Annotated in this window: 215 protein-coding genes, 10 tRNA genes, 3 pseudogenes and 1 riboswitch (2 of these 229 only partly in view); of the genes and pseudogenes, 93 read left to right on the top strand and 135 right to left on the bottom strand. The window is 39.1% G+C overall.

Going from position 1 to position 230686, the window contains the following annotated elements:
* Positions 1-330, bottom strand: partial view of a triose-phosphate isomerase gene (gene tpiA, locus AC1M83_RS04240; RefSeq protein WP_481590102.1) — the beginning only. The gene continues 462 nt to the left of window position 1, outside the view; only the first 330 of its 792 coding nucleotides appear in the window; it begins with the start codon at positions 328-330; its stop codon lies beyond the left edge, outside the window.
* Positions 331-591: 261 nt separating this feature from the next.
* Between tpiA and pilB the strand changes: the two genes are divergently transcribed.
* From pilB to coaE, 4 genes are read left to right on the top strand one after another with little or no spacing between them, the layout of a single operon-like run.
* The gene (pilB, locus tag AC1M83_RS04245) at positions 592-2301 is read left to right on the top strand and encodes a type IV-A pilus assembly ATPase PilB (protein WP_092766658.1); all 1710 of its coding nucleotides are present in this window, start codon (positions 592-594) and stop codon (positions 2299-2301) included.
* 20 nt (positions 2302-2321) lie between these two features.
* Positions 2322-3548, top strand: a complete 1227-nt coding sequence (locus tag AC1M83_RS04250) for a type II secretion system F family protein (RefSeq protein ID WP_035266014.1) — start codon at positions 2322-2324, stop codon at positions 3546-3548.
* On the top strand, positions 3548-4408 hold the full coding sequence (locus AC1M83_RS04255; protein ID WP_035266012.1) for a prepilin peptidase: 861 nt from the start codon (positions 3548-3550) through the stop codon (positions 4406-4408). The genes AC1M83_RS04250 and AC1M83_RS04255 overlap by 1 nt, the downstream gene beginning before the upstream one ends.
* Before the next feature lie 41 nt (positions 4409-4449).
* A complete protein-coding gene (gene coaE / locus AC1M83_RS04260) occupies positions 4450-5052 on the top strand; it encodes a dephospho-CoA kinase (RefSeq protein WP_481590103.1) in 603 nt (200 codons plus the stop codon).
* 16 nt (positions 5053-5068) lie between these two features.
* Here the strand turns inward: coaE and AC1M83_RS04265 are convergent, their stop codons facing one another.
* From AC1M83_RS04265 to ppnP, 3 genes are all read right to left on the bottom strand, one after another.
* Positions 5069-5995 carry a DMT family transporter gene (locus tag AC1M83_RS04265; protein WP_481590104.1) on the bottom strand — a complete coding sequence of 309 codons (927 nt, stop codon included), beginning with the start codon at positions 5993-5995 and terminating at the stop codon, positions 5069-5071.
* Positions 5996-6001: 6 nt separating this feature from the next.
* Entirely contained in the window at positions 6002-6748 is a 747-nt protein-coding gene (gene rlmB, locus AC1M83_RS04270) for a 23S rRNA (guanosine(2251)-2'-O)-methyltransferase RlmB (protein WP_035266007.1), read from the bottom strand.
* A gap of 135 nt (positions 6749-6883) precedes the next feature.
* Positions 6884-7207 carry a pyrimidine/purine nucleoside phosphorylase gene (gene ppnP, locus AC1M83_RS04275; protein ID WP_092766653.1) on the bottom strand — a complete coding sequence of 108 codons (324 nt, stop codon included), beginning with the start codon at positions 7205-7207 and terminating at the stop codon, positions 6884-6886.
* Positions 7208-7522: 315 nt separating this feature from the next.
* Between ppnP and recN the strand changes: the two genes are divergently transcribed.
* The 3 genes from recN (at position 7523) to ruvX (ending at position 10262) form a co-directional block, all read left to right on the top strand.
* On the top strand, positions 7523-9190 hold the full coding sequence (gene recN, locus AC1M83_RS04280) for a DNA repair protein RecN (protein ID WP_481590105.1): 1668 nt from the start codon (positions 7523-7525) through the stop codon (positions 9188-9190).
* Positions 9191-9271: 81 nt separating this feature from the next.
* Positions 9272-9826 carry a YqgE/AlgH family protein gene (locus AC1M83_RS04285; protein ID WP_035266003.1) on the top strand — a complete coding sequence of 185 codons (555 nt, stop codon included), beginning with the start codon at positions 9272-9274 and terminating at the stop codon, positions 9824-9826.
* On the top strand, positions 9819-10262 hold the full coding sequence (ruvX, locus tag AC1M83_RS04290) for a Holliday junction resolvase RuvX (protein ID WP_035266001.1): 444 nt from the start codon (positions 9819-9821) through the stop codon (positions 10260-10262). Before AC1M83_RS04285 ends, ruvX begins: the two co-directional genes overlap by 8 nt.
* Here the strand turns inward: ruvX and AC1M83_RS04295 are convergent.
* Positions 10219-10902: an alpha-ketoglutarate-dependent dioxygenase AlkB family protein gene (locus AC1M83_RS04295; protein WP_481590106.1), complete on the bottom strand. Its 684-nt coding sequence runs from the start codon at positions 10900-10902 to the stop codon at positions 10219-10221. The genes ruvX and AC1M83_RS04295 overlap by 44 nt on opposite strands.
* A 135-nt stretch (positions 10903-11037) precedes the next feature.
* On the opposite strand from AC1M83_RS04295, the gene AC1M83_RS04300 reads away from it, so the two are divergent.
* Entirely contained in the window at positions 11038-12840 is a 1803-nt protein-coding gene (locus AC1M83_RS04300) for an ABC transporter ATP-binding protein (protein WP_481588591.1), read from the top strand.
* Positions 12841-12843: 3 nt separating this feature from the next.
* On the opposite strand, the gene AC1M83_RS04305 is transcribed toward AC1M83_RS04300, so the two are convergent.
* From AC1M83_RS04305 to uvrC, 5 genes are all read right to left on the bottom strand, one after another.
* Entirely contained in the window at positions 12844-13377 is a 534-nt protein-coding gene (locus AC1M83_RS04305; RefSeq protein ID WP_481590107.1) for a DUF4269 domain-containing protein, read from the bottom strand.
* A 98-nt stretch (positions 13378-13475) separates the two neighbouring features.
* Positions 13476-13844, bottom strand: coding sequence for a hypothetical protein (locus AC1M83_RS04310; RefSeq protein WP_481590108.1), 369 nt, complete (start codon positions 13842-13844; stop codon positions 13476-13478).
* Positions 13845-13899: 55 nt separating this feature from the next.
* Positions 13900-14487 (bottom strand): CDP-diacylglycerol--glycerol-3-phosphate 3-phosphatidyltransferase, encoded by a 588-nt coding sequence (gene pgsA / locus AC1M83_RS04315; RefSeq protein WP_035265993.1) that lies wholly within the window; start codon positions 14485-14487, stop codon positions 13900-13902.
* Positions 14488-14590: 103 nt separating this feature from the next.
* The gene (locus tag AC1M83_RS04320) at positions 14591-15385 is read right to left on the bottom strand and encodes a thioesterase family protein (RefSeq protein ID WP_481590109.1); all 795 of its coding nucleotides are present in this window, start codon (positions 15383-15385) and stop codon (positions 14591-14593) included.
* 115 nt (positions 15386-15500) lie between these two features.
* Complete coding sequence (gene uvrC, locus AC1M83_RS04325; RefSeq protein WP_481588588.1) at positions 15501-17300, bottom strand: excinuclease ABC subunit UvrC; 1800 nt, start codon at positions 17298-17300, stop codon at positions 15501-15503.
* Positions 17301-17528: 228 nt separating this feature from the next.
* Between uvrC and AC1M83_RS04330 the strand changes: the two genes are divergently transcribed.
* Positions 17529-18575 (top strand): AAA family ATPase, encoded by a 1047-nt coding sequence (locus AC1M83_RS04330; RefSeq protein ID WP_180028651.1) that lies wholly within the window; start codon positions 17529-17531, stop codon positions 18573-18575.
* Between the two features lie 35 nt (positions 18576-18610).
* Here AC1M83_RS04330 and AC1M83_RS04335 read toward each other — a convergent pair whose 3' ends face one another.
* Together AC1M83_RS04335 and lpxO are read right to left on the bottom strand one after the other, a co-directional pair.
* Positions 18611-19564, bottom strand: coding sequence for a hypothetical protein (locus AC1M83_RS04335; RefSeq protein WP_481590110.1), 954 nt, complete (start codon positions 19562-19564; stop codon positions 18611-18613).
* Between the two features lie 129 nt (positions 19565-19693).
* Positions 19694-20608, bottom strand: a complete 915-nt coding sequence (lpxO, locus tag AC1M83_RS04340) for a lipid A hydroxylase LpxO (protein WP_035265982.1) — start codon at positions 20606-20608, stop codon at positions 19694-19696.
* Positions 20609-21113: 505 nt separating this feature from the next.
* Here lpxO and fadB point away from each other — a divergent pair.
* Together fadB and fadA are read left to right on the top strand one after the other, a co-directional pair.
* Entirely contained in the window at positions 21114-23267 is a 2154-nt protein-coding gene (gene fadB, locus AC1M83_RS04345; RefSeq protein ID WP_481590111.1) for a fatty acid oxidation complex subunit alpha FadB, read from the top strand.
* A gap of 12 nt (positions 23268-23279) precedes the next feature.
* The gene (fadA, locus tag AC1M83_RS04350) at positions 23280-24452 is read left to right on the top strand and encodes an acetyl-CoA C-acyltransferase FadA (protein WP_481590112.1); all 1173 of its coding nucleotides are present in this window, start codon (positions 23280-23282) and stop codon (positions 24450-24452) included.
* A gap of 48 nt (positions 24453-24500) precedes the next feature.
* Here fadA and AC1M83_RS04355 read toward each other — a convergent pair whose 3' ends face one another.
* The gene (locus tag AC1M83_RS04355; protein ID WP_481590113.1) at positions 24501-27413 is read right to left on the bottom strand and encodes an HD domain-containing protein; all 2913 of its coding nucleotides are present in this window, start codon (positions 27411-27413) and stop codon (positions 24501-24503) included.
* A gap of 121 nt (positions 27414-27534) precedes the next feature.
* A complete protein-coding gene (locus AC1M83_RS04360) occupies positions 27535-28050 on the bottom strand; it encodes a hypothetical protein (protein WP_481590114.1) in 516 nt (171 codons plus the stop codon).
* Between the two features lie 256 nt (positions 28051-28306).
* On the opposite strand from AC1M83_RS04360, the gene AC1M83_RS04365 reads away from it, so the two are divergent.
* The gene (locus AC1M83_RS04365) at positions 28307-29302 is read left to right on the top strand and encodes an Lnb N-terminal periplasmic domain-containing protein (protein WP_481590115.1); all 996 of its coding nucleotides are present in this window, start codon (positions 28307-28309) and stop codon (positions 29300-29302) included.
* Between the two features lie 54 nt (positions 29303-29356).
* On the opposite strand, the gene AC1M83_RS04370 is transcribed toward AC1M83_RS04365, so the two are convergent.
* Positions 29357-30151: a hypothetical protein gene (locus AC1M83_RS04370; RefSeq protein ID WP_481590116.1), complete on the bottom strand. Its 795-nt coding sequence runs from the start codon at positions 30149-30151 to the stop codon at positions 29357-29359.
* A 298-nt stretch (positions 30152-30449) separates the two neighbouring features.
* Here AC1M83_RS04370 and AC1M83_RS04375 point away from each other — a divergent pair, with 298 nt between their 5' ends.
* Positions 30450-31163: a DsbA family oxidoreductase gene (locus tag AC1M83_RS04375; RefSeq protein ID WP_035265969.1), complete on the top strand. Its 714-nt coding sequence runs from the start codon at positions 30450-30452 to the stop codon at positions 31161-31163.
* Between the two features lie 428 nt (positions 31164-31591).
* Positions 31592-32788: a hypothetical protein gene (locus AC1M83_RS04380; RefSeq protein ID WP_481588579.1), complete on the top strand. Its 1197-nt coding sequence runs from the start codon at positions 31592-31594 to the stop codon at positions 32786-32788.
* A gap of 62 nt (positions 32789-32850) precedes the next feature.
* Here the strand turns inward: AC1M83_RS04380 and AC1M83_RS04385 are convergent, their stop codons facing one another.
* The 6 genes from AC1M83_RS04385 to AC1M83_RS04410 all read right to left on the bottom strand — a co-directional run bounded on the left by AC1M83_RS04385 (position 32851) and on the right by AC1M83_RS04410 (position 39077).
* Positions 32851-33132 (bottom strand): hypothetical protein, encoded by a 282-nt coding sequence (locus AC1M83_RS04385; protein WP_481588578.1) that lies wholly within the window; start codon positions 33130-33132, stop codon positions 32851-32853.
* Between the two features lie 219 nt (positions 33133-33351).
* Complete coding sequence (gene htpG, locus AC1M83_RS04390) at positions 33352-35271, bottom strand: molecular chaperone HtpG (RefSeq protein ID WP_180028982.1); 1920 nt, start codon at positions 35269-35271, stop codon at positions 33352-33354.
* A gap of 92 nt (positions 35272-35363) precedes the next feature.
* Complete coding sequence (locus tag AC1M83_RS04395; protein WP_035265964.1) at positions 35364-35711, bottom strand: lysozyme inhibitor LprI family protein; 348 nt, start codon at positions 35709-35711, stop codon at positions 35364-35366.
* A 131-nt stretch (positions 35712-35842) separates the two neighbouring features.
* Positions 35843-36427 carry an OmpW/AlkL family protein gene (locus tag AC1M83_RS04400; RefSeq protein ID WP_481587406.1) on the bottom strand — a complete coding sequence of 195 codons (585 nt, stop codon included), beginning with the start codon at positions 36425-36427 and terminating at the stop codon, positions 35843-35845.
* A gap of 308 nt (positions 36428-36735) precedes the next feature.
* A complete protein-coding gene (locus tag AC1M83_RS04405; protein ID WP_092766629.1) occupies positions 36736-38106 on the bottom strand; it encodes a Na+/H+ antiporter family protein in 1371 nt (456 codons plus the stop codon).
* 92 nt (positions 38107-38198) lie between these two features.
* Complete coding sequence (locus AC1M83_RS04410) at positions 38199-39077, bottom strand: alpha/beta fold hydrolase (RefSeq protein WP_481590117.1); 879 nt, start codon at positions 39075-39077, stop codon at positions 38199-38201.
* A gap of 124 nt (positions 39078-39201) precedes the next feature.
* Here AC1M83_RS04410 and AC1M83_RS04415 point away from each other — a divergent pair, with 124 nt between their 5' ends.
* Positions 39202-39690, top strand: a complete 489-nt coding sequence (locus AC1M83_RS04415; RefSeq protein ID WP_481590118.1) for a DUF4442 domain-containing protein — start codon at positions 39202-39204, stop codon at positions 39688-39690.
* Between the two features lie 61 nt (positions 39691-39751).
* On the opposite strand, the gene AC1M83_RS04420 is transcribed toward AC1M83_RS04415, so the two are convergent.
* The 29 genes from AC1M83_RS04420 to AC1M83_RS04560 form a co-directional block, all read right to left on the bottom strand.
* Positions 39752-40108, bottom strand: a complete 357-nt coding sequence (locus AC1M83_RS04420; RefSeq protein WP_035265949.1) for a hypothetical protein — start codon at positions 40106-40108, stop codon at positions 39752-39754.
* Positions 40109-40304: 196 nt separating this feature from the next.
* On the bottom strand, positions 40305-44498 hold the full coding sequence (gene rpoC, locus AC1M83_RS04425; RefSeq protein WP_035265945.1) for a DNA-directed RNA polymerase subunit beta': 4194 nt from the start codon (positions 44496-44498) through the stop codon (positions 40305-40307).
* Positions 44499-44642: 144 nt separating this feature from the next.
* Complete coding sequence (gene rpoB, locus AC1M83_RS04430) at positions 44643-48731, bottom strand: DNA-directed RNA polymerase subunit beta (RefSeq protein WP_481590119.1); 4089 nt, start codon at positions 48729-48731, stop codon at positions 44643-44645.
* Between the two features lie 305 nt (positions 48732-49036).
* Positions 49037-49408 (bottom strand): 50S ribosomal protein L7/L12, encoded by a 372-nt coding sequence (gene rplL, locus AC1M83_RS04435; RefSeq protein WP_035265942.1) that lies wholly within the window; start codon positions 49406-49408, stop codon positions 49037-49039.
* A gap of 51 nt (positions 49409-49459) precedes the next feature.
* Positions 49460-49966 (bottom strand): 50S ribosomal protein L10, encoded by a 507-nt coding sequence (gene rplJ / locus AC1M83_RS04440; RefSeq protein ID WP_035265941.1) that lies wholly within the window; start codon positions 49964-49966, stop codon positions 49460-49462.
* A gap of 301 nt (positions 49967-50267) precedes the next feature.
* Positions 50268-50963 (bottom strand): 50S ribosomal protein L1, encoded by a 696-nt coding sequence (gene rplA / locus AC1M83_RS04445; protein ID WP_035265940.1) that lies wholly within the window; start codon positions 50961-50963, stop codon positions 50268-50270.
* A gap of 3 nt (positions 50964-50966) precedes the next feature.
* A complete protein-coding gene (gene rplK / locus AC1M83_RS04450; protein ID WP_004813566.1) occupies positions 50967-51395 on the bottom strand; it encodes a 50S ribosomal protein L11 in 429 nt (142 codons plus the stop codon).
* Between the two features lie 115 nt (positions 51396-51510).
* On the bottom strand, positions 51511-52044 hold the full coding sequence (nusG, locus tag AC1M83_RS04455; protein WP_035265938.1) for a transcription termination/antitermination protein NusG: 534 nt from the start codon (positions 52042-52044) through the stop codon (positions 51511-51513).
* A 7-nt stretch (positions 52045-52051) separates the two neighbouring features.
* Positions 52052-52492: a preprotein translocase subunit SecE gene (secE, locus tag AC1M83_RS04460; protein ID WP_035265936.1), complete on the bottom strand. Its 441-nt coding sequence runs from the start codon at positions 52490-52492 to the stop codon at positions 52052-52054.
* A 77-nt stretch (positions 52493-52569) separates the two neighbouring features.
* A tRNA-Trp gene (locus AC1M83_RS04465) sits at positions 52570-52645 on the bottom strand.
* 47 nt (positions 52646-52692) lie between these two features.
* Positions 52693-53883 carry an elongation factor Tu gene (gene tuf / locus AC1M83_RS04470; RefSeq protein WP_481590120.1) on the bottom strand — a complete coding sequence of 397 codons (1191 nt, stop codon included), beginning with the start codon at positions 53881-53883 and terminating at the stop codon, positions 52693-52695.
* Between the two features lie 149 nt (positions 53884-54032).
* Positions 54033-54107: transfer RNA gene (locus AC1M83_RS04475), tRNA-Thr, on the bottom strand.
* 14 nt (positions 54108-54121) lie between these two features.
* Positions 54122-54197: transfer RNA gene (locus tag AC1M83_RS04480), tRNA-Gly, on the bottom strand.
* Positions 54198-54231: 34 nt separating this feature from the next.
* Positions 54232-54315: transfer RNA gene (locus AC1M83_RS04485), tRNA-Tyr, on the bottom strand.
* 53 nt (positions 54316-54368) lie between these two features.
* Positions 54369-54444, bottom strand: a tRNA-Thr gene (locus AC1M83_RS04490).
* 98 nt (positions 54445-54542) lie between these two features.
* On the bottom strand, positions 54543-56036 hold the full coding sequence (gene trpE / locus AC1M83_RS04495; protein ID WP_035270448.1) for an anthranilate synthase component I: 1494 nt from the start codon (positions 56034-56036) through the stop codon (positions 54543-54545).
* A gap of 117 nt (positions 56037-56153) precedes the next feature.
* Positions 56154-56825, bottom strand: coding sequence for an HAD-IA family hydrolase (locus AC1M83_RS04500; RefSeq protein WP_035270445.1), 672 nt, complete (start codon positions 56823-56825; stop codon positions 56154-56156).
* 58 nt (positions 56826-56883) lie between these two features.
* Complete coding sequence (locus tag AC1M83_RS04505) at positions 56884-57558, bottom strand: FHA domain-containing protein (protein ID WP_092766454.1); 675 nt, start codon at positions 57556-57558, stop codon at positions 56884-56886.
* 69 nt (positions 57559-57627) lie between these two features.
* Positions 57628-60015: a type II secretion system secretin GspD gene (gene gspD, locus AC1M83_RS04510; RefSeq protein ID WP_373683353.1), complete on the bottom strand. Its 2388-nt coding sequence runs from the start codon at positions 60013-60015 to the stop codon at positions 57628-57630.
* Between the two features lie 42 nt (positions 60016-60057).
* Positions 60058-60894: a type II secretion system protein N gene (locus tag AC1M83_RS04515; RefSeq protein WP_481590121.1), complete on the bottom strand. Its 837-nt coding sequence runs from the start codon at positions 60892-60894 to the stop codon at positions 60058-60060.
* The gene (gene gspN / locus AC1M83_RS04520; RefSeq protein ID WP_092766456.1) at positions 60894-61637 is read right to left on the bottom strand and encodes a type II secretion system protein N; all 744 of its coding nucleotides are present in this window, start codon (positions 61635-61637) and stop codon (positions 60894-60896) included. The genes AC1M83_RS04515 and gspN overlap by 1 nt, the downstream gene beginning before the upstream one ends.
* 166 nt (positions 61638-61803) lie before the next feature.
* Positions 61804-62127, bottom strand: a complete 324-nt coding sequence (locus AC1M83_RS04525; protein ID WP_035267603.1) for an H-NS histone family protein — start codon at positions 62125-62127, stop codon at positions 61804-61806.
* A gap of 126 nt (positions 62128-62253) precedes the next feature.
* Positions 62254-62670 carry an acyl-CoA thioesterase gene (locus AC1M83_RS04530; RefSeq protein WP_035267539.1) on the bottom strand — a complete coding sequence of 139 codons (417 nt, stop codon included), beginning with the start codon at positions 62668-62670 and terminating at the stop codon, positions 62254-62256.
* 9 nt (positions 62671-62679) lie between these two features.
* Positions 62680-63873 (bottom strand): heme biosynthesis protein HemY, encoded by a 1194-nt coding sequence (locus tag AC1M83_RS04535; RefSeq protein ID WP_481590122.1) that lies wholly within the window; start codon positions 63871-63873, stop codon positions 62680-62682.
* A gap of 2 nt (positions 63874-63875) precedes the next feature.
* Positions 63876-64715, bottom strand: coding sequence for a hypothetical protein (locus AC1M83_RS04540; RefSeq protein ID WP_481590123.1), 840 nt, complete (start codon positions 64713-64715; stop codon positions 63876-63878).
* Positions 64712-65494: a uroporphyrinogen-III synthase gene (locus AC1M83_RS04545; RefSeq protein WP_481590124.1), complete on the bottom strand. Its 783-nt coding sequence runs from the start codon at positions 65492-65494 to the stop codon at positions 64712-64714. The genes AC1M83_RS04540 and AC1M83_RS04545 overlap by 4 nt, the downstream gene beginning before the upstream one ends.
* 9 nt (positions 65495-65503) lie before the next feature.
* Positions 65504-66424 (bottom strand): hydroxymethylbilane synthase, encoded by a 921-nt coding sequence (hemC, locus tag AC1M83_RS04550; protein ID WP_481590203.1) that lies wholly within the window; start codon positions 66422-66424, stop codon positions 65504-65506.
* Positions 66425-66519: 95 nt separating this feature from the next.
* A complete protein-coding gene (locus AC1M83_RS04555) occupies positions 66520-67257 on the bottom strand; it encodes a LytR/AlgR family response regulator transcription factor (RefSeq protein ID WP_481590125.1) in 738 nt (245 codons plus the stop codon).
* 52 nt (positions 67258-67309) lie between these two features.
* A complete protein-coding gene (locus AC1M83_RS04560) occupies positions 67310-68464 on the bottom strand; it encodes a sensor histidine kinase (protein WP_180028783.1) in 1155 nt (384 codons plus the stop codon).
* On the opposite strand from AC1M83_RS04560, the gene argH reads away from it, so the two are divergent.
* Complete coding sequence (argH, locus tag AC1M83_RS04565) at positions 68455-69885, top strand: argininosuccinate lyase (protein WP_180028782.1); 1431 nt, start codon at positions 68455-68457, stop codon at positions 69883-69885. The genes AC1M83_RS04560 and argH overlap by 10 nt on opposite strands.
* 28 nt (positions 69886-69913) lie before the next feature.
* A complete protein-coding gene (locus AC1M83_RS04570; protein ID WP_035267550.1) occupies positions 69914-70183 on the top strand; it encodes an oxidative damage protection protein in 270 nt (89 codons plus the stop codon).
* A 125-nt stretch (positions 70184-70308) separates the two neighbouring features.
* On the opposite strand, the gene AC1M83_RS04575 is transcribed toward AC1M83_RS04570, so the two are convergent.
* Positions 70309-70833 carry a hypothetical protein gene (locus tag AC1M83_RS04575; protein WP_481590126.1) on the bottom strand — a complete coding sequence of 175 codons (525 nt, stop codon included), beginning with the start codon at positions 70831-70833 and terminating at the stop codon, positions 70309-70311.
* A gap of 214 nt (positions 70834-71047) precedes the next feature.
* Here AC1M83_RS04575 and AC1M83_RS04580 point away from each other — a divergent pair, with 214 nt between their 5' ends.
* Entirely contained in the window at positions 71048-71470 is a 423-nt protein-coding gene (locus AC1M83_RS04580) for a GNAT family acetyltransferase (protein WP_179999046.1), read from the top strand.
* A 6-nt stretch (positions 71471-71476) separates the two neighbouring features.
* Here the strand turns inward: AC1M83_RS04580 and AC1M83_RS04585 are convergent.
* From AC1M83_RS04585 to AC1M83_RS04600, 4 genes and pseudogenes are all read right to left on the bottom strand, one after another.
* Positions 71477-72299, bottom strand: a pseudogene (locus AC1M83_RS04585) (class I SAM-dependent methyltransferase).
* Positions 72300-72432: 133 nt separating this feature from the next.
* Positions 72433-72508, bottom strand: a tRNA-Phe gene (locus AC1M83_RS04590).
* Between the two features lie 135 nt (positions 72509-72643).
* Positions 72644-72719: transfer RNA gene (locus AC1M83_RS04595), tRNA-Phe, on the bottom strand.
* 172 nt (positions 72720-72891) lie between these two features.
* On the bottom strand, positions 72892-73269 hold the full coding sequence (locus tag AC1M83_RS04600; RefSeq protein ID WP_035267556.1) for a GNAT family N-acetyltransferase: 378 nt from the start codon (positions 73267-73269) through the stop codon (positions 72892-72894).
* Between the two features lie 93 nt (positions 73270-73362).
* Here AC1M83_RS04600 and hisB point away from each other — a divergent pair, with 93 nt between their 5' ends.
* The gene (hisB, locus tag AC1M83_RS04605) at positions 73363-73956 is read left to right on the top strand and encodes an imidazoleglycerol-phosphate dehydratase HisB (protein ID WP_035267557.1); all 594 of its coding nucleotides are present in this window, start codon (positions 73363-73365) and stop codon (positions 73954-73956) included.
* Positions 73956-74573 (top strand): imidazole glycerol phosphate synthase subunit HisH, encoded by a 618-nt coding sequence (hisH, locus tag AC1M83_RS04610; RefSeq protein ID WP_035267559.1) that lies wholly within the window; start codon positions 73956-73958, stop codon positions 74571-74573. The genes hisB and hisH overlap by 1 nt, the downstream gene beginning before the upstream one ends.
* 50 nt (positions 74574-74623) lie before the next feature.
* On the opposite strand, the gene AC1M83_RS04615 is transcribed toward hisH, so the two are convergent.
* Entirely contained in the window at positions 74624-75028 is a 405-nt protein-coding gene (locus tag AC1M83_RS04615) for a helix-turn-helix domain-containing protein (protein WP_035267606.1), read from the bottom strand.
* 580 nt (positions 75029-75608) lie between these two features.
* On the opposite strand from AC1M83_RS04615, the gene AC1M83_RS04620 reads away from it, so the two are divergent.
* The 3 genes from AC1M83_RS04620 to AC1M83_RS04630 all read left to right on the top strand — a co-directional run bounded on the left by AC1M83_RS04620 (position 75609) and on the right by AC1M83_RS04630 (position 78172).
* Positions 75609-76370, top strand: coding sequence for a hypothetical protein (locus tag AC1M83_RS04620; RefSeq protein ID WP_051586572.1), 762 nt, complete (start codon positions 75609-75611; stop codon positions 76368-76370).
* Between the two features lie 129 nt (positions 76371-76499).
* The gene (hisA, locus tag AC1M83_RS04625) at positions 76500-77231 is read left to right on the top strand and encodes a 1-(5-phosphoribosyl)-5-[(5-phosphoribosylamino)methylideneamino]imidazole-4-carboxamide isomerase (protein ID WP_035267561.1); all 732 of its coding nucleotides are present in this window, start codon (positions 76500-76502) and stop codon (positions 77229-77231) included.
* Between the two features lie 53 nt (positions 77232-77284).
* Positions 77285-78172, top strand: a complete 888-nt coding sequence (locus tag AC1M83_RS04630; protein WP_035267563.1) for a DMT family transporter — start codon at positions 77285-77287, stop codon at positions 78170-78172.
* Between the two features lie 2 nt (positions 78173-78174).
* On the opposite strand, the gene AC1M83_RS04635 is transcribed toward AC1M83_RS04630, so the two are convergent.
* Genes AC1M83_RS04635 through AC1M83_RS04650 form a run of 4 tightly spaced genes read right to left on the bottom strand, consistent with a single transcriptional unit; the run spans position 78175 to position 80537 of the window.
* Positions 78175-78489 carry an antibiotic biosynthesis monooxygenase family protein gene (locus AC1M83_RS04635; RefSeq protein WP_092766466.1) on the bottom strand — a complete coding sequence of 105 codons (315 nt, stop codon included), beginning with the start codon at positions 78487-78489 and terminating at the stop codon, positions 78175-78177.
* Between the two features lie 26 nt (positions 78490-78515).
* Positions 78516-78908 (bottom strand): DUF4870 family protein, encoded by a 393-nt coding sequence (locus AC1M83_RS04640; RefSeq protein WP_035267567.1) that lies wholly within the window; start codon positions 78906-78908, stop codon positions 78516-78518.
* Between the two features lie 29 nt (positions 78909-78937).
* Complete coding sequence (locus AC1M83_RS04645; RefSeq protein ID WP_035267569.1) at positions 78938-79561, bottom strand: DUF1294 domain-containing protein; 624 nt, start codon at positions 79559-79561, stop codon at positions 78938-78940.
* Between the two features lie 25 nt (positions 79562-79586).
* Positions 79587-80537: a homoserine kinase gene (locus tag AC1M83_RS04650; protein ID WP_481590127.1), complete on the bottom strand. Its 951-nt coding sequence runs from the start codon at positions 80535-80537 to the stop codon at positions 79587-79589.
* A gap of 114 nt (positions 80538-80651) precedes the next feature.
* On the opposite strand from AC1M83_RS04650, the gene hisF reads away from it, so the two are divergent.
* Entirely contained in the window at positions 80652-81410 is a 759-nt protein-coding gene (hisF, locus tag AC1M83_RS04655) for an imidazole glycerol phosphate synthase subunit HisF (protein WP_035267573.1), read from the top strand.
* Positions 81411-81675: 265 nt separating this feature from the next.
* Here hisF and AC1M83_RS04660 read toward each other — a convergent pair whose 3' ends face one another.
* Positions 81676-82311: a sterol desaturase family protein gene (locus tag AC1M83_RS04660; RefSeq protein ID WP_180028773.1), complete on the bottom strand. Its 636-nt coding sequence runs from the start codon at positions 82309-82311 to the stop codon at positions 81676-81678.
* A 199-nt stretch (positions 82312-82510) separates the two neighbouring features.
* Between AC1M83_RS04660 and AC1M83_RS04665 the strand changes: the two genes are divergently transcribed.
* Complete coding sequence (locus AC1M83_RS04665; RefSeq protein ID WP_481590128.1) at positions 82511-83518, top strand: AraC family transcriptional regulator; 1008 nt, start codon at positions 82511-82513, stop codon at positions 83516-83518.
* Between the two features lie 42 nt (positions 83519-83560).
* On the opposite strand, the gene AC1M83_RS04670 is transcribed toward AC1M83_RS04665, so the two are convergent.
* Positions 83561-83806 carry a hypothetical protein gene (locus tag AC1M83_RS04670; protein WP_481590129.1) on the bottom strand — a complete coding sequence of 82 codons (246 nt, stop codon included), beginning with the start codon at positions 83804-83806 and terminating at the stop codon, positions 83561-83563.
* 72 nt (positions 83807-83878) lie between these two features.
* A complete protein-coding gene (locus AC1M83_RS04675) occupies positions 83879-84922 on the bottom strand; it encodes a DNA/RNA non-specific endonuclease (protein ID WP_481590130.1) in 1044 nt (347 codons plus the stop codon).
* Between the two features lie 300 nt (positions 84923-85222).
* On the opposite strand from AC1M83_RS04675, the gene AC1M83_RS04680 reads away from it, so the two are divergent.
* A complete protein-coding gene (locus AC1M83_RS04680) occupies positions 85223-85585 on the top strand; it encodes a hypothetical protein (protein ID WP_481590131.1) in 363 nt (120 codons plus the stop codon).
* Positions 85586-85656: 71 nt separating this feature from the next.
* On the opposite strand, the gene AC1M83_RS04685 is transcribed toward AC1M83_RS04680, so the two are convergent.
* Positions 85657-87537 carry a potassium transporter Kup gene (locus tag AC1M83_RS04685; RefSeq protein ID WP_180028770.1) on the bottom strand — a complete coding sequence of 627 codons (1881 nt, stop codon included), beginning with the start codon at positions 87535-87537 and terminating at the stop codon, positions 85657-85659.
* Positions 87538-87660: 123 nt separating this feature from the next.
* Here AC1M83_RS04685 and AC1M83_RS04690 point away from each other — a divergent pair.
* The 3 genes from AC1M83_RS04690 to AC1M83_RS04700 all read left to right on the top strand — a co-directional run bounded on the left by AC1M83_RS04690 (position 87661) and on the right by AC1M83_RS04700 (position 88438).
* Positions 87661-87751: transfer RNA gene (locus tag AC1M83_RS04690), tRNA-Ser, on the top strand.
* Between the two features lie 206 nt (positions 87752-87957).
* On the top strand, positions 87958-88185 hold the full coding sequence (locus tag AC1M83_RS04695) for a hypothetical protein (protein WP_035267585.1): 228 nt from the start codon (positions 87958-87960) through the stop codon (positions 88183-88185).
* A 177-nt stretch (positions 88186-88362) separates the two neighbouring features.
* Positions 88363-88438: transfer RNA gene (locus tag AC1M83_RS04700), tRNA-Thr, on the top strand.
* A 49-nt stretch (positions 88439-88487) separates the two neighbouring features.
* Here the strand turns inward: AC1M83_RS04700 and AC1M83_RS04705 are convergent.
* The 3 genes from AC1M83_RS04705 to AC1M83_RS04715 form a co-directional block, all read right to left on the bottom strand.
* Positions 88488-89327, bottom strand: coding sequence for an SAM-dependent methyltransferase (locus tag AC1M83_RS04705; RefSeq protein WP_481590132.1), 840 nt, complete (start codon positions 89325-89327; stop codon positions 88488-88490).
* Between the two features lie 8 nt (positions 89328-89335).
* Complete coding sequence (locus AC1M83_RS04710) at positions 89336-90634, bottom strand: FAD-dependent oxidoreductase (RefSeq protein ID WP_481590133.1); 1299 nt, start codon at positions 90632-90634, stop codon at positions 89336-89338.
* A 448-nt stretch (positions 90635-91082) separates the two neighbouring features.
* The gene (locus AC1M83_RS04715) at positions 91083-91952 is read right to left on the bottom strand and encodes a pirin family protein (protein ID WP_481590134.1); all 870 of its coding nucleotides are present in this window, start codon (positions 91950-91952) and stop codon (positions 91083-91085) included.
* Positions 91953-92252: 300 nt separating this feature from the next.
* Between AC1M83_RS04715 and ycaC the strand changes: the two genes are divergently transcribed.
* Together ycaC and AC1M83_RS04725 are read left to right on the top strand one after the other, a co-directional pair.
* Complete coding sequence (gene ycaC, locus AC1M83_RS04720; RefSeq protein WP_035267592.1) at positions 92253-92879, top strand: isochorismate family cysteine hydrolase YcaC; 627 nt, start codon at positions 92253-92255, stop codon at positions 92877-92879.
* A 122-nt stretch (positions 92880-93001) separates the two neighbouring features.
* Positions 93002-93925: a LysR substrate-binding domain-containing protein gene (locus AC1M83_RS04725; RefSeq protein ID WP_035267593.1), complete on the top strand. Its 924-nt coding sequence runs from the start codon at positions 93002-93004 to the stop codon at positions 93923-93925.
* A gap of 45 nt (positions 93926-93970) precedes the next feature.
* Here AC1M83_RS04725 and ahpC read toward each other — a convergent pair whose 3' ends face one another.
* The 7 genes and pseudogenes from ahpC to gigD form a co-directional block, all read right to left on the bottom strand.
* Complete coding sequence (gene ahpC, locus AC1M83_RS04730) at positions 93971-94534, bottom strand: alkyl hydroperoxide reductase subunit C (RefSeq protein ID WP_035267594.1); 564 nt, start codon at positions 94532-94534, stop codon at positions 93971-93973.
* 419 nt (positions 94535-94953) lie between these two features.
* Positions 94954-95448 carry a flavin reductase family protein gene (locus AC1M83_RS04735; RefSeq protein ID WP_035267597.1) on the bottom strand — a complete coding sequence of 165 codons (495 nt, stop codon included), beginning with the start codon at positions 95446-95448 and terminating at the stop codon, positions 94954-94956.
* A gap of 112 nt (positions 95449-95560) precedes the next feature.
* A pseudogene (locus AC1M83_RS04740) lies at positions 95561-95994 on the bottom strand (uroporphyrinogen decarboxylase/cobalamine-independent methonine synthase family protein); the annotation flags it as partial.
* 365 nt (positions 95995-96359) lie between these two features.
* Complete coding sequence (locus AC1M83_RS04745) at positions 96360-96581, bottom strand: hypothetical protein (protein ID WP_035267598.1); 222 nt, start codon at positions 96579-96581, stop codon at positions 96360-96362.
* 542 nt (positions 96582-97123) lie between these two features.
* Positions 97124-97336, bottom strand: a complete 213-nt coding sequence (locus AC1M83_RS04750; protein WP_035267602.1) for a cold-shock protein — start codon at positions 97334-97336, stop codon at positions 97124-97126.
* Between the two features lie 233 nt (positions 97337-97569).
* Positions 97570-97646 (bottom strand) — tRNA-Met (locus AC1M83_RS04755).
* A 514-nt stretch (positions 97647-98160) separates the two neighbouring features.
* Positions 98161-98613 carry an Lrp/AsnC family transcriptional regulator GigD gene (gene gigD, locus AC1M83_RS04760; RefSeq protein WP_092766480.1) on the bottom strand — a complete coding sequence of 151 codons (453 nt, stop codon included), beginning with the start codon at positions 98611-98613 and terminating at the stop codon, positions 98161-98163.
* Positions 98614-98754: 141 nt separating this feature from the next.
* Between gigD and kynU the strand changes: the two genes are divergently transcribed.
* From kynU to AC1M83_RS04780, 4 genes are all read left to right on the top strand, one after another.
* The gene (gene kynU, locus AC1M83_RS04765) at positions 98755-100008 is read left to right on the top strand and encodes a kynureninase (RefSeq protein WP_481588822.1); all 1254 of its coding nucleotides are present in this window, start codon (positions 98755-98757) and stop codon (positions 100006-100008) included.
* Between the two features lie 40 nt (positions 100009-100048).
* The gene (locus tag AC1M83_RS04770; RefSeq protein ID WP_180028467.1) at positions 100049-101449 is read left to right on the top strand and encodes an amino acid permease; all 1401 of its coding nucleotides are present in this window, start codon (positions 100049-100051) and stop codon (positions 101447-101449) included.
* Between the two features lie 14 nt (positions 101450-101463).
* Positions 101464-102216 (top strand): alpha/beta hydrolase, encoded by a 753-nt coding sequence (locus AC1M83_RS04775; RefSeq protein ID WP_481590204.1) that lies wholly within the window; start codon positions 101464-101466, stop codon positions 102214-102216.
* Positions 102217-102281: 65 nt separating this feature from the next.
* Positions 102282-103442, top strand: coding sequence for a porin (locus AC1M83_RS04780; RefSeq protein ID WP_481590135.1), 1161 nt, complete (start codon positions 102282-102284; stop codon positions 103440-103442).
* A gap of 122 nt (positions 103443-103564) precedes the next feature.
* Here the strand turns inward: AC1M83_RS04780 and AC1M83_RS04785 are convergent, their stop codons facing one another.
* The 4 genes from AC1M83_RS04785 to AC1M83_RS04800 all read right to left on the bottom strand — a co-directional run bounded on the left by AC1M83_RS04785 (position 103565) and on the right by AC1M83_RS04800 (position 107372).
* Complete coding sequence (locus AC1M83_RS04785; RefSeq protein ID WP_481590136.1) at positions 103565-103969, bottom strand: hypothetical protein; 405 nt, start codon at positions 103967-103969, stop codon at positions 103565-103567.
* Between the two features lie 152 nt (positions 103970-104121).
* Positions 104122-104697, bottom strand: coding sequence for a single-stranded DNA-binding protein (ssb, locus tag AC1M83_RS04790; RefSeq protein ID WP_092766486.1), 576 nt, complete (start codon positions 104695-104697; stop codon positions 104122-104124).
* Between the two features lie 51 nt (positions 104698-104748).
* Complete coding sequence (locus AC1M83_RS04795; protein WP_035265762.1) at positions 104749-106113, bottom strand: MFS transporter; 1365 nt, start codon at positions 106111-106113, stop codon at positions 104749-104751.
* Between the two features lie 173 nt (positions 106114-106286).
* Entirely contained in the window at positions 106287-107372 is a 1086-nt protein-coding gene (locus AC1M83_RS04800) for a DUF475 domain-containing protein (RefSeq protein WP_179999088.1), read from the bottom strand.
* A gap of 317 nt (positions 107373-107689) precedes the next feature.
* Between AC1M83_RS04800 and tenA the strand changes: the two genes are divergently transcribed.
* The 4 genes and pseudogenes from tenA to AC1M83_RS04820 all read left to right on the top strand — a co-directional run bounded on the left by tenA (position 107690) and on the right by AC1M83_RS04820 (position 112948).
* Entirely contained in the window at positions 107690-108364 is a 675-nt protein-coding gene (gene tenA / locus AC1M83_RS04805) for a thiaminase II (RefSeq protein WP_481590137.1), read from the top strand.
* A gap of 172 nt (positions 108365-108536) precedes the next feature.
* Complete coding sequence (locus AC1M83_RS04810; protein WP_180028470.1) at positions 108537-108908, top strand: hypothetical protein; 372 nt, start codon at positions 108537-108539, stop codon at positions 108906-108908.
* A gap of 255 nt (positions 108909-109163) precedes the next feature.
* On the top strand, positions 109164-111995 hold the full coding sequence (uvrA, locus tag AC1M83_RS04815) for an excinuclease ABC subunit UvrA (protein ID WP_092766489.1): 2832 nt from the start codon (positions 109164-109166) through the stop codon (positions 111993-111995).
* Positions 111996-112096: 101 nt separating this feature from the next.
* Positions 112097-112948, top strand: a pseudogene (locus AC1M83_RS04820) (AbiJ-NTD4 domain-containing protein).
* Between the two features lie 184 nt (positions 112949-113132).
* Here AC1M83_RS04820 and AC1M83_RS04825 read toward each other — a convergent pair.
* Positions 113133-114839 (bottom strand): GGDEF domain-containing protein, encoded by a 1707-nt coding sequence (locus AC1M83_RS04825; protein ID WP_481590138.1) that lies wholly within the window; start codon positions 114837-114839, stop codon positions 113133-113135.
* 487 nt (positions 114840-115326) lie between these two features.
* A complete protein-coding gene (gene blaOXA / locus AC1M83_RS04830; RefSeq protein WP_481590139.1) occupies positions 115327-116220 on the bottom strand; it encodes a class D beta-lactamase in 894 nt (297 codons plus the stop codon).
* Between the two features lie 821 nt (positions 116221-117041).
* On the opposite strand from blaOXA, the gene omp33-36 reads away from it, so the two are divergent.
* Complete coding sequence (gene omp33-36 / locus AC1M83_RS04835; RefSeq protein ID WP_180028475.1) at positions 117042-117977, top strand: porin Omp33-36; 936 nt, start codon at positions 117042-117044, stop codon at positions 117975-117977.
* A gap of 63 nt (positions 117978-118040) precedes the next feature.
* Here omp33-36 and betT read toward each other — a convergent pair whose 3' ends face one another.
* The 4 genes from betT to AC1M83_RS04855 all read right to left on the bottom strand — a co-directional run bounded on the left by betT (position 118041) and on the right by AC1M83_RS04855 (position 123105).
* On the bottom strand, positions 118041-120011 hold the full coding sequence (gene betT, locus AC1M83_RS04840; protein WP_481590140.1) for a choline BCCT transporter BetT: 1971 nt from the start codon (positions 120009-120011) through the stop codon (positions 118041-118043).
* Positions 120012-120237: 226 nt separating this feature from the next.
* On the bottom strand, positions 120238-120927 hold the full coding sequence (locus tag AC1M83_RS04845) for an ion channel (protein WP_481590141.1): 690 nt from the start codon (positions 120925-120927) through the stop codon (positions 120238-120240).
* Between the two features lie 137 nt (positions 120928-121064).
* Positions 121065-122771, bottom strand: coding sequence for a cation acetate symporter (locus AC1M83_RS04850; protein WP_180028478.1), 1707 nt, complete (start codon positions 122769-122771; stop codon positions 121065-121067).
* Position 122772: 1 nt separating this feature from the next.
* Positions 122773-123105 (bottom strand): DUF485 domain-containing protein, encoded by a 333-nt coding sequence (locus tag AC1M83_RS04855; protein WP_035265779.1) that lies wholly within the window; start codon positions 123103-123105, stop codon positions 122773-122775.
* A 183-nt stretch (positions 123106-123288) separates the two neighbouring features.
* Between AC1M83_RS04855 and AC1M83_RS04860 the strand changes: the two genes are divergently transcribed.
* Both AC1M83_RS04860 and AC1M83_RS04865 read left to right on the top strand, forming a co-directional pair.
* A complete protein-coding gene (locus tag AC1M83_RS04860; protein WP_481590142.1) occupies positions 123289-126780 on the top strand; it encodes a hybrid sensor histidine kinase/response regulator in 3492 nt (1163 codons plus the stop codon).
* 424 nt (positions 126781-127204) lie between these two features.
* The gene (locus tag AC1M83_RS04865; RefSeq protein ID WP_035265786.1) at positions 127205-127972 is read left to right on the top strand and encodes a hypothetical protein; all 768 of its coding nucleotides are present in this window, start codon (positions 127205-127207) and stop codon (positions 127970-127972) included.
* Between the two features lie 61 nt (positions 127973-128033).
* On the opposite strand, the gene AC1M83_RS04870 is transcribed toward AC1M83_RS04865, so the two are convergent.
* Positions 128034-128684, bottom strand: a complete 651-nt coding sequence (locus AC1M83_RS04870; protein WP_035265788.1) for a response regulator — start codon at positions 128682-128684, stop codon at positions 128034-128036.
* Positions 128685-129060: 376 nt separating this feature from the next.
* Between AC1M83_RS04870 and msuE the strand changes: the two genes are divergently transcribed.
* The 4 genes from msuE (at position 129061) to AC1M83_RS04890 (ending at position 133087) form a co-directional block, all read left to right on the top strand.
* Positions 129061-129798, top strand: a complete 738-nt coding sequence (msuE, locus tag AC1M83_RS04875; protein ID WP_035265789.1) for an FMN reductase — start codon at positions 129061-129063, stop codon at positions 129796-129798.
* A gap of 29 nt (positions 129799-129827) precedes the next feature.
* Entirely contained in the window at positions 129828-130937 is a 1110-nt protein-coding gene (gene sfnG / locus AC1M83_RS04880; protein ID WP_481590143.1) for a dimethylsulfone monooxygenase SfnG, read from the top strand.
* Positions 130938-131245: 308 nt separating this feature from the next.
* Positions 131246-132394, top strand: coding sequence for an MFS transporter (locus AC1M83_RS04885; protein WP_481590205.1), 1149 nt, complete (start codon positions 131246-131248; stop codon positions 132392-132394).
* A 78-nt stretch (positions 132395-132472) separates the two neighbouring features.
* Complete coding sequence (locus tag AC1M83_RS04890) at positions 132473-133087, top strand: riboflavin synthase subunit alpha (protein ID WP_481586860.1); 615 nt, start codon at positions 132473-132475, stop codon at positions 133085-133087.
* A 44-nt stretch (positions 133088-133131) separates the two neighbouring features.
* Here the strand turns inward: AC1M83_RS04890 and AC1M83_RS04895 are convergent, their stop codons facing one another.
* Both AC1M83_RS04895 and acs read right to left on the bottom strand, forming a co-directional pair.
* Positions 133132-134313 carry an acyl-CoA dehydrogenase family protein gene (locus AC1M83_RS04895; RefSeq protein ID WP_481590144.1) on the bottom strand — a complete coding sequence of 394 codons (1182 nt, stop codon included), beginning with the start codon at positions 134311-134313 and terminating at the stop codon, positions 133132-133134.
* 149 nt (positions 134314-134462) lie between these two features.
* On the bottom strand, positions 134463-136406 hold the full coding sequence (gene acs / locus AC1M83_RS04900; protein ID WP_092766504.1) for an acetate--CoA ligase: 1944 nt from the start codon (positions 136404-136406) through the stop codon (positions 134463-134465).
* 453 nt (positions 136407-136859) lie between these two features.
* Between acs and AC1M83_RS04905 the strand changes: the two genes are divergently transcribed.
* Positions 136860-137843 (top strand): mechanosensitive ion channel family protein, encoded by a 984-nt coding sequence (locus AC1M83_RS04905; RefSeq protein WP_481590145.1) that lies wholly within the window; start codon positions 136860-136862, stop codon positions 137841-137843.
* On the opposite strand, the gene AC1M83_RS04910 is transcribed toward AC1M83_RS04905, so the two are convergent.
* The 5 genes from AC1M83_RS04910 to prfB all read right to left on the bottom strand — a co-directional run bounded on the left by AC1M83_RS04910 (position 137817) and on the right by prfB (position 142626).
* Positions 137817-138530 (bottom strand): 16S rRNA (uracil(1498)-N(3))-methyltransferase, encoded by a 714-nt coding sequence (locus AC1M83_RS04910; RefSeq protein ID WP_481590146.1) that lies wholly within the window; start codon positions 138528-138530, stop codon positions 137817-137819. The two genes, AC1M83_RS04905 and AC1M83_RS04910, sit on opposite strands and share 27 nt — an antisense overlap.
* Before the next feature lie 11 nt (positions 138531-138541).
* Positions 138542-139822, bottom strand: a complete 1281-nt coding sequence (locus AC1M83_RS04915) for a 3-deoxy-D-manno-octulosonic acid transferase (protein ID WP_481590147.1) — start codon at positions 139820-139822, stop codon at positions 138542-138544.
* Positions 139823-139920: 98 nt separating this feature from the next.
* Entirely contained in the window at positions 139921-140985 is a 1065-nt protein-coding gene (locus AC1M83_RS04920; protein WP_481590148.1) for an alkene reductase, read from the bottom strand.
* Positions 140986-141011: 26 nt separating this feature from the next.
* On the bottom strand, positions 141012-141314 hold the full coding sequence (locus tag AC1M83_RS04925; RefSeq protein ID WP_035265803.1) for an ArsR/SmtB family transcription factor: 303 nt from the start codon (positions 141312-141314) through the stop codon (positions 141012-141014).
* Between the two features lie 216 nt (positions 141315-141530).
* Positions 141531-142626 (bottom strand): peptide chain release factor 2 gene (gene prfB, locus AC1M83_RS04930; protein WP_143047395.1). Its coding sequence is split into 2 segments (ribosomal slippage): positions 141531-142553 and positions 142555-142626, totalling 1095 coding nucleotides; the frame shifts between segments, so codons are not numbered across the junction.
* 177 nt (positions 142627-142803) lie between these two features.
* On the opposite strand from prfB, the gene AC1M83_RS04935 reads away from it, so the two are divergent.
* From AC1M83_RS04935 to AC1M83_RS04945, 3 genes are all read left to right on the top strand, one after another.
* On the top strand, positions 142804-143655 hold the full coding sequence (locus AC1M83_RS04935) for a putative porin (RefSeq protein ID WP_051586529.1): 852 nt from the start codon (positions 142804-142806) through the stop codon (positions 143653-143655).
* Positions 143656-143944: 289 nt separating this feature from the next.
* The gene (locus AC1M83_RS04940; protein ID WP_035265806.1) at positions 143945-144727 is read left to right on the top strand and encodes a putative porin; all 783 of its coding nucleotides are present in this window, start codon (positions 143945-143947) and stop codon (positions 144725-144727) included.
* A 173-nt stretch (positions 144728-144900) separates the two neighbouring features.
* A complete protein-coding gene (locus tag AC1M83_RS04945; RefSeq protein WP_035265808.1) occupies positions 144901-145662 on the top strand; it encodes a putative porin in 762 nt (253 codons plus the stop codon).
* 38 nt (positions 145663-145700) lie between these two features.
* Here the strand turns inward: AC1M83_RS04945 and recJ are convergent, their stop codons facing one another.
* From recJ to AC1M83_RS04990, 9 genes are all read right to left on the bottom strand, one after another.
* Positions 145701-147404: a single-stranded-DNA-specific exonuclease RecJ gene (recJ, locus tag AC1M83_RS04950; protein WP_035265810.1), complete on the bottom strand. Its 1704-nt coding sequence runs from the start codon at positions 147402-147404 to the stop codon at positions 145701-145703.
* Positions 147405-148061: a pyridoxamine 5'-phosphate oxidase gene (gene pdxH, locus AC1M83_RS04955; protein ID WP_481590149.1), complete on the bottom strand. Its 657-nt coding sequence runs from the start codon at positions 148059-148061 to the stop codon at positions 147405-147407.
* Positions 148062-148075: 14 nt separating this feature from the next.
* Entirely contained in the window at positions 148076-149410 is a 1335-nt protein-coding gene (gene glmM / locus AC1M83_RS04960; RefSeq protein WP_481590150.1) for a phosphoglucosamine mutase, read from the bottom strand.
* 125 nt (positions 149411-149535) lie between these two features.
* On the bottom strand, positions 149536-151002 hold the full coding sequence (gene guaB / locus AC1M83_RS04965; protein ID WP_035265814.1) for an IMP dehydrogenase: 1467 nt from the start codon (positions 151000-151002) through the stop codon (positions 149536-149538).
* Positions 151003-151179: 177 nt separating this feature from the next.
* Positions 151180-151545, bottom strand: a complete 366-nt coding sequence (locus AC1M83_RS04970) for a YkgJ family cysteine cluster protein (protein WP_035265816.1) — start codon at positions 151543-151545, stop codon at positions 151180-151182.
* 214 nt (positions 151546-151759) lie between these two features.
* Complete coding sequence (locus AC1M83_RS04975; RefSeq protein ID WP_035265818.1) at positions 151760-152335, bottom strand: TMEM165/GDT1 family protein; 576 nt, start codon at positions 152333-152335, stop codon at positions 151760-151762.
* Positions 152336-152410: 75 nt separating this feature from the next.
* A riboswitch (yybP-ykoY riboswitch) is annotated at positions 152411-152553 on the bottom strand.
* A gap of 89 nt (positions 152554-152642) precedes the next feature.
* A complete protein-coding gene (locus tag AC1M83_RS04980; RefSeq protein ID WP_481590151.1) occupies positions 152643-154625 on the bottom strand; it encodes a 2-oxo acid dehydrogenase subunit E2 in 1983 nt (660 codons plus the stop codon).
* 2 nt (positions 154626-154627) lie between these two features.
* Positions 154628-157330 carry a pyruvate dehydrogenase (acetyl-transferring), homodimeric type gene (gene aceE / locus AC1M83_RS04985; RefSeq protein ID WP_092766512.1) on the bottom strand — a complete coding sequence of 901 codons (2703 nt, stop codon included), beginning with the start codon at positions 157328-157330 and terminating at the stop codon, positions 154628-154630.
* A gap of 302 nt (positions 157331-157632) precedes the next feature.
* Positions 157633-158340 carry a M23 family metallopeptidase gene (locus AC1M83_RS04990; RefSeq protein ID WP_092766513.1) on the bottom strand — a complete coding sequence of 236 codons (708 nt, stop codon included), beginning with the start codon at positions 158338-158340 and terminating at the stop codon, positions 157633-157635.
* Between the two features lie 107 nt (positions 158341-158447).
* Between AC1M83_RS04990 and AC1M83_RS04995 the strand changes: the two genes are divergently transcribed.
* Positions 158448-158891: a DciA family protein gene (locus AC1M83_RS04995; RefSeq protein ID WP_035265826.1), complete on the top strand. Its 444-nt coding sequence runs from the start codon at positions 158448-158450 to the stop codon at positions 158889-158891.
* Between the two features lie 97 nt (positions 158892-158988).
* Here the strand turns inward: AC1M83_RS04995 and lpxC are convergent, their stop codons facing one another.
* From lpxC to murG, 7 genes are all read right to left on the bottom strand, one after another.
* Entirely contained in the window at positions 158989-159891 is a 903-nt protein-coding gene (gene lpxC / locus AC1M83_RS05000; protein WP_092766514.1) for a UDP-3-O-acyl-N-acetylglucosamine deacetylase, read from the bottom strand.
* Between the two features lie 123 nt (positions 159892-160014).
* Complete coding sequence (gene ftsZ / locus AC1M83_RS05005; protein ID WP_035265829.1) at positions 160015-161193, bottom strand: cell division protein FtsZ; 1179 nt, start codon at positions 161191-161193, stop codon at positions 160015-160017.
* A 163-nt stretch (positions 161194-161356) separates the two neighbouring features.
* Positions 161357-162619 carry a cell division protein FtsA gene (gene ftsA / locus AC1M83_RS05010; protein WP_481590152.1) on the bottom strand — a complete coding sequence of 421 codons (1263 nt, stop codon included), beginning with the start codon at positions 162617-162619 and terminating at the stop codon, positions 161357-161359.
* Positions 162620-162680: 61 nt separating this feature from the next.
* Positions 162681-163535 carry a cell division protein FtsQ/DivIB gene (locus AC1M83_RS05015; RefSeq protein WP_035265833.1) on the bottom strand — a complete coding sequence of 285 codons (855 nt, stop codon included), beginning with the start codon at positions 163533-163535 and terminating at the stop codon, positions 162681-162683.
* A 3-nt stretch (positions 163536-163538) separates the two neighbouring features.
* Complete coding sequence (locus AC1M83_RS05020; protein WP_035265835.1) at positions 163539-164468, bottom strand: D-alanine--D-alanine ligase; 930 nt, start codon at positions 164466-164468, stop codon at positions 163539-163541.
* A 55-nt stretch (positions 164469-164523) separates the two neighbouring features.
* Positions 164524-165972, bottom strand: coding sequence for a UDP-N-acetylmuramate--L-alanine ligase (gene murC / locus AC1M83_RS05025; protein WP_180028490.1), 1449 nt, complete (start codon positions 165970-165972; stop codon positions 164524-164526).
* Between the two features lie 15 nt (positions 165973-165987).
* Positions 165988-167085, bottom strand: a complete 1098-nt coding sequence (murG, locus tag AC1M83_RS05030) for an undecaprenyldiphospho-muramoylpentapeptide beta-N-acetylglucosaminyltransferase (protein ID WP_481588800.1) — start codon at positions 167083-167085, stop codon at positions 165988-165990.
* 393 nt (positions 167086-167478) lie between these two features.
* On the opposite strand from murG, the gene AC1M83_RS05035 reads away from it, so the two are divergent.
* Complete coding sequence (locus AC1M83_RS05035) at positions 167479-168696, top strand: MFS transporter (RefSeq protein WP_481590153.1); 1218 nt, start codon at positions 167479-167481, stop codon at positions 168694-168696.
* Positions 168697-168715: 19 nt separating this feature from the next.
* Here the strand turns inward: AC1M83_RS05035 and gshB are convergent, their stop codons facing one another.
* From gshB to AC1M83_RS05050, 3 genes are all read right to left on the bottom strand, one after another.
* The gene (gshB, locus tag AC1M83_RS05040; RefSeq protein ID WP_481590154.1) at positions 168716-169654 is read right to left on the bottom strand and encodes a glutathione synthase; all 939 of its coding nucleotides are present in this window, start codon (positions 169652-169654) and stop codon (positions 168716-168718) included.
* Between the two features lie 132 nt (positions 169655-169786).
* Positions 169787-170680: a LysO family transporter gene (locus tag AC1M83_RS05045; RefSeq protein ID WP_035270265.1), complete on the bottom strand. Its 894-nt coding sequence runs from the start codon at positions 170678-170680 to the stop codon at positions 169787-169789.
* Positions 170677-171510, bottom strand: a complete 834-nt coding sequence (locus tag AC1M83_RS05050; RefSeq protein WP_081403308.1) for a 2OG-Fe dioxygenase family protein — start codon at positions 171508-171510, stop codon at positions 170677-170679. The genes AC1M83_RS05045 and AC1M83_RS05050 overlap by 4 nt, the downstream gene beginning before the upstream one ends.
* Before the next feature lie 218 nt (positions 171511-171728).
* On the opposite strand from AC1M83_RS05050, the gene AC1M83_RS05055 reads away from it, so the two are divergent.
* The 4 genes from AC1M83_RS05055 (at position 171729) to AC1M83_RS05070 (ending at position 174925) form a co-directional block, all read left to right on the top strand.
* Entirely contained in the window at positions 171729-172286 is a 558-nt protein-coding gene (locus AC1M83_RS05055) for a hypothetical protein (RefSeq protein ID WP_481590155.1), read from the top strand.
* Between the two features lie 140 nt (positions 172287-172426).
* A complete protein-coding gene (locus AC1M83_RS05060; protein ID WP_143047396.1) occupies positions 172427-173293 on the top strand; it encodes a hypothetical protein in 867 nt (288 codons plus the stop codon).
* A 249-nt stretch (positions 173294-173542) separates the two neighbouring features.
* Positions 173543-174154: an NAD(P)-dependent oxidoreductase gene (locus AC1M83_RS05065; RefSeq protein ID WP_092766521.1), complete on the top strand. Its 612-nt coding sequence runs from the start codon at positions 173543-173545 to the stop codon at positions 174152-174154.
* A 147-nt stretch (positions 174155-174301) separates the two neighbouring features.
* Complete coding sequence (locus AC1M83_RS05070; RefSeq protein ID WP_092766522.1) at positions 174302-174925, top strand: LysE family translocator; 624 nt, start codon at positions 174302-174304, stop codon at positions 174923-174925.
* A gap of 350 nt (positions 174926-175275) precedes the next feature.
* Here AC1M83_RS05070 and AC1M83_RS05075 read toward each other — a convergent pair whose 3' ends face one another.
* From AC1M83_RS05075 to AC1M83_RS05090, 4 genes are all read right to left on the bottom strand, one after another.
* Positions 175276-175479 (bottom strand): hypothetical protein, encoded by a 204-nt coding sequence (locus AC1M83_RS05075; RefSeq protein WP_035270252.1) that lies wholly within the window; start codon positions 175477-175479, stop codon positions 175276-175278.
* A gap of 60 nt (positions 175480-175539) precedes the next feature.
* Complete coding sequence (locus AC1M83_RS05080) at positions 175540-175809, bottom strand: hypothetical protein (protein ID WP_155757006.1); 270 nt, start codon at positions 175807-175809, stop codon at positions 175540-175542.
* A gap of 252 nt (positions 175810-176061) precedes the next feature.
* Positions 176062-176544: a GrpB family protein gene (locus AC1M83_RS05085; RefSeq protein WP_092766524.1), complete on the bottom strand. Its 483-nt coding sequence runs from the start codon at positions 176542-176544 to the stop codon at positions 176062-176064.
* Between the two features lie 343 nt (positions 176545-176887).
* Positions 176888-177172, bottom strand: a complete 285-nt coding sequence (locus AC1M83_RS05090) for a hypothetical protein (protein ID WP_035270248.1) — start codon at positions 177170-177172, stop codon at positions 176888-176890.
* A gap of 82 nt (positions 177173-177254) precedes the next feature.
* On the opposite strand from AC1M83_RS05090, the gene AC1M83_RS05095 reads away from it, so the two are divergent.
* The 4 genes from AC1M83_RS05095 (at position 177255) to AC1M83_RS05110 (ending at position 179669) form a co-directional block, all read left to right on the top strand.
* Positions 177255-177770 (top strand): hypothetical protein, encoded by a 516-nt coding sequence (locus AC1M83_RS05095; protein WP_143047397.1) that lies wholly within the window; start codon positions 177255-177257, stop codon positions 177768-177770.
* Between the two features lie 251 nt (positions 177771-178021).
* Positions 178022-178495, top strand: coding sequence for a hypothetical protein (locus AC1M83_RS05100; RefSeq protein ID WP_092766523.1), 474 nt, complete (start codon positions 178022-178024; stop codon positions 178493-178495).
* Positions 178496-178510: 15 nt separating this feature from the next.
* Positions 178511-178891, top strand: a complete 381-nt coding sequence (locus tag AC1M83_RS05105) for a hypothetical protein (RefSeq protein ID WP_035270939.1) — start codon at positions 178511-178513, stop codon at positions 178889-178891.
* 550 nt (positions 178892-179441) lie between these two features.
* A complete protein-coding gene (locus AC1M83_RS05110) occupies positions 179442-179669 on the top strand; it encodes a hypothetical protein (RefSeq protein WP_035270938.1) in 228 nt (75 codons plus the stop codon).
* 298 nt (positions 179670-179967) lie between these two features.
* On the opposite strand, the gene arsC is transcribed toward AC1M83_RS05110, so the two are convergent.
* Positions 179968-180396 (bottom strand): arsenate reductase (glutaredoxin), encoded by a 429-nt coding sequence (gene arsC, locus AC1M83_RS05115; protein ID WP_035264681.1) that lies wholly within the window; start codon positions 180394-180396, stop codon positions 179968-179970.
* 82 nt (positions 180397-180478) lie between these two features.
* Between arsC and AC1M83_RS05120 the strand changes: the two genes are divergently transcribed.
* The 3 genes from AC1M83_RS05120 to arsH are packed head-to-tail and all read left to right on the top strand — an operon-like array spanning position 180479 to position 182548.
* Positions 180479-180793 (top strand): ArsR/SmtB family transcription factor, encoded by a 315-nt coding sequence (locus AC1M83_RS05120; RefSeq protein ID WP_035264683.1) that lies wholly within the window; start codon positions 180479-180481, stop codon positions 180791-180793.
* Positions 180794-180797: 4 nt separating this feature from the next.
* Entirely contained in the window at positions 180798-181838 is a 1041-nt protein-coding gene (gene arsB, locus AC1M83_RS05125) for an ACR3 family arsenite efflux transporter (RefSeq protein ID WP_481590156.1), read from the top strand.
* Positions 181839-181843: 5 nt separating this feature from the next.
* On the top strand, positions 181844-182548 hold the full coding sequence (gene arsH, locus AC1M83_RS05130; RefSeq protein WP_481586963.1) for an arsenical resistance protein ArsH: 705 nt from the start codon (positions 181844-181846) through the stop codon (positions 182546-182548).
* 183 nt (positions 182549-182731) lie between these two features.
* Here arsH and pyrE read toward each other — a convergent pair whose 3' ends face one another.
* Positions 182732-183382 carry an orotate phosphoribosyltransferase gene (gene pyrE, locus AC1M83_RS05135; RefSeq protein WP_067727823.1) on the bottom strand — a complete coding sequence of 217 codons (651 nt, stop codon included), beginning with the start codon at positions 183380-183382 and terminating at the stop codon, positions 182732-182734.
* A 38-nt stretch (positions 183383-183420) separates the two neighbouring features.
* Between pyrE and AC1M83_RS05140 the strand changes: the two genes are divergently transcribed.
* On the top strand, positions 183421-184239 hold the full coding sequence (locus AC1M83_RS05140; RefSeq protein WP_092766525.1) for an exodeoxyribonuclease III: 819 nt from the start codon (positions 183421-183423) through the stop codon (positions 184237-184239).
* 431 nt (positions 184240-184670) lie between these two features.
* Entirely contained in the window at positions 184671-185021 is a 351-nt protein-coding gene (locus AC1M83_RS05145; protein WP_481588790.1) for a Spx/MgsR family RNA polymerase-binding regulatory protein, read from the top strand.
* Positions 185022-185068: 47 nt separating this feature from the next.
* On the opposite strand, the gene AC1M83_RS05150 is transcribed toward AC1M83_RS05145, so the two are convergent.
* The gene (locus tag AC1M83_RS05150) at positions 185069-185506 is read right to left on the bottom strand and encodes a DUF2147 domain-containing protein (protein ID WP_035264927.1); all 438 of its coding nucleotides are present in this window, start codon (positions 185504-185506) and stop codon (positions 185069-185071) included.
* Positions 185507-185649: 143 nt separating this feature from the next.
* Here AC1M83_RS05150 and AC1M83_RS05155 point away from each other — a divergent pair, with 143 nt between their 5' ends.
* A complete protein-coding gene (locus AC1M83_RS05155) occupies positions 185650-186564 on the top strand; it encodes an alpha/beta hydrolase (RefSeq protein WP_481590157.1) in 915 nt (304 codons plus the stop codon).
* Between the two features lie 61 nt (positions 186565-186625).
* Here AC1M83_RS05155 and AC1M83_RS05160 read toward each other — a convergent pair whose 3' ends face one another.
* The 3 genes from AC1M83_RS05160 to AC1M83_RS05170 form a co-directional block, all read right to left on the bottom strand.
* Entirely contained in the window at positions 186626-187393 is a 768-nt protein-coding gene (locus AC1M83_RS05160) for a transporter (RefSeq protein WP_481590158.1), read from the bottom strand.
* Positions 187394-187405: 12 nt separating this feature from the next.
* Positions 187406-187948: an ankyrin repeat domain-containing protein gene (locus tag AC1M83_RS05165; protein ID WP_035264700.1), complete on the bottom strand. Its 543-nt coding sequence runs from the start codon at positions 187946-187948 to the stop codon at positions 187406-187408.
* 125 nt (positions 187949-188073) lie between these two features.
* Entirely contained in the window at positions 188074-188433 is a 360-nt protein-coding gene (locus tag AC1M83_RS05170) for an HPF/RaiA family ribosome-associated protein (RefSeq protein WP_035264715.1), read from the bottom strand.
* Positions 188434-188673: 240 nt separating this feature from the next.
* Here AC1M83_RS05170 and puuE point away from each other — a divergent pair, with 240 nt between their 5' ends.
* The 6 genes from puuE to AC1M83_RS05200 all read left to right on the top strand — a co-directional run bounded on the left by puuE (position 188674) and on the right by AC1M83_RS05200 (position 193463).
* A complete protein-coding gene (gene puuE, locus AC1M83_RS05175; RefSeq protein ID WP_481590159.1) occupies positions 188674-189636 on the top strand; it encodes an allantoinase PuuE in 963 nt (320 codons plus the stop codon).
* A 133-nt stretch (positions 189637-189769) separates the two neighbouring features.
* The gene (gene uraD / locus AC1M83_RS05180) at positions 189770-190273 is read left to right on the top strand and encodes a 2-oxo-4-hydroxy-4-carboxy-5-ureidoimidazoline decarboxylase (RefSeq protein WP_180028400.1); all 504 of its coding nucleotides are present in this window, start codon (positions 189770-189772) and stop codon (positions 190271-190273) included.
* Entirely contained in the window at positions 190270-190596 is a 327-nt protein-coding gene (gene uraH / locus AC1M83_RS05185; protein WP_035264724.1) for a hydroxyisourate hydrolase, read from the top strand. The genes uraD and uraH overlap by 4 nt, the downstream gene beginning before the upstream one ends.
* A 34-nt stretch (positions 190597-190630) precedes the next feature.
* A complete protein-coding gene (locus AC1M83_RS05190; protein WP_035264726.1) occupies positions 190631-191989 on the top strand; it encodes a nucleobase:cation symporter-2 family protein in 1359 nt (452 codons plus the stop codon).
* Between the two features lie 122 nt (positions 191990-192111).
* A complete protein-coding gene (locus tag AC1M83_RS05195) occupies positions 192112-192861 on the top strand; it encodes an outer membrane protein OmpK (RefSeq protein ID WP_035264928.1) in 750 nt (249 codons plus the stop codon).
* 95 nt (positions 192862-192956) lie between these two features.
* Positions 192957-193463 carry a GNAT family N-acetyltransferase gene (locus AC1M83_RS05200; protein WP_179999697.1) on the top strand — a complete coding sequence of 169 codons (507 nt, stop codon included), beginning with the start codon at positions 192957-192959 and terminating at the stop codon, positions 193461-193463.
* A 31-nt stretch (positions 193464-193494) separates the two neighbouring features.
* Here AC1M83_RS05200 and hpxO read toward each other — a convergent pair whose 3' ends face one another.
* Positions 193495-194652 (bottom strand): FAD-dependent urate hydroxylase HpxO, encoded by a 1158-nt coding sequence (gene hpxO / locus AC1M83_RS05205; protein WP_481590160.1) that lies wholly within the window; start codon positions 194650-194652, stop codon positions 193495-193497.
* Positions 194653-194864: 212 nt separating this feature from the next.
* Here hpxO and alc point away from each other — a divergent pair, with 212 nt between their 5' ends.
* Positions 194865-195872, top strand: a complete 1008-nt coding sequence (gene alc / locus AC1M83_RS05210) for an allantoicase (protein ID WP_481590161.1) — start codon at positions 194865-194867, stop codon at positions 195870-195872.
* 93 nt (positions 195873-195965) lie between these two features.
* A complete protein-coding gene (locus AC1M83_RS05215; protein WP_035264735.1) occupies positions 195966-196463 on the top strand; it encodes an ureidoglycolate lyase in 498 nt (165 codons plus the stop codon).
* 68 nt (positions 196464-196531) lie between these two features.
* Here AC1M83_RS05215 and AC1M83_RS05220 read toward each other — a convergent pair whose 3' ends face one another.
* The 3 genes from AC1M83_RS05220 to AC1M83_RS05230 form a co-directional block, all read right to left on the bottom strand.
* On the bottom strand, positions 196532-196933 hold the full coding sequence (locus AC1M83_RS05220) for a nuclear transport factor 2 family protein (protein WP_212771590.1): 402 nt from the start codon (positions 196931-196933) through the stop codon (positions 196532-196534).
* 108 nt (positions 196934-197041) lie between these two features.
* Complete coding sequence (locus tag AC1M83_RS05225; RefSeq protein ID WP_035264738.1) at positions 197042-197962, bottom strand: response regulator transcription factor; 921 nt, start codon at positions 197960-197962, stop codon at positions 197042-197044.
* Positions 197963-197965: 3 nt separating this feature from the next.
* Entirely contained in the window at positions 197966-201442 is a 3477-nt protein-coding gene (locus tag AC1M83_RS05230; RefSeq protein WP_481590206.1) for a hybrid sensor histidine kinase/response regulator, read from the bottom strand.
* Positions 201443-201644: 202 nt separating this feature from the next.
* Here AC1M83_RS05230 and urtA point away from each other — a divergent pair, with 202 nt between their 5' ends.
* The 9 genes from urtA (at position 201645) to AC1M83_RS05275 (ending at position 210579) form a co-directional block, all read left to right on the top strand.
* On the top strand, positions 201645-202883 hold the full coding sequence (urtA, locus tag AC1M83_RS05235) for an urea ABC transporter substrate-binding protein (RefSeq protein WP_035264741.1): 1239 nt from the start codon (positions 201645-201647) through the stop codon (positions 202881-202883).
* 79 nt (positions 202884-202962) lie between these two features.
* Positions 202963-203883 (top strand): urea ABC transporter permease subunit UrtB, encoded by a 921-nt coding sequence (gene urtB / locus AC1M83_RS05240; protein ID WP_035264743.1) that lies wholly within the window; start codon positions 202963-202965, stop codon positions 203881-203883.
* A 19-nt stretch (positions 203884-203902) separates the two neighbouring features.
* A complete protein-coding gene (urtC, locus tag AC1M83_RS05245) occupies positions 203903-205069 on the top strand; it encodes an urea ABC transporter permease subunit UrtC (protein ID WP_481590162.1) in 1167 nt (388 codons plus the stop codon).
* On the top strand, positions 205066-205824 hold the full coding sequence (urtD, locus tag AC1M83_RS05250; RefSeq protein WP_092766538.1) for an urea ABC transporter ATP-binding protein UrtD: 759 nt from the start codon (positions 205066-205068) through the stop codon (positions 205822-205824). Before urtC ends, urtD begins: the two co-directional genes overlap by 4 nt.
* Positions 205825-205833: 9 nt before the next feature.
* Positions 205834-206532 carry an urea ABC transporter ATP-binding subunit UrtE gene (urtE, locus tag AC1M83_RS05255; RefSeq protein WP_035264750.1) on the top strand — a complete coding sequence of 233 codons (699 nt, stop codon included), beginning with the start codon at positions 205834-205836 and terminating at the stop codon, positions 206530-206532.
* 213 nt (positions 206533-206745) lie between these two features.
* Complete coding sequence (locus tag AC1M83_RS05260; protein WP_035264753.1) at positions 206746-207789, top strand: aliphatic amidase; 1044 nt, start codon at positions 206746-206748, stop codon at positions 207787-207789.
* Between the two features lie 38 nt (positions 207790-207827).
* A complete protein-coding gene (locus AC1M83_RS05265; protein ID WP_481590163.1) occupies positions 207828-208943 on the top strand; it encodes an AAA family ATPase in 1116 nt (371 codons plus the stop codon).
* Positions 208944-208982: 39 nt separating this feature from the next.
* Positions 208983-210161: a formamidase gene (gene fmdA / locus AC1M83_RS05270; RefSeq protein WP_092766540.1), complete on the top strand. Its 1179-nt coding sequence runs from the start codon at positions 208983-208985 to the stop codon at positions 210159-210161.
* Positions 210162-210282: 121 nt separating this feature from the next.
* Positions 210283-210579: an FmdB family zinc ribbon protein gene (locus AC1M83_RS05275; protein WP_035264759.1), complete on the top strand. Its 297-nt coding sequence runs from the start codon at positions 210283-210285 to the stop codon at positions 210577-210579.
* Positions 210580-210623: 44 nt separating this feature from the next.
* Here AC1M83_RS05275 and parE read toward each other — a convergent pair whose 3' ends face one another.
* Together parE and AC1M83_RS05285 are read right to left on the bottom strand one after the other, a co-directional pair.
* The gene (gene parE, locus AC1M83_RS05280; protein ID WP_481590164.1) at positions 210624-212504 is read right to left on the bottom strand and encodes a DNA topoisomerase IV subunit B; all 1881 of its coding nucleotides are present in this window, start codon (positions 212502-212504) and stop codon (positions 210624-210626) included.
* Between the two features lie 14 nt (positions 212505-212518).
* Positions 212519-213103, bottom strand: a complete 585-nt coding sequence (locus tag AC1M83_RS05285; protein ID WP_035264764.1) for a YqiA/YcfP family alpha/beta fold hydrolase — start codon at positions 213101-213103, stop codon at positions 212519-212521.
* Between the two features lie 248 nt (positions 213104-213351).
* Between AC1M83_RS05285 and AC1M83_RS05290 the strand changes: the two genes are divergently transcribed.
* Positions 213352-214683 (top strand): PGAP1-like alpha/beta domain-containing protein, encoded by a 1332-nt coding sequence (locus AC1M83_RS05290; RefSeq protein WP_180028389.1) that lies wholly within the window; start codon positions 213352-213354, stop codon positions 214681-214683.
* Positions 214684-214726: 43 nt separating this feature from the next.
* On the opposite strand, the gene AC1M83_RS05295 is transcribed toward AC1M83_RS05290, so the two are convergent.
* Both AC1M83_RS05295 and gshA read right to left on the bottom strand, forming a co-directional pair.
* The gene (locus tag AC1M83_RS05295; RefSeq protein ID WP_481590165.1) at positions 214727-215227 is read right to left on the bottom strand and encodes a disulfide bond formation protein B; all 501 of its coding nucleotides are present in this window, start codon (positions 215225-215227) and stop codon (positions 214727-214729) included.
* 18 nt (positions 215228-215245) lie between these two features.
* Complete coding sequence (gene gshA / locus AC1M83_RS05300) at positions 215246-216823, bottom strand: glutamate--cysteine ligase (protein ID WP_180028387.1); 1578 nt, start codon at positions 216821-216823, stop codon at positions 215246-215248.
* A gap of 212 nt (positions 216824-217035) precedes the next feature.
* Between gshA and AC1M83_RS05305 the strand changes: the two genes are divergently transcribed.
* The 3 genes from AC1M83_RS05305 to AC1M83_RS05315 are packed head-to-tail and all read left to right on the top strand — an operon-like array spanning position 217036 to position 219510.
* The gene (locus AC1M83_RS05305) at positions 217036-217575 is read left to right on the top strand and encodes a DUF924 family protein (RefSeq protein ID WP_035264779.1); all 540 of its coding nucleotides are present in this window, start codon (positions 217036-217038) and stop codon (positions 217573-217575) included.
* Between the two features lie 35 nt (positions 217576-217610).
* Positions 217611-218165 (top strand): CC0125/CC1285 family lipoprotein, encoded by a 555-nt coding sequence (locus AC1M83_RS05310; protein WP_180028385.1) that lies wholly within the window; start codon positions 217611-217613, stop codon positions 218163-218165.
* 37 nt (positions 218166-218202) lie between these two features.
* Complete coding sequence (locus AC1M83_RS05315; protein ID WP_481590166.1) at positions 218203-219510, top strand: DUF445 domain-containing protein; 1308 nt, start codon at positions 218203-218205, stop codon at positions 219508-219510.
* Between the two features lie 187 nt (positions 219511-219697).
* On the opposite strand, the gene thrH is transcribed toward AC1M83_RS05315, so the two are convergent.
* The 3 genes from thrH to AC1M83_RS05330 are packed head-to-tail and all read right to left on the bottom strand — an operon-like array spanning position 219698 to position 221725.
* Positions 219698-220330 carry a bifunctional phosphoserine phosphatase/homoserine phosphotransferase ThrH gene (gene thrH / locus AC1M83_RS05320; RefSeq protein ID WP_092766549.1) on the bottom strand — a complete coding sequence of 211 codons (633 nt, stop codon included), beginning with the start codon at positions 220328-220330 and terminating at the stop codon, positions 219698-219700.
* Positions 220331-220342: 12 nt separating this feature from the next.
* Entirely contained in the window at positions 220343-220951 is a 609-nt protein-coding gene (locus AC1M83_RS05325; RefSeq protein ID WP_481590167.1) for a LysE family translocator, read from the bottom strand.
* 3 nt (positions 220952-220954) lie between these two features.
* Positions 220955-221725, bottom strand: coding sequence for a 2OG-Fe dioxygenase family protein (locus AC1M83_RS05330; protein WP_481590168.1), 771 nt, complete (start codon positions 221723-221725; stop codon positions 220955-220957).
* A 97-nt stretch (positions 221726-221822) separates the two neighbouring features.
* Here AC1M83_RS05330 and AC1M83_RS05335 point away from each other — a divergent pair, with 97 nt between their 5' ends.
* The 3 genes from AC1M83_RS05335 to AC1M83_RS05345 all read left to right on the top strand — a co-directional run bounded on the left by AC1M83_RS05335 (position 221823) and on the right by AC1M83_RS05345 (position 225486).
* On the top strand, positions 221823-222695 hold the full coding sequence (locus AC1M83_RS05335; protein ID WP_481590169.1) for a LysR family transcriptional regulator: 873 nt from the start codon (positions 221823-221825) through the stop codon (positions 222693-222695).
* A gap of 155 nt (positions 222696-222850) precedes the next feature.
* Positions 222851-224014 carry a methionine aminotransferase gene (locus AC1M83_RS05340; RefSeq protein ID WP_481590170.1) on the top strand — a complete coding sequence of 388 codons (1164 nt, stop codon included), beginning with the start codon at positions 222851-222853 and terminating at the stop codon, positions 224012-224014.
* A gap of 104 nt (positions 224015-224118) precedes the next feature.
* Positions 224119-225486: an MATE family efflux transporter gene (locus AC1M83_RS05345; RefSeq protein ID WP_092766554.1), complete on the top strand. Its 1368-nt coding sequence runs from the start codon at positions 224119-224121 to the stop codon at positions 225484-225486.
* Positions 225487-225537: 51 nt separating this feature from the next.
* Here the strand turns inward: AC1M83_RS05345 and AC1M83_RS05350 are convergent, their stop codons facing one another.
* A complete protein-coding gene (locus AC1M83_RS05350) occupies positions 225538-226383 on the bottom strand; it encodes an SDR family NAD(P)-dependent oxidoreductase (protein WP_035264797.1) in 846 nt (281 codons plus the stop codon).
* A 198-nt stretch (positions 226384-226581) separates the two neighbouring features.
* On the opposite strand from AC1M83_RS05350, the gene AC1M83_RS05355 reads away from it, so the two are divergent.
* The 3 genes from AC1M83_RS05355 (at position 226582) to phoR (ending at position 229579) form a co-directional block, all read left to right on the top strand.
* Positions 226582-227268, top strand: a complete 687-nt coding sequence (locus AC1M83_RS05355; RefSeq protein WP_035264798.1) for a TetR/AcrR family transcriptional regulator — start codon at positions 226582-226584, stop codon at positions 227266-227268.
* 228 nt (positions 227269-227496) lie between these two features.
* Positions 227497-228207 (top strand): phosphate regulon transcriptional regulator PhoB, encoded by a 711-nt coding sequence (gene phoB, locus AC1M83_RS05360; protein ID WP_035264799.1) that lies wholly within the window; start codon positions 227497-227499, stop codon positions 228205-228207.
* A 10-nt stretch (positions 228208-228217) separates the two neighbouring features.
* Entirely contained in the window at positions 228218-229579 is a 1362-nt protein-coding gene (gene phoR / locus AC1M83_RS05365; protein ID WP_035264800.1) for a phosphate regulon sensor histidine kinase PhoR, read from the top strand.
* Between the two features lie 41 nt (positions 229580-229620).
* On the opposite strand, the gene asd is transcribed toward phoR, so the two are convergent.
* Together asd and AC1M83_RS05375 are read right to left on the bottom strand one after the other, a co-directional pair.
* The gene (gene asd, locus AC1M83_RS05370) at positions 229621-230469 is read right to left on the bottom strand and encodes an archaetidylserine decarboxylase (protein WP_035264801.1); all 849 of its coding nucleotides are present in this window, start codon (positions 230467-230469) and stop codon (positions 229621-229623) included.
* A protein-coding gene (locus tag AC1M83_RS05375) for a sulfurtransferase (RefSeq protein WP_481590171.1) crosses the window boundary here: on the bottom strand, positions 230466-230686 show its 3' end. 628 nt of this gene lie beyond the right edge of the window; the window shows 221 of its 849 coding nt (coding positions 629-849); its start codon lies off the right edge, out of view; it ends in the stop codon at positions 230466-230468. Before AC1M83_RS05375 ends, asd begins: the two co-directional genes overlap by 4 nt.

Here is a 230686-nt window from a genome sequence, read left to right on the forward strand (position 1 = left end):
ACGACGCTCAGAATGTCCAATTAATACATAATCGACTTGGCTATCCTTTAAAAGATCTGCACTGACTTCACCTGTAAATGCACCAGTACCCGCAATACGCGATACATCTTGAGCAACCACAAACACTTCATGAGCATCTGTTGCAAGTTCATTTTTTACTTGGAGTAAAGCCAATAAAGTTGGCGCAACACCAATTTTACAAACTTCATGAGCGATTGAAGCTTGCTCAAGCTGTTGTTTCAAATCAGCTAAAAGCTGTTGCGTGTTAGCCTGCATTGGGTTCATTTTCCAATTGCCTACAACCCACGGAGTAATTGTCGAACCCGACATAGATCTAACCTTCTATCAAAAATGCGCACATTCTACACGGATTTTAAAAAATTAACGTAAAAATTCAATGGATACAGATTCAGCACCTAGAATTCTTTAAAAAAAGACAACATAAGACACAATATCCAACAGAATAAGTGAAAAAATTCAATTTTTTCATAGTTTTCGGATAATATTAATGATTTTAAGTATAGAATTTTCTACTTATAACCGTATAATTTTAATATTCGAATTATAAAATGAATTTAAGGCGTATTGGGGATGACTTTAGATCAAAGTGGGCCAAAATTTTCTGGGTTAAGTCGTCGTTTGGTTGATGAAGGCATTTTGACCTCCCAGCAAATGCAAAATGCTATTATTAATTCAAAAAAATCTCATCAAAAATTAGTACCTTACCTCGTTGAACATCTCAAAATACGAGCAAATACGATTGCTGAAATGGTTGCTCAAGAGTTTGGGGAGCCATTGTTCGATTTAGATGCATATAATGTTGAGTTACTACCTAAAGATATCGTTGCAGAAAATCTTGTTACAAAACATGTAATCTTACCTTTGTATCAAAGAGGTATATCTTTATTTGTAGCGACGAGTGATCCTACAGATATCGAAGCATTGGAAGCAATTCGATTTAATAGTAAATTAAACGTCGTTCCTATTACTGTAGAACATAATAAACTTGAAAAACTGATCGAAAAGCATTTTTCTGAAAATGAGAATTTCAATTTCGGTGATGAAGATCTTGACGTTAACGTGGTCGAGAACGATACACCGCAAAATAATAACGATGATGGTCCTTCAGGTGATGATTCCCCGATTGTTAAGTACATCAACAAGCTTTTGGTTGACGCCATTCGCATGGGTGCATCAGATTTACACTTCGAACCTTATGAAAAAACGTACCGAGTTCGATACCGCGTTGATGGTGTTTTAAGAACTATTGCAAATCCACCATTGCAACTCGCGAATCGATTAGCTTCACGCTTGAAAGTTATGTCTCAAATGGATATTTCAGAAAAGCGTATTCCGCAAGATGGCCGTATTAAGCTTAAATTATCTCGTACTAAAGCGATTGATTTTCGTGTTAACTCATTACCAACCCTATTTGGCGAAAAAATCGTATTACGTATTTTGGATCCGTCTAGTGCAATGCTCGGTATTGATGCATTAGGTTATGAAGAAGATCAGAAAGCTTTATTCCTTGAGGCACTTGAGAAGCCTCAAGGCATGTTACTGATTACGGGTCCAACAGGTTCTGGTAAAACAGTATCGCTTTATACAGGATTGAATATTTTAAATACTGAAAATGCCAACATCTCTACAGCAGAAGATCCCGTAGAAATTAACTTAGAAGGCATTAATCAGGTCAACGTCAACTATAAAGTGGGCTTAAGCTTCTCAGTCGCATTGAAATCATTCCTGCGTCAAGATCCTGATATTATTATGGTCGGGGAGATTCGAGATCTCGAAACAGCTGAAATTGCAATTAAGGCAGCACAAACAGGCCACATGGTGATGTCTACACTTCATACCAATAGTGCTCCTGAAACCTTAACCCGGTTGCGCAATATGGGGGTTCCCTCTTTTAATATTGCAACTTCGGTGAATCTCGTCATTGCTCAACGACTTGCTAGACGACTGTGTGTACACTGTAAAGTACCTGCTGATATTCCTAAACCAAGTTTGTTAGAAATGGGATTCACAGAACAGGATTTAGCAGATCCAGATTTTAAAATTTATCAACCTGTCGGTTGTCCTGAGTGCCGTGATGGTTATAAAGGACGTGTCGGTATTTATGAAGTCATGAAAGTGACACCTGAAATTTCGAAGATTATTATGGATGATGGCAATGCATTAGAGATTGCAGCTGCATCTGAAAGACTGGGGTTTAAGAATCTTCGACGTTCAGGATTAATTAAGGTCATGAACGGACTTACTTCTTTACAAGAAGTGAATCGAGTGACCAGTGAATAATTAAAAATAAGGAAATCATTATGGCGGTGAAAAAAGCACAGATGATGCCAACGTTTGTATATGACGGCGTGGATCGCAAGGGAACCAAAGTTAAAGGTGAAATGCCTGCGCGTAATATTCAACTTGCAAAAGTCATGCTCCGCAAACAAGGCATTACGGTGCGTAGTATCCGCGAGAAGCGCAAGAATATTCTTGAAGGCTTAATGAAGAAGAAAGTGTCTACTTTGGACATCACCATCTTTACGCGTCAGCTTGCCACCATGATGAAAGCAGGTGTACCACTTGTTCAAAGCTTTGAAATTGTTGCAGAAGGCTTAGATAATCCTGCAATGCGTGAAGTGGTTTTGGGTATTAAAACTGAGGTCGAAGGTGGTAATACTTTTGCAGGTGCACTACGCAAATATCCTCAGCATTTTGATCAGTTATTCTGCTCATTGGTAGAATCAGGTGAGCAATCAGGTGCGCTTGAAACCATGCTCGATCGAGTTGCGATTTATAAAGAAAAAAGTGAAGTTCTCAAACAAAAAATTAAAAAAGCGATGAAGTATCCAATTGCTGTCATTGTGGTTGCAATTATTGTGACCATTATTTTGATGGTCAAAGTGGTTCCTGTCTTCTCTGAGATGTTTAGCTCATTTGGCGCAGACTTACCTGCGTTCACGCAACTCGTAGTGGCAATGTCTGAGTGGGTGCAAAAATATTGGTTTATTTTAATTATTGGTATCGCGCTGACCATTATCGGCTTTATTGAAGCCAAAAAACGTAGTCAAAAATTTGCGGATGCATTAGATCGCACGGCTTTAAGGCTGCCTATTTTTGGTGATTTGGTTTATAAAGCAATTATCGCACGTTATAGCCGTACACTTTCAACCACATTTGCTGCCGGCGTCCCTTTAATCGATGCACTCCAATCAACAGCTGGCGCAACGAATAACGTGGTATATGAGCAAGCAGTTATGCGTATTCGTGACGACGTTGCGACTGGTCAACAACTTCATTTCGCTATGCGCTCGACCAATTTATTCCCATCTATGGCTGTGCAAATGGTAGCGATTGGTGAAGAATCGGGTTCACTCGATGCTATGCTAGATAAGGTTGCAACCCATTATGAAAGTGAAGTCGACAATGCTGTCGATGGCTTAACCTCCATGATGGAGCCTTTGATTATGGCCATTCTAGGTGTCTTGGTCGGCGGCTTAGTCATCGCAATGTATCTTCCAATCTTCCAAATGGGTTCTGTGGTGTAATGAACGAAATAATTGCGTATTTAATTCAATCGCCTACAGCACTCTATTTAACTGTAGGAATCATCAGCTTATGTGTCGGCAGTTTTTTAAATGTTGTCATTTACCGCACACCTAAAATGATGGAGCAAGAATGGCGTCAAGACTGTCAGATGTTTTTACATCCCGACCAAGCCATAATTGATGAAGATAAGCTCACGCTAAGTAAACCTGCATCGACCTGCCCGAAATGTAAAACACCTATTCGTTGGTATCAAAATATCCCCGTGATAAGTTGGTTATTTTTACGTGGAAAATGTGGTGAATGTGAAAATCCGATTGGCATTCGTTATCCACTGGTAGAAGTTTTGACTGCTGTTTGCTCATTAGTGGTCGTCGCGGTATTTGGTCCAAGCCTACAAATGCTTTTTGGCTTAATTTTAACGTGGACACTGATCGCACTCACATTCATCGACTTCGATACACAACTTTTACCCGATCGATATACTCTCCCCTTGGCTGCACTTGGTTTAGCGGTAAATAGCTATGCACTCTACACCTCACCTACCTCCGCCATTTGGGGTTATTTGATTGGTTTCCTCTGTTTATGGGTGGTGTACTATCTATTTAAAATCGTGACAGGCAAAGAAGGAATGGGATATGGCGACTTCAAATTACTGGCCGCGCTTGGTGCATGGATGGGTCCATTTTTATTACCGCTCATTGTCCTACTTTCATCCTTAGTCGGTGCAATCATCGGCATCATTTTGATGAAAGTCAAAAAAGAAAATCAGCCCTTTGCTTTTGGACCTTATATTGCGATTGCTGGATGGATTGCATTCTTATGGGGTAACGAAATTATGAAGGTTTATTTAGGCGGTTAAGCTAAAATAAGCCCCATTATGATAATTACAAGGTTTTTTACATGCGCTTTATTTTGGGCTTAACAGGTGGTATTGGAAGTGGAAAAACTGCTGCAAGTCAGTGGTTTGAAACACAAGGTATTACTGTTGTTGATGCAGATATCGTAGCACGTGAAGTGGTTGAAATTGGAAAACCTGCACTACAAAAAATTAAAGATCATTTTGGGGATTGGGTGCTATTGGAAGATGGCGCACTCGACCGCAGAGCGTTAAGAGACCATATTTTTAAACATCCTGAAGCTAGAAAGATATTAGAAAATATTACGCATCCCGCAATTCGCCTATCGATTATTGAACAACTACAACGGGCGACCAGTCCTTATGCCATTTTAGTTTCCCCACTCTTGTTTGAAACCAATCAACACCAACTTACTCAACGTACTTTACTGATCGATGCATCAACAGAATTACAAATCTTGCGTGCTTCGCAACGTGATCATCAAGACATTGAGCAAATTAAAAAGATAATGAGTGCGCAAATGTCTCGTGAAGAAAAATTAAAACGTGCAGACGATGTTGTTATAAATGATGGTGAACTTGATCATCTCTATCAACAACTCGCAGTAAAACACCAATATTATCTTGGTCTTGCACAACAAGCTTAGATTTAAAAAAAGCAGTCTAAGAAGACTGCTTTTTTTGTTGCTCAAGTTTTTGGCTTAGTGCATCTTGGCGACCCAGCCATTGCCATGGTTGTAATGCGCCTATCGCCATACCCAACAACCCAAATAACATCGCAATACTTAAAGGTTCATTTAACAAAGGCACTGCCAAAATTGCAGCTAAAAAAGGTGCTAAATTGGTAATGCTCCCTGCTTTAAAAGCCCCGAGTCTTTTAATCGCTTCCACATAAGTTAAAGTTGCAATAATGACCACAAATATGCCATGAAATATTGTTTGAAACATTAAATGCTGAGGCTCAGGAGTACTAAGATCTTTGGGTAAAAATAACACGTAAATGGGTACATAAATCACGGCTGACCAGATGGCAACCCCACACATCGCCTGCCATGCACTCAGTTGGAATTTACGCAGTAATACGGTAAATATTGCCCAAAAAATGGCGCTCAAGAAGAATAATCCATCACCAGCACCAAAAGGAATGCCAGATTCACGATACATCAGGAGACTCATAATACCGAGCACGGTGATCATAATGATCAAACTTGCCCATGTATGACGATCAAAAGCCTGCTTCATCAATATAAAAGCCACGATGGCAGTACAAATAGGAATACAACCATTGAGAAAAATTGCAGCATGCGCAGTCGGTGCATAGTGAAATGCGCTATAAGCCAACAAACAATAGATCACACCACCAATCATTGCCAAGATAAATGGTTCTTTTTTAAGTAAAAAAGAGGCTTCTCTACGATAAAGTAAAATCGGCATTAAGATCAAAAAAGCCAGTGAAAAACGCAGTGCCACAATGTCCCACGTATTGATATGCCATAGCGCATTTAATCGTGCAGTGAGGGTAAATCCCCCCCAGATGCACATGGTAGTAATAAGAAAAAAATAGCCTTGGGCTCGATCTGAAAGTGCCATCTCTAATTAGGCTTGACGTTGTCTACACGCTTCGTAAAGTGCCATGCCTGTCGCCACACTCACATTCAAACTTTGTAAATTGCCACTCATTGGAATATAAACTTTGTGATCGCATTGCGCCTGAGTAATCGGTCTTAAACCAGTATCTTCAGCACCCATAATCACTGCGACAGGACCAGTCAAATCACATTCGTGAATAGGTAGAGCATGCTCATCTAACATCGTGCCAATCACTCGAACATTAAAATCATCTTTGATTTTAGCTAAAGTACGAGCCAAATTCGTCACTTGGATAAATTTAACTTTCTCTGCACCACCAGCAGCAACCTTACGAGCCGTTGGTGTTAAGCTCGCAGAACGATCACGAGGAACAACAACCGCGTGTACGCCCATGGCTGCCGCAGTTCGAATACACGCACCCAAATTATGCGGGTCCGTCACTTGGTCAAGCGCCAGTAAAAAAACATTGTCTGTACTTTTGATTAATTGCTCAAGATCATTTTCATTCAGCGTTGGATGAGGACGAACTGCAGCAACGACACCTTGATGAAAAGGTTGTCCAGCCAGTTTTTCAAGGCTGTCTCGGCTCGCTTTTTGAATACTAATTCCGAAAGGTTCAGCCAACTCAAAAATACGTTTTAAACGTTGATCTTCACGACCTTTTAGTGCAAATAGAGTCAAAACGCGTTCAGGTTCTAACTCCAACAATGACTCCACAGAATGAACGCCATAATAATATTCGGGTTTAGCCATGAACGACCTCAACTCACTAAGACAATACAATAATATAGAAAAGAAAAATCCCGCAAAGCCAACTTTACAGGATTTTATATAGCGAATAGTTTAACCGATTTGACCATTGAATGTTGGTCAAATTTTTTTGGGTAATTAACCTTCGAAATGACAAACGTAGTCTAATACGTCATCTGTTTCGATTTTGAAACGGCTCTCACCAGGCACGTAAAACGACTGCCCTGCACGGAAAAGCTCATGTTCTTCATTGTCTGCAATTGTGACACGACATTCACCAGAAATAATTTCCATACGCTCTGGTACATGTGTTTCAAAAGTAAGCGGTTGTTCCGTCGGTAGAATAACCCCAAGTGTTTTTTTCGTACCGTCTTCAAATTGAACAGTGTGGCTAATACACGTCCCGCCAAAATAAACATTTGATTTTTTTACAACAGATACATGATCAAATTGTGATGACATGCGTATTCTCCAAATAATGCGCATTTTATAAATTTTAATTGCCGTAGTTTAATTGCGCTCGAGCAACTAATCAATCAGTGTTTTGCAATGGTTTTTATAAGCAACTTTTGTTCCCTATTGATGAAATTTAAAGATTTTTTTGATTTCTTCTATATATCTTTGTACACAGGTAAAAGAATATATTCAGTCACTAGTAATCAACCTAATTTCAGTTAAAATGCAAATTAAAAGTTCTCATATTCAAATATCGTGACTTGAGACTAAAACAAAATTTCTCTATCTTAGAATCCACACTTTCGCAGCTCGGATGCGTTTATGCTGACACACCTTAATCTGATCAACTTTGCTTTAGCCGATAACTTAGCCATTGATATTGATCAAGGTTTCAATGTTCTTACGGGTGAAACTGGTGCAGGTAAATCTTTATTACTCGATGCATTATCAGCGTGTTTAGGCGAGCGTACTGATACGAATTACGTTCGTTATGGTTCAGATAAGGCTGATGTTACAGCCGTATTTAGTTATCAAGATCAAAGTCCTGAAGCTGAATGGTTAAGCACTCATGAGCTGGCAGATGAATCGGGTGAAATTCACCTAAGACGGGTAATCTTTGCTACAGGTCGTAGTAAAGCTTGGATCAATGGACGTCCAAGTAGTCTGTCAGAATTAAAGGAAATTGGCAGACTCTTAGTCCAACTTTACAGCCAACATAGTCAGCAACAATTGTTAGAACCGCCCTATCCAAAACATTGGTTAGATCGTTACAGCAACTTTGGTCAACATACGCTTGCTGTCAAAGACAGTTATAACGCATGGCAAAAAAATATCCGACAGCATCAAGTTGCGCTTGATGCACAGACCACCCGCCTTCAACGCATTGAGACACTTAATCTTCAATTAGAAGAATTAGAAGAAGTGGTTCGACTTGACTATAAAGAAATTGAACAAGAGTTCGATCGCTTAAGTCATCATGAACACATCATGCAAGATTGTAGTTATGCAATCAACGTTTTAGATGAGTCTGATCAAAATATCACTCAGGAAATTTCAAGTATTATTCGCAAGCTTGAATCTCATGCAGGTCGTAGTGATTTACTCTCTGAAATTTATAACTCATTATTAAATGCGCAAAGTGAACTCGATGATGCCAGTGCGAATTTAAAACAATTCATTGACCGTCAGAGTTTTGATCCTGAACGAATGGAAGAATTAAACACACAACTGGAAATATTCCATCGTTTAGCGCGCAAATATCGAGTACAGCCCGAAGATTTAAAATCAGAATACGAACATTGGCAGGCAGAGCTAGAACAATTACATCAGCTTGAAGATCCAGAGACTTTGGCTGAACAAGTTGAAATTTCACATCAACAGTTTATAGAGAAAGCTCAATATCTAGATGATATTCGTCGTAAAGCAGCAGAGCCCTTAGCCAAACTCTTGACAGAACAAGTCAAACAACTGGCTTTACCAGAAGCTCATTTTGAATTCCGTTTCGATCCTCTGGAGCAGCCTTCATCTGAAGGGTTTAGTTTTATTCAATTATTGTTCACAGCAAACAAAGGGATTCCACCTCAACCGCTTGCGAAGGTTGCCTCTGGTGGTGAATTGTCACGTATTGCATTGGTCATGCAAGTCATGAATGCAGAAAAAACCGAAGCTGAAGTACTCGTTTTTGATGAAATTGATGTGGGTATCAGTGGTGGAACAGCTGAGATTGTCGGTCGCTTATTGGCTGGATTAGGTCAACATGTTCAAATTCTATGTATTACACATCAAGCCCAAGTTGCAGCGCAATCGGACCAACATTTGTTAGTGAAAAAACTGCAAACAGACCCTGCTAGCAGCACTATCGTTGAGCTTGATGAAGATCAACGGATATTAGAGCTTGCTCGTATGACTGGTGGTGTCGAAATTAGCGAGACCACCCTTCAACATGCAAAACAATTAAGACAATTAAAGTTTCAGACCAGCACATCTTGATTATTTTAAAAGGATTGTTGAAAACCCATAAGTCTAGTATGTTGAAGTAAAGTGATACTCAAACATAGGAGAAGCCATTAGGTGAGTAAACAATTTCTAACGCACCGTTGCCTGATTGCCCCACCTGATTTAGCAGATGATTTCTTCGCAAATAGTGTGGTCTATATCGCGCGTCATGATCATGAAGGTGCGCAGGGAATTATGATCAATCGTCCAGCTGGGATTCAGGTTAAAGAACTCTTAACAGATCTTGATATCGTGGCAGATCATGTCCACCCACATGATGTCTTACAAGGTGGTCCTTTACGACCAGAAGCAGGTTTTGTACTTCATACGGGTCAACCTACTTGGCATGCGTCCATCGCTGTAGGTGAAAATCTCTGTTTAACAACCTCAAAGGATATTCTTGATGCAATCGCACACAATGAAGGTGTTGGTCGCTATCAAATTGCTTTAGGCTATGCCAGTTGGAGTAAAAACCAGTTGGAGCAAGAAATCGCTCGAGGTGACTGGCTCATTTGTGACTCTGATATGGATTTGATTTTTAACTTACCCTATGACGATCGCTGGGACGCTGCCTATAGAAAAATGGGGGTCGATCGTACATGGCTTTCATCTGAGATTGGACATGCCTGATTCAACTACCGCTCAACTCATTATGGCCTTTGACTTTGGCACACAAAAAACAGGAATGGCTGTAGGATCGTCCATTATTGAAAGTGCTACGCCACTTTCACTTTTACCGATGAAAGATGGCATTCCCAATTGGGATGATCTACTCAAAATTGTAAAACAGCATTCTCCAAATCTGTTTTTAGTCGGGCTACCACTGAATATGGATGATAGCGAATCGGAACTATCAACACGAGCACGTAAATTTGCCCGTCGTTTAAGACACCAAACCAATATAGAAACATGGATGGTGGATGAGCGATTAACAACTCGCGAAGCGCGTGATGAACTCGATCATTATCAGGCGCAAGGGCGTGGAAAAAAGTTGTCCGCAGACAGCTTGGCAGCCGCTCTATTTATTGAAAGTTGGTATCGTAATCCTCAAGGTATTCAACCTTAATAGAATACTTGCCATTTAATCTAGGATAAAAATAGCGAAAGGTTAAATTGATTCTAGGCTCTAATACTTTGGTTGATTTCGCTAAAGTGTGTTTCCAAAAACGCTGTGTTTGACCTTTCATTACAATCAACTGTCCTGATTGTAGATACATTTCCGCAGTATGAGTTTTATCACGATGTTTAAATCTAAATTTTCGTGTTGCACCGAGACTCAGTGAGGCAATGACGGTCTCGCCATGTTCAGGATCTCTTAATGCAGCTTCATCATCACTATGCCATCCTACACCTTGAGTTCCATCTTCATACAAATTGGCCAAACAAGAATTAAATTGAACTCCTGTTATAAGTTCAATTTTTTGCTTGAGTACTAATAATTTCAAATCCCAAATCTGTGCTTGTTTATCCATTCCTGAATAGTGATATTGATAGTTTTGGTCACCATACCATACGACTTTACGACCCGTCTTAAAATATTGGCCGTATAAAATCACTTCATCCTGTTTCCAAGCCAAAGCTTCTGAAAAATAATCGAAATAATCCTGTGATTCAGCATGAGTAAGTATAAGGCCGTAATCTTCTACAATCCCATCACAAGGTAGGAGATTTGAATTGGGTTCGGGTGCAAACAGCTCGAAGTTCATAACCAATTTGCCATGAAAATATAACCGTATATTAGCTGAATATTTCAACTGACAAATTGAAACATTGTGAACGCTTGTGACACTGGACAATCAAGCTTAGACTGGCATAAATCTAGACAATAAAAACAATCGCTTATGAATTTATGGCAACTTTTTCTAAAACTTAAACCTTTCGTTCGACCTTATCGCTTTTTAGTGATTGCCACTCTCTTTCTTACGCTCATCGGCTCTTTCACAGCTCAAGTGAATGCACTCACTTTGCAGTATGCAGTTGATGAAATTAATGCGCTGGTTGAGAATGGTTTTGGCTTAGCTGAAGGCTGGAATATCCTGATTACCATTACAGCGATATTATTGGGTAAAGAAGTAATTAATGCTTTTGTCCAATTCGGACAAAAGTTTTATGGTGAAAAACTTAGAATTTTTATTTCACAAGATCTAGCACAAGGCATCATTGAAAAATTTCTGACCTATAGATTAGCTTTTTTCAACGAAGAGAATAATCAGGCGGGCAAATTACAAACACGAATCGATCGTGGTATTGGCTCTCTGACTCGTCTAGTTCAAATATTCTTTATCGACATTTTGCCGTTATTTACCAGTGCAATCGTGGCTTTAGGATTAATGTACTACGCCAACTTTTATGTTGGCTTAGTGGCGACCACTATCGTTCCAATCTACTTCTGGTTAACTTATAAACAAGCACAAAAACTCGGAGGCTGGCGTCGAAATTTACGTGATGGTCGAGAAAAGAAAAGCCAAGGTATCCTCGGAATTATTAATTCAATTACGGTTATCAAATCTTTCAACCGCGAGTCAATAGAATCGACCAAACAACTCAAACTACAAAAAGAACTCACAGATAATCAAATGCAAACCCGTCAGGTCAGCTTTTTATTTGATGGGTTAAAAACCTTTATTGAACAAATAGGTATTGTTTTAATCATCATCCTAACTGCGTATTTTGTGCTTGATGGTCAGATGAGCATCGGTATGATCATGTTTCATGTGCTCTTGTTCAACAATGTATCCGCGCCAATTCGCTCCTTACATCGTATATATGATGAAGTGAATGATGCCATGATCTATTCAGAAAGCTTCTTTAAAATTTTAGAAGCAGATGATCAAATTGAACCTACAGGTCAACTCAAACCGCAAATTCAAGGAAAATTTACGCTGAAAAATGTTGAATTCTTTTATCCAAACGGTCATCACGCACTAAAGAATATCAATATGGAGATTCGACCCAATAAAATTACTGCATTAGTTGGCTTATCAGGTGCGGGAAAATCAACCTTAATCAGTCTTTTAGATAAATTTTATGAACCTAATCAGGGGTGTATCGAACTCGATGGCATCGATCTCAATCAAATTGATACACAATATTTGAGAGATCATATTGGATTAGTCCTACAAAAAAATCATATTTTCCAAGGGACTATTCTTGAAAATATTCGCTATGGTAAAACAGATGCTACTGAAGAAGACGTGATCATTGCTGCTAAAAAAGCCTCCATTCATGAGCAAATTTTACAACTTCCAGATGGCTATCATTCCGATGCATTGCAACTCTCTGGAGGACAACAACAGCGTATTGCGATTGCTCGTATGTTCTTGAAAAATCCACCGATTATCTTTTTAGATGAACCGACAGCGAGTTTGGATGCCATTGCTTCGGAACAAATTAAACAAAGCCTTGATGAGATTAAACAAGGACGTACTGTCATTATTATCTCGCACAGCCTGTCGCAAATTATTGATGCGGATTACACCTATGTCATGAAAGAAGGCGAAATTGCCGAGCATGGAGAACATGATGCTCTTTACCATCAAGACGGTGTATATAAACAAATTTTTGATGCGATGGCTAAAAGTTTGAATATCGAAAAAATTGCAAAAACTTTTGAAGACGATGGGGATGAGGAAACCCATAGTTAAAGTTTAATCTAGGTAACCTTGGCATTGAAGCAGTTGAATCAACACACAGTCATCTGCTTCATAGAGCTGACTTAACTTCGTGTAAGGATCACCATCGAGCGCTAATATTTGTGCAAATGCAGGTTCAGTTTTTATATCTTTTTGCTTAAGGCGAATGATTTCCTGTTTAAATTGGTCATTTGCCAAATCTAATAATCTATGTTCAACGTAGAAGTGCTGGAATCCCGCCTGCTGATGAATTGGTGTTGTAGAACAAAATATCTCAATTGACCAAGCACAATATTCGAATCGGCAAATCCAAGTATCACGTTCAAAATAACTTCGCTCAATGCACCATGCCTTATAGGTTTGAAATAATTTTAGTGTTTCAATCAAATGATTCTCTTGCTCAATCGGATAACTACAAATGAGGTCGATATCACTTTGTGCTATTGCAATTCCTAAAGGTGGCGTACCGACCACTGTAACTTGATACCGCTTGAGTATTTCCAAAAGGTTTAAGTCATCAATGACTTTTTGAAAGTGTATTTTTTTCATTGTTATTTTTAATCTCTAAGATGATTCAACTTTAAAGCGGTTGAATCTCCCAATATGAATTACTTTAACCCTCAGCAGAAAAGCTTAAGCAATTAAGGTTATTTTTGATTTTCGATAACATCTAACGCATAAACAGTTTTAATATAATTTCGATACTGCGTTGAATAAGAGATTTCCAAACAACGCATAAGGTATGCTTTCTCTTTTGAATATTGATAGCTGCCTAACGCTTCTTTGAGCGCTTGATCAATATAATTTTGCACTTGTTTTGCCGCCTCATGGCTATGCTCACCGAGTTGAAAATATCCACCTCTCGCAATATTTGCTTCAGCTGCATAAATCTCAGAATGAGATAGACAATACGCGATCCCATCATTATGCAAATATTCTTGTGCCCGTGATAAATCATCCGCATAAATGCTTGAACTCAACAAGATACTTAAACCAATAGCAAATTTAATTCTCATTTTTAAATCACTTTCTCAAGACAATAAAAAAGCGCCTTTTGGCGCTTTAAATACATTAGGGTTGTTTTAGATATGGCCATGCCGCTCTTAAATAAATAAACATGGACCACAGTGTTAAAATTACAGCGGTATACAATAAACCATATGCTACTAATTCAAGTGGTTTCCAATTGAGTAAGAACACGGAAATAGCAATCATCTGAAAAGCTGTTTTATATTTGCCAACCGTTGATACAGCTACATTGGTACGTGCACCGAGCTCAGCCATCCACTCACGTAAAGCAGAAACGGTAATCTCGCGTGAAATAATCACAATCGCAGCAAAAGCCATCGAAATTGTAGGTTGCCATTGCACCAAAACAATCAATGCTGCTGCGACCATTAATTTATCCGCAACAGGATCTAAAAAACGTCCGAATGCAGAAGTCTGATTCAATGTTCTTGCTAAGTAACCATCAAACCAATCTGTGACAGCAGCAATCACAAAAATTGCAGTCAGAATGATATGACGCGTCATACCCCCTTCATGCCCACCCACACCAATCGCAGGAGGCCAATAGGCAATAATTAAAAAAACAGGTATTAACGCAATACGTGCTAGCGTCAAGATATTTGGTATATTCAGGATGCGACCTGTAGACATAGACACCGCCAGTTTGCCCCAATTACAGCTAAAATTTGCAATAAAAACTTGAGCTTTGATTCTTTAATCCGCTTACTTTAAACGATTCACTACCCGCTGTCGACTAGGCAAAAATCGCGACAGTCTGTCTACAAATTGCAACGAGACGGTCATTATGGTCCCAAATATGGGCATATTCAGTAGAATAACCATGCGCAGAATGATCTGTAAATACTTTATATTTAAACCAATCTCGTCGGTCAGCTAGAATAGGCTCTACCAGCGTCACATACCAAGAAATTGAACTGCCCGGTGCTGGTTTTTTTAATATAGGAAAAATTCCTGCAGGCCAAATATCTAACATTGCTATAAATTCAGGCATGCTCAGCGGACCTGCTTCAAATTTAGATTCTGCATATCGAAACCACCCGCCAAAATCTGGCTTTTCAGCAGCCGTACAAGGGTATTTCCCTTCAGCCCAAATCAGATCATAGTTCTGATAGCATTGCGGCATAAGAGGATGATAAGGCAACTTAACTAAACTTTCAGGTGAATCATACTGTGGTGCTGAGCGAGTTTGATCCATATTCACGACTGATTCACGGTCTGAACCAAAACTTGCCAGCAGAATTCCCTGTACAGCATCATCCTGCCAAATCCGAGCCTCAATATTAGTCACAGATTTACCTTGCCTTAAAATTTCCACTGTCACTTTGACTGGCTTTTCCTGAACAGGACCCACAAATACCACACTGGTGCTCAATAATCTTTTTTGAGGGTCATGAATCATTTGTGTTGCTTTGTGTAGCATCATCGCCGTGGTTAAACCACCAAAAATGGTACGACCTTGCAACCAACCCTCAGGGATCTCCACCCATTCTTGTTGATCAATTTCTTGAAATACCTGTCCAAATGACATGCGCAACCCTTTTATTTTAAATTTCTTATCGCGCTAGCATGCTGAATTTTCAGATTGAGGTAAATGATCAATGACTCGCAGGTCAATGATCATTTTGGCAAATTGATATGCATGATTACTCATGCAAGATTTTGTACACAGTCCGAGCGAGATTTGCACCAAAACCTGGGACTAAATTCAGATCCTTTTCAGAGGCTTTTAATACCCCTTGAATCCCACCAAAATGTGTTAATAAATCACGGCGGCGTTTTGGTCCTAGCCCTGGAATGGCTTCTAAAACTGACTGCCCACGACGTTTATCGCGCTTGGCACGATGTTTAGTAATGGCAAATCGATGCGCCTCATCACGAACCTGTTGAATTAAATGTAGCGCTTTATGGTCTTCAGGCAGTTGAATCTTTGTGCCATCAGTGAAATGTAAGGTTTCCAAACCAGGCTTACGTCCTTCCCCTTTTGAAACCCCCACCATGAATGCATCCAATCCAAGATCTTGCATGACCTGCATTGCCATATGTAATTGCCCTTTACCACCATCGATGAGAAGCAAATCTGGCAGCATCGCCTTCTTATACCGTCGTGTCAAAGCCTGACGCATGGCAGCATAATCATCACCGCCAGTGATATCTTCGATAGCAAACTGACGGTAATCGCGCTTGCGAGCCCCTCCACTATCAAAGACAACACAAGAAGCGATCGTTGCTTCGCCCATCGTATGGGATATATCAAAACATTCGATACGATCAATTGGACGTCCGACCACCTCTTCTAACTGATGAAAACGTTCATTCAATTCATAATGGTTAGCAAGTTGTCCTTTAATGGCATGCTGTACATTCATGGTCGCAAGCTCGAGCCATTCTGCACGGGTTTCTCGAACTTTTGATTTAATCAGAATTTTTTTGCCAAAATTTTGTTGTAGTGCCTCTTCTATGTCTTTCTTGTCTGGCAGCTCCACGTTGACGATTAATTCTGTTGGAATCTCATCGGCAACTTGGAAATAAAAGTTCGCGATAAAATCTGCCAGCATTTGTCCCAAATCATCGCCCAACATATCTGGGAAATAACTTTTTCCTCCCAACATCTTGCCATTACGCACATGCATAATCTGAACGCACGTTACCCCCGCTTGGTATGCGATCGCCAATATATCTGCTTCACCTTTGACTTTATAAATCGCTTGTTGCGTTTGGACATCACGCAATAATGCCATCCGATCACGATAAAAAACGGCTTTTTCAAATTCGAGAGCTTCTGCTGCCGCTTCCATTTTGGCAATTAATTCTTGATTAAGCTCACGTGTGTCCCCTTGTAAAAAACGAATAGAGTTATCAACATCATCTTTATAATCTTCAGGTGATACCATACCCACACATGGAGCTGAGCAACGTTTAATTTGATACTGCAAACACGGTCTTTTACGTTGCGCAAAATAACTATTTTCACATTGGCGGACATTGAATAATTTTTGTAAGACCACCAATGTATCACGTGCATTATAAGCACTTGGATAAGGTCCAAAAAATTTACCTGCTTGATGTTTCCCCTTACCACGACCTGCTGCAATACGTGGATAAGGCTTATCACTGGACACAAAAATATAGACGTAAGATTTATCATCTCGCAGCATGATGTTATACGGCGGTCGATGAAGCTTAATTAAGTTTTGTTCAAGAAGTAATGCTTCCGTTTCTGAGCGGACCACCATGGTTTCAATATCATGAATGCGGGCAACTAAAGCCTGTGTTTTGGGATGCTCAATGGTTTTAACAAAATAGCTAGAAACACGATTTTTTAAATTCTTCGCTTTTCCCACATACAACAACTCTCCATCTTTACCTAACATGCGATAGACACCAGGCAAAGTCGTAAGATTGGCTAAGATTTTTTCAATGTGTTCACGTGCGTTTTCGTTCACAAGCAGCCTTTAATGTAGAGTCAGTCATTCATGCAACAGCATGAGCTTATTGTGATGGTAACGCGCTCTATTTCAAGTGCATTTCGGTAGACGATTTTAAAACCTTGTTGATCCAACAGTTCAGAGCAATGATCGCAGATTTGATAATCAGCTGATTGTTAAAAAGTCTGAGTTGTTAAATTCAAGTTTGATATGCTTTTCAACTGATTCATTCATGGATGCGCCAACATGACTGCGACCGATCGTGCTTTTCACGCCATACAACCTGCACTCTCATCCCATAGTCCTTCAGAAAAAGATCGACTCATTGGAAAGTCTCGCTTTCATTTTGAACCAGCCAAAGTGATGCAGTTATTGCGTGATCGTATCATTGGGCAAAATCCAGCCTTAGATGAAATCGAAAAAATGCTTCACGTGGTCAAAGCTGACTTTTCAAGTCCTGAACGCCCCTTGTCCGTCACCTTAATGCTTGGACCAACAGGTGTTGGTAAAACAGAGACTGTTCGTTTGATTGCTGAAGCGATTTATGGTCGTCCTGATGCATTTTGTCGTATCGATATGAATACACTGGCTCAAGAACATTATGCAGCCGCTTTAACAGGCGCTCCGCCTGGATATGTCGGTTCAAAAGAAGGTCATAGTTTATTCGATGAAACTGCGATTAATGGCTCTCATACCCGTCCTGGCATTATGCTGTTTGATGAACTTGAAAAAGCCTCTCCCGAAGTGATTCGTGGCTTAATGAATGTGTTGGATACAGGTCGCCTAACCCTTACTGCTGGAACAAAAACGATTGACTTTCGTAATTGTATGATCTTTATGACCAGTAATGCAGGAGCACGCGCAGCACAACAATATTTAGATAAATTAAATGTTTTACCGCAAAAACTTCAGAATCTATGTTTAAAACGCTTACCCACGAAAGCCATTATTGAAAAAATACTGCATCGCAGTTTTGATCCCGAATTTCTGAATCGAATTGATCGTGTCCTTCATTATCAACCTGTTCAAGATGATGCACTCCCTAAATTGGTAGATATTGAACTGGAAAAACTCAATATTCGTTTGCAACATCAAAAACGTCAGGTTCATTTATCAGACCTTGCCAAAGCATATTTCTATCAGGGTCATGATATCCGCTTTGGGGCACGTCATTTAGCACGTAAAATAAGAACTGAACTAGAACCCATTATTGCGATCTACTTTCTAAAGCATCCAGATCAACTTCATCTCAAGCTGGATTGCAAAGACGGTCAGCTCACGATCATCAATTAATAAAAAAAGCCCATTATGGGCTTTTTTTAAACAAATCATCTTAAACCGGGAATCGTGACAAAGGATTCTGCTGCCGTTTTATTATAATACGTACACCCTTTTTCAATATTTGCCATTAACAACTGATAACGCTGTCTATTTTCTGCAACATCATCGTTCATTAACAATTTTTCATAGAGTTTATATTCATCATCAGTCGTACGCTTCAAAGTTTGATGATATTCAGCAGGATATAGTTTGCTTTCAAATTCAATGGCTGTTGAATCATCTAAACTAATCTTCATACTGGTGTCAAAAATACTGCTAAAATTCATACCCATCCAACGATCTTTAGCAAGTTGAAATTTAACTATTGGATTTTTTTCATTTAAAAGATCAAGATACAGCAAGTTATCTTCATAAAATTGGTTAAAACTCTCTTCCAATGGTTCACTGGTGTTTGGATAGAGTTGTAAATAATCTACTCGGTTTTGTTCTGCTTTCTTTCTATAACAATAGCTACCTGAAGAAAAATTTTTAAGACCATCTTTGGCGATAAACAATCTCACATTAGGGCTCAAATCATTTCGATCAATGTTGCGATAACCTGGTAAAACTGTATCAAAAACATTTTTACCCGATAGGTTTACACGCTCCATTTCGATATCCGTTTGGATGTCACCAATGATATTCATCGTCCAATGACTAGGACTATTCACACTAAGCGTATTTTGGGCTTGATCATAGGTTTGATAGATACGATTTCGCGTCACAATCACACTATTCAACGGTTTAAAACTATCCGTATAAGTAAATTGTCCATTTTGAAATTCAATATAATTTAAGCCGAATCGATCATTGGAATTATAGTAAATTGAATAGAGTTGATCACCGTTTCGAAATTGTGTACTCGGTGATGATTCATACGAATCTCCCGACCCACCGCCGCCACAGGCACTTAAAAAAAACGGTAAAACACTTAGTACTAATATTGTTTTTTTGAGATTCATTTGAATTTTCTTTTGTATATTTTACACACAAAAGAATAGCTTTTATTGAACAACTTCTCAATTTTAATTTACATCATTTTAAGTAAAATTAAAAAATGCGCCCTGAGGCGCATTTTGATCTAAATGGTCTTAAAACACATAAGGTCGAATAAAAATCAGGAAGAATATCCCTAACATCAAGAACCATTTTAAAAAGTAATATAACTGACGGTTCTTCGCTTTCAGTGCTTTTGCTTTCACACGCAAGCGATAAATATAACCAAATGCTTTGTTCAGACCACCCGTTTGATCCCCTGCTTCATTCGGTGAACTTGCCGCAGTCATTACATTTTTACCAAACCAATGATTAAACCGTTCCATCCAACGTGTCTTTAAAGGGCGCTCTACATCAGCAAAGAAAATAATACGATTTTGATCCGTCGTGTTTTCTGCATAATGAATGTAGGTTTCATCAAACACAACGCTTTCACCATCTCTCCATGAATATCGCTGACCATCTACATCAATAAAGCAACGATCATCATTTGGCGTCAACAACCCTAAATGATAGCGTAAAGATCCCGCATAAGGATCACGATGACGAACCAATCGACTATCAGGAGCAAGCTCAGTAAACATCGCCGCTTTAATGGTTGGCAATGTTTTAAGCAATGCTGTCGTTTTAGGGCACAGTTCTGCTGCTGAAGGATGTGCAGAGTCATACCATTTTAAATAAAAACGCTTCCAACCAGTTTTAAAAAATGAATTAAAGCCTAGGTCATCATATTTTTCAGAGGCTTTGATCCCACCCTGCTCATATAAAGCTTTGGCTTCATCACGAATCATTTCCCAATTTTCATCTAACACTTTTAAATCTTTAAAATGCTGTGTGTCGATATAAGGCTGGTTTGGCACCTTAGAGAACATATACATCAAAAAATTAATAGGTGCCAAAATGGTCGAATGATCAAAGAATTGACGATAGAACGAATGTCGTACTTTTCCACGACGTTGAATATACAGTGCCGATATGATGAATATCGCGAGAATAATCCACTTGATCATTGATTGACTCGGTTTATCTTTGGTTAGCGGGTTAAATGAAGAGATGCTGCACCTAAATTGGAAGTGAATTGTTCCAATTTAGATGTATAGATAATCACGTAAATTGTATAACGACTACCCCAAACAACGAAACATTGTGTTCTACAAATAGACTTTTGATGGCTTTATATTTCAGTTTATTGACTTTTATGACGAAATTTAAAGTGCAAAATAACTTGAAATTACCTACCTACCCCAGATATAAGTTGAAGTGTTTTTAAATAAAATGCCAATTGAAACAATCGCTTTATTGTAAGAAGAACAAACTCTACATGCGCATCTGCTGTTTTATAACGCATGCTGGTGCAATAAATAGATGACCATTGCGTCACGGCTTGATACAACTTGTTATGTTCTTTTTCGATATAGTTATCGTAAGATTAGCGAAGCTTTAATGTGCGCAGGAAATACGCACTTGCTTCACAACATCAACTTAGAAGTCCTCCAAAAAAAAGGAGATCAGGGCATGATCCACGCTGGCAATGCCATTACCGTCCAAATGCTTTCGGACGGAATTGCAGAATTCCGCTTTGACTTACAAGGTGAGTCGGTTAATAAATTCAACCGCGCAACAATTGACGACTTTAAAGCTGCAATTGCTGCTGTTCAATCAAACGCTGAGATTAAAGGTCTTATCGTTACATCTGGTAAATCTACATTTATCGTTGGTGCAGACATCACTGAGTTTGGTGAAAACTTTGCGCAAGGCGAACAAGTCATTGTAGATTGGGCGATGCCTATTCATGAAATTTTCAATTCATTCGAAGATTTAAATATTCCTAAAGTTGCTGCAATCAATGGTATGGCATTGGGCGGCGGTTTCGAAATGTGCTTGGTGTGTGACTATCGCGTGATGTCAGAATCAGCACAAGTTGGTCTTCCAGAAATTAAACTTGGGATCATTCCTGGTTTCGGTGGTACCGTTCGTCTAAGCCGTGTAATCGGTATCGATAACGCTGTTGAATGGATGGCAATGGCGAACCCGAAAAAAGCACCTGCTGCACTTAAAGATGGTGCGGTCGATGCGGTGGTTGCTGCTGATAAATTACAAGATGCTGCGATCTCTATCGTTAAACAAGCAATCGAAGGTCGTTTAGACTGGAAAGCGAAGCGTCAAGAAAAATTAGATCCAATTAAGTTGAATCCATTAGAACAAATGATGGCTTTCAACTCGTCTAAAGGTGTGGTGCTTGCGAAAGCTAATCCTGCACAATACCCTGCGCCAAAATTATTGCTTGATTCTATGCAAGCAGGTTCAAGCTTAGATCGTGCTGGTGCACTTCGCCAAGAAGCTGAACACTTTGCAAAAGCAGCGGTAACGCCACAAGCAGGCGCGTTGATTGGTCTATTCATCAACGACCAAGTTGTGAAGAAAACTTCGAAAAAATATGAACAAGGCGCTCACCCTGTAAATCAAGCTGCAGTACTTGGTGCAGGTATCATGGGTGGTGGTATTGCTTATCAAGCGGCAAGCAAAGGCACACCAATTATCATGAAAGATATTGGTAACCCACAACTTGCTTTAGGAATGAAAGAAGCAAACGGTCTTCTGACTAAACAAGTTGAACGTAAGAAAATCAAGCCTGCTCAAATGGGTGAAACGCTTGCACGTATCCGTCCGACATTAAGCTATGATGAGTTTAAAGAAGTCGATATCGTGATCGAAGCGGTAACTGAAAACCCGAAAGTGAAAGGCATCGTACTCAAAGAAACTGAATCTAAAGTACGTGAAAACACGATCATTGCATCAAACACTTCTACGATCTCAATCACGCGTTTGGCTGAAAACCTTGAACGTCCTGAGAACTTTGTAGGGATGCACTTCTTTAACCCAGTGCATATGATGCCTTTGGTTGAAGTCATTCGTGGTGAAAAAACTTCACCTGAAGCGATTGCAACGACTGTCGTCCTCGCTCAAAAAATGGGTAAAACTCCTATCGTTGTCAATGACTGCCCGGGCTTCCTTGTAAACCGCGTATTGTTCCCTTACTTTGGTGCGTTTGACCTTCTTCTTAAAGACGGCGCTGACTTCCAACAAGTCGACAAAGTGATGGAAAAATTTGGCTGGCCAATGGGTCCTGCATACTTAATGGACGTTGTCGGTATTGATACTGGCGTTCACGGTGCAGAAGTGATGGCTGAAGGTTTCCCTGACCGTATGAAGCCTGATTTCAAAGGTTCAATCCAAACAATGTATGAAGCACAACGTCTTGGTCAAAAGAACGATGTTGGTTTCTACAAATATGAATTGGACAAGAAAGGCAAGAAAGCAAAAACTGTTGATCCAACAGCGTATGACGTAATTGCTTCTGTCGTGACTGGTGAAAAACGTGAATTTGATCCTCAAGAGATCATTGACCGTATGATGATTGCTTTCTGTAACGAAACTGTTCGTTGCTTAGAAGACAACATCGTTGCAACACCAAACGAAGCAGATATGGCAATGATCATGGGTGTAGGCTTCCCTCCATTCCGTGGTGGTCCATGCCGTTACATCGATCAAACTGGTGTAGCTGAGTATGTTGCGCTTTGCGACAAGTATGCGCATTTAGGTAAGGCTTATGAAGCGCCACAAATGTTGCGTGACATGGCTGCTAACAATAAAAAATTCTACGGTTAAGGAGCAACGTGAATGGCTACTTTAAATCCACGTGACGTTGTCATCGTTGATGGCGTACGTTCAGCAATGGGTAAAACCAAAAATGGTATGTTCCGCAATGTACGTGCCGATAACTTATCTGCTGAATTAGTTCGTGCATTGGTTGCTCGTAACCAGTTTGATGTGAACGAAGTTGAAGATGTGATCTGGGGTTGTGTGAACCAAACTCTAGAGCAAGGCATGAACATCGGTCGTAACATCGTGTTATTGGCAGACTTACCAAAAACTGTTGCAGGTCAAACTGTTAACCGTCTTTGCGGTTCTTCAATGCAAGCAATTCATACCGCAGCTGCTCAAATTGCGACTAACCAAGGTGATATCTTCATCATTGGTGGTGTTGAGCATATGGGCCACGTTGCCATGATGCATGGTATCGACTTGAACCCACAAGCATCTAAACATTATGCAAAAGCATCTAACATGATGGGCTTAACGGCTGAAATGTTAGGTCGTATGAATGGCATTAGCCGTGAAGAGCAAGACGCTTTTGGTGTTGAATCTCACCGTCGTGCTTGGGCTGCTACTCAAGAAGGTCGTTTCAAAAACGAAATCATTGGTGTTGAAGGTCATGATGCAAATGGCTTCAAAATCCTATGTGATGTAGATGAAGTGATACGTCCAGATGCGAACCTTGAAGCATTTAAAGCGTTACGTCCTGTGTTTGACCCTAAAGGCGGTACAGTGACTGCTGCTACATCATCGGCATTGTCTGACGGTGCATCTGCAATGTTATTGATGTCTGCTGAGCGTGCGCAAGCATTAGGTCTTAAGCCACGTGCTGTAATTCGCTCTATGGCGGTTGCAGGTTGTGATGCTGCGATCATGGGTTATGGTCCAGTTCCAGCAACTCAAAAAGCGCTTAAACGTGCTGGCTTGAGCATTGGTGACATTCAAACTGTTGAGTTAAACGAAGCATTTGCTGCTCAAGGTCTTTCAGTATTGAAAGGTCTAGGTTTACATGACAAACAAGACATCGTGAACTTAAACGGTGGTGCGATTGCACTTGGTCACCCATTGGGTTGTTCTGGTGCACGTATCACAACGACGTTGTTGAACGTGATGGAACAACAAGATACACAAATCGGTCTTGCGACGATGTGTATTGGTTTAGGTCAAGGTATCGCAACTGTGATCGAACGTGTTTAAGTTTTAAATACGTGACCAAAAGAAACCCCGCTTAATGCGGGGTTTTTTCTATTTATACTTATCAATTTCTAAAACTAATTTTTTATATGCATCCTTATATTTTTCTAATTTTTTTAGATCACCCTTTCTATTGGCGACATATATACTTAAAGTATCTAAGTCTAAAAGCTCTATCACTCCATTTAAATTTTGATAAGGTGAAAGAATTTCCTTTTCTCTCCAAGGCTCATCATCTCGATGAAAAAAAAGAATTTCAAACTCATCTAAAAGACTGGTCTTATTAGAACTTTTACTTATATATTCAATACCATAATACCCAACTTCATCTGATTTCAATAAAGATTTCCATAGAAATCTAAACTCATTTTCTTCTTTAGTTTCACTAAAATCTATAGATTGGTTTTTATCCCAATATAAACTCTCAATTACTTTTTCAGGATAGCTATTATTTTTAGTATAGAAACTTACACCAAAAAGTTCAGGATATTGTATTTTCGACTCTTTATTTCTCAAATCATATATATCATATGAGTAAATTTGACAAAATCTATTCAAAGCTTCGATAAGAATATAGTCTGAGTCATTTTCTGGCTCAACAATGATATATTTGGAAAAAAATTCACTAAGATTTTTCTTCTTTTTTTCATAATTTTCTTGATGTTGACTTATATTTAAAATATAAAAACTACCTTCTGCTAATATATCTTTTATTCTGTATTTACCAATAGAATAATCTACCCATTCGTGTGTAGTAAATTCCTCGAATCTATGACTTTCACCATAAATTAATCTTAATAAATCATTTTCTTTTCCCTCTTTACAGCGTATGAATTTTTTATATAACTCTGTTAAAAATTCACCATGAGTGTATTCGAAATTAATGTTCCAGTAATCCCTACTAATATTCAATATATCTTTCGCATAAGCACCATAAATATCAACTAGATAATCACAATTGTGAATGTGAGAAAGTGGATAACTCCTATAATCATTAATCCCTACACTTTGACCCTTAAATAAAAATTCAGTTCTCAATTCCTTAACTTCAATATTTGGCTTCAGATAGAATGCAACTTGTTTTTCTTTATCCCAAATAACATCTGAAATTATTTCTTTTGAAAATCCTGAAGTATAAATTGGTGCATTTTTTAATATTCGCTCATATATCCTTTCCTTTTGAGATTCACTCCATTTATTTTCAAAAGCATCAACATTATTCAGCAAACTAAGTTTTTCATTATCGTTGATTTTTTCTAAATCAAAATTAACTTTTATATAGAACTTTGTGGCTGTCCCGACCTTCCTATTATCACCTAAATTTTTTGTTATAAAACAATATCCTTGCTTCCCACCTAAAGGTGAAGACATTTCAATATCTAAGCTATCATGAGAAAAATAACTATGCGTATCAAATCTGATACTCTGAAATTCAATCGGTAAGTCTTTTGTTAAAAGAAATGCACTGTGCAAACCTATTCCAAACTCGCCCGAAGGCCTCATCCATTGAGGCATTTCATTAATTATTTTCTTTTTCTGAGTATTTTTATTAGATCCCGCCATTGTCTGCATATAACCAAGATCGACCACACTCATCCCAACACCTTGGTCTATGATTTGAAACTCCCAAATACTATCCAATGACCCTTCGATATTTTTAACCTTATTTATTTCTAGTCTCAGCGGATATTTTTCGAGAATTTTTAAAAAATCTTCATGATAGGGATGTAATTCCTTCAGTTTTTCTTGATCCTCTTCAAGCCAAATCCTCAGCATCGTCGCATCAATAGAATTCTGTATTAGTTCACGATATATACTGTATTCATCACTATACAAGTTCGCACCTTGTAGCAACTCCATCGCATTCTTTTCATCTAATTTAAATTTCATTGGTTTGTTATTAAGAAGTAATTTTTCTTTTTTTACTCCACTCTCATACTTTACCTCCATCTTGACATCTAATTGCTCAATTGTCGGTAATGAGCCAAATTTCAAATCAGGAACAATTAAATTCCATTGCGACATTTGGTTTTGAAATTCTTCACGTATCCATCCAAACCAATTTTGTGTTTCGACATAAGATATTTCATCAGGACATTCCGCAACAAGCTTTACAGTTCGTTTATCAAGTTGAAACTCACGTAAAGATAAATGCTTGTCATGATGATGTTTACTTACTGAAGGCATATTACTGACATGTTTTGCCATAACAGGACAAAAACGATTGTCATCTAAATCAAATAAATCTCCTAAACGAAGCAAACAGCCTATAAATCTTGGATGACAATTTTCAGTTCCCAAACCTGTCTGTTTATAAGGGATTATCTCCATCAAATTACTAAAATTCATACCGTGAGAGACACAAATTTGCCCTAAATAACGATAGATTCGATTTGGAAGAAGCTCTGTTCTAGGTGAAGTGATTCCTAAGTCTTTAAACGGATCTTCAACTAATTTTCCAACTCGCTTGTCATGACCTCGTCTAAACCACTCAGCAATCAATTGACGATATTTTTCAACCCCATCAAAAGGATGATCTAAAGTTCCTATTGCTGATAGCCAATTATTTTCTATATATACTTGGCAAAATTTCTGTAAGTCATGCCCTTGTTCATTCGCAATAGTTTGTATCATGAAATTAAAATCAGGATTGGAATGCGCTTCTTTAGCATTTTTTGCATCTACCAACATCCCAACATCATGCCAATATGCCGCTTCAAGAATTAACCACGTATCGGTAGCACTAAGAAAATCAATATCATCACCTAAAATACGCTCAATATTGACTAAAATTTGCTGTGAGTGCGATGCATTGTGATTACTAAAATGCGGATAGAATCCACCAATATTTTCTAAAGCTTTCCCTACTAATTTCTGATCAAACTCCCATTGAGCATATAAAATTGCTACGTTAGCATCTGCTTCACATTTCTTTTTTAAATGGGCTATTAATCGAGTGCTCATAAGAAATTATCAATGTTATAAGGTTGTTCTTATAATAACCAATAGGCACTATTTCAACTAATAATTAATTATTTTTATTATTAAATAGAAACTTATATTTAACTAATTGAACTGTTAAAGTCTAATTTCTCTCACCACCACCACGCCATCCATCACCCAACAACTGATTTAACCGTTGCTCATCAAAGGTCACTGGAATCGCGCCTCCTCCCTGACGTACATAATTCAATGCTTTTTCCCGATCAATCCCCAAAGGTTCTAACATTCTAAAAATGCCAGAACTCGGATCATTCGACTGTAAACCTGCTGCAACAGACAAAACATATTGCTGCTGTAAAGGTGATAGATGACTCATATCAGGTACTGGGGTTTTCGGTTGAATATTCAGTGCAGGTGAACTTTGCTCTAAAGCAGCATTTTGAATATCCTGCTCTTTTTTGATCACTTGATGTTGCAAAGATTGACGCACCTTTTGATCTTCTTGAAAAGGTGTAACAGTCGTCACAACTTCATCACGTAAATCATCGTCCGCCAACAATTGAATTGAAGGCAGGCTTGCAACATCTTCAGCATGAGTCAAACTCATCAGCAAAGCTGAGATCACACCGAACATCAAACATAATTTAGAATTAGTCATAAGTAAGACTCTGACATGCATCGTTCAAATTGAGCATCAGGAACAAGAATAACTAAACAAATAGAGCTATTCTTTAATTAAACTACACCAATTTATTTACGTATTCATCAGTACTCAGATAAATGGTTTCAAGTGTTTTTTAAAAGTTTTGCTAAGCAACTGAATTTCAAGACTCGGACTGATTTTACAAATATGGACTTCAAAGCTTAACTTCAATTCATTATAAAAATAGAAAACTCATACATATCCATCAGCCATGAAAACTAAAATAAAAAACAGCCTACTCGTTATATTTTTATGTCTCACATCACTCTGGGCAATCTTATTCATCTGGACACATCAGCCTGTTAATGCCATTTTCACTTATGTACTGATCTTGTTTTGGGGTGGACTTACCATCATTACAGGGATATTCCATTTCAAGCAACACAGCTATAAGCCCTATTTCACATGGGCGTATTTGGTTATTTTTTTGATTGCCATGATTAGCTTTTTTTCCTTAGAACCACGCAATGATCGCGTTTGGCAGGATGAAACCGACAAAATTATTCAATTCCAATTCAAAGATGGCAAAGTGGAATTACAGAATGTCAGAAATTTTATTTGGCACAGTGATAAAGACTACGTGACGCGATGGGAAACACGACAATACGATTTAGAAAAGTTAGATCGTATAGATTTAGTGGTATCACATTTTATGCAAGGTCCTATTGCGCATGTTTTTATTACATTTGGTTTTGATGATGGTGAACATCTCGCATTTTCTTTAGAAGTTCGTCAGGAAAAAGATGAAGGATTCTCCACCATTGGTGGGTTTTTTCGGCAGTATGAATTGGCACTGGTCGTAGGCGATGAAAATGATTTGATTTATACCCGCTCAAATATTCGCGAAGAAGATGTCTATATTTATCCGATTCAAATGAATCAAACCGAAATTCAGATGTTGTTTTTAGAATTCCTAAACAAAGCCAATCGACTGAATCATACCCCAGTTTGGTATAACACCTATATCAGTAATTGTACGACCATCTTGTTTGATTTATTAGAACATGCAGTAGGACAAATTCCACGAGATTATCGCGTGACCTTACCAGGTTTAATTCCAAACTATTTATATGACAAAAAAGTCCTCGATAATGGTATCACCTTAGATCAATGGAAAGAAAAAGCACATATTAATCCTAAAATTGAGCATGTACATGATGTACATTTACTTTCAAGTAAAGCCTTTTCTGCCTTACTCCGTGAGTAAAGCAGGCGTCCTTTTTTTATAACCACGCTGAAAGAAACAACTAAGAAAGATTGTTTATGGCGTTTCTTGCTGAACAGCAGGCTCTGAACTTGGACTTTGATTTACTGTTTGTGCTTCAATCACCTCGGCATTTTGATTTTTTAACTGATCAATTTCGCGTTGTAATTGATTTAATTCACGATATAACTCGTTAAAGCGATTCACACTGAGATCACTTTTAAATAGGATCATTTCATTACGGCGTTGCCAGTCATGATTCTTCAAAAACTCAAACATTTCTTCAGCTTTTTTTGTGATTTTAAGTTCTAAAGCAAACAAAGCTTGATCGTTATTATGCTGTCGGCTGAATTTTAACTTTTCTTTCATTGGCTCACGCAAGTCTGCTTTCATCTCCAAAGCATCAAGCGCTTGTAAAGCTGTCGCATAAATTTGCTGGTCACGCGTTTGATATTCAGATTGAATTTTCTTCACTTGGACAAACATCTTTTCGGTGTCTTGATATTTATTCTTTTTATCTAATTCTAGGCGATGAACGTTCAGAAACTCATCCCACTTGGCTTGATCTAACTCACGTAAATACATATTTCGTGATTCAATATTGTCTACCCAATACTTCAAAATAAATTCAGAAAGTAATTTATAGTCACCATCCAAACGCTCATCTTCAACTTTAAAATTCAGAGGGGTTTTCCAATCCTTCGCTTGAACATAAAGCTGCTCAATTTTTTCCGTCATCACCAAATCAAATTGTTGACGTTGCACTTCATCATTTTTCTCATTTTGCGCGTAGGCACAATAACCAAATAATAAGGTCACCATGACGATAACCACCGCTAAAATTCCGCGCATCTCAAACTCCTATCCTTTTTTTGTTTGAGTAATGAACCACTTGCGAACAATGACAAGCACATGATGTGTAATGTATAGCATATTTTTTAAGCAGAAATAGGAATGAATTTAGTGGATATTGCTGTGATTTTGTCGATTTATTCGTGATTCTGTGATCAAGTTTCAATAATTTATTACGCAAAATTCATATTTTCGACAGAAATATATCGGATTGAAACTCTGCGTTTCAGATTTAGACCTTTAATTTTGTTGTCATTGCCCACACTATAGATTCATAAATGATGATTAGAGATTTTTTATGCGTGTAGATGTGTGGTCAGATGTAGTATGCCCTTTTTGCTATATCGGAAAAAAACGTTTAGAAGCAGCAGCAGCTGCAACTGGTGTAGAACTTGAAGTCCATTGGCACAGTTTTCAGCTAGATCCTGATGCACCGCCACGTCAAGAAGTCTCAAATAGCGAACGTTTGGCATTGAAATATGGGCGTACTGTCGCTGAAGTTGAAGAAATGCAACGCAATATTGCGGAAATGGCAAAAGCAGAAGGCATCGAGTTCAATTGGGAAAATGCCAACTCAGGGAATACATTTAACGCCCATCGAATTATTCATCATGCACAAAGCTTAGGATTGGGTTCGGAAGCAAAAGAAGCCTTTTTCTATAGCTATATGACCCAAGGTTTAGCCATTGGCGAGCGTGAAACCCTCGAAGATGTTGCTTCGCGCATTGGTTTAAATCCAGTTGAAGTGGATGATATTTTGGATTCTGATCAATATGCCGATTTTGTCCAATTTGATGAAGAACTTGCACGTGATCAATTAAAAGTGACTGGCGTACCATTTTTTGTATTCGATCAGCGTGTGGCTTTGGCTGGTGCTCAACCGACTCAAGTCTTCCAAGATGTGATCAACAAAGTATTAACGACTGCCAATGAACAAACAGATCAACCCACTGTTGAAGATGCAGAAACTTGTACTGATGAACATTGTGACGTGCCACCAAGCAAATCATAAAACATCTTCGAGAAACTAAATACTGGCTTAAGGTTGCATGACTTAAGCCATATTTAGACTGTTATAAAAATAGAATTCAGCGTTGCATAAACAAGCCTATTCAAGTGAATCGGAACTGAATATACTTCATGTATAGATTCACTGCATGACTCTATACATGGTAAATTTTTATAGACCTCTTTCCCCAAGGAGGTCTTTTTTTATCTATAAAACAATTATTTAATAAAATTATTTCAGTTTTAAGTCTTCTCATTATCTGTTCTAATTTTAAATGACTATAAATTCATTGTTGTTTATTGTGAATTTTGTTGAACAATTCATTAGAATAGATCAAACATTGATTTTTAATAATATCACGATGCTTAAGCCCATTTTTAATTTTATAAATAAATTCAGTGGCTTAACAATGAAAATGACTTAGAGCGAATATGAAAAGAATCATGCAGCAATTCAAACCGTCAACCTTAAGTCTTGTCTTAAGTTGTAGCTTTTTAAGTACTTTCGTGTATAGCCAAGATCAGATAGATCACTTGACTGATCCTTATCAAACAGATGAAATTAGTGTCAGTAGCGAATTCCCTACTTTAGACTATCCTTTAGAATTTCAACAAAAAGACTGGCCAACATCGGATGAAAATAGCTTAGGTTGGATTAACTACGTTCCTCGCATGGTTGATGCAACGCCGACACTATTCCCAGAACAATCCAATAAAAAAATATACGCTCCGACCCAAGTGACTGAAGATTTATCATGGATTGACCGACGTCAAAAATCGATTCGCCAATGGGCAGACCGAACTGCACAGCGAATCGATGGTTGGTTTGGTGAAGGTTATGAAGATGAAACCGCCAAAGCAACGCTACGTGTAATCTTTGATAATAAATGGAATAAGTATGATGATTACGAATTCAAGCCACGTATACGCGGTAAAATCGACTTACCAACCTTAGAGCGTAAATTAAGTTTAGTCTTTGGTGATGATTCACTGGATAATGAAATTGACAACAATATTGCCATTACCAATGAAAATCCCGCTGGTGATCCCGACAAAAATGTCGACACTAAGCGAATCCGTGAAGATAACAGTTCTATCGCCTTACGTTGGTCACAACTGTCTGATAAATTACCTTTCGATTTAGATGCTGATTTAGGTATCCGATCTGGAGATGACATTTATGCCCGCTTAAAGGCAAAAAAAGATTGGACTCTCGGGAATGATTTTTCCTTTCATGCTGAACAAATCTATCGTTATGGTATAGATAGTGAAAATTATCTAAGAACCAATTTGGAACTCACCCAAGCACGTCCAAATGAAGCATTTATTTCAAATCAGCTTTATCTAACTTATGCGGATGAGCAGGATGATGATTGGACTTGGGATAATCGTACCTATCGCCAACATCAGTTTTTCCATGATAACCGCTTTAACTACGGTATGTATGTAGGCGGTTATTACAACGAAGATGATTTACGTATGAACAGTTGGGGACCTTTTGTTTCTTGGCGCCAACCCTTATTCCGCGAATGGTTCTTTGTTCAAGGTGATCTTAACTATTTTAATGACAAGCGTGAAGATCGATCACACTATCCTCGTGCTTTAGTTCGTCTTGAAGCTAGATTTTAACGCTCGATAATAGTCATAAAAAAAAGCCCATCATTGATGGGCTTTTTTTGGATCTTAGATTCTCAAATGACAGGCTTTTGAATCACGATACGATCATTACGTGTAATACGTGTTTTTTTAGGAGATGCTTCAGCTTCAGTTTTAGGTAAAACATAACCGACGCGATCTGTGCGTGTGATACGTTTACTATCCACAAAAGGATTAATATCAAATTGTGGAATCTGGTGCTTCACTACGGTTACACGATCATTTCGAACAATTTTCTTCACATCTTGTTCTGCATAAGTGACATTGGTTAAGCTCAAACAAAACATGCTAAATGCGAGCATCATTGAAGTTTTCATAGAATATTCCCAATATTTAATGATCGCTATTATAGATTAATTATTATTGTTTAATATGTTTTACAAATCAAAACTTGGACGTGTTTTTTTATCATTAACATCGAAAAAATTTATCTAGTTTAACTCAAAGCTTAAATAGTTCCTTTTACATCCTACGACGGCGCTGCATAAAAAAAGCCTATCCGAAGATAGGCTTAGATCACAATTTAAAATATGCGCTTATTTCAATAATAAGCTGTTAATGCGTTTTAAATATGCAGCTGGATCTTCTGGTAAACCACCTTCCGCAATCATAGCTTGATCAAAAATCACATTTGCAAGATCATCAAATTGTGCTGAACCATCCAACTTTTTCACCAATGGATGCTCAGGGTTAATCTCTAAAATTGGCTTGCTTTCTGGGACTGCTTGACCTGCCTGTTTTAACATGCGAATCAACTGTGGAGACAACTCGCCTTCACCCGTCACCAGACACGCTGGAGAATCAACCAAACGAGTGGTTACGCGCACTTCTTTGGTTTTGTCTTTTAATGACTCAGACAGCTTTTCAACCACAGGTTTAAACTGCTCAGCCGCCGCTTCTAATGCTTTTTTCTCTTCAGCATCCTGTAAATCACCTAAGTCTACAGCACCTTTTGCGACATTCTGCATTGGTGTCCCGTCAAACTCATGAACAAATTCCATTGCCCATTCATCTACACGTTCAGTCATTAGCAGAACATCGATGCCTTTTTTCTTGAATAACTCAAGTTGTGGCGAGTTTTTAGCAGCGGCTAAGCTTTCCGCCGTTACATAATAAATCGCCTTTTGACCTTCCTTCATTGCTGCTTTGTAGTCAGCCAATGAAGTAGTGACCTCATCATTGTTTGAAGTTGCAAAGCGTAGAAGCTTCAAAATTCGGTCACGATTGGTGAAATCTTCACCCAAACCTTCTTTTAAGACAGACCCAAACTCAGCATAAAACTTCTTAAATTTCTCTTGATCTGCTTCATCTTCAGATTTAGCTAAAGTATCTAAAGTTGTTAAGATTCGACGTGTGTTGCCTTCACGGATGGTTTTAACATCTCGACTTTCTTGAAGTAATTCACGACTCACATTCAACGGTAAGTCTGCGCTATCCACAACACCTTGTACGAAACGTAAATAGTTCGGGATGAGATTATCTGCATCGTCCATGATGAAGACACGTTTCACATAGAGCTTGATACCTGCTTTCGCTTCACGTGAGAAAATGTTGTGCGGTGCTTTACTTGGGATATACAGTAATTGCGTATATTCAGTGCTCCCTTCTACACGGTTATGCGCCCAAGTAATCGGTGCTTCAAAGTCGTGACTTAAGTTTTTATAAAACTCAATATACTGTTCTTCAGTAATATCATTCTTACTACGTGTCCACAATGCGCTGGCAGAATTGATCGCCTCCCATTCACCCGTTTTGACATACTGGCCTGGTTTCGCTTCTTCGCCCTCAGCTGCTTCTTCTTGTTGCCATACCTCTTTTTCCATTTGAATTGGTAAACTGATATGGTCTGAATATTTATTGATAATTTGCTTTACTTTATAACTTTGCAAATAATCTAATGCGTCTTCGCGCAAGTGTAGAATAATATCTGTACCGCGACCTTCTTTTGTAATTTGCTCAACTTCAAATTCGCCTGTACCACCACTGATCCAACGTACACCTTCTGAAGCTTCAGCCCCTGCACGACGTGATTCAACTGTGATTTTATCAGCGACAATAAAGCCAGAATAAAAACCGACACCAAACTGACCAATTAACTGTGCATCTGACTTTTGATCACCGGTTAATTTAGACATAAAGTCTTTAGTACCAGATTTAGCAATCGTACCCAAATTATCAATAGCTTCTTGTTGGCTTAAACCAATACCGTTGTCTGAAATGGTGATGGTTTTATTATCTTTATCCAATTGTACGCGTACACGTAAATCTGGATCATTTTCATAGTATTCAGGATGATTAATCCCTTCAAAACGTAATTTATCACATGCGTCTGAAGCGTTTGAAATTAGCTCACGAAGGAAAATTTCTGGATTTGAATAAAGTGAATGCGTCACTAAATGTAAAAGCTGAGCAACTTCCGCTTGGAAACTATGTTTTTGTGTATTCTGCTCGCTCATAAACTACTCCTTAAACACATCAAAACAATTTTTTTGAATGCTTAATGAATGGTGTAGCTTCTAATTTTTTCAATGGTCAAAATTAATTTTTTTTAAAAAGGACCTTGTTTGTAAATTCGATCAAGATGTATTTCTAGTTTTTGCTGACGCATTTGATAGACATGATTTAAGCATTGCAAATTTGCTTGGCATTGATCACGTAATTCCAGCCATTTGACTTGTTCATTCTGAATGATTGATCGCATTCCCATCGGTACTAAACGACGAAGAATTTGATAAGTGGCAGCCATTTTAACATCTGCATCATTCAGGATACGATGTTCACAAACAGCTTTCTCAGTTTCGGACTGCGCTTTTTTGCAATCAAAACTCGCTGCAAATACTGGAACACTTCCACATGCAGCCAGCACAATGATGAGTTTTATGAATTGGTTCTTCATGCATACTACTCTGTTATGAGCTTTCTAGATTATTGAAAAAAATTGTTTTTTTATATGGTATTTTCTACCTGTTATAGTACAACACATAAAAAAAGCCCTATTGATTAATAGGGCTAGGCGCAACTTTATTTTTAGAATTTGTAGCTGTAACCAATGCTATAGATGACTGGATCTATATCTAGCTTGAACTTTGTTGTTCCATCTACATTCACTTCAGGGTTCAAATCTGCATAACGTACGTCAGCGAATACACCCCAGTTTTTTGCATCAGCTGGTTGGAAATTGAAACCTAACTGCGCTGCATAACCAAAATCTTCTTTTACACTTTGAACGCCTTGCTCATCCCAAGCAATAAATGCTGTTGCACCAAGACCAACATAAGGTGTAAATCCCGAGGTATTTTTAAAATGATATTTCGCAGTCAGTGTTGGTGGTAAATGTTTAATCGTCACTGCATCAGCGCCATTAATCAAAACATCATGGCGAACTGGAGTCGCTAATAATAATTCAGCAGAAATTTGATCATTAAAGAAATATTCCACCGAAGGGGTAAAAGCAAATTCATCATCGGCTTCCACTTTAGCTCCTCCTAGAGCAGCCACAGTGGTATCTTGCGTTGGAGAAATTGCAGATGCACCTACCTTAAGTTGCCATTCTCCTGCCAGTGCATTTGCTGACATCCCAACTAAAACAATCAGTGCAATTTTATTTAACATTATTATAACCTCTGAAAGAAATATCTAAATAAACCACTATTTAAATATAATAAACATGCCAAAAATTAATATGCAACTCTCAAAAATTAAATAAAATACATTTTATTTATAAACAACTGATTATAATAATAATTTATTTTAAATCATACCAATTTAGTCAATTATAAAACCATCAATTATTTTAAATAACCTATTAATCATATTATTTTACTAGGAATTTTTTATTTAATCCTACTATTTTAATCTGATTTAAAATAAAAAAGGCGATTATATTAATCGCCTTTTATTCAATCATTTTTTAAATGTAGTTATAGGACCATTGCCGCGATCCAACCAAAAATCATCAATGGAATATTGAAATGAATAAATGTCGGAATCACACTGTCTTTCATATGATCATGTTGACCATCCATATTCAAGCCTGATGTTGGTCCTAAAGTCGAGTCTGAAGCTGGAGAGCCTGCATCACCTAGAGCTGCAGCAGTACCTATGAGCGCAATTGTTGCTGCTGGACTAAAACCAAACTGAATACATAATGGGACATAAATGATTGCAAGAATTGGCACTGTGGAGAATGATGATCCTATACCTAGTGTAATTAACAATCCGATGAGTAACATCCAGAATGCTGCCCAACCTTGACTATCACCAATCCATGCGACTGAAGCCTCAACTAGCGTTGGAACCTGACCAGTAGCGCCGATCACGGCTGCAAAACCTTGTGCTGCGATCATAATAAAACCCACGAGTGCCATCATACGCATACCAGTAATGATGACATCGTCAGCTTCTTTCCACTTGAAAATACCTGCACAGCTTAGGATCGCCACGCCGACTAAACCAGCTAAAATCATCGAATCAGAATACAATTGCACTGCAAGCGTTGCTAAAACAGCACCCCCCGCCATATAAATCGTAAATTTAGAAACCTCCGGTCTCGCAGAACCTTCTTGAACACCCATTTCACCCGAAATGCTTTGTGGTTGTTCTTCGACATGAATGTCACGATATTCTCGTGGTTTACGATAGCTATAAAACACTGCGATTAATAAACCTACGAACATCCCAAACACAGGAATCGCCATCGCAGAAGGGATTTGATCATAATCAATTTGGAAGCCAAGTGGTTCACCAAAAGTATTGATGTTTTGACCTAAAATATCATTTAGGAAAATTGCACCAAAACCGACTGGGATCAACATATAAGTTGCACATAAACCAAATGTGAGTAGACATGCAACCAATCGTCGATCAAGCTTTAAATGGTTGAATACCATCAATAATGGTGGAATCAATACAGGAATAAAAGCAATATGCACGGGAATTACGTTTTGAGAACAAACAGCCGCTATTGCAACCGTTGCAAAGATGGCATATTTGACACGATTTTGTATTTTAAGATTAGCCTCACCTTTAAGTGAATTAATCATTTTATATGCTAGAAGATCTGGCAAACCTGAACGAGCCAAAGTTAAGGCAAATGCACCAAGTACACCATAAGCTAAAGCAATCTGGGCACCCTTGCCCAAACCACCATTAAACGCTTCCATAGTGCCTTGTAAACCAAGACCAGCCAATAGGCCTCCTGTTACAGCACCAATGATCAGTGCAAATACCACAGGCACACGAGCCAAAGAGAGGCCAAACATGACCCCAATGGCAGCAAGAATTGCAAACATAAGAAATAGGAATCAGACAAAAAAACTATTTTATCAGAATTTGTTTGTAATAAATCTGCTCATCAGGGGTTGATACCTTCACTCGTCAGATTCTATTCGCCTTGCGCATTTTTTTTTGCAAATTGTTTAATATACGATGCGATCTCTTGGGCACGACTTAAAACAGCCCAATGATTCGCATCTAGCTCAACACGTTCAAAACCTGTCGCCCATTTTGGAATTTCGTCAATCAACTCTGGACTTACATATTTATCGCGTTTTAAGACTACCGCTTGAACGGGGCAAATCGCATGACGTTGACGAGGCATCGTTAGACGTGTAATAAAGTTTGCCCGATACAGTGCCACACCATACTCACCATCCTTAGAGATATTTTGGTTTACAGGTAAGCCTTTTGTATCTTCAAGAATTTCAAATATTTTGCCCCAGCGATCTGGATTGAGAAAATTCCACATCGTCGGTGCAACTACGGGTAGCTGAAATAGTACGATGTACCAAGACTTAATCAATTGCTTAAAGAACTTTGGTTTTTGATGTTTGAATTGTTCACGCATCCAATAAGCAGCATGGTCCAAGCATGGTCCAGATATAGTGGTATATGAAAGAATACGACCTTTAAATTTAGATTCTGTTACGGATTCCCATGTTTGAATTGAGCCCCAATCGTGTGCTGCCACATGAAAGTTTCGATTTGGCAACAGATGATTTACCACACTCTCCAAATCCAAAGACAGTTGAGCTAATGCATAAGCGCGAATCTTTTTCGGTACGCTCGATTGACCAGCGCCACGCACATCATAAGTTACAACAAAATAATCTTCGATTAAATTCGAAATGATTGGTTCCCATACTTCTTGATTGTCTGGATAACCATGCACAAGCACCAATGCCGGCTTATTCCGATCTCCCCATGTTTTAGCATAGAGTTTTTGTTGATCTGTCGTGTTAATCCAATGCGATTCAAATTGCATAATATGCTCAACCTTTTTTGTTATTGATTGACCGTTTTCTTGGTCTACGATGATTTTCGATCAATGCCAGAATATTTTTTGTACTTTAGTATGCTAACTAATGAAATAAAAATAATTGACCTAAATGAGTATTTTGAAAAAGCTAACGACAATTCCGTTAATCTCCAAGTATATATTTAATAGCTTTGCACCCTTTCAAGGCGCAGGCATTACTATCGATAAAATCGACTTAAAAAATCATCATATTCGTGTAAAAATGCCACTTACACGAAAAAATAAAAATATTGTGGGTGTCCACTTTGGCGGTAGCCTTTATTCTATGGTTGACCCATTCTATATGACATTACTCATGTATCACTTAGGTGATAAATATATTGTTTGGGATAAGGCTGCAAGCATCGATTTTTTAACTCCTGGTCGTAGCACTGTTTATGCAGATATCCGCATTGATTCCAGTGAAATACAACTCATCAAAGAGCTCGCTAGCAATCATGCTCCTGTTTACCGTAACTATACTGTGAATATTATGGATGAATCAGGCTTACGGATCGCAGAAGTTCACAAAACTGTGTATATCCGTCGCAAGAAGGCAAAAGCCACACGTTTCCGTTAATAAAAAAAGCGCTCTATGAGCGCTTTTTTTATCACTTTAGCAAATTAACGATTATTTTGTTCTATCGCTTTTGCTCTATCGCTGCTCCTGCACCGCCGCCAATTGCACCACCAATTGCAGCGCCAGAGTTACCACCAAAAATACTTTTACCGACTGCAGACCCGATTGCACCGCCTACACCACTATAAGTGGCATTACGATCTGAGCCCCCTTGAGCTTTACTACCTACAGCGGCACCTGCACCACCACCAAGCGTTGCACCAACACCACCACCAACATTATTACCAACACCACCACCAAGTGCACCGCCTGCAGCAGCTGCACCAATACGCTGTTGATTCGGCGTCATGCTTTCACAACCTGCAAGTAGCATTGTAGATACGGTTGCCATCGCCATGACAGCTGTTAACTTTTTCATCTTGATGTCCCTCTTTGTCTATTTATATAAGCATATCGCGATCTAGAGAATAAAATTTTCAATTTCTGTTACAAGACAACGCGAAAATGATGCTATTTGTAAAGAGTTTTTTTCAAAATAGATATTTAGCCTCAAATTCACATTATCAAACTCAATAAAAAAGGCACCCGTAGGTGCCTTCTTAATTCAGTTTAGATTAAAACTGATCTTCATTTAATGCTTGTGAGAACGCTTGGTCAACTTCAGAGAAGTCATTAACCAATTCGTGTTCAGCAGCTTCTGCTTCTTGACGACGACGCTCTAAGTGGTAAGCCAAACCTGTACCCGCTGGGATCAAGCGACCAACAACCACGTTTTCTTTTAGACCGCGTAAATCATCTTCTTTACCTGTTACAGCAGCTTCAGTTAACACACGTGTTGTTTCCTGGAACGATGCAGCAGAAATGAACGAGTCAGTAGAAAGTGAAGCTTTCGTGATACCCATCAATTGACGTTCAAACTTCGCAGGGAACTTGTTCTGAGCAAGTACTGCTTGGTTTTCTTGGACAACACGGATGTAATCCACTTGCTCGCCTTTGATGAAGCTTGTATCACCACCATCGATGATCTCAACTTTACGCAACATTTGACGTACGATGACTTCAATGTGCTTATCGTTGATTTTTACACCTTGGAGACGATATACGTCTTGAACTTCATTCACGATGTAGTTTGTCAACGCCACTTCACCTTTCAAACGTAAGATGTCATGTGGATTTTGCGGACCATCAGAAATCGTTTCACCACGGTTAACATGCTCACCTTCAAACACGTTAATGGTACGCCATTTCGGAATCAACTCTTCGTAAATCTCTGAGCCATCATCCGGTGTGATCACCAAACGATTCTTACCTTTCGTTTCTTTACCAAAGCTTACAACACCTGAAACTTCTGCAAGGATCGCATGTTCTTTCGGCTTACGCGCTTCAAACAAGTCAGCTACGCGTGGAAGACCACCGGTAATATCACGAGTACGTGAAGTTTCTTGAGGTACACGACCAATTACATCACCCACACCAATTGTTTCGCCATCACGGACAGTCACAATTGTATTTTGTGGTAAGAAGTAGAACTGTTCACCACCATCAACTGTATCTAATACAATCGCTGGACGTAAGTCTTTACCAGAAGCTGGACGAGACGTTACAGGTAAAATTTCAACTGTCGTCATACCAGTTGCATCATCTGTTTTCGATGTTGCAGTCACGCCATCAGCGATTTGGCTGAAACGTGCTTTACCAGCAACTTCTGTTACCAATGGATGCGTATGCGGATCCCAAGTCGCTACAATACCGCCAGCTTCTACCGCACCACCATCTTTAATCAAGATTGAGGCACCGTAAGGAAGTTTATAACGCTCACGCTCACGACCGATGTCATCAGTGATACCAATCTCACCAGAACGAGAAACAGACACTAAGTGACCTTTAGCGTGTTGAACTGTCTTCACATTATGGAAACGGACAAAGCCTGCATTACGTACTTGAACACTGTTCGCAGCAGAAGTTCGGCTCGCAGCACCACCCACGTGGAATGTACGCATCGTTAACTGTGTACCTGGCTCACCAATGGATTGAGCAGCCATTACACCCACTGATTCACCTGGATTCACCAAGTGACCACGTGCAAGGTCACGACCATAACATTTCGCACATACACCAAAAGTAGATGCACAGTTTACTACTGAACGCACTTTAACTTCATCGACACCTTGCTCTTCTAGGTAGTTTGCAAGTTTCTCATCGATGAGTGTATTACGTGGCAGTACTACTTCATCAGAACCTGGTCGCTTCGCATCTTCAGCTAATACACGACCAAGCACACGAGTACCTAAGTTCTCGATAACATCACCACCTTGAATGAATGGCGTCATTACGAGACCGTCAAAAGTACCGCAATCTGGCTCAGTAATCACTAAGTCTTGCGCTACGTCTACAAGACGACGTGTCAAGTAACCCGAGTTCGCTGTCTTCAATGCTGTATCGGCCAAACCTTTACGCGCACCGTGTGTTGAAATGAAGTACTGAAGTACTGTCAAACCTTCACGGAAGTTCGCTTTAATTGGTGTCTCAATAATCGAGCCATCCGGTTTTGCCATCAAACCACGCATACCTGCAAGCTGACGAATCTGTGCTGCACTACCACGGGCACCAGAGTCAGACATCATGTAGATGGAGTTGAATGATTTTTGTTTCTCATCTTCGCCCTGCTTGTTCTTAACAGTCGTGTAAGACAAGTTATCCATCATCGCTTTCGCTACTTGGTCATTTGTACGTGCCCAAATATCGACAACTTTGTTATAACGTTCACCGGCAGTTACGAAACCTTGTTCGAACTGTTGCTCAATTTCACGAACTTCAACTTCAGCTTTCTCGATGATTGAATACTTCGCAGGTGGAATCACCATGTCTTCCATACCAACAGACACGCCTGAACGTGTTGCTTGACGGAAACCGAGGTACATCAATTGGTCAGCAAAAATAACAGTATCTTTCAAACCAAGCTTACGGTAGCAAGAGTTGATCAATTTAGAGATGTTCTTTTTGGTCATCTCAACGTTGATTTGCTCGAAGCTTAAACCTTCTGGCACAACTTCCCAAAGTAAACAACGGCCTGGCGTTGTATCAACGATAATCGTTTGTTGCTCACGCTCACCATTTTCATTGATCACAGTTTGATGTACACGAGCTTTAACGCGAGCATGTAAATCAACTTGACCTGTTGCAAGCGCACGGTTTACTTCGTGAGTATCCGCGAACACCATGCCTTCACCTTTGGCATTGATTGCATCACGCGTGATGTAATACAAACCTAAGACAACGTCTTGCGATGGAACGATGATTGGTTCACCGTTTGCTGGAGACAAGATGTTGTTCGTTGACATCATTAACGCACGAGCTTCTAATTGAGCTTCAAGTGTTAATGGAACGTGTACCGCCATTTGGTCACCATCGAAGTCGGCGTTGAACGCAGCACATACGAGTGGGTGTAGACGGATCGCTTTACCTTCGATCAATACAGGTTCAAATGCTTGAAGACCTAAACGGTGAAGTGTTGGCGCACGGTTCAACATCACTGGATGTTGACGAATCACAGATGCAAGAACGTCCCAAACTTCTGGAGTCTCACGCTCAACCATTTTCTTCGCAGCTTTAATGGTAGTTGCTTGGCCAGACGCTTGTAATTTCGCGAAAATAAACGGCTTGAATAACTCAAGTGCCATTTTCTTAGGAAGACCACATTGGTGAAGACGTAAAGTAGGACCTACAGTAATTACCGAACGACCAGAATAGTCAACACGCTTACCAAGTAAGTTTTGACGGAAACGACCTTGTTTACCTTTGATCATGTCTGCCAAAGATTTAAGAGGACGTTTGTTAGAACCAGTAATTGCACGACCACGACGACCGTTATCTAACAATGCATCTACAGACTCTTGCAACATACGTTTTTCGTTACGTACGATGATATCTGGAGCAGCTAGATCAAGAAGACGCTTTAAACGGTTGTTACGGTTAATCACACGACGATAAAGATCGTTCAAATCAGATGTCGCGAAACGACCACCTTCAAGTGGTACAAGCGGACGAAGATCTGGTGGAAGTACTGGAAGTACAGTCAACACCATCCATTCTGGTTTGTTATTCGACTCTTTGAACGCTTCCATTAACTTCAAACGCTTAGATGCTTTCTTAAGCTTCGTTTCAGAAGTTGTATTCGGAATTTCTTCACGTAAACGAGAAATCTCAGCTTCAAGATCAATGTCTTTCAACAAATCTTGAACTGCTTCAGCACCCATTTTCGCAGTGAATTCATCACCGTGCTCTTCTAATGCTGTGAAGTATTCTTCGTCATTCAGAAGTTGGTATTTTTCGAAAGGAGTCATACCAGGATCTGTTACAACGTAAGATTCGAAATACAATACACGTTCGATATCACGTAGCGTCATGTCTAAAAGAAGACCGATACGGCTAGGCAGTGATTTTAAGAACCAAATGTGTGCAACTGGTGAAGCAAGCTCAATGTGACCCATACGTTCACGACGAACTTTCGCAGTTGTTACTTCAACGCCACATTTTTCACAAATGACACCTTTGTATTTCATACGCTTGTATTTACCACACAAGCATTCGTAATCTTTTACTGGACCAAAAATTTTGGCACAGAATAAACCATCACGTTCAGGTTTGAACGTACGATAGTTAATTGTCTCTGGCTTTTTAACTTCACCATGAGACCATGACTTAATCATTTCTGGTGACGCAAGACCAATACGGATGCGATCAAACTCTACAGGAGCATGACCGTCTGAATCCGTCTTTTTGCGCATGATATCGAGCAAGTCTTTCAATTTTTTTCTCCGTGTGTTGTGGAGATTTTCACTTCACAACTGGGTCACAAATATTGTTTTTTAACTGAATTGGTAATCTCCCCTAACCCCTCTTTTTTAAAGAGGGGTTAGTCTCCCCCTTATCAAAGGGGGATTGAGGGGGATTTAGTCACCATTTTTCAGTTCAATGTTGATACCTAAAGAACGGATCTCTTTGGTCAATACGTTGAACGATTCAGGCATACCTGGGTCCATATAATGGTTACCATCTACAATGTTCTTATAGATACGGGTACGACCCTCAACGTCATCCGACTTCACAGTCAGCATTTCTTGAAGCGTATAAGCTGCGCCATATGCTTCGAGTGCCCAGACCTCCATCTCACCGAAACGCTGACCACCGAATTGTGCTTTACCACCAAGCGGCTGTTGCGTTACAAGCGAGTAAGAACCTGTAGAACGCGCATGCATCTTGTCATCAACCAAGTGGTTCAATTTCAACATGTACATGTAACCTACAGTTACAGGACGGTCAAAACGTTCACCAGTACGGCCATCATACAGTACTGTCTGACCAGTACGTGAAAGACCAGATAGTTCTAATAACTCTTTGATTTGACCTTCTTCGGCACCGTCAAATACTGGTGTTGCAAGTGGAACACCTTTACGGAGGTTGCCTGAAAGTGCCAAGATTTCATCATCAGTTAAGCTATCAAGATCTTCTTGCTCGCCACCAACTTTGTTGTAAATCTTGTCTAAGAATTCACGAAGTTCAAGTACAGTACGTTGTTCTTTCAACATTTGATCGATCTTGTCACCAAGACCTTTCGCAGCCATACCCAAGTGAGTTTCAAGAATCTGACCCACGTTCATACGTGAAGGTACACCTAGTGGGTTCAATACGATATCTACTGGAACACCATTCGCATCATGTGGCATGTCTTCAACTGGCAAGATGTTTGATACAACACCTTTGTTACCATGACGACCCGCCATCTTATCACCAGGCTGAATACGACGTTTTACTGCTAGGTAAACTTTAACAACTTTCAATACGCCAGTTGTTAACTCATCACCTGTAGAAAGCTTGCGTTTTTTCTCAGCGAATTTCTCATCGATTTCAAGACTCTTCTCTTTCAAGAATACTTGAATTTGAGTTAAACGCTCCGCGATGCCTTCATCTACTGGTTGGATATCAAGTAGATCAACAAGTTCTAGATTTGAAAGAACTTCATCAGTTAACTTATCGCCACGTTTTGTTGTACCGCCGCCATTAGACTCTTGACCATTCAACAAACGTACAACGCGCTCACGTGCAGCTTCTTCGAAGATTTTGTATTCTTCTTTCAAATCTTTACGGTATGCATCAAGTTGAGCTTTTTCAATCGCTTGAGCACGTTCGTCTTTCTCGATACCATCACGAGTAAACACTTGAACGTCGATAACTGTACCCTTCGTACCAGATGGAACACGAAGTGAAGAGTCTTTCACATCAGCTGCTTTTTCACCAAAGATTGCACGAAGCAATTTTTCTTCAGGAGTCAACTGCGTTTCGCCCTTAGGTGTTACTTTACCAACTAAGATGTCGCCAGCAGTTACTTCAGCACCGATATAGACAATACCTGATTCATCAAGCTTAGAAAGTGCAGCCTCACCTACGTTCGGGATATCAGCAGTAATTTCTTCTGAACCAAGTTTAGTATCACGCGCGACACAAGAGAGTTCTTGAATGTGAATAGACGTCAAACGATCTTCTTGAAGAACACGCTCAGATAATAAGATCGAGTCTTCGTAGTTATAACCGTTCCAAGTCATGAACGCGACACGCATGTTTTGACCAAGTGCCAATTCACCGCCATCAGTTGATGGACCATCAGCAAGTACATCACCACGACCAACTTTGTCGCCTAGGTTCACAAGCACTTTTTGGTTAATACATGTGTTTTGGTTTGAACGTGTGTATTTAATCAAGTTGTAGATATCTACACCTGCTTCACCCGCAACCATTTCATCTTCATTCACACGAATAACGACACGAGATGCATCTACGTATTCAATACGCCCGCCACGTTTCGCGATCACACACACGCCTGAATCATGCGCCACGTTCGCTTCCATACCTGTACCAACAAGAGGCTTGTCAGCAATCAGCGTAGGAACAGCCTGACGTTGCATGTTTGAACCCATCAATGCACGGTTCGCATCATCGTGTTCAAGGAATGGAATCAGTGACGCAGCCACAGAAACAACCTGCTGAGCAGATACGTCCATGTGCGTTACTTTTTCTGGCGGCATACGTACGAAGTCACCTTGGTGACGAACAGATACGAATTCTTCTGTTAAGTTGCCATCTTTATCCAATTGAGAATCGGCCTGTGCAATCACAGTACCTACTTCTTCAATTGCAGATAAATATTCAACTTCATCCGTTACACGACCATCAACAACTTTACGATATGGAGTTTCTAAGAAACCAAAGCTATTCGCTTTCGCATATACAGATAATGAGTTGATCAAACCAATGTTTGGGCCTTCAGGCGTTTCAATTGGACAAACACGACCGTAGTGAGTTTGATGTACGTCACGTACTTCGAAGCCCGCACGTTCACGTGTTAAACCACCTGGACCTAATGCTGATACACGACGTTTGTGTGTAATTTCAGACAATGGGTTGTTTTGATCCATGAACTGAGATAACTGACTTGAACCAAAGAATTCTTTGATTGCAGCCGCTACTGGTTTTGCATTGATCAAGTCTTGTGGAGACAAGTTATCTGTCTCTGCTTGTGATAAACGCTCTTTCACAGCACGTTCAACACGAACTAGACCAACACGGAATTGGTTTTCTGTCATTTCGCCAACAGAACGTACGCGACGGTTACCTAGGTGGTCGATATCATCGACTTCACCTTTACCGTTACGGATTTCAACCAGTGTTTTTAATACGTCAATGATGTCATCGTTTGAAAGAATACCTTCAACTTCACGTGACTTCTGATCTGTACCCACTTCGTAAGGACGACCCAAACGACGGTTAAACTTCATACGACCAACTGGTGATAAGTCATAACGTTCAGAAGAGAAGAACAAGTTATTGAATAAGTTTTCTGCAGCTTCTTTCGTTGGTGGCTCACCTGGACGCATTACCTTGTAAATTTCTACAAGCGCTTCTTCACGACCAGAAGTCGTATCAGCACGTAATGAATCAGCTACGAATGAACCGCGATCGATGTCATTGGTATAAAGTACGTTAAATTGCTTAACGCCGCCTTCAGCGATTTTAACCATCACTTCATGGCTAAGAACCGTGTTTGCAGCAATCACATCACCATTGTGTAATGTAATATCTTCAGCAGTAATACGCTCATATAAATATTCATCAGGTACTGGAAGTTTAGTTAAGCCTGCAGCTTCCATTTGACGAACATGACGCGCATTAATACGTTTACCTTGCTCAACGATTGTCTTACCGTCATTGTCTGTGATATCAAATTGTGCCATTTCGCCACGCAGACGCTCTGGAACCAAGTCAATTTGATAGCTGCCCATGTCTAGATATACAGGAACCTTTTCATAGAACATGTCTAGAATTTGTTCGTTTGTATAGTTCAAGGCACGAAGAATCACAGTCGCAAGTAACTTACGACGACGGTCAATACGAACGTATACTAAATCTTTAGCATCAAACTCAAAGTCTAACCATGAACCACGGTAAGGAATGATACGTGCTGAATAAAGCACCTTACCACTTGAATGCGTCTTACCCTTGTCATGATCAAAGAACACACCAGGTGAACGATGTAATTGAGATACGATTACACGCTCAGTACCATTGATCACGAACGTACCATTCTGTGTCATAAGTGGCATTTCACCCATGTACACTTCTTGTTCACGTACGTCTTTAATTGATTTCGTTTCGCGATCTTTAATGATCAAACGAATTTTTACGCGCATTGGTGCCGCATAAGTTGAGCCACGAAGAATACATTCGCGAACGTCAAACTCTGGTTTACCAAGGCTATACTCAACGAATTCTAAAGCAGCATTCCCAGAATAACTTTCAATTGGAAAAACTGAACGAAATGCGGCTTGGAGACCGATATCTTCGCGGTTTTTTGGTGTTTTGCCATCTTGAAGGAACGTTCTGTACGAGTCGACTTGAATCGCGAGCAGGTACGGAGCATCCATCACTTGGGGCAATTTACCAAAATTCTTACGGATCCGTTTCTTTTCGGTATATGAGTATGCCATCTGGAGTCCTCGGAAAGTAAACTAAACCCGCCTGCAGAACGGGTCTAGAAGGAATTACGCAGGTCGATATGACCACCACTTTGTTCAAATGCTGCAATGTTCAGTGGTATTAAAACGCTTAACAATATTTTTAAACATGGAAAAATATTGGTAAGCGTTTGATTTTATTCAATTATAGTTAGTATTGGTGATTTTTACACCAAGTTAACAAAAATCGAGCCGATAATTGTAACGCAAAAAGGCTGATGACCCAAGAGCCATCAGCCAATTTTTGGGGTCAAATTAATATTGACCCCATGGCGAAATTACTTAACAGTAACTTGAGCACCAGCTTCTTCAAGTTTCTTCTTAAGTTCTTCAGCTTCTTCTTTAGAAACACCTTCTTTAAGAAGAGCTGGAGCGCCTTCAACTAAATCTTTAGCTTCTTTAAGACCAAGACCAGTTGCTTCACGAACTGCTTTAATTACAGCAACTTTGTTAGCACCGAAAGAAGTCAACTCTACGTTGAATTCAGTTTGTTCTTCAGCAGCAGCAGCGCCAGCACCTGGAGCAGCAGCTACAGCTACAGCAGCAGCAGATACATTGAATTTCTCTTCAAAAGCAGAGATAAGTTCAACAAGTTCAAGAACAGTTTTTTCAGCAACTGCGTTTAAGATTTCTTCGTTAGTTAAAGCCATGAGAATAACTCCAAATGGATATTGAATGGTGTGGAAATTGATTTATTAAGCTTAAGCAGCTTCTGACTCGTTTTTCTCTTTGAGCGCAGTAATAAGGCGACCCAATTTCGAAATAGGAGCTTGAAGAACATTTGCAAGCATAGTAAGCGCTTTTTCTTGGTTCGGAAGGTTCGCGATTACGCTAACTTCAGCACCTTGATAAACCTTGCCATCGAATGCAGCAGCTTTAAGTTCAAATGCTTTATTAGTTTTAGCAAATTCTTCAAACAAACGAGCAGCTGCGCCCATGTCGTCTTCAGAAGTCGAGAAAGCTAAAATTGTTGGGCCAACAAGGTTGTCGTTCAAGATATCGAACTGAGTATCTTGAAGAGCACGTTTAGCTAAAGTATTACGCACGATACGTGTAGTAACACCTAGTTTACGAGCTTCAACACGAAGAGCAGTTAATTGCTCAACAGTTAAACCTTGGTAGTCAGCAACAACAGCAGTGAAAGCAGTAGAAGCAACAGCGTTAACTTCAGCTACGATCTGTTTTTTGTCTTCGATAAGAAGAGCCATTGTAAAACCTCCTAACGGTGATTTATGTACTCACGTGAAGTACACTCCCAGTTCGTTAACTCATCACTGAGTCAACACGCGGAGGATGAACTAAATCACACCACCGCGTCTACGCAGGCTGGAATATTAAGAGCGAAGCATAAAACTCCCCTCGCCTGAGGTCTTTGACGCTGATAAATTCTCATTTACCAATTCAAAGTTTGCCTAAGTTCGCAAGAAATCCAAAACCGGTATCTTGCGTAAGATTTGAAGCAGCGCTTCAAATCTTACTCAGGGCTTTAAAATTCTGTCTAAGTTAAACTTAGTTAGAAACGTTAGTTACATCAATAGTAAGACCAGGACCCATAGTTGAGCTTAAAGTGATCTTTTTGATATAAACACCTTTAGAAGTTGCAGGTTTTGCTTTCTTAAGGTCAGCTACAAGAGCTTCAACGTTTTGACGAACAGCTTCAGCAGTGAAACCTACTTGACCGATCGCAGCATGGATGATACCCGCTTTGTCTACACGGTAACGTGCTTGACCAGCTTTTGCATTTTTAACTGCAGTTGCTACGTCAGGAGTTACAGTACCCACTTTAGGGTTTGGCATTAAGCCACGTGGACCAAGGATTGTACCTAACTTACCTACAACGCGCATTGCATCTGGAGCAGCAATCACTACGTCAAAGTCAAGGTTACCCGCTTGAATGCTTTCAGCAAGGTCATCAAAACCAACTACGTCCGCGCCTTCAGCTTTAGCAGCTTCAGCAGCAGCGCCTTGAGCAAACACAGCTACACGTACAGTTTTACCCGTACCTGCAGGAAGTGTAGTCGCACCACGAACAACTTGGTCAGATTTACGAGGATCAACACCTAGATTTACAGCTACATCCAAAGATTCTTTGAATTTAGCAGCTGGAAGGCTAGAAAGTACTGCTACAGCTTCTTCCAAAGTATAAACTTTGTTCGCTTCTACAGCAGCTGCAATCGCTTTTTGACGTTTAGTTAATTTAGCCATGTCTTAAAGCTCCACTTCCAAGCCCATAGAACGTGCAGAACCAGCAATGGTACGTACACGCGCGTCTAAGTCAGCACCAGTTAAATCTGGTTCTTTAGTAGTCGCGATCTCTTCTAATTGAGCACGAGTCAACTTACCAACTTTAGTTTTGTTAGGTACAGCTGAACCCTTTTGGATACCAGCAGCTTTCTTAAGCAGAATAGCAGCAGGCGGAGTTTTCATGATAAATGTGAACGACTTGTCGTTGTACACAGTGATCACTACAGGAATCGGAAGACCAGCTTCAAGTTTTTGTGTAGCAGCATTGAATTCTTTACAGAATGCCATGATGTTTACACCACGTTGACCTAGTGCAGGACCGATTGGTGGAGATGGATTCGCTTTACCAGCTGGAACTTGCAGCTTGATATAGCCGTCAATCTTCTTAGCCATTTCAATTACCTCTGGGTACAAACGCCGATTAAGGCTCCCCAATATTTACAAGTAACGATACCGTTACAACAACAATGCCCGATTAATCAAATCGGGCGTTTTCAACCAATTCAGATTAAATTGTTTTTTCGACTTGGCGAAATTCCAATTCAACTTGAGTTGGTCGATTAAATACATTAATCGTCAACGTTAAGCGTGACTTTTCGTACTGAACTTCTTCCACCACACCTTTAAAGTCTGTGAATGGACCATCAGTAACCAATAATTCTTCGCCTGGCTCGAACATTGTCTTAGGACGAGGTGCTTCGCCAGTATTGCGTACACGTGCAAGAATCGCGTCAGCTTCTTTTTGCGTAATTGGAGCAGGCTTTTCTGCCGTACCACCAATAAATCCGAGCACTTTTGGACATTCTTTAACAATGTGCCAAGTATCGTCATTCATTTCCATTTCAACTAACACATAGCCTGGAAAGAATTTACGCTCTGACTTACGTTTCTTACCATCCTTCATTTCCACCACTTCTTCGGTAGGAACAAGGACTTCACCAAAGCTATCGGCAACAGCGCTACGCTGGATTCGATCATTAAGCGAACGCATCACTTGTTTTTCATAACCTGAATAGGCATGAATAATGTACCAACGTTTCATAGCTCTTTTACCCGATAATAAACTTCATCAACCAACTAATAATGTAATCAAAACACCATAAACCAATAGCGGTGATTACAACAACAAGTAACACTTGCCATGATGCAGTTACTGTTTCTTGCTTTGTTGGCCAAATCACTCGACGCAGTTCAATGCGCGAGTCTTTCAACAAACGAACAAAGCCTTTGCCTTGATGGGTGGCGTATAATAAACCTAAAGCCACAACGATACAAGCCAAAATTACCCCAACACGCACCCAAATATTGTTTGCGGGAACCCAATATGCTGGAAGATGTTGATTTACCATAAGTGCACCAGCAAGTAATGCCAATGCAATAATCCATAAAATCACGTCAACTGGTGAACCAGATTTAACGACTTCAGCGGAATTGTTTCTTTGAGGAATTGGCGCGTCGCTTAATGCGTCACGCGATTTATCATTCGACATTTTTGTACTCGTCGTTGAATTCGCGACTTATTATATGACCAGTTTAGCCAGCATCAAGCTTTTTATCAAAAATAATTTGGCAGGCCAGGAGGGACTCGAACCCCCAACATTCGGTTTTGGAGACCGACGCTCTACCAATTGAACTACTGACCTATAACAAAACCGAGAATCGAAACTCTCGGTTTTCGTTTGTACTTCTATTATGCAGTTACTTTAGCAACAACACCAGCACCAACTGTACGACCACCTTCACGGATCGCAAAACGTAGACCTGGGTCCATTGCGATTGGGTGGATTAATTCTACTGACATTTCTACGTTGTCACCAGGCATAACCATTTCAACGCCTTCTTTTAATTGAATCGCGCCAGTTACGTCAGTTGTACGGAAGTAGAACTGTGGACGGTAACCGTTAAGGAATGGAGTGTGACGACCACCTTCTTCTTTAGAAAGTACGTATACTTCTGCATCGAATTTAGTGTGTGGCTTGATTGAACCTGGTTTAGAAAGTACTTGACCACGTTGTACGTCTTCACGCTTAGTACCACGTAATAAGATACCACAGTTCTCGCCCGCACGACCTTCGTCTAGAAGTTTACGGAACATTTCAACACCAGTTACTGTCGTTTTAACTGTGTCTTTGATACCTACGATTTCAACTTCTTCGCCTACTTTAACGATACCAGTTTCTACACGGCCAGTTACTACTGTACCACGACCAGAAATAGAGAATACGTCTTCGATTGGCATCAAGAATGCCTGATCTACAGCACGTACTGGCTCTGGGATGTAAGAGTCAAGCGCTTCAACAAGAGCAACAACTGCATCTTCACCGAACTGACCAGCTTCACCGTTAAGTGCAGCAAGAGCAGAACCACGGATAACTGGAGTGTCATCACCTGGGAAGTCATAAGTAGAAAGAAGTTCACGAACTTCCATTTCAACTAGCTCAAGAAGCTCTTCGTCGTCTACAAGGTCACATTTGTTTAAGAATACAACGATGTATGGAACACCTACTTGGCGAGAAAGAAGAATGTGTTCACGAGTTTGTGGCATTGGACCATCAGTCGCAGCACATACAAGGATCGCGCCGTCCATTTGAGCAGCACCAGTAATCATGTTTTTAACATAATCGGCGTGGCCCGGGCAGTCTACGTGAGCGTAGTGACGAGTTGGAGAATCGTATTCTACGTGTGATGTATTAATTGTAATACCACGTGCTTTTTCTTCTGGTGCAGAGTCGATTGCAGCGTAGTCTTTAGCTTCACCACCGAATTTCTTCGCACATACAGTTGCGATAGCAGCAGTTAAAGTTGTTTTACCATGGTCAACGTGACCGATTGTGCCCACGTTAACGTGTGGCTTATTACGTTCAAACTTAGCCTTAGCCATGAGATCTTCCTCGTTTACGTCGAACACAATTCTAAGATTGTTCAGTATCGACCTGTCGCCAAAAAAATGACACTTTAAATACTTGAAAAGCAGACTAATAAGCCTGCTTTCTTTAAAACTTTGTAGAAATTTCTACTAAACTGTATATCTGGAGCTCTTATCGAGATTTGAACTCGAGACCTCTCCCTTACCAAGGGAGTGCTCTACCACTGAGCTATAAGAGCATTTAATACTTCGATGGAGCGGGAGACGAGGGTCGAACTCGCGACATGCAGCTTGGAAGGCTGCCGCTCTACCAACTGAGCTACTCCCGCATATTGGTAAGACACTAGATCGAAGTTTTAAAATTGGTGGTGAGAGAAGGATTCGAACCTTCGAAGCTTACGCGGCAGAGTTACAGTCTGCTCCCTTTGACCGCTCGGGAATCTCACCATTTACACTTACTTCAGTGTTGTTCTTTACTCGACTACTTAAACTCTCTAAGATGGTGCCGGCACACGGATTCGAACTGTGGACCTACTGATTACAAGTCAGTTGCTCTACCAACTGAGCTATGCCGGCGTTTCTTAGTGTTTCGTACGTTTCGTATCGGAACGGTGTGCAGTTTAGCAAAACTTGAAATCCGTGCAAGTGTTTTTTTCAAAAAAAACCCTAAAAACTCATAAAATCAATCCGTTTGATGATAATTCAACCGCTTTGATCACTGCGCGAGCTTTTATTTGGGTTTCATTCCACTCAGAATCAGGATTTGAGTCTGCAACAAGACCCGCACCAGCCTGTACATAAACCTTATTTTCGCGAATAACACAGGTTCTAATTGCGATAGACATGTCCATTTCACCATGCCAGCCTAAATAACCAACAGCACCGCCAAAAATTCCACGTTTTACTGGCTCAACTTCGTCAATAATTTCCATAGCACGAATTTTTGGTGCCCCAGAAAGTGTTCCTGCAGGGAATGTTGCTTTAAAAACATCCAAAGCATCTACGCCTTCCGCAACTTCCCCTTGCACATTAGAAACAATATGCATGACATGTGAATAACGTTCGATCACCATTTGATCAGTGACTTGCACTTTACCAATTTTTGATACACGCCCAATATCATTGCGACCCAAATCAATCAACATTAAGTGCTCTGCGATTTCTTTCTCATCGGAAAGTAAATCTTTTTCCAGCGCTAAATCTTCTTCTTTGGTTTTACCTCGTGGTCGTGTGCCCGCTAATGGGCGCACAGTCGCCACTCCATTTTCTAAACGCGATAAAATTTCAGGTGATGAGCCCACAATATAAAATGGCTTTTCATCACTAAGCGTCTTTCCTTGTACTAAAAACAGATATGGTGAAGGATTTAGATGACGTAATGCACGATATACTTGTAAAGGATCACCATCAAAGTCCGATACCATGCGATGACCAGGAACCACCTGCATCACATCACCCGCACGAATGTACTCTTTAACAGTTTCAATCGATTCTAAGAATTTTTCTTTACCTGTTAATGATTCAAAATGAGGGGCCGTGTGAGGCTTTGCCTGCAAGCTCACCGGTGTGGCAAGTAATGATTCAATTTCATCCAGCTGGCTTTGTGCTTTATCAAAAGCATCCGCATCCTGTGTATCCGCATGTACGATAATAAATAGCGTGTCTTTTAAATTATCAAAAACTACAACTGTTTTAGACAACATGAGCCATAAATCTGGCAATCCAACAGGATCAGCATCAGGAACGTTATTTAAGCGCGGTTCAATATAGCGTACCGCGTCATAACCCAAATAGCCCACCAAGCCCCCTGTAAAGTTGGGCAAATCTGGGAGTTCTGCTTTTGATGGCACTTTGAACTGCGATTGAAAGTCACGGATATACTGGAAAGGATCTTGACATTCAAACGATTCGACTTGGCCATCAGCTTTCTGAATTGTTAACTGTCCTTCATTGCAAGAGAATACCGTTGACTCGCCCAGACCAATAATCGAGTAACGCGCCCAGTTTTCACCACCTTCTACAGACTCAAATAAATAGGCTTGTTGATGTTGTTTTAAACGTGCAAATACTGACAATGGAGTGTCAGTATCAGCTAAGCGTTGGCGATAAACTGGAATTAGGTTAAAACCTTGCGATTGAAGCTGTTGAAATTGAGTTGATGTTGTCATGAGGAATTCTCTGTAGTTTTCGATGCATATTGAATGTTCTATAAAGTCTGCGCTGAGAGACGCCATCGAAAAACATTAAAACTATTCATTCCTCTACCCTTCTTTATTTATTACAACTTACTTAGAAATCAACACAGTTAAATCATCAACTACTTGTTGCGGCTTACATAGCTGAATATCTTCGCCATGATTATAACCATAGCTTACGACAATACAATCAATACCCGCACGGCGCGCTGCCTCTACATCATTCGATGAGTCACCAATCATCAAGGTATTGTCCAGATCAGTTCCAAAGGCCTCAACACAATGCAACAAAGGTTTCGGATCTGGTTTTCTCACCTCAAAACGATCTCCCCCCACCGTATCCACAAAATAGTGATCCATCTTTAATTCAGCCAATATTTTTCTAGCGGGTAATTCCGGCTTATTCGTGACACACACCATTTTTTTTTGATGAGCTCGACCCCACTCTAAAAATTCGATAATGCCGTGAAATGGACGCGTATCCACGCACGGTTCGGCATTATAAATTTCTAAAAAAGTATCCAATAATTGTTGATGCTCAGAAGGCTCTACACGCCCAGTCAGATGCATTAAAACACTCTGACAGAACAATGAAGTCCCTTTGCCAATCCAATTTCGAACTTGAGATTCTGTGACCAAAGGCAGTTCTAATACATTCAAACTCATATTCATGGCACGATATAGATCAAATGCCGAATCAACCAAAGTTCCATCCAGATCAAAAAGAATTAAGTCACGCTGTTCCAAATTCGCAATATTCATTATTTTAAACCTAACAAAAAAGGCATGCGAAAGCATGCCTTAAAAAATCACATGCAACTTAGTTGAAAATAAACCAGGCAACTAGTGCTACAATCACTAACACCAATAATGCCATTAAGCCAATATTGGCATTTTTTTGAGTTTCCAACTCTTTTTCCGTACAAGCTGCAGGAATATTTACCTCACACGCTTCATGCTTATTGACAGTCGTATTAACATCAACTCCTTCAGGAATTGGGGCTGGTTTAGGAATTCCTACATTTTGAGGCATACCATCTCGAGTAAGCTGAACTGAGCTATCTCGCTCTTTCAGATCAGGCATACCCTGCTCAAGCATTTCAGCTGCTGCTGTCTTCTCTACTGCAACCTTTGAAGAAATTTCAGCTGTTGCGATTGCTTCGCTAGGCTGCTGAACATCTTGTAATGTTTGTGCAGATTGCGCAGGTGCTAAAACTGAAAATTTATGGCTAGCAAATTGCAGAATATCGCCATCTTTAACAATAGTTTCGCCTTCAGCAACTTTTGTATCGTTAATAAACGTGCCATTTGACGAACCTAAGTCTTGAACAGTGAGCACCTGCTCTTTTAGAAACAAAGCAGCATGACGACGTGATACATCTGCAGACTGAATCAAAATATCTGCATCTTGATGACGACCCACCAACATGTCTCGATCGATATCAACTTCTTTACCCGCAAATTCGCCAGTAATTGTTTGTAATTTCCAAGTCATAGTTTCGATCCATTATTCAAGTTTTGACATTTTAACATGGCTGTTTTCGAGATTCACATTGAACGCATGTTATCGAGATGGTCTCAATGTCGTGGTTGTGACCGTATTTTGTGTTCTTTGCACATCTTGTTTTGGCTCAATCGCGACAGGGGTTTCCACCACGACTTGGGCATTGTTTGTATTTGTTGTGGCAACTTGATTGTAAATCACAGGCTTTGGCAGCACTCGCGTTGATTTCACCACAGGATCCTGAGTCACGATGACATTTGGACGTTCAATCACACGCCCTACTGGCTTAGACTGTGCTGTCGGAGCAGTATAACGCTGTACCTGTGGCTCTACTGCTTGAGGCGTTGATGGCACTACGATAGGCTTAACGGGTTGAGGAGTACTTGATACAGGCAACCGCTGTTGGAAGATATCATCAACATTATCCGGTAGCTTCTTAAATGTTCCATCACCATCTAGCGCTAACTGCAAACTGTATAAACGGTCATAGCGTTGCTGTGACAATCTACGAATATCAGCCGTATCTCCTACGATTGTTGGATGAATAAAAACGAGTAGGTTTCGTTTCACATTATTCTTTGCATCTGCTCTAAACAGTCTACCCAAACCAGGAATCGAGCTTAAACCTGGGACGCCTTGACGCGTTAACTTAGTATCATCTGAAATCAGACCACCCAGTACAATTGTTTGACCATTTTCAGCCAAAATCGAGGTTTTTATGGCACGCTTAGTGGTCACCAAGTCTTTCGCCTCACCACTATCTGGCTTCACTGAGGATACTTCTTGTTCTACAGCAAGACGAACTGTTCCACCTTCACCAATTTGCGGAATGACCTTTAATGTAACACCAACATCTTTACGCTCAATTGAAGTATAAGGGTTTGCTGTTCCACCTGTTGTTGTCACAGATCCTGTCTGGAATGGGACATTCTCACCCACAACGATATAAGCTTCCTCGTTATCCATGGTGACAATCGATGGTGTAGACAATAAGTTCGACTTAGTATTGGTCTTTAATGCCTGAATCAGTGCGCCATACAGTTTACGCGATCCATTCGCACCTTCTTTATATTCACCTAAGGCCAATGAAGCACCAGCTCCAATCAAACCAGCACCCGTAGCTACATTACCAAGGAATCCAGAAGCCAATTGACTCAGCCCTACACCCGCTTTATCAAAATTGATTACACCAATACCGCTACTGATGTCACCTAGTGCCCACTGAACACCCAATTGATCTACGTCATTTCCTTCAACTTCAACAATAGCAGCCTCAATGAGAATTTGTTGACGACGCACGTCAAGTTGATGAATAGCAGATTCAATTTCACGCATGAGTTGAGGATCTGCTTTTACCACTAATGCATTTTGTGCACCATCAGCAATAATACTCACGCCATTACTATTAAAACTTGTAATATCTTGTTGATTTTGATTTGAACCACTATTCAAATTAATCGCTGGGGTATTCACACTCCCATTTGAAGACGTATTACTCGAGGTATTATTAATTAATGAGTTACTAGCACTTGAATTGGAGCTTGAACTATTTGAATTACTGGTACTATTCACCGCCTGACCAGATACTAAACCTTGTAAAATTTCAGCCAAATTTTTTGCGCTTGCATACTTAAGCTTAAATACTTTTAGACCGCCTAAGCGATCAGCTGAAGGAACATCAAGCATTTCGATCATTTGACGAATGCGTTTACGAGTACTTGGATCACCCTTGATCAAAATCCTATTAGTACGTGCATCTGCGATAATACGTACTCGAGAACCTGAAATGTCTTTGGCACCACCCGTAGAAGACATTGAATCCAACAAAACTATCAGCTCTTCAGCTTGGCTAGACTGCAAGCTAATAGCCTCAATATCGTTTTGTCCCGTTCCATCTAAATTACGAATAATCGTTTCAAGCTGTGCAATATTATTCGCACGATCTGAGACTATAAGCGCATTTGTACCTTGTACCGCCGCCAAATGCGCAAATTGCGGCATGAGTGGTCTTAACGCGGGTATTAGATCATTGGGGTTAGTATTTTCCAGCCAAATGACACGAGTGACCACTTGATCACCTCGTGCGTTCCGAGAGGCATCAAAAGGCACACCTGAATTTTTTACATTATTGTCAGGGACTAAGCGGATAGTGTTACCCGCAGGTACAGCAACAACGCCATTAACGTTTAACACACCCAAGAACAAATCATAGACTTCAGCTTTGTTTAAAGCCTTATTTGAAATGACCGTCACATTACCCCGAACCCGCGGATCAACTGCGAAGTTTTTTCCCGTGATATCTGCCACTTCATTAATAAATGCAGTTAAATCTGCATCACGCAGGTTAATTTTCCAAGTTTGCGCTTGCGCAGCGGTACTTGCGACAGCCAATACTGGTGCTACTGCGACCATCGCCCAAAGTGACCGATTTCGATTTAAAAAATCCATAACTTGTTATATTTCCTAATACTTTATGCAAATTAACACATTTTAAAATTCTTGTTGGAAGGTCATCACTTGATCACCTCGTTTTACTTCAATGCGAACTTTACCTTCTCGTCTAGCCTGTTCTAGCAGTTGCGCATCACTTTGTCCTTGACCGACTGATTGCCCATTCAAGGATAAAACGCGATCACCAGGTCTTAATCCCAGTTTGCTTCTCAAAAATGCAGGCGTTCGATCCGTGACTTCATAACCTTGACCACTGTCAGTGTTGACACCCATATTACTTAAGTATTGTTCACGATTTTCTTGAATTTGATTGATTGCCTGACCAATGGCATTTTGAGTGGTCGTTTGACCAGAATTCGGTGTTACGTTAGCAGAATTTTGCTGTGCATCAGGTATCAGTGGCTGATTAAGATTCTCTATTCCAGTAAATCTCAACTCAGTCGTCGCACCACTCGGCTGTTTCAATACCACATGATCCCAATATACTTCTGAAAGCTGATAAGAACTTCCTTCCAAAGTTTGTCCAATGGTATAACGATCAGCAACCTCTCGCACTTTAATCACGGCTGAAGATTGACTACTTGGCGTCGAAACCACAACCCCTTGCAACGTAAGCGCTAAATTAGCATCAGCACCACTCACTTGCGCACCTGTTTCTTGAAACAAAGAGAAACTCGATATATTCGGAACAGGGGGTTGCTGCGAACCTAATGCGACTCGCTCAACTTGCATGACTTGCGGTGGTGCAACCACCAACCAAAATAATGAAGCGAGCTTCCACATTAAGATTAAAATCAGAATAAATAAAGTAAGCGGAGCAATTCGATCTAAATCTTTAAATGAAATTTGTGAAAACTTATCTTGGAATCCCTTCATTAGAAGCCTCCACTCAGCAGTGGCTGTCTCGTACTGACAACAAAGGTATCCAAACCAGCTTTACCATCATATGAAGGCACATTCATTAATAATCTTTGGGTCACCTGTGCATCCAACATTAATGCAGGATCTAAACTAAGGTTGGCCATTTTTTGCCCGCGCTGATCTTGTACATCAATGAGCAGTTTTCCAGCTTCGTCTGAAAATTGCCCTTTTAAAGATGGCATATTCATTCGTTCTTGTTTCTGGGCAAAGGTATAAGTTAGCGTACCACCACCCCATTGCATCTCTCCGGCGGTTTTTGCAAAACCATCGTTTTGTTTGAATTGAAATGCTACATCCTTCAACTGAATACTATTCTGAGGCCATTGCCAATCCACAAATGTTTTGAGTGTTTCAGGGGCAATATTTCCATTCATATTTTTGATAATTATTTTTTTTCCAAGCCCATAACCCACCACACCGTTGAGTTGCGTCTGACCACTATGTATTTCTAAGTTGGCACCAGCTCTTAATAAAATCAGATCGAGAGGACGTGTTTGCCAGATGACAGAACCTGCAAGATTTCCTTTTTGCCAATCTGCTTGACCTTGCCAGATATTGCCACTGACATTTTTTAAAATTTGATTATTTTTATAAAATTTAGCAATGAGCCACGATGCTGGAACTTGTAAAAAAACAAATAATAAAAAAGCGAAGATAGCGACGCTTAACCACACCATTTTTTTTGATTTTTTTATCATTCCATGTATACCAACATCTAAGTCTAATTAACCGCAAAATGTTTGAAAATTTTCTATCTTGGTATTATGCATAAATTTTACACTTCTCCAATTCACTTATAAAAAAACCAAGCAGATTTGCTTGGTTTTTTTAATATTAGTGTCATTACATGACAAATCAGTGAAATTAGATAAGGAAATCTTCTAATTTGGCACCTTTTTCAAGCTCTGCAACCAACCAACGTGGCTTCTTTCCACGCCCTGTCCAAGTCTCCGCAGTATTATTTTTATTACGATAACGAGGCTCTACAGATTTACGCGTGCTTTTCTTACGCTTTTGTGCACCATATTCAATGAATTGCTCTAAAGACATACCCACTGATTCAGCAATTTGAGTAATCTGATGATAAGCATCTTCAATTTCCTGATCTTTCTTAGACTCGATCAAAGCTTGGGCTTCAGCAGTTAACTTTCTTAACTCTTCAACAGATAAATTACTAATATCAGGCATAACATTTACTCCAAAAAATTCAATATCATTATTAGATTTATAAAGCGCCATCTTATTGTTATAAATTATTTTAATCAATCCATCATGTTATTTAATATACATAAATAAAACAAATAATTTAACACATTAATTAACCGAGTCTATTTCTATTATTTTTTCTCTAATATGCTCTGGAATCAAAACCTTTTGCATTGTATTTTTATCCACACAAACTATAACGGCCTCAGCAATTGCCACAATTTCATTCTGTTGCTCACTCCAAACTGTATATTCCATCCTGAAGGCAGAGTTACGCAATTCAACCACTTTAGTTCCAATGCGTAAATAATCAGGATAAAACACTGGTTTAAGATATTTACAACTATTTGAAGCCACAACAGTATTAATATCTAACGCTAAGATTTCTAATTGATTCAAATACTCTATTCGAGCAGTTTCAATATAGCGATAATAAATCACATTATTGACATGTCCAAAAGCATCCATATCACCCCAAGCGACTTTTTGATGGGTAATGACTTTGTACTCATTCATTTGTTTCATTCATCATTCTCATAACTTAAATTGAATAAATTTATTATGGGTCTCAAAGACACTGTTCAATTGCTGAGTTAATACAGCATCGCCTTTTAATACAGATTTAATTCTTAAATAGTTCATTAAAGGGTGATCAGGATATAATTGCAATAATGCCTCAGCATCCTGTTCACGATGAGTCGCAGTATAAATATGCCATTTAGAAAAACTCAAAATCGGTAATCCAGGATATTTCATTTCAAAATGATCAATCTGGTTTTCAAGCATTTCATAATCAGGATTTTGTTTTAACAATTGTTGTTGAAACCATAAATAAAAAATATCCTGATCGAACCGTTCTTCTAATAAAGACAAAGAAAGTTGAGTTTCATCAAAAGCCATCTCAGGAATGCGAGAAATAAGTTTTAACCATAACGATTTAATACCATATGAAGACGACACAATTTGATCACTCATTTGAGCATACCGAATTTGAATAAGCTCTAAATCTGTATTTGAAACGTTGTCAAAATCATTGAGTAGCTTTAAAAGCCATTTCTTTTTATGTTCCAAATCTAAATGACCATATTGCGTGGCTTTTAAATAATGCCATGGATATTGAATCGCAAATCTACCCCATAGATGATTCAACTTATGCTGATAAGCATCTTCAAGATCTTTTAACCAAGGTGACAGCATATGACCATGTAAAAACTCTAAATGGGTTAAAGCCTGATCTGGAAGCTCTTGAGCTAAATAAATTTCAATACGCTGGAGTTCAGCCAATTCAAAAGCATCTGCAGGACTTTGTTGTAAAACACTCAACGCATCATCAATACGATCTTGCTTCAACCATATACGAGACTGAATAACCTCTTTGAGTAATCCTGAGTTCTCAAACACAGGTTGTAAATATTCTCGCTGTTTTGTGTTGGCCTCCAAAACCCACAAAACACCTAATTTTTCATACGTATGTAACCTTGAAAAGTCTGTAACTTGTTGAATTTTACGCTGCTCTCTTGATCTCATCTTTCCAACCCAAAACCATAAAAGATGAAGAGATAAAGCAACGAATAGAAGAAAAAATGAAACAAACCAGAGGTTCGTTTGAATCTGAATACCGTGCCAAAGTATGTAAATATAACCTGGCCCTTCTTGATAACTCAGCACACTTAACACGGCTAATATCATTAAACCAACTAATGCATAAACTATAAAAATATGTTTCATGATTAGCCCTCTAAAATTGCTTTACTGTTCAATTTAGGGACAGGTAAAAGTTGTGCTTGTTTGAGATGTTTCGCTTTATTTTTTATTTTGATTGCCACAGCATCAGGCAGTTGATCCAGTTCATCGATAATTGAGGTCAGTGCATTTTGATAGTCAATGTATTGTCCTTGTTGTAGTGCTCTTTGAGCAAATAACACTCTCAATTGAACTTCTTTTAAAACTAATCTTCGATTAAGTAATACCGGCATCTGTTCATCAACGCGTTCAACTTTGAATACACGCTCAAACCATGAGGATTGCGAAGAGTTATCACTCGTGAGGTGCTGTACTTGTTGTTCATTTTTCAAATTTGCATCAATATTTTCAAGCAAGTCTCCTAACTGAGCCATTTGAATATTTTTTGCCACAACATATTGTTGAATCATTTTTTGATCATGCTCAACAGCTCGATGCATTGAAACCTGCAATGTATCTGCCAAAGCCAAGCGCTCAACCAGTTGATCCAGTTGATTGAGTTGCTCAAGCGCATATACAAACTCATGTTGATCTAAGGCAAATTGAATTAGCTCTAATTTTTGACTTAAGAGTTTGATTGGATTGATTTCAGATTGAATTTCTTGTTGATTCTTGTTTTGCTGAGGTGGATTGGATTGAGACGAAACCTGCTGATTTGAGCGCTGAATTGCTACCAACTGATCATTCAAACTTGCCACTAATTGCTCTGATTTATGTTGAGTTTGTTGTAGCAACTCAACTTTTTCTTGTAATGAAAAATGATCATAGCTGAGTTTAATCAACCAAATGATTAAGCCTAAAATGAATAGATATAAAATTTTCTTCATGAGTGCCTATGTTCACTTTCAAGCTGCGACAAAATCGTATCTGGCATTAAGTCCGCAATTTGAGTGATTTGAAATTTAGTATTTGAGGTCTGTTGATACATACACACGATCTGATATAACCGATTCGCTAAAACCAAGTAATGACCGTGTTGCATAAATACAGGATAATTTTTGCATAAACTCAGCCAATTTTTCCAACTGGCTTCACTACTAATCAATACAGCATAAGGTTGTGGATTTGCATTGAATGCTTCAAGTAGATGTTTAAATTTATCTTGAGCATCACTTGGGCAGTAGCGGGAGTATAAAACAAAATTAAGTACTTCAATTTTAGCAGTACGACACTGCTGCATCATGAACTGACGGCCACCTTCTCCCCGCCAAAACGCAATACGTTTGAGATCAGCATTTTGTGTTAAAACCGAAAGACTTAACATTCCTTCAGATGTTTCAACATCTGGAACTAAACTTTTAACACCATATCGACTTAGAGCTTCAGCTGTTTTCCGGCCAACTGCAATCCATTTGATATGATTTAAATCGGTCAATTTAAGTCCCGATTTTTCGAGAAACTGCATGCCAACTTCAACGGCTGTTGGACTGACGACCACAATCACTTGTGCTGAAATTAATTGCTGAAAGAGCTGATCAAGTTCATCACTCCAATGAACAGCAGCCAACTCTAGTACAGATAACTCGATAGGCTCATATCCTGCACGTACCAGTGCCTCATTGAGAGGCTTAGCACGATCTACAGGTCGAGTATTGATAAACTTCATTTCATTGTTTTATTTATACAGTGCTTTTAATAAATCAGCAGCACCTTGGTCAATCAAAGCTTTTGCAAGTGAAACACCCAACGTTTCAGCTTGTTCAACTGGACCTTCTACTTTAGCAACCAATAATGTTTGACCATCCACACTGCCTACGCGCCCCTCTAATTGAATCTGTTGATCATTTAAAGTCGCATATCCCGCAATCGGTACCTGACATCCACCTTCTAGATAAGTATTAAATGCACGTTCTGCACGAACACACGCATCTGTTTCTGCATGTAATAAAGGTCGAATCAACTCTAATACGCGTGCATCGTCACCTCGACACTCAAGACCTAATGCACCTTGGCCAACTGCGGGTAAACTCGTCTGTGCATCCAGCGTGTGTCGAATACGCTCTGCTAAACCTAAACGTTTTAAGCCTGCACTTGCCAGAATGATGGCATCGTAAAGCCCATCATCAAGCTTAGATAGTCGTGTGCCTACATTTCCACGTAAATCTATAATCTCAAGATCTGGACGGGCTTTTAAAATTTGACATTTACGACGCAAACTTGAGGTTCCCACTTTGGCACCAAGGGGCAAATCTTCAAACTTGCTATAAGTATTCGAAACAAAAGCATCTAAAGGATCTTCTCGCTCGCAAATCACGGCAAGACTTAATCCTTCTGGGAGCGCCATCGGCACATCTTTCATGGAATGGACAGCCAGATCTGCACGACCATCAAGTAATGCAGCCTCAAGCTCTTTAACAAATAAACCTTTTCCACCAATCTTGGCTAAAGGAGTGTCTAAAATTTTATCACCTTGGGTCACAAACGTCACCAACTCAACTTTTAGACCAGCATGTAGGGTCTCAAGTCGCTCACGAATATGCTCCGCCTGCCATAAAGCCAATGGACTTTGACGAGTTGCAATTTTTAAGGTTTTGATCATTTTAATGCTGCCAAACTTTAGACATCCTAAACTTACCCTGCTGTCCCAAAATTGCAAGTAAATTGTTCGGCAATCACTATAATTTTAGGCAACTAAATATTTTGCATTCTTTCTCTGAGCAGAGGTAAATGACGGCGACTCACCGCCAATTTCTCTTCAAGTTCACGACAACGAACTTGATACTGGCCTGAAGCAACCAACTCCAATCCATCCAAATAATCCAATGCAATCAGCGCATTTCGATGAATTCGTATAAATTTATTTGAAAACTCACGTTCTAAATCTTTTAAGGTCTCATCAATCAAGACACTGCCGTTTTTGTGTCGTACTGTTACGTATTTCTGATCAGCCAGAAAATAGTAAACATTTTCGATAGGAATGAGTTCAAGACCACGATACGTTTTCGCAGCGATTTGCTGACGCTGATGTTTTTCTTCCATATTTTCTTTTTGTTCTATATTTGACATTTGAGCTTGAGTAAGTTTAGTTAAATTATTCAGTGTATTTTCTAATTCTGATTTGATAATCGGCTTTAATAAATAGCCTTTCGCTTGTGCCTGAATAGCAGTCAAAGCATGCTCATCATAGGCCGTGCAAAAAACAATAGCAGGCATTGGGTTTAGCTGTGAAAGATGCTGAGCACATGTCAAACCATCCATTTCAGGCATTTGGATGTCAAGTAAAATTACATCAGGCTCATATTGTTGCACTAAGGTCAAAGCTTCTTTTCCATGGTGCGCAGCTGCAACAACTTGATGCCCCAATTGAGTGACCAAGCGAGATAAGCGCTCAACCGCGAGTGGCTCATCATCACAAATTAGGATGTCCATTGTTCCTCCTTGCTCAAGTTAACGTTGCTTATTTTAATGTATTAACTTGATTTTATTTATATTGGTACTGGACTACAGTCGTGTAAATTCCATTACCTGCATGACTCCTAAACTGTACCGTATACCCATAGTGTGCTTTCAAACGCTGTTTCACGTTTTCTATCGCAATACCATTCCCCTCCCTATTGGCCATTTTATCGGCTATATAAGGGTTAGTAATGACTATAGTGACCTGATTTTGTAATATTTCAACCAATATGACAATCTTTGCATCAATTAACTTTTTCTCCACCCCATGAAAGATACTATTCTCAATTAAAGGCTGTAAAGTTAAAAAAGGGATACTTGCTTGGCCCAACTGCTCTGGTTGCAAGATATTCCATTCCACATTTAATCTCGAACCCAACCTTAGCTTTTCAACCGCCAAATAATGTTCACACAATTGGATTTCTTCTTTTAATGTGACAATTTTAAGCTCTTGAAAGCTTGCTCTAAACAACCTTGAAAGATCGATGAGCATTTGCTCTGCTTTATCTGGATCACTCCCAATCAGACTCACCACACTATTTAAACTATTAAAAAGAAAGTGTGGATGTATTCTTGCTTGCATGGCTTGAATTCGAGCATTCAATTCACCTTGTTGCTGCTTTAACCACTCACCCCGAACATAGATATATCGTAAACAAAAAGTGATCAACAATACGCCATAGCTCATATGTAAAATCACATGATCAAATAAAAGTAACCATGAAAATTTTTGTAAAGAAAAGTTACTTCCCCAAAAAAACAGAAAATTCAAACTACAAGTAGTGAATAGGATAATGAGTTCTAATAGTACGAATGTATAAATTGCAGACTGCCAAGTTGTTAATTTTTGCCAAAACTCCCTAAACAAATCAATTACGGCGATAAAGACCAATACCACCCAATTGATGTAAAGCACATACTTGATCACCTGTGATGTCTGCAAATTTGACCAAGACTGTGACTCTGCTAGGCACAGCAACAACGCCAAAAAAATACTGGCAATAAACAGCTCTGCAAAATATTGCCACTGCCCAATACGTACAAAGAAATTCGCATCAATAAATTCTTGTTTATCTTTTGAAGAATTATCCATAGGCAAGACTTCGGCATCTTGATTTGAATTTGTTATACTGGATGCAAAATTACTGCTTTTTCTTTTACTGAGCCGACATGACCACATCTTCTAATTCCTCTAATCCGTCACAAGCCCAAACTTCAGGTATGTGGGGCGGTCGTTTTTCCGAAGCAACTGATGCCTTTGTCGCTGAATTTACAGCATCTGTTCAATTTGACCAACGCTTTTATAAACAAGATATTGCAGGTTCAATCGCACATGCAACGATGTTGGCAAAAGTCGGTGTACTCACTGAACAAGAGCGTGATGACATCATCGCAGGCTTAACCGCAATTAAAGCGGACATTGAAGCTGGCAACTTCGAATGGCGTATTGATTTAGAAGATGTTCACATGAACATTGAATCTCGATTAACACAACGCATTGGGATTACAGGTAAGAAATTACATACAGGTCGTAGCCGTAATGACCAAGTAGCAACGGATATTCGCTTGTATGTACGTGATGAAATTGATGCCATCTTAGCGTTATTACACAAACTGCAAAAAGGCATTCTAGGCTTGGCTGCTAAAAATACAAATACAATCATGCCTGGCTTTACACATCTTCAAACTGCACAACCTGTGACGTTTGGACATCATTTAATGGCATGGTTTGAAATGCTGGTACGTGACTCAGAACGTCTGATTGACTGCCGTAAACGCGTTAATCGCATGCCTTTAGGTTCTGCTGCGCTTGCAGGTACCACTTATCCAATCGATCGTGCTTATACAGCAGAACTTTTAGGGTTTGAAGCAGTTGCAGAAAACTCATTAGATGCTGTATCTGATCGTGATTTTGGTATTGAGTTTAATGCTGCGGCATCACTCATCATGATGCACTTATCTCGTATGTCTGAAGAATTAATTCTTTGGACATCTGCACAATTCAAGTTTGTGAATATTCCTGACCGCTTCTGCACAGGCTCTTCAATCATGCCTCAGAAGAAAAATCCTGATGTACCTGAACTTGTTCGTGGTAAAACAGGCCGTGTATATGGTGACTTAATGAGTCTACTTACTCTCATGAAAGGTCAACCTTTGGCATATAACAAAGACAACCAAGAAGATAAAGAACCATTATTTGATGCTATTGATACGGTTCGTGGCTCTTTAATGGCTTTCGCAGACATGATTCCTGCGCTTGTTCCAAATATTCCTGAAATGCGCGAAGCTGCGCTGCGTGGTTTCTCAACAGCAACGGACCTTGCTGATTACTTAGTGAAGAATGGTGTTGCATTCCGCGATGCACATGAAATCGTCGGTAAAGCAGTTGCGCTTGGCGTACAAGAAGGTAAGGATTTATCAGAACTTACGCTTGAACAACTTCAACAATTCTCTGATTTAATTCAAGCTGACGTCTTTGAAAAAGCATTAACTTTAGAAGCTTCAGTCAATGCACGTAACCACATCGGTGGAACAGCACCTGCTCAAGTTGAAGCAGCAATTGAGCGTGCTCATGCGCGTTTAGAAGCTCTTTACGCTTAATTTCTGATTATATTTTTGGAGTATTGATATGTCTCGCCAAGTATTTTGCCGTAAGTATCAAAAAGAAATGGAAGGTTTGGATTTTGCACCATTCCCTGGCCCTAAAGGTCAGGAACTATTTGATAGTGTTTCTAAGCAAGCATGGGGCGAATGGTTGAAGCATCAAACTACTTTAATCAATGAAAAACGTTTAAATGTCTTTGAAGCTGATGCAAAAAAATTTCTTGAAGAACAACGTGAAAAGTTCTTCAACAATGATGAAACTTTAGAAAAAGCTGAAGGCCTAAAGCCTGAGTAAAAAAGAAAGCACTGCTTTTCTTTTTTACGTAAGATAAGGACGAAGTCCGCGTAGGCTTTAATCTAAAAAGAATCTCCGTAATAGAGGTTCTTTTTTTATGGGACATCAAATAAATATCAATGGAGTCAAAATTTAGCTGACGAAAGAAGTGCTTGTGGTGGATTTAAAATATGACCTAATTGGTAAACTCCATCCATATTTAACTGCATCTCCATTCGGTCAAAACGAATTGGGCCAAATTTAATGTAAATCTGCCGATTTTGAAGATCAAACCGCTGCTCCAAAACCTGTCCATTGAATTGTAAAGAGTTCATAGATGTTAAGTCCATAAGCGCTTTAAAAGGTTGCTCTTCATCCTTTGTATAATGAATCCTTTTTCTATCACTCACGAAATTTTCTAAATGGTTTAAATCCTGAGATTTAAAAGATGTAATTTCACGAATTTGAGATTCCTCAATACCTAAAGCATTGACCAAACTTAACTGATCGTCTGGCAGGAATTCAAAACGCCCATTGTTAGTATGTGCCGCCCAACTCATACTCGAAAGACCCCAAGCACAGATTCCCCACAAAACTTGCTTAAATTGTCTCATTCCCCCATCGCTCTCACTGAACGTAATAAAAGCCATCTTTAAAAACATTTCAGCCAAACACAACTACCATTTATCTTAAATATCATTTACTTAATAAGAATTATTAGATTTACATCACAGACAAATCTTTTTTATTGATATTTATCTTCCTATCTAAAAAAGACTGCATAAATGTAAAGCAGAAAATAGACACATAAGATGATTATGAGTTATCAATTTCATCAGAGTAGGCTAATCTCTGTATTAAAAATAACCACCATTTGAGCGCATCATGTTTATCATTCGTCCTTATATTGAGACTGACTTAGAAGACATCATTCAACTCTGGGAAAGATGTGATCTAACACGACCATGGAATAATCCGGAAATTGATATTTTTAGGAAGGCTGCACAAAAAGATGACTTATTCTTGGTGGCTGTGAAAGATCAGTTCATTATCGCAACATTAATGGGTGGTTACGACGGTCATCGCGGGTGGATCAATTACCTCGCGGTACATCCCAATCATCAACGGAATGGTGTTGCTACAGCGTTGATTCAACATTTGGAAAAAAGATTGATTGCACTTGGTTGTCCAGAAGTTCAGCTTTTAGTGCAAAAAGAATTTATTGATATTCAAAACTTTTATGAACAATTGGGATATGACGAAAAAGAAGTTGTATGCCTTGCTAAAAGACTCATTCACGACCATTAAGAAATTTTATAAAACAGGAGCATTTATCAATTTACCGATCCGTAAAAATATTGGGAATCGAATATTAAATTTATGACCGGTATCATTATTCAAAGTTAAGGCATATTGGCTCATCTGATTTAAGATTTGTGTCGCCTGATTATTGGCTTGCGTATTTTGTTTAAGATATTTCTTTAAAGCTGACCATGTATTTAAATAATCAATCAATTGATCAATCCGCCATTTACAATGCATGTGCTGCTCACAGGTCGGGATTTCTTCCAAAGGAAATGGAATCGTTTGATATTTCAGATCAATATAGTGACGCTCACTCTCCCAATATGTTTTCAATACTTGGTGATATAGCTTTTCAATACTTGGTGATATAGCTTTTCAATACTTGGTGATATAGCTTTTCAATACAGCTTTGAAGCTCCTCATTCTCCACTTCAATAAACCCATATCCAATCACTGCAAAGACACCCTGGGGCTTCAGTGTTCGATAGACCTCTTGAAAAAATAACTCGAAGTCAAACCAATGAATGGCTTGGGCAACTGTAATCAGGTCAAAACATTGTGCTTTAAAATTGCTATGTTCAGCATTTTCAATTCGGTAAATTACATTATCTATTGCTGGGGCTTGCTGAAGTTGTCCTTCGCTCAAATCCATTGCAATGACTTGATTAAAATGCGGAGCCAATAAGCGGGTGAATTGTCCTGAGCCTGCCCCGCAGTCCCAAGCCATTTCATAGTTCTGAACATATTTTAAGATTTCGTCAATCACACTTTATGGATAACTTGGACGGGCTTGTTGATAAAGCTCACTTTGATCAGAAAATAGGTCTTTCATTTTTTATTTTGGATTTGATCGAGAAATCAACCTTAGGACATCAAAGAAAATGGATGATGAATGACTTCGATTCATTTTGTATTTTTTTATAAGCAAAAAAAAATCCTCAACAATGTTGAGGATTTTTCGAATATGGTGGCGAGACCCAGGATCGAACTGGGGACACACGGATTTTCAATCCGTTGCTCTACCAACTGAGCTATCACGCCGATGGGGTGTATTAAGCCGTAACTGAGCTCAATAGTCAATAAAAATCATACATTTTTTATTTGTTCGAGTAAATTTTACCCAAAAAAAATCTCTGATGGGATCAGAGATTGAAAATACAAATTCTTAAAAGAATATGGTGGCGAGACCCAGGATCGAACTGGGGACACACGGATTTTCAATCCGTTGCTCTACCAACTGAGCTATCACGCCGATGTCGCGTATTAAACAGTTTCATCTCGATATAGTCAAGCAAGTTTTTGGGATATTTAAACAACTGGATGTTTTTAAAACAACATTTAGATTATTCGATGTAAATACATACAAATCCAATAAAAAAAGCCAGTATTGACTGACTTTTAATATTTAAAATCGAACAATAGTTTTAAATTTTTTCCAAACTACTTAAACAACGATGTATTGCACCACATCCAGGCTCAAAATGATTAACGCCTTTCTCTTCTTCCATTCGACATGCTTCACTCACTAAGCGCTCTGCGACACCACGTCCACGGTTAGCCGGATGAACTACGATATTTTCAAGCGTTCGACTTTCACCTTGTCCAGTTGACCAAATGGCCCCAATGATCTTTGTATTAAATTCTGCCGTGTAAAGTAAGGTATACTGAGCTAAGTTTTGCTCAAGTTGTTCAATGGCATCTTGTCCGTCACTAAATTCTGGACTGGTGTCATATAAGCGCTCAAGCTGTTCACGAACTTCAACATTATCAAGCGAAGTTATTGCATGTACGGTTATAGGCATTGATTAACCCTCCTGAGCAATCTAATATGCTGTCACTTTCGTGACATCGAAAATCTACATTCATCATTTTTAACGTTTTTGAGGAACGTGTCTATGACGCAACGTATCAGTGAAGTGGTAAGAAACACAAACGAAACCAAAATTCGTGTTCGCGTGAATCTTGATGGTACTGGTCAAGGCACCCTCAATACAGGTGTTCCATTTTTAGACCATATGATCGACCAAATCAAGCGTCATGGTTTATTTGATATCGATATTCATTGTGACGGCGATTTAGAAATTGATGATCACCATACAGTAGAAGACTGTGGTATTACCCTTGGTCAGGCATTTGCACAGGCTTTAGGTGACAAAAAAGGTTTACGTCGCTATGGTCACTTCTATGCACCACTTGATGAGTCCTTGAGTCGTGTCGTTGTTGACCTATCAGGCCGCCCTGGCTTATGGATGGACATTCCATTTACTCGCGCGCGCATTGGTACTTTTGATGTCGACCTATTCTCTGAGTTTTTCCAAGGCTTTGTGAATCACGCATTAATGACACTCCACATAGACAATTTGAAAGGTAAAAATAGCCATCACCAAATTGAAAGTGTATTTAAAGCATTTGCACGCGCACTTCGTATGGCTTGTGAAGTAGATCCACGTGCAGAAAATACTGTAGCTTCAACCAAAGGTACTTTGTAATGACCCGTATTGCCCTTCTTGATTATGGCATGGGAAATCTTCACTCAGCAGCAAAAGCACTTGAGCATGTTGGTGCAACAGTTGATGTGACCAATGATCCTAAGCTGATTGCTCAAGCAGATAAAATTGTGTTCCCAGGCGTTGGTGCAATGCGTGATTGCATGCAAGGTATGCACGAGGCTGGCATTGACGAGGTTGTACGCAATGCCGTTTTCAACAAGCCTGTCCTTGCGATTTGTGTCGGCATGCAAGCTCTGCTGCAACACTCTGAAGAAAATGGTGGTGCAGATGCATTAGGCATTTTTGATGGTGCTGTTAAACGCTTTCCAGATATTGAAGGTTTAAAAGTTCCCCATATGGGTTGGAATCAGGTACACCAAGCAGATCCAAGCCATCCAATGTGGAACAACATTGATCAAGATGCTCGTTTCTATTTCGTACATAGTTTCTATGTTGAACCGAAACAATCTGAGATCATTGCTGCGACATGTAACTACGGTTTGGAATTCTGCACCGCAATCCATAAAGATAATTTGTTTGCTACTCAGTTCCATCCAGAAAAAAGTCATACAGCTGGCTTACAGTTGTTGAAAAATTTTGTAGAGTGGAAAATTTAAAGCCATAATAAAGCTCACTGTTTTCAGTGAGCTTTTTTTCAGACTTTACTCTAAATATCTTTTACGACAAAGCCACCTTCAATTGGCTCAACAGTTACTTTAATTTCTGCTTTTAGATTCAGCGCAGCATAACGACTTTTAAGTTCTGAAATTAATTGTTCTGGCGTTGCATCTTTTAAAGCCAACTCATCCTTCAAAGGATACTGTTTAAAACTTTCTGATTTTTTACCATCTTTAGCGTCTGAAACCCATCGTTCTGCAGCACTCAGTACTTTCGCTAATTCAACTAGATGTTGAGCATTGGCAGGAGTTGACTCTTGCACCCATTTCGACAGCGTTTCCTTAGAGACTCCCAATGCATTCACCACATCAGTCGGTTTAATGTTTTTCTCTTTGATCAATTTTCTAAGTTTTTTAGCACCTTCGCTAAATAAATCATCTTCTTGAACTGCCATCGCTTCTGTCCAAATCTTATTCACTGTCTGCAGTTTCAATTTAACATTAAGCCTATGCAGTTGAGTCTAATATTGCCAAACAAATCAGATGAAATTGAAATTATTTTCAATATAGATAATTCACAAATAAAAGTGTGATCTAATTTTTCTCATTACTCAGTTTGAATTAAAAAGAAAAATAAATTGACCCAATGATTAATTGTTAACTTATGTAAAGACAATGAGCACCAATTTTAATCATTAAAAAAATACACAAAATTCACAAAATCAATCAACGAATCGAACAAGTTGGCATTTTAGGTATTTACACCATGCTACTCGATAATATTCATGCATTATAAGTGTACATTTATTCTATCAAGCACCAAATTAAACCACAATAAATAATTGATTTTGTTAACATTTTTAAACATCACCCTTGTGTTGTATTAAGTTGCTGTTTTTACGGCATATCTTCAAAATTATTCCACTTATATTGTTTTTTTTCGATTTGTCTGAAATTTTTTTCTTTGTTAATTATGAACTTGCTGAAACAACAAAGATCCAACACTAACCACATATATTTTGGAGCAATCTGCACATGTTTAAACTTTTTACTGGAAAAATCAGTGGCGTTCTAAGCCTTGCTTTACAGGGAATTACGAAAGCAGTTGGTTTTATTCTAGAAACCGTAACGACAGTTGTAGATACCGTTGTTGACACAGTAGGGACGCTGACCAAACCATTAACGGATAAGTTAACAGAATTGCCACTGATCGGAGATACAGTGGAATCGGTACTCAATCTTGAAAATAATTTACTAGGAAATTTAAGCGGAGGCTTACACGCTATCGCTGATGATTTTTCGAATGGAGATCTATTAGGGGGCATTAATACTGCATTGAATGGCACTACTGCAACTGTAGGCCAAACCATCAAAGATGTTTCAAATCTTGTAGGTGAAGTCGCTGGTTTAGCCGATCCCGTGACCGACCTGCTAAGCCAAGTGCCAGGTTTAGGTGCTGTCATAGATGTTGTCGGAGAAACCTCTTCAAATCTTTTGGGATTCGTGAGTGAAACGGGAGATTATGTCGCAAGTACCAAACCTCTTGATCTCGTGACTGGTCTCATTGATGATCCTTTAGGCAGTGTCACAGGAACATTAGGAGATGTCTCAGGAACATTAGATAACTTATTGGATGATTTAGCACCTGTAACAGATGCTCTGTCATCGATTCCTGTCGTGGGTGATCTTGTAGGATTCACGGGAGAGATCACAAATGCTTTAGGTGCAATCCCAACCAATATCACACCAACTAGCTTTGATCTAATCTCTAACTTAGATACAACACCATACATTTAATTCAAAGTTCGTATTAAAAACCGTCAACATTGTTCTGACGGTTTTTTTTCATTGTTACTTCGCTCATTTGATGTTTCTTTGCTAAGATTGCTGCGAATAAACTCCAGAATACTGGCAAGGAGCGAAAGCATGCTGATTATCCCTGCAATTGACCTTAAAGATGGTAAATGTGTCCGTTTAAAACAAGGTCGTATGGAAGACGATACCGTTTTCTCTGATGATCCTGTGGCAACAGCACAACATTGGGTAGACGCTGGCGCTCGCCGTTTACATTTAGTTGATCTAAATGGTGCTTTCGCTGGTACACCTATTCACAAACCTGTTGTGGAAGCGATTGCAAAAGCACAACCTGAACTGCCAATTCAAATTGGTGGTGGCATCCGTTCTCTTGAAACCATCGAACACTACTTAGATGCAGGTGTATCATTCGTCATTATTGGTACAAAAGCAGTCAAAGAACCTGAGTTTGTTGAGGAAGCTTGTAGAAAATTCGCAGGCCACATCATTGTCGGTATTGATGCGATCAATGGCATGGTCGCAACTGACGGCTGGGCAAATGTAACTGACGTGAAAGCAACTGATTTAGCTAAACGCTTTGCAGATGCTGGAGTATCTAGTATCGTGTATACCGATATTGCACGTGATGGCATGATGCAAGGTGTGAATATCGAACAAACAGTTAATCTTGCGACTTATTCAGGTTTACCTGTGATCGCTTCAGGCGGTGTGACCAATCTTGACGACGTTCGCAACTTAAAAGGTCAGCCTGGTATTTTAGGTGCGATTACTGGTCGTGCAATTTATGAAGGCACTTTAAATCTTCGTGAAGCTCAATTATTACTTGATGAACAAGCGCTCTAATAGCGCATGTTTCTAAAGAGGTCTTAGGACCTCTTTTTTCTTACTTAAAAAATATGTTGAATTTATCTCCTACCCTCAAAACCAAAACACCACAACTTGCCCTCATTGCAATTACGATGATTTGGGGTGCCAGTTTCATAACAGTCAAATATGGATTGAGCTTCAGCACACCAGTGCTTTTCGTTGCCTTTCGATTTGCAGCAGCTGCGCTGGCTGTTGGTCTCATCTCACTTCAATATTGTAAAAATTTTAGTGCCAAAGATATTTGGGCAGGATTTTGCATTGGAACAGTGATTGCAATTGGCTATGGAACGCAAACCATTGGCTTACAGACCATCACCAGTAGCGAATCTGCCTTTTTGACAGCACTTTATGTGCCGTTGGTTCCCATCTTATTGTGGTTGCTCTTTAACAAAAGGCCACATGTCATGACATGGATAGGGGCAGGACTCGCCTTTGTAGGTTTAGTTTTCTTAACAGGCAATGGGTTTGGTGCTATTCGGCTTGAATTTGGTCAGATCATTACCTTGATAGGATCAATTGCGATTGCACTTGAAATTATTCTCATTAGTTACTTTGCGCCTCGAGTCAATTTACGCCGAGTGACGATATTACAACTCATTTTTGCATCGTTAATTTGTTTTCTAATGGCACCATTGGTGGGTGAAACACAACTCCCTGAGTTTAACTGGATCTTCGTTGCGATTATTGTAGGTTTAGGACTTGCAAGTGCAATCATTCAGTTAGTCATGAACTGGGCTCAACGCGTGGTTGATCCTTCACAGGCTGCCATTATTTATTCTGGCGAACCTGTTTGGGCGGCTTTGATTGGGAGATTAGCAGGTGAGCGTTTAGCTATGCTCTCAATTTTAGGTGGCGTGTTGGTTGTGCTCGGTGTAATTACCAGTGAGTGGAGACCAAAATTTAAGAAGAAAGAATAAGCTTATTGGGGCTCTTTTAGCTTTAACATCATACATGGTTGAAAATACTGCACTTCAGGCATAGGCGTATAAAAGGGATGCAAGAGTTCCTTCCATTTTAAATACGCCTCTGACTGCCTAAAACCTTCCGTATGATCTTCAAGTTTGTCCCAGTAAATCAGTAAAATATAAGCATGTTCATTATTCGTATTTTTAATCAGCTGAACCGCATTTAGCCCCTTCATTGGTGAAATAATGTCTTTAGCTAATTTAAAAGCATTTTCGAATGCCTCACTCTGGTTCATTTTGATATTTAAATGAACATGCTCAATAATCATGACACCACCTCATTCATGAGTTTTAATTATTGATACATTGGCTCGTTATCATTGACCTTAATAATTCCTTTGATCGCACGATAAACAATCCAAACCCATGACAAACCAATCACTGCGATACAGAATGTTGTTGCACCCAGTGCTACACCAGCAAAGGCATTAGGATTGTCACCCGTGAAGAATAAGAACAAAAACGGCAGGAACGCGATGATATTCCAAATTAAATACCACCAAAAAGTACGAATTTGCCAAGTAAAATGACTTTCAAAAATTGAGCCCTGTACCTTTGATCGTTTCCAATAGTTAATAATTAGCGCAATAACCGCCAAAATACCTGCTGAAAAAATAGCGATGATATACAGGATGTAAAGTAAAATCGTTAAGCTGCGGTTTGGATCTTGATCAGCTGTATAATTCATAAAGTCACCTTTTTAATTTTTTTGAGGCTTTATAATTTCAAACCATTAAATGGTGAAATTATCCATAAAATAATCAGTATATTAAACGCTATAGTACAGAAATAAATTTTTCGAAATGGTTGTTTTTGTGTTTTATGACGCAAGCGTTGCTGAGCAAGCCAAGCACTCGGCCATCCACCTAATAGAGAAACCACATGTAATGTATTTTCTGGTACACGTTGACTCCCCTGTTGAGCCGCCGCTTTATCGTGTGCATATAAGCCATAGGTGATCAGGTTCATCAATAAAATGACCAACACCACCATCATACTCAATAGCCCTAATAGGACTAATGTAGCAAGCGTTAAGATATAAGCAATAATCGCCACTTGCATCGGTTGCATTTTTTGTTGAGTAACTGGTGAATGACGCGGCTTCGTTTTTACTTTTTTTGCCTGAGTCGCTTTTAAGTATGTTACTTGTTTCGCTTTAAATCGACCTTGACCATCCAATTGAACGATATACTCCAAAGCACAACCTGGAATCGGTCTTGGGCCTGGTTTGGCAAAATCTTTAATGTGAAGGAAAACGCGATCTTTGGATGAATCATTGGGTTGAATAAATCCATAGCCTTTTTCATCAAACCATTCAACTAGACGACCTTGATCACGCATATTTCCCCCAGATTTTTTAAATTTTTTAAGCTGTTACAAATTTTAATCGTTCAACCAGCATATTGCGCATTTCTAAAGGATTTTTTTGCAAAATATCCTCGCCAACACGCCCCATTTCTTTGTTCTTTTGAGCCACTAGCAAACGCATCATCCAGAAACGCCCAGCTGCCATCGCTAAATAGAGTTCTAGACATGATTTTTCATCACTGGTCATTTCACGTACACTTTGATAAGCCTCCAAGAATGCTAAGGCCTTTTCCTCATTCAAATGAACACTTGGATATTCCGTACAGAAATCATTCATCGTAATGGCGATATCAAACAAAAGTTCATCTTTATTCAACTCATAAAAATCGAGTATCCCTTTTAAAGTAGCCCCTTCAAATAAAGTGTTATCTCTAAATAGGTCAGAATGGATAAAACCTCGTGGACGATCAGGGTACATTGCGGTAAGAGCGTCATATAAACCTAACAAACTATTTAATAATACTTGATCGGCTGGATTTAACGTAGGTCGAAGCTGCTGAGCCACACTTAACCAATAATCATGATTACGATACTCTGCGCGCTCTAAGGGAAAGTTATCGAGAGCCACATGTATTTGAGCCTGTGCAATAGCAATGGACTGAACCTGTTCAAGTGATGAAGGCATAGGATGCTTGCCACGCATTCTAGGCGCAATTTGTGCAGGTTTATTTTTTAAGATCTGAATCGAACGTCCTGAATGTTTCAAAGGTACAGGCACAGGCAGACCTGCATGACCCAGATGCGCAAGTACAGGGACGAGTTCACCTGCGCCTTGCTCATCCATATCTTCAAAAATTGTTAAAACAAATTCGGTTTGATCTGCACAAACTAGAAAATAGTTCGTATTTTGAATACCTCCTTGAATCGGAATCAGGTCAATCACCTCTAATCCATAAGGCGTAGCAAAATCCTGAACTTCCTTTAAAGTCAAAGTGGTATAAACCGACATAAAAAAACCTGCGAAAAAACTTACATTATTTTGATAGAATACCTGCTCCGACTACCAAGGTGTAGCACCAAAGTCTGTAAGTTTCATAATCGGCTGTTATTTTTGGAAAAAATTATGCTTGCTAAACGTATTATTCCTTGCCTCGACGTAGATAACGGTCGAGTTGTAAAAGGTGTTCAATTCCTTGATATTCGTGATGCAGGCGACCCAGTTGAAGTAGCACGTCGTTATAACGAACAAGGTGCAGATGAGATTACTTTTCTCGATATCACTGCAACATCTAATGGGCGTGACACCACTTACCGTACGGTTGAGCGTATGGCTGAAACTGTATTTGTACCACTGACCGTAGGTGGCGGTGTTCGTAAAGTTGAAGATATTCGTTTATTGCTTAACGCTGGTGCAGACAAAGTCAGTATTAACTCAGCTGCTGTCTTTAATCCTGAATTCGTTCAAGAAGCCTCTCAACGTTTTGGTGCACAATGTATTGTAGTTGCGATTGATGCAAAAAAAACGGGTGAAAATAAGTGGGAAATTTTCACACATGGTGGTCGCAAACCAACGGGTATCGATGCGATTGAATGGTCTGTGAAAATGGCAGAATACGGCGCAGGCGAATTGCTCATTACGTCAATGGATGCAGATGGTACAAAAGCTGGTTATGACTTAGCATTGATGCGTCAAATTAATGATCGTGTAACGATTCCAACGATTGCTTCAGGCGGTGTGGGTAATCTTCAACATCTAGCAGACGGTATTTTACAAGGGGGGGCTGATGCGGTGCTTGCAGCCTCTATCTTCCACTTTGGTCAACACACCATCCCGGAAGCAAAACAATATTTAGCTGAACAAGGCATTGAAATGCGTCTTTAATCAGGCCCATAAAAAAGAGGCAAATGCCTCTTTTTTTTGCAAAAAAAAGAGCCCGAAGGCTCTAAAAACCAAGAAAAAACAGCGCTTGGTTCGTTATGCAAAGCGATAAACTGGAGAGTTCTACCATCAGATTTTCATTCTCCGATTTATTCATCTCATATCATAAATGACAGATCTGCACGAAATCTTGACAAAAGCTACATATTTTATTGACCAATCATGACAAACCAGATGTCAATTCAGCCAATTCCATATCTAATCTGACTTACTCCACTATAGCCAAAGCTTTTTTTGAAATATCGGAGCGCGCTGCTTTCTGCTCAACCCACTTTGCGGGGAAATATTGTTCAACAATATGATTGACTCGTTTTGAAATAAAAGACGGTAACTGCACCCCTAAAGGGTTATCTTCCTTCAAATCTGGCGTTGAAATGACGCGTGTCCCTAAAATGTAATCAAACCAAGGCTTAGTGACACACCAATTTGCATCTTGATTGGCGTTCATATGGTGGTCATAGTGCCAAGGAATTTTCTTTTTTGCCCAATGAGGTTCGAGGTGAGCTCTGCGATGCGTGTAGTAGTAGTTACAAGCACTATAAAGCACGGATAAACTCATGCCTTTCGAGATTGGATAAAATGCTGTTCCAAATACAGCAGCAACAATCCCCAATGATACGATTTCATTTTTTGTTCGCCAATTTGAGATTCCCTCTACATAACCCTCATCATGGAAATCTTGTGTTCTAACTTCACGGTGATGTGCCCAATGAGATTCCATATTTTTAGGCACAGGACTAAACCTCGCTTTACCCGGACGGTGTACACCATGTAGAACATATTTATGCGCGACCCATTCAAATCCATTGGCAATGATTAAGCCTGCAACAAAACCTTTAATCATGTTCAAAATCCCTGTTTCTTTTCTTTCAATATATCTAACTCAAGCTCTCAACCATTGACGCAAGATAAAATTTTCATTGACAAATCACGACATATTTTTCAATGTCGTATGGTAGAAAAAGCGCTTGTATGGCACTGTAAAAACAGGCTTAATAACTCATCGTGATTTCAATTGATAAAACAAGAAAAGTATTAATCACATGCAGCAGATAAAGGATTATTCAGGCTCGGTTCATGGTGGACTTGGACATCTCTTACATAATTATTGTGAAGAGAACGGTCTCCCTATTTCTGCAAAATTGGCAAGTATTCAGCAAGCCGAACGCTTTGACTTTAGCATTTGGCGTGAAATATTAAATGAAATTTATGAAGTACACCCACAACCTGCGTTAGGGTTAGAAATTGCTCAATGGGTCAAACCACAACATTTAGGCATTATCGCGTATATCGCTTTATCATGCGATAACCTAGCAGAAGCACTCACCCGTTATCATGAATATCATCGTTTAATTTATGATGGTACACCTCTCGCCGTCGATCTGGAGCAAGGCGTATTTAGCGTACGTTGGGAAGATTTGCCGATGCATTTGTCGACACAAATCACGGATGAAATTGCGATGGCATTATTGGTTGAATTTCTAAAACGTTATGCGGGTATTGAGCATTTACATATTCAAGAAATTCACTTTCGCTTTCCAGCACCAAAAAATGTTGCGATTTATGAGCGTTTTTTTCAGAGCAAAGTAAAATTCTCTCAGCCTCATGTCAAGCTTACTTTTCCAAGCCAGCTCCTACAAGCACCGATTAAACAAGCTGATCAAACTTTACAAAAACTCCTGATGCAGCAAGCTCAAGATTTGTTAAGTCGACTCCCCAATAACACACAAATCGATGAGCGGTTACAGCAAGCCATTCTGATTGGAATCCAAAGACACAATTATCAAATTCAAACTGTCGCAGAACAAGTGGGAATGTCAGTCAGACAACTTCAGCGCCATTTACAAAATCAAGGTGATACCTATCAGCAGCGCGTTCAAGAAGTCCGCAAACTTCTAGCGATTCAATATCTACAAGATCCTTATCTCAGCTTACATGAGATTTCGTTATTGCTCAGTTATTCTGAACAAAGTGCATTCCAACGCGCATTTCGTCAGTGGATGAAGATGACGCCCCAACAGTGGCGTATTCAACATCATATTCGCACTTGATGATTGTGAATTTAAGTCTTCAGTCTAAAGAAGATTGATGAATCACAAGAAAGGATTTTCTATTTCATTCTCAGCCGTCGTTTCTATTTTTTCTGCTAAATTTTTTTGATCTTCTAAGTAGATGACCATTGCATCTAAATATTGTTTTAACGCTTTCACAGCGGCTAAACCGGCTTGATCTTTGGTGATTTGTAAGTTGCCATAAATACTCACACGATCAAGATCATTTTCAAGCGTCAGGTCATGTATCGAATGTGACTCAGTCCCATTTTCAAAAGGCTTAAACATGGCAAATCTCTTTAAGTTTATAAATATCAATCCCTGAAGATAAATGAATCTTCAGGGCGAATTCGAGCTTTTTTATTTAAGGATTTGTAATAAATATTGCAACAATGCTTGAACCAACTCTTTCACGATTGCTTCTTGTGCTTGTTCATCGATCTTAGCCTCTTGATGCGTTGCGGTTGTATTGACAGGTACGCTTTGACTACTAAACTCTTTTTGTAGCGCTTTGAGTTGATCTGTTGAGATATCAACTGCACATTGGCTTTCGGCATCCCAGTGCGAATACTCTATGGCTTGTTGGGCTTTGACCTGATTGGCTTTTAATGGCAATTTATAAGTATTACGCTTTTGCTCAGATGTAAGTTGAGGAAACAAATTCATGCCAAGCACTTCTTCTAACTGACATACACTGACCACTTGCATCTGTAGTGAATTATTATTGGGAGCGTAATATGCGCCAATAGCACCTGTTTTAGGTATATATACGGCTTTAAACACCGCTGTTGGAACAATAACACCGCGTCCAATGGTTTTCAGTTTTTTGCCACTATATACAGGCCCGGTAATCACATACACATCATGTTTCTGCTTCGTAACGATTGCACGTGTCGCTTCCTCAATTTCTCGCCAGATTTGTTGGTTATTCTGCGGAGCTTGAGGAACCATATTGGCTAAAGAAAAACTGTCGTACTGTGCAGCTTTATTTGGCATATCAGCATTTGGAGCCATATGACCACGGTCATATCCCGACCCACGATAATCTGATAATAATGCTCGATGCTTTTCTGCTACACGAGTCTCCTCATGGAAACTGTCTTCTCTTTTTATTTTTTGGTTCAGCCGATCTGGATTCAGATATTCAGCTACCCATAATGGTGTTTTTGAGACACCAGAATACATAGTGGTGAATCCATTAAAGCATAATGGGTAGCGATCTTTATTTAAGCTCTCTTTGATTAAATAAGGTGGCTCTTGGCGATAAAATTGATTTAGACAAGCTGTATTATTAACCGAACCTGAAAAGGGCAGATATGAAGACAACTTTTCTTGACCGAAAGCAATTGCAAAGCTTCCTGCTGCAACAATACCTAATACAGCTTTTACCACAATATTATTCAAACTCAGATTACCTATTCATTCCGTGTTCAACTTCTGGCCCAATGCGTGGGCTTTATTCAAAACCGGCCACAGCTTAACAAGCTATGAATTTGAAGTACATCAAGTGAATTTTCAAGTGAATAAAGGATCTTCGCATTCCGTTCAAATATCACTCAAAATAAGTAACAAATTGTTGTTTTTATAGAATAGTTTTTTAACACTCTTTAAGGTTTTACGTGTATTTGATTGAATTACATCAATTACTTGTGAGATGCTATAAAAGTTATTTAGTAAATTAAAAGAATTGAAAGTGAGGACACTATGAAATTAGCACATACTTCTTTGACAGCATTAGTAATGGGTTTATCTTTGGCAAGTGCAAGTGCATTTGCTGAGCCACCAGTTCAAGCTGGCGAAACTTTGGAAAGCCTTTCTAAAGCTAAAGTCGTAACAACAGTGAATGGTCAGCCTGGTACTTTACAAGAAGTATTAGCTAATGGTCAGATGAAAGTTATTTCTGAAGGTGCTACAACACAAGCGCCTGCTGATGCGAAAGCGCCTCTTGGAAACTTACCACCTGCTGAAGCAGAAGAAACTGCTCCTCAAGCACAAACTGCAGTTCCAGCTCAACCTGAAGTAAATGCAACTGAAGAAGCGCCTGTAGAAGCACCAGCGGCTGAGTAATGTATTAGACTTAATAAAAAAACCGCCTTTGAGGCGGTTTTTTTATATCCAAAATTTTAGCAAACGCTTACTCAGATTTCGATCTGGCTTCCCATTTCGACCACGCGATTTGGTGGAATTAAATAGAAATCACTCACAGGACTGGTATTCCGCTGCATTGATATAAATAATTTTTCACGCCATGGCGCCATTCCCTCTCCCACGGTATGAATCAGACGATCACGTGAAATAAAGAAACTAATTTGCATCATATCAAATTCAAAATTTAACTGCTTATATGCCGCTTTCAGCGCAACTGGAATGTTGGGTTGGTCTTTAAACCCATAATATACAAAAATCCTAAAGAATCGATTATCCATCTTTTCTACACGAATTCTCTCAATATCAGGTACATATGGTACATCTTTAGTAATGACCGTAATCATCATATTACGTTCGTGTAGAACCTTATTATGCTTAATATTGTGCAACATCGCATGTGGAACGATATTAGGTGTTCCTGTGAGGAAAATTGCATCCCCAGGAACGATCAGCGTTTCATCACTCATCTTGACACTTTGAATAAAGAGATCAATAGGTAACGCATCAGACTCAAGCTTATTAAGTACGATTTGACGGCCATCTTTCCACGTCATTAAAACGGTAAATACAATTGCACCTATCAAGATCGGCACCCATCCACCACCAACAATTTTTAAAGAAGTCGAAGCAACAAAAATGAGGTCAATGATCAATAAAGGCACAGCAAAAAGGGCTACTTTCCAAACAGGCCAGCGCCAAACGCCATAAGCTAAAATCGAAATTAAAATCGTACCACACAGCATAGTCATGGTCACTGCTACACCATAGGCACTGGCAAGATTCGCACTATTTTCAAATAATAAAATGAGAATAATGACTGAAATAAATAATACCCAGTTGATGAATGGGACATAGATTTGTCCTTGTTCAATATCAGAGGTGTGTTGCACGGTTAAACGCGGTAAATAGCGTAATTGGATCGCTTGATTGACCATTGAGAATACACCCGTAATCACCGCTTGTGAGGCAATCACAGCAGCAGCGGTTGCAAGACCAATCATTGGAAATAAAGCCCAATCAGGGACCAACAGGTAAAATGGGTTCTCAATTGCATTTGGGTCTCGTAAAAGTAGAGCACCTTGACCCGCATAGTTAAAAACTAGACTTGGCAATACAATCACAAACCAAGCAAGCTTAATGGGCATGCGACCAAAATGTCCCATATCTGCATATAGTGCTTCACCACCCGTCATCGTTAAAATGACGGCACCCATCGTGAGGAATGCAACAAAAGGTTGGTTGATGATAAAGCCAAACGCCCAGTGCGGACTGATCATTGCCAACACGAACGGTGTTTGCATAACACTCCATAAGCCTAATAGTCCAATAGATGCAAACCACAATAATGTGATTGGTCCAAAGAACTTACCCATGGTCGCCGTGCCGTGGCGCTGAATTAAAAACAGTGCTGTTAAAATACCGACGGCCAATGGTAATAACCATTGATTAAACATCGGAGTCGCAATACTTAAACCTTCAATCGCAGATAAAATAGAAATTGCTGGGGTAATAATGCCATCACCAAAAAACAGTGATGCACCGATAAAGCCCAAGGCAATGAGATAAATTTTGCGCTGATCTGCAATACGAGTTGAACGTAGATTTAAGGCAAGAAGCGACATAATACCGCCTTCACCATTGTTATCTGCCTTCATAATGACTGAGACATATTTAAAGCTGATGGTGAGCATCATGCACCAGAAAATGAGCGACAAAATGCCCAGAACGGTTGCCTCAGTAATTGCAATATGAGCCGTAAGGAAGCATTGACGCAATGCATACAGAGGACTGGTTCCAATGTCACCAAACACCACCCCTAATGCTGCCAATGTTACCGCAGGAAGTGCGGCTTTTTTTGCAGTGCTTTGCATATTTTAGTCTTCATGCATTCGACAGAATTTTTCGGCAATCATATCACTGGCTAAAAACTTTTTCTTTAAATCAATTGTTTCAACTTGGCATCTGCTTTTTTTTTAGTTATCATCGCACGCCTTGGTGAAGTGTCCGAGTGGCTGAAGGAGCACGCCTGGAAAGTGTGTATACGTTAATAGCGTATCGAGGGTTCGAATCCCTCTTTCACCGCCAGAATTTAAAAAACCGAATCATGAGATTCGGTTTTTTTTCGCCTAAAACTTCGCTTTTGGCACGTATCTCGCTTCATTTTACTGTCATCAACATCATGTTAAGTTAATAAAAACAATACTTAAGGAGCTGAACAACCTAACAACGTTATTCAAATAGATGATTTTTGCACACCTATAAAATAGAGAACCTGCTATTCCGGAGATAATATGAATAACAGCGCCAACTATGTAAAACAAATTAAAAACGCAAAACGTGGTGGCTACACACCCACTATCGCTAAAGATGTGAATAAACACAAAATTCAAAAAGCGCTAAGATTAATTGAGCAATGGAGAAAATTAGCACAAGAGTTAAAACCTCAAATGCAATTTGATATGGCTTATACTCTTGAAGAGTGTGCACAAGACCTTGATCGTATTCTAAAAAACAAATAGCTGATCCTATAAAATTCTCTCAAGATGCCTGTACACGCTACGACGGGCATCACTATAAAATGAGGAGAAAAGACGATCAAAAATAAAGCAAAAACAATTCATCCTGCTCAATTTTAATTAATCGATTAATTTTTGACTTGCGTTTTAGTGAAAAAACGCTATTATTCTCTCCACGTTGCCGGCATAGCTCAGTTGGTAGAGCAACTGACTTGTAATCAGTAGGTCCACAGTTCGAATCCGTGTGCCGGCACCATTTTATACTTAGCCTCGCTTTTTAGTGAGGCTTTGTTGTTTTTGATGATTTATTTTTTACTTGCACTCACTTGTACATATCGTACGATTCCCTCTTGATAAAGTTTCGCACACAACTTTGCTGTCATCTTAATTTTTGCCAAATCTAAAACGTGATACGAATGAGCTTGGATGTTATTTTTAAAAATATCACTCTGAATATACGTTGCAAATCCTGCAAATACCTCGTGACTCAAATCTTGAATATGTATATCTCTAAAACCCGTTTGCACTAAGATTGATTGTGTTTCATCGAATGAGTGCAAATGGTTCAGTTGAACGTCAGCTGCTTTTAATAATAATTTAACTTTCAATTGCGCTAGAGGACTCAAAGTATAGAACTTTGAATTCAAAGCAAGATAATGAAATGCTAAGCGTCCTTTTGAATTCAAAATACCATCTACAGAACGAAGAAATAAATTCAAATTACTGTGATAAGCAGCATCGATGCAAATTGCCGCATCAAATTTAAATTCAAATGATCTAGATTCTAAATTTAAAAATGTTCCCTGCGAGATCCGATTGACATGAGGTAAAAACTTACGCGTATGATTTACATAATATTGTTGTAATTCAATTCCTTCCAAGTATTCGATTTGAAATTTTTCTTTCCATAAAATTAGGCTAGCACCTTGTCCACAACCTAAATCAATTAATTTATCTTTTGAATTTAAATCAATAGATTGAGCAAGGGTTATTGCGAGTAACTCGCAGGCTTGTGGATAATTCAGCTGGTCAGTTTTCCACAGACCTAAATTACTCCAAGCACAATTACGGTAATCCCCCAATAAAGCTGCATTGATCGCATATTTATGTCGAGGGGCTTTCATCCATGCTTGGAGCTTCTTCATTCAATCCCTTAATATCCTAACTCTGGTGCAACCTGTACCTTAGGCTTTAAACCTAAAAATGGTAACGGCGCATCGAGTAATTTTGCTATATCCATTGCTGAAGTCACCGCTGACTCCAAAATTGGTAATCCATCACATGACCAAGAGCCACAATAAAATACTTTACGACCTTGTTGTTGGTGACGAGCATTCAACTCATGCGTTAGTGGTAGAGTATGTCGGTCTACAACAGCTCTAGTGAGTTTCACTTTATGTATTACTTTTTTAGGATCAATCTCAATTACTGGATTCCAAGTTTGAAAAACAGGAGATTTACCCACTAATGTTGGCTCAATCGAATTCAGCCAAACAGTGAAATGCTGTTTAGTAAATTTACGATCCATCATATAACTCAATACGCACCAATCTTTACGCTTCACAGGCATTACCACTGAATCAGTATGAATGACCAATTCACCATCAACAAACTTAAATTGTTTGAGAAGTGCAATATCATCCGCAAACTGTTCAGCATCTAAAAACTCATGAACTTTTGTTGTTGGTGTCGCGACTATCACACGATCAAATAAGTCAGATTCACCTGCTTCATTTTCCACATAGACTAAATCATCCTGCTCTTGTACACGAGTAATAGGCTGCCCACTTCTTAAATCGATATCTTCCAGCAATTTATCAACGAAAGCTGGAGTCCCACCTTGAATTCGAAGAAGTGCATCTCCATCCGTCAGTTGGCGTAAGAAAATCAACAATGGTTTCGCTGGCCATTCACCAATGGTTTTTGCATCACATGTACAAATGGTAAATAGGACAGGCATGACTGCCCCATTCCAAAATACTTCTTCTATTTGGTTATATTTAACGAACTCATCTAAAGTGATATCTTGATTTTTAGATTTAAAAAACTGCTTCAATGCAGATCTAAGTTGTAACATCCCTTTCACTAAACGGATGCCATATTGCTTTAATCCTTTTCGATTGTTAATGATTGGAAAGTTGCCTATGCGTGAACGTGATGTTGTCAGCCAAGTTTCGATTTTATCTTCAAATAACCAGCTACATGACATATAGGTACGTACTGGAAAAGTGTTGAGACCCAAATGTGTGGCAAGACTCAATGTATTTTTCCAGAGCATTGGATTCATGACACGTAATGGCGAATCAATAATCCCACCTTCATACTCAAGACTATAACTATCCATACCACGCCCTGGAAGCGCCTCGAAAACTGTGATCTGGTGACCAGCATCCTTGAGAATTCTCGCAGTTGCCAACCCTGCCATACCACTTCCAATCACTGCAATTTTCAAAATTATGATCCAAGCATTAAAAATTTTTTTAATTATGCGATAGAACACTTTGAAACTTGCTATTAAAAACTTCCAGATTTTATTTGTTTTTGATTAATTTTTAATCAAATAAATTTGCGTAAAATTCTTGCTACACTATTCGTCATACGCTAAATATTTAATACACTTGTATTTTTTAAGAAATCAAAAAATATGTTTAAAAACAAAATAGATATTTTCACCAATAATTTAATTTTTTAGTTTACAGCTTAAAAAAAATGCATTATCATTGTTTTGAAAATGAGAACTACATCACATTAATAAGAAACACAAATAGAATGTGATCTAGAAAATAAATATAAATTACAGCGTATAAGGACCTCTGTTGTGTGGGATAGAGGTCCTTTATTTTTTTAAAGTGATGATTACAAAAAAAGCGGAAATGATATTTCCGCTTTTCTCGTTCCAATTAACGTGCAATTTCACCAAATTTACCATTATTGAAATCATGAAAAGCTTGAATGATTTCTTCTTTGGTGTTCATGACGAATGGTCCATGCCCTTGAATTGGCTCATTTAGTGGCTCACCTGTAAGCACTAAAAATTGTGTATCTTTATATGCTTGCAATTGAATTGCTGCCTCACCATCACGAGCAAACATCACAATTGAACTGTCTAGAACTTTTTGAGTCCCATTAATTACGAGTTCACCATTCAACACTACAACCAATACGTTGTGATCTACAGGAACATGTATGAATGTTTCATACTCAGCTTTAAGCTGACCATCCCACACATTTATTGGAGTAAATGTTTCAGCAGGACCATAATGACCACCAAACTCACCCGCAATTACACGGATGTGACCAGCAGCATCATCCATGGTAATTGTTGGAATATCATGAGATGTGATCGCTTGATAACGTGGTTGAGTCATTTTATCTTTGGCTGGTAGATTGACCCAAAGCTGTGCCATTTCAAGAATTCCACCTTTTTGAGCAAATTCAGGAGAATGAAACTCTTCGTGAACCAATCCGGCCCCAGCAGTCATCCATTGCACATCTCCTGCCTGGATAACACCACCACCACCACTGGAATCCTTATGTGCTAAACCACCTTGGTAGGCGATAGTCACTGTTTCAAATCCGCGATGAGGATGTGAGCCAACACCTAACTGACGTGTCGTTGGCTCAAAGTGATGTGGTGCACCATAATCTAATAACAAAAAAGGACTAAGTGCTTGACCTAACCGATCATAAGAAAATAAGTTACGCACTGGCAGACCATCACCAACCCAATGTGTATGTTGGTTACGATAAACCCCAATTACTCTTTTCATCTTTTACTCCTATATTCGATAGGATGAACATGCGCTAATTTTAGACTTTGCACAGAAAATAAAAAGAGCTTTACTGCCACACAGATTCCTATTTTTATGATTATAATAATCTAAATTAATTCATATATGTGACTATTCACTGAAATTTGAAATTCATGATTACAATATTCCTATTAATAAGACTAATTATCCTAAAAATGGTCACAAATTTATCTCATTTTCAGTCTAATATAACTGGTGACTGAATACGAGTTCATTGATACGTATTCACACTTACTAACATCATAGAGGCTAATAATAATGGGCAAACCTTACGTTCGTTTAGATAAAGATAATGCAGTAGTGCTTTTAGTCGATCACCAAACAGGTCTTCTTTCTCTTGTACGTGATATCGATCCTGATAAGTTTAAAAACAATGTTTTAGCACTCGCAGCAGCAGCAAAATACTTTAACTTGCCGACAATTTTAACAACAAGTTTTGAAGATGGTCCTAATGGTCCACTCGTTCCAGAATTAGTTGAAATGTTCCCTGATGCTCCATATATCGCGCGTCCAGGTCAAATCAATGCTTGGGATAACGAAGATTTTGTAAATGCTGTTAAAGCGACAGGTAAAAAACAACTGATCATCGCTGGTGTTGTGACTGAAGTATGTGTTGCATTCCCTACACTTTCAGCTCTTGCTGAAGACTTTGATGTATTCGTGATTACTGATGCATCTGGTACATTCAACCAAATTACGCGCGATGCTGCATGGAACCGCATGTCTCAAGCAGGTGCTCAACTTATGACATGGTTTGGTGCTGCAGGTGAGTTACATCGTGACTGGCGTAATGATATCGAAGGTTTAGGTGCTTTATTCGGTGAGCATATTCCTGACTATAAAAACTTAATGGTTAGCTATGTAAAGAACACCACTAAAAAATAATATTTAATAAAAGCGACCTTTGGGTCGCTTTTTTTTACCATATTCAAAACCCAAGATGATTTCTTGAACGGCTTAGTTTAACCTATGCTTAAACTTTATCAGATCAGGCGTCGAGGTGAAAATTGCATTCATTTGATGACTATTACTATTTTTATTTGGTCGTTAAATACGGCGGTTTCAGTGCTGCTAGTGACGCGTCAAATATAACTAAATCAAAGCTTAGTCGACGTATTTTAGAACTCGAAGCAAAATTTAATGTCACACTCATTCAACGTTCTACTCGCCATTTCAAAGTAACGCCTTTAGGTCAAGAATTTTTTCAAGAATGTGAAAAAGTAATCAACCAAGTTGATTGCGCTCATAATGTTTTACTTAAACAGAAAAGTGAACCTCAGGGTCTAGTTAAAATTAGTTGCCCACCCGTAATGATGCGTTATCAAATTCGCTCTTTACTCAATGATTTTTTGAAGCGCTATCCAAAAGTTCAAGTCGAGATGGAATTAACCAGCCGACGCGTAGATGTATTGCACGATGATATTGACTTGGCGATCAGAACTAATTTTTCTGCCAATGAAGACTCCACCATCGTGGTTCGTGATGTCATCAAAACCACTCATTGTTTAGTGGCAACCCCTGAGCTTTTACAGGGTCGCGTTTTAGAATATCCAACTGAAATCAATGATTTTCCAACAATTGTTTTAGGAACTCAAAAAACACACTATCAATGGAATTTGCACCGAATTGAAGGGCATGATCTCATTGAAATTCCATTACAACCACGTATTAAAAGTAATGATTTGGCTGGTGTGTATTATTCAGTGATGGATGGATTAGGTATTGCAGATCTACCTTATCTTACAGTGCAAAAGGATTTGGCAGCAGGACGGCTTATACACATCTTACCTGACTGGTGCTCAAATATAGGGACTGTGCAACTCGTTTATGCATCACGTAAAGGACAACGACTCGTGATGGAAAAACTCATCGACCACTTGGTTGAAGGTTTACGACAAGCAGCACAAAATCAAGAAGGTTATGCCTCTTAATAAAAAACCAGCACATCGTGCTGGTTCTTTACTTTTCAACTTAATTTAGATCTTACCTACAAGATCGATTGATGGTGCAAGTGTAGCATCACCTTCTTTCCATTTCGCAGGACATACTTCGCCTGGGTGGGCATGAACATATTGAGCCGCTTTCACTTTGCGAAGAAGTTCTTGAGCATCACGACCAATACCACCTGCATTAATCTCTACAATTTGAATTTTTCCTTCAGGATCAATTACAAATGTACCACGATCTGCCAAACCTTCAGATTCAATCAATACATCAAAGTTTTTAGACAATGTCCACGTTGGGTCACCAATAAGTGGATACTGAATTTTACCAATCACATCTGAAGTATCATGCCAAGCTTTATGTGTGAAATGAGTATCTGTAGATACACCATAAATTTCTACACCTAACTTTTGGAATTCAGCATAGTTATCAGCAAGATCGCCTAATTCTGTTGGACATACAAATGTAAAATCTGCAGGATAGAAAAAGACAACAGACCATTTACCTTTAAAATCTTGCTCAGAAACTTCAATGAACTCACCATTTTGATAAGCAGTTGCATTGAATGGTTTGACTTCAGTATTGATTAAACTCATGTGTTTTCCTCTATTTCTTTGTGAGAGTGTTGCTTCGTTGAAATAGAGAATACAAAAGATGATTGGATTGGTAAAACCGAAAGTATTTATAAAAACAATCGAATTTCCAGATTTAAAAGTTAATATATTTCTTTAAGAGAATAAATTAAATATAAAACACTGATTTTTTTTAAAACTTATTTAATTGTTTTCAAATTTTTGAAAATAATACTTTTCTTTTTTCATCCCAAAGAGAAAGATCATTCACTCTGTATGACCATAAACGATTCGAGTAATATCCATTGGGTTTAACCTCACACTATGAAAGCTCACTGTTCGAGGCTTACGATTCACCATCTTTCCCAAGATCATTAATCAAACGCTGATCTATTTCTATAATCATTATAAGAAACGATTGAAAATCTTGCTGCTCTAGCTCATTAAACTTCCTCTTCTGCACTCACCTGATGATAAGATCGATTAAAATAGACAAGACTTTCCTCTTGCGAGCTTTGTTGAATGGCTACAACTCGGCAAATAAAAATACTGTGTGTGCCCACTCGTTGAATTTGCTCAATCTCACAATCAAAACTGACTAAAGCGTCCTTTAAGACCGGGCAACCTGTTTTCAATTTACCCCATTGGGCTAATCCAAAACGTTGTTCTGCACTTAATTGACTCGATGCAAAAGCATTTGAAAGAGACTCATGTTGAGAACTGAGCACATTGACAGATAAAACTTTGTTCTCAATAAAATACTGATGAGATCGGGATGATTGATTCATACACACCAAAAGCGTAGCAGGTGAATCAGTAACGCTACATACAGCAGAAGCCGTGAAACCATGCTGTCCTGTTTCACCAGCTGTTGTAATAATATTGACTGCAGTGGTTAATAAAGACATTGCGTTTCTGTAGTCTGAAGCTTCAACCATTTTTCTCTTCTCAAATATAAATTGCTAAACTCGTGCGAACCTAGGATATAGGTGATTGCACAGATGATCCATCTTGAATGTAGAAAATAAACTCAGCTAAAGCACTAACTTCTTAGTTTAAGATCGCTGAACCCATACTTAAGGCTTCAAGTTTGTCACGTCCCACGTGACGAGACAGTGGTATCATTCCACAGTGGGTTGAAGGGTATAGCTTATCAGCATCGACAAATTGCAAAACTTTACGCAAAGTGTTCACCATTTCGTCAAGTGTTTCAATTTGATTGGTTGCCACATCGATTACACCGATCATGACTTTCTTCCACGAATCAGTTCAATAAGATCCATGGATATATGTGAGTTTTGCACTCTAGAGAAATGATGCCCCAACTTAGATTTTTGTAGTATCGGGAGTGACGTTTCAAAAGGACACCGTTCATCACTCAAAGTTTGTTTCCCATTTTTATTATCTTTCATAGAATTACTTTTACAAATATGTATGGCGGTTTCACATTTCAAATTTTCAAGCGCTAGCTCAAGAATAGCAATTCTCTAGACAAATCAAAATTAACTTTGTATCAAATTACTCAAGGTCATCAATAGAAATAAATCAAGTAGCGATCTAACGTCGCTCGAATTACGAGTCTAAAAGCTCTATGATGAACTGTGCTCAGATTATTCACGGTATATTTACTTAAGACCAATCAAAATAATTCGATCAATAAACCTATCATGACTACCTAAAAAAAGAGCCTAGATAGTGAATCTAGGCTTCTCTTATTTTTATGCTGGGATACTTGCTACTATATCCTCTCGAGACCAGAGTCTGTGATTTTGTATCGCTTTCTTAAATTTATCTTGATGATCTTTAAAGGTTTTACTACTAAAAATAGCATCATTTATGAAAAATATTTTTAAATCATAATCTTATATAGATTATTAAATCCCAAGAAAAAAGATCGGCCATCTAAGTTTATTTCAAATACTTCACCTGATTCGACTTCAACTTGTTTAGAAACTTCTACAAGAATTTGCCCTCTCATCGTATTTTGAACTTTATGAAATGGGATAATGTTAATTCGAATGGTTTCACCATTCACTGCTTTTGCTGTAGTCCAGCCATTAGAGATATTCATTTTCACTTACTCATTAATGAGCTCATGTAAAATTAAAAATAATATTAAATATTTAAATCGAGAGTATGGATTCTGATATCGAAGAGGCTCAAGCCTATAATTCAAATTACAATTTTACATTAGCATGTATTTAATTATAAAAAGCCCACAATGAGATTGTGGACTTCTAAGATCGGCATGGTGCGAGTTCATGCTCTGCGTTAACTGTTTAGACATCATAGATATTAAAATCTATAAATTGAGAATACGCAATTCTAAGTTCTATCTAAACACTTCCGTTTCGCTTACGGATTCGATCAACAACGATTATACCATAAAAAATACTTTATGGTTTAATTTTAATATTTAAATGAGCTGATAAATTTTACCAGTATTTAAACTATGAAAATTTAAATCAAAACTAGGTCTTATATTTTCATTATTAACAGTGATAAATTTAATATTTATTTGAGATAAGTTCGAAGCATGCTGCGAAGTATTAAATGTACCTATCACTGCATATTTAACTTCAAACTGATCTTTCACCTCAATTAATGAGGTATTCATGAAATAGCTACAATATCACTTGCTTGTAAGCCACGCTGACCTTGTTGCACAACAAATTGAACTCGCTGTCCTTCGACTAGATTCTTGAAACCATTTGCTCGAATTTCACTAAAATGAGCAAATACATCTTGACCATTATCTACAGCGATAAATCCGAAACCCTTAGTTTCGTTGAACCACTTAACAGTACCAGTTGTTAAATTAGACATCATTTATTTCCTATATTATGTAATGAATAATTAGAAAATAATTTTGAAGATAGACTTTTAATAGAATGAAAGATGTAATTAATATCAGATCAAAATAAAATTAGTAAACAATAAAATTATAATTCTAGAAAACCAATATAACACATATTTAATTGATTTAATTTTCTTTAATAAAAAAACCTAACTACAGATCGACCGCAATTAGGTTGTAAACTTTTAAATTAGTTTTTAATTGGTAGCGGGAGCTGGATTTGAACCAACGACCTTCGGGTTATGAGCCCGACGAGCTACCAGACTGCTCCATCCCGCATCAACAAGTGCATTTGTACGCTAATTTGAGATATATAGCAATCTAAATAATTTATTTTTATCAAAAACTATAAAATCATTATCGTTACTAGATAAATTATTCAGATAATTCTGTTTTAAATTTTTGATGTAAAGACCTATACAAATTGAGTTTAAATTTTTCATTATTTAGTAATAATGTCGACTCTTCAGCCCAAGTAGCCTTTCCCACATCTAAACCAGAATGATTCAATGCCCAATCAGATATATACCCATAGATAAAAGAGTTATCAGCAAAGACCCATTTTACGATCTTATTTTGTTCATTCAGAAACACCTTATATGTAGGTAATGAACCAAAAAAACTAAATTTAGTGTATATATATTTGTAATGTTCGTTCATAGAATTATTTTAAAAAAAAGATGGACCATAATAGCAGTTTTATGTGTTTTAACTCATAAAAAAACATCGCTTGTAAAATCAATTCGAGGTTGATTTTAAAATACGGATTCACTTTTCATAAAAAAATTAATGATCACATGAAGGTCTTCTCGATCACTTTTTCAAGAATAATTTTAGAATTAATGTTGGCTATACCTTTAATTTTGTTTAACTTATTAATAATAAACTGGGAAAACCCATTTAAATCTTTGGTGGCCACAAAGAGAACGTAATTCGAATCCCCTGTAATGATAAAAGCATTGATCACTTCATCAAAATTACGAATCTGGCTCAGAAAATGCTGATGATCTGATTCGGTCAGCTGATTGAGTTTAATTTCGACAATCGCCTCAACCTGAATACCCAATTTTTCATAATTAATTTTTGCTTGGTATTTTTCGATGACTCCATTGTTTTCTAAAATTTTGACACGTCGATGGCATGCTGAAGCAGAAAGATTCACTAAATCTGCCAATTCCTGATGACTTAGTCGTGCATTTTGTTGTAATAGTCTTAAAATTTTATGATCAATAAGGTCTAAATTCATTCCTAAATATCATCCTGATTTTTTATATTTAATTCGAATACTATCCAGTTTTCATGCAATTTCAAGCATAATTATCGGATAAATACTAAAAATTACCGTGATAAAATCGAATGAAATAACACGGACCGAGTCAGGATAAAAATGATTACCTTAGATCAATGCAAAGCATGGGATGCTGAAGACGAACTGAAACATTTAAAAAATGAATTTGCTATACCTGAGAATACTATCTATCTAGATGGAAATTCCCTTGGTGCACGCCCTAAATCTGCTTTAACACGTGCTCAAGAAGTGGTGAGCCAAGAGTGGGGGGAAGATCTCATCAATAGCTGGAACAAAGCGGATTGGTGGGGATTATCAACTCGGTTAGGTGATAAGGTGGCTCAGCTCATTGGGGCAAATCCAGGCGAAACGGTGATCTCTGATTCAACCACACTCAACTTATTTAAAGCACTCTCTGCTGCTGTCAAAATCCAAGCTGAAATCGCTCCTGAACGTAAAGTGATTATTGCGGAAAAGGACGTCTTCCCGACTGACCTCTATATTATTGAAGGTTATATTGACCTTGTTCAAAAAGGCTACCAACTGGTTTTAATCGAACATCCTGATGAATTAGAAACCACTCTGAAAGCCCATCAAACGGCAGTTGTGGTGTTGTCACATATCAATTACCGCTCAGGCTATTTCTATGACATGGAACAAGTCAACCAAACGATTCATCAATATAACGCTTTGGTCATCTGGGATCTATGCCACTCTGCAGGCGCTGTTCCAATCGATTTAAACAAGACCCAAAGTGATTTTGCCGTAAGTTGCACATATAAATACCTTAATGGTGGACCAGGTTCTCCTGCCCTCATCTGGGTAAATGCAAAACACCAAAATAAATTTTGGCAACCTCTTTCAGGATGGTGGGGTCATCAACGTCCTTTCGATATGGCTGATCACTACGAGCCAGCTCAAGGCATTCGTCGTTTTTTATGTGGCACACAAAGTATTTTGTCCATGAGTTTGATCGAATGTGGTTTAGATGTGTTCTTAAAAACTGACATGCAAAAGATCCGAGAAAAATCTCTAAATTTAACAGATCTCTTTATTCAATTGGTTGAACAGGAATGTGCTGAATTTGGTTTTGAGTTAATTACACCAATCGATCATTTACAGCGTGGTAGTCATGTGAGTTATTGCCATGAACACGGTTATGCCATTGTCCAAGCGCTTGTTGCACGTGGTGTGATTGGAGATTACCGAGAGCCAGCCGTGCTCAGATTTGGGGTCACACCTTTGTACCTAAGCCATGAAGACATTTGGCATGCTGTTCAACATCTTAAACAAGTGATGCTGAATGAAGAATGGAAAAATGAAAAATATTCGGTGCGAGGTCAAGTAACTTAATTCAGTTACTCACTTTACATCACCATGGCCAGGAGGGCTTATGAGTAACTTCGATAAAATTCAAACACGCGAAGCAGGATTACATAAAAAATTAACCGCTAAACAAATGGGCATGATTGCAATAGGCGGTGCCATTGGCACCGGTCTATTCATGGGCAGTAAATTTGCCATTAGTTTTGCAGGACCTGCTGTCATTCTAAGCTATGCGATCGGCGGATTAATTGCTTTTGCACTAATGGCTTGCTTGGCAGAAATGACTGTACAACACCCCACTTCAGGCTCGTTTGGTGCTTACGCTGAACATTATATCAACCCACTTTCTGGTTTCTTAGTTCGTTATAGCTACTGGGCATGTATCGTGTTGGCTGTAGGCACTGAAATTACCGCCGTGGCTGACTATATGAAACTTTGGTTTCCTCATGTCGGTTCAGGTATTTGGATCGTGTTTTTTTCAACCGTACTTCTCGCAGTAAATGCTTATAGTGTCAAAGCATTTGGCTTAGTTGAATATTGGTTTTCGACGATCAAAGTGTTTGCCATCATTGTGTTTATTCTGTTGGCAATAGGTATTTTGACGCAAGATCCAAATCCTCATCAAGCGCTAACTCACAATCTCACTGCACATGATGGCTTTATGCCAAATGGATTTAAAGGTGTTTGGATTGGTGTCATTATTTCTATTTTTAGTTATCTCAGTATCGAAATGATCGCGGTTGCTGCAGGTGAAGCCAATGATCCTGAAAAAGCAGTTAAATACGCTTTCAAAAGCACTGCGATTCGCTTATTTCTATTTTATTTACTATCGCTGAGTTTAATTGTCACTCTCGTTCCATGGACTCAATTGATAGCACCAGGTGCAACCAGTCCTTTCGTGTCTGTTATGCAAATTGTCGGCATTCCTTTTGCTGATCATATTTTAAACTTCATTGTGATTGTGGCAGCACTGTCCGCAATGAACAGCATGTTATATATCTCAACGCGTATGTTATTCAGTTTGTCACGTTCAGGAGATGCACCGAAACTGTTTGGTAAAATTCGTAAAAATGGGGTGCCCATCAATGCCTTGCTACTTTCGGCAACAGGTATTGCCGTGGCGAGTATTGTATATAGCATTAATCCCGAATCAGCATTTCCAATCATGATTGCACTGTCCATGTTTGGAGCTTTATTTACTTGGGGGGCGATCTTTGCCACACACTACTTCTTTAGAAAGAACTTAGCAAAAAATAATATCCACCTCAAATACAGCATTCCTGGTAGTCGTTATATTTCCTTTATTGGTTTGTTTGCCATTCTTGCAATCACGCTTACCACATGGTTTACGCAAGAATTTAAATCAACTCTCCAGTTTGGCGTGCCTTTTATCGTGATGTTAATCATTTTCTATCAAATGAAGAAATCATCCTTAAAGCATCAATTAACTGAAAATGAACAAGCCTAGTAAAGGAGCTGTAAATCATGCTCTATGACAACTCGCAAACTGTGACGGATGAAAATCAGATCTTATCTGATTTTCAAAAAATGAGCCAAGCGACTTATAAGCAACACCATCATATTGCCGATTTACAGTACGACTTTCAGCGAAGATCTACACTTGATTTTTTCCCCACACCTGTTGCCACCAATACTACTGTTATTTTTATACATGGTGGTTATTGGCAATGGTGTGAAAAAAGGGATTTTGCCTTTGTTGCTGAATTTGTTTTAAAGCAAAATGCTCAATGTGTGTTGGTTGAATATGATTTAGCGCCTCAAAGTAGTTTAAATCTGATTAATCTACAAATTCGCAAAGCGCTCGATTATATCCACAAACAAACTTGGATCAGCTCCAATGTCATTGTGGTTGGGCATTCTGCCGGTGCCCATTTGGCTGCTTTAAATTTAGATCACCCCCTGATTGATTCAGCGGTATTACTCAGTGGGATCTATGACCTAAAACCGATTCAAGAAACGCATTTAAACAAGGCTCTAAATTTATCTGAGCTAGACATTAAAAACTTAAGTCCAGTTGAACATTCTACGCACTTTGCTAAGCCCTGTACGATTGCGTATGGACTCGATGAGTTACCAGAACTGAAATGCCAGAGCCAAAAATATTATCAAATTCGACAGGAACTAGAGCCTGAATTCACGCATCTCTTGAGTTTTGTAGACACTAACCACTACTCCATTTTGGAACGATATTTTCAATCAATAATGACCACCTAATTTCTGCTCAGCTTTAATCAGCTGAATCAACAGCTTAATTCATATCTAGTCACACGGATGTTACTATGTCAAAACCATGCTTTTACAAGCTATTCCTTTCCTGCACCTTTATTTTGTCAAATCTTACATTTGCCGAGATAACACTCATTGATGAACAGCAAATTGTGAGTGAATCCGATCGTTTAAAACTCACCACGTCTGGTAGTATTCGTCTACAAGCCTTAAATTTCGATCATTACGATCAATCTAACGAAAATCAGAAATATCGCAGAGATGGTTATAGCTCAAATAGCCGTATGTATGCCAATGCTGATTATGCATGGAATGAACGTTTGCATTTAATTGCAGGCTATCAAAACTATATCAATCTTCCCAAGATGCTGGATTGGGACGGTCATTACCGTTCCTCTGATGAAAACATCACCACCGAACAGGCGTATATTGGTCTGCGTGATTCAGCATACGGTACCGTTAAATTTGGAAAAATCTATAGTATTTATTACGACATTGTAGGTGCCAAAACTGACCTATGGAATTACTCAACCTTGGCTCAGCCCCAAACGTGGAGCCCTGTCGCTTATACAGATGGTACGCAAGCAGCTCATAAAACTTTACGTTATGAGCTCAAAACGGATAAAGCAAACTTATATGCCAGCTATTTGTTCAAGGATAGTACGACGGTCGCAGATACGGATGTGCAATATCAACGTAAAAATGGTGCCGAATTGGCAGTTGATGTGCATTTAAATAAAAATTTAAGTTGGGCGACCTCATGGAAGTACAACGATGCTAGTCTGAACAATCAACAAGATAAACATGATTTAAAGCAAGAAATTTGGGCAAGTTCATTATTTTATTTTGATGGAAAATGGATGCTTAGCTTTGGCGCTGGTTGGTATAAAAATCTAGTTCCAAATTTTGATGCTTACAGTGAATCGAGCGATTTTCAACTTCAATCATTGCTGAATACTGAGGCTTATGGCGTTGAATTTTATGCGGGACAGCACTTCAAGATTGAAGAATACGGTATCAAATTCATTCAGCCCTATATCATGGGAAATCAACTTGAATATACCAGTGGCTCAGAGTTTAAACGCCGTGATCTCGGTGTTGGTATAGCAGCTAGATTTAACCATGGTTTTGGATTTGATTATGAACGTTTATATACACATGATACGTTCCAAACCCCAGATATGCATTTATTCCGTTTACGTTATGAATGGTAAATTCTAATTTTAGGTTAACTATCCTTCAAAGCTTTGTTATTTAAAAAGGCTTTGAAGGATCACTCATGGATTCGCATCAAATCTCAATAAGTTGTAGCGTTATACAAAGTCTTTAATAAATTTTATTTAATGCATAACATTTCAATTAACTTAATATTTTTAGAAAGTTGCATTGACATGGGTTCAAAATAAATCGTTTCGAATGAATTATTATCATCTACGGCTTTACCTTGCGGCGTAAAACGCTGGCTTTTGACATAGGCTCTGGCTTTATTTTGACAATCAATTTGATGAACGGCTTGTATGTAGCCCTTGGGTTTGATGTTTAATGAGGGTACGCCATGTTCATACACATATTTATAGTCAATTTCAAAAATATGCGAGGCTTGATCGAGTGATTTAATAGTCGTTTTATCAATATATGACCAGCCCCCATCATCCCGATCAAACATGGTCCATTGTGGTGATTGTGCTAAGCTCATGCTGCTACACAGCACACAAGTTAAAAATATAATCCCGTCTTTCATTCAACTATCCCTAATTCAACTATGACAAACGTTTTACTATATCACCATAAAAACAAAAAACCCTTTGTTATACAAAGGGTTTTTAACTATTTAATTCATTGTTAAATAATAAAAAACATTAAAATTTAACAAAAACTACTCTCAGGTATGTGTCAGAACGGTAAATCATCATCTAAATCAGATGGTGCTGTCGCCATTGGCTTCGGCGCTGGTTGATTTTGTGGCTTTTGGAAGCCTTGGTTAACGTTGTTATTACCATAACCAGCTTGGTTACCATAACCGCTACCTTGATTATTATTGTTATAACCACCTTGGTTGCCATAACCACCGCCTTGGTTGTTATTAAAACGTGGTTGATTATAACCTTCACCACCATTTTCACTTTGCTGACGATTATTAGAATCTAACATCTGCATTTGTTCGCCACGAATTTCAGTCGTGTAACGTTCTTGACCATTTTGGTCTGTCCACTGACGGGTACGTAAAGAGCCTTCAATATAAACTTTTGAACCTTTACGTAAATATTGCTGTGCAATTTCACCTAAACGATTATGTAAGACGATACGGTGCCATTCTGTTTGTTCTTTGCGTTCACCTGAGTTTTTATCTGTCCAAGATTCACTTGTTGCAATTGAAAACTGCGTTAATGAACCACCATTGGGAAATGTTTTTGTCTCAGGATCTTTACCTAAAGTACCAACTAAAATAACTTTATTCACGCCGCGCATGTGCTCTAATCTTCCTATTCGATTCTATGTTTTACTTTATAAGAGTTATGATTAAATGGCTACCTCTTTACCCAACAAGTGCGTTAAATGTTGTCGCGCAGTGTCATCTAACTGCTGCTTATCAACTTTGACATAGACCACTTGTTGATCAGTCATCACCACGACCTCTTCAATACCACGAATTGCCAGTAACTGAGAAGTCCATTCATCTGTTTCTTGGACTTTGGGCAAACTCAAAATCAGTGATGATAAATAACGTGGCTGCTTTAATCCAAAACTAATCAACAGCCAAAGAATGGCAATTCCTGTCAGTACCCCCCAGCCTAGAGCAGTGTTATTTAACATCAGCAATTGCCCACCCAGTATACCGCCAAAAAAAGCACCTAAGAATTGACCACTGGCATTCACACCCATTGCTGTCGCTTTGGATTGGATAGGTGCTGCCTTCGATAACCAAGATGGCAGTAGTGCTTCCATCACATTAAAGGCAATAAAGAAAAGACCTAAACCAAGCAACAAAATGTATTTCGATTCAAATCCAAAAATCATCACGATCAAACCGGCGATGATCCCAGCAATCGCAGTCAGAAAAATACCTCGCATTTTTCGATATTTTTCAGCAAGAATGATACTAGGAAAAGCAAAAAATAAACTGATTACCAATAAGGGAAGATAGATCAAACCATGCTGAGCTAAAGGAATATCTGCAAAGTCAATCAATTGAGAAGGCACATAGATGAACATCGCCGTCAGCAATAAATGCAAAGCAAACACAGAAACATGTAAGCGATTTAAATCGCCCATTTTCAAAACTTGTTTTAGCTGAGTGAGATAACCTTGCTGAAAATTTTTATGATGACGTGTTGTTTTGGGAACAAGAAATAGCATTGCAATGGCAAGTAATCCCATGAGTGTGGTCACCCAGAATAAGCCTGAAATACCCACCACGCTGGTCAACCATGGCCCTAAACTAAATGCAATAACGAAAGAGAGACCAATACTCATCCCCATCATTGCCATCGCCTTCATACGATTTTCTTCACGCGTAACATCTGCCAATAACGCCATGACGACAGCAGAGACAGCTCCACCCCCAGCTATTGCACGCCCTATAATCACACCATAGATTGTGTCTGACATTGCTGCGATTGCACCACCCAAGGCAAACAACAATAAACCCAATACGATCAGCGGCTTTCGGCTATAACGGTCTGCAATCAAACTAAAAGGAATTTGTAGTATTGCCTGAGTCAAACCATACACACCTACAGCCAAACCAATCAAAGCAGGAGTTGCATATTCATAAGCCTGTCCCGCAACAGAAAAGACCGGGACAATCATAAACAGACCTAACATTCGCAATGCAAAAATGCTGCTCAATGCAAATGTGGAACGGCGTTCTAAGGCATTCATCATAAAATTTAGGTTATCGCGTGATTTCTATGTCTACTTTGATTATAGAATATTCGGCTGATGAACAGGCATGAATTTTATTTGAAATAAAGATCAACACCATCTGTTTTCCCTAGAGCAAAAGCCTTAAGCCAAAAAAAGCACAGCTTGTGCTGTGCTTTTTTTGATGTGTTCATCTAGCCTTGTAGCGCTTGACGCTTCTTATATTGAATAGATGCAATCACTGCCCAAACAATAAATGCTACACCAATCAGACCTGTTACCACTTCAGGAACATGTACGCCCGTACCACTCGCAATCATAATGAAAGCCAATGCACCAATTGCATAGTGCGCACCATGTTCTAAATAGATGTAAGCATCTAAAGTACCTTTCTCAACGAGATAGATGGTAATCGAACGAACAAAGATGGCACCAATCGCGAGACCTAACATAATCACCACAACATCTGAAGTAATGGCAAAAGCACCAATCACACCATCAAAACTAAATGATGCATCCAATACTTCTAAATACAAGAATCCACCGATACCCGCTTTGACTACGCCTGTTGGCACACCATTACTATCGTGACCAATTGCATTACCATTTTCATCAATTTCAGGCTCACCACCCAGCAAATGGCTCAGTACTTGTACCCCAATATAAATGACGATGCCCCAGATACCCGCCATAGTCACGACTAAGCGTTTAGCTTCATCAACATTAGCTGCCATGATCAGTAAAGCCACTAAAGCTACAAATACAGATAGTGCAGGTACAGATGCCAGTTTCGCTAAACGACGCTCAATCCATTTGAACCAATGCGTGTCTTTGCCATCATCCAAGAAAAAGTTAAGGAATACCATCAATAAGAATGCACCACCGAATGCTGCAATTTCAGGGTGATGATTCATCAGTCGTGCCGAATATTCTTTAGGGTCATTTAATGCCAAATTGACAACTTCCATCATGCCCATATCTGCTGTGACCGCGACGATCACAATTGGGAAGATTAAACGCATACCAAATACTGCAATGAGAATACCCACAGTCAGGAAAAGCATTTTCCAAAAGTGATCCCAATGACGAAGCACTGAAGCATTGACGACAGCATTATCAAAAGAAAGTGAAACCTCCATCACAGCTAAAATTGCAGTGATGGTCAGTACGGTGAACATGGTCTTGAGGCCAGCTTCTGGACCATGGGTATAACCCCAATAGGCAGACAGCGCAAGACACACGATCGTGAATACGATAGAGAAACCAAAATGTTTCCACATAATCTAGCGACCTTATAAAAAATGAGGTGAATCAATAAAAATTTTACAAAACATAAACTTAGAATTTTTATATGACGAATATTAAGTGAAGTCTGTGCTTAGTGATTTGTAAAAATTTTATAAATTGAATGTCTGATCTCTAGCGCTAAAAGACACTCAATTAAACTGTGCTAATTATGACGAGTTTTCAAAATTTATCCAAAGTTCTTCGTATGATTTTTTTGTTGAAGATGATGTATCGCTCAAGCTAGTTTTGTAACGACAAATTGATATGATCTTAGCTGATACATAGAGATGATTTTATTCAGGATGGATTTATGCGTTTTTCAGAAGCCGTTTGGCAACGAAACTACGATTTATATCAAAAAACATTAGCACTCCCTTTTAACCAAGAACTGGCGCTTGGAACACTCGATCAAGAAGCTTTCTGCCATTACGTCATTCAGGATGCGCATTACCTGGTTGCCTATGGTCGAGCATTGGCTATTTGTGGTGCTAAAGCATATGACTCCGATGCCATTATTCAATTTACGCAAGGCGCTAATGAAGCAATTGTGGTTGAGCGTGAACTGCACAATGGTTTTATGCACGAATTTGGCATCACCAAAGCTGATTTTGAAAATACACCTTTGACTGCTGCTTGCCATCATTACACCTCATTTCTGACAGCTACTGCATGGTCAGAGAGTTATCCTGTCGTTTTAGCTTCATTACTGCCGTGCTATTGGATTTATGCGGAAGTGGGCAAAGACATTCTTAAACGTAATATTGCAAATAATCCTTATCAAGCGTGGATTGACACTTATGCTGGCGAGCATTTCAACGAAGAAGTACGCAAAGTCATTGAAATTATTGACCGTGTTGCGGCAGAAAGCGATCAACATACCATTGAAAAAATGCATCAAGCTTACACACGGGGAGCTGAACTCGAATATTTATTCTGGGATAGTGCCTATCATCAACGTCAATGGTTAAGCCTAGATCACTCATGATGCTATCACCTGCATAACCAAATTAAAGGTCGGTGATCTAAACTGCATTGCCGACTTTCAGGCTCATTTCGATTTAAATGGATTTAAGACTGGATTTTAAAGCAAACTTCAAGCACAATTATTATTGATAATAATTCTCATTATCATAAATAAAATTTACTTGAGGTTTTCTATGCAACATTCACTGGGAACAGAAGCAATCCGTGCATATTTCACTTTACAATGCTGTTGGTTAAATAATGAAGAAGTTTATTTAGAAAAAGGCTGTACACACTGTGGATCTGCTGCCACATATCTCATTTATTTTACCAATCATCATATTCAAAATTTAATGCTCGACTTCATTGCTCAATACTCTTGTTCAAGCTCTATACGTTTTGATTTTCTAGATTTACAACATTTCGAAGCGGAATATAACGATTTTCTTCAACACTTAGAAAAAGAAGTGAATTTTTACGCACGTCAACATCATGCTATTGAAAGACATATATGTTTTGAACAGGTGGACTCTATTTTCGAACGTCACTATTCACGTGCTTGCTGATCAATATTCACCCGAAATTCACTTATACTTAACATCCTATGGCTCATCATGACATCAAATTTGCGAATTGATTCTGTCTTGTTCATCTATTTAAAATCAGATTGCAGGAGCTCTCAAAGCACTTTACATTGGACTTTTGCTGTTCAATGAAATTTTACCGACATAATTTGTCGTGTTTTATTCTTCATTTGTGCTTGAACAAAATTAAATCGCTATCATATATCACCTTCACTCAGCATATTTTCGAGATGTTTTATGAGCCAAAGTCATATCCGTATTCGAGGCGCACGCACCCATAACTTAAAAAATGTGAACCTTGATATTCCACGCGATAAATTCGTGGTGATTACGGGACTTTCAGGTTCAGGTAAATCTTCACTGGCTTTCGACACCTTATATGCAGAAGGTCAACGTCGCTATGTGGAATCTTTATCTGCCTATGCACGCCAATTCCTGTCACAAATGGAAAAACCTGAAGTCGATTCGATTGAAGGTTTAAGCCCAGCTATTGCCATCGAGCAGAAATCAACCAGTCATAACCCACGTTCAACGGTCGGTACGATTACTGAAATTTATGACTATTTACGTTTGTTGTATGCTCGAGTGGGTACACCCTACTGCCCTGAGCATGACTTGCCGATGGTGGCACAAACCGTCTCGGAAATGGTTGATGCGGTTAAAGCACTTGAAGAAGGTACTGCTTTATTGTTACTTGCTCCTGTTGTACGTGAGCGCAAAGGTGAATACACCAATTTATTTGAGCAATTACAAAGCCAAGGTTTCGTCCGTGCACGTGTAGACGGTGAAATTATGGAAATTGATCCACCGCCTGAACTGGATAAGAAGAAAAAACACACCATTGAAGTCGTGGTCGATCGTTTTAAAGTCCGCGATGACCTAGGCAACCGTATTGCAGAAAGTTTTGAAACCGCACTGCGTTTAGGTGGCGATATTGCTATTTTGTCATGGATGAAAGGCGAACAATCTGATCGTGTGTTTTCAGCAAAACACTCATGTCCTGAATGTGACCGTGCCGTTGCCGAATTAGAACCTCGTCTGTTTTCTTTTAACAACCCATTTGGTGCTTGCCCAGTCTGTGATGGTTTAGGGACACGCAGCCATTTTAGTTCTGACAAACTCATTCCAAACCCTGAAGTCAGCATTAGCCAAGGGGCAATTCGTGGTTGGGATCGTCAGCGTCCATACTATTACAGCATGATTGAAAAAGTCGCTGCACATTTCGACTTTTCTCTTGATACGCCGTGGAATGAACTTGATGCGGAAACCAAAAAGAAATTCCTTTACGGTACAGGCAAAGAAAAAATTGATTTAAGCTATATCGATGAACGTGGTCGCCGTCATAACCGTGTGATGGCTTTCGAAGGGGTTTTACCACATTTAGAACGTCGTTACCGTGAAACTGAATCAAACTATGTACGTGATGATTTAGCTCAGTATTTATCGAATGCTGCATGTGACGCTTGTGGCGGTTCACGTCTCAATGAAATTTCACGTCATGTGCGTGTCAAAGACAAAACCATTGCCGAAATCACCAAAATGTCGATTGGTGATGCTGAAAGCTATTATCAAGATCTCAATCTTGAAGGCGCCAAAGGTGAAATTGCCGATAAGATTTTTAAAGAAATTCGTGAGCGTTTGCACTTCCTTGTATCAGTCGGCTTGAACTATTTAAGTCTATCTCGTTCAGCCGAAACCTTATCAGGCGGTGAAGCACAGCGTATTCGTTTAGCTTCGCAAATTGGTGCTGGCTTAATGGGCGTGATGTATGTGCTGGATGAGCCATCGATTGGTTTGCATCAACGTGACAATGACCGTTTGCTTGAGACTTTGGTTCGTTTACGTGATCTCGGCAATACCGTTTTAGTGGTTGAGCATGATGAAGATGCCATTCGCGCAGCGGATCATATTATTGATATTGGTCCTGGTGCAGGTGTGCATGGTGGTCATGTCATTGCCGAGGGGACTTATGATGAATTGGCAGCCAATGAGGATTCTCTGACAGGCAAATACCTTTCAGGTAAGTTAAAAATTGAGGTGCCGAAAACGCGTGTACAACCACCTAAACCTGATGAGCAAATTAAGCTGATGGGTGCATGTGGTCACAACTTAAAGAATGTTGATCTCACCATTCCTTTAGGTGTTATGACCTGTGTGACGGGTGTATCGGGTTCAGGTAAATCGACTTTAATTAACCGTACTTTATTGCCACTTGCTGCAACACAATTGAATGGTGCAACGACGTTAACGGCAGAAAAATTTGATTCGATTGATGGCTTACAATTCCTCGATAAAGTCGTGGATATTGACCAAAGCCCAATTGGACGTACACCGCGCTCAAACCCTGCAACCTATACAGGTTTGTTTACGCCAATTCGTGAACTCTTTGCTCAAACCCCAGAAGCCAAAGCACGTGGGTATGCCGCAGGTCGTTTCTCGTTTAACGTGAAAGGTGGTCGCTGTGAGGCTTGTGAAGGCGACGGTATGATTAAAGTGGCGATGCATTTCTTACCGGATATGTATGTGCCATGCGATGCCTGCCACGGCAAGCGTTATAACCGTGAAACTTTGGAAGTCGGCTATAAAGGTAAAAACATTTCTGACGTACTCGAGATGACGGTTGAAGATGCAATGCATTTCTTTGATGCGATTCCTGTCATTCATCGTCGTTTAGAAACTTTACATCAAGTTGGTTTGGGCTATATTCGTTTAGGTCAGTCGGCAACCACGCTTTCAGGTGGTGAAGCACAGCGTGTGAAACTTGCACGTGAGTTGGCGAAGCGTGATACAGGTAAAACACTGTATGTGCTTGATGAGCCAACCACAGGTTTACATTTCCACGATATTGCGAAACTTTTGGATATTCTTCATGAGCTACGCAATAAAGGTAATACCATTGTGGTGATTGAGCATAATTTAGATGTCATTAAAACTGCCGACTGGATTGTGGACTTAGGTCCTGAAGGTGGTGCCGGTGGCGGTATGATTATTGCTGAAGGTACACCTGAAGAGGTGGCAAATAATAAGGTTTCGCATACGGCGAGATTCTTAAAGCCAATGTTGAAATAAGCTCCCCTAACGCCTCTTTAACAAAGAGGGGGAGGATTTTTAAATAATAAATTTTTATGCTAAAACGGTGATTCATTCACCGTTTTTTATTTGGGGAAATAATGCGGTTTTCAGAAAGATATGGATATAAGCCTGTACGTGACATTATTCAAAAAGAAAATATGGATGACATTTTAAAGAATAGACTATGGTCAATCCTCTATTCACAAATTTTTGATAATTATTCATGATATGAAAACTACAAAAAATTATTTAACCCTTTAATTGTAAAAATATGGTGTGACCACTTAAAACTTCCTCTAGATGAAAAGCCTACTCCCTACAAACTGCCTTCTTACATAAAAAATTATTTATATAAAAATGATTGGTACACATTTTATGACTTAATTGAATTCATCATTCAAAATAAAACTGGAGTAACTTCTTTCGGTGGCACAATAGCCTATAGCCAAACTCAATTTATAAAAACAATAAATCTAGCTTTAGAAGGGGAAAATTCAGCTTATCGCATCATAAATAATAAAATTATTGAAGTTACTTCAGAACAAGAAATCCAATCCATTGAAGAAGCTTTAGAAAATACAAATCAATTTTCAGGTGTTCAACAACATTTAAAGCAAGCGTTACAACTGATATCAGATCGCCAAAATCCTGACCATCGGAATTCAATTAAAGAATCAATTAGTGCTGTTGAATCCATTTGTAAAATTGTGACCAATGACGATAAAGCTACTTTAGGAAAAGCACTTAAAATTATTGAAGATCAATTCGGTTTACACCCTGCACTTAAAGGAAGTTTAAGCCAACTTTATGGCTATACATCCGATAGCGATGGTATTCGCCATGCAATGTTAGAAGAATCTAATCTAACCTATATCGACGCTAAATTTATGCTCGTTGCGTGCACCAATTTCATTAACTATTTGATTGAGAAAACCAAAGATCAAAACTGAAATTTAATGACATGACAAGCGACCTGGATGTCGCCCGTTTGATTAAGATATAAGGATGTATCCTCAATCAAACAAAAGCATTTTGCCTACTTTTTTCTTTCAAAAGTAGGAAACTACTACGCAAATTTAATAAAAAATCTAACTGACAATTGAGGACGTGATTACAGCCAATATTCACATAATCTTAGCTTGAAACCGTATTGCGTCCCTGCGCTTTCGCTCTAAATAATGCTTGGTCTGCCTTAGCAAATAATGCTTTCCAAGAATCAGCACCTACCGCAACACCCACACTGATCGAAACCGTAAATGATTGACCTTGCTCATCTGTAAATTGTAAATCACCAATACTCTTACGCATCTTTTCTGCAGCACGTAAACCATGTTCAAGGTCTAAATTTTCAATCAACACCAAAAACTCATCCCCACCAAAGCGAACGACTAAATCAGTTGATCGAACATTATGACTTAAACAATTCGCCACCTGCTGAATGACCTGATCCCCTGCCACATGACCATATTGATCATTAACCTGTTTAAAATAATCAATATCTACAATCATCAAACACGTTTGGGTAAACTTATTGGGCTGAGCTTCCATAAGTTTGGTATAGGCTTCTAAAGCAAAACGATTTGAAACACCTGTTAATTTATCAGTATTGGCAATATTCTTTAATTCAAATTCAAACTCATCACGTTGATGCAACATTTTCTGAAGTTTTTGCATCGCTTCGTGTAATGAATGTACTTGCTTCTGCTGATCTTCAATAAAATGACTATCGACCAAAGCATTGGCATACGATAATTCAACTAATTTATCTCTCACTATGATAAGCGGCGAAATAACTTTACGTTGAACATAGATCATCGTAAATAAAGCAGCCAATAGTGAAATTAAAGAGACTATCAACGTGAGTAGGAAGTTCAATTGATTCGCGTCTTTTTCTGACTTCGCGATTTCAACGCTCTTATTGAGCAAATAGTCTTGTAAATCGATAACTGTTAAGAATTTACCAGATACAGCTACACTTAATTCAGTCCCTGATAAAAAATAAGGTTGTCCCTTTCGGCTTTCATCAATTAATCGCATGATGATAGGTAAACCTTGATCAATAAACTGAGTTTTCACTTCTTGGTGTAAACGAGCGAATTCAGCTGTACGATGGCGTTCTGGTTGGATGGTATTCACTAAATCCCACAAATAGCGAACTTGTTTTTGCGTTTGTAATGCGCGTGCAATATTGTCACTTGGTAACGGCTGCTGAAATGTCACATGTGCAGTTACGTTTGAAGCAACACGTCCAGCCTGATCACGCAAATCTGCCAACACCAAAATCATGGTGTAATAATGCCCCATCGAACTGTCTTTACTTTTAGACTGCATTACCAGTTTCTTCAGTAAATCATGACTGCTATCCCACGCATTAAACATTGTAAGAATAGCTTGATCTAAAGCTTCAGGCGTACGCTCTGCAAATGGCAACGAAATATAGTGATCGACTTGTTTGCGACCTTCCGCTAATTTTGGATTTAGGTATTGAGCGACGTACTCTTCTAAACCATCATATCCAGACTGATCTAATCGATGAATCGAGACCTTAATTTGTTCATCTACTCCCGCACGATACTCAATAAGCGCTTGTTTATTTTTTTCAAACTCTTCTTGTGAACTCGACATCGCCATGTTCGCAGGGCCACGCTCGCGTGAAATACGATTCGCTAGAGCAGCAACGGCTCGAAGATTTTCAATTTCAATCAATGCTGTTTGTGATTTCTGATATTCGCGATAATGGCTAATGACCAATGGGATTGAAATACAGAGGATAGATAAGACGATAATCATCACGAACACAAATAGGCGGCGACCAATTTGCTCGGAATGTGATTTTAACATCCAAACTACCTCTAAAATAAAAGACCGTATGAAGCGGTGAGATTTATAAAATTTCTTTGAACTTGGTTATATTTTACAATATAACCATGCTTAAAAAGCACTTAAAGCACAAGTTTTTATTTAAGAAACAACGTGATAAATATCACACTATTGTAATGCCGTAAATTTTTTTGTTTAATATTTAAATTATTTTTCCACCAATATACAAGTGATATATTTCGCAGTATTTACTTTTTTTGAATTAAAATCAGATGATTATTTTGATCACTTAATCAGCATCGAAAAAATAGATCACGCGCATAATATTTAATCATTATACAAACTTCATCCTTTAAACCATAATACTTACATCGCAAAGACACTGATTCATATCAGATTTGCTTAATGAATTTTGCTCTACCCTCGGATGTTTCTCCCACATATAGAACATCCTTTTTCAGCCCAGCCATCCCAATCGGCTGGGTTTTTTTTATCTTTTATATGACTTTTAACGTAAATAATGAAATAAACCGAGTCGATCTAAAATATCTAAAGTGATTTCCTTCCGTTGCTGAATTTTATCACCATTTTTCATTTCTAAATTTAATGCAAAGGCAGTGACTTGACCGCTGGCTTGTTCTACAAAACCCACATACCAGCCCACCTGAGGCTCAATATCCATTCCCCAACCACTTTTGGCATATAACTTATTCGCACCACGTGATTCGACATACATCATGTCTCTTACATCTTGTTGTACATCTCTACGAAACGGCAATGACAACTGCGCCAATCTATAAACAAATTTAACTTGTTGATCAGGTGTAATCTCTAGAGGACCTTTTAACCAAAATTGATCTATCTCATCCCCGACTTTTGCATTTCCATACTGAATTCGACTTAATTCCTGCTGCATCAATGTTGGTCCAATACGGTGTGCTAAGGCTTGATACACAGGTACAACAGATGCTTGTAAGGCCTCACCAAGCGTAAAATCACGTTGCCAACTATCAAATGAACGCTTATTTCCATCCCATTTAAACACTTCATACCGAGTTGATTTATGATGTTCTAATCCAATCAAAGCATTGACTATTTTAAAAGTGGATGCAGGGATAAAATTTTCTTTTGCTCTTGTTCGATCAGAACCGTAAGTTTTAACGTGTTTGCCATCATAGGTGAGAAATACACCTTGAATATTTTGCTGATTAAATAGGGTCTCAATATGATGCTGATTCTTTGATTCACTGCTATTCAGCATTGAATCGTCTTTTAAATCGTATGCTTTTGTTCTCGGATTAATATGATCTAAGGCCTGGCAGGCAAATAAAAAAACAGACGTTAAAACAAGTGCAACAACGTAGATTCCTTTCAATTCAATGTTCCAATTTGACCAATGCATTTAATTCAATTTTGACAGATTATTTCCAATTTTTTTGTCTATTTTTAACACTTTTTTTAAAAATAATATTTACATGTGCAATATGCTGGTGCATAATGCCCCACATTAGGGCGAGATAGAAATATACCTCAGCAGAATTTCTGTATTTCCCTCAAGTTTTGGCAAAAAAACCTAGTTTTCATAGAAAACTAGGTTTTTTTTTGCTCAGTATTGATAAAGAATACACCCAATTATGCACTATAATGGTGCAAATAAATATAAGTTAAAAAAAATCCAGCCTTGGAGAAAGCTGGGTATATAAGAGAAATAACCACTATAATATTTAGTAAATCTAAAAGGTAAAACTCAATTTATTTAAATATAAAAAAAAACTTAGTTAACGAGCATGTAATTATGTGAAAATTAACTTAAATTGCAAAGATCGTAACCCTTTGAAATTCCGAATCGACCTAACACTTTACAGCCAAGTAGGTGAAAAAAGTCACATTATTTATTTTCAAATGAGTTAAAATTAAACGAAAATCTTAAATTTCATGTAAATTAACATTTTCTTTATACGTTTTATCCGATTCTAATAATCTTTTTTTTGTATAATTTCGATGCAATTTTTTTAGCTTAATCGACCTTGAAAATCTCCTTATCACATTGTTATTTTTGAATAAAATGTTCAAAAATTCATGTTCTTAATCTTCTTGTATAAAGACATAACACACAAAATAAATTTAGACCAGCAGGCTATTACCTTAAAGATCATTGACTTAATACATTGTTACAATACAATATTTACTGCATATTCATTCGACATTTATTTGGTAACTATTATGAAAAAAATTAGTTTAGCCACTGCTTTATTAGTAGCAATGACTGGGGCACACGCATATCAAGTTGAAGTACAAGGCGCTGCTGAATACTTTGATGACTCATTGAACAATGATAACTATACTGGTTCTGTTCAAGGTACTTACTACTTCAAGAATGTAGACTCAACTAAAGGTCCTTTAGCTGAAGCGGCTTTCTTAAATCAAGCATCTAATGTTTCTGTTGCTTATAACTTCGGTGAATATTCTGCTGATATTAAAGCTGCTAATCAGAAAGTTGAAGCTCAGCAACATAACTATGGTGCAAAAGCTGAAGCTTATATCCCAACTAAACTTATTCCTTTATATGCAAGCGCGTCATATAGCCACTCAAAAACTGATGCTAAAAATGACTTCACTGCAAATAACCCATTAAACCACCCACAAGTTGCTAAATTAGCAGATGGTAACGGCGATCGTTATGCTTTAGAACTTGGTGCAATGTTACTTCCAAACTTCTTAGTTGCTGTAGGTTATACAAGCGTTGCTGATCAATACTCTTTTGATGTCTTTAAAGCAATCAACAACGGCAGCGTATTCTCAGCACTTGAAACAGGTACTATTGCTGAAGATCAAGATGCGATCACAGCTCGTACTAAATATGTAGGCGGCATCACTGATACAAATATGTCTGTTGGCTTTGAAGCTGGTTTAGTATACGGTGAAGATACACTTTACCAATTAAAATCTGACCTTTACTTCAATCCACAGTTAAGCGCAGGCGTTTCTTATACTGAATCAAGCTTTAATGACACTCCAAGCTCAGCTATCGGTGCTAACGTAAACTACTTCATCACTCCAGCTGTAGCTGTTGGTGCAAGTTATGTAAATGCTAACGCTGAAAATGGTTCTAGCCGTGATACTGAAACTGTTGGCTTAAATGCTAAATTCCGTTTCTAATAAATTATTAGATACAGAATCAAAAAAGGACGCATAATGCGTCCTTTTTTTATCAGTCACTAGTTACTCAGGGCTACGAATTACACTTAAGAAATGTAAATGTCTTTCATATTGATCAATGACATCTTGAATTAAGTCTTCTTGTGTCCAGTCCATCACATCATAGGCCTGTCCACCCTCTCTTAAAAAGACTTCTGCTTGATAATAGTCCTGCTCAGTCACCATTGTGTCTGGCATAAAGCTTGGTGGCGTTGTTCTTTGTGACATCACTTGATATACAAAATTCAACTCGTCATGATGATCTACCCTCAACTCTACCCCTTCACCCAATCGATTTACACTAACCTTAAACTGTCTTCTCTTGAACTCTTTCTGCACTTGCTCTAATGCTTGAGATACTTGAGATTCAATAAATACATCAACCTCTTCCTTAGAATGAGGATAGTGCATAATCAATCCTAAGCGTTTTTGCCAACTCCGTGGTTGATGAATTGCTCGAGGTGTAATTCTCGCCTCTTGCAGAGCATTCATTTTAATTAAATCTACTTTTAAGGCTTTGAGTAATCCCCAACAAATAAAGAGCATAATGACGGAGAATGGCAATGCACTCATGATGGTTGCAGATTGTAAAGCACCGAGCCCACCGACCAATAATAATACAATTGCCAATACCGCCATAAGCACAGTCCAAAAGAGTCGTTGCCATGTCGGTGAACCTTCACCTTTAGCCGTCAAATAGTCTGTAACTAATGCACCTGAATCCGCTGAAGTGACAAAGAATAAAATAACCAGCGATGTTGCTACCACACTCATCATTGAAGCGAGTGGTAAGCTATTTAAAAATTCGAATAATGCAACGGAAGAATCCTTCTGTACTGCTAGCATCAGTGCTTCATTGCCTTCTTGCATAATACTGAAGAGCGCAGCATTCCCCATAAAGCCCATCCAAATGAGTGTAAATCCAGTAGGAATCAACATAACTCCAACGATAAACTCTCGAATAGTTCTTCCGTGAGACACACGTGCGATAAACATCCCGACAAATGGTGACCACGAGATCCACCATGCCCAATACATGATCGTCCAACCACCAATCCAACCATTCGGTTGATAAGCATATAAATTAAATGTCATGGTAAAGAGATTAGAAACATACTGACCCATGTTCTGAATTGTGGTTTGCAAAAGATAAATGGTAGAACTCGCGAAGAATACAAAGAGCAATAAACTTATTGCCAATACCAAATTCAACTCAGACAACCGTTTAATTCCTTTTTCTAAACCTAGAAAAACGGACAATGATGCCAATGAACTGACGATAATGATCAGTATCACTTGAGTACTTGCTGATTGAGGAATATCAAATAAATAATTCAAGCCTGAGTTAATTTGCGTTACACCAAAACCCAACGTTGTCGCCACACCAAATACTGTTCCAATCGTGGCAAATGTGTCTACTGCATCCCCCATGGGACCATGAATTTTTTTTCCAATGATCGGATAAAGCGCGGAACGTACTTTTAAAGGTAATTGATGTCGATAAGCAAAATACGCCAAAGACAATCCAATCAATGCATAGATTCCCCATGCATGAAGTCCCCAGTGGAAGAAAGTCACTCGCATCGCTTGCTGCGCTGCCAAAACCGTTTCTCCATCACCGACTGGCGGAGAGACATAATGCATTACAGGTTCTGCTACCCCAAAAAACATCAGGCCAATCCCCATACCTGCGGTAAAGAGCATTGCAAACCAAGAGCCATTACTGTAACTCGGTTGGCTATGATCTGGACCGAGCCTGATTTTGCCGTAGTCAGAAATTGCGATATAAGCCAGCACGATCAGAAATATGGCAACTGCTAAAACATAAAACCAACTAAAAGAATCCGTAATCCATTGGTTCAGTTGCTGAGTAACTAATTCAAAACCATGAGGAGATAACACCACAGTGGCCAAAAATACAAAAATAATGAGTACCGTGCTGATAAAAACACGTGGATTCACATTTGAATACCATGAAGGATGCTGAGAAGACATAATTCCCCTATATATTTATTTTTCGGTGAAACGCTTCAAACTGGATAAAACGCTATATGAAATGAGATCATTTACCCTCAACCTCATACAAAGCCGAGTTAGTTTCATCAAAGACGGAATAGAAAAATCGGCTCAATATAGAGCATCGGAGACTGTTTTTTGATCTAAGTACTTATTATTCATGATTTTGCAGATGAATGCCGTTAGCAAGATGTAACGTTCTGTTTTAATCATCCTGATGCTTTGGCAAATGAGCAATGTATTGCAATGCAATTAAGCGCGAAACAATCAAAGCCAGATACATGACTCCACTAAACATTTGAATCATAGCAATCAGTCTCGCCAGCGGACTCAAGGGCATAATATCTGAAAGACCTGTTGCCGACTGAATACTAAAACTGAGAAACAACAAATCTAACCAACTATGTTGAACAGATTGTTCAGGCGTTATGCTAAAACTCAGTGGGTCATATAGCTGGCAGATGCTATACAAAAATGCGAAGCTCCATGCAATTAAAGTAAAAACAGCCGCTGCCGCAAATAATTCATCTTTGGTCAAATAGCGGTCTTCGAACATATATCGAACCAAACCATAAGCCGCTGTCGTATACGCGATAACTTCAAATACATGCGCTGTAATTTGAATATAGGCTTGATGATATCCAATCAGAATCAAGAAAGAAAAAATGAGAGCTCCTAATACCCCAAATAAACCTACAGCACTAAAAATTGGGGTCATTTTGATGACTTTAGCAATAATAAGAAGGACTAAAGCGCCGAGAATCCAAGTCATGGAGCGATAAGCCAAATCATGACTTGATATCACTGCGAGGAATAAAATCAGCAGCTGTAAAATCAGTAGACACGCGGATGGTAAACGTACGAGATCACGTATCGCGCGGCATATTAAACTCATCTCAACTCCAACTATTTTTATTGTTTTGTTTGAATGAAAGCATAGCGGACAGTTGATGACTTGTATGTCATTTAAAATAGAAATTTGGTAAAGAAAAAAAGCCCCTTAAAGGGGCTTTTTATCATGATTAGTATGGTTTAGTGGTCTGACGCACCAGAAATACCAATACCTGTTTGTGAACGTACAAACTGTGCATCAAATGCTTTACGTTCTGCTTGCGCTTGTGCAGAATTGTCTGTCACAGAGAACAACCAGCAGAAGAAGAATGCTAAAGGCATCGCAAATAATGCAGGACCGTTATATGGATTAATTGGTGTATCAGAAATACCAAGCGTATCTACCCAAACTGCTTTAGAAAGTACGATGAGTACAACCGCTAAAACTAATCCAACAACACCACCGGCAACTGCACCACGCGTTGTTAAACCTTTCCAGAACATTGAAAGTACAAGCACTGGGAAGTTTGCACATGCAGCAACAGAGAATGCTAAACCTACCATGAAGGCAACGTTTTGTTTCTCGAACAAGATACCCAAGATCATCGCAAAGATCGCAAGACCTAAAGTCGCGATTTTAGACATACGAAGTTCAGATTCAGGTGTAGTTTGTCCTTTTTTCAATACGTTCGCATATAAGTCATGTGAAATTGCTGAAGCACCTGACAACGTTAAACCTGCAACAACTGCGAGAATCGTGGCAAATGCAACCGCTGAAATGAAGCCCATGAACAAGTCACCGCCTAAAGCATCAGACAAGTGAACCGCAGCCATGTTATTACCACCAACAAGCTCTAGCTTGCCAGTTACTGCCATTTTCGCAATATCAAGGAATTGTGGGTTGTTCGATACATAGAGAATCGCACCGAAACCAATGATGAAAGTTAAAAGATAGAAGTAACCGATAAAGCCTGTTGCAACAACAACTGATTTACGTGCTTCTTTCGCATCTTTTACTGTGAAGAAACGCATGAGGATATGTGGTAAACCAGCTGTACCAAACATCAATGCTAAACCAAGAGAAATCGCATCAATTGGGTTTGATGCCAGACTACCTGGTCCCATGATTTTGGTTGCATCATCTAAGGTTAAATCATGTACTTTAGAGAAGACTTGAATCGATTGCTCGAACATATTGGTGAAGCTAAAGCCAACGCCTTTCATCACCATAAATGCCATGAAGGTAGCACCTGACAACAACATCACTGCCTTAATGATTTGCACCCATGTTGTCGCTAACATACCGCCAAACATAACGTATGCCATCATAAGCAGACCGACGATGACGACAGCAATGTTATAGTTCAAGCCAAACAGAAGCTTGATCAACTGACCAGCGCCGACCATTTGGGCAATCAAGTAGAATGCAACAACAACAAGAGAGCTTAACGCTGCCAGTGTGCGTACAGGTTTTTCTTGTAAACGGAATGATACAACGTCAGATAAATTGTATTTACCCAAGTTACGCAAACGCTCTGCTATCAAGAAAAGTACGATAGGCCAACCTACCATGAAACCAAGTGAATAGAGTAAGCCATCGAAACCTGACAGGAAAACCATCGCAGAAATACCAAGGAACGATGCTGCGGACATATAGTCACCAGCAATGGCTAAACCATTTTGGAAACCAGAAATTCCACCGCCTGCGGTATAGAAATCTTTGGTGTTTGTGGTTTGTTTAGCTGCCCATTTGGTAATCCCCAGCGTTGCACCGACGAAAATCAAGAACATGATAATCGCAGGCCAATTTGTTGCTTGTTGTTCTGCTGCACCTAAATCAGGACCTGCGAATGCCAATCCAGATAACATTGCAGTCCCTGCAAATGTGAGTAAAGAATTCCATTTCATCTTAGTGTAGTCCCTTCTCGTGAGTGATGGCTTCAACTTCGCGCATAGCTTCTTCGTTTAATTGATCGAGCTTGTTGTTGGCAATGTACGAATACACACCACATAACAAGAAAGACAGCACGATGATGCCTAATCCTAGAGGGATACCCCAAGTGGTTACACCACCTGAAAGCGATGACAATAAAAATTCTTTGTTATAGCCAACCAAAAGCATAAAACCAACGTAGACAAACAGCATAATGCCTGTCAATGTCCAGCTCAGCGTGCTTTTCTTTTTGACCATTTCTTTGAATTTGGGATTCTGTAGAATTTGCTCTACTTGTCTCTCATCCATAAACAAGACTCCATATGAGACCCAACCGTAGGTCATTTTTTTTATTTAAATTATTCCGATTTTTAAATTAGCAAGATTTTGCATTGGTTGTAATTTAGACTTTGGTCGCTAAATTTTGATCAATTTGAACGTGACAGTTCATGGATGCGTTATCATTACACGAGATTCTCAAGTGTAAGTCCTATGAACAGTTGGTTGATTATTGGGGTACTCGCCCTCTACATCCTCATCCTTTTTATTTGCGCCTTTTTTGGTGAAAAACATGCCAGTCGGCTCAGCCCACGTGGACGCATGTTATTGTTTAGTTTGACCTTAGGCGTGTACTGTTCGTCTTGGACATTCTACGGCGCAACGGGTGCTGCTGTTCGTGAAGGGATCATTTTCCTTCCAATCTACTTAGGCCCACTTCTGTTTGTCTGGTTTGGTTATGATATTTGGCGTCGCTTAGGTCGAGTACGTCAGCACCATGCTATTTCCTCAATTGCTGACTTTGTGGCAGCACGTTATGGCAAAAGCGGACCTCTCGCCTCACTCGTCACCATTTTAGCCGTGATCGCCATCATTCCTTATCTTGCCTTACAACTGAGAGCCATTGCACTCAGTGCATCCGTGATGTTGCAACAGGATTCAGAAGTGATGAATCTGACCACCAATGGTGTACTTGCACTTACAGGGGTTCTCGCAATTTTGGCTATGATGTTTGGTACACGTCAGATTGCCAACACCGAACAGCATGGCGGTTTAATGCTGGCAGTCGCTTTTGAATCCTTTGTTAAATTATTTGCGCTCCTCTGTGTCGCTTTTTTCTTTTTATTTGAACGCCCCGAAAACCTCATTCAAGTTTCCGCAGACGTATCCAAAACCTTCCATGAAATTCAACTGATGGGCGTGCCAGATACCTTTTGGATTCAAACACTTTTAGCAGCATTAGCGATTATATGTTTGCCACGCCAGTTTCATGTTGCTGTAGTTGAATTACGTGATGAAAAACATATTCGTGGTGCGCGCAGATGGTTTGCCGCTTACATCATTTTAACCGTTGTCGCGATTATTCCGATTGCAAGTTGGGCACTTCATGCTGCACCAGAATACATGGCAGTCCCTGATGTTGCCGTGCTGTCACTGCCTTTGAGCTATAACCAAGAATGGCTGACGCTCTTAGCATTCCTTGGAGGATTTTCGGCTTCAACTGGTATGCTTTTAGTCTCTTCAGTCGCACTCTCAATCATGCTCAGTAACGACTTGATTATGCCTGCGCTATGGCGCTTGGGTTGGATTTCTCGTCATGACAAGCGTTTACCTCGAATGCTGAAATTCACACGTCGCGTATGTATTTTGGCGGTCATGCTACTTGGATTCTTGTTCTTCCATTTCTTTAATGACATTGATCAGCTGTCAGTATTTGGTCTTTTGGCATTTAGTGCTGTTGCACAGTTTGCACCTGCACTTATTGGGGGGTTGTACTGGCGTGGTGGAAGTAAACAAGGGGTCTATGCAGGTCTCATCGTTGGTTTTGTGATGTGGAGTTACACACTGCTCTTACCAACAATTTTAAGAAGTTTACCAGATGAATATTATCAATTTACTTATTCGTTTCTGATGTTTGGCCCTCTGGGATTTGACTTATTAAAGCCTGAAGCATTACTTGGTTTTGAATCATTTGCGCCATTAACACATGGTGTAATTTGGTCACTTGGCTTAAATATCGTGCTCTACATCTGGATCTCACGAATTTATCGTCCAAGTATTGCTGAGCAAATACAGGCAGAAAGTTTCTTCTATTACGAAACTAAACCCCTACAAACGCAACAAACCTCAAATGAAGTTAATTATTTACATCATGATGTCGCACGATTAAAAGTGGGTGACCTGATCACGCTTGCCAAACGGATTACGGGTGAAGGTCCGACCATGCATGCGTTTAATCAATTCTGCTTATCCAATAATGTGATATTAAACGAAAACAGCAGTGCCAATGGGATGTGGTGGCGTTTCACTGAACAATATCTTGCTGGCACAATTGGAGCTGCATCGGCACGTACCCTACTCACTACAGCCATGGTTAACAATGGATTAGCACTTGGACAGGTCGCTAATATTCTAGACCAAGCATCACAATGGCAACGCTTTAACCAAAATCTAATTATGACCATGATCGACCACATGACCCAAGGGGTAAGTGTTGTCGATGAAAACATGTGTTTAGTCGCATGGAATAATCAATATCTTGTTTTATTCGATTATCCAAAAGATTTGGTATATGTGGGCTGCCCGATTGCAGACTTGATCCGATACAACGCAGAGCGCGGTGAATGTGGACCTGGTTCCGTTGAAGAGCACGTACGTAAACGTATTCATTGGATGAAAGTAGGTAGCGCTCATGAGTTTGAACGTATTCGTAAAGATGGTCGTGTTATCCAAATGCGAGGAAATCCAATCGAAGGCGGTGGCTTCGTGACGACATTTGCTGATATTACGGCATTCCGAGAAACTGAAGCACTACTTGAAGGACGCGTTCAAGATCGTACTCAACAACTTGCCAATGCCTTGGCAGAACAACAATTGGCACGTGAACAAGCTGACAAAGCCAATATGTCAAAAAGTCGATTCATTGCTGCAGCAAGTCATGATTTACTTCAACCTATGCACGCTGCACGGTTATTCAGTACGGCATTAGAACAAAGCATTCAAAATGAAGAAGATGCTAAAACGCTACAGCAACTCGATCGTGCCTTACATGGTGCAGAGAGTATGCTTTCTGCATTATTAGACATTGCACGTTTAGAAGGTGGAACAATACAACCTAAACGACAAGCCTATCCATTACATGACCTATTGAGTGACTTAGAACTACAATTTAAATCAATTGCAGCACAACGAGCGATCTCCTTCCGAGTGCATGACGTGAAGTTCTGGATTGATACAGATCCTCAATGGATTCGCCGTATTATTCAAAACTTTGTCAGTAATGCCCTAAGATACACAGCAAAAGGTCGTGTAATTGTTGGGGTGTTACGTTCAGCAGAAAGAGCAAACCATATTCGTATTGGTGTTTGGGATACTGGTCCAGGGATTGCTGAACAACAACGTATTAAACTCTTCCAAGAGTTTGAACGTTGTGGACATACCTCGCCATGGGGTGAACAAGGTTTAGGTCTTGGACTCGCCATCGTTCAGAGAATGACCAGCATGTTGGGTTATCCTGTGCATGTGTATTCCGAGTTGGGTAAGGGTTCATGTTTTATGATTGAAGTCCCACTCATCGATGCACCAAAGGTTGTGACCGCACCAGTTCAAGCCACACCATTAAAATCTGCAGCGTATAAAATTTTATGTTTAGACAATGATGAAACTATTTTAGAAGGCATGGCAACTTTGCTTACTAAATGGGGCTATCAAGTGTTTAAAGCCACAGAACCTGAACAAGCGCTTGAGATTATTCAACAAGAGAACATTCAAGTTTGGTTGGTCGATCAACACCTGAATTCAAATAAAATAGGATTAGATTTTATTGTAGACCATCGTCAAGAAAATGTACCTGTGGCATTGATTACAGCTGATTCAGATCCTGAGCTTCCTCAACGACTCAAAGAGCTGAATATTGTCCTACTGAAAAAACCTCTCAAACCTGCCTCACTACGTTCATGGTTATCAGGTTTAAAAATTTCAAAATAAGATTTGAATAGTTATATTTTGATACATTCATCACCCAGTTTTTCCAAGAAGAGCTGGGTGATTTTGATACATATTCACACCATACTTTACAATGATTGGCAGACCTTAGCTTTAGAGGTGGCAAAAGAGAACAAAATAAAGCTAAAGAGAGCGTTGGCAATTGACCAAAAAAATCAAAGTCCGATTTTCTATGGCAAAACACATCAAAAGTTGAAAGATCATTTAAAACAAATAGTTACAAGTTTACTAACATCATGTTTTTAGATGACAAATTTACTCATCAAATAAAAATTAATACTTTAGTCTTATTCTTATTGCAATCAACATAATTCTAAATCTAGCCATCAGCACATCTTCTTTCGATTAAAGAAATCAAAGTGCCTCAAATTTTCTCGAGAATAAAAGTATCAAATGGAGTCTTGCAATGAATATTTCAGAAGCTATGCCACATGGTTTAGATCGTAATCACGAATTTCATCGCCAATATGGTGCCAATGCAATTTTGCCTGAAATCAAGTGGCAAGAAATTTTTCCATCTACATCCTTAAAAAATGTACATGTACGTGCCTTAGAACAGATTTACCAAACTGCAGTACCTTTGGCTTTACAGGTTTTTGAACAATTAAAATTTGATGTATTTACACCAGCAGCTTATCACCCTCAAGGCTTAGGTTTATTTGATAAATTGGCACAACAAGAAAATCAACTTATTCAACGTTTAGCATCAGAATGCCGAGATTTAGATGAACATACGCGTCATCAAGTGTGGAGTATGTTGTTGCGTGGTGGTGCCGTTTTGGTCTTTAAAGCTTGGCTTGGTAAAGTGAAAACTGGTGAAAATACGCTGGATACCACGCAGTTTGATGAAATTTCAGATTTACTCTTCATCAAAACACCGCCGCTTGCACTCGCAGAACAACTGGGCATCGATGCATATGCAGATTTCGATCATATTTTTCTCATGTATGGCAATGAGGTATTTTTAGATCGTTTTAATGGACTTGAAACGGCTGCACTCTTTGTTGATCTGAAAGTTTATGATGCCGCTTTTTTAAGTCTTAGAGATGATCGCGTTGCAGAATATTTAAAACGCAAGGGCTATGTAACACAAGATCAAATTGATGAACTTCAATGTGCACTCAATCCTCTATATTGTAATGAGTTGACACCTAAACAGGACTGTTTAGCCTAAAGTAGATACGCATCGAAAAAAAGACCTTTGATTAGGTCTTTTTTTCAAATCTAAGAATCAATTAAACACGTTTTTCTTCGATGTTTAATGCATTAATCGCTAATACAGCCTGAGTACGATTTTGAACGCCTAATTTACGGAAAATCGCGGTCACATGCGCTTTAATCGTTGCTTCAGAAACATCAAGTTCGTATGCGATCTGTTTATTCAACAAACCTTCCGCAACCATCATTAACACTCGGAATTGTTGTGGTGTTAGAGATTGAATACGTTCTGCTAAAGCTGTTTCATCTGCAGCACGTGGATCAAAGTTTAAATTCGCAGGCAGATTTGGCGGTAACCACATATCCCCTTCTAATACCTGACGAATCGCTTCACCAATGTGACTTGGATGCGCTGATTTTGGAATATAGCCCATTGCACCATGTGCAATCGAGCGTTGAATAATTGAAACTTCTTCATGCGCCGATACGACAATAATTGGTAACGATGGATACTGTGCACGCACATGCACCAACGCTGAGAAGCCTGATGCACCTGGAAGATTCAAATCTAAAAGCACTAAATCTGGTTCAGGACCTTTTTCTAAACGTTCATAAAATTCATTAACAGCAGCTGTTTCATGGATTTGGGCTTGCGGTAAGCTGTAACGAACTGCTTGAATTAAAGCATGACGAAACAGTGGATGATCATCAACGATTAAAATATTCATAAGCGAGGCGAGAGATCTCAAACACAATCAATATACTAACTGTGCTATAGCTGTTAAGGATATATAAATATTAACGAATTTTTGCAGAAAATGTCGGGCTAAATCTTACAAACGCGATTTTTTTATGTAATTTTGAAAATTCGATAAGCACATCACTTTTAAATATAAAATTTATTCAAATACTGAAATAGCTTATTCATAATCATAAATATAAGTTTATTCAGTTATTTATCACTAATTTATATCTCAAGAAGATTAAATTCCCGCTATATACGCAAAAATGATATTTATTATTATTTTGCTTATTTTACAGAATAAGCATTAATCCACATAAATAGTGCATCCGAGATTAATTTTAAATTTTTAGGTTTGTACTATGTCTACTGCTCAACAAAAACCATTAAATATCGTTGCTGTCTCTGGCGGTCTAAATAATCCTTCAAAAACTGAAGCGCTTGTTCAAGCGATTTTGGATGAGTTAGGTGAAGCAACACCTATTAATGTGCATTTTATTAAATTTAGCGAAATCGGTCATTTATTAGGTGGTGCCATTTATCGCAATCAGCTGCCGCAACGTGTTCAAGATGATCTTGCTGCTGTTGAAGCCGCGGATGCATTGATTGTGGGAACGCCCGTATATCGCGCATCTTTCACAGGTTTATTTAAACATTTCTTTGACTTTGTAGAACAAACTGCGCTGGTAGATGTTCCTGTATTACTTGCTGCATCAGGGGGCAGTGATCGCCATGCCTTGGTACTTGAGCATCAATTGCGTCCTTTATTTAGCTTCTTCCAAGCACAGACTTTGCCAATTGGCGTTTATGCAACTGATCGTGATTTTACGCCTGAATACACCATTCACAGTGAACTATTACGTGCGCGCATTACCTTAGCCATTGCTCGTGCTTTACCAATTTTAGAGTGGGCACCAGCCAAAGGTAAACGTGCTGAGGTTGTGAAAGATAAAACCCAACAAGCCAATCAGAACTTGGGCATTAACAAACAAATTGAACAAGAAGAAGTATTACCTTCAGCAGCAGTACCAAGTTTAGATGCAGCAGAGTCACGCTTGCATCACAAGAATAATGCTGCCCCAAAAATTGAAGTGGCATAAATATAATTGAATCAATGAGGGTATAAGCCATGTCTAATGCACAAAAACAAGCGATTAAATTTGCCTATTGGGTTCCAAATGTCAGTGGTGGTCTTGTCGTCAGTAATGTTGAACAACGAACAGACTGGAGCTACGACTACAATGTTCGACTCGCGCAAGCTGCTGAAAAAAGTGGATTTGAATATGCTTTGACACAGATTCGATTCACGGCAGGATACGGTGCGGAGAATCAGCATGAATCTGTAAGCTTTAGTCATGGCTTATTGGCAAAAACTGAAAAATTACGTGTAATCGCAGCAATTTTACCAGGCCCTTGGAAACCCGCGCTGGCGGCTAAACAGCTCGCGACAATTGATCATTTAACCAATGGTCGTATCGCTATTAATGTTGTGAGCGGATGGTTCCGTGGTGAATTTGATGCCATCGGTGAAGAATGGCCTGAACACGATCAACGATATGCACGTTCAGAGGAGTTTATTCGTAGCTTAAAAGGCATTTGGACGCAGGATAACTTTAGTTTTGATGGAAAATATTATCAATTTAAAGACTACACCTTGAAGCCAAAACCTGTTCAAAGCCCACATATTGAAATTTTCCAAGGGGGTAGCTCGCGTGCCGCACGTGATATGGCATCTCGTGTTTCTGATTGGTATTTCACCAATGGAAACACGCCTGCTGAAATTAAAAAGCAGATTGATGACATCCGTGAAAAAGCCAAGCTGAATCACCATCAAGTCAAAATTGGGGTGAATGCCTTTATCATTGCTCGTGATACTGAAGAGGAAGCAAAAGCTGTACTTCAAGAAATCATTGACAATGCAAATGTAGAAGCAGTCAATGCTTTTGGTGATGCAACTCGTGAAGCAGGTGCCGCAACTCAAGAAGGTGAAGGTAACTGGGCAAAATCAACATTTGAAGATCTTGTCCAATACAACGACGGGTTCAGAACAAATCTCATCGGTACACCGCAACAAATTGCTGAACGTATCGTTGAATTAAAATCAGTTGGTGTGGATCTGATCTTATCTGGCTTCTTACATTTTATAGAGGAAGTTGAATATTTTGGTGAAAAAGTACTGCCTTTGGTTCGAAAACTCGAAGCTGAACAGCAACAACACATCACCGCTAAATCAGCTTAATTGGTCTTCGATTAATTAACAACGATCTGAATGAAATCAGCGCTTTGTTCAGTCTTGTTTTGACCCTGATAACTATAATAATAGCGTCATGCAGTAGCAACTTAACCCCCAAGGCTCGGCTTGGGGGCTTTTTATTGGATAATTCATATAATCTGATCAGCAACAGTACATCGAAAATTGAATAAATCGTACATTGTTCCGCTGTTGCACGGTTATAATCACCTCAAAAATGAAGACAGCACAGCCTTATGGGTTCAATTCAATCAATAGAACATTCAAACAATTCCTCTGGTGCTTCAGCGAATAAAATGGCGGTTCATATTATTTTCGCTATTGCATTAGCGCATGGATTACATGATCTGATCCAGTCTTGCTTACCAGCCATTTATCCCATGCTGAAACTCAATTTTGACTTGAGCTTTACCCAAATCGGGATTATTTCTTTGGTCTATCAAATGACTGCATCTATTCTGCAACCTTGGGTTGGACTCTACACTGATAAGCATCCTAAGCCCTACCTCCTCCCTTTGGGTATGTGCGTTACACTGCTAGGTATCGTTTTGCTGGCATTTGCATGGACTTTTCCAATCTTACTGATTTCAGCAGCACTCATCGGTGTGGGCTCATCTGCCTTTCACCCAGAAGCCTCACGAGTAGCGAGAACAGCATCAGGTGGTCGCTTCGGAACTGCTCAATCCGCTTTTCAAGTGGGTGGTAATAGCGGCTCTGCCGTTGGGCCACTGTTGGCCGCAGCAATCATTGTACCGAACGGCCAAGCCTCAGTTGCTTGGCTCATGATATTTGCCATTTTCGCTATTTATCTGCTTTACAGAATCAGTCGATGGACCATTCAATATGGTGTTCAAGCTGCTTCAGCAGTAAAAGCCAAGCAATCAACACCGTTGAAAGGTTCTAAACTTGTACAGGGAATTGTGATTATCTGTGTGTTAATGTTTGCAAAATTCACGTACATTGCAAGTATTGGAAATTACTATACCTTCTATTTGATCGAAAAGTTTCAGGTCAGTATTCAACAAGCTCAGCTTTATTTATTTGCTTTTTTAGCCGCAGTAGCAATCGGTACTTTTGCTGGCGGCCCTATCGGTGACAAAATAGGTCGTAAAGCTGTCATTTGGATTTCCTTTATTGGCATGGCACCCTTTGCATTACTCATGCCACATGTGAATTTGATGTGGACGTGTATCTTTGCGATTCTTGCTGGATTGATTATGTCTTCCGCATTTTCAGCAATGGTTGTATATGCACAAGAAGCGATGCCAGGTCGTGTCGGCATGGTCTCTGGTTTGATGTTTGGTTTGATGTTTGGGATCAGCGGTATCGCGGCAGCAGCTTTGGGCTATGTGGCAGATCATCAAGGTATTCGTTGGGTATTTCACTTTACCTCATACTTACCACTACTGGGTTTATTGACCTTCTTTTTACCTAGAACCAATTGATCTGCGTAAGATGATCATCGCTACGATCTCAGTTAGGATTAAAAGCAATTAAGATTTATTTTTAGGCAAAGGTTTATTATGTATACAGGTATCGTGCAAGGGTTAGAAAAAGTATTAGATATACAGCATAAAGAGGGATATCGGACTTTTGTTATTTCTAATGCGCTCAATCTTTTTCATGATGTATTTATCGGCGCCAGTGTTGCGATTAATGGTGTTTGCTTAACCGCTACACAAATTGATCTGATCGCTGGTCAAGTGCATTTTGATGTTTCAAATCTGACACTTGAATTAACCACTTTAGGTCAACTCAACGTCGGTGATGAGGTCAACATTGAACGCTCCGCTAAAGTAGGTGCTGAGAATGGTGGGCATAATTTATATGGTCATATTGAAGGCACTGCAACCGTAAAGCATTTAAGCAAAAATGGTGAAACGTTTCATATCGACCTTGAAATTCCAAATGGCAATATCAAATATTTCTTCTTAAAGGGCTTTATCGGTTTAAATGGCTGCAGTTTGACAGTCAATCGGGTTGATCGTGCAAACAATCAAATCTCAATCGATCTTATTCCAGAAACTTTACGCTTAACCACATGGAAATATGTTCAAGTCGGCGATCAAGTCAATTACGAAATTGATCAGATGACACGTACGCTTGTCGATACTTTAGAAAATATTCATCAAAAATAAATAAAAGCCTCTACGATAGAGGCTTTTTTCATAATCCATTGGATCTAAGAGTAGAAACTTGGATCTGGAATTTTTCCAGTTAATGCCCACTCTCCGACTTCCTGATATTTATAATCAATTGGATCATGCAGGGTTTGGGTTCGTACATTACGCCAGAATCGATCTAAATTCAGTTTTGCAGTAGTCGCGCGTGCACCCATCACTTGAAAAATATTTTGTGTCACATAAAGTGAAGTATGAGTCGCTGCGATTTTGGCGGTGGCGATTGCAATTGAGGCTTCACCACGTTGCTCCGCAGTTAATGTTTCCCCTTCATCCCACGCCTTTTGTAATGTATTGATCGCTTTTTCCGCGAGCAAGCGCACACCTTCAAGTTGCACATAAAATTCGGCGAAATGCTTTTGGGTAAATGGATCATTCACCGCTTGTTCAACCAGTGATTTCGACCAAGCTTTTTGTGTTTGAACTGTCTCTTTCGCAACATTGAACGCTCCCTCAGCAACACCTAAAAATAAATGCACGAAAATCAGTTGAGCAATTAGCGGTCTCAAACTTGAATAAGGTGTACTTAAAGGACCGGGATTGAGGAGTAATTCATCCTTGCGAATTTTGACCTGTTCAAAATGACTGGTACCACTATCCGTTTGACGTTGCCCCATATTATTCCAATCTCCAAGAAAGCTCACGCCCTCTCGTGCTGTTGGAATCACGCCAATCAGTAACTTTCCATCTTCATTAAATCCCGAACAGAGCAAGATATCTGAATCAATTGATCCAGAACAAAAACTTTTATCACCATGGAAGATAAATTCTTCGTCAGAAACTTGTTTCGCGGTTGTTCTACGATCTAATGGATTTAACGTATTTCCCCAAAATAAGTTGTGTTTGGCGGTTTGTCTAAACCAATCTCCATATTGAGCTGGCTGTGCAAAAAGTTGTACCGTCGCTATAAGCAAATGATGAAAGCCATATACATGCGCAAGCGAACTATCGACTTGAGCAATGGTTTGAATGGTTTTAAAAATCGTGCTCCATGTTGCACCTTGCCCACCAAATTCTTTTGGAATAGATAAAGGCAATAAACCACTTTGTCGAATTAGATCTCGCTGAGCCTTTGGATTTCCACCCTGTTTGTCGCGTTCTGCTGCGGTCTTCGCAAACTCAGATGCAAGTATTTGCGCAGTCTCAAGTGGCGTTTCAGGGTTAAAATTTAGGGGAGAATTCATTGTTATATTCCGTATCGCATCTGCTGATAAGCTTAGCAGATCAACATGATTTGACTTATCACAATGCCTGCTTTTCTTATCACTGAACTAAAAATACCGCTAGTTGAACTAACGGTATTTAAAACATGACTTCGTCTGTTTAATCGGGATTACTGCTGTGATTTCACTTCAGCAATTAATTGATCCACGACCTGTGGATCTGCCAAAGTTGAGGTATCCCCCAAACTATCTAGCTCATTAGCAGCAATTTTTCTCAAAATTCGGCGCATAATCTTGCCTGAACGTGTTTTTGGTAATGCTGGCGCCCAATAAATTGCATCTGGTGTAGCCACAGGTCCTAAAACTTTTCTTACCCAACCTACTAGCTCTTTCCTGAGCTCTTCTGACTCTGGCGTATCTGCCTGTAAAGTTACATAGGCTGCAATCCCTTGACCTTTGACGTCATGTGGCATACCCACAACGGCTGCTTCTGCAACATGTTCATGTGCAACCAATGCACTTTCAATTTCTGCAGTCCCCAAGCGGTGTCCCGAAACGTTCAGAACATCATCCACTCGCCCCGTAATCCAGTAATAACCATCTTTATCACGGCGTGCACCATCTCCCGTGAAATAATTCCCTGGATAAGTTGAGAAATATGCCTCGATAAAACGATCTGGATCACCCCAAATGGTACGCATTTGTCCTGGCCAAGAATCTTTGATCACCAAATTACCTTCAGCCTCTCCTTCTAGCTCTTTACCATCAGCATCAACCAAAGCAGGTTGTACACCAAAGAATGGACGTGTTGCAGAACCAGGTTTAAGTGCAGTTGCGCCCGGTAAAGGCGAAATCATAAAGCCACCTGTTTCAGTTTGCCACCATGTATCTACAATTGGACAACGACTTTCACCAACTACGGTGTAGTACCAGTTCCAAGCTTCAGGATTAATTGGCTCACCGACGGAGCCCAACAAGCGTAAACTACTACGGTCACTTTCACGGATAAATGCATCACCTTCACGCATCATCGCTCGGATCGCCGTTGGTGCCGTATATAAAATTGTGACGTTGTGCTTATCTACAATATGTCCAGTGCGTGCCCAAGTTGGGTATTGTGGAACACCCTCAAACATCAATGTTGTCGTCCCATTTGAAAGTGGACCATACAACACATAAGAGTGACCAGTAATCCAACCGACGTCAGCGGTACACCAGAAAATATCGTCTTGCTTTAAATCAAATACTTCCCTAAAGGTAAAGTTCGCGTAAGTCAGATAACCGCCTGTAGTATGTAGCACACCTTTAGGTTTACCCGTTGAGCCTGAAGTATATAAAATAAACAGCGGATCTTCTGAATTCATCGGTTCAGGTGGACAGATATCTGTGACTGTCATGATTTCCATGTGATACCACAGGTCACGACCTTCATGCATCGTGATTGGGTTACCAGTACGATGTACCACAATGACATTTTGTACAGAGCTCGTCCCTTCAAGCTCCATCGCTGCATCAACGTTTTCTTTCAGTGGAATTGGCTTACCACCCCGCATGCCCGAGTCTGCTGTAATGATGACTTTTGCTTGGCTATCATCAATACGACTTGCTAAAGAATCTGGTGAAAAACCTCCAAACACCACGCAATGTACCGCACCAATACGCGTACATGCCAACATCGCAATGGCTGCTTCAGGGACCATTGGCATATACAGAACAACACGGTCGCCTTTGGTCACGCCATGCTTCTTGAGAACATTGGCAAAACGACAAACTTCATCGTGTAATTCTTCAAATGAAATAATTTTATGGCGTGATGGATGATCACCTTCCCAAATAATCGCAGGTTTATGTGGGTGTTCTTTTAAATGTCGATCGAGACAGTTTTCACTGACATTTAATTGGCCATCTGCAAACCATTCAACTTTGTAATTCTCTTTATCAAAGTTGGTATTTTTGACTTGTGTAAAAGGCTTAATCCAGTCTAGTTTCTTGGCTGCTTCGGTCCAAAATGCTTCGGGGTTTTCAATAGATGCTTTATACCGCTCGAAATATTGCTCTTCATTGGTTCGTGCAGTTTTTTTAAAAACTTCGGGTACTGGATATATTTCATTCATAATTCGCATCCTTGATTTATGTTTCTCATCTCGAGAGTTGTCTTGATCATACTGATCATTTTTTGTCTTATATCTTGAGTATGACTATACTTTAAAATTTCAAACAATCATGCTTTGGTCGTAGACTGAGCATTCATTTATTTCAAAAGTTATCCGTATCTTCTTGCTAATTGAACAACCTAAAATATCTAACAATCAATGATCCGAATCATTGCTGATCATCATTCCTAAGCAAGTAAAATCTGTCGTTGTCAAAAAACTCCATTTTTTTATCAATAAATACCATTTCGATTTTTTTGTTGGACAAGGTGCTGAATGTTTATAAAAACATGCAATTTTTTTGTTATTTTCAGTTTATTCAATGAATAAAAATGACGATAAAACCTGCGAACGTGATTTTTATTCACTGTATTTTCAGGCAAAATGTAAACATTCAATACATTTGGAACACTCGTGGCTGAACAACAAAATTCTTTGAGTCAGGTGGCTCAAGGTACGACTCAACTTCTACAAGATGCAAGTGAGAAAACGGCTCAAACCGTCATTGCACATACTGCGAAATACAATGATGCATATACCACCATTGATAAAATCATGGATGGCTTTTGGGAACGAATCCCTTATATCTGTATTGCTTTGATTGTATTTACCTTATTTTGGTTGTTGTCTAAGCTGTTCAAATTATTTGTCAGAAAAGCACTTTCAGAGCGTTCATATGCCAAACAAAATTTAGTGCTCGTCCTCAACCGCGTCGGTAGCTCTTTTATTATTTTCTTTGGCTTCTTAATTGCGATGGTTATTGCAATTCCAGGGTTTACACCTGGACAGCTGATGAGTGCACTGGGGATCGGATCTGTCGCAATTGGTTTTGCATTTAAAGATATTTTTCAAAACCTGCTCTCTGGTATCTTAATTCTACTCGGTGAACCCTTCAAAATTGGCGACGATATCATTGTGAATGGTTTAGAGGGGACCGTTGAAGATATTCAAATTCGTGCAACCTACTTACGTTCACCTGATGGTCGCCGTATCGTCATTCCCAACGCAACGGTTTATACCAATGCAGTTACTGTTAATACGGCATATCCACGTCGTCGTTGTGAATTCGTGGTCGGTATTGGTTACGAAGATGATGTTCAAAAAGCGAAAGATATTATTTTGAGTATTTTAGACCGGGATCAACAAATCCTCAGTCAACCTGCATTTAGCGTGAATGTCTCTGCCTTAGCTGATTTCTCAATCAACCTCACTGTACGTTGGTGGGTGAATACGGGTGAAACTGCGACATCTACATCTATTAGTTTAGTTCAAGAAAAAGTGATTCAAGCTTTTGCTGAACATGAAATCTCGATTCCATATCCAGTTCAAGAGGTTAAAGTCTATCGCGGAGATTCTTCACAAGAAGATGAATCACCACGTGCTAAACAGACGACCTAACACATAAGGAATCACCGTCTCAGTACGAATAATTCGGTTGCCTAAGCTGACAGCTTGGCAGCCGTTTTTTATGAGTAAATCAATCTCATAAGGAATATAACCACCTTCAGACCCAATCAATATCGTACACGGGTGCTCAATCGCATGAGGCATACTGTGGGTTGCATAAGGATGTGCTACATAAGCTGGTCGTTCAACGGAAATCATTTGAGGAAGAACATCTTCCACAAAAGGTTTAAAGCGTTTATATATTTCGATTTCAGGTGGAAATGTATCACCCGCTTGTTCTAAGCCCAGTTGAACATAGTGATTAATTTGCTGTAAAAATGGTGTTTGCCAATAGCTTTTATCCACCCGATAGCTGTGCAGCAAAATGATTTTTTCTACGCCTAGAGTTACAGCATCTTGAATCAATCGTCTCAATACTTTCGGTCTAGGCATAGCAACGATTAACGTTACAGGTAGTTTCTTCGGCACAGGCTCTTCATAAAGTGGCTGAATTAAGATTTTCCTTTCAGAAATTTCTATGACCTCAGCTGTATATCGACCAGCACCTCTAATACCAACCTTTAAAGTATCTCCAATTTTAATATCAAGTTGATGCTTCAGATGCTCAATTTGGCGTGCTGATTGAATCGTCCAGAGGTCATCCTGTGCTGATGCAGGATCAAGCAATACAATATTCATATATTTAAAAACTAAAGGTATTGATTCAGGACATGAATATGTTTTTGCAACGACCCTGTATTCCGTTGCATGATCTGTTGAGCCTGATTTTGTACTGCTAAAATCGTTTCATCCTGAGATAAGCACTGAATAAGATGATTCACCACCTCTTCCGTAGTTTGACCGATTAGAATCCCTTTTTCTTCCACAAATTCATCGACAATGGTTTGAAAGTTAAAGTAGTTCGGTCCAATCACAGTCGGGACATTGAGTGATATTGGCTCTAAGATATTATGTCCACCGCCAGGTTCATTTAATGATCCACCCACAAAACTTGCTTGGCTCAATGCATACCAAATCCACATTTCACCCATACTATCAGCAAGATAAACTTGTGTATCAGCCTCAATGATTTCACCTAAACTACGTCGATGCATTTTTAACTCATGACTTTGAATGGCTTGTGCAACTTCATCAAAACGTTCTGGATGACGTGGTACAATAATCAGCAAGACGGCAGGATGATCATGTAAATAATCTTTAAACTTAGATAACAGATTTTTCTCTTCAGGATGATGTGTGCTTGCAATCGTAATAATTTGGCGTGCTTGCAAATCCCAATCTTGATGAATTTGTTGCGCTTTCAATAGCATTTCTTCAGGCGCATGAATATCAAACTTAATACTACCCACTGTTTGACTATGCGCTGTAGCAGCACCTAAAGCCCTAAATCGATTGAGTGAAGCTTCATCTTGAGCCAAAAGTTGAGTCAGACCGCTGAGCATAGGCTGAGTAATACTTGGTACTTTGGCGTATCCTTTTGCTGACTTTTTAGATAAACGTGCGTTCACCAAAAAAGTGGGTATTTTATTAATTTTCGCCTGATCAATTAAATTGGGCCATAGTTCCGTTTCAACCAAAACCAACATTTTAGGTTGATATTTTTTAAAAAAAGCACTGACTAATTTTTTTTGATCTGCAGGTAAATATACTGCTTGAAAAAGGTCTACATATGGTGCTTTTGCAAATAAGGATTTAGCTCGAGCCTGACCTGTTTTGGTGGTATTCGTAACCAACACAGCATACCCAAGCTTTAAATAATGTTCTATCAGAGGTTGTGCAGCATTGGTTTCTCCAACTGAAACCACATGAAACCATATCGCATTAAGATTTTTTGGAGATTGAAACGGACCGAAGCGCTCTAAGCACTCTTGATGAAATTGCTCAATATTGTCTGTTCGCTTTTTTATACGCCATTTATAAATTGGCTTTAATAAAGCCAATGCTGCGTTATACCAAAATGGAGTTGTCAAAACGTAAGACCTCGAGCATTCTTAAAAAAATAGGGCATGACCACGAAGTTGAGATCATACCCTGCGAATTTTTTCGGTTCAAATACTTATCTTAAATTTCAATTTCCTTGTAAAAAAGGATAATCGATATAGCCTTCAGCCACATTCGTCCCGATCATATTTTCTAACTTTAATTCATTCAAAGGAGCATTCTGTACCAAACGCTCATATAAATCAGGATTGGCGATATAATCTTTACCAAAAGACACTGCATCAGCTTGACCTGAAGTGAGAAGTTGTAAAGCATCCTCTCGACTTAAACGCATATTGGCAATAAAAGGAATACCTTGTCCACGCGCTTTTAATTCTTGACTAATACTGTCTTCTGCCAAATATTCACGTGTAAAGAAAAATGCAATGTTTCTTTGACCGAGTTGTTCTAACACATAACCAAAAGTTTCACGTGGATCATCATCACCCATATCGTGTTCATCACCACGAGGAGCTAAATGTACACCTACTCGACCAGCACCCCAAACTTCAATTAGCTCATCCACGACTTCTAACAAGAAACGCGCACGATTTTCCACCGAGCCACCATATTCATCTTCACGCTGATTGGTTTTCGATTGCAAGAATTGATCAATTAAATAACCATTCGCCGCATGCAATTCCACACCATCAAATCCTGCCTCTTTAGCACGAATTGCTGCTTGTTTATATTGCGCTGTAATCGCATGAATTTCAGAAATTTCTAATGGACGTGGCAAGACATAAGGACGTTTTGGACGCAACAAACTGACATATCCGGCTTGTTGAACAGCACTCGCCGAAACGGGTATATCACCCTTCAGTAAATCTGGATGTGACACACGTCCAACATGCCAAAGCTGAGCGACAATTAAGCCATTTTTTTCATGAACAGCTTGGGTTACTTTCTTCCACCCTTCCACTTGAGCATCAGTGAATAATCCTGGCGTATTTGAATAACCATTCGCCTCCTCAGAAATTACGGTAGCTTCTGAGATAATTAATCCACTACTTGCACGTTGCGCATAATACTCAGCCATCATTTCTGTTGGTACACGATCATCTGTCGCACGACTACGCGTTAAAGGTGCCATAACCACGCGATTTTTGAGCTTTAATTCACCAAAGACTACTGGGCTACTAAAATCAGTCATTCATTTATCCTCTTCACTCATTATCGTTAGAGTGATTGTTGAAGGTGTTCTGCAAAACTTTTTATCAGTGCTTCATTACGAGAAAAATAAGACCATTGACCATGCTTAGTAACATGAACCAAACCTGCTTGTTGTAAAACAGATAAATGATTAGACATGGTTGACTGAGATACATCTGCAATTTTTTCAATCTGTCCTGCACATACGCCACGACTAAAATCTTGCACGCACTCATCTTGTGGAATAAAGCGCTCTGGATCTTTTAAACATTGTAAAATTTGGCGGCGTATCGGGTTCGATAAGGCTTTAAAAATTGCTTCAGTATCCATCTCATTTCACTCAAGTTAATGATCTGCACTGTGCTGAACTCATTATATCGATTTTTATAGATATTAATATCGAATTATTACGATATTTAACAAATCGAGTTTATGAATGACTGTGCCGAATAATTCTGATTCTAACATTGAACTGATTTAATCTAGCAAGCTTCGTGCTAGAACAAAAAAAAGCAGGGCTTTTGCCCTGCTTTTTTTTAAAAATGATTAAAGCCCTTGTTTCAAACTAGCTTCAATAAATTTATCAAGATCACCATCTAACACGGCACCCGTGTTTGAGTTTTCAACGCCAGTACGTAAGTCCTTAATACGTGAATCATCCAACACATAAGATCGAATTTGGCTCCCCCACCCAATATCCGATTTAGAATCTTCTAGTGCTTGAGCTGCTTCATTACGCTTATTCATTTCCAATTCGTACAATTTAGCACGAAGCTGTTTCCAAGCATGATCACGGTTAGCATGTTGTGAACGCTGGTTCTGACAAGCCACCACAATTCCAGTTGGTGCATGGGTTAAACGCACTGCAGAATCTGTTTTGTTAATGTGCTGACCACCTGCACCTGAAGCGCGGTATGTATCCGTACGGACATCTGCTGGATTGATCTCAATTTCAATGTTGTCATCAATTTCTGGAGACACAAAAACCGCTGAGAATGAAGTGTGACGACGGTTGCCTGAGTCAAAAGGTGATTTACGGACTAAGCGATGTACACCTGATTCAGTACGTAACCAACCATAAGCATATTCGCCTTCTACACGAATAGTTGCCGATTTAATCCCAGCTACATCACCGTCAGATTCTTCCATTAACTCAGCTTTAAAGCCATGACGCTCAATCCAACGTAAGTACATACGTAATAGCATAGATGCCCAATCTTGAGCTTCAGTACCACCTGACCCCGCTTGAATTTCGACATAGCAAGGATTTGGATCCATTGGATTACTAAACATACGTCTGAATTCAAGTTTAGCCAGTTCAGCCTCAGCTGAATCAAGTTCTGCTTGAACATCTGCAAGCATTTCTTCTTCATCCGCTTCTACAGCAAGATCAAGCATCGCTTGTGCATCATCAAGTTGTGTTGCTAAACCATCTAAAACATTTAAAACGTTTTCGAGCTCACCTTTTTCTTTCGCCATCGCTTGGGCACGATTTTGATCATTCCAAATTGCTGGATCTTCAAGTTCGCGGAGAACCTCCTCTAAACGCTCTTTCTTTAGATCGTAGTCAAAGATACCCCCGTAGTGTTTGACCACGTTCGCTCAAGTCTTTTAGCTGGAGAAGATAAGGATTAATTTCCACGGTGTAGATCCTAAATATGTCTATATCAAAATTGCCAATATTTTAACACAGCCAAGTAAAACTTGAGAGTTTGCTTTTTTATTCAATATTCTCTTGACCATTGTTTAGTTATTATTAACAATACATTTAATTATTAAAAAATACTTACTTTATTTTTACAACAATAAGCAGAGACTTATGAAAATGAACAAAACCTATTTGGCTTTGGCCATCCTCCCTTTGACAACTTCAGCCATGGCCTACCAAGCTCAAATTGATGCTGGATATACCTATTTTGACCATGATAGTCTCAAGGTTGATTATCACGGTGTATTTGAAACAGAAGGTACTTATTACTTCAAAGCAGTTGATACTGAAAATAAACCACTTAATGAGGCTGCATTTCTTGGCCACCATAATCGCGTTTCAGCGAAATATAGTTTTCAGCATATTAAAGACGATAAATTGTATATAAATGAAACAGTTGCGCAAAGCAAACAAGAGCTGCACGGCTATTCAATAGGGGGAGAATATTATATTGATCAACTGTACTTCACAGGTGAGGTCGGTCGTCAACATTATAAAGTGGAGTCACGCTCAAGCTCACTAAACGGTTCATCTCATGCTAAGCAGCGTTTCGATCTAACCACCTATAGAGCTCTCGTTGGTTATACTCCTATTCAAAATTTACTGATAGCAGCAGGTATTAATGCTTATAAAGGTGAAGGCTTTGATGAAAATGCTTTTGCTTTAAAAGCCAAATATGTCACCCCATTAGACCAAAATGGTCAATATCTCAATTTAGAATTGGATGGTAGCTTTGGACATGATATTGATTCGATTACATTTGGTGGGGATTATTATTTAACTCAACGCTTAAGCCTAGGTAGTGCTTATACGCGAGATACGAATAGCACTAGTAAAATTCATAAAGACGAATACCAATTACGTGGCAAATACTTTATCAATAATAACCTCTCTCTTGGGAGTATTTTAAGATTCAGTGATGATGAAGATAAGTTTAATATAAACGGAACATATCGATTCTAATTCCATTCAACATGGGGAAGTAGCAGTGCCAAAACTGCTACTTTCGTTCAAATTGCATACAATTCATATTGAAAAGCAACATAAAATGACTAAAACACCTTATCTTTCACATGAATTAACATGATTTTTTATTTTTTAAAATCAATAATTTAAAGTTTTATTTTTACATAAAAATTACACAAGATACATTACTGTTACTTTTGCTTGATTGATCCTTCATGATTTTCCCCTACACTGAACTTGTAACAAAAAATGTATTAACAACTAACTCTATTGAGGGGAAGTATCCATGAAAAAATTAGCAATCGCGTCTGCGCTTCTTTCTGCTTTAGCTGTAACTGGAACTGCAAATGCATATCAAGCTGAAGTAGGTGCTTCTGCAGGTCTTATCGATCCTGATAATGGTAGTACAAGTGGTTCATTTGGTGTTGATGGTACTTATTATTTCCAACCAGTTCAAACACGTAATGCTCCACTAGCTGAAGCTGCATTCCTTGATCGTGCAAGTAATGTAAATGCGAAATACCAATACAGCGAAGTTGGTGATGATGAAAGACATCAATACGGCGTAGGTGTTGAATACTTCGTACCTAATTCTGATTTTTATGTAAGCGGTAATGTTGGTCGTGATGATCGTAAATTTGATATTGGACCTGATTTTGATGAGACAGTTTATGGTGCTGAAGTAGGTTATTTGCCTGCACCTGGCTTATTAATTGCAGCAGGTCTTAAGGGTTACGATAACGACTATGATGATGGTGTTGACCCAACATTACGTGCTAAATATGTAACTACATTGTCTAACGGTAAAGATATCAACTTAGAAGCTGGCGCTGCATTTGGTGACCTTGATGAATATAATCTAGCTGCTGATTACTTCATCGATAAAACTTTAAGTGTTGGTGTAGATTACTATAGTAAAGATACTGGTCCTGCAGATACAAACGAGTTTGGTGTAAGCGCACGTAAATTCTTCACACCTCAAGTCAGCTTAGAAGGTCGTGTAGGTTTTGGTGAACTTGCGAATAATGATTACAACAAATTCGGTTTAGCTGCTAAATATCGCTTCTAATATCTTGATTAAGATTTAATGTTTCTTAAAAGCCCATCTTAATGATGGGCTTTTTTTGTGCAAAAACCTGATGGAATGTCATTTTATGTACATTGACTCATCCCCTTTTGTTCTTACAATAGAAACTAGCTGTCACAAAACAGTCATATTTCTATAACAAAGAGAGTCAATATATGTTTAAAAAAATTACACTTGCGACTGCACTTATTGCAAGCTTAGGAACTGCACATGCGTATCAAGCTGAAGTTGGGGCTACAGCCAAATTGATCGATCCTGATAATGGTAGCAATTCTGCAGGTTTTGCGCTTGATGGCACATATTATTTTAATCCTGTTCAAATCAAGAACTCTCCATTAAACGAAGCTGCATTTTTAAATCGTTCAAGCAACGTGAATGCACAAGTGTCTTATGACGACTTTGATGTAAACGAATATTGGAATTATGGTGTTGGAGTTGAATATTTTGTTCCAAACACTGATTTCTATCTAAATGCCAATATTTCTCAGGAAACTGAAAAAGCTCCGAATACTCCCGACTTTGATATAACTTTCTATAAAGTTGAAGCTGGTTATTTCTTAGCACCATCTTTATTGGTCGCAGCTGGTTTACGTGGTTGGGATCATGATTATGATGATGGCATTGACCCTACTATTCGAGCAAAATATGTCACTCAAATTGGCGCAAACGATGTGAATTTAGAGGCTGGTGCTGCATTTGGTGATTTAGACGAGTTCTCTTTAAGAGGCGATTATTACATTGATAAAACACTCAGCGTGGGTGTCGACTATTTCAATCAAGATTTCAACGGCGGATCTTTTGATGAATTTGGTGTAAATGCTAAAAAATTCTTCAATCAGCAAGTAAGTGTCGAAGGTCGAATTGGTTTTGCAGATGACGGTAATACCTTTGCTATACGTGGTGCATACCGCTTCTGATCTTTGAGTGCTAAAAACCGCTCTGATGAGCGGTTTTTTTATTGATGCATATGTACAATGCGCATTTGTAAACTGGTATTGCCATTAAAGGTATTTTTATCCAGCTCATAGACCAAGCGAATTTCATTGAGCATCGGATCAAACTGATATTTATCTGCTGCGTTAAAGGCGATTGCCTCTACCACTTGACCATTTTCTAAAGCTACACGCAGTTTCAAGTGCACATCCTTCAGCCAGCGATAATCCAAAATTTTAAATACTCCCTCGAATACAGGCGCAGGAAACTTTTGCCCCCAAGGACTTAAATTTTGTAATACGTCCACCGTTTCAATTTGGAAAGCTGAAGCTGGCAACTCCCCATCCGTCCATAAGGTTGCAGTAAAGAGACTTTCATCTTGACTGGCAATCAACTGCTCAAATACCTGCTTAAACTCAGCAAAATGTTCTTTTTGAATGGTTAGACCTGCAGCTGCAGCATGCCCACCAAAGTGACTGACAATATGTGGATATTGCTCAGCCACACGCTCAATCGCATCCCGAATATGAATTCCCTCAATTGAACGCGCTGAACCTTTGATATGAATGCCATCTTCATCACGGGCAAAAACGATACTCGGACGATGGAACTGCTCTTTTAAGCGTCCTGCCACAATTCCAATCACGCCTTGATGCCAATGTGGCTCAAACATAATTAACGCTGCAGGTATTGCATCCTTATCTAGCTGAATTTGATCTAATGCAGTCAATGCTTCTTGTTTAATCTTACCTTCTACCTGACGACGTTCCACATTGAGTTGATTCAGCTGTTCCGCTAAAGGATATGCTGTAGCCAAGTCGGATGCCAAGAGACATTCGATGCCAATGTCCATGGTTTCCATACGCCCTGCCGCATTAATTCGCGGTCCAATCACAAAACCTAAGTCTTGCGCTTTCAGTCCTGCAGGATCACGTTTGGCAATATCTAATAAGGCTGAAATCCCAGGGCGACATAATCCTTGTTTAATCCGCTTTAGACCACTGTCGATTAAGATTCGGTTGTTATAGTCCAAACTGGCAACATCGGCATAGGTCCCAAGCGCAACCAAATCCAAATAGCTGATCATTTGTGCAAAAGACTTGCCCATTTTTTTACGATGACTAGATAAATTCGCCAACACATAAAAGGCAACTCCTACTCCTGCCAAAGCTTTACTTGGAAACTCACAACCGAGTTGATTCGGATTCACCACTGCCTCAGCCATAGGCGTTGGCTTGGTTGTGAGATGGTGATCAGTAATAATCACTTGCATGCCATGATCTTGGGCTTGCTTAACTCCATCATGACTTGAAATACCATTGTCAACCGTAATCAACAAATCAGGCGTAAAGTTGGCAAACGCAAGATCTGCTATAGCAGGTGTCAAACCATAGCCATACTTAAAGCGATCAGGGACTAAATAATCAACATCTGCCCCCATGTCACATAGTGCAAGCATCATCAATGTTGTACTGGTCGCACCGTCAGCATCATAGTCCCCGACAATCACAATTTTTTTGTGTTGATCAATGGCTTGGTCGATCAACTGAATTGCAGCATCCAAACCCTTCATGGTTGGCGCTAATAAGTATTTTAATTTCAGTTCTAGTTCTTGTTCAGATTCAACGCCTCGACGTGCCAAAATTTCGGCAACAAATGAAGGCACACCCTGAAAGTTTTCAGGGCGTGTTAAAAATGGACGTTGCTTGATTTCAAGTTTTGGCATTTATGGCATCAATCGTTGTAATTTCCACGCACCGTCGATTTTTTCATAACACAAACGGTCGTGCAAACGGTTTGGGCGACCTTGCCAGAACTCATAATAATCTGGCTCTATACGGTAACCACCCCAGAAATCAGGCTTATCTAAAGTCTGTTGATCTGCCACACGCTCATGCAATTCATTAAAGCGTTGCTGTAGCTCGTCACGGCTCGCAATCACACCACTTTGTGGGGTACTAATATGCGCTGCAATTTGGCTATCACGCGGGCGCTTATGGTAATAATCAGCGGATTCTTGTTCTGAAATTTTTACCACTCGACCTGAAATGCGAACTTGGCGTTCTTGTTCAGCCCAATAAAACAGAATTTGCGCATAAGGATTGGCTACTAAGTCGAGTCCTTTTTGGCTGTCATAATTGGTATAAAACGCATAACCATTTTCATCGGCACCGCGAAGTAATACGGTACGTACGTGCGGTCTACCCTCAGCATTTGCTGTAGCTAATGACATGGCATACGGTTCGTGAAGCTGAGCTTCTAACGCATCGTTAAACCACAATAAAAACTGTTCATGTGGATCAGCATTCACTTGATCCTCATGTAATTCGCCTTTTTGATAATTTAGGCGCAGTTCACTGAGATCTTTAATCAAATCACTCATGAGTCAATCCCCGATTAAGCTGCTGCATTAGCACGTACAGCATCTGCCAAAGCATGTGCCAGTGCAGTCACTTCTTGAAGATTATCACCTTCAACCATCACACGAATTACAGGTTCAGTCCCTGACTTACGAATCAGTAATCGACCACGACCTTTAAGTTGCGCTTCGGCTTTGGCAAATTCTGCAGCCAATGCAGGTACTGAGTATGGATCAAACATTGCATTTAAACGGACATTTACAAGCACGTTTGGCAGTAATTTAAAGTCAGCAACCAACTCATGCAATGCTTTCTTCTGTTCAACCATGACAGTTAAGACTTGTAGGGCTGCAATAATCGCATCACCTGTGGTGCTCTTGTCTAGAGTTAAAATGTGACCTGAAGGTTCACCACCAATAACCCAACCGTTTTCCTCTAAACCTTGCAGTACATAACGGTCACCAACTTTGGCACGTAGCAGTGGAACTTCTGCTTTTTCAAGTGCTAATTCAAGTGCCATATTGCTCATGAGCGTACCGACAATACCGGCTGGTTTATTGGCACTTTGTGTCGCCAAGATATATAAAATATGATCGCCATCAATCAGCTTTCCATTCTGATCCACTAGAATGACACGATCTGCATCGCCATCAAATGCAATACCCAAATCTGCTTGATGCTCAACAACAGCAGCTTGCAAACTCTCAGGATGAGTTGAGCCACAGCCTTGGTTAATATTCAAACCATTCGGTTCATTATGAATCGCAATCACTTTGGCACCGAGCTCACGGAATACCGCAGGACCCACGTTATATGCTGCTCCATTGGCACAGTCGACGACAATCTTTAAATTGTTTAAATCATAATGGTATGGGAACGTTGATTTACAAAATTCAATATAACGACCTGGAGCATCATCAACACGCACACTTTTTCCTAGACTCGCAATATCATCAATGACAATATCTTTCTCGAGTTCAGCATTAATCTCATCTTGAAACTCGTCTGGTAATTTTTTTCCTTCTGAAGAAAAAAACTTAATACCATTATCATGATAAGGGTTATGTGAAGCTGAGATGACAATCCCTAAACTGGCATGCAAAGCACGAGTTAAATGAGCAATGGCAGGCGTAGGTAATGGACCCAATAAATGCACATAAACACCAGCTGCGTTTAAACCCGATTGTAAAGCCGCTTCTAAAATATAACCTGATAAACGAGGATCTTTGCCCATCACCACAATCGGTTTATTTCTTTTTGTTCTACGCTTAAGTACTTTACCCGCAGCAAACCCTAATTTGAGTGCAAACTCAGGTGTGATTGGAAATACACCGAATTTCCCACGAATACCATCAGTACCAAAATAACTCATTCATTCTCTCACTTCTTAGCGGGTGATTAACATCATCCTTTTTCAATGCGCACCACTTTACACCAAAATAAAAAAACCGTCATTTACATGACGGTTTTTTTTAAAAATTGTTTTATAACAGGCAATTAACCAACACGGTAATTCGGTGCTTCTTTAGTAATGGTCACATCGTGAACGTGTGATTCAGACATACCCGCAGACGTGATTTTCACGAATTTCGCATTTTGACGAAGATCTTCAATCACTGCAGAGCCTGTATAACCCATAGATGAACGTAAACCACCCATCATTTGATGCACGATGTTGCCCATTGGCCCTTTGTAAGGTACGCGGCCTTCAATACCTTCTGGAACCAACTTCTCAGCACCTGCTTTAGAGTCTTGGAAATAACGATCCGCAGAACCTGTTGCACCCGCCATTGCACCCAATGAACCCATTCCTCGGTAAGCTTTGTAATAACGACCTTGGAAGAATTCAACTTCGCCTGGTGCTTCTTCAGTACCAGCAAGTAAAGAACCCACCATAATCGTACTTGCACCTGCACCGATCGCTTTTGCCATATCACCTGAGAAGCGGATACCACCGTCTGCGATCAATGGAATTTGATCTTTCAGTGCGTTAGCAACAGAATCGATCGCCGAAATTTGTGGCATACCAATACCTGCAACAATACGAGTCGTACAGATTGAACCAGGACCGATACCTACTTTCACAGCATCTGCGCCTGCATCAAGTAAAGCCAATGCAGCATCGCCAGTCGCAATGTTACCGCCAATGACTTGAACTTGTGGGTAGTTGGCTTTAACCCAACGTACGCGCTCGATAACACCAGCAGAGTGACCATGTGCAGTATCGACTACAATCACGTCAACACCCGCATCAACCAATGCTTCAACACGGCTTGGAGTTTCTACACCTGTACCAACTGCAGCACCCACACGTAAACGACCTAAGTCATCTTTACAGCTATTTGGATAAAGCTCAGCTTTATTAAAATCTGTTACAGTGATTAAACCTTTTAGTTCGTTGTTTTCGCCAACAACAATCACTTTCTCAATGCGATTTTTTTGAAGAAGTGCCTGAATGTTTTCTTTCGATTCACCTTCGCGAACAGTGACCAAACGATCTTGACCAGTCATGATGTTGCTTACTGGCTGTTCAAGATTAGTTTCAAAGCGTGTATCACGACCTGTCACAATACCAACTACTTTGCCATCTTTCACCACTGGCACACCGCTGATATTGTTCGCTTGCGTAATTGCGATTAACTCACGCACAGTCGTTTCAGGGGTTACTGTAATTGGATCTTTCACCATGCCTGCTTCGAATTTTTTCACACGGCGTACTTCAGCAGCTTGCGCTGCAATATCCATATTTTTATGAAGGATACCAATACCGCCATTTTGTGCCATTGCAATTGCCATACGGGATTCAGTCACCGTATCCATTGCTGCAGACACAAGAGGGATATTCAAATTAATGCCGCGAGTTAAACGTGTCTTTAGAGAGACATCTTTTGGGAGAACAGTAGAGTAGGCAGGGAGTAATAGGACATCATCAAAAGTTAACGCGTCTTGAACGATGGTCAACATAACAGTCTCACTGGTAATTTCCGTGCGCCATTATATACAAATTTTAAGGTAAATTTCATTTCTTATTATCGACAATTTTATGAAATTTACCCATCACTCCTATTTTCATGCAATTTATTATCCAAAAAAATCATAATAAGAGCATATAAAACAGAAGCATATTTTAAATCATTCAAATTAACTGACCTGATCGTAATCCTCATCATTCGACGATGGAACAATTTCAATATCAATTAATGGGATCAGATGATGGGCTTGTCGAGCTTTGGCACATTGCGCATCTCCGGCTTGGACCTCTCTACACGATGAACTGCGAACCGTATAGATCGAGCAAGAGACCTGCTTCCCTATTTCTCCTTCTAGAGCAACGCATCGCGGGTTAGTTTGATTCGTCCCCACCATACAAGCATATACAGGGTTAATATCCTCAACCATCTCGGTAGGGATGTTCATCGCTTCCGCACCATAAAATGAAACACGGAAATAGGCACAACAAGCACCACAACTTAAACACGCATCCTGTGCAGAAATCTGAGAGAGCATTTTTAAATCTCTTAAAAATAATTTTTTAGTGACGAAATCCTAAAAAAACTTAATTTCAAAAACAAGATTTTTTTTATTATATTTATTTACTAATCAATAACTTCCATTAAAAAAATGCACCATTATGAATCACTTTCATGGTGCATTATTTCAATACTATTTATAAATAAACTAAATCTTTTGAAGATTCAGATCTTTATGCGTATACAACCATTTATAAACAATAATGTTGCACTAAAGTGCCCACACCAATGACAAGGAAAATTATTGCGCCAATTTTGTGAATCAAGGAGATAGGTAATCGATTCGCCAATTTATCACCAATAAATACTGCCGGCGCATTAGCGATCATCATACCTAATGTCGTTCCAGCCATCACCCACCAGATACTGTCAAAACGTGCAGCAAGTGCCACTGTCGCAATCTGCGTTTTGTCGCCAATTTCAGCCAAGAAAAATAAAATAAACGTCGCTCCAAAAACGCCAAATTTTTGCCATTTTTGAATACTTCCTGACTCATCCTCTAGTTCATCAGGGACCAGCATCCAAGCAGCCATAGCAATAAATCCTATTGCTAGAATCCACATGAGGATCTCGGGACTTAAAATTGTTGTAACCCATTGTCCTAGAGCAGCGGAAACTCCATGATTGACAATTGTCGCTAACAAAATAGCAATTAAGATTGGAACGGGTTTACGAAAGCGTGCAGCAAGAAGTAAAGCTAACAATTGGGTTTTATCACCCATTTCAGCTAGTGCGACGATACCTGTAGACAGAAGGAATTCATACATGATGTCTTTCTCTGGCTAGCATAACAAATACCAATGACCCACCATCCCTGCTAGCCAAAAATCCGCAGAATGGTAAATCAAAGGTCTTGCCAACAAAAGAAAGCTCAAATAGAGCTCATTTGGTTCTTTGCTATGATGACCATGCTCGTTTTAGAGCAAATATGTTGACCATCACCTGTTCTATTGCAGAACAGCGGCTACTCCCCAATGAAGTTTATCCATTATAAGCCTGGCTTTTTGTTTTTACAAATAAAAAACCCCACCGAAGTGAGGTTTTGATTCTGCAGACAAAATACGTTAAAAATATTTAGATGAGCAATGTACGAATATCTTTAAGCAGCTTCGTCAGTTTATTGGTAAAGCGAGCAGCATCAGCACCATTAATGACACGATGGTCATAAGACAATGACAATGGAAGCATTAAACATGGATCAAAACCTTGTCCATTCCACACAGGTTGCATCGTTGCAGGTGAAATACCCAAGATTGCCACTTGCGGCCAGTTGACAAGCGGAGTGAATGCCGTACCACCAATTGCGCCTAGGCTTGAAATCGTGAAGTTGGCACCTTGCAGATCTTTCGGTGACAATTTCTTATCACGTGCTTTTTGACCCAACTCACCGAGTTCAACTGCGATTTGCTTAATTGATTTTTGATCTGGATTACGTAGCACAGGCACTGTTAAACCATCTGGTGTAGCAACAGCAATGCCCATATGGATTTCTTTACGCAGTAATACGGTTTTGCCATCATCAGACAAGTGACCTGCAAACTCACGTTCTTCTTTTAGCAAATGCGCTACAGCCTTGATGATGAATGCCATAATGGTCAGGCTAATGCCTTCTTTCTTAAAGTTGCCTTTAAGCTCATTACGCCATGCTTCAAGCTCCGTAATATCTGCCGCATCGAATTGGGTCACTTGCGGGATATAATTGTTCAATGACAACTGTGGAATAGACACTTGCTGTAAACGTGTTAACGCTTTTTCTTCTACACCACCAAAGGCATCAAAACTTGGTAATTTAGGCAATCCTGCTGGTGCAGCAACTGTCGGTGCAGCAGTTACAGGTGCTGGTGCAGTTAAACGTGTTTTCACATACGCAAAGATGTCTTCTTTCATTAAGCGTGCATGTGGACCAGAAGCTTTGACTTCTGCCAACACAACACCAAGCTCACGCGCCAACTTACGTACCGCAGGACCAGCATATACTTTGGCATTTGCTGCATTTTGCTCTTTGGTCAGTTTATCTGCTGAAGGGGCTGCTGTTTGTACAGGAGCAACCGCTGCTTGCGCAGGGGCAGCTTTTGGTGCTTCCGCTTTTGTAGTCACTGGTGCTGATACAGGGGCTTCTGTAACTGGGATTGCTTGACCTTCAGCTTCAATCGTGACTAAAGCCACACCTTCAGACACATTTTGACCCAATTCAATATGAATTGCGGTAATCACACCTGTGGTGGTACTTGGTACTTCAACGGTCGCTTTATCTGATTCAACCACAATGATGCTTTGGTCTTTTTCAACCTTATCACCAACAGCCACTAAAATTTCAGCTACAGCAGCTTTGTCTACACCTAAGTCAGGGACAGCAATCTCAATTTTACCTGCTGGCGCTGAAGCAACTGTCGCTTTTGTTGATTCTGCAGGTGGTGCCTCTGCAGATGGAACAGTCGTCGGTGTAGTTTCTGCAGAAGCTTGCGCCGCGGTTGATGCTGAAGCTGCTGTTTTCACTTTCAGAATCACAACACCTTCTTTCACTGTATCACCGACTGAAATTTCAATCGATTCAACTGTACCCGCAACAGCACTTGGAACTTCAACTGTCGCTTTGTCAGACTCAACGACAATGATACTTTGATCGGCATCAATTTCGTCGCCAACCGCAACCAAGATCTCACCCACAGTGGCTTTTTCAACACCAATGTCTGGTACTTGTACATCAACGGTTTCAGACGCCGTTGATGCTGCTTTAGGCGCTTCCGCTTGAGATTGGGCTACAGGTTCTGCGTGAGCTTGTGCTTTCGATTCTTCAACTTGTGCTGTAGGTGCTTCAGATGACGTTTGCCCCTCCGCTTCAAGCTCTACCAAAGCCGCACCTTCAGCAACTTCGTCACCAAGGCTAACCAGAATACTTTTCACCACACCTGCTGAAGTGCTTGGCACTTCAACAGATGCTTTGTCAGACTCCAACAAAACAATGCTGTCATCGACACTAATCGTATCACCCACTTTGACCAAAATTTCAGCCACTGTGGCTTTATCTACACCAATATCAGGAGTCGTAATTTGCATGCTTAGTTCTCCTCTTTGTAGTCAGCTACAGCGTGAAGTTCAGGCGTTGTTTGAGGTGCCCAAGCGACTGGACGGTCAGTATCTAATTCAAAGCTAGAAATCGCATCCTTAACTAGACGCGCATCTACTTCACCCTCGTCAGCAAGTTTCTTCAATGTCGCAACCACAATATGCGCAGCATCTACACCAAAGTAGCTACGAAGTTTTGCACGTGTATCTGAGCGACCATAACCGTCTGTACCTAATGCTACAAATGGACGATTATCTGGAAGGTAAGCGCGAATTTGCTCACTGTAAGCACGCATATGATCAGTTGCAGAAACGACGATACCTTTCGTACCACGCAACTGCTTCGACACCCATGCTTCTTTCACATCTTCAGTAAGTGGATGTAAACGATTATATTCTTCGCACGCCATACCATCACGTGCAAGCTCATTAAAGCTTGTTACGCTGTAGACATTCGAATGAATTTGATATTCATCACGTAAGATTTGAGCCGCTTTAATCACTTCACGCAGAATTACACCTGAACCTAAAAGCTGAACTGTGGCTTTTTCATCTTCCTCAAGTAAATACATACCACGTTTAATGCCTTCTTCAGCACCTTGTGGCATCGCTGGATGCTCATAGTTCTCATTCATTACAGTTAAGTAATAGAACACACGCTCCTGATCCACATACATGCGTTTTAGACCGTCATGTACAATCACCGCAAGTTCATATCCGAAACATGGATCATAAGAAATACAATTTGGAATCGTATTCGCAAGAATATGTGAGTGACCATCTTGATGCTGTAGACCTTCACCATTCAGCGTAGTACGACCAGCAGTTGCACCCAATAAGAAACCTTGCGCCTGTGCATCACCTGCCGCCCATGCAATATCACCAATACGTTGGAAGCCAAACATTGAGTAATACATGTACATCGGGATCATAGGAAGGTTATTGGTTGAATAACTTGTTCCTAAAGCAGCCCAAGCACTCATCGCACCTGCTTCATTGATCCCCTCTTGAAGCATATGACCATCTTTCGCTTCACGGTAATGCATCAACTGCTCTTGATCTTCAGGGGTATATTTTTGACCGTGCGCGGCATAAATGCCCAATTGACGGAACATCCCTTCTAAACCGAAAGTACGCGCCTCATCTGGAACAATTGGTACCACACGGTCTTTAATTGCTTTTTCTTTCAGTAGTGCAGAGATTAAACGTACCATCACCATGGTCGTTGATTGTTGCTTACCATTAGAACCAGCTAACACTGCATCAAATACAGACAACTCAGGAATCGCTAAAGATTCGCTCTCTTTACGACGTGCTGGTAAGTAACCACCTAATGCCTCACGGCGAGCCTTCATATACTTAATTTCAGGCGAGTTTTCACTTGGGCGATAAAATGGAACTTCTTCAAGTTGCTCATCGGTAAATGGCAAGTTGAAACGGTTACGTACATATTTAAGCGATTCAAGTTGCATTTTCTTGATTTGATGCGTTTTATTGACCGCTTCAATTTCTTCAGATAAGCCGTAACCTTTAACAGTTTTCGCGAGAATAACCGTTGGCTGACCTGTAGATTTCATGGCTTCTGCATAAGCAGCATATACTTTGTAAGGATCGTGACCGCCACGATTTAAATTATCGATATCTTCATCACTTAAGTGTTTAACTAACTCTTCAGCTTCAGGATATTTACCAAAGAAGTGCGCACGTGTATAAGCACCACCTTTCACTTGATAACGCTGATAATCACCATCTACAGCTTCTTCCATAATGGCTTTAAGCGCACCAGATTCATCTTTAGCAAGTAGTGGATCCCAATGACGACCCCATACTACTTTAATCACGCGCCAACCTGCACCACGGAATAGAGACTCAAGTTCTTGGATGATCTTACCATTACCACGAACTGGACCATCTAAACGTTGCAAGTTACAGTTTACAACCCAAACCAAGTTGTCTAACTTTTCACGACCTGCCAACGAAATTGCACCAGTACTTTCTGGTTCATCCATCTCACCATCGCCAAGATAAGCCCAAACCTTACGATCTTCTTCTTTAATCAAACCGCGGTTCATCAAGTACTTTTGAATATGTGCTTGATAAATGGACATGATTGGACCTAGACCCATCGATACCGTTGGGAACTGCCAATAGTCTGGCATTAAGTACGGATGTGGGTACGAAGGTAAACCAATACCATCAACTTCACGACGGAAATTGTTCAGATGCTCTTCAGTTAAACGACCTTCCAAGAATGAGCGCGCATAAATCCCTGGTGCACAGTGACCTTGATAATAAATCATGTCACCGCCGAAGTTATCACTGTTGGCACGGAAGAAATGGTTAAAGCCAACATCATATAAAGTTGCAGAAGATGCAAAGCTGGCTAAGTGACCACCAAGATCGTCGCCTGTTTTATTGGCGCGAAGCACCATTGCTAAAGCATTCCAACGAATCAAAGCACGAATTCGGCGCTCCATATCTGGATCACCAGGCATTGCAGGTTGCTCTTCTACTGAAATCGTATTTAAGTAAGGAGTATTTAGACGCTGAATGGGAACATGTTTCGCAATCGCACGTTGATACAGTTTTTCAAGAAGAAAGGCTGCTCTTTCCGTCCCCATATGCTGTAAAACAGAGTCAAAAGCGTCCTGCCACTCTTGGGTTTCTTGTGCGTCGGTATCACCGTAATACGCCATATTACACCTATATTCATGCCTATTTGTATGCCCTATATTTAACATATTTTCGCGATACGCAGTTATGGCTATAAATGAATACGACATTAGAATAATATTTCGATAATAAATAGTACTTGACCATTTATTACACAAATTAACACTAAAACGCCAATTCTGCTGTTTTTTTATACAAAGCTTTATTTTAATCTTGAATTTAGTCAGGTGACCTGACTGCAAAAACGAAAATCGCCAAGACTATGCTTGGCGATTTATTCAAATGACTTAACAATGGATGTGTATTAATGAGGTTTGATAATTAATTAAGGCAACATCGCTAGGTAAGTTGAAGGATTTTTACGCTGACCATCTTTGACCACTTCATAATGTAAGTGAGGACCAGTACAGCGTCCAGTACAACCTACATTGGCAATATGCTCACCAGCAGTGACTTTATCACCTACTTTAGCAATTAAGCGTGAAGCATGTGCATATCGTGTGATATACCCATTACCGTGGTTGATTTCGACATATTGACCATAACCTGTGCCCCAACCTGATTTAGTCACTATTCCTGGACCAGTTGCATATATTGGAGTTCCTGTTGGTGCCGCAAGATCCAAACCAGAATGGTTTTCAGCACGTCCGCCCATTGTTCGGCCGCCATAATTTGAACTGACACGACCACTTGGAAGTGGGTGGGTCACTAACCATGAATATGCATTATTTGAAGAGTAACGATTTGAACTTGTCGTCGTAGTTTTTTGAGCAGGGTATTTACTATTAAGCAGCGCATTATTTAATTCGATTGGATCCGCCTTTGCTCGAACTTTCACATCGACTTGTGCTGTCGCTGGAATGTCCATGTCATCAGGATGACTATAAGAACCTTGTGATAGTGTTCTTGTTAACTCTTCCAATCGATCAGGATTGGAGGCTTGTGTGGCATCTAATTGAACTAAATCTGCAAATGCAACCGAAGCTGCTGAAGCTGCTAAAGAAAACGCTAATAAAATACGTCGCGTATACATATAAACCTCATTAAACTGTTCTTACTCAAGTCTCTTGTGTGATCTCTTCCTTGATATCGAAAGAAACAAGCGTTTAAGATTAAGACAAAACAATGTAGGAACAATGTATGTCAGAACCAAAAAATATGTTTCAACAAACAAGACAACACATAAAAACAGGAAACTTATCGTTTCTCACAAAGCAAGTTGCTGACTGGCAGAGACTTACAAAATTAATTCAACCGCTATTGCCCAAAAATGAACAATGGCAAGTTGTCTGTTATCAATACGGTATTTTGACCATCACTGGTGAAAATCAAGCCATGATTAGTCAACTCGGTTACCTTCAAAAACAGTATATTTCTCAGTTATCACAAATCCCTGAACTCAAAGATTTACAAAAAATCCAAGTTCGTCTTCGAGCAAAAAAAGAAATTCCCCAAACACAAACTGAAAATTCCAAAACTTCTTTATGTCCGACAACGCAAGAAATGTTACTCAACGCTGCTAGTTTTGTGAACGATCCTAAGCTTAGCCAAGCTATGATACGTTTGGCAAGCAATAAAAAGTAACAGGACCATTTGATTTAAACGTCATTCACTATTTTAAAGGCAAATTAAGTCACACTTAACAATGTTACACTATAACATTTAACCTGAAGACAATGACTTAGATCACACTTACATATTGAATTGGACAAGACTTTTCGTCATCAAATGTTACAATTTCATAATTAGATGGATCACTCTGAACATTGCGAAGCAGTTGATTATTGAGTGCATGTCCAGATTTGTAACCATCAAACTTCGCAATAATTTGATGTCCGAGTAAATAAAGATCACCCACCGCATCCAATATTTTATGACGTACAAATTCATCAGCAAATCGTAAGCCTTCTTCGTTCACGACACCTGAATCATCAACACCAATTGCATTCTCTAAACTAGCACCCAAAGCTAAATTATTCGCCTTAAGATAATCCAAATCTTTCATAAAGCCGAAAGTACGTGCCTCACTGACTTCATAAACAAATGTTTCCGTTGAGAAATCAATACTGGCAGACTGATATTCTTTGGCAAAGGCTGGGTGATCGAAATCAATCGTAAAATTAAGTTGAAAACCATCATGCGGATTAAAAATAGCGCGCTTATCGTCAATTAATGCTTCTACAGGCTTTAATATTTTTATAAATTTTTTAGGCGCTTCTTGCTCCATCAACTCACCTTGCATGAGTAAATAGATAAATGGACCGGCGCTTCCATCCATAATTGGAACTTCTGAAGCTGATACTTCAATAATCAGATTATCAATACCAAGACCTGCAATCGCACTCATAATATGTTCGATAGTCCCAACTTTGGCATTTTCTTGTACCAAATTCGAACACATAAATGCTTCTTGAATCAGCATCGCATTAGCAGGAATATTTACAGGCGGATTTAAATCAATACGACGAAAAACAATACCCCCATCAGCTACATGTGGTACAAAGTTAATCATTACTTTTTGCCCACTGTGTAATCCGATACCACTCGCTTTCACGACTCGTTTCAGGGTGCGTTGTTTCAACATGTTTCTTCAATATTCATCTAAAATCTAGTATACGTTAGCACATTTAGCCATTGATAAAAATCAAAAAGGTGGCATAAGCGCCACCTTTTCTGTTTGATCATCGTAAACACATTATGTTACATGTTATTTACGCTGTTGATTTTTAAGATAATCTTGAATGCTCATTGGTGCAGATCGAGGCGCTGCAGAAGGCTCAGGGGCTACACTCTCTTGATTCTGACGTTTACTGATTGCTGGAACATCATCTTCATCCAAAGCAGCAGCTTGTCCACCAACTGATGGGTTTACACTCACTGGCGCACGGCGCTTCACTTCCGTTTCATTCGCATTACGAGTTAAACCTGTCGCAATCACAGTAACACGGATTTCATCACGCGCATCTGGATCAAATACTGTACCAAAGAAGACTTCACCTTCATCCAGATCAACAATTTGATTGACAACATCTGTGATAATTTCAGTTTCACGCAAGGTAACATCATTACCGCCAGTGATATTAATTAAAACACCCTTCGCGTTCATAATATTTACGTTGTCAAGCAACGGACTGCGAATCGCAAGACGCGCTGCATCTTCAGCACGATCTGGACCGCTACTCTTACCTTCACCCATCATCGCATAACCGCGTGTGCTCATCGCTGTTTTTAAATCGGCGAAGTCAAGGTTGATATGACCAGGACGCACAACTAAATCAAAGATACTTCGTACTGCGTTAAGCAAGACATCATCCGCTTTGCGATAAGCATCTTGCATCGAGATATCACCATAAACGCTAAGTAGGCGTTGGTTTGGAATGATAATCAATGAGTCAACATGCTTTTCAAGTTCTTCGATCCCTTTTTCAGCAGAACGTTGACGACGACGACCCTCGAAGTTAAATGGAGTGGTGACAACACCAACCGTCAAAATACCCATTTCTTGTGCTATTTCAGCCACGACTGGTGCTGCACCAGTACCAGTACCACCACCCATGCCGGCAGTAACAAATACCATATCTGCACCTTCCAGATGCTGACGGATTAATTCGCGACTTTCTTCTGCTGCAATTTGACCGACATCAGGATTTGCTCCTGCACCTAGTCCACGCGTACTTTGTTGGCCCAATTGGATTTTGAATGGCGCATTCATACGATCCAAAGCTTGTTTATCTGTATTTGCACAAACAAATTTCACGCCTTTGATATCAGATTGCACCATGTGTTGTACGGCATTACCACCACCGCCACCAACACCAAACACAGTAAAACGGGCTTGACCGTTATTATCGGTTTGTTCATCTTCTAAAAATTCAAATGAAGCCATGACCTTAACTTTTCCTAATAAATTTGGCAGTCACTTAAGCCCGTATACTGCCTTGATCTTCAATAATAAAAATTTGTTTTTAGGATGCGTTGCAATCACATTCTTGTCAAGCACATGAAGTTGCTCTTACAAGTTGCAAACAATACTCCCTTAAAAACTAAACTTAAAAAATACCTTTCAATTTGTTATTAAACGCATTCCAACCATTCGCTATGCGCTCTAATAATGGACGCTTATTCACTTCTTCAGGTTGCTCAACCGATTCTTGTAAATCGCTTTGACTAAATAACAGCAGTCCTGTTGCGGTAGAATACATTGAACGTCTTAATGCAGGTAAATGTTGATCATCCGCATATACTTGTAGCGGAGGGTTGCCTAAATGAGCAGAAACACTCAACATACGACGTGATAATGTGATCATACCCTCAATCTGACATGCATCACCACTTAAAACTACACCGTGGTATAAACTTTGTAGCGCACCACGTTGTTGTAACTCATCACGCACCATAGAAAGAATTTCTTCGTAACGTGCAATAATAATCTCTGATAGCTCAATCCGACTGATCGCTTGAGGACCATCGATCGCTTCAAACTCGATCATATGTTCAGGTTTGACTTGCTGTAAATCAACACAACCGTAAAGCAATTTGAGTCGTTCAGCTTCTTCGGTCGTCGTTTGCAATACTGCGGCGATATCACGCGTTACATTTTCACCACCACGTTGAATGGTGTGTGCTAGCACTAAATGACCTTCAATATAAACTGCAATATTGGTTGTACCAGCCCCAATATCCAATAAGCATACACCATACTCTTTTTCATCTTTCAGCAATGCACCTTCAGCCGTTGCTAAACATGAAATCACCATCTTTTCGACAAAAATATTGGCGCCTTTCATTGCACGATCTAAATTTTGCATGGTGCTGATTGGTAGCATCATGAGTTGATAATGCGCCGTCATGCTATTTGCTGAAAGGTTAATTGGATTATGCACCCACTCAGGTGAATCATCCAACTCAAAACCCAATGGGACTGCACTTGCAAGATAATGATCAGAAGTTAAATGACTGGCTTTTGCCATTTCTAAAGCTTTAACCACTTCTGAAGTCGTAATGGTGCGTTCTGGATTAGAAATCGGTGTCCGGCCTGTCGCATAAGCACTTTGCAATTCTGTACTCGGGATCGATACCCATGCTGAATGCACACGACACTCCGCCATATCTTCTGCTTCTTGTACCGCATTCTTAATCGCAGAGATCACTTTTTCAAGGCTAACAATTTTTCCTTTGTTCATGCCTTTATTTCGCGCAGTCGCCATACCGATGACCTGGATATTATCCGGCGCATGCACTTTACCAATTAGAACTGAAACTTTATGTGTCCCAATGTCTATCGCAACAACTGAGGGAACAGCCTCATTCATGATTCACTACCATTTTCTTCATTGTTTATATCTGGCTTATGCCTATTTTTAAAGCCACGTATTATGGCTTTGCAACTCTTGAATCTGCAATGTTAATGTCATTAATGGTTACAACAAACTGACCATTTATAATCTTTGGTGGTGTCGCATTTTTCCATTGAATCGCCAAGCCATTACGGTAACGTAAGTCAATCGCTGAAACTCTTGGCCAAACCACTTTCAGATCTGCTTGAGATAAGTGACTCAATCGTTGCAGTTTGCTCATGGTCTGATCCTGATCCACAATAATACGTAAACCCGAATCGAACTGCATAAACCATGTCCGACGATCTGTTAAATATAGCTCTTTCAAACGCAGATTCACTGGACTAAACAGTTGATTAATTTCATGATAACGTCTCATCATGACTTTTGACTGATCTGACGGACCATGCATAAGTGGTAAATTTGCGTGATTTCTAGAATATGCCTCTGTATAGACTACACCCTGATCACTTAACAGACGTCCTGTTCCCCAACGTGCAATCGGATGTTTCGGAATAACACGAACCTTAATACCGTCTGGCCAAGCTCTAGAAATGACCACTCGATCTACCCAAGAAATCTCTAATGCCTTATCACGAATTTGCTCAAGATCAGCAGTAAAATAATTGCCTGTAATGGTAGGCATTAACTGCTGTTTCACTTGACTAATTTCAGGCTCGGCTTGCAGACCAACCACATCCAAAGATGCTACCTTTGCACTGGTCATGACGCTATATAAGCCATAAATCCCGACCAAAAGTACACAACATGCAAAAATAAGCATGACCCAACCACCCGCATTAATCATTTTCTCTTTGCGAGTCGGTGGTTTGTCATGAATCGATGTAATCGCCGCACGTTTGCGACGCATCGATGGAGGTAGTTGAGCCATAAATTAGTGTGATTCTTTCGCTAAGGTTTGCTCTAAAATAGCCAAACACAAATCTTCAAAACTATAACCTACCGCTTGAGCTGCTTTTGGTACCAATGAATGACTGGTCATGCCTGGAACAGTATTCACTTCTAGCAGCCAAAATTGACCTTGCTCGTCCTGCATAGCATCAATTCTACCCCAACCACTTGCCCCAACAGCTTGAAACGCTCGTAAGCAAAGCGCTTGTAAACTTTTTTCTTCAGCTTCACTCAAACCACAAGGGATACCATATTCAACATCATTACGTTGGTATTTAGCTTCATAATCATAAAAGGCTACATCAGCTGGAGGTTGTAAACGGATGACTGGTAATGGTTGTCCATTTAAAAATGAAATCGTAAATTCACGACCTGTAATCCACTTCTCAGCCATGACCACGGCATCATGTTGAGTCGCTTTTTTAATTGCTTCAGCTAAATCCTCTGCTTTCTCAACCTTACTCATGCCCACACTCGAGCCTTCGTGCACGGGTTTGATAATCAGTGGTAATCCAAGCTCTGCAACGAGTGCTTGTGCATCAGTATCTTTAGAAACAATGCGGTATGGCGCTGTAGGAAGTTCAGAACCTTGCCAAATTTGCTTGGTCTTTACTTTATCCATTCCGATAGCCGACCCCTGCACACCAGTTCCAGTATATGGAATATTTAACCACTCTAATGCGCCTTGGATTTGACCATCTTCTCCACCACGACCATGTAACACAATAAATGCACGATCGTAATTTACCAGTTCAGTCACACTGCGTTCTTGAGGGTCAAAACCCTCTGCATTCACCCCTGAACGTACCAATGCTTCAAGTACAGCCTTACCACTATCTAATGACACCTCACGCTCTGCAGATTTACCACCAAGCAATACAGCAACTTTGCCGAATTTAGAAGCATTTGACACGTTTAGTTCCTTAAACTTATAAAATTTTCAATTTAGCCAAATCATCAAACGACGATTATTTTAAATAGAGCTGGTTCTGAGCAAGCTCAATTGAAATTGCTCCAACGTTACCCGCACCTTGAGTCAATAACAAGTCATTTGCTTGTAACACTTTTTGTATCACATTTGGCAAATTCCCTTCTACTGGATCAATCAAGATTGGTTCAACATCACCACGCAATCGGATACTTCTTGCCAATGAGCGACTATCTGCACCAACAATCGGCTTTTCACCTGCAGAATATACTTCTAATAGCAGTAATTGATCGACTTGTGACAAGACATCAACGAAATCATCAAAACAATCACGTGTACGGCTAAAACGGTGAGGTTGGAACATCATCACAAGTCTACGATCAGGGTGACTTGCACGCGCAGCTTTAATCGTTGCTTCAACTTCTTTTGGATGGTGACCATAATCATCAACCAGTTTGACCGTTCCATCACCTAACTCAAATTCACCTTGAATTTGGAAACGACGCCCTACACCACTAAAACTTTCTAAAGCACGAGCGATTGCAGCATCAGATACACCTTCATCAGTTGCCACACCAATCGCAGCTAACGCATTAAGGATGTTATGCAAACCAGGCATATTAATGGTTAACTTGAGTGGCTCTTTGTTTTTACGAAGCACAGTAAAATGTGATTGCATCCCTTCTTGTACCACATCTACAGCACGAATATCGTTATCTTCGTTAAAACCATAAGTTAAAACAGGTCGACCAATACGTGGCATAATTTCACGAATATTTTGATCATCGCCACACACTACGGCTAAACCGTAGAATGGAAGCTTCTGCAAGAATTGAACAAAAGTATCTTTCAAAACATCGAAGCTACCACCATACGTGTCCATATGATCAGCATCAATGTTGGTGACAATAGCGGCCATTGGTTCTAAATATAGGAATGAAGCATCAGATTCATCTGCTTCAGCTACAATATAACGACTCGCACCTAAAGCAGCATTTACTCCAGAGCGATTAAGCAAACCACCAATCACGTATGTCGGATCCATGTTTTCTTCAGCAAGCATACAGGTCACCAAACTTGTTGTTGTGGTTTTACCATGTGTACCTGCAACCGCAATACCATGACGGTAACGCATCAACTCGCCCAACATTTCCGCACGACGAACTACAGGGATACGTGTTTCAATCGCTGCTTTAATTTCTGGATTTTCTTGGTCAATCGCAGTCGATACAACCAATACATTCGCACCGTTAATATTATCAGCAGCGTGTCCGATATGAACTTTAATGCCATTTTCTTCAAGCTGTGCAGTGGTTTTAGAGGCTTTAATATCCGACCCTGAAACTTTATAGCCTTGGTTTTTTAAGACTTCCGCAATCCCGCACATTCCTGCACCACCAATACCCACAAAATGGATATGCTTGATACGGCGCATTTCAGGAATTTTAATCAGGTTTTTAGCTTTATCAGCTGGGTTCGTTGAAGACATAATTTTCTCTAAAACTTACAAATCTTGAATTAAACCAACCACACGCTGAGTTGCATCTGGTTGAGCTTGTTGACGTGCTTTAACAGCCATTTCCGTCAACAATGTACGGTTCATGAGTGGCAATAAAACTGCTTTTAATGAATCAGGAGTGAGTGTCGCTTGTGGACAAATTTTTGCAGCATTAATATCTGCTAGGAATTTGGCATTCGCGGTTTGGTGGTCATCTACTGCACTTGGCAAAGGTACAAATACGGCTGCAACACCCGCAGTAGCAATCTCAGTGACCGTCAGTGCACCAGCACGACAGATTACAAGATCGGCATTGGCATAGGCTTCCGCCATATTTTCAATAAACGGTTGAACTTCTACCTGTAAATGATCAGGAGCATCGACATAACGTGCCCGCGTGCTATCAGCATGATTTTGACCACACTGATGATAAACACTTAAAGGAACATCTAATTGTTTCAGTGCTTCGGGTACGCGCTCATTCAATGCTTGTGCGCCCAAGGAGCCGCCTACAATTAAAATACGAATAGGTTGATTGGCTTTTTCTCGCTCTTGATATCGCCAAGCAGGACTCAATATCGCAGAAATTTCCTTACGTACGGGATTACCTGTAGTCACGATTTTATGATTTTCTGGAAATGTTTTCGGGAATGCCTGACAGACCGTTTTAGCAACACGAGCCAATTGGGTATTGGTGAAACCCGCTACTGCATTTTGCTCATGAATGATGACAGGAATACCAAGAATACGCGCAGCCAAACCACCAGGACCTGCAACATAACCGCCAAAACCAGCGACTGCATCTACGTTTAATCGTTTCATATAGCGCATTGCGCTAAGCGTTGCTTTTAAAATTTTAAAAGGGGCTTGCAGCTTACGGACGATTCCATTGCCACGCACACCCTGAATATCAATTTGATAAATTGGAATTTGGTGATTTTTAAGCAAGCGGTTTTCCATACCTGAAGGCGTTGCCAACCATGACACTTCGACACCTTGCTGTTGTAATTCCTGAGCAACTGCTAGGGCAGGAAATACATGTCCACCTGTACCTGCAGCCATCATCATGACATGTTTAGGTTGTTTATGCTGAGCTTGTGTCACGGTCTAATTCTTCAAATCTAAGAGCTAACAGAAAATTTTATATAAGGTATCAATTGTAATCACAATCGTATATCCATGAAAGTTTATTTACTTTTTTTCACGGACCCTTTAATTGTTTTTTTCATATGATTTCAGAGTTTAAACTAGATTTATTATGAGGTGTGCCTTTTTTATGTATTTTACCATTCGATCTAGTTTATAACGGACCAAAATAATGATTAATGTGCACATTAATCATTAACACAGTATTAGTTCTATTCTTCCTTCGTATCTGCGCTACCGCCATATTGGATATAAACTTATGTCTAAATGGTATGAGGCAACAGTTCTATTTATGATATTGCTATATCTCATTGAGATTCAGCTCGCGAATAAAAGGATTTTTAAACGCAAATGTCAAAAATATCATCTTATGACATTTGGATTATTTTGGCAGGCTACCTTGCTGCAATTCATGTCGGTAAACTTTCTGCTGTTATTCCAATTCTTCAAAAAGATTTAAATCTAAGTTTCACCCAAGCAGGCCTATCCTTATCACTGGTTCAAGGTGCTGGAATGCTATTTGCCCTGTGTATTGGTGCTGTATCTGAGAAAATAGGACTCAAAAAATGTCTTATTTTTGCACTCATTCTATTGGGGATGAGTAGTTTTGCAGGCTTATGGATTGATCATAGTATTAGCCTTTATTTTTTTCGATTTATGGAAGGCATTGGATTTCTCACCATTAGTCTTTGCGCTCCCGCAATTTTAAAACGCCTAAGCACGCCTGAAACCATGAATTTTAAAATGGGGTTATGGAGTTCTTATATGGGAGTTGGGGTTAGTCTTGCTATTTTGACCATCCCTGTATTACTCGAATGGCTCAGTTGGCAACACATTTGGGCATTATTTGGTGCCTTGTGTTGGCTGGTTGCCTTGATGATTTACCATTTTTTACGTTATGACGATAAGCAAACCACTGTAACGACAAAGGCACTGAGCACATCAACCTCCAACTCTTTTTTATCTATTGTTAAAGTCACCGTGACCCATCCACCCATTCTCTGTCTAGCCGTTATCTTTGCTTGCTATACCAGTCAATGGATCACACTCACAGGTTTTTTACCCAGTCTTTATGTCTCATTCAATATGGATTTAAAGCTTGCAGGAATTTTGGTGTCAATGGTTGTATTATCTAACTTAGGTGGAACCTTTGGCGCAGGCGTATTACTTCAAAAAGGCATAGCTCCTTTTAAATTACTTCAATTTAGTTTTTTAAGTCTAATTTTATGTAGCTGGGTTGTATTTTCACAACCCTATTGGTTGATTTTTGAGTTGCAATATTTGTGCGCTATTTTGTTTTCTTTTATCGGTGGCATTATTCCGACGACCGTCTTTGCCAATACGCTTAGATACGCACCACAGGTCAATGCAGCAGCATCCAGTATGGGCTTAGTGCTGCAAATTTCTGCATGTGCGCAGTTCCTTGTTCCCCCAGCAACAGCAGCTCTCGTTTCGTCTTCTCACCAGTGGTCCAATGCCGCATGGGTTACCGTAAGTCTTTCCACCCTAGGACTATTGACCAGCTATTATTTATTTAAAATATATACGCAAAAAAAAGAGCCTATTTAGGCTCTTTTTTGCAGATCAGCTAACGTCCAGCTTCCAAAACATCAAATAATGTATCTGCGATAGAAGTACCAAATTGTGCGTCTATTTCACGTATACACGTTGGACTAGTCACATTAATTTCTGTTACATAGTTTCCAATGACATCAAGACCAACAAATACCAGCCCCTTCTCACGCAAGAATGGTCCAACTTTAGCAGCAATCACCTTATCATTTTCAGTCAACGGACGTGCTTCACCACGCCCACCAGCAGCAAGGTTACCTCGCGTTTCACCATTTTGTGGGATACGCGCTAAACAATATGGAATTGGCTCACCATTGACCATCAGAATACGCTTATCTCCATCCACAATTTCAGGAATATAACGTTGCGCCATAATCGGTTGCTGACCCATTTGAGTCAACATTTCCAAAGTTGAACCGATATTTGCCCCTGCACCGGTTAAACGGAAAATCCCCATACCGCCCATCCCATCTAGCGGTTTTACAATCACATCTTGATGTTCAGCAATAAACTCTCGGATTAAACTTTGCTGTGAAGTTACCAAAGTCGGAACCTGCAGTTCTGGAAATTGTGTAGCGAACAGCTTTTCGTTACAGTCTCGCAAACTTTGAGGTTTATTGATAATCCAGGAACCTTCACGTTCCGCTTGTTCCAGAATATAAGTTGTATAAACAAAGTTCATATCAAAAGGTGGATCTTTACGCATGAGCACAACATCGTATGCGGCTAAAGATTCTTTCTGTTTTTCACCAAGTTCATAGTAATGATTATAATCCTCAAACACTTTAAGTGGTGAGATCAAACCAAAAGCTTTGCCTTGATCGATATATAAATCTTCCTGAAGTGCATACCCTAACTCATGACCGCGACGTGCAGCAGCCCAAAGCATTGCCATGGTCGAATCTTTTTTGAGGTTTACATTTTCGATGGGATCCATCACCACAAGTACGCGCATGATCTGTTCTCTATTTTATCAATGAAGCGATTATAACGAAGTTTAGTGAACGATCTACTGATCTATCAAAGGATCAATTGTATAAATTCAGAGAAGCTCTTTCCTATTTCTGCTGAGCACTAGAATTTGGATTCATATCAAACTACTAAAAAAAATAATAAAAAATGGCGCAATAAGCGTCAGGAAAAATCCACTGAGAATTGCAATTTGTACATCTAATGGTGAACAATTGTTTTTTACAAAGGGTAAAGTTGAGTCCATCGCCGTGGCACCACATACACCAATGATTGGCTTTGGATAACGCTGACCTAATAAATACAACAATGCAATCGCATAAAACTCTCGTACAAGATCTGTGATTAAAGCAAAAGTTCCCTGCTCAGGTCCTAAAACTTTAGCAACTAAAGGACCAGAAAGAGAGAACCAACCAAATCCACTCCCCATCACAACGAGTTCGACAAAAGATTGAGTCATGATATGACTCGTCAAATAAGCCGCAATAAATAGTGCAATGATTGAAAAAAATGGCACTTTAATATGATTCATAGTGAGGGCTTGAATTTTAATCGTAGACAAATCCACTCCGATTAAAAAAATCAACACATACAATAGTATCGCGCTTAACATTTCCCCTGATAAAGTCTTGGGTAATAGCCAATATAGCCCCATCCCGATCAACACCATTCCAATCGCAATCAAGCATTCGGTAATAGGTTTGAGCATATCCTTGAATGATTTTTGGTGCTCAGCCTTAAAGTGGCTACGATTAAATAAAAGTCCAAAGGTAATCACACTTAACACTGTAGAATAAATAAAAGCTTCAATTAATATTTTTGAACCAAGATCTTTATCAAACAAGACACTGCCAAATTGAAAGCCTATAGAGATGAGGAGCAACCACACCAAAAACGTAATTTGACCAACCAATATATTGCGAACTTGAACGTTTGCAGCTTTACCTATGCCCCAACCCAATATAAGAGAAATGAGAATAGGTAAAAGCGAAATTATTAAATTTTGAATCATATTTTTTGCTTTGTAAGAGAGAAATCAATCAAAATCATCCAGCGCTCACCAGCCTCAGCATTTGTGCCTTGATCTATTTTTCTAATAGGTGATACATAATGTGAAACTGCTGGATCGTGTACAGCAAAACTTTCAGAAGCTTGTCTCAACGTAAATTTTTGATAAATATTATAATTATTTACCTCATCTAAACGCTTATTTCTTTCCTGAGGTGATGCAATAAAGTTTTCACCTCCTTCAATGTTATTGCTCCTATAAAACAAATGAGCAAATGTGAATGGCTCACCATCCTGATGAAAACAATTAGGCGAACTAATTCCTAGCTGATCGGCATGAGTTGAACGCAGTTTGACAAAATGGACACCCACGTAAATTGGCAGATAGGCATTTTCCAAACCAAAAGTAAGTTGATAATCATCTACAATCAAATCATTAAGATATTGCGTAGATTTAGCTTCTTGGCTCAACGCGTTAAAATAACGAATCGACTGATGCTCGGGATTGTTCCCTCCCTGATCATATCCAGATAACTCCTGCCCTATATTATCACGCACTGTCGGCAACCAAATAGGCTTAAGATCTTTTTCCCAAGGTAAAATTAAGGCATTTCCGTATCTTCTAAACCTTTGAGTATGTGTAGGTGCAAAAGGATCTTTTTCAAGTTTTTCAAACTCTTTAGCTAGTAATAGTTTAGAAAAATGATCCACCTCTATAGATTTATAATGTAGATACCCTTTTGCTTTGAAGGTATTCTTCAAATCAATTTCTTGATGTTTTATAGCAGTCAAATTGCTATACGATTCAGTATTAGCGTCTAATTGATCAAGCACAATTAATCCTTAAGAATAACTAAATAAATATCATAGTTACGCTAAAATTATTACGTTTTTATTAAGATTTACTCACAAAATAATATTACTATTTCAAATTAAATTATTAAGAAAAATTACAAAATTATTGTTACAACTTCAAATACAAGTTACATCAAACATTAACATCGTTGAATAAAACTAACAGGACTTGCTATTCCAACAATAGGTACAAGTCCATGATTAAAATAATTTCTACACTCTGTTTACTCACTATCAGTTCAATTACTTTAGCAGCAGGCAATCCTACACGAGTCGGTGATGTACTCGGTCGAGACCTCGACGTTCCACTCGTTGGTGCATTAGGGCATACAGGTGTATATGTAAGTTCAAACAATATTGTTCAAGTCATGAACAAAACGGCATATGTAGATGTGATTGAATATGTCAGCTTAAGTGGATTTAAAACTACAAAATATTGGGGAGCAAAGGCCAAAACAAGTTTTGGATATAAATCTCCTTACTCATCTGCTGCTAATCAAATCACTGCGATTTCAAATCAGCAACGACCTCATGTCGCTTACACGCTGTATTCAGCAACACCGAACCCAGCTGTGCAAGTCTGTTCACAATATAACTCCAACGGTGCTTGTAGCAAATATACATGGCAAAAGGGAACGTTCCGATGTGACAGCTTTACGAAATGGCTCTACACTCAGACAGGTAATGGTAATCTAGGAGGAATCACACCGCGTGGAACTTTCAATAGTAGCTTACTCACAATTACACGAGTGTAAATAAATCATTCCATTATATTGCCTTCACATCTCTGATGTTGAAGGCAACGACAGCTTAATATTTTAATATTATGAATAAGAAAAATATTTTTTTGGTTATTTTGATCTTCGTGATCTGTGCAGTAATTTTATGGATGTATTTGAAATCGACAGCAGATACGACTCAAAGTATATCAAATCAAAATAATAATACGTCAACGCTAAAAAGCAATGAAGATCGCGCGACTAGCTTGTCTGAAAATACTGCAGATATGAAACTCAACACTAACCTACCCGTATGGGCAAAAAAGTTACTTCAACTGGATCAATCTGCTGCGAATCGAGAAGAAAAAATACATGATTTAATTCAGCTCCTTGAACAAAACCAGCATGATGAAAATGCAATAGAAGAAATCCTGACTCAACTTACTTCTCTCAATCCTTTAGAAGCAACTGAACAAATTTTGCCATTTCTCACACATCAAAATCCTAAAATTCAAAGCTTAGCGATAGGCGCACTGAATAATGCGATGTTGCTGACTGATCGAGAACATGAACTCAAAAAATCCCTACCTGAAAATGATTTGATTCGACAGAAAATTAGTCACGCTTTAGAGCAACGTTTTCAGGATCCAAATTTAGATCCAAAGGTTAAACAAGTTCTTATTTCTAGCCTACCGCATACCGCATCTGTCCAAACTCAGCACAATCTTGTACAAGAACTTCTTCAACAAAATTCTATCTCACCAAACGAAGCACAATTTCTTTCTCAATATCTGCTAAATGGTCAGGGAAATAACACAACTTTAGAACAACTTGCGCATAAAAATCCGAAGATGATTGAAGACATTATTGCGAATTTAAATAATCAAATTGTCGACCAACCAGCTATTGTTGAAGTTCTGAATAATGATCAAAAAAAGCAACTACATAATTTTATCTTACAGCATCCACCAAGCTCGAAAGATGAAAGCTATGGATATAAAAATGATATATGGCGATTTTCTTTAAACCAACTTCAACAATAAATAAAAGTTAGACTGGTTTTATATGAATATTTTTCAAGCTTATAATTACATAAAATTTACATTTAAAATAATTAAATAACTTCTCACTCCTATTTTAACTATAAATCAATATAGATTTAATACATTAATCTTTTTTATTTTAAGCTAAATTAATATTACATTTTAATCATTCATGATTTCATTTTTTAATCGTGATGACTAAATATTTAGCACTCCAATAATCATAGTTATAAATTTAATGAGGGCATTATGAAAATAGTTTTAATTGGTGCAACAGGCATGGCAGGTTCTCGTATTCTTGAAGAGCTTGTTTCACGTGGACACTACGTCAAAGCGATTGCGCGTAATACAAGCAAAGTTTCAGATACAGAGCGTGTGTTAACTGTAGATTTAGATTTAAATGATCAAGAAGCACTTGTAAATGAGCTGAAAGGTCAAGATGCTGTAATTAGTGCAGTACGTTTCCAAGGTCTTGATATCAATTCACTTCTTAATGCTATTCGTGAATCAAAAGTTAAACGTTATATTGTTGTTGGTGGCGCTGGCGGTTTAACTGTACCAAATCAAAATGTGCGTGTAATCGATACAGAAGACTTCCCTGATGCATATAAAGCTGAGGCGGAAGCAGGCATTCAGTTCTTTGATAAGTTAAAACAAGTGGACGACATTGACTGGACCTTTATTGCTCCTGCAGCGGAATTCGGTCCTGGTAAGCGAACTGGTGAATATCGCTCTGGTAAAGATGAACTTATCGTTGGTGAAGAAGGCAGTAAAATCTCTGCAGAAGATTTCGCAGTAGCGCTCAGTGATGAGCTTGAAAATAATAACCATATTCAAGAGCGCTTTAGCGTAGGTTATTAATATTCAATGATATTATTAAAAAAGGAAGCTTAGGCTTCCTTTTTTATTATTTATTTCGCTCTATGAGATATTTTAAATAAATGAGATGAATGAAATCTAAAGAGGTTATAATATTTATATAAATAAAATTTAAAAAGTAGTATTTTCATGAATTATCTTGAGTATTTTTTATATATTTTCACTGTCATTATTATGATTGCCACTCCAGGCCCTGTTATGATTTTGGTGGCCAGTGCAGGTGCAAAAGGTGGTTATCGAAAAGCATTACAAACCATTTTAGGCACTAATGTCGCCTCACTATGTTTAATTGCGCTTTCAATTCTTGCACTTAAGGGTGTTCTTCATTTTAATGAGCATATTTTCAACATCATCAAAGTCCTAGGATGTCTTTATATTGGCTATTTAGGTTTTGAAATTCTTAGAGAAACTTTTCAGCACAATCAAACTGCCTCTTCAAAGATCAAGCCGATGGATAGCGGTTTTTCCAAAGGGTTTTTAGTTGGAATTTCCAATCCAAAAGATATTATTTTCTTCACTGCTTTTTTTCCGCAGTTTATTCAAATTACACCAAATATAGATTTAAGTTTGTCGCTGTTAATCATCACATGGATTCTTCTAGATTTTGTCGTACTATCTTTGGTCTATTTAGGTTTTAACGCTATTTCTCAACAACGTATTTATTCAAAAATCTTAGCCTTGTGTGGCGCGATCCTCATGACCATCGCTGGGTATGGGATATTCAGCACAGCGCTCTTTTATGAGTCTCTTTAACTTATTTAAACTACAATTTATGAATGAATTTATTCCCGGGGTTTCTAATGATGCAACCCGCCATGATCGTCTTTTATTCAGAAGATAAAAATCATTGATTAGATGATTCTTGCCTGCGATCAGGTTATGCATTTGATATACCCCACCGTGGCAAAATCGTCCTTGAGTGATGAGGTTACAAGAACTGAATGAAAAGTTGGGCATAACGTAAAAATGTAATTTGTGTGATGCAGATAAGAATTTCGCATAACGCCTATTATGTTAATTTTAGAGAAACTATTACAAATATAATATTACTTTTGCATTCTCAAATAAGCCGTTATATTTCTTAAAAAATCTATAAAGAACTGTTATTGCTGATTATTATTTTTTAAATCAGGCCGAATTTTATAAATATTATTTTGGAGTTCAAAAATATGACTGAGAGCTTTTCCTATCAGTAAAATATTCTCTCTATTTTCTAGTGATGGATCCGATTGAATCTTACTAGGAATACTGTCTAATAATATTGCGGCTTGATATAAATCATCATTTATTTTTTTTAATTGATCCATTTTTCTCTTCTATAGATGTTGGTAAGGATCCCAATCATATTACATTGAGATCCTGATTTATTAGACCGTGGTATATATTGTTTTAGCTTCTCTAGTTTCTGAACTAAAAAGGTTTAATAATCTATTCGATGATGGCACAGGAAGATTTGGTGGATTCCAGTCACCTGTAGTGATGCATGTATTTAAAGAGTTTCCACACTCTGACATTCCACCGCTACCAGCAGACCCATAGACATCAATACAGTCTGCATAATATTCTGCACACAATTCTTTAGTTAAATAATATGAAGGCGTTGTAGGATCATATGCAAGAGCAAGACTACTAGTCATTATTGTACTAATTAAAACTATTTTTTTTAATAACATAAGAAAACCAACTTTATTGTTAATTTGATATTTAAATATAGTTTATTAAAAGTTAAGCATTATTAAAATTACTTAAATCAAACATATTTTTAAATAAATTTACTTCTATTTAACATAATGGTCGTTATGCGAAATCAAAAATAGTAGATAAGGATCCTATTTTGACCTTAATACAAAACGTAACATTTTGATTTAAATTAAGAAAATATAAATATTTTAAGAAATATTTTTATATAATATCTCTTCAATGAAAGAAGCTTTTACCTTTCTATAATCATCTTCTTCAAATCCAATACAGTCGATTTTTAACTGATTATATTGATCTACTAAATGTGGTGAAGAAATTAAGATATCTCTAAAAGTTAGAAAATTTAAGTACAAAGAATCTTCAGTAATAACTTGAAATGCTATATCTTTCTCAGAGTTAATAGCTTCTAGCATGCAAAGATCATTTGTTCTTAACGTATTGCTTTTCTCTCTAAAATTTAATTTTTTTAATAAATTTATAGATTTTTTAAACTCTTTTTCAGGGATACAAACTAAAATATCGAGATCACCCTTAGAATATGCATTAGGTATTGCTGAAGATCCTATATGCTCAACTCTAGCATTTGGAAGTAATCTTATAATTTTCTTTTCATATTCATTAAAAAGAATTTTCAATTCATCTTGATAAGCACTTGCAGGAAAAAATTTCATTATTCTAAAAACTAACTATTAATTCAGAAATACTTTATCAAACATAAAATCTCTTATGTGAAATATATTAAAACAATAACTAAAGAAATTAGGTGTTCTTTTAAGGAAAAATGAGTAATCAAATTAAATGAGTATTTTTTAATCAACCATGTAATCCATGGTGTACATTGTTTCTAGTATTTGTCATCTTGGATGTAATTATTCGTTCTTTTATTATAAATAAATATAGAGCAGGAAGTTCTAGAAAATAAGATATGGATAAACAGGGAATGTTAAACGTCCAGCACCATTAAGCCTCTTATTAAAAAGCCCGACATGATGTCGGGCTTTTTAATAGAAATAATTACCAACGGCTCAATCTACCATTGTACAACATATCATTGATCTCACTTTGAGTTCTCCATGAACATTGGACAGTCGGATATTGATCCCCTCGATTAGAATGATAATCTCTATGGCGATCAGCAACTCTGTCACAATCAGCGATTTTATTATAAGGTCCACCTATTAGATGCCAAGTCTCTCCATGAGAATTATGTTTACATAATAGGAACAAGGGCTTATTAGCAAATACCAGAGTAGCTAATGAAGCTAATAATCCCCCAATAATAATTTTTTTTAATTTCATAATTAATTTCCTTTTTTAATCTACTCTTAATTATAATATAATAATATTTTTTAAAACACAAAAGGTATTTTCAGGTGATATTATGAGAAATATATTATATTTATTCTTATGTATGTCTTTTACACTAATAGCTAATGCTGCTTATGCATCAGATATTAATGATAAAAGTGAAATAATTAAGAAAATTAATTCTTGGTTAACTGAACATGTCGTAGATGAATTTGTAGAAGATAAAAAAGTTCCACAAGAAACATTTTATAGTAGTGCTGCTATAAACGTTGATGTGATGATGGTTGGACAAAGACTGAAGTATGATTATGATCGTCCAGTTTATGTTGAAGCCTATGATAATATTAAATGGTCAGACATGAAAAAAAATAATAATGGTAAATATTTAACAATTAATAAAGAAAATGTTAATGGGTTCTTGTTTTTTAAGAAACCTAACATAAAGTTGATAAAAGTAAATACTTATAAATCACCCCGTCCAACAAGAGAAGTTACAGATACAATAGAATTCCCTTTAACGAAAAAAGTTAGTAAAAGTGAGATTAATAAACTTGAACTACTGTTAAGTCAGTTAGCTAATAGTAAATAAAAAAAATGATGTGATTATTCAATTACCACTATTTCTATAGACTTTCTTTTAATTAGATAGAATGAGAATTAAAGAAAGATATTTCATAATAGAGTAGTAAGGCGTATGATCCTCGTGAAAATCATTTTTATATTATTTGGTTACTAAAAAATCCTGTTTTAACTCATTTCTATTAGTCACCAATCTAACTACTAGAAAGCTTATATTTTTAAGAAATAAATATTGTTAAACCTTTAGATAAGGCTCAGATCATGAAAATTTATAGCTTAGCTTTAATTGCTATTTTTTGTTCATCTACTTACGCAAAAAAAGTTGATAGTTTTTCTTCATTACAAGATGCTCATGAGGTTATAGACGAAGCAGGGCTCTATACCCAAGAAATAGTAGGTAATAATATCCGAGCTGATCTTTTTTCATTTGAGAGTTCAGGATGTTCAACTAGTTATTCAATAATGTTTACTGATAAAGATCGTAGTGGCAATAATGGAAAATATCTGCGAGAAATTTCTATAGATTGGACAAGAGCTAGTGTGAGAGGAGATGGATATACGATTAATAAGCTTTATGTTGGTCCTGTAAAATATTCACAATATACTTTATTAAATGGATGGAAGTTAGATCCTACAAGAACAGGCGGTGCTGCTATATGGTACGTAAAAGATAGTCATGCTAAAAAGATGAATGCAGCTCTTGATTACTTACATGAAAAGTGTAAATACAAATAAACTACCGGTGATGCTATGAGTTTTTACAAAAAATTATCTTCTACATTCCTAGGGATAACCTTAATCTGTGGTGCAGCATATACAAATGCACAAGATACTAGATATACATTTTGTCGTTCTCTAATTACAGAAAGTGCTATATCTTGGGATAAATCATTTTGGGTTGTATCTTCAGTTTTCCGTAATAACTTGAGTATATCTCGCTCAGATATTGGAATAAAAAATAGTTTTAATTCTTTTATTGAAGCTGAATTTGGTGGTCAAGCCCGTATGGCTATTTGTTTTCATGAAGATGATTATCAAGATGCATTAGATGAACGAAATGATCTCATTAGTGAATATAGAAATAGTGATGAAGATTATAAAACTGTACATTGGTCATATCGTGGTGATTAAAAGAGATTATCTAAATAACTATCACTTTCTTAAATATTTTTAATTAGATTTTGATCGAAAATACTAGGTATCCACCAAAATTTTAGACATACATAACTATCTTCTTCAGGGGTTTTTCATAATCTAATGAAAAACCCTTTAAAATCATAAAATTAGAGCAAGTTGTATCCAGTTTGGATGAACCGCCAACTTTTAATGATTTGATTAGGCGCATAATTACGTTAACTATCTGCAATATTTTATCTATTCTTTAATTAGACGACTTTATCAAAAATTGATAAGTGGATTTACTTAATCCTCTTGATTTAATATCAAACCTTATTCGAATTTTTATACATGAAAAAAAGCTCAACCATAGGGTTACTGAGCAAAAGAGAAAATTTTAATAATCTTTTCATATTAGATTCATCATTTTTAAGTAAGAATAATACTTCCTGAACAGGATGCAGACGAGTCATTAAAAACTAGATAAATAATAGATGAAGATATTATATATTATCTAAAAATATGAGTGTATTTTATCATCACCTAGAGGTCAATTAGAATAGAAATGAAAAATTTTAGCGTTAATGATTTAGATTTATTGATTGAAAAATATCGAAAAGCAGACAAAGAAGTAAAGAAAATCCTAATCGGTTATAAATTATTTGGTGAATTAATGAATGATTCTAAATTTCATGAAGAAGTTATCAATTCAGCATTAAGTACTACGAAAAGAAAATATAAGAAAATAAAAATAAGAATCACAACAGATGAATATCAGCTGGATTTTGAATAAAGGTATGCTAAGTATCCAATACTCAAATTCTCTTAAATTATCCAAAAATTTGTCCGCAGAAATTGGGGATGGATTTGATTCCGAGAGGCATATATCTTATAGGGAATTGCGGTTTTTGATCACTTTTTAACCATTTTTATTGGCGAAAAATGACAAATATGCTCAAAAAGAAACCGAGATGTTTCAAAGTCGGTTTTTTGCTGTTTTTTGGGGTGGGTGGGAATTTTTAAGTTATTGATTTTAAATAATTATTTTAGTTTCATTTCGCATAACGACCATTATGTTAAATGAGGCGGATTTATTTAATCCGCTTACCATTTTTATCGATGATTATTTCACCATCTTCTTTAGTAAAAGCACCTATTTGAGGTGCAGATAAAATATCTAAAACGAGTTCAGATGGTCTACAAAGTTTTACACCGATCTCAGTTACTACGAATGGACGATTAATCAAAATTGGATACTCAAGCATAAAATTAATGAGCTGTTCATCTGTCCAGTGTGGCTGATCCAATTTATGAGTTTCAAAAGGTTCTACATTTTTACGAATAGCTTCATGTACAGAAAGACCTGATTTTTCAATTAAATTAATCAGTTCTCTCTTGCTCGGAGGGTTGAGAAGATACTCAATAATTTCAGGTTCCTCTCCGGTATTTCGAATTAAAGCCAGTGTATTTCTTGATGTTCCGCAAGCAGGGTTGTGATAGATCTTAACTTTTGATGACATTGGATTAACTCAAAGCTTAGTAATATTGCATTTATATACGGATATGCGTATATTCGCAATAGCATATATTGGAGTGTAGATGATGGATCAAGCAGATTTCTTTAAATGCCTATCTGACCCGACACGTCTAGATATTTTAAAAATTATTTTAGCAAGACAAAATGTATGTGTTTGTGAAATCACAGAGATATTACAACTGAGCCAACCCAAAATTTCTCGTCACTTGGCTTTACTCCGTAACCTCTCAATTTTGCTAGATGAGCGCAAGGGACAATGGGTGTATTACCGATTAAATCCTGATTTACCAGAATGGGTAAATGCAGTGCTCAATGTCTTAAATGATGAAGTACTGAATAAACCTGCAAGCAACTTATCTATCTCTATGCAATGCGAGTAATTCAATGTCCGGATCAAAGCTCTCATTCTTAGATCGAAATCTAACGCTATGGATTTTTATTGCCATGGCATTAGGAGTAGGTATTGGTGTATTTTTTCCTCAAGCATCTGTGGTACTCGATCAATTAAGCATTAATTCAGTGAATATCCCTATCGCAATAGGGCTTATTTTGATGATGTATCCACCACTTGCCAAAGTAGACTATGCGACTTTGCCTAAAGTCTTTGAGGACAAGCGAACCCTTACATTATCTCTCGTTCAAAACTGGCTAATAGCACCTTGCTTAATGTTTGGTTTGGCAATCATTTTTTTACATGCCTATCCTGAATACATGACTGGCCTAATTCTCATAGGCTTAGCCCGATGTATTGCGATGGTCCTCGTCTGGAACGATCTGGCATGTGGGGATAATCAATATGTCGCTGCCTTAGTCGCGTTTAACAGTATCTTCCAGATCTTATTCTTTAGTACTTATGCCTGGTTATTCTTAACCTTCTTACCACCATTCTTTGGGGTAGAAGCACAAATCATTAATGTGAGCTTTTGGACAATTACCCATGCTGTTCTTATTTATCTAGGTATTCCGTTCTTACTTGGGTTTTTAACCCGACTGATTTTGGTTAAAAAGAATGGTTTGGCTTGGTATCAGGATAAATTTATCCCAAAGATTAGCCCAATCAGCCTTATTGCCCTTTTATTCACGATTGTAGCCATGTTCAGTCTTAAAGGTGGTGAAGTGGTTAGCCTTCCTCTAGATGTACTTAGGATCGCTATTCCTTTGACAATTTACTTTGTTGCGATGTTCTTCATCAGCTTCTTTATGAGTAAGTGGATGGGTAACGATTATCCTAAAACAACTGCTATTTCCTTTACTGCGGCAGGCAACAATTTTGAATTAGCACTGGCTGTAGCGATTGCCACTTTTGGATTAGCTTCACCTGTGGCTTTCACAACCGTGATTGGTCCGCTTGTTGAAGTTCCTGTATTGATTGCCTTAGTGACAGTTTCGCTATGGCTGAGAAAAAAAGTGTTTAAAGAGGCATGAGTCGAATTAACCTACCAAATATTGATCCTAGTCTTTTAGAAAAACCGACTTTAGAAAAAGTTCAGGCAAAGAACCTTAAACATCCACCAAGAATACTGCTTTTGTATGGCTCAAATCGTGATAGATCATATAGCCGTTTAGCTGTTCAGGAAGCTGGTCGAATCCTTGAATATTTTGGTGCGGAAGTGAAAATCTTCCATCCAAAAGGGCTACCCCTCCCTGAAGATGGTGATATGCAACATCCAAAGGTTAAGGAACTCCATGAACTCTTAGCATGGTCAGAAGGCATGGTGTGGTGCTCTCCTGAGCGTCATGGCTCAATGAGTTCGATATTGAAAGCTCAAATTGATTGGATTCCATTAGCAGCGGGTGCAATCCGTGCAACGCAAGGTAAAACCTTAGCTGTAATGCAAGTTTGTGGAGGTTCGCAATCCTTTAATGCTGTAAATCAATTACGTATTTTAGGGCGTTGGATGCGTATGATCACGATACCAAATCAGTCCTCAGTCCCTAAAGCATTTCTAGAGTTTGAAGAGGATGGTCGTATGAAGCCTTCTTCTTATTACATGAGGATTGTCGATGTGATGGAAGAACTTTATAAATTTACGCTTTTAACCAGGGGACAGTCCTCATATCTCACTGACCGTTACTCTGAACGTGTAGAAAGTGCAGAAGAGCTTTCAAAGCGTGTGAATCAAAAGAGTATCTAGATTTCCTAAAATTAACATAATACACCTTATGCGAAATGATTTTTTATTAAATACAAATCAATAACTTATATCAATATAAAAAACCCAGACCTATAGATCTGGGCTTTTTTATAGATTCTTCAAGTTCCACGCTTATTTATTAAGCAATGTTTCACATTAATATTAAGTAGAACTTTATAAGACTTAGATTCCGTACTTCACACGGTACGCTTCCATTTTCGCTAAAGCATCTTTGTCGCCTTTAGCATCTAAGTAATCCATTAAATCTTTCATTGTGATAAGCGCATGTACAGGAATTTCAAGCTCTTTTTGAACTTCTTGAATCGCAGACAATTCACCTTGACCTTTTTCTTGACGGTCAAGCGCAACCAATACACCCGCTATTTGCGCGCCTGCATTTTTTAAAATGGTCACAACTTCACGAATGGCTGTACCCGCAGTGATCACATCATCAATGATCCATACCTTTTTACCTTCAACTGAAGCACCAACTAAAACACCACCCTCACCGTGATCTTTAGCTTCTTTACGGTTGAAGCCCCAAGGTACACTTACACCGTGGTTTTGTGACAATGCCACAGCCGTTGCAGCGACAAATGGAATCCCTTTATACGCAGGGCCAAAAATCACTTCAACATTATCACATTCAGTTAATTTTGCTGCATAGCCAGAAGCCAAGCCAGTTAAGGCTTCACCGTCATTTAACAAACCGGCGTTGAAAAAATAAGGACTCACACGACCTGATTTTAAAGTAAACTCACCAAATTTAAGCACACCACGTGATAATGCCAGTTCGATAAAAGCTTGTGGATTAAATGCCGCTTGTGCTGTCATGAGGTGCTCCATTTATTAAATTGAGGTTAAACTCGAGCATGATACCAAAGAGTAGCTATCCTAGTGATCAAAAAATTTTACGTGTCGTATCAATCAACGTAAATGGTCTTCGTTCTGCAGAAAAAAAAGGAATTTTTGACTGGATGGCAACTTCAGATGCCGATGTCATTTGCATGCAAGAATCCCGTATTACACACGAACAATGGACAGATAAATTTAAGCCCGAAGGTTGGTATACACACCTATTCCCAGCTGAGCGTCCTGGCTATGCTGGTACCGCAATCTATAGTCGTTTGCCGTTTATCTCAGTTACCGATGGTCTGGGTTTTGAATTGGCTGATTCACAAGGTCGTTTTATCTCAGCAGAATTTGATCTAGGCTTAGAGAAAACAGCTCATATTTGCTCACTCTATTTACCATCAGGTTCTTCTGGTGAAGAAGCACAAGCCCGTAAAGATCACTTTCTAAATGAATACAAGCAGATCTTGAAACAATGGCGTGATGAAGGTAAATCTGTGATTGTTTGCGGTGACTACAATATCGTACATAAACGCATTGATATTAAGAACTGGTCAGGCAATCAAAAAGCTTCAGGTTGTTTACCACATGAACGTGCATGGCTCGATCATATTTATGATGATTTAGGCTATGTCGATACCTTCCGTGAAGTGCGTAAAGAAGCAGAACTTTATTCATGGTGGTCAAACCGAGGACAAGCCCGTGCCAAGAACGTGGGTTGGCGGATTGACTATCAAGCTTGCTCACCAGATTGGAAAGATCGTACTGTGAATGCATGGGTATATAAAGAAACGTGGTTTAGCGATCATGCCCCTGTCATTATCGATTATAAAATTTAGTGCCGTGCAAACTGAGTGAACAACTGTTTACTAAATGCACGCTAATTGCTCACAAATCTTGTCGTGTTAACGTATTTTTATTCCGACTAATTCAGTGCATTATTGTCGCACGGCACAGGGACATGTCAGGATGACAATAGGGATTGGAAGCCGTAGGATGAAAAGAAAATAAATTTCGGTTTATTTTCCAAGGATGAAGACATTGGACGTTGAATTGAGACCCGCATGATCAGGATGATTTAATGCGGGTTTTCTCTATTTAAAAGATCAATACAAATTTTAAGATAAGAAATTTTCCACCATTTTATTGATAACCACCATGAAGCCACACTGTAGATTTCAAACCTATTTAAAATATTCTGATCACATGTATGTTTTTGCGTAAATTTTGCTAAGCTCTAGACTGATCACAATGAATAAGACTGTTAGAGATGATTAAAGTTTACGGCATTAAAAATTGCAACTCGATGAAAAAAGCATTCGATTTACTCAATGAGTTGGGGCTTAGTTATGAGTTCCACGATTATAAGAAACAAGGTATTGATGCTGAAACAGTACAAAAATGGCTAAAGGATCTTGGTGCTGAACTTGTCCTCAATAAAAAGGGAACGACTTGGCGTAAATTGTCTGAGGAAGATCAACAAACTGCCCTTGCATCTGAACAAGGTTTGATTGAAGCACTGACTACACATACGAGCCTTATTAAAAGACCAGTGATCACTACTGAATCAGGCTATGTAGTTGGTTTTGATGAGAATGCGATAAAAGCATTAAAGAAATAAGAAATAAAAAAGCCGAGCAACTACTCGGCTTTTTTATGAATCTTAAATTAGTTCACGCGTACCCAAGTTTGGTTACGACCAAGCGCTGATACACCGATGAAACCACGAAGTTCAAGCTTTTGACCACCGTCTTTCAATGAACCCTTCAATTTGTAAGTTTTTCCAGATTGTGGGTCTAAGATTGAACCACCATCGTAATTCGTTCCACCTACATTTTTAAGACCCTTCACAATGGTTAAACCTTTTAAAGATTTCTTGTGATAGGGACCTTCACAGTTCGTACATGAATTTTCTTGACCCGGTGTGACAACACTCTGAATGGTTGCATTCAATGTTCCGTTTGGCTGTTCAGTGAATTTTACAAAAGCTTTAGCTTTTTTAGTTTTCTCATCAATCGTATTCCACACGGTACCATTGAGTGGATCTGCAGCATTTGCAAATACTGCTGAAGCGAGTAATCCTAACGCTAGTGCAATTTTTTTCATTGTTTTTTGTTTCCCTTGCTGAATTGACTTTAATATTATTAAAAATTGATAACATTTAAGCAATTTTTGAATGTGACTATTTAGTGTACCATTGTAATGCTGTGTGCTGATAATAAACATAATTTCATTAATATGGAAAAACAATGAAGATCAATCCGGTTTTGAAACAATACATAACAGAGTCTTTTTTAAAAACGAGTCTTCGCTTTCCCAGTCGCTTTAATCTTCCCCCCACCGTACTTCGTGTTGCCTTAGAGCAGATGACGCGTGTTTTTCCACAGTCCAAAGATGTCAGTATTCGAAAACTAAGAATCGCAGGTATTCGTGCCGAAGAAATTTTGCCTCAACCTGAAACGACTCAGCTCATTTTTCACATTCATGGTGGCGCATTCTTTTTAGGATCGTTAAATACACATCGCGCATTGATGAGTGAAATGGCACTTCGGACTCAAATGCAAGTGCTACATATCGACTACCCTCTTTCACCTGAACAACGTTTCCCAGATCTCGGAGAAGCAATCTATGATGTGTACCAATTATTGGTAGAGCAAGGTGCTCAACCGAAAGATATTATTTTATCTGGCGATTCTTGTGGTGCCAATTTAGCACTTGCACTGGCTTTACGTTTAAAAGAAGAAAATCCAAAACTTCTTCCAAGTGGCTTGATTTTAATGTCACCCTTTCTTGACTTAACTTTGACCAGTGAATCTCTACGCTACAATCAAAAGCATGATGCTTTATTGTCAATTGAAGCTTTAGAAGCAGGCATAAATCATTATGTTCCTAAAGGTGTAGATGTCTCAATTCCCGAAATTTCCCCAATTTTTGGAGATCTCAAAGGATTGCCACCGACATTAGTTCAGGTGGGTTCAAAAGAAATTTTGTTAGACGACTCTACGCGATTTGAAGAAAAGGCTAAAGCAGCTGGAGTAGATGTTGAGTTTAAGTTATACACCGGTATGTGGCATAACTTCCAAATGTTTAGCGCTTGGTTTGATGAAGCAAAGCAAGCTTTGACCGATATCGCAGAGTTTGCCCATCGTTTGGATAAAGACTGATTGAATCAAAACTGAAGTAAACATAAAAAAGAGTAGCGTAAGCTACTCCTTTTTTATTCATTTAGAATAAGTATGAGACACCAAATCCACCATGATAACTTCGATCGGATCCACTTAGGTCTACACCGATGCTTGCATCTAACTGCGCACGATCATTCAAGGCATAGATTAAACCAGATGCCAGTCCATACTCTCGCTCTTGGCTTTCTTTCTTGGTAAATACTGCTTCAGAATAGCCCGATAAATTACCCACGATTTTATAGCCAATTGTCGGGACAGCAGTCACAGACCAATCACTATTTTGAGCTGAATAGAACATTCCTATTCCTGTCGTTACAGTATCGTTATATTGATACTCAACAGATGATCCCAAGGTATAAATATCATCAACATGGGTAAAACGATCATTTCCTGTTGCGATTTTAGCTTGTGCCAAAATTGCCATTTTCAGTTGATCATCTTGTAAGTCAACGTGATGCTTAATCCCAACAGAAACATCACCTAAACCATCATGGTCATCAGTTCGATTTTGGATTCGGGTCCGCTCCCACGCTGGGCCATCCCAACCCAATTGAAGCTCAGTATTCTTACTCAATCCCGTACGCAACAGGACATCAGCATTGAGTCGCAATGATTTATTTTTAAAACCATTTTCAGTACTTTCAACATACTGTGCAGTTGGAAGTCCCTGCTCCCATGCCAATTGACCTACGGGCGTAATGCCTGTGCTGAAACTCGTACCAGGTCGATCGAAGGCAAAATCTGCAGCCATCGCACTTACACTCGCGGTTGAGCAAAGTATCAAGCTCAGTTGTTTTAATTTTGTCATGGGGCACCCAAATTAATTTAATTCTTTCGTCATTTTTGCGCCACGGCTACGTAATAACTCGAGTGTCTCACGTTCTTCCGGTAAAGCCTGTGACCAATCAATGGTATCAAAATCGCAGTCGAAAAATAAATCACTAATTGAACTCAGAATGGTATTCCCCTCTTCATCTTTGGTATTAGGATCAACTTGATGATCAAGTAAGCGTTGAACTGCAGGCACACATGCAGCACTCGCAGCATCCCAAAGTGGGCCGTAACATTCCTCTGCATCCCATAAATGGAAATTAGCTTTCGCTGCAATCAGTGCATCTAGAATATCAAGATGTACTTGTAATTTCTGTTGTTTTTCTTCTGTTGAAAGCGCATTTCCTTGCTCATACGCTTCACAAATTTCTTCCCACCATTGAAATAAAGTATCTGACCACACTGAAACCGCAGGGCCTTTCTCTCCTGCGATAAAGTTTGGATCTAAACCTTCTGCTAACAGGCGCTGTACCTGTGCTAGGTCTAATTCTTCTAAGGCCTGTAAAAACACTTGTTGATGTGCTGTTAGCATTTACTTTCTCTACTATTTATCTATAACGACATTATGCCTAATAATGCAGATCATTATTCAATTAAATAAATCAAAACTGTTCATTCAAAATTTTATTCAAAAAAAAAGCCCCGAAGGGCTTTTTGCTATTCCACATCCACTTCATCTTCTTTCAGTTGGATGGGCGCTCCACGAGGGTTCTCTTTTTTCTCGAATACATGTTCAAGACTACGCTTTAATCGGTCAATCGCACCATGAATCGCTGTGTCGATATTATGACCTCTGTGATTGACCACGACTGGTTTTAATCCAGCTGGGCGAGCTTCTATCATACATTGAATATCGTCTGCACCGCCTTTATGGGCATTTTCATCACTTAAATGAACCGAAAAATGGGTAATTCTTTCACTATGGCGTTGAAACTCTGTATTTAGTTCTGCACGTACATAATCAATTAATCGCTCACTGTTTTGAATATTCTTATCTGTACGGATTTCTATGTTCATAAATATCATCCTCACTCTTCTTCTGAATCATTTTTGTGCAAAACTTTTTATCTTGGCACGTTTGTAGCTTGCAATCTAATTGCATCGAACATCTTCAATTGCTGTTTGGAATACGTCCCTCCACATTGAATGATGAACACTTTTGAGTCTGCAGAACCGTGTCCTTATACTTTGAATATCGGGCCTAACTCAAAAATATGCAAGTGGTATTTTAAAAAATTAATAAAAGGATTACTCATTGTGACAAGTACTTACTTACGCGGACAGGCGCTTATTGATTCGATTCAAAATGCACCTTATTCCAGAGACTTAAGAGGTTATGGGGCGAATCCACCTCATCCTCATTGGCCTAATCAAGCGCGTATCGCAGTGCAATTTGTCTTAAATTATGAAGAAGGTGGTGAAAACCACATTGAGCACGGTGATCAAGGTTCAGAGCAATTTTTATCTGAAATCGTTGGTGCTGCCAGTTTTAATGCTAAGCATATGTCAATGGATTCTATGTATGAGTATGGGTCAAGAGTCGGTTTTTGGCGTATTCATAATGAGTTCAAGAAACGTCAATTACCCATGACTATTTTTGGTGTGGGAATGGCTTTGGCACGTCATCCAGATGTGGTCGAAGCAATTAAATCTGCGGATTACGATGTGGTATCTCATGGTCAACGTTGGTTGCATTATCAGAATATGGATATTGAGACCGAAAGGCAGCATATGGATCAAGCCATTAGTGTACTTGAAACGCTATTCGGACAAGCCCCAATCGGTTGGTACACAGGTCGAGATAGTCCCAACACACGTCAACTTTTAACTGAATTTCCTCAAATCAAATACGACTGCGATTATTACGGCGATGATTTACCTTTTTGGACACAGCTCACCCATCCCAATGGCGAGCTGCATCCGCATTTAATTATTCCTTATACCCTGGACACCAACGACATGAAGTTTAGTTCAGCAGGTGGCTTCAATCATGGTGAACAGTTTTATCAATATCTAAAGGATGCCTTTGATGTCTTGTATGCCGAAGGGGGAACTGCACCAAAAATGATGTCTATTGGGATGCACTGCCGTCTTTTAGGACGCCCAGGACGCTTCAAGGCACTACAACAGTTCTTAGACTATGTTCAATCTCATGAACATGTTTGGATTTGTCGTCGTGGAGATATTGCGCAACATTGGATCGATCATTTCGCACCATAATTTCACATTCACGAGAAAAAGAGTGCTTTATAAGGTGCTCTTTTGATCTTTTTTCAGTCACTTTTTCCACCAAATCTACGTTGGCATTGTTATTGCAATTTAAGCCTAAAGTTTCAATGTATAGGTTTGAATTGTGTTGCTTTCAGAATTTAATCAAACATCTGTTGAACATCAGAAAGCATTTTTATTGCAATGTGTTCATATCCCACGATGGGGCGAGGAAATCATTCATTACGGTCCTTTTGACACACGAGAAGGACTATTAAAGTATGCTGAACAACATGCCATTACATGGACATGGGATGAAATTTTAGCAGCCCTAAATACACACCCAAGGATTGGCGAAAGAAAAGCAAAACTTGAATTATCAGAACAAGAACAAACTTTTTCAAGGCGTGAACAAGCACGCATCACACATGATCAAGAAATTCTAGATGCGTTATATAAAGGCAACTTGGCCTATGAAAAAAAATTCGGTTTTATTTTTCTGATTAAAGCTTCTGGTTTGAATAGTGAAGAGATTCTGACAGCATTGGAATACCGCTTGCTAAACGATTTTGAGACTGAAAAAAGAATCGTCCATCGCCAACTTTTAGAAATTGCTTTACTGCGCCTCTCACAGGAAATTCAAGCATGATCAGCTCACATATTTTAGATACCCACCTTGGACGTCCTGCAAGTAATGTTGAAGTTAAGCTTTTTTCTGCATCTGGAGAGTTATTAGCGATAGCCAAAACCAATTCTGATGGACGTGTGACAGCAGCAGATTTTGGACTCGATCAAATTGATGTCGCTGAATACAGCATCGAATTTATGACACAAGCTTATTTCTCAGCGCAGAACATCCCAACTTTTTTTCCTAAAGCCGTCATTCATTTTTCAGTAAACGATGCTCACCAACATTACCACATTCCCTTGCTCATTAGCCCTTATGCCTACTCCACCTATCGTGGCAGCTGAGCACTCGCAAATTTAAAATATAGAGGGATTTATTATGACTGCACACGAACAACAACAATCACCCGAACATGAATATCTTGGTGCTGGTAAAAGTGCTGCTTATGGCTTACAACATGTTTTAACCATGTATGGTGGCATTATAGCGCCTCCTCTGATCGTGGGTACGGCTGCAGGCTTATCAGGTATGGAAATTGGGCTACTCATCGCTGCTGCTTTATTTGTCGGTGGCTTAGCGACAATTTTACAAACCATAGGCGTTAAACATATTGGCGCACAATTGCCCTTGGTTCAGGGTGTCTCTTTTGCTGGTGTAGCCACAATGGTCGCAATTGTCACCACAGGTGGCGGATTACAGGCAGTCTATGGTGCCGTCATTGTGGCATCCCTTTTAGGTTTTTTCTTAGCGCCCTACTTCTCTAAAATTATTCGATTTTTTCCCCCAGTTGTTACAGGCTGTGTAATTACAATCATAGGCTTATCACTCCTGCCAGTTGCTGTGCGTTGGATGATGGGCGGCAATAAAAGTGCACCTGATTGGGGAAGTGCTGAAAATATTTGTTTAGCGTTAGCGACGCTTGCAATCGTCATAATATTGAATATGGCTGGCAGTGCCACAATTCGACGCCTTTCAATTTTACTGGCAATTATTCTTGGCACTGTCTTAGCATTTATGTTTGGCTTTGGTGATTTTAGCAAAGTTGGGGAAGGTCATTGGTTACAGGTTCCTAGCTTCTTTGCATTTGGTATGCCGACCTTTGAGTTTACAGCAATACTTTCCATGATCATTGTTACCCTCGTGATTATGACTGAGACTACAGCTGATATTATTGCAGTCGGTGAAATTATCGGTACCGATGTAGATTCAAAACGTATTTCAGATGGTCTACGCGCAGATATGTTATCAAGTGCAGCAGCACCGATCTTTGGTTCATTTATGCAAAGTGCGTTTGCGCAAAACGTTGGTTTAGTTGCAATAACAGGGATTAAAAGTCGCTATGTTGTCGCTGCTGGCGGGATAATTCTGGTCGTACTTGGATTACTCCCAGTGATGGGGCGTTTTATTGCAGCGATTCCTGTGCCTGTACTTGGGGGGGCTGGCCTTGTTTTATTTGGTACAGTAGCCGCGAGTGGTATCCGTACACTGGCAAAAATTGATTATAACGATCAGAAAAACTTAATTATTGTCGCGACTTCCATTGCTGCAGGAATGGTACCCATTATTGACCATTCGTTCTATTCCGACTTCCCAAAATGGGTCCAAACCTTGTTCCATTCGGGTATTAGCTCAACCTGCTTAATGGCGATAATCCTCAATATATTATTTAATCACTTAAAATTATTTGGACCGAAAATTAGTATTAAAAGTAAACAAATAATTGATTCTCATCATTAATTTAAACCATCTTTGTATCAATGCCTGCATACGTGGGCATTAATTTTTCCTTTCATCCACTTTTGGCTTTATTTTTGCAAAAGAATCGTTATTCTGTTACCGCTTTCTCTGGGGATTCTTTTATGAAACTTAATCAAATCGCAGCACTTTGCGCATTAGCTTCTACAGCAGCGTTTACTCAAGCAAGTCCAATTGTTTGGCAAGATTTCAGCCTAACTGGTCTTTATGGCGATAACTACCTAAACCCTTTCTCTCAACAAGAAGGTGAACGCTATACCATCACTGCTGAATATGCTGCAAAGCTTAAGTACTCGGATGTTTTCTTTTTCGTCGATCAACAATGGGGCGGAAAAGATGGCGATTCAACTTACCTTGAATTAGCTCCACGATTAAGTTTAAGTGAAGTTTCTGGCCAAAAACTAAGCGCTGGTCCAATCAAAGATGTATTGATTGCAACGACTTGGGAACACAACGCTGGTTATAACAACAATACTGAGTTCAATAACTTCTTGTATGGCGTAGGCTTTGCTTTAGATATTCCTTACACGCAATATGCAAATATTAACTTCTATCGAGTTGACAATGACTTGACTGAAGATGACTACCAAATGACGATCACTTACGCTGTTCCATTCAAGCTAGGCAATGAAGAATTCTTGGCAGATGCATTCCTTGATTGGTCTACAAATGAAGGTCCTGGTCATGCGAGTGAATTGAACTGGACAAGCCAATATAAATGGAATGTTGGTAAACATATCTCTCCAAAAACCAAATTGTATGTAGGTGTTGAACACTCTGTTTGGAACAATAAATTCGGTCAAAAAGGTCAAGACCAAAACGATGTAAGCGCATTGGTTAAATATCATTTCTAATTGATATTTATAATAAAAAAGCAAGACTAGTGTCTTGCTTTTTTTATGCTCAATAATCAAAATAAAGTTATAAATACTGACGATTAGAATAAAAAATGTCTTTTAAAATTCGTTTCGCAACTGAACAGGATTTAACTCAAATCCAAGATATTTACAACGATGAAATTCTGAATGGTTTTGCAACATGGAATGAGCAAGATCAAGACATTTATTATTATCAGAATTGGTATCGTCAGCATCTAATAGATCATTTCCCTATTTTTGTGGTTGAAAACGAACTCACCCAACAAATTGCAGGTTATGCTGAATATAGTACATTTAGAGCGATCAGTGGTTTTAGACAAACTGTCGAACACTCTGTGTATATTCATCCCAATTTTACACGTTTGGGTTTAGGCAAAGCTTTACTCCAACATTTAATTCAACACGCAAGCCAACATAAAATTCATGTCATGATCGCTGCTATAGATCATGAAAATTTTGCATCCATCAAATTACATGAATACTTTGGATTTAAACAAACAGGCTATTTACCTGAAGTCGGACAAAAATTTGGATCTTGGCGCAATCTCGTCTTATTCCAACTGAATCTAAATACTTAAAAAGGGCATTTAGCCCTTTTAGTTGAAATCTTTAATCCAAAGGATTTCCAACAATATTACTGATAATACCTTTCATAATATGAGGTCCTTGTTCTTTTCTTAAGTCCTCATACCATTCACGAGTAATCGATTCGTCTTTCATATGCGTCACATCACAACGTTTACGCGCTCTCAATACCATTTCAGCAGTGCGTTCATTACGTTTGTTTTGATAACGTCTTAAAGCATCCTTAATTCCCAGTGTATTAATCTGTAATGCCCGAGCCAAATAAATGGCATCTTCCATCGCTTGGCAACCGCCCTGCCCAATATCAGGTGTTGTACTATGTGCTGCATCGCCAACAATCACCACTCGCCCTTTATAGAAATCTGCAAATGGTTCTATATCATGGATTTCAACACGATTGGTTCGCTGTTCATCAATAGCATCAATCAAAGTTTGTACTTGCGGACACCAACCGTCAAAATATTGTTTTAGTAATTTTTTATACTGAGTACGATCATTTTCCAAACCTAATTCAAGTGGTACATCAAAGAAGAAATAAAAACGATTACCTGCGACTGGCATTAAAGAAGCTCGCTTCCCTTCTCCTACAAAGGTGGTCCACTGATCAGCAGGTGCCAGCGACTCAGAAATTTCGACCAACCCATTCCAATTCACATAACCTGCATAACGACGCTCAACTTGCTCACCTAAAACATAGGCACGCGTGATCGAATGAGTGCCATCCGCGCCGACCAATAAATCCGTCGTTATTTGTGTTCCGTCAGCAAAATGGATTTTGACGTCATCACCTTGATCCTCAAGTCCGATCATTTTTTTTGCAAGATGAATATCTTCACGTCCAAACTCATCCATCAACATATTTTGTAATTCAGCGCGAGAAACTGGATAAGGTCGCTGCCCAACTTCTTCAATCAACGGATATAAATTAAATTGCGTCATGACATCACCCGTGAGCCCATCGACATAAGCAAGGTGATCCATTTTCCCACCAAGTTGAGCGACTTGATCCGTGAGTCCTAGATAGTTCAAACATTTCACACCATTTGACCACAATGAAATCGCAGCACCCACGGGTAAAATTTTTTCAGTTTGTTCATATATTGAAACTTGATGACCAAATTTCTTCAGCGCAATTCCGGTCGTTAATCCTGCCATTCCGGCACCAATAATGGTGATATTCATTTTTACTTCCACAATTTTTTTTGCTTTAACCCACTGCTTAAAGCGAAAAACGTGCCATTTCCACCAATAGAGCGCTACATAAGTGCAAGGTTGGCACATGCTGTGCATTCTTTTTAAAGCCCTTAAGCAGATGCGACATAACAACGCATTACGATTCTAAGAATGCATTCTTTTGATAAGAATCAAGTTTTAAAGCAATAATGGAAGATGACATGGCAACACTATTGGCACCGGAATTTGAAATCCCTACTCCTTTACAGCAACTTACTAACCTTGCAGATGCCCGAATTGGTGCAAAAGTCACAACATGTTCTGATGATTTTTTTGCTGAAGCTCAACGTATGCTTCAGTTTGATGCGCCTATCTTTGTAGAAGGTAAATTTGATGATCATGGCAAGTGGATGGATGGATGGGAAACCCGTCGTAAACGTCACAGTGGTTATGATTGGTCGATTGTTCAGTTAGGTGTTGCAGGTAAAATTAAAGCACTCGATATTGATACCACTTTTTTTAGTGGTAATTATCCCGCTTCTGCTTCAGTAGAAGGGTGTTATGCACCAAATGAAAACTTAGATGATGCTGAATGGCACCAAATTTTACCAAATAGTATATTGGGACCAAGTCAGCACCATGTCTTTGAAGTTTCAATGAATCAGATCTTTACCCATCTGCGTTTAAATATTTTTCCAGATGGAGGTATCGCACGATTCCGCGTATATGGTGAAGTCAGCGTTCAAATCCAAGATCAAAACCAAACCCTCGACCTGCTTGCACTTGAAAATGGTGGACGTGTTATTGCCTATAGTGATGCACACTTCGGACATCCACGTAATCTGATCAATCCAGGACGTGGGGTTAATATGGGTGATGGTTGGGAAACCGCACGCCGTCGTGCACCCGGTTTCGACTGGTGTATTTTAGCTTTAGGGCAAGCTGGTCACATTGAAAAGATCGAGATTGATACAGCCCACTTTAAAGGAAATTATCCTGCTGAAGTGTCCATTCAAGCCATTTATATAGAAGATGCAACGGATCCTCAATTGATTCCACAAAGTATGTTTTGGCCTTTCTTATTAGATGCTCAACCAATGCAAATGGATCACATTCATAACTTTGTAAATGAAGTATTGGGACACGAAAAAATTTCTCATATTCGGGTGAATATGATTCCTGATGGAGGGATTAGCCGTATACGCCTCTGGGGTAAAGTAAATCCTTAGTTGAGCATTTGTTACTTTTAAAGTGATCTTATTTTGACTGCATTTTCGACTCAATTCTAAATTGAAAATGCAGTATCTTTTTAGCGAATTTTTATGATGCATACCATTACCCTACAACCTTTAACCTCCGAAAATTTTGCACCTTTTGGTGACGTCATTGCTTGCCAAGGAAATGATTATTTTCATATTAACGATGCGCATACAGAGCGCTATCATGCTTTAGTGACCACTGAAATTATTGGCGATGCCAAAGCCGGGATTAGTATTTTTCGAAATATTCAAAGTACCAATATTCCGTTCAAAATTTCGATGCTTGAACGTCATCCTCATGGATCACAAGCTTTTATCCCGATGCAGGGACAAAAGTTTTTAATAGTGGTTGCACCAGTCTTAAATGCGAATCAGCCCGATATTTCAAACCTACAAGCTTTTATAACTAATGGCTCTCAAGGTGTAAACTATCGTACGGGGACTTGGCATCATCCACTTTTAACATTGGAAAGCCCGAGTGATTTTGCGGTGGTGGATCGGATTGGCAGTGGATCTAATTGTGACGTGTTTAAGTTTGATCAAATTGAAATATCACATTGAATCTGGTGCTTATGCATCTCAGTTATGCAGATCATGAGACCATCTAATTTTATGTCCATCTTTGACTATTATTTTACAACCAGGTAATCATTGTCATTCACCGATGTCGCATATTCTTCCATTCTTGAAATTAGTCCATTTTCAATGGTGTACTCTTGTACCCATTTTTGCTCAAATTCACCATCTTGACCATCAATCGTAAATTTTTCGCGTCCAAAAACCACCACTTTGTTACCTTCTTTGACCATACGTAAAATATCAAAGTATGCGACATGCATGGTTGTGAAATTGGTATTGAAGAACTGTTCTACACCCGTTTTTCCTTCAAATCGAATTGAAGGCAGTTTTTGTGAGCCATGGTGAATCCATACCGTATCCTCAGTTACTGTTGCAACAGCAGCCAGTAAATCTTGAGACCTAAATGCCTCAAACATTTGGTCTATGATTTGAAGTGAATTGATCATACTCATTTTATTTACTCTTTTTATCTTAGGATAAAAAGAGGTTAATGAAGGGAGAGTGAAAGATCACTATCAGCTGGTATAGCGATTTAAAGATTTTGCTAGAAACGATGAGTTCTATACGACTGCTTGATTTTGACAAGCTGACATCACATGTAACACCGCAGCAGTTCTCGTTTCCACAAACAGCTTCTCAAAAACATGCTCTAAATGTTTATTGACGGTGCGTGGACTCAACTCCAAAATTTCTGCAATATCTCGGTTGGTTTTGCCAAGCGTTACCCAATGCATAACTTCAGCCTCACGTGGTGTTAAATTCGGACAAGCTTGAGCGATCTCTTCAACACTTGGCATGTGTGTTTGCTCTTTGAGCTGAACCAAAACATGTTTAGGTAATTGTCCTTCTTTCAACTTGGTTAATAAATTTAATTGTAATTGCTGATGCCCATGACCATATTGACCATGTAGCATTTCTTCTTGATTCGATTGCTGGAAAAGTGCTTTTAACCACTGATTTATACTCTTTCTAAAATGAGCAATATCAATTCCATGTTGCGTTAATAAACCTTGCACTACAGGTGTCTGCCAAATAATTTCCCCATCCATATTCATCGACAAAATTGCACTGCCTGTTGCATCGAGCATTTGTTTCTGTTGGTGCATTAAACGGGCTTGCAGTAAATGCGTTTTGACACGTGCTTGTACTTCATCGATATTCAGTGGCTTTGTCACATAATCTACGCCCCCGACTTGAAAGCCTTTTACAATATGTTCGGTTTCCGTCAAACCCGTCATAAATATGACAGGGATGTGCTCAGTCATTGGACTCGCTTTAAGCTGGATACAGGTTTCAAAACCATCAATCTCAGGCATACTCCCATCCAATAAAATCATATCTGGCTGTGAACGGTGCGCAATTTCAATAGCAGTAAAACCATTGGTGGCAACTAAGACCTGATAGCCGGCTTGATCAAGACTTTCATGTAATAAACTTAGATTTTCAGGAATATCATCGACAATTAAAATGCTTTCTAACATTGCTTAACTCCCTTCCAAATCAGATCTGATATCAGATAGGTGCTCGTGTAATCGTTGTAATGCACGTTGGGTATCGAAGCGTTGAATATCAAATTCTATGTGCTGCCATATAGAAGGATCACAGACATTGCGTTTCTTGCAAATTTCGAGCATCTCTTTGGCTCCACGGATATAACCAATACTCAAATAATCTTCTAGTTTGATTAGCGCTTGTTCTGGTGCTACATCATCCTCATCAATCACGCTGACAGATAAAGCGTTACTATCATAGTGTAAGGGTTCAACCTGTTTTTGAGGTTCTTCTGCGACTTGAGTTGGCTCATTCTGATGAACCCAGTTTAAGCCTAATTTATCTCCAATTTTGTTCAGTAGCAGATTTAAGTCCACGGGTTTGACCAGAAAGTCTTCATTCAATACATCGGTTTCAGGGTTCTGCATTCGTTCATTGGCATCTGCGGAAATAATGATGATGGGAACATTGGTCATTTTATTATTTCTCAATAATTTCGCAGTTTCCCACCCTCCCATCAAAGGCATACTCAAATCCATTAAAATTAAATCTGGTCGAAATTCAGGGACTTTTCTTAGACATTGCAATCCCGATTCTGCTTCTTCAAGAATAAAGCCGAGAGGTTTAAGGAAATTTAAAACTAGTCCACGATCAGTTGCTTCATTGTCTACGACCAATATTTTACGGCGATGTCCCATATAGCCAGATACTGTATTCGATGCGACATCAGCAATCGGATGAATGACCGACTTTGAAGGTAAATATAGTTTTATTTTAAAAATAGAACCGTTTTTTAACGTACTGCTTACCTTTAACTCCCCACCGAGAATATCCACCAATAGTTTAACAATTGGTAAACCCAAACCTGTTCCAGCAAAGCTACCTTGTACGACATTTTGTCCGCGCTCAAAAGGCTGGAATATTCGCTCTAGATCTGTTTCAGCAATTCCGCATCCCGTATCATGAATTTCAAAATATGCCATCTGAAAGCGATAATCCACTCGAAATTTCACCTCTCCTTCGAGCGTAAATTTCAAAGCATTTCCCATTAAATTGATAAGGATCTGTTCAAGTCTTTTTTTATCTATACGTACGTATTGTGGTATTTTTTCACTAATTTCGACCGTAAATTTCAGTTGTTTTTGTTGGAATTGTGGCTCAAACATATTCACGATTTGTTGGAGAAACTTCGGAAATTCAATATTCGACATTTCTAAAGAAATTTTACCTGTTTCAATCCTTGCAAGATCAAGTAAACCATCAATCAAGGACGTTAAATGCTGCCCACTACGACGAATCACGCCCAGCGCAGCTTTTCCTTGTTCAGAGAGTTGTTCTTGTTTATTGAGTAACTGGCTATATCCTAAAATACTATTTAGAGGTGTTCTCAGTTCATGACTAATCCCAACAACATAACGACTTTTGGCCTCATTGGCTTTTTCAGCTTGAGTTCGTGCATCTTGTAATTGCCGATCTGTAATTTTATGCGCTTCAATTTCGTCCATGAGCAGTTGTGTTTGCATATTACTTTCAAGCTGAGCTTGTCGGCGACTTTCATCATTGAGTACCAACCACCATGCTGCAACACATAACAGTAAAAATAATACGGCATAAATTTTCACAAATAGCATCAGCAACTCATGCTGTTGAGTTGATCCAAATACTGTGCCGAATTTACTCAGTTCTTGTAAATAAACCAGACTTAAACTGACTGCCAAAACCACACTCAGAACAAAGATCATCAAAATATAAAGACTCAATCTAGTATTGATGTATCTCAACCATTGGCGCGGTAGAAACCAAACTGCAAAATGCTTAAGTTGTGCAGACCACCGTGCATGAGGCTTACATAAATCATGGCAACGAGCTTCTAAGGTACAGCATAAAGAACAAATCATATTGTTATAAGCAGGACAAGTCGCCATGTCAGCCATTTCATACTCATGCTCACAAACCACACATCGTTGTGTCTCTATTGGTTTTAATGATTTATCTTCATGACGTGCGATGTAGTATTTGCCACGAGTAAAATAAGCAAGCATTGGGACACAGACGATAGCTGAACCTAAAGCAATAAATCCTGCTAAGGATTTTGCGATATCACCAAATAATCCCCAGTAGCATAAAATCGACAATAAGGATGCAATACATAAACTGCCAACACCGACTGGATTAATGTCATAGAGGTAAGCACGCCTAAACTCAATTCCTTTCGGGCTCAGCCCCAATGGCTTACAGATGACGAGATCAGCAACGATGGCACCCACCCATGCCAAGGCCACATTACTATAAAGCCCTAATACACGCTCCACCGCATGGATGACACCCAGCTCCATCAACAATAGCGCAATAAAAATATTGAATACTAACCAGACCACACGTCCGGGATGACTGTGCGTTAAGCGTGCAAAGAAATTAGACCATGCCAATGAGCCAGCATAAGCGTTGGTTACGTTGATCTTTAACTGTGCGATACACACAAACATGACTGTAAGAAATAATGCAGCACCAGGATGCTCAATCACTTGTTGGTAGGCGATCCAATATAGATAATTCGGATTGCTTAACTCATGATTCGGTACCATAAATTTAAGGGCGAGTACCATTAAAATCATGCCCATAAAAATTTTAATGAATCCCACCAATATCCATGCAGGACCGCCTAAAAATACCGCCCAATTCCATTTCTTTTGAGCATTTTTTTTGTCTGGCAAAAATCTTAAATAATCAGCTTGTTCACCAATCTGCGTAATCAGCGCAAACAAAACAGTGCAAGATGCGCCAAAAAAAGCCAAATTGAATCCTGCGCTTTGACTTTGCGCGCCTTCTATTAGGGCAACTTCAGAAAGCAGAGTCGGATGCTTCACCAAAACAAAGCACCATGGTAGTAATAATAAAAAAATCCATAATGGTTGGGTAAACGCTTGTACTTTATTAATAAATCCTATGCCTTTGATCACTAGGGGCAGAATAATAAGCGCAGAAATTAAATAACCTAGACTCAGCGGCACACCTAAACCAAGCTTAAGCGCCAAAGCCATGATAGCGGCTTCAAAAGCAAAGAAGATGAAAGTAAAACTGGCGTAAATGACTGAAGTTATAGATGAGCCGATATAGCCAAAGCCTGCGCCCCGTGTAAGTAGGTCAATATCAACATTGTATTTGGCCGCGTAATATCCAATAGGCCAACTGGTCAAAAAGATAATGATTGAAACGACCACTAAGGCCCAGAATGCATTGCTAAAGCCGTATTGCCATAACATGGTTGCACCAAGCGCTTCCATCGCTAGAAAACTGACTGCTGCAAGCGCTGTATTGGTCACCGTCCAAAGGGACCACCGTCTTACTGACCTCGGTGCGTAGCGTAGTGCATAGTCTTCAATACTCTCATCAACCACCCAAGTATTGTATTTACGGCGTGTATGAATCACCCGTTGCGGTGCTTGAGGAGTATTGCTAGATGAAACCATAAAGCTAGGCAATTTAAATAGACCCTTACAGTTAGCAAAATCTATGCCCAGCTTAACTTTCATCAAAAAACATTTTGAGGAACATCGATATACGTAAAGTGACGTATATGCTCATTTTTTAACACCCCTTAGGCTTAAGTCCATAGCAAGCGCAAACAATAAATCGCGCAATGGCCTTATCCACTTCATCAGGGGAACACCAATGACCTTAAAATCTAAAGTTAAAACATCTGGCTTACTCGCAGGACTACTCGCTGTTCCTTTTTTACTGGCACCTGTCTTGACCACTGCGAGTGCTCCAGCGACAGCAAAAGTAAATACAACCAAACTTAACGTAAATGATAAATTCGTCTATGTCGGTCAGCTTCATTCAGCGACAGGAACGATGGCAATCTCTGAAACAGGAGCCATCCAAGCAGAACGTTTAGCCATTGAGCAGATCAACAAACAAGGTGGTGTATTAGGTCGTCAGATTAAAATTGTTCAAGAAGATGGTGCATCTGACTGGCCAACTTTCGCTGAGAAAGCCCGAAAATTAACTGAAAAGGATCGTGTTGCAGCAATTTTTGGTTGCTGGACTTCAGCTTCTCGTAAAGCCGTATTACCTATTATTGAACGAAATAATTCGCTTCTGTATTACCCAACATTCTATGAAGGTCTAGAACAATCTAAAAATGTGATTTATACCGGTCAAGAAGCTACGCAACAGGTGCTTGAGTCTCTGAATTGGCTTGCACGTGAGAAAAAAGCCAAAACATTCTATTTAATCGGTTCTGACTATATTTGGCCACGTACCACCATGAAAATTGCCCGTACACACATTGAAAAAGTGTTGAAAGGTAAAGTCGTCGGTGAAGAATACTACCCGCTTGGACATACGCAATTTGGTTCTTTAATTAACAAAACCAAACTTCGTAAACCAGATGCAATTGTCGCTGCCGTGGTGGGTGGATCAAACGTTTCATTCTATAAGCAAATGAAAGCTGCAGGCGTGACTGGCGATAAGCAAACACTGCTCACCTTCTCTGTGACAGAAGATGAATTACTGGGGATTGGTGGCGAAAATATGAAGGGCTTCTACTCTTCAATGAAATATTTCCAAAGTCTAAATAATTCAAGTAACGCAGCTTTCGTAAAAGCATTTAAAGCGAAATATGGTCCTAAAGCAGTAATTGGTGATGTGACTCAAGCAGCTTATCTTGGTCCATGGCTATGGAAAGCCGCAGTTGAAAAAGCTGGTAGTTTTGATGTTGCCAAAGTTACCAAAGCCTCTCCAGGCATCGAAATGAAAAATGCGCCTGAAGGTTACGTGAAAATTGATGCCAATCATCATTTATGGAGCAAATCACGTATTGCACAAGTGCAAACCAATGGTCAATTCAAAGTGGTCTACGAATCAAAAGGTTTAATCAAGCCTAATCCATTCCCTAAAGGCTACTAATCGACAGCACATGATCAGGAGAGCCCTCTCCTGATCTTTTCATTTCAAACCTATTATTTAAAGCTTGGAGGATGAGGCGATGGATTTATCTTTAGCTGACTTCGGTGCAATATTTGCGATGCAAGGCTTTAATGGTCTTTCTGTTTTCTGTGTGCTGTTGTTAATGGCACTGGGCCTTGCAATTATTTTTGGGCAAATGGGTGTCATCAATATGGCACATGGTGAATTCCTCACAATAGGCGCGTATACCACATTTGTCATTTCAACCCTGACTGAAAGCTATTTTCCTCAATTGCTTCCCTATTATTTTATTGTAGCGATTGTGGCAGCTTTTCTGACAGCAGGCATTATCGGCTATATGGTCGAACGGCTCATGATTAGTCGGCTTTATCAGCGGCCACTCGATACTTTGCTTGCAACTTGGGGCTTGAGCTTAATCATGCAACAAGTGTTTCGCTCTACATTTGGTCCCAAAGAAGTGAGTCCAACACTACCTGATTGGCTTATGGGCTCTTATCAACCGACAGAGACGATTGATATTCCTATTAATGGCTTATTCCTTGTCGGTGTCACACTCACCGTGACCGCTTTCGTCTATTTCCTCATCTATCGTTCTCGCTGGGGCTTACAGCTTCGTGCGACAAACCAAAACCGTTTCATGAGTGGTGCCGTTGGTATTAATACAAAGCGTGTGGACAGTCTAACATTCGCATTAGGTTGTGGTTTGGCCGGTATTGCTGGTGCGGCGTTTACGACAATTGGCTCAACTGGTCCAACTGCAGGCTCTCTCTATATCGTAGACACGTTCTTGGTTGTGGTGTTTGGTGGAGCTGCAAGTCTATTAGGCACTATCGCTTCGGCTTTCAGTATTGCACAAGCCCAATCAATCCTAGAGTTCTTCCTGTCAGGCTCTGTTGCCAAAGTCATTACCTTAGCGACGGTCATCATCATTTTGATGTTACGTCCTCAAGGTTTGTTCTCAATCAAAGTTCGTAAATAGGTATTCAGGAGAGATTGATATGAGTAATCCAATGAATGCCTTGTTAGGCGGTAAAGAAGGTGCGATTGGACTGGCTATATTGGCAGTACTGATCCTATTTGTAATGCCCATGTTTTTAGATGTTTTCCGTCTCAATTTAATGGGTAAATATCTTACGTTTGCCTTTGTCGCGATTGGTTTAGTGCTGTGCTGGGGTTACGGTGGCATTTTGAGTTTAGGTCAGGGTATTTTCTTTGGGATCGGTGGCTACTGTATGGCCATGTTCCTCAAGCTCGAAGCTTCTGACATGCAATCCACAGCAGCTCAAACCACACCCGGTATTCCTGATTTTATGGACTGGAACCAAATTACCAGCCTACCAATGTTCTGGGAACCATTCCATAGTTTCACATTTACCCTATTCGCGATTGTAATTATTCCAATTTTATTGGCTTTTATTATTGGTTTTGCAATGTTTACTCGTCGTGTAGGAGACGTGTATTTCTCTATCATCATGCAAGCAATTGTGGCGATTTTAACAATTTTGATTATTGGTCAACAAGGCTTTACTGGTGGTATCAACGGTATTACTGATCTCAAGACATTACATGGCTGGGACATCCGTACGGATGAAGCAAAGTACGTTTTGTATTACATCAATGCATTGTTACTCATCGCAGTCATCATGATCAGTCGCTTTGTTCTCAGCTCAAAGTTAGGTCGCTTACTTTCTGCAATGCGTGAAAAAGAAGAACGTGTACGTTTTTCTGGCTATGACGTTTCAATGTACAAAGTCTTTATCTTCTGCTTTGCGGCAGTCGTTTCTTCCGTCGGTGGGGCAATGTTTACACTGCAAGTCGGCTTCATGTCTCCAACGATTATTGGCATCGTCCCATCTATTGAAATGGTGATCTTGGCTGCAGTAGGCGGACGTTTATCACTGATTGGAGCTGTATATGGTGCAGTTTTAGTTAACCTCGGTAAAACTTACTTCTCTGAAGCATTCCCTGAAGTATGGTTGTACTTCCTTGGTGCATTGTTCATAGGCGTTGTGATGTTCTTACCGAATGGTTTAGCTGGCTTATATGAAAAATATGTTCGCCCACTTATCTTCAAAGATAAAAAAACAACGGCTTCGCCTATCCCCCATCAACCCACGGAGTCCAAAAAAGATAGCAATATTGAAGTAGAAGGAGGTGTGAAATGAGTAAAGTCGGCGTAGAAATGGCAAAACCTGTACTTGTTATCGAAGATCTCACAGTCTCGTTTGATGGCTTTAAAGCCGTCAGCGATCTCAACTTCTATCTCGATAAAAACGAAGTTCACGTGGTGATCGGCCCTAATGGTGCAGGTAAAACAACAGTATTGGATTTGATTTGCGGTAAAACTAAAGCAACTTCTGGCACGATCAAATTTAATGATATTGAACTGACTAAGCTTAAAGAGTTCGAAATCGTTCGTAAAGGTGTCGGTCGTAAATTTCAAAATCCTAATATTTACGAAAACCTTTCAGTCTATGACAACCTAGAAATGTCTTTCCCACGTGGTCGTAATGTGTTTGGGGCTTTGTTCTTTAAGCGAACCAAAGATGTCGAAGAACGTATCCAAGAAGTCGCTTCAAAAATTTTCCTCACTGATTTATTACACACCTCCGCAGGCCTATTGTCTCATGGACAAAAACAATGGCTTGAAATAGGGATGTTGCTTATGCAAGACCCCGAGTTGTTAATGCTGGATGAACCTGTGGCAGGCATGAGTGTTTCTGAGCGCGAACAGACAGCACAACTGCTTCGTGAAATCAGTAAAGGACGCTCAGTCCTCGTGATTGAGCACGATATGGAGTTTGTAAAAACCATTGCAGATAAAGTGACAGTATTGCACCAAGGGAAAATCCTCGCAGCAGGAAAAATGGATGATGTACAAAGTGATCCAAAAGTCATTGAAGTCTATCTCGGACACTAAGGAGGCCTTATGAGCGGATTATTAGAAATTAGTTCTTTGTGTTCAGGTTATAAACAAAGCCAAGTCATTCATGATCTAGAACTTAAAATTCAACCCAAAGAAATTGTGGCGATTATGGGGCGAAATGGGATGGGAAAAACCACACTGTTTAAAACCCTTATCGGTGATATTAAAAATACTCAAGGCGAAATCAAGCTCGATGGTAAAAACTTAGAAAAGCTTGACCCGTATCAACGTGTGGAAAATGGTGTTGCTTATGTTCCTCAAGGTCGTATGATTTTCTCAACCATGTCTGTTCTAGAGAATATTCAAACAGGTCTCCCTGCATCTGCCCATGGCAAAGTACCTGACGATCTGTATGAGCTTTTCCCTGTACTTTGGGATATGCGTAAACGCAAAGGGGGAAATTTATCTGGTGGACAACAGCAACAATTGGCAATTGCACGTGCACTCGCCACCAATCCCAAAGTATTGCTGCTCGATGAACCTACCGAGGGAATCCAGCCCTCGATTATTAAAGATATTGCGAAAACGCTAAAAGAAATTCGCGATCAACGAGACCTCACTATCGTGGTCTCCGAGCAAGTACTGAGCTTTACTATGGCGATGGCAGATCGCTTCTTGGTCATCGATAAAGGCCGTTTTGCTTATGAAGATGTCAGAGCGAATGTCGATGAAGCGACCATTAGCAAATATCTTTCAGTTTAAAGCACGTCATCTCATCAATTCTTAATTTGGCATCTCCCTCGATTTTTCGGGGGATTTTTTTTGACCATTTGTTGGAGTGGTATTGTTATTTCGATCTAAAGACTCATTCAAAATATCGCTTCATATACGCAATTCACCGTATTTTGCATCGATCAATTTCACGAGAAACTCCTTACATAGATTTTAATTTTAAAGATATGGGGAGTAAGTTGAATGCGTCACGGTGATATCTCAAGTAGTCCAAATACAGTAGGTGTAGCAGTAGTGAACTATAAAATTCCACGCTTGCACACCAAAGCAGAAGTACTTGAGAATGCAAAAAAAATTGCTGAAATGTTGAAAGGAATTAAACAAGGTATTCCAGGTATGGATCTCATTGTTTTTCCTGAATACAGCACCATGGGCATTATGTATGATCATGATGAAATGATGGCAACGGCAGCCACAATCCCAGGTGATGAAACGGCAATTTTCTCTCAAGCTTGTATTGAAGCAAATGTTTGGGGCGTATTCTCAATTACTGGGGAACAGCACGAAGAACACCCGCATAAAGTGCCATATAACACCTTAGTGCTCATCAATAACAAAGGTGAAATCGTTCAAAAATATCGCAAGATTATTCCATGGTGCCCAATTGAAGGCTGGTGCCCTGGAGATACGACTTATGTGACAGAGGGCCCTAAAGGCATCAAGATGTCACTCATTATCTGTGACGACGGTAATTACCCTGAAATTTGGCGCGACTGTGCGATGAAAGGTGCTGAACTTGTAGTGCGATGCCAAGGTTATATGTACCCGGCTGATGAGCAGCAAATCAATATGGCCAAATGTATGGCTTGGGCAAATAACGTTTATGTCGCTGTTGCCAATTGTACTGGTTTTGATGGGGTGTATACCTACTTTGGACATTCGGCAGTGGTCGGCTTTGACGGACGTACATTAGGTGAATGTGGTACGGAAGAAAATGGTATCCAATACGCACAGTTATCACTCACAGAAATACGTGATGCACGTAAATACGATCAATCACAAAACCACTTATTCAAGCTGCTACACCGTGGCTATACAGGCGTATACAACAATGGTGATGGTGATAAAGGGGTTGCCGATTGTCCATTCGACTTCTACAAGACATGGGTCTTAGACGCACAAAAAGCACAGGAAAATGTTGAGCAGTTTACGCGTTCAACCATTGGCGTTGCAGAGTGCCCAATTGGCAACTTACCTCACGAAGGGTTAGAGAAAGAAGCTTCTTAAAGAAGCTTCGTCCGACTTGATTTCAGGAGGTTTCGAACATGACATTTGCCAGTGACCGTATACATGCCAATCAGGAAAGTTTGGCAAAACAACGCTATGACATGCAAAGCAAGGAATGTATTGCACGTACTTCCCGATTCAGTTTTGAACCAGATGCCGTGATGACCCATCTACGTGAACTTATTATTGGACAAGAAGCCGCACTTGATGAAATTGAAAATATGCTCACCACAGTGAAAGCAGATTTTAACGCAGCTCATCGTCCTTTAAGTGTCACACTGATGTTAGGTCCTACCGGTGTAGGAAAAACTGAAACAGTCCGCCTCATTGCTGAAGCGATACACGGTAAAGCTGATGCATTCTGTCGAATTGATATGAATACATTGGCACAAGAGCATTATGCAGCCGCCCTGACAGGTGCCCCACCAGGCTATGTCGGCTCTAAAGAAGGAAATACTTTATTCGATGAAGCCCTGATTCAAGGGAGTTTCTCCAAACCTGGCATTGTTCTCTTTGATGAAATTGAAAAAGCCAGTACTGAAGTCATTCGAGGGCTACTCAATGTGCTTGAAACAGGAACTTTAAAATTAACTGCGGGTACAAAGGTTTTAGACTTTAAAAACTGCATGATTTTTATGACCAGTAATGTGGGTGCTAAAGATGCTCAAAAGCGCCTGAAACAACTTAGTCAATTACCGAAACCACTCCAGAAATTAGCCAAGCATTTGAAATTAGATGACAGTGAAATCACGACAAAAGCACTCGATAAAAAGTTTGATCCTGAGTTTCTAAATCGCATTGAGCGAATCTTACATTATCAGCCAGTTGAATCTGATTTTGCTGCAACCTTAGTCCAACTCGAAATTGACAAAATGAACCAACGTCTAAAAAAGCAAAGTCGAACCATTGCTTTGACCGATGCTGCCATTCGATTCCTGAGTTCAGGACATGATGTTCGATTTGGTGCTCGGGGTTTAAGCCGTCGTTTTAAAGTGTTAGTTGAACCTGCACTCGCGAAAGCTTTTCTAAACAACAAGCACATTAGTGAATTCATCATCGATTACGACAATACGAAGCTTCAAATTCAGATGATTGAGCCAGCAGTGAAACAACTTGATCCGTTACTGATACACGAAGCATCTCAACAACACTGAGACCTAAACTTTATTTGACCTCAATACAGGGGATACATTATGCAACATATTAAAATCAAACCAGGAGTTCCACTTGCGGAGCAAGCCGAAATTGGTCACAACCGTTGGCACCCAGACTTACCTTTTCTGACATCAGTAAAACCTGGTGAAGAAATTCTGATTGAAAGTTTGGATTTCCTTGACGCACAAATTAAAGATACTGACGATATTTCTGATGTTAAAAATGTGGATTTAACACGTGCTCATCCTTTAACAGGGCCATTCTATGTTGAAGGTGCAGAACCAGGTGATTTGTTGGTCATTGATCTACTAGACATTCAACCGATTTCTGATGTGGGTTTTTCGGGTGTTTTTGCCAAGGAAAATGGTGGTGGCTTCTTGGCGGACTATTTCCCAGAGGCAGATAAAGCCATTTGGGATTTGAAAGGTTTATTTGCAACTTCACGTCATATCCCTGGTGTACGTATTGCAGGATTAAAACATCCTGGCTTGATGGGAACTCTACCATCACATGATTTACTGAAAGAATGGAATCGCCGTGAAGCATTGCTCGTTCCTAAAGGTCAGGCAAACCCTCCTGATCCACGTACAGCCGTTCTACGTGGTGTGAAAGGTCCCGAATTTGATCGTATGGCGGCTGAAGCTGCACGCACAGTTCCTCCACGTGAACATGGGGGTAACACAGACATTAAAGACCTTGCTGCAGGAAGCCGTATTTACTTCCCTGTTTATCAAAAAGGTGCTGGCTTCTCAATGGGCGACCTCCACTTCTCACAAGGTGATGGTGAAATTGGTTTCTGTGGTGCGATTGAAATGGATGGCGTTACACGTGTCGGTTTCGATTTAATCAAAGGTGGGATGGAAAAATACAATATTGATTCACCCATCTTTGTTCCAAGCAATGTACGTCCAAATTATGATCAATGGCTGACTTTCGAAGGGATCAGTGTTGAAGATGGTGTAAATCACTATCTCGATGCGACAGTGGCTTACCGCCAAGCATGTTTAAAAGCCATCAAGTATCTTGAAAACTTTGGCTTTACTGGGTCACAAGCCTACATGTTACTTACCGCTGCACCAGTTGAAGGTCGTATCGGAGGTATTGTAGATATTCCAAACTGTGCATGTACCGTCTCACTCCCAACCTCCATTTTTGAACAAAATATCTTGCCGCAAGGTGCTTTAAATGACGATAAATTTTGGGGGCATAAACGCTAATTAGCGCATTATTGTTGTTACAGGTTTCACCATTTTACGGGGTAGCTTGAGTAAGCATGCGAGCTACCTCCTTTTTAACTTTTAAACATGCGCATGCTTAAAAATAAGTAGGAGCACGACCATGCCATTATACGATTTCCGCTGTGAGCACTGCGAAGGAATTTTTGAACAACGTGTGCCTATTTCTAGGATTGCAACTGACACCATCGAATGCAAATACTGCCAACAACCCACCTTAGCGAAACCGATGATTACTGGCAGACAACAAATCAACATGAAGACCAAATGGCGCCCAGGATCAGGTGCAGAACAACTTGCAGGACCTTTAGTGGGCGGTCCAGGTACCAATAAAAATAGTGCACGCAGTTCAGTGCTACACAACTGTCGTGGTGTGAATTGTTCACTCTGTGAAGTATAAAAAAGCCCGCATCTGCGGGCTTTAATGCTCGTGTCTGCAGAAAATTAAACGACTAATTCAGCTAAGTTGCCTTTTTGTTCCAACCATTCTTTACGATCACTTGCGCGTTTCTTGGCTAATAATTTATCTAATAAACCTGAAGTAAAATGCACATCATCCAAATCTAGTTGCACCAAACGACGAGTATTGGGATCCAATGTTGTTTCACGGAGCTGACTTGCATTCATCTCACCCAAACCTTTAAATCGTGTGATTTGTGGGGATTTAGTTTTGGCTTTTTTCAATATGCCTTCTAATTCTACTTCGTCAAGCGCGTAATGCACATCTTTACCGTCATCAATACGGAATAAAGGTGGCATCGCAACAAATAAGTGCCCTGCTTCAACTAGACTTGGGAAGTGCTTCACAAATAATGCACATAGCAAAGTCGCAATATGTAATCCATCTGAGTCTGCATCGGCAAGAATACAGATCTTGCCATAGCGAAGTTCAGACAAATCATCAGAACCCGGATCGACTCCTATTGCGATTGCAATATTATGAACCTCTTGAGAAGCAAGTACTTCATCTGAAGAGACTTCCCAAGTGTTTAAAATTTTTCCGCGGATCGGCATAATCGCTTGGAAATTCTTATCACGCGCCTGTTTGGCAGATCCTCCAGCAGAATCACCTTCCACAATAAATAGTTCTGACTCTTCCAAACTATGTCCCACACAATCAGATAATTTGCCTGGTAAAGTTGGACCTGAAACGATTTTTTTGCGCTCAACTTTCTTCGCTGCTTTTAAACGACGTCCCGCTTTTGAAATCGCCATTTCAGCCAATTGCATTGCAATTTCAGAGTTTTGATTCAACCATAAGGCAAAAGCATCTTTTGCGATGTTCTGCACAATCGCAGAGGCTTCACGACTTGAAAGACGCTCTTTGGTTTGACCTGAAAATTGTGGCTCTTGAAATTTCAAAGACAGAATATAGTTCACGCCATCCCACACATCTTCCGCTGAAAGCTTCATATTACGTGGTAAGAGATTACGTAACTCACAGAACTCACGGATCGCATCCGTCACACCTGAACGAAGACCATTCACATGTGTGCCACCTTGCGCCGTTGGAATCAAGTTCACATAAGATTCTTGAATGCTCTCTCCGCCTTCAACATTCCAACAAATCGCAAACTCCGCACTGGCACGTTCCGCGTCACCTGTAGCGACAAATGCAGGCATAGGGATGATTTCACGATCTTCCAACTCATCCATCAAATAATCGACGAGACCATTTTCAAACTGCCAAGTGATCTTTTCGTCGTTAATTTCATCAACATAATTGATTTGTAAGCCAGCAGCTAATACCGCCTTCGCTTTTAAATTGTGTTTAAGTGCCTTTAATGCAAATTTAGGTGAATCAAAATATTTCGCTTCAGGCCAAAAGTGAACTGAGGTACCCGATGCACGTTTAGGTGCTTTACCTTCCAGAACTTCAAGTGGTGCCGTTGCTTCACCTTGCTCAAAGGCCATTTTGTACAAATTACCTTGGCGCTGAACTTGGACTTCCACACGTGTGGAAAGCGCATTTACAACAGAAATACCAACCCCGTGCAAACCACCAGAGAATTGATAATTATCTGTGCTGAATTTCCCGCCTGCATGCAGTTTAGTCAGAATAATTTCAATGCCGCTTTGACCATATTCAGGATGAATATCAACTGGCATACCACGCCCGTTATCTTCTACTGACAATGAACCATCTTTATACACAGTCACTGTAATTTTATTCGCGTGTCCTGCCAATGCTTCATCGACCGCATTATCAATGACCTCTTGCGCCAAATGGTTTGGACGTGTGGTATCGGTATACATGCCTGGACGACGGCGTACAGGATCTAAACCAGATAAGACTTCAAGGGATTGGGCCGTATATTGAGACACGTTGAATTGTTTCCTTATTTTAAGCTGTCAGCTAAAAACTGATATACCAAGGGTATTTTATCCGCGAAATCATCCATCGCGTGATTGCCATATGTTTCTGTAATGAGGAACGCTTGATGACCATCGCAATTATAATAACGTTCCGCTTCACGATAATCCAAAACTTCATCACCTTGTTGTAACAAGACCAAGATTTTGTCTGCATCTTGCACAAACGGAACTGCCATATGCTCCAATTGATCAAGCTGAGCTTCATCTAACGACCAATTCGCAGTGACTGGATAAGGAAACTGCGCCGTTGAAAACAAGTTTCTAAATAATTTCCATGGTTGCATAGCGGGATTAATCAGTACAGCTGCGACTCCATGTTTCGCGGCAAGCTGCGTCGCATAAAATCCACCTAAACTGCTCCCAATCAAAACGACATTTGACATAGACTCGATGAGTGTCGAAATCGAAGTAATGACCTGATCAGGCGGCATATTTAAATCGGGTAAATGCACTTGTACATGTTCATGTCTTTCAAAATACTGACGAATCAGTTGCCCTTTAATCGAAAAAGGACTACTTTGAAATCCATGTAGATAGATAATATTCATGAACTGATTAATTGCATTTTCCTCAAAATTGTTCTAATTTTTATTGTGAATCAGATCACATATTTGTTTCTCTTTTGTACGATCACAAATATTGTCAGACAAAAAAATTAGAGCCGATCTGAAATCAAAGTTATCTTAAAAATTGTTCGGGATGAACAACATAAGATAAATACAAGGAATTTTATACAGTGATCATTGCTAAAAATAAAGTGTCTTTAGATGATCATGCACTATCAGGATAAGACTAGATGCCGAGTTTAACGCCACTACATGAAACCTATTGTAAATGGGATCGATCTCCTCCGAGTCAGGCCGATGTGCTTGAAGGTTTGGCACAACTGGTCAGCACTCCAATTAACCTTGCTGTTCAAAATCTCATTCAATCACTTCAACGTGAAGTGCTCTTAACCGTATTTGGTTTAAGTAAAAAAACATCAAAAGAATTTCAAAAGAAAACCTACGTTCGAAAGTTATATCAATTTTCATATGACACGCTTCTAAATTACGGAAATTATTTGGTCGCACCAGCCCTGCGCAAAATCATTGATCAATTTCCGAAACTCCATGATAAACCCCTCACGCCAAAAATGATTTTTTTGGTCAGTGCTCTTAATGGCGTGATTGGCGACTATTTACTTAAAAATCAAAATCCGTTGGCGATTACCAGTAATCTGTATGATCACTATGGAGAGTTACAACAGGGTGACCTGTCAGGTCGTGTCGTGATCTTTTGCCATGGTCTGTGCATGAATCATCTTGATTGGACCAATCGCAACTATGGCGGTATTGGTGAAAAACTGCTTGCACAACGCGACAACAACACCATGCTTTATTTGCATTACAACACTGGTCGCAGAATTTCAGCGAATGGTCGTTCGTTGGCCAATATGCTTGAAGACTTGGTAAAGCGCAATCCACGTATCACCAGCCTTGATTTAATCGGTCACAGTATGGGTGGTTTGGTTTCTCGAAGTGCTTTGTTTTATGGTAAACAAAATCTCCATCAATGGTTTCACATGGCAGAGAATTTGGTCTGCTTAGGTTCTCCACATCATGGTGCAGTTCTAGAACGTATTGGCTTTGCCGTTCAAGAAAAAATTGGACACTTTCCCGTCATCAAGTTAGCCAGCCACATTGTGAATATTCGCAGTGATGGTATTTTGGATTTACGCCATGGTAGTGTCCGTGATGATGACTGGGAACACAATCACGCTCGTATTGGCATGATGGATGATAATCGTAAACCTGCACCGCTGCCTTCACATATCAATACATTCCTAGTAGCTGGAACAATTGAGTTTGAAAATCGTAAAAATCGTACACTCAAAGTCATTGGCGATTACTTAGTGAGTGTGCAAAGTGCTTTGGGTGAGCATCCAAATCCGCGATTCCAACTGAAATTGCCAGAATCACACAAAGCTGTGTTCTACGGGCTCAATCATATGGAGATTCAATACCATTCCAGTGTTGCTGAGCAAATCGTTAAATGGTTCTATCCACATCACGATGAATTAGCTGAAGAGCAAATCCGTAAATATTTAATCAAATTAGAAAGCATGGAAGGAATCGTAGAAACCTGACCATCTTCAATAAAAAAGCCAACTATTAGTTGGCTTTTTTATTTTAAGCAGGATACTTTCTGAATAACTGCCAAATCGAGATGATCAGCAAAATACTAAAAAATACCAAAGACCATACAGGTAAAGACTGACCTAGGAAAGTCCAGTCTACTACCGCACATTCGCCTGATCCTGACAGCACTTGTTGAAGCACTGTTTTAAGCGGCAAAGCATCTACCAAATAATCTAAACCAGGCCCACAACTTGGCACTTTATCTGGAGGTAAACTCTGCAGCCAGACATGACGTGCAGCAACACCCGCTGACCATAAAATCGATAATGTCCCTAGGAAAGCATATGCTCGTTTTAAACCATTACGGACGGGATTGTGTAGAACCGCAATAAAAGAAATCAGTCCCAGTCCGATCAGACCTAACCGTTGAAATACACACAATGGACAAGGCTCAAGTCCTTGGACATGTTCGAGATACAACGCGAAGACCATTCCAATCACGCTGGCTACAAACAACAGACCACTCACCATGCGATAATTTTGCCACTGCATATACTTTCCTCAATATTTTTATCGATATGCTTTTAAATATTCTTTAAAGCTTAGACTACACTCTGCTTCCAACTGTTGTTGCTGTTCAAGTGATTGCACTGTGAGTTGTTCAAAATAGGTGACTTTATCCTGAGATAACACATAATTTTGATAATGATCAGCATGTTGATGCGCGAGCACACTGCCTAAGCTCCAAGTACCACTATGTTTTACAGTATCTTCTACTATTTTCGCAGAGAAGGTTTCATCCACCTCATCTACACGTGATTGCATGATTTGCATTGCATCAGAATACAACGAGGTCAAGTGAACTTGATCTAACGTTTCTGCTAAAGGCTGCATCTGTTTGAGATATTGATTTGCCCATGTCTCAATTTCAATTGATTGACCATTTTCAACAATGGCAGCATTTGGCGCACGTCCACGATTCACAACTTCTTGCTGGTTTTGTTCAATCACTTCAAGTTCATCATCTAGCAGCTCAGGACTGTCTTTTAATAAACAATAAAGCGCTAATACCTCTAAGAAGCCTGCAGTATCTTCATTAATACCAATAGGGCTGTATGGATTCACATCTACTGCGCGCAATTCTACATACCCTACACCACGGTTTGCTAATGCATCAGATGGTGTTTCACCAGACTGTGGTACTTGTTTAGGGCGTACAAGACTGTAGTACTCATTTTCAATTTGCAGTACGTGATCATTAATTTGGATCGGTTCGCCCGCTTCGTCATCTAATCCCAAACGACTGAAAGCAGCATAAGACGTTTTCACCGCCTTTTGTAAGCCTGCTAAATATCCTTTCAAATCATTGTAATGAATACCTAACTCTTTCTGCGCTGAGTTTTGATATCCAAAGCGCCCCATACGCAATGCAGTGGCATATGGCAAATACAATGTTCCCTTAATTAAAGGCAATAAATGATGTTCACGACCCGTCATAAAACAACGACAGACCGATGGGCTTGCACCTATCAAAAACATAACCAATGGGGTTAAACGAATGAAATTTCGAATTAAAGCGAAATATCGATGGCTGCGATAATCCTGCAAACTGAGCTGTTTTAAAGCTTCATCTTGCTCGTTTGCTTGCAACTGCTCAAACAACGCATCAGGGAATGAAACATTGTAATGTACACCTGAAATCGTCTGCATACGACGACCATAACGTACACCTAAACCACGACGGTATAAGGTTTTGAATTTACCAATATTGGACGAGCCATATTGCGCAAGACGAATACTTTCTTCTTCATCATCCAACATACATGGCATCGACATTGGCCATAGCTTTTCACCATCTTCTAGATGTCGATGAGTGAAAGCATGAATATCTTCTAAGTAGCTTAATGCTTCAGGAATTGAAGATTGAGGAGGCGTAATAAACTCAAGTAAGGCTTCAGAATAATCTGTCGTAATATGAGGATGAGTTAACGCAGAGCCTAAACCCTTAGGATGATCTTTCTGGGAGATAAAGCCATCACTTTGCATCCTTAAGCTTTCGCGCTCAATGCCTCGTAACATACCTTTAAACACCGACGAATCCACCCAATTTGGTAAAATTGTTTCAGAGAGCGCTTCGGGTTGACTCATTACTTACTCGCTTATCTAGAAGAACGACTGAGATAAAAAATTATTGATTTATATCAAGTATACCGTGATTTATATTCCCAAATGCAGTTTGCATATACATTTCAGTTGGATAAACCTTTTATTTTGGCAAATTTTTAACACAATCTTAGTCTTTAAGACATCTGAAATTTGTGATTTTATTGCAGAATAAATGCTAACAAACTGTAAAGAATATGAATTATCACAACGTTATAGATTTTTGGTTCAGTGCTGAAACTCAACCACATTGGTTTGCGAAAAGCGATGCTTTCGATCAACTTATTCAAGCGCAATTTGGTCACACCATCCAACAAGCTGCCGCAGGCGAACTATGGACATGGCGGGAAACTGCTTTAGGACGCTTAGCAGAAATCATTGTCTTGGATCAATTTTCTCGTAATGTTTATCGTGGCAAAGCTGAATCTTTTGCCCAAGATCCATTAGCACTTGGGCTAGCTCAAGAAGCGGTTCGTCTTGGTTTAGATCTCGAACTGGAACCTGAACAACGTAGCTTCTTATATATGCCTTTCATGCATAGCGAATCAAAAATCATTCACACTCAAGCGCTTCGTTTGTTTGAGGCATTAGGCAACCCTGTAAATTTAGACTTTGAGAAAAAGCATCAAGTCATCATTGAACGTTTCGGCCGCTATCCTCATCGTAATGAAATTTTAAATCGTCTCTCTACGCCTGAGGAAATAGAATTCTTAAAACAGCCAAACAGTAGCTTCTAAATTGATATTGACACAACAGACTTCAGGAGAGCGAAATGAAAAACTTATGCATGATTTTGGGATTATCTGGCATGCTCCTGCTGTCTGGTTGTGTCACGACGCCAAGTAAACCGCGTACATTTGATCAGCTTGGGCAATTCGCAACTATTCCCTTGAACCAATCAACGTATCGTATTAGTTTTCAAGGCTCATCTAACATGAGCTATGGTACAGCTGAAGAAATAACCTTACTTAAAGCTGCACAAACAACAGTCAAACAGGGCTTTCATTTTTTTAAAGTCCAAGATGATCCAAGCAATCGCACACAACAACCACCTCGTCAAGCTGTGGTTTATTCCAATCCTTACCCGTATGGTTATGGATATCGTAGACATCCTATGTTCTTTGATCCTTTTTATGATGTGCCACAGGTGGTCAGTTTAGAGCCAGTTCAAGTAGCCTATACCATCACCTGTTTTAAAGATCAAAAAACAGCACCTCAAGATGCTTTTGATGCACGTTTAATTTTACAGGCCTTAGGGTCTAAATATGGTTTAAGTGCTACAGGCGACATACTGCCTGTACAAACACAGCCTTCTCAATCACAATAAAATAATATTAATACAACAGCTTACATAGGAATTATGCATGAGTGTATCACCAACAATGACTACCCCTAGTCTGGATCGAAGCAAACGGTTTGCCATGATCGCACTGGTTGTCGCTGTATTGGCTTGGATATCGCTCATGGTGGCTGCCAAAATTTTTCCAGAATATGTTTGGCTTATTCATATTTTAATGTTGTCTGCTGAAGCAGGTGTGGTTGGTGGTTTAGCAGATTGGTATGCCATTACGGTTTTGTTTCGGAACCCATTCGGCCGTATCCCTATTCCTAAGTTTTTAAAAGATCACACCGAAATTATTCCACGTAACAAAGCGCGTATTGCAGAATCCATGGGACGTTTTGTTCAAGAAAACTTCCTATCGCCACAGATTGTGGCAAAAAGCTTGAGTCAAACAGATGTGAGTTTGGCAGTAGGACAATGGCTAGCCAATCCAGATAACAATCGTCAAGTGACTCAAGTGATTCAACAGACAGTGCCTAAAGTTTTTGAGTTTGTTGGACAAGAACAAGTCGGTAGGTTTATTCAAACTAACAGTGTGCAATGGGTAAAGAACACTCAAATCAATACCCTGGCCAGTGAAATGATGCGTGCCGTATTAGAAAATGACTTCCACCAAGATGTTTTACAACGTGGTCTCGATGTTGCGCACGGTTGGGTGACTTCACATCCTGAACAAACTCGGGAGCTAACCCGCACCCTATTTAAAGAACTCGGAGTGTGGCGTTTAGCCAAAGGCGCAAGTTGGATCGGTATCGATGTTCAACAAAGAACGATTGACTCTTTAATAGAGCGTGTCGAGTCAATGTTGGCAGATCCAGAGCATCCATGGCGTCAAAAAATTGAGAGTATTGCACAGCATTTAATGACTGAACTGGCAAATCCTGAAAGTCAGGCGAGTCTTAAATTAAATGAAACTAAAAATGCATTGTTAGATAGTCCTCAAGTTTTAAATTTTATTACTGGTGCCGTCGTCATTCTGTGCAATGCCATTCGTGAAGATTTGGAGAAAGCAGATTCAGGTATAGCTGAAAATTTACGTGTTGCGATTCAACAAGTCGGTCAAAACATCATTTCCAATCCTGCATTACGCCAATTATTAAATGAAAAAATGAGTTCAATGGCAGTCAATCTCAGTGATCAATACAGCGAAAAAGTCATTTTATTTATCAGTGAACGCATTCACGAATGGGACTCACGAGAAATGATCGATAAAATTGAAAATGAAGTCGGTGGTGACTTACATATGATTCGCGTCAACGGTGTTGTCGTTGGTGCATTTATCGGTTTAGTGTTAGGGATCATCCGAGCAGCAGTTGAATTTTTGATTTAACTTAGAAATGAAATTTAAATTTGGTCGCTGACTAAAATTGAATTCATTGTGAATTGACGTCATCAAAAAGCCCATTTCTGCATGAATGGGCTGTATTTATTATTCTTAATCCATTTAAATAACTAAGCTATCACTAGAGTCATTCCTATCTGCTTCATCTTATATAAACCATAATAATATTATAAGGTTACATAATTTTTTTACGATTTAAATGTGAAATAATATCTTGATAAGAGTCTACTTTACAAAAATAAGCTGGGGAGTTCTTTCTCACGTCTTCTGAGGGTTGAAATAAAAAACCATAATCAACTAAATGCAACATCGAAAAATCATTGAATGCATCACCGATCGCAATACTATTGGTCATTGAAACGTTTTCTTTTTGGAACTTTACAATAATTTCATGTTTCCCTTTATCTCGTGTATACAGAACATTTTCTATAAATCCATCTGGTCCAATTTCTAAGTGATGACAATATGTATTTTTAACAGGAAGATTTAATTTTTCAAAAAAGGGAAATAAAAACTCATAAAAGCAATCTGAAATAATGTTAACTTCAAAATTTTCAGCCTTTTGCAAATATTCTAAAAACTCCTTAGCATCTGGAATGACATCCAGTTCTTTAATGTCATCGATTAATTGTTTTAAAGGAATTTTATTTTCTTTCAGTAAATTAATTCTAAATTCCATCAGAGACTTATAGTCTGCGACTTCTCGAGTTGTAATCGCCAACTCTGGGATATTGTATACATTTGAAAAGTGTTTCCATATTTCAGGGACAAGAACACCTTCCATATCGATAAAAGCCATCTTTTTCATATTGCTACCCTATTATTGAAATTTAGCAAACAGAAGTGCTATCCCTAGCAGACATAATACAGTTCCAATCACTCGGTTAATCTGTACTTGCTTAGCTAACATTTTCTGTCTTAAAACAATCGATGAAAAAAGCAAAGCCACCAATCCAAACCATAAAAAATGAGCAAAAGACATAAATAGCCCATAACCGACCAGAATCGCTTTCGGCGTACTCACACTGATGATCTGAGTGTATGTACTAATCACAAATAAAGTCGTTTTAGGATTAAGTGCATTGGTGAAAAAGCCATATTTCACTGCTTGAAAAGGATTAATTGCAGCAGTTGATGACATCTCGACAACCGGACTTTGTACAAAAGTTTTATAACCGATATAGATGAGATAGATGGCTCCAATATACTTCACAATATTTAGAATTTGAGGTGTATACGCCATGACAAATGCGACAGCAATAAGCGTATAAGTCACATGAATCAACACACCTAAAGAAATTCCCAGTGAAGTGAGAACACCTATCCTTCTACCATATAAGTAACTGTTTTTTGTCACGATAGCAAAATCAGCACCAGGACTCACAACAGCGAGTATGGTGATGAGAATAACTGCTATAAACTCACCCATTCATTATGCCTTTTTAAACGTGATCACTAATACATCTCTTAATCCAGTATCACCCAACGTAAAATCATTGACTTTGATTTCCGTTACGCTGTGATAGACCTGATGATCATCCACAAGTGCGATATCTAAAAAATTTTCGAGCATAAATTCTGCTTTCAAATTCTTATTCAAGTCATAAATTCGGGTCATTCCACCTTGAACATTTTGACGGTTGATCATGGCCATTAAAACGAAATCCACACCATCGCGATGTATCCCTTCAGGGGTTGGCTTACCACTATCGTCAAATTTTGCTTCAATGCGAAATTGATGCGCTTCGATAAACCAATTTTCAGTTTCAATTTCTGAAAAGGTGAGATATGCGAGTTGTAGTAAATTTCTAAAAATTGGATTTTCAATTGTATTTTTATTAATCTCTGAAAAATATCTCGCAATTCCACCATTCAAAGTGTTGTATTCAATCGTCTGAAAATGAGGAATATAAGAATTTTTCAGTAAAATTTTATGCTTATCATTAATAGTAAAAGTTGCATGTTTTCTTGTTCGATATTTACCTTTATCCGACATAAATTGATCTAAATCTAGAGCGTTCCAACTGTCTATAAAATCACTGACATCTTGCTCATTAACATCGTGAAAATTATTATTTTTCTGTATTTCTTGGAATGTATTTAAATCAATAAACGCATAACCCTTTTTGATTATCTCTTTTGAATATGTGTATTCATCGAGATGCTGCTTGTTAAATGGACTGAATTTTAATATATTTTCCATTGTATTAGATCAATTTTGCTGTTGGTAATCTTCATTTTGAACAAAAGTTAAAAAAATAAAATCAATAAAATCGACTAAAAATATATGAGTTTTTGGAATGATAGAAAAAATATCTTTGAATTCACTGAAGTTTTTTTATTTTGTCGCTAAATACAGCAGTGTCACGATTGCAGCAAAGAAATTATTTGTTACGCAAAGTGCCGTCAGTAAGCAAATTTACAATCTCGAAGAAATATTAAATATCACATTATTTGAACGACGAAATAAAACCTTGATACTCACCAAAGAAGGAGAAACTCTTTTTCATTGCGCTCAGAATATTTTCAATCAATTGGATGATTGTTTAATTGGACTAACTCAAAATAAAACTGAAAACAAACAATTGGTACTGTCCTGTGAACCAACCATTTCGATGAAGTGGTTAATTCCACGACTTGTTGAATTTAAAAAACTTGGACATGATTTTGAAGTGGTTTTGCTCACAGGTGGTGGTGTAGTCGACTTTGAAAAAGATAATATCGATATCGCAATACGAAGAAATGATTTTGAATGGGGATCGCATCTGTTTAGTGAGAAAATTGGCGATGAATATATTGTGGCAGTCCAAGCATCTCACCACCCTAAAACCAAAGAATTGTTAATTTCTAAATCACGCCCTTATTTTTCAAAAAAATTACACCAATTGGATGAACTCAAAGATATTTTGAAGAAACATTCCAAAATAGAATTAGAGCATTTTTACTTATGTTTAGAAGGCTGCTTGGCTGGCCTAGGAAAGACGATCATTTCTATCTACATGATTGAAAAAGAATTAGAGCTCAAGTCTGTAAAAAAAATAACACCAATTCTTCAGGATGGTTCTGCCTATTATCTACTGTCCCATACTAGATTTATTGAAGATCCTCGGAAGATTATTTTTTTAAATTGGTTAAAAAATGAAATAATGCAAAGTCAGATCAATCATTTTTAACATGAGATCACATAGATCATCTAAGGTTTTAAACTTAATTGAAGATCATTAGAATCTTATGAAAATTAAAACGAATATGTCGCAGATATTTGTATTTAGTGCAGGCATTTCAACTGCTAAACTACGAAGAAACGGGCTAAATATTACTATCCAACATGATTAAAATTGAATCTAAATTACCAGACTTAGGTGTCACTATTTTTAGCGTGATGTCAGCACTCGCCCAAAAGTTGAACGCGTTAAATCTTTCTCAAGGTTTTCCTGATTTTCCACCTCCTCCTGAATTAATTGCAGCTTTAGCTCAAGCCACACAACAAGGCTATAACCAATATCCACCTGGTGACGGTCTGCTGAGTTTAAGACAAAAAATTGCAGCCCAATTCTGCCAACGAGACCAAGTCGATTTAGACCCGATCAGCGAAATCACCATTACACCTGGTGCAACGACTGCAATTTTGTGTGCGATTCAAGCTGTTGTAAATGCTGGAGATGAAGTAATTATTTTCGATCCTGCTTATGATAGTTATGCACCTGCAGTGAAACTCGCTGGGGCGCAAGCGATCCATATCAACTTGGTACATCCAGACTTCCATGTTGACTGGAATGTGGTGAAAGATCGAATAAATGAACGAACGCGATTAATCATTGTAAATACACCACATAATCCCTCAGGTGCAATTTGGTCCAAGCAAGATTGGCAACAACTGATCGAGTTGATTCAGGATAAAAACATTTGTGTACTATCTGACGAGGTCTATGAACATTTAGTGTTTGATGGTCAACAACATTATTCTGCGCTTAGTTTTCCTGAACTTCGAGATCGTAGTTTTGTGATTGGTTCATTCGGAAAAACGTTTCATGTTACTGGTTGGAAAACTGGATATTGCGTTGCACCTCAGGCACTGATGAAAGTATTTCGTCAAATTTATCAATTTGCCAATTTCTGTGGTGTCCATCCGATTCAAATCGCGCTTAATCAATTCATCGAACAACATCCTGAACATATTTTAGATCTCCCCAATTTTTATCAAGCTAAACGTGACTTATTCATCCATGGAATTCAACATTCAAAATTTCAATATCTGCCGTCACCAGGAACTTATTTTCAAAACTTAGATTTCAGTACACTAAGACCTGAGCTCACAGATATAGAAATGTGCCAATATCTTGCAGAACAACACAAACTGGTAGCGATTCCTATATCAGTGTTTTATCAACAGCCACCTCAAGATCTGAAGCTCATTCGGGTCTGTTTTGCAAAACGAGAGGAAACCTTGCATCTTGCAGGAGAAATTTTAACGAAGGTTCAATCACAATAACGAAAAGAGACGAGACGGATTACTTTATTACTAAAGCAATTTGAATGATAAGGTGTTAAGGTCAATCCGTTGATATAGAAAACAATAATGGATAAGACTTATATATGGCGAGAACCTTACGGCCGATTGATGAACCTGGTTTCTGGAAAGTTTTTTTAGTTTTTTTAGTTCCGCTGATTGCAACCAATATCCTGCAAAATTTATCAGGCACAATTAATACGATCTTCGTCGGGCAAATGATGGGCGTCCAAGCAATCGCTGCTGTTTCAGTCTTCTTCCCTATTTTGTTCTGTCTCTTGGCTTTCGTAATTGGGCTTTCGGCTGGCTCGACGGTATTGGTTGGTCAAGCGTGGGGAGCACAAAATTTAGAAAAAGTAAGAGCGGTTGTCGGCTCTACTATTTTTATGACATTGATCGGCGGGACGATTATTGCCATTTTAGGTGTTCTATCTGCACGCCACATTCTTGAGGCCTTGGGCACAGACCCAAGTGTCATGCATTTATCTTTGCCTTATGTTCAATGGATGTTAGCAGGTAGCCCACTCCTTTTTATTTATATTATTTATACCTCTATCTTACGTGGTGTCGGTGATAGCATTACACCTCTCATCGCTTTGGGAATGACCAGTTTAATTGGGCTCTTTATTACCCCTGTTCTCATCGCTGGATATTTTGGATTTCCTCAATTGGGTATCATTGCACCTGCCATCGCCACGATTGTGGGTTATCTGGCCGTGCTTATTTTTCTGTACGTTTATTTAAATAAAAAAAATCATCCATTACGTCCAGATTTAGCAATGTGTAAACATGTACGCCACAATCCTGAACTGAGCAAAATTATTCTCAGACTTGGCGTTCCTACAGGCATTCAAATGGTCACGACCTCTGTGGCAGGATTAGTCATTGTCGGCTTGGTCAATCGCTATGGTTCAGAAGCAACAGCTGCTTATGGCGCAGTTAATCAGGTTTTGAACTACATCCAATTCCCTGCTCTGTCTATCGCAATTGCTGCCTCTATTTTTGGGGCTCAAGCGATCGGTGCAGGTAAAGCGGATTCTTTATCACGTGTAACTAAAACAGCACTGGGGATGAATTTTGTCTTTACAGGCGGGCTCGTAATCTTGGCTTATTTGTTCTCAAAATATCTCATGGCATTATTTATTACAGATGAAAAAGTCGTGATACTCGGGCAACAATTATTGTTTATTGTGCTGTGGTCAATTTTATTTTTTGGCGCGAGTGCTATTTTCGCCTCAATTATGCGTGCAAGTGGCACTGTGACTATGCCAATGATCATCAATATTGTAGCCATACTCTGTATAGAACTCCCAGCAGCTTATCTATTTAGCGCATGGTGGGGGCTGGCGGGAATCTGGTACGCTTATGCTTTGGCTTTCGTTTGCTTATGTGTGATGCAAGGTTTGTATTATCAATTTGTTTGGAAAAAGAAAACTGTTCAAGTACTGATTTAAATTAGAAATCAAGAAAATAAAAAACCCGCATGACGCGGGTTTTTTTAACGATTATTTAGAATCGAAACGTTTACTCATTTTAGTCGCAAATGCAGTCACTTTTTGATAGCCCGTTGGCATCACACGTTGCATTAAATCAATCACTTTCGCATCGTTACCAATCAGTAAACGACGGCGATCTTTTTGCACTGCTTCTAGAATTTGACGCGCTGCTTCTTCAGGTGGACAACGTAATAATTTATCAAATGTCTGTGCAGATTTCTGTGGATTCATGCCCAAAGATTTTAAACTGTCATTCATTTTTGCAGCTTTCGCAATATTGGTACGAATGCCACCTGGATGTACGCAAAGCGCGCTCACACCCACATTTTCAATATCTAGCTCTTGACGAAGAGATTCAGTGAAACCACGTACAGCAAATTTAGTTGCATTATACGCAGACTGAGTTGGTTGCGCAGTTAAACCGAATAAACTTGAAATGTTGATAATGTGTCCATCACCTGTTTTCTTAATATATGGTAAGAATTCTTTGGTGCCGTACACGACACCCCAGAAGTTAATGTTAACAATCCATTCCAACTCTTCGTATGTTGCGCCTTCAACGGTCGAACCCAATGCCACCCCAGCATTGTTGAAAATCATGTTCACTGAACCATGATTCTGTACAGTTTCAGCCGCCCATGCTTTAACTTCGTCACGATTCGCAACATCTACTTTCTTGGTTGTGACTCGTACATTTGCATTCTTCGTCAGTTCAACTGTTTCTGCTAAGCCCTTTTCATTTACGTCACTTAAAGACAAATGACAACCTTGCTTGGCCAGTAACACCGCAAGTTGTTGACCAATACCAGAACCTGCACCTGTGATTGCAGCCACTTTGTTTTTAAAATTTTTCATTGTGAATCCTTTTTTTGATTTTTATGCACCACAGCGTTGATCTGGGTCATTCATGTTCACTATAATTTTGACAATTATTATTGTCAATGTAACTATCGACCATTTTTATTGTTACTATAGGCCAATTTAGTATCTTTAGCTGCTCAGTACTCTATACTGACCGCAGCATAACACTTTTATAAAAAGACTCGAATTGCTATGAACCCAGAGAACCTCACTCCATCAGAACACGAGCAAGCGATTGAAAAGCCTCCCGCAAAAGAACGTCAATTTAAAGGGATGTCCTTAACTGAACGCAAACAAGCACGCCGTGAGAAACTTATTGAAGCGGGTATTGAAGCATATGGAACTCATGGTTTTTTCTCAGTAACCGTTAAAGATATTTGCACACAAGCGAAATTAACTGAACGTTACTTTTATGAATCTTTTAAGAAAAGTGAAAACTTATTCCAAACGATCTTTTTAGAACTGATTGAGAAGCTTCAACAAACATTAATGCAAGCTATTATGAAAGCCTCTCCTGAGCCTCTAAACATGATTGATGCAGGTCTAAATGCGTTCTTTAGTTTTTTAGAAGATGATCCGCGTACCGCTCGGATTATTTATATTGATGCAATGCTCGTCCAAGAACTTCATAATCATGCAACCATTCAAGAAACAATGGGCCGTTTCGACCGAATGATTCATGCCTTTGTCACATTAATGATGCCACATACCCATCTCACTGAAAAAGAGATCTCCTTGATTGCAACTGGTCTAAATGGCTATGTCACTCAAGTTGCTGTTCGCTGGGTAGTAGGTGGTTTTAAACTTCCACGTGCTGAGGTCGTTCAGGCATGTAAAACCGTTTTTCTCGCCCTATTGAATGATCTAATGAAAAAGTAGCATCAAATTAAGATGAAGAAATTGTGACAAATCGTAAGTAAATTTAAGATATTGATTTAATTTCAGATTAATAAATATCAATGAGACAAAATATCAGCCTAATTGTCACAAAACATTGCTATATTTAACTTCGATTTCCATCTTGCAATGATACTGTCATAATTAATCTTTGTAATAAGCCTGTCATAAATATAAAACGGTTCACCGTTCATCATAGGATATTGCGTTGTGAAAGATGACTACATTTTAATTGTCGACGACGAGCTCCCAATTCGGGAAATGATCCATACTTCTTTAGATATGGCAGGCTTTCAATGCTTGGAAGCAGAAGATGCGAAACAAGCACATCAAATGATTGTTGATCAACGTCCAGCGCTTATCCTACTCGACTGGATGTTACCGGGTGGCGTGAGTGGCGTAGATTTGTGTCGTCGCCTTAAGCGTGATGAAACACTTTCAGAAATTCCAGTCATTATGTTGACTGCGCGTGGCGAAGAAGACCATAAAGTTCAAGGTCTTGATGCTGGAGCAGATGACTATATGACAAAACCATTTTCAACACGTGAGTTGGTATCCCGTATTAAAGCGGTGTTAAGACGTGCAAATGCGTTAAATGGCGAAAAAACCATTGATGCAAATGGCTTAATTCTTGACCCAGTAAGCCAACGTGTCAGCTATAATCAAAATATTCTTGATATGGGGCCAACAGAATATCGTCTATTGGCATTCTTTATGACTCATCCAGAACGTGCCTATACCCGTGCTCAATTACTTGATCAGGTATGGGGTGGAAATGTGTATATTGAAGACAGAACCATCGACGTCCATATCCGTCGCTTACGTAAGGTGCTCGAACCTTATGGTGCAGACCGTTATGTTCAAACTGTGCGTGGTACTGGCTATCGTTTTTCAACACGAGCTGATGTTGCTTTAGGTTAATTTAGATTTTATGTACGAACCCTACCCCGTCCCAGAATTGGCACGTGAACATCAAAAGTTTCTATATAGCAGTTTATGGACTTTTGCCAAGCAAGACTTACGTTTACTGGTATTTCTACTGATTATTGCGGGCTGTATCGGGTTAGGGATTGGCTATCTTTGGATATGCTTAGGCATTGCCTGTCTCATATTTTTTGGTATCCAATTACGCTCATTATATTTAGTCAATGATTGGATTTCGAATCGTCCTTACGATGTACCACCAAATTTAAATGGAATCTGGGGGGCATTACTGTTCAATGTATATCGGGCTCAACGCCAAGAACGTATTGTTCAGTCTGAAATGGTTGGACTGATCGATCGAACTCAATCTTCTCTCGTGGCTTTATCAGAAGCGATTATTCTTACGGATGATTCCCATCAAATCGAATGGTGGAATCCTGCTGCGGAAAAATTATTTGGCATTCAAGCTGTTGATCGTGGCCGCAACCTGCTCACGATTATTCGCCAGCCAGATTTTATTGAATATTTTCATAATACCCATCAAGCACCAGATGGTGTAAAAATTAAATTGGTGAACCATGATAATAAGTACGCGCAAATCAAACTGACTCGCTTTGGCAATGAAAGTCGCCTCTTAGTTGCGCACGACATTACGCGTATGAAAAATCTCGAGCAAATGCGTTCAGATTTTGTTGACAATATTTCACATGAATTAAGAACACCACTCACAGTGTTAAGTGGGTATATCGAAACATTCACAGATCAAGAAGATATCAATCCGCGTTGGAAACGTGCCTTTGAACAAATGCAATCGCAAACTAAACGCATGAATGCATTGGTCAATGATCTTTTGCTTTTGTCTCGTTTAGAAAATGAAAAACAAATTGCGAAAAATCAAATTATCGAAATGCCAAGTTTAATGAACCATCTGTTTGATGATGCGCAAGCTTACAATATTGATTATGGTCATACACTTAACCTTGATATAGACAGCCACTGTGACTTAATTGGTTCAGATATGGAATTGGCGAGTGCATTTAGCAACTTAATTACCAATGCCATAAAGTACACCCCGAAAGGTGGCACCATCACCATCGGCTGGCATGATGATGGAGAACGTGGCTATTTTTCTGTTCAGGATACTGGTATTGGAATTGATCCAAAACACTTACCGCGTTTAACTGAGCGTTTTTATCGTGTGGATAGTGCACGCAGTCGTCAAACAGGTGGTACTGGTTTAGGCCTTGCCATCGTTAAGCACGTACTTATGCAACATGGCGCACATATTGAAATCGAGTCGAAAGAAAACGAAGGCTCTACATTTATTGCCGTGTTTCCCAAAGAACGCTTGTATAAAATGCACGAATAAAAAAAAGCGCCTTAGGCGCTTTTCTTATTCAAAAGATATACTCAAATAAGATGACCCAACGCTTCACCCATTACTACAGTTGAGTTCGCCTTAAATGCTTGGTCCCATTGCATTTTATCTTTCTCAAACAAAACTACAGCCGTTGAACCCAAATAAAAACGTCCGAGCTCATCACCTTTTTCAAGTTTCATCGCATGATGGTTCAGCTCTAAGCGACCTGTTGGTTTTACTTTACCTGTCGCAACAGTTTCAATTCCAGCAACAATCATTGCGCCAACTAAAACAACAGCCATACGACCAATATCAGTATCGAATAAACATACCATTCGTTCATTACGTGCAAACAAACCCGGAATATTTTCAGCTGTAGTTTGGTTGACTGAAAATAATTCACCTGGAATATATAAAGTTTCAGTCAATGTACCAGAATAAGGCATATGCACACGATGATAATCACGCGGTGATAAGTACACTGTTGCAAATTCACCATTTTTGAATGGTGCTGCCAATTGAGGATCACCAATTAACTTTTCAACTGAAAAGCTTTGACCTTTTGCCTGAAAAATATCGCCCTCATTGATTTTACCTAATTGTGAAATTGCACCGTCTGCAGGTGACACGACACTTTTAGGATTAGGATCAATTGAACGAACGCCTGTTTTCAAAGAGCGAGTGAAAAACTCATTAAAGGATTTAAATTTCAAGGCATTTTGTTGCTCAGCAATTGACATATCAATGCCATATTTTGCTTTAAATGCTTGAATGACAACATTCTTTAATACTGGGTTTTCACTAGCTGCGACTTTACCCACCAAACGGCTGAGTTTTTGTTGCGGGACGATTTGCTGCGCTTGAATAAATAGTTTCTTTTTTAAATTTGTCAGACTCACTCAGGTGACTCTCCAGTAATGATTGGACTGTCGAGGCGGTTGCCCCACTCGCTCCACGCACCATCATAAGCTTGGATATCCCAACCCAGTAATCGACCAATAATGTAAGCTAAACCTGAACGGTGATGAGACTGACAATATACGACGACTGGCTGATCAAATTGAAAGCCCAATTGTTCTAAACGTTGTTGCGTGCGTTCTAAGGGGTGCAATTTTA

This window comes from Acinetobacter sp. 25-47-130, assembly GCF_056779705.1.

Coding starts and splice junctions, on each gene's coding strand:
- pilB (WP_092766658.1), top strand. CDS start 592: ATGACTTTAGATCAAAGTGGGCCAAAATTTTCTGGGTTAAGTCGTCGT.
- AC1M83_RS04250 (WP_035266014.1), top strand. CDS start 2,322: ATGGCGGTGAAAAAAGCACAGATGATGCCAACGTTTGTATATGACGGC.
- AC1M83_RS04255 (WP_035266012.1), top strand. CDS start 3,548: ATGAACGAAATAATTGCGTATTTAATTCAATCGCCTACAGCACTCTAT.
- coaE (WP_481590103.1), top strand. CDS start 4,450: ATGCGCTTTATTTTGGGCTTAACAGGTGGTATTGGAAGTGGAAAAACT.
- AC1M83_RS04265 (WP_481590104.1), bottom strand. CDS start 5,995: ATGGCACTTTCAGATCGAGCCCAAGGCTATTTTTTTCTTATTACTACC.
- rlmB (WP_035266007.1), bottom strand. CDS start 6,748: ATGGCTAAACCCGAATATTATTATGGCGTTCATTCTGTGGAGTCATTG.
- ppnP (WP_092766653.1), bottom strand. CDS start 7,207: ATGTCATCACAATTTGATCATGTATCTGTTGTAAAAAAATCAAATGTT.
- recN (WP_481590105.1), top strand. CDS start 7,523: ATGCTGACACACCTTAATCTGATCAACTTTGCTTTAGCCGATAACTTA.
- ruvX (WP_035266001.1), top strand. CDS start 9,819: ATGCCTGATTCAACTACCGCTCAACTCATTATGGCCTTTGACTTTGGC.
- AC1M83_RS04295 (WP_481590106.1), bottom strand. CDS start 10,902: ATGAACTTCGAGCTGTTTGCACCCGAACCCAATTCAAATCTCCTACCT.
- AC1M83_RS04300 (WP_481588591.1), top strand. CDS start 11,038: ATGAATTTATGGCAACTTTTTCTAAAACTTAAACCTTTCGTTCGACCT.
- AC1M83_RS04305 (WP_481590107.1), bottom strand. CDS start 13,377: ATGAAAAAAATACACTTTCAAAAAGTCATTGATGACTTAAACCTTTTG.
- AC1M83_RS04310 (WP_481590108.1), bottom strand. CDS start 13,844: ATGAGAATTAAATTTGCTATTGGTTTAAGTATCTTGTTGAGTTCAAGC.
- pgsA (WP_035265993.1), bottom strand. CDS start 14,487: ATGTCTACAGGTCGCATCCTGAATATACCAAATATCTTGACGCTAGCA.
- AC1M83_RS04320 (WP_481590109.1), bottom strand. CDS start 15,385: ATGTCATTTGGACAGGTATTTCAAGAAATTGATCAACAAGAATGGGTG.
- AC1M83_RS04330 (WP_180028651.1), top strand. CDS start 17,529: ATGACTGCGACCGATCGTGCTTTTCACGCCATACAACCTGCACTCTCA.
- AC1M83_RS04335 (WP_481590110.1), bottom strand. CDS start 19,564: ATGAATCTCAAAAAAACAATATTAGTACTAAGTGTTTTACCGTTTTTT.
- lpxO (WP_035265982.1), bottom strand. CDS start 20,608: ATGATCAAGTGGATTATTCTCGCGATATTCATCATATCGGCACTGTAT.
- fadB (WP_481590111.1), top strand. CDS start 21,114: ATGATCCACGCTGGCAATGCCATTACCGTCCAAATGCTTTCGGACGGA.
- fadA (WP_481590112.1), top strand. CDS start 23,280: ATGGCTACTTTAAATCCACGTGACGTTGTCATCGTTGATGGCGTACGT.
- AC1M83_RS04355 (WP_481590113.1), bottom strand. CDS start 27,413: ATGAGCACTCGATTAATAGCCCATTTAAAAAAGAAATGTGAAGCAGAT.
- AC1M83_RS04360 (WP_481590114.1), bottom strand. CDS start 28,050: ATGACTAATTCTAAATTATGTTTGATGTTCGGTGTGATCTCAGCTTTG.
- AC1M83_RS04365 (WP_481590115.1), top strand. CDS start 28,307: ATGAAAACTAAAATAAAAAACAGCCTACTCGTTATATTTTTATGTCTC.
- AC1M83_RS04370 (WP_481590116.1), bottom strand. CDS start 30,151: ATGCGCGGAATTTTAGCGGTGGTTATCGTCATGGTGACCTTATTATTT.
- AC1M83_RS04375 (WP_035265969.1), top strand. CDS start 30,450: ATGCGTGTAGATGTGTGGTCAGATGTAGTATGCCCTTTTTGCTATATC.
- AC1M83_RS04380 (WP_481588579.1), top strand. CDS start 31,592: ATGAAAAGAATCATGCAGCAATTCAAACCGTCAACCTTAAGTCTTGTC.
- AC1M83_RS04385 (WP_481588578.1), bottom strand. CDS start 33,132: ATGAAAACTTCAATGATGCTCGCATTTAGCATGTTTTGTTTGAGCTTA.
- htpG (WP_180028982.1), bottom strand. CDS start 35,271: ATGAGCGAGCAGAATACACAAAAACATAGTTTCCAAGCGGAAGTTGCT.
- AC1M83_RS04395 (WP_035265964.1), bottom strand. CDS start 35,711: ATGAAGAACCAATTCATAAAACTCATCATTGTGCTGGCTGCATGTGGA.
- AC1M83_RS04400 (WP_481587406.1), bottom strand. CDS start 36,427: ATGTTAAATAAAATTGCACTGATTGTTTTAGTTGGGATGTCAGCAAAT.
- AC1M83_RS04405 (WP_092766629.1), bottom strand. CDS start 38,106: ATGTTTGCAATTCTTGCTGCCATTGGGGTCATGTTTGGCCTCTCTTTG.
- AC1M83_RS04410 (WP_481590117.1), bottom strand. CDS start 39,077: ATGCAATTTGAATCGCATTGGATTAACACGACAGATCAACAAAAACTC.
- AC1M83_RS04415 (WP_481590118.1), top strand. CDS start 39,202: ATGAGTATTTTGAAAAAGCTAACGACAATTCCGTTAATCTCCAAGTAT.
- AC1M83_RS04420 (WP_035265949.1), bottom strand. CDS start 40,108: ATGAAAAAGTTAACAGCTGTCATGGCGATGGCAACCGTATCTACAATG.
- rpoB (WP_481590119.1), bottom strand. CDS start 48,731: ATGGCATACTCATATACCGAAAAGAAACGGATCCGTAAGAATTTTGGT.
- rplL (WP_035265942.1), bottom strand. CDS start 49,408: ATGGCTTTAACTAACGAAGAAATCTTAAACGCAGTTGCTGAAAAAACT.
- rplJ (WP_035265941.1), bottom strand. CDS start 49,966: ATGGCTCTTCTTATCGAAGACAAAAAACAGATCGTAGCTGAAGTTAAC.
- rplA (WP_035265940.1), bottom strand. CDS start 50,963: ATGGCTAAATTAACTAAACGTCAAAAAGCGATTGCAGCTGCTGTAGAA.
- rplK (WP_004813566.1), bottom strand. CDS start 51,395: ATGGCTAAGAAGATTGACGGCTATATCAAGCTGCAAGTTCCAGCTGGT.
- nusG (WP_035265938.1), bottom strand. CDS start 52,044: ATGAAACGTTGGTACATTATTCATGCCTATTCAGGTTATGAAAAACAA.
- secE (WP_035265936.1), bottom strand. CDS start 52,492: ATGTCGAATGATAAATCGCGTGACGCATTAAGCGACGCGCCAATTCCT.
- tuf (WP_481590120.1), bottom strand. CDS start 53,883: ATGGCTAAGGCTAAGTTTGAACGTAATAAGCCACACGTTAACGTGGGC.
- trpE (WP_035270448.1), bottom strand. CDS start 56,036: ATGACAACATCAACTCAATTTCAACAGCTTCAATCGCAAGGTTTTAAC.
- AC1M83_RS04500 (WP_035270445.1), bottom strand. CDS start 56,825: ATGAATATTGCGAATTTGGAACAGCGTGACTTAATTCTTTTTGATCTG.
- AC1M83_RS04505 (WP_092766454.1), bottom strand. CDS start 57,558: ATGACTTGGAAATTACAAACAATTACTGGCGAATTTGCGGGTAAAGAA.
- gspD (WP_373683353.1), bottom strand. CDS start 60,015: ATGGATTTTTTAAATCGAAATCGGTCACTTTGGGCGATGGTCGCAGTA.
- AC1M83_RS04515 (WP_481590121.1), bottom strand. CDS start 60,894: ATGAAGGGATTCCAAGATAAGTTTTCACAAATTTCATTTAAAGATTTA.
- gspN (WP_092766456.1), bottom strand. CDS start 61,637: ATGATAAAAAAATCAAAAAAAATGGTGTGGTTAAGCGTCGCTATCTTC.
- AC1M83_RS04525 (WP_035267603.1), bottom strand. CDS start 62,127: ATGCCTGATATTAGTAATTTATCTGTTGAAGAGTTAAGAAAGTTAACT.
- AC1M83_RS04530 (WP_035267539.1), bottom strand. CDS start 62,670: ATGAAACAAATGAATGAGTACAAAGTCATTACCCATCAAAAAGTCGCT.
- AC1M83_RS04535 (WP_481590122.1), bottom strand. CDS start 63,873: ATGAAACATATTTTTATAGTTTATGCATTAGTTGGTTTAATGATATTA.
- AC1M83_RS04540 (WP_481590123.1), bottom strand. CDS start 64,715: ATGAAGAAAATTTTATATCTATTCATTTTAGGCTTAATCATTTGGTTG.
- AC1M83_RS04545 (WP_481590124.1), bottom strand. CDS start 65,494: ATGAAGTTTATCAATACTCGACCTGTAGATCGTGCTAAGCCTCTCAAT.
- AC1M83_RS04555 (WP_481590125.1), bottom strand. CDS start 67,257: ATGGACATCCTAATTTGTGATGATGAGCCACTCGCGGTTGAGCGCTTA.
- argH (WP_180028782.1), top strand. CDS start 68,455: ATGACCACATCTTCTAATTCCTCTAATCCGTCACAAGCCCAAACTTCA.
- AC1M83_RS04560 (WP_180028783.1), bottom strand. CDS start 68,464: ATGTGGTCATGTCGGCTCAGTAAAAGAAAAAGCAGTAATTTTGCATCC.
- AC1M83_RS04570 (WP_035267550.1), top strand. CDS start 69,914: ATGTCTCGCCAAGTATTTTGCCGTAAGTATCAAAAAGAAATGGAAGGT.
- AC1M83_RS04580 (WP_179999046.1), top strand. CDS start 71,048: ATGTTTATCATTCGTCCTTATATTGAGACTGACTTAGAAGACATCATT.
- AC1M83_RS04600 (WP_035267556.1), bottom strand. CDS start 73,269: ATGCCTATAACCGTACATGCAATAACTTCGCTTGATAATGTTGAAGTT.
- hisB (WP_035267557.1), top strand. CDS start 73,363: ATGACGCAACGTATCAGTGAAGTGGTAAGAAACACAAACGAAACCAAA.
- hisH (WP_035267559.1), top strand. CDS start 73,956: ATGACCCGTATTGCCCTTCTTGATTATGGCATGGGAAATCTTCACTCA.
- AC1M83_RS04615 (WP_035267606.1), bottom strand. CDS start 75,028: ATGGCAGTTCAAGAAGATGATTTATTTAGCGAAGGTGCTAAAAAACTT.
- AC1M83_RS04620 (WP_051586572.1), top strand. CDS start 75,609: ATGTTTAAACTTTTTACTGGAAAAATCAGTGGCGTTCTAAGCCTTGCT.
- hisA (WP_035267561.1), top strand. CDS start 76,500: ATGCTGATTATCCCTGCAATTGACCTTAAAGATGGTAAATGTGTCCGT.
- AC1M83_RS04630 (WP_035267563.1), top strand. CDS start 77,285: ATGTTGAATTTATCTCCTACCCTCAAAACCAAAACACCACAACTTGCC.
- AC1M83_RS04635 (WP_092766466.1), bottom strand. CDS start 78,489: ATGATTATTGAGCATGTTCATTTAAATATCAAAATGAACCAGAGTGAG.
- AC1M83_RS04640 (WP_035267567.1), bottom strand. CDS start 78,908: ATGAATTATACAGCTGATCAAGATCCAAACCGCAGCTTAACGATTTTA.
- AC1M83_RS04645 (WP_035267569.1), bottom strand. CDS start 79,561: ATGCGTGATCAAGGTCGTCTAGTTGAATGGTTTGATGAAAAAGGCTAT.
- AC1M83_RS04650 (WP_481590127.1), bottom strand. CDS start 80,537: ATGTCGGTTTATACCACTTTGACTTTAAAGGAAGTTCAGGATTTTGCT.
- hisF (WP_035267573.1), top strand. CDS start 80,652: ATGCTTGCTAAACGTATTATTCCTTGCCTCGACGTAGATAACGGTCGA.
- AC1M83_RS04660 (WP_180028773.1), bottom strand. CDS start 82,311: ATGATTAAAGGTTTTGTTGCAGGCTTAATCATTGCCAATGGATTTGAA.
- AC1M83_RS04665 (WP_481590128.1), top strand. CDS start 82,511: ATGCAGCAGATAAAGGATTATTCAGGCTCGGTTCATGGTGGACTTGGA.
- AC1M83_RS04670 (WP_481590129.1), bottom strand. CDS start 83,806: ATGTTTAAGCCTTTTGAAAATGGGACTGAGTCACATTCGATACATGAC.
- AC1M83_RS04680 (WP_481590131.1), top strand. CDS start 85,223: ATGAAATTAGCACATACTTCTTTGACAGCATTAGTAATGGGTTTATCT.
- AC1M83_RS04685 (WP_180028770.1), bottom strand. CDS start 87,537: ATGCAAAGCACTGCAAAAAAAGCCGCACTTCCTGCGGTAACATTGGCA.
- AC1M83_RS04695 (WP_035267585.1), top strand. CDS start 87,958: ATGAATAACAGCGCCAACTATGTAAAACAAATTAAAAACGCAAAACGT.
- AC1M83_RS04705 (WP_481590132.1), bottom strand. CDS start 89,327: ATGAAGAAGCTCCAAGCATGGATGAAAGCCCCTCGACATAAATATGCG.
- AC1M83_RS04715 (WP_481590134.1), bottom strand. CDS start 91,952: ATGAAAAGAGTAATTGGGGTTTATCGTAACCAACATACACATTGGGTT.
- ycaC (WP_035267592.1), top strand. CDS start 92,253: ATGGGCAAACCTTACGTTCGTTTAGATAAAGATAATGCAGTAGTGCTT.
- ahpC (WP_035267594.1), bottom strand. CDS start 94,534: ATGAGTTTAATCAATACTGAAGTCAAACCATTCAATGCAACTGCTTAT.
- AC1M83_RS04735 (WP_035267597.1), bottom strand. CDS start 95,448: ATGGTTGAAGCTTCAGACTACAGAAACGCAATGTCTTTATTAACCACT.
- AC1M83_RS04745 (WP_035267598.1), bottom strand. CDS start 96,581: ATGAATATCTCTAATGGCTGGACTACAGCAAAAGCAGTGAATGGTGAA.
- AC1M83_RS04750 (WP_035267602.1), bottom strand. CDS start 97,336: ATGTCTAATTTAACAACTGGTACTGTTAAGTGGTTCAACGAAACTAAG.
- gigD (WP_092766480.1), bottom strand. CDS start 98,613: ATGAATTTAGACCTTATTGATCATAAAATTTTAAGACTATTACAACAA.
- kynU (WP_481588822.1), top strand. CDS start 98,755: ATGATTACCTTAGATCAATGCAAAGCATGGGATGCTGAAGACGAACTG.
- AC1M83_RS04770 (WP_180028467.1), top strand. CDS start 100,049: ATGAGTAACTTCGATAAAATTCAAACACGCGAAGCAGGATTACATAAA.
- AC1M83_RS04780 (WP_481590135.1), top strand. CDS start 102,282: ATGTCAAAACCATGCTTTTACAAGCTATTCCTTTCCTGCACCTTTATT.
- AC1M83_RS04785 (WP_481590136.1), bottom strand. CDS start 103,969: ATGAAAGACGGGATTATATTTTTAACTTGTGTGCTGTGTAGCAGCATG.
- ssb (WP_092766486.1), bottom strand. CDS start 104,697: ATGCGCGGCGTGAATAAAGTTATTTTAGTTGGTACTTTAGGTAAAGAT.
- AC1M83_RS04795 (WP_035265762.1), bottom strand. CDS start 106,113: ATGATGAATGCCTTAGAACGCCGTTCCACATTTGCATTGAGCAGCATT.
- AC1M83_RS04800 (WP_179999088.1), bottom strand. CDS start 107,372: ATGTGGAAACATTTTGGTTTCTCTATCGTATTCACGATCGTGTGTCTT.
- tenA (WP_481590137.1), top strand. CDS start 107,690: ATGCGTTTTTCAGAAGCCGTTTGGCAACGAAACTACGATTTATATCAA.
- AC1M83_RS04810 (WP_180028470.1), top strand. CDS start 108,537: ATGCAACATTCACTGGGAACAGAAGCAATCCGTGCATATTTCACTTTA.
- uvrA (WP_092766489.1), top strand. CDS start 109,164: ATGAGCCAAAGTCATATCCGTATTCGAGGCGCACGCACCCATAACTTA.
- AC1M83_RS04825 (WP_481590138.1), bottom strand. CDS start 114,839: ATGTTAAAATCACATTCCGAGCAAATTGGTCGCCGCCTATTTGTGTTC.
- blaOXA (WP_481590139.1), bottom strand. CDS start 116,220: ATGCATTGGTCAAATTGGAACATTGAATTGAAAGGAATCTACGTTGTT.
- omp33-36 (WP_180028475.1), top strand. CDS start 117,042: ATGAAAAAAATTAGTTTAGCCACTGCTTTATTAGTAGCAATGACTGGG.
- betT (WP_481590140.1), bottom strand. CDS start 120,011: ATGTCTTCTCAGCATCCTTCATGGTATTCAAATGTGAATCCACGTGTT.
- AC1M83_RS04845 (WP_481590141.1), bottom strand. CDS start 120,927: ATGAGTTTAATATGCCGCGCGATACGTGATCTCGTACGTTTACCATCC.
- AC1M83_RS04850 (WP_180028478.1), bottom strand. CDS start 122,771: ATGAAATGGAATTCTTTACTCACATTTGCAGGGACTGCAATGTTATCT.
- AC1M83_RS04855 (WP_035265779.1), bottom strand. CDS start 123,105: ATGGATGAGAGACAAGTAGAGCAAATTCTACAGAATCCCAAATTCAAA.
- AC1M83_RS04860 (WP_481590142.1), top strand. CDS start 123,289: ATGAACAGTTGGTTGATTATTGGGGTACTCGCCCTCTACATCCTCATC.
- AC1M83_RS04865 (WP_035265786.1), top strand. CDS start 127,205: ATGAATATTTCAGAAGCTATGCCACATGGTTTAGATCGTAATCACGAA.
- AC1M83_RS04870 (WP_035265788.1), bottom strand. CDS start 128,684: ATGAATATTTTAATCGTTGATGATCATCCACTGTTTCGTCATGCTTTA.
- msuE (WP_035265789.1), top strand. CDS start 129,061: ATGTCTACTGCTCAACAAAAACCATTAAATATCGTTGCTGTCTCTGGC.
- sfnG (WP_481590143.1), top strand. CDS start 129,828: ATGTCTAATGCACAAAAACAAGCGATTAAATTTGCCTATTGGGTTCCA.
- AC1M83_RS04885 (WP_481590205.1), top strand. CDS start 131,246: ATGGCGGTTCATATTATTTTCGCTATTGCATTAGCGCATGGATTACAT.
- AC1M83_RS04890 (WP_481586860.1), top strand. CDS start 132,473: ATGTATACAGGTATCGTGCAAGGGTTAGAAAAAGTATTAGATATACAG.
- AC1M83_RS04895 (WP_481590144.1), bottom strand. CDS start 134,313: ATGAATTCTCCCCTAAATTTTAACCCTGAAACGCCACTTGAGACTGCG.
- acs (WP_092766504.1), bottom strand. CDS start 136,406: ATGAATGAAATATATCCAGTACCCGAAGTTTTTAAAAAAACTGCACGA.
- AC1M83_RS04910 (WP_481590146.1), bottom strand. CDS start 138,530: ATGAATATTGTATTGCTTGATCCTGCATCAGCACAGGATGACCTCTGG.
- AC1M83_RS04920 (WP_481590148.1), bottom strand. CDS start 140,985: ATGACTGATTTTAGTAGCCCAGTAGTCTTTGGTGAATTAAAGCTCAAA.
- AC1M83_RS04925 (WP_035265803.1), bottom strand. CDS start 141,314: ATGGATACTGAAGCAATTTTTAAAGCCTTATCGAACCCGATACGCCGC.
- AC1M83_RS04935 (WP_051586529.1), top strand. CDS start 142,804: ATGAAAATGAACAAAACCTATTTGGCTTTGGCCATCCTCCCTTTGACA.
- AC1M83_RS04940 (WP_035265806.1), top strand. CDS start 143,945: ATGAAAAAATTAGCAATCGCGTCTGCGCTTCTTTCTGCTTTAGCTGTA.
- AC1M83_RS04945 (WP_035265808.1), top strand. CDS start 144,901: ATGTTTAAAAAAATTACACTTGCGACTGCACTTATTGCAAGCTTAGGA.
- recJ (WP_035265810.1), bottom strand. CDS start 147,404: ATGCCAAAACTTGAAATCAAGCAACGTCCATTTTTAACACGCCCTGAA.
- pdxH (WP_481590149.1), bottom strand. CDS start 148,061: ATGAGTGATTTGATTAAAGATCTCAGTGAACTGCGCCTAAATTATCAA.
- glmM (WP_481590150.1), bottom strand. CDS start 149,410: ATGAGTTATTTTGGTACTGATGGTATTCGTGGGAAATTCGGTGTATTT.
- guaB (WP_035265814.1), bottom strand. CDS start 151,002: ATGTTGACCATCGTTCAAGACGCGTTAACTTTTGATGATGTCCTATTA.
- AC1M83_RS04970 (WP_035265816.1), bottom strand. CDS start 151,545: ATGCTCTCTCAGATTTCTGCACAGGATGCGTGTTTAAGTTGTGGTGCT.
- AC1M83_RS04975 (WP_035265818.1), bottom strand. CDS start 152,335: ATGTATGAATTCCTTCTGTCTACAGGTATCGTCGCACTAGCTGAAATG.
- AC1M83_RS04980 (WP_481590151.1), bottom strand. CDS start 154,625: ATGCAAATTACGACTCCTGATATTGGTGTAGATAAAGCCACAGTGGCT.
- aceE (WP_092766512.1), bottom strand. CDS start 157,330: ATGGCGTATTACGGTGATACCGACGCACAAGAAACCCAAGAGTGGCAG.
- AC1M83_RS04990 (WP_092766513.1), bottom strand. CDS start 158,340: ATGTATACGCGACGTATTTTATTAGCGTTTTCTTTAGCAGCTTCAGCA.
- AC1M83_RS04995 (WP_035265826.1), top strand. CDS start 158,448: ATGTCAGAACCAAAAAATATGTTTCAACAAACAAGACAACACATAAAA.
- lpxC (WP_092766514.1), bottom strand. CDS start 159,891: ATGTTGAAACAACGCACCCTGAAACGAGTCGTGAAAGCGAGTGGTATC.
- ftsZ (WP_035265829.1), bottom strand. CDS start 161,193: ATGGCTTCATTTGAATTTTTAGAAGATGAACAAACCGATAATAACGGT.
- ftsA (WP_481590152.1), bottom strand. CDS start 162,619: ATGAATGAGGCTGTTCCCTCAGTTGTTGCGATAGACATTGGGACACAT.
- AC1M83_RS05015 (WP_035265833.1), bottom strand. CDS start 163,535: ATGGCTCAACTACCTCCATCGATGCGTCGCAAACGTGCGGCGATTACA.
- murC (WP_180028490.1), bottom strand. CDS start 165,972: ATGTCTTCAACGAACCCAGCTGATAAAGCTAAAAACCTGATTAAAATT.
- AC1M83_RS05035 (WP_481590153.1), top strand. CDS start 167,479: ATGTCAAAAATATCATCTTATGACATTTGGATTATTTTGGCAGGCTAC.
- gshB (WP_481590154.1), bottom strand. CDS start 169,654: ATGCGCGTACTTGTGGTGATGGATCCCATCGAAAATGTAAACCTCAAA.
- AC1M83_RS05045 (WP_035270265.1), bottom strand. CDS start 170,680: ATGATTCAAAATTTAATAATTTCGCTTTTACCTATTCTCATTTCTCTT.
- AC1M83_RS05055 (WP_481590155.1), top strand. CDS start 171,729: ATGATTAAAATAATTTCTACACTCTGTTTACTCACTATCAGTTCAATT.
- AC1M83_RS05065 (WP_092766521.1), top strand. CDS start 173,543: ATGAAAATAGTTTTAATTGGTGCAACAGGCATGGCAGGTTCTCGTATT.
- AC1M83_RS05070 (WP_092766522.1), top strand. CDS start 174,302: ATGAATTATCTTGAGTATTTTTTATATATTTTCACTGTCATTATTATG.
- AC1M83_RS05075 (WP_035270252.1), bottom strand. CDS start 175,479: ATGGATCAATTAAAAAAAATAAATGATGATTTATATCAAGCCGCAATA.
- AC1M83_RS05080 (WP_155757006.1), bottom strand. CDS start 175,809: ATGACTAGTAGTCTTGCTCTTGCATATGATCCTACAACGCCTTCATAT.
- AC1M83_RS05085 (WP_092766524.1), bottom strand. CDS start 176,544: ATGAAATTTTTTCCTGCAAGTGCTTATCAAGATGAATTGAAAATTCTT.
- AC1M83_RS05090 (WP_035270248.1), bottom strand. CDS start 177,172: ATGAAATTAAAAAAAATTATTATTGGGGGATTATTAGCTTCATTAGCT.
- AC1M83_RS05095 (WP_143047397.1), top strand. CDS start 177,255: ATGAGAAATATATTATATTTATTCTTATGTATGTCTTTTACACTAATA.
- AC1M83_RS05100 (WP_092766523.1), top strand. CDS start 178,022: ATGAAAATTTATAGCTTAGCTTTAATTGCTATTTTTTGTTCATCTACT.
- AC1M83_RS05105 (WP_035270939.1), top strand. CDS start 178,511: ATGAGTTTTTACAAAAAATTATCTTCTACATTCCTAGGGATAACCTTA.
- AC1M83_RS05110 (WP_035270938.1), top strand. CDS start 179,442: ATGAAAAATTTTAGCGTTAATGATTTAGATTTATTGATTGAAAAATAT.
- arsC (WP_035264681.1), bottom strand. CDS start 180,396: ATGTCATCAAAAGTTAAGATCTATCACAACCCTGCTTGCGGAACATCA.
- AC1M83_RS05120 (WP_035264683.1), top strand. CDS start 180,479: ATGGATCAAGCAGATTTCTTTAAATGCCTATCTGACCCGACACGTCTA.
- arsB (WP_481590156.1), top strand. CDS start 180,798: ATGTCCGGATCAAAGCTCTCATTCTTAGATCGAAATCTAACGCTATGG.
- pyrE (WP_067727823.1), bottom strand. CDS start 183,382: ATGACAGCACAAGCGGCATTTAATCCACAAGCTTTTATCGAACTGGCA.
- AC1M83_RS05140 (WP_092766525.1), top strand. CDS start 183,421: ATGATACCAAAGAGTAGCTATCCTAGTGATCAAAAAATTTTACGTGTC.
- AC1M83_RS05145 (WP_481588790.1), top strand. CDS start 184,671: ATGATTAAAGTTTACGGCATTAAAAATTGCAACTCGATGAAAAAAGCA.
- AC1M83_RS05150 (WP_035264927.1), bottom strand. CDS start 185,506: ATGAAAAAAATTGCACTAGCGTTAGGATTACTCGCTTCAGCAGTATTT.
- AC1M83_RS05155 (WP_481590157.1), top strand. CDS start 185,650: ATGAAGATCAATCCGGTTTTGAAACAATACATAACAGAGTCTTTTTTA.
- AC1M83_RS05160 (WP_481590158.1), bottom strand. CDS start 187,393: ATGACAAAATTAAAACAACTGAGCTTGATACTTTGCTCAACCGCGAGT.
- AC1M83_RS05165 (WP_035264700.1), bottom strand. CDS start 187,948: ATGCTAACAGCACATCAACAAGTGTTTTTACAGGCCTTAGAAGAATTA.
- AC1M83_RS05170 (WP_035264715.1), bottom strand. CDS start 188,433: ATGAACATAGAAATCCGTACAGATAAGAATATTCAAAACAGTGAGCGA.
- uraH (WP_035264724.1), top strand. CDS start 190,270: ATGATCAGCTCACATATTTTAGATACCCACCTTGGACGTCCTGCAAGT.
- AC1M83_RS05190 (WP_035264726.1), top strand. CDS start 190,631: ATGACTGCACACGAACAACAACAATCACCCGAACATGAATATCTTGGT.
- AC1M83_RS05195 (WP_035264928.1), top strand. CDS start 192,112: ATGAAACTTAATCAAATCGCAGCACTTTGCGCATTAGCTTCTACAGCA.
- AC1M83_RS05200 (WP_179999697.1), top strand. CDS start 192,957: ATGTCTTTTAAAATTCGTTTCGCAACTGAACAGGATTTAACTCAAATC.
- hpxO (WP_481590160.1), bottom strand. CDS start 194,652: ATGAATATCACCATTATTGGTGCCGGAATGGCAGGATTAACGACCGGA.
- alc (WP_481590161.1), top strand. CDS start 194,865: ATGGCAACACTATTGGCACCGGAATTTGAAATCCCTACTCCTTTACAG.
- AC1M83_RS05215 (WP_035264735.1), top strand. CDS start 195,966: ATGATGCATACCATTACCCTACAACCTTTAACCTCCGAAAATTTTGCA.
- AC1M83_RS05220 (WP_212771590.1), bottom strand. CDS start 196,933: ATGAGTATGATCAATTCACTTCAAATCATAGACCAAATGTTTGAGGCA.
- AC1M83_RS05225 (WP_035264738.1), bottom strand. CDS start 197,962: ATGTTAGAAAGCATTTTAATTGTCGATGATATTCCTGAAAATCTAAGT.
- AC1M83_RS05230 (WP_481590206.1), bottom strand. CDS start 201,442: ATGGTTTCATCTAGCAATACTCCTCAAGCACCGCAACGGGTGATTCAT.
- urtA (WP_035264741.1), top strand. CDS start 201,645: ATGACCTTAAAATCTAAAGTTAAAACATCTGGCTTACTCGCAGGACTA.
- urtB (WP_035264743.1), top strand. CDS start 202,963: ATGGATTTATCTTTAGCTGACTTCGGTGCAATATTTGCGATGCAAGGC.
- urtC (WP_481590162.1), top strand. CDS start 203,903: ATGAGTAATCCAATGAATGCCTTGTTAGGCGGTAAAGAAGGTGCGATT.
- urtD (WP_092766538.1), top strand. CDS start 205,066: ATGAGTAAAGTCGGCGTAGAAATGGCAAAACCTGTACTTGTTATCGAA.
- urtE (WP_035264750.1), top strand. CDS start 205,834: ATGAGCGGATTATTAGAAATTAGTTCTTTGTGTTCAGGTTATAAACAA.
- AC1M83_RS05260 (WP_035264753.1), top strand. CDS start 206,746: ATGCGTCACGGTGATATCTCAAGTAGTCCAAATACAGTAGGTGTAGCA.
- AC1M83_RS05265 (WP_481590163.1), top strand. CDS start 207,828: ATGACATTTGCCAGTGACCGTATACATGCCAATCAGGAAAGTTTGGCA.
- fmdA (WP_092766540.1), top strand. CDS start 208,983: ATGCAACATATTAAAATCAAACCAGGAGTTCCACTTGCGGAGCAAGCC.
- AC1M83_RS05275 (WP_035264759.1), top strand. CDS start 210,283: ATGCCATTATACGATTTCCGCTGTGAGCACTGCGAAGGAATTTTTGAA.
- AC1M83_RS05285 (WP_035264764.1), bottom strand. CDS start 213,103: ATGAATATTATCTATCTACATGGATTTCAAAGTAGTCCTTTTTCGATT.
- AC1M83_RS05290 (WP_180028389.1), top strand. CDS start 213,352: ATGCCGAGTTTAACGCCACTACATGAAACCTATTGTAAATGGGATCGA.
- AC1M83_RS05295 (WP_481590165.1), bottom strand. CDS start 215,227: ATGCAGTGGCAAAATTATCGCATGGTGAGTGGTCTGTTGTTTGTAGCC.
- gshA (WP_180028387.1), bottom strand. CDS start 216,823: ATGAGTCAACCCGAAGCGCTCTCTGAAACAATTTTACCAAATTGGGTG.
- AC1M83_RS05305 (WP_035264779.1), top strand. CDS start 217,036: ATGAATTATCACAACGTTATAGATTTTTGGTTCAGTGCTGAAACTCAA.
- AC1M83_RS05310 (WP_180028385.1), top strand. CDS start 217,611: ATGAAAAACTTATGCATGATTTTGGGATTATCTGGCATGCTCCTGCTG.
- AC1M83_RS05315 (WP_481590166.1), top strand. CDS start 218,203: ATGAGTGTATCACCAACAATGACTACCCCTAGTCTGGATCGAAGCAAA.
- thrH (WP_092766549.1), bottom strand. CDS start 220,330: ATGAAAAAGATGGCTTTTATCGATATGGAAGGTGTTCTTGTCCCTGAA.
- AC1M83_RS05325 (WP_481590167.1), bottom strand. CDS start 220,951: ATGGGTGAGTTTATAGCAGTTATTCTCATCACCATACTCGCTGTTGTG.
- AC1M83_RS05330 (WP_481590168.1), bottom strand. CDS start 221,725: ATGGAAAATATATTAAAATTCAGTCCATTTAACAAGCAGCATCTCGAT.
- AC1M83_RS05335 (WP_481590169.1), top strand. CDS start 221,823: ATGATAGAAAAAATATCTTTGAATTCACTGAAGTTTTTTTATTTTGTC.
- AC1M83_RS05340 (WP_481590170.1), top strand. CDS start 222,851: ATGATTAAAATTGAATCTAAATTACCAGACTTAGGTGTCACTATTTTT.
- AC1M83_RS05345 (WP_092766554.1), top strand. CDS start 224,119: ATGGCGAGAACCTTACGGCCGATTGATGAACCTGGTTTCTGGAAAGTT.
- AC1M83_RS05350 (WP_035264797.1), bottom strand. CDS start 226,383: ATGAAAAATTTTAAAAACAAAGTGGCTGCAATCACAGGTGCAGGTTCT.
- AC1M83_RS05355 (WP_035264798.1), top strand. CDS start 226,582: ATGAACCCAGAGAACCTCACTCCATCAGAACACGAGCAAGCGATTGAA.
- phoR (WP_035264800.1), top strand. CDS start 228,218: ATGTACGAACCCTACCCCGTCCCAGAATTGGCACGTGAACATCAAAAG.